Genomic DNA, 228,428 nt, shown 5'->3' with positions numbered 1-228,428 from the left:
CGTACCTCACGCTCTTCGCCCGCGCCGGCATCCGCCGGGTACAGGTGGACGCCGACGTCCTCGCCCACCGGATCCTCGAGCTCCCCGCCGCCCGCGGCTGCACCTACGTCCTGGGCCGTGACGACTTCGCCTGGGCGCTCCAGCTGGGCCGGGACGCGGCCGATTCGGCCTTCAAGGTGGTGGGCAGGCTGGGTGTGGACCGCGGCGAGATCACGTTGCTGGAAGAGCAGGTGCTGCATACTCTCGCCGAAGCGGACGGCCCCCTGGATCCGCGGCAGCTCAAGGACGAGCTCGGCGATTCCGTCCGCAACCTCGGGGAAGAAGGCAAGAAGAAGGGCGCCACCACCACGCTGCCCACCGCGCTGGGGCTCCTGCAGTCCGACGGCAGGATCCGCCGCGTTCCCGCCAACGGACGCCTGGACCAGCAGCGCTACGCCTACGAGCCCTGGGGCGTGCCGGCCAGCAACTTTGACGACGACGCCGCTCGCACCGAGCTGATCCGGCGCTACCTGGGCTGGACCGGCGGCGCCACCTTCAAACAATCGCAGTGGTTCACAGCGTTCACCGTGGCGCAGACCAAGGCGGCGCTCGCCGCCGTCGGCGCCTTGGAGGTACCCACCGCCCAGACCTCACAGGACCTCGCCGGGGGAGACGCTCTGTGGATGCTGCCCGACGACGTCGGACTCCTCGCCGCGTTCGAAGAACCGGCAGAGGAACAGATCCAGCTGCTCGCCGGAACGGACTCACTGTTCCTGCTGCGCCGCAACGCGGCGGACCTGCTCGCCGACGAAGACCAGCACAAACCGGCGCTGGAATCGCTCGCGCTGCAGGCGGACCTCCCGGACCACCCCATCCTGGACCGCGGCCGGATCATCGGGCTCTGGCAGTATGAACCGGCCAAAGAGCGGATCGTGTCCTGGCTGTTCCACGGCGCCACGCCCGCCGTGACGCAGCGGATCGCCGAGGTGGAAGCCTGGATCCGCGAGGACCTCGGTGATTTCCGGGCCTTCAGCCTCGACTCGCCGGCCACCCGGCAAAAACGCATCGATGCGCTCGCAGCATCTGCAGAAGCCCCCGGGGCCGGGTAGCCGGAACGGATCAGGCGCGGTGTCCGGCGAAGAAGTCCCGCAGCAGCGCGGCGCATTCCTGCTCCCGGACGCCGGCATAAACCTCCACCCAGTGGTTGAGCCGGCGCTCGCGGAGGATGTCGAACACGGACCCCGCGGCCCCGGCCTTCTCATCCCAGGCCCCGAACACCACCCGCGGAATCCGGGCCAGGACGATCGCCCCCGCGCACATCGCGCACGGCTCCAGCGTGACCACCAGGGTGCAGTCCTCCAGCCGCCAGCCGTCGTCGTCCTTGCCTTCCAGGGCCCGGCGCGTCCGCAACCGCGCGGCCGCCTCGCGGATGGCCACCATCTCGGCATGCGCCGTCGGGTCCCCCAGGGCCTCGCGTTCGTTCCGCCCCGCACCCAGCACGGAACCGTCCGGTCCGATCACGACGGCGCCGATCGGCACGTCCGCGGTGGCCAAGGCATTCCGGGCCTCGGCCAGGGCAAGGCCCATCCATTGGGCATGGCGCGGCTCCGGAGAAGTCATGGGTCAATGATAGTTTCGATCCTAAGTATGCTGTTCAGCCGGGCTGTGCAGCCCACGGGTTAAACTAGTCAAGTATCCGGGAGACGGCCGTGACCACCAGAACAGAGAACTGGCTGACGCAGCGCTGGGGCAAGTGGGTGGTGCCCTACGCGGCGCTGTGGATCACCATGCTGATCGGCGGCGTGGTGGTGGTGATCCTGGCACTGACCACCGCCGAGGTCTACGACAACGTGGTGGACGACGCCGGCCTCGCGAACCTGGACAAGCCGACGCTGGCGTTCATGGAGCATTTGCGCAACCCCGGCCTGGACGCCTTCATCACCGGGTTCACCAACATCGGCGGCGGCATCGGCATGCCCATCCTGGCCAGCATCCTGACGGCGATACTGATCTATACCTCCCGCAGCTGGCGGCCGCTGATTCTGATCGGCGGCGCCGCCGCCGTCTCCGTGACCGCCACGGCCCTGGGCAAGAAACTGATCGGCCGCGCCCGCCCGGACCACGCCGACGCCGTGCCGCCGTACGAAAACTCGCCATCGTTCCCGAGCGGGCACACGCTGAACACCACGGTGGTGATCGCGCTCGTGGTGTACCTGGCCTGCCTTCAGATCAAACGGACTAGCGCCCGGATCGCCCTGATCACCGCGGGGGCGATCTTCATCATCGCGATGGGCCTCAGCCGGGTCTATCTGGGCCACCACTGGATGACGGATGTGATCGTCGGGTGGGTGCTGGGACTGGCCTGGGTGGGGATTGTGATCCTGGCCCACCGGCTCTTCCATGTGCTGCGGCACCGCGAACACGCCGGCCCCGCGCCGACCTTTGAGCACCCCGCGCACCTGCACGAAGGCGCCGCCGGCGCCAGTGCCCGGGCAGGGACGGACGACGCCGATACTCCCGGCCCAGCGGGACGGTCCCCGGGATCCGGATGATAGTTTTGACCCATGCGCACTCTCGTTGTGGACCACCCGCTGGTCGCCCATAAGCTCACCGTTCTGCGGGACAAGAACACCCCGTCCCCGGTCTTCCGCCAGCTCACCGAAGAGCTTGTGACGCTCCTCGCCTACGAGGCCACGCGTGATGTCCGCACCGAACCGGTGACCATCGAGACGCCCGTCAGCACCACGATCGGCACCGCGTTCACCAAGCCCACCCCGCTGGTGGTCCCGATTCTGCGCGCCGGGCTCGGCATGCTCGAGGGCATGACCAAACTGGTCCCCACAGCGGAGGTCGGCTTCCTGGGCATGGCCCGCGACGAAGAGACCTTGGACATCATCACCTACGCCGAGCGGCTCCCGGAGGACCTCACGGACCGCCAGATCTTCGTCCTCGACCCCATGCTGGCCACCGGCGGAACCCTGCGCGAGGCCATCAAGTTCCTCTTCAAGCGCGGCGCCTCCGACGTTACCTGCATCTGCCTCCTGGCCGCCCCCGAGGGCCTGGCCAAGCTGGAAGAAGAGCTGTCCGAGGCCAACGTGACCATTGTCCTGGCCTCGATCGACGAGAAGCTCAACGAAAAGTCCTACATCGTGCCCGGCCTGGGCGACGCCGGAGACCGGCTCTACGGCATCGCCGGCTAGGGCCGGCTCCCCTCGGGGGATCCCTTCCGCAGTGCGGCGGCCCGCGTTAGCCTGTGCGCCATGGACTGGAAACTTGAACTCGTGTTTGTGCCCGTGTCCGACGTCGACCGGGCGAAGGATTTCTACGTCAACATGGTGGGCTTCAACGCCGACTACGACGAACGCCCCATGGAAGGCATCCGGTTCGTCCAGTTGACGCCGCCGGGCTCCGGCTGCTCGATCGCGATCGGGGAGGGCCTCAACGACGCCCCGCCCGGCACGGCGCCGAGCCTTCAGCTCGTGGTGAGCGACATCCAGGCCGCGCACCGGCAGCTCAAGGACAACGGCGTGGACGTCAGCGACATCGACGTCCAGGACTGGGGACACTTCATCCACTTCGCCGACCCCGACGGCAACAAATGGGCCGTGCAATACATCCCCGGCCGGCCCAACGGCTGAGCCCGCCACATTGCGCCCGGTGACGCCTGCGCCCCCCCCGACCGCAGGGCCTAAGCCCGGGGGCATGGGGCAGGATGGAACCATGAGCCTTCCCTCCCGCCGCAGTGCCACGACCCTGACCGCCCGCGCCGTTCTGTTCGATATGGACGGCACACTGGTGGATTCCACCAGCATCGTGGAACAGGTATGGACCACCTTTGCCGGGCGTTACGGCCTCGACATCGCGGAGATCCTGCGTTCCTCCCACGGAGTCCAGGCGATGGATACGGTCCGCAGGTTCGCCCCGGCCGGCGCGGATATCCACGCCCTCGCGGCGGAACTGGGCCGGATGGAGCTGGCCGAGACCCGCGGCATTGTCCCGGTGCCGGGCTCGCTGGAGCTGCTCGCGAGCCTCCCGCCGGATGCCGTGGCGCTGGTGACGTCAGCGTCACGGGATCTGGCCGAGGTCCGGATGGCCGCCGCGGGGATCGGCATCCCAGCCGCCGCGGTCACCTCTGAGGACGTGGCCCGGGGCAAACCGCACCCCGAGGGATACCTCCGGGCGGCCGCACTGCTGGGCGTGGACGCGGCCGACGCCGTGGTGTTCGAGGACGCCCCGGCGGGCATCGCTGCGGGAGTCGCCGCCGGCATCCGGACCGTGGCGGTGGGCCCGAACGCCGGCGAGCTGCCCGACGGCGTGCTCCACATCCCCGACTACTCCGAGGTTGCCGTGACCACGCACTTCACGGTCGCCGGCGTGCGCACCCTGTCCTTCGACTTCTAGGGCCCGCCCGCCGTCCGGACGCGGCAGCCTACCGCGCCAGCTGGTACACGCTGGTCCCGCCCACGGTCTGGGCGGTGAAATTGTCCTGCACCCACGCGGCAATCTGGGCGGCGTCATTGGATCCGCTTTCGCCCTGCATCATGCGTCCGGCGATGAAGTAGTGGATCTTGCCGTCGGCCACGTACTGCTGGAACTGTGCCAGCGTCGGCGCCGGGTCCGTGCCGTTGAACCCGCCGACGGCCATCACCGGGAGCTGTGTGGCCAGCTGGTAGCCAGCGGCGTTGTTGGATCCGACGACGGCGGCAGCCCAGGTGAACTTGCCGGCGTCCGTCTGCAGCGCGTTCACCAGGGCCGTCGACGGGGTGCTGGCCCCCAGCAGGCCGCCCAGGCCGCCCATGCCGCCCGCGCCACCGGCCCCCGGGCCGCGGCCGGCACCCGTGAACGTGCCGTTGCCATTCCCCGCGGCTGGACCGCCAAAGCCGGCGCCGCCGCCGAAGGCCGCCGGCATCCCCGCCCCGCCCCGGCCGGACACGGCCGGTCCGGCACTGACGATCGAGCCGCTGTGGGCGGTGGCCGCGGTGGACAGCGAGTACGCCAGCGGTCCGGCGAGGGCAGCGGCCACCGCGAGGACCGCCGTCGTCCGCGCCATGACCCTGGACGCCTTCAGGCCGGACGCTTTGACCCCAGTCCCCTGAAATCCGGTCCGCTGACAGGTCCCCTGAAATCCAAGCCGCTGAAATCCCGGGGCGGCGGCGGCCAGCACCAGGCAGGCCGCGGCGAGCGCGCCCAGGAGCGCCACCCAGCGCAGCCACGGCACGAACGTCGCCGTGCGGCCCAGCAGCTCCGAGGCCATGGCCCCGGCCGCCACGATCGCCGCGGCGAGCACCGCCGCCGCCACGGGCTGGTCCCGCCGCTGCCAGAGCAGGACGCCGCCGAGCCCGGCGAGCCCGGCGATCCCGGGGGCCAGCGCCACCATGTAATACGGGTGGATGATCCCGGCCATGAAACTGAACGTCAGGCCGGTGACCGCCACCCAGGAACCCCAGATGATCACCGAGGCCCGCACGGCGTCGGTGCGCGGCGCCCGGCGCCCCAGCCACAGCAGTCCCGCCCCGAGCAGCAGCACCGAGGGCAGCAGCCAGGCAATCTGGCCGCCAAACTCGCTGTTGAAGAGCCGGAACAGCCCGGGCGTGCCCCAGCCGTTGCTGCCGCCCACGCTCCCGGTTTCATCGCCGCTTAGCCGGCCCAGGCCGTTGTAGCCGAGGGTCAGTTCCAGGATCGAGTTGTTCTGCGACCCGCCGATGTAGGGGCGGTCCGCCGCCGGAGTGAGCTCGACGGCAGCCAGCCACCACCCGGCCGCGGCGGCCATCGCCACACCCGCACCGAGCAGGTGAACGATGCGCCTGCCCAGCCCGGCCGGCGCCGCGAGCAGGTAGGCGAGGGCGAAGCCGGAGACAACCAGCAGGACCTGCAGCTGCTTGGTGAGGAATCCGAAGCCCAGAAGGACCCCCGCAAACAGGAGCCAGCGCAGGCGCGCATCCTGGATGGAACGCAGCACGGCGTAGGCGGCCGCGGTCATCAGGAGCACCAGCAGGGCATCGGGGTTATTGAAGCGGAACATCAGCACCGCCACCGGGGTCAGCGCCATGACCGCACCGGCAAGAAGCCCTGCCCGGTGGGCCAGGCGGGGATCGGCCGTGGCAGGGGCCGCGGCCCGGCGCACGGCCAGGTACACGAGCCAGACCGTGCCCACCCCCATGAGCGCCTGCGGCACGAGGATGCTCCACGGGCTGAGCCCGAAGAGCCGCACCGAGAGCCCCATCACCCACAGCGACGCCGGCGGCTTGTCCACGGTGATGGCGTTGGCGGAGTCGGAGGAACCAAAGAACCAGGCCGTCCAGTCCTGCGACGCGGCCTGGGCCGCGGCGGAGTAAAAAGCGTTGGCCCAGCCGGAGGCGCCCAGGTTCCACAGGTTCAGTACGGCCGTGGCCACCAGCAGGGCCGCCAGTTCCAGCCGCGGCCGCCAGGGTCCGGGGCCGCGGCGTGCAGCCCCGGCCGCCCGGGGTGCCTGCGACACCGCGGACTTCGGGGACTGCTGGTGCGGCGGGACCTGCGGGAGGTTCGGGGCTTGCGGGCCCGCCTGTCCCGGCGTGCGGGCCGGCGTAGGGCCTGTCCTGGGGTTCAGGGTGTCAGTCATGGCGCCCTATGCCCCCAGCTTGTAGACGGTGGCGTTGCCCACGGTCTGGGCCTGGAAGTTGGCCTCGACCCACGCGGCGACCTCGGAGTTGCCGCCGCGGCCCCCGCCCATGCCGCCCATGCCGCCGGAAATGAAGTAGCCGATCTCGCCGCGGTCCACCATCGCCTGGAACTGCGCGAGCGTCGGGTAGGGGTCTCCGCCGTTCCAGCCGCCCAGCGCGATCACGCTGGTGCCCGTGGCGAGTTCCAGGCTTGCGGCTTGGGTGGCGCCGGAGACAATCGCGGACCACTTGGCACCGGAGGACTTCAGCAGGGTCGTCAGCTCGGCCGAGGCCGGTTCCTCGCCGGGTCCGCCGAGCGCCCCCGGCGCGCCGCTGGTGTCGGCGTTCGTGCGGTCGCCGAATGCTCTGCCTGCCGTCCCGAAGCCGCCGCCCATCGCGGACGCGGTGGGCCCGGACGTGGGGATCGAACCGGAGTGCAGCTGGGCCACCGTTGCCAGCGTCCATGCGGTGCTGCCGAGTCCGCCGGCCAGCAGGGAGAGAACCACGACGCCGGCCGTGGCGGCCTTGCGGAACCGGGCCGGAAGCCCCGCGAGGCTGTCCGCGCGCAGGAGCAGCGCCGCGGCCGCCAGGACGCCAAGGATCACGACGATCACCCGGAGCCCGGGAAGCCAGGACGGGTCGCGGCCAAGGAGCACGGCGGACCAGACCGAGGTGGCCAGTACCGTCACGGCCAGGACAATCCGTGCGGGCCAGTAGGCCCGGCCCCGCCACAGTTCCACGGAGCCGATCCCCGCCAGGGCTGCGACCGCGGGGGCCAGCGCCACGGCGTAGTACGGGTGCACGGTGCCGCTCATGAAGCTGAAGATCCCGGCCGTCACCACCAGCCAGCCGCCCCACAGCAGGAGCGCCGCACGGGTCCTTGAGGTCCGGGTCTCGCGCCGGGTGAACCACAGCCCCGCCGCCAGCAGGATCAGGGCCGCCGGCAGGAGCCAGGACACCTCGCCGCCGAAACTGGTCCCGAACATCCGGGCGATCCCGGCCGCGCCACCGAAGCCGACGTTACCGTTGCCGCCCGGGCCTCCGGCGTTGCCGCCCATGTTGCCCCCGCCGGGCATGCCTCCGCCGGATCCGGTGATCCGGCCCAAGCCGTTGTACCCGAACGTGAGTTCCAGGAAGCTGTTGGTCTCCGAACCGGCCATATACGGCCGGGCCGAGGCCGGGGTCAGCTGGAACAGGACGATGTAGCTTCCGGCCACGACGGCGATCCCCGCGGCTGCGGCCAGCAGATGCAAGAGCCGGCGGCCCAGGGTGGCGGGCGCCGCCCATAGGTATGCCAGGGCCAGTCCGGGCACAATCAGGAAGCCCTGCAGCATCTTGGACAGGAACGCCAGGCCGATCACCGCGCCGGCCGCGGCGAGCCACTTCCAGCCGGCCTTCTCGATGGCGCGGGTGGTGAGGTAGGCGGCCAGCACCAGGCACAGGGTAAGCATGGCGTCCGGGTTGTTGAACCGGAACATGAGGGCGGCCACGGGGGTCAGCGCCAGGGCGCCGCCGGCCATCAGGCCCGCGGCCGGCCCGGTCACCCGCTTGACGGTCAGATAGAGAAGCCCGACGGCGGCCACTCCCATCAGTGCCTGCGGAATGAGCATGCTCAGTGCCGAGAAGCCGAAGATCCGCCCGGCGAGGGCCGGGATCCACAGGGCGGCCGGCGGCTTGTCCACAGTGATGGCGTTCCCGGCGTCGAGGGAGCCGAAGAGCAGCGCGGTCCAGTCCTTGGTCCCGGCCTGGATCGCCGCGGCGTAGAAGGAATTGGCGAAGCCGGTGGCTTCCAGGTTCCAGAGGTACAACACGGCGGTGATGGCCAGGAGCAGAGCTGCCGAGGGCCGCACCCAGCGGGGCTGCGGTCCGAACATCAGGTGTTCCCGGCGGTTCCGGGATGCGGGCGGGCGGGATGCGGGCGGCTGTGGCGCCGTCCCGCCGGCCTCGGGTGCCGAGGCGGGGGAATCCTGGACTGCCGGCGTGCCGGCGGGGGAGCCCGCCTGGGCTCCGGCGGTGGGGCTGATGGTTGACGTCATTTACTGGGCCGTTTCTGTGCGGGGAAGGGAAGCATCGGTGGCAGCTGGCGCCGGAGCAGTGCCTGCGGTGGTGGCGGGCACGGCAGGAGTGCCGGTGCGGCCGGGAACTGCGGTGGCGGGCCGGTGACGGAACACCACCAGACGGAAGAGCAGGAATTTGACGGCCGTGGCGGCGAGGTTGGCGGCCGTGACCGTGACCAGTTCAAGCCAGCGGTCCGGTTCCCCTCCTGACGCGTTGTGAACCACGGCGAGGGCGCCCGAGGTCAGGGCCAGGCCGATCCCGAAGACCAGCAGGCCCTCGAAGTGGTGGCGTGCCGCCTGACTGCTGCCCTGGATGCCGAACGTGAAACGCCGGTTGGCCGCGGTATTGGCCACGGCGGTAGTGAGCAACGCGAGGAAATTTGCCAGTTGCGGGTCCATGATCCCGCGGCAGAGCAGGAAAATCACCAGGTATGCCAGAGTGGAGGCCACCCCGATGCTGCCGAAGCGGACGAGCTGTCCAAAGAGGCTTCCGCCGGGACTTTGTTCCTGGGCCCGCGAGGAAGCAGGAAGCGGTCCGCGGGCGAGGGCGGCGCGCAGCTCGGGAACCGGGATCCGGCCCGAGACCAGGTCCCGGCTCAACCGTGCCATGCCGCGCAGGTCCGCGATGGCGGTCTGGACGATGTCCACGCTCGAATCCGGGTCATCGGTCCAGTCCACCGGGACTTCGTGGACGCGCAGGCCGCACTTTTCGGCCAGGACCAGCAGCTCGGTGTCGAAGAACCAGGCGTTGTCCAAAGTGTGCGGGAGCAGTTGCCGGGCCACATCCGCCCGGATCGCCTTGAAGCCGCACTGGGCGTCGCTGAAATGGGCGCCCATGAAGGACTGAAGCAGGAAGTTGTAGCTGCGCGAGATGAATTCCCGCTTCGGCCCGCGGACCACCCGCGAGTTGCGGGTCAGCCGGGTCCCGATCGCGAGGTCGGAGTGCCCCGAAATGAGCGGGGCAAGGAGGGGGCCGAGCGCCGCCAGATCGGTGGAAAGGTCCACATCCATGTATGCCAGGACCGGCGACGGCGAGGCAAGCCAGACCTTGCGCAGCGCATTTCCGCGGCCTTTTTCGGCCATATGGACCACGTTCACCTCGCGGAGCTCACGGGCTACGCGTTCGGCCGTCTTGAGTGTTCCGTCGGTGCTGGCATTGTCCGCCACCGTGATCCGGAAGGAGTGCGGGAAGGAGCCCAGAAGATAGGCGTGGAGCCGGCGCAGGCACGCCTCGAGGTCCCGCTCCTCGTTGAAGACCGGGATGGTGACGTCCAGCAGCGGCTCGCTGGTGCGCGTGTCAATAGCTGAGCGCCGGCCGCCCGGGCTGGTGAGCGGCCCGCCGAACCGGGCCTGGGCGGGCGCGTCGGCCACGGCGAGCCCGGAAAGTGCGGCGGGTGCTGCCGGACCGGCCGGCGTCGCCGTGGAGTGTGACAGGGTTCCTGAGGCCTGGTCTGTGAACGTCATGGCTCAACTGTCCCGGCGGTCCATATGAGGGCTTTAGGGTCAAGCTGTGCGGGGGCTGTGGAAGTCCGCCGGCGACGCACGGAGTCGTCTGCAATGCCCGTGCTGCCGGAGCTCCGGACAGATAACCGGGGGCGGTGCCCACAACGCGGTGGTGGTGCACTGCCCCCGGTTGGTCCGTCAGGGAGCCAGCAGAGGACAAACGTTCGCTGCAGTGCCCGGTCCGCTGAACCTCCTCAGCTCCGAGTTGTCCAGGTTGAGGGCGTAGTTGACGTTGCCGGTGGTCAGGTACAGGCCGTCCGGCGAGGGGAGCAGCAGTAGATTCCTTCCCGTGGAGACTACCTCAACGCTGTCGCTGAGGAATGTGTAGCGGCTGGTACCGGTGATCACGTAGTTGAGGGTCTTGCCGTTGGCCGTCAGTGTGATTTTCAGTCCTGGCGACGTACTGATGACAGTGCCGGCAGGCGTCGCGATGTTCTTGAACTTGCCGGTGAGCTGCGCCGTGACCGGAAAGCCACAATTATCCAATGTGAACGTGGCTGGATCGGCGGGCTGCGGAGGTCCCGACGGCACCGCCCCGGCCGGTCCGGCGCCGACGAAGAGTGCGGCCGCGAGGACCGCCGGAATTGCCCATTTTTTCATGTTGTGCTCCTGGAATTTGATTCCGTGCCCTGGAGCGGGCACCCCGCGTACTTGGTGAATGGAGGCAGCGGTGCCCAAGCCTCCCGCCCCGACCTTGAGAAAACCTTGTTCTCCGAAATACGCGAAGGCCCCGGATCACGATGGATCCGGGGCCTCATGGGCGCTGCTGGCTGGTGCCGGGTTAGTACCAGTTGTGGGACAGGTGGAAGTTCAGGGCGCCGCAGGGGGAGCCGTACCGCGTTTTGACGTAGTTCAGGCCCCAGTTGATCTGGGTCCGGTAGTTGGTCATGTAGTCCGCGCCGGCGCTCGCCATCTTCGAGGCGGGCAGGGACTGGACCACGCCGTAGGCGCCGCTGCTGGCGTTCGTGGCGGTGGTCTTCCAGTCCGATTCCTTGGTCCAGAGCTTCTGCAGGCACTGCATCTGGCCGGGTGCCCAGCCATAGCTGCCCAGCTGGGCCGCGGCGTAGGCCTGTGCCCCGGCGGGGTCGTCGATGGCGACCGGCGCCGGCGCCGGCGCGGGAGCCGCTGCGGGAACGGGGGCTGCTGCGGGAGCGGGCGCCGGTGCTGCCGCCGGGGCCGGCGCGGCCGGGGCAGCAGCGGCAGCGGGGGCGGGTGCCGGTGCTTCGGCGGGCTTGACCTCCGAGATCTGAGGTACCGCGCCGCTGGGTGCTGCAGCTGCCGGCGCGGCGACCTGGACCCGTTCAAAGTTCAGCTTGGCCAGGGGATCGGCCGTGGTGGCCGTTTGGGAGCTCGCAACAGTCGCCCCGTAGCTGCCGGGCTCTGCGGCCTGGCTGGCGGCGGCGCCGCCTGCCACGAGTACTGCGCAGGCGGCGGTGACGACGGCGGCGCGGCGTCCGGTGATGCCGAGCCCGGTGGCCAGTCGCGACAGGGCGGACGCCTGCGGGGCCGGTGCGGCACGGTGGCGCGACTTGCCGGCGCGGGAATGTGAAACGCCGTCAGGGCGCGTTTGTACCTGGAATTCAGTCATGATGGCCTCTCAACGCCTGCGGAGTTAGCTGTCGGGTTCGGATGAGGTCATCCGGCCGCACGGAATATCACGTGTCGGCTTCACCCCAAGGGCGCATGTGTGCAGAATGCCCGGGAACTCTGGGTCCCCCGCCTCTGCCTGGTCCAGCGGAATCCGGGAAGCGGCAGAGTTTGGCGTCCATCCGGATATGCGGCACAAATGGAGGCCGCACTCGAAAAACGGTACAGGACTCCTGGGCTTAAGTCACATTTGGGTAACGGCGGTCACAGGGGCGGCGTGTCGCGTTGCGCGGGATTCCCCGCGCGGGTGCCGGTAGCCGACCCTGTAGCCCCGGTGCCGGTTACGCCGACGGCGGTACGGCCGGGAGCCGTGCAGCGAACTCCGTCCGGCCTGGTCGGGACGTGACCTCGACGGTCCCCCCGTGGGCCTCCACGATCGACTGGACAATGGACAAGCCCAGCCCGCTGGTGCCCTCGGACGTCGGTGCGCCCGCGGTGGCATATCCGCTGCCATTGCTGCCGGTTGCACCCCCGGACCTGCCGGAAGCAGAGCCGGAAAGAGGACCGGTAGAAGAGCCGGAAGCGCCGCGGGCAGCGGACCCGGACCGGGCCCCCGCCGTCGCTGCCGCAGGGCTGCCTGCGGAGCTGGCTGCCGGATTGGTGCGCGACGCGTCAGCCCGCGCGAAGCGGGCGAAGACTCGGCCGACGAATTCGGGGGCGATGCCGCTGCCGTTGTCCGTCACAGTGACCACGGCGCTGCCGTCCGCCGAACGCATGACGCCCGTGACCACCTTGGTCCCCGGTGCCGTGTGCTTGCGCGCATTGGACAGGAGATTGGCGAGGACCTGGTGGAGTTGGGCCGCATCGCCGCGCACCACCACCGGCTCATCCGGCAGTTCCAGCTGCCAGATCCGGTCCGGGGCCATGACCTTCTCATCGCTCACGGTCTCGACGGCCAGTTGGGTGAGGTCGACGTCGGCGACCTTGAGCGGCTGCCCCTCGTCCAGGCGCGCCAGCAGCAGCAGGTCCTCCACCAGGGTGGTCATCCGCTCGGACTGGCTTTGGACGCGGGCCAGGGATTTCTCGCCGTCGGGCGTGAAGTGCTCGGTCATCCGCATCAGCTCCGTGTAACCGCGGATGGCCGTGAGCGGAGTGCGGAGTTCGTGCGAGGCATCGGCGACGAACTGCCGCACCTTCATTTCGCTCTCCTGCCGCGCCTCAAGGGCGTTGGAGACGTTGTCCAGCATCTGGTTCAGCGCGTAGCCCACGCTGCCCACTTCGGTGCCGGGGTGGGCGGCCGACGCCGGGACACGCACCCCGAGCGCCACCTCGCCGGCGTCGAGCGGCAGGCGGGAGACCTTGGTGGCCACCTCGGAAAGCTGCTCCAGCGGCTTCATGGTCCGCCGGATGACCGCCGTGCCGGCGAGGCCGATCAGCACCAGCCCGCCTGCGGACACGACCACCATGGTCCACACCAGCGAGGCCAGGGTGTCCTGCTTTTCCGCCAGCGGGAGCCCGGTGACAATCACGTCGCCATACGGTGCACGCACGGCCATGAGCCGGTACGCGCCGGCCGAGAGCGTCCGGTCCACCGGCACACCGTTCGGGGCCAGGGTGAGGAGGACGGCGTTGTCGTCGGGGGAGAGGCTCTTGCGGGTGGCGTCCCCGGCCAGGAATCCGGCGCTGCTGACCTCGCCGTCCGCCAAGCGGGCGTTGAGCGTTCCGACGCCCTGCCCCCGGGCCTCGAGGGGGTCGGGGCGGCCGCCGGAGCTGCCGGGCACGGGCCGGCCGAACTCGCTGGAGCGGTGCGATGCTTCGCCGAGCTGGTCATCGAGCTGCCGGGTCAGGAAGAGGTCCATGGAGGCGTAGCTGAACAATCCCACAGCGCCGCAGATGGCCACGAGCAGCCCCATGGCAACGAGGACCAGCCGGGTGCGCAAATGCCACGTGGACGGGTTGCGCCAGTCACGCCCGGGGACGCGGGTGACGCCGGAAAGGGTGGGCACGTATCAGTCCGCCGGCTTCAGGACGTAGCCGGCGCCGCGCACCGTGTGGATCATGGGCGCGTGGTTGGCGTCCACCTTCTTGCGGAGGTACGAGATGTAGAGTTCCACGATGTTCGCCTGGCCGCCGAAGTCGTAGTCCCAGACCCGGTCCAGGATCTGGGCCTTGCTGATCACCCGCTTGGGGTTCTCCATGAGGTACCGCAGCAGTTCGAACTGCGTGGCGGTCAGATGCAGCTCCTCGCCGGCCCGGGTGACTTCACGGGTATCGACATTGAGCACAAGGTCACCCACCACGAGTTCGGCGGTGTCCATGGCGGCCACCCCGGAGCGCTGGACCAGCCGATGCAGGCGCAGCAGGACCTCTTCCATGCTGAACGGCTTCGTGACGTAGTCATCGCCGCCGGCCGCCAGGCCGGTGATGCGGTCCTGGACGGCGTCCTTGGCGGTGAGGAACAATGCTGGAACCTCCGGCGCGAACGCGCGGATCCGGCTGAGCAGCTCGACGCCGTCGAACCCGGGAAGCATCACATCCAGCACCAGCACGTCGGGGCGGAACTCCTTGGCAAGCCGGACCGCGCTGGGCCCGTCGGCCGCCACGGCCACGGACCAGCCGGCCATCCGCAGGCCCATGCTCATGAGCTCGGAGAGGCTGGGCTCATCGTCCACCACCAGCGCGCGGATGGGGGAGCCGTCCGGATGCGTGAGCTGGGGAAGGTTGTTGGTCATGGAGTGCGAAGTGGCCATGGGACAACTCTCCGATCTGCCGGTTAGGCGGGGCTTTGGGGACCCTGTGCGGCACCTGTGAATCCCAGCCTAGCGAGCTGAACGCCTTTCCGGGCCCCGTCCGGGCTGCTTCGGAAGAACTGTGGGTAGCAGCCCGGCCGTCTGGTCCGCCGGAGGGTCACAGGCGCGGCTGTCGGCCCGCACAGCGCAGGCACAGGATCGCTCAGCACTCTGGAGTAAATATCGATCCGCATCCTGAAGGAGAAGCACCATGAGCGGTCAGCATCCCGGAGCCGGTTCCGGCCCAGTCCCTGAACCCACGGCACCCGCGCCCGTTACGACGCCTCAGGGAGTCGGGCCTCAAGCGGCCTGGCAGCATGACGCCCCGCCGTACGACGCCTCGCAGAGCCAGGCCGGTCAGCGCGGCGACGGCGCTCCCCCCGGCCGGGGCGCGCCCTCCGCTGATTCGACAGCTCCGGCCTCGGCCCCGGTCTGGGGCATGCCCGGTCAGGAACTGCCGGCCTCTCCAGCTGCCGGGTGGGGTGCCCCCGGAACCGGATCCAAAAACGCCTCAGCGGCCAAGCCCTGGACGCTCAAGCGGGGCCTCGCCGTCGCCGGGGCGGCAGCAGTCCTGGCGGTCGGCGCCGGGGCGGGCGTCTACGCCCTTACCTCAAGTTCTGCGGCATCCGCTGGCACGGCGGGCGGGGTAGGCGGTGCCCAGGGCCCCGGCGCCCAGGGTTTCGCCCCGGGCATGCCGGGATCCGCGCAGGGCGGAACCGCGGGCGGCGGAATGTCCGGGCAGGGTGGTCCCGGCAACTTCGCGGCCGGTGGAATGGGCGGGCTGAACTCAGCCGTGCATGCCGATTACGTCGTGCTGCAGGGAAGCGACTACGTCACCATGGCCGAGCAGATGGGGACGGTGAGCGCGGTCAGTTCGTCCTCCGTCACGGTCAAGAGCAGCGACGGCTTCACCCGCAGCTATGCACTGGGCAGTGACGTGGTGGTGAGCAATCTGCAACAGCGGCGCCAGCAGGCTGGTGGCGGCTCGGGCACGCAGCTGAGCGTGACGGACATCGTCGCCGGCGGGACGGTGCGGATCGTAGCGGCCAAAGATGGCTCCGGCTACACTGCAACGTCCGTCATGGTGGTGGCGGCGACCTCCACCGGTCAGTCCAACTGACCCCGCTGGGGCGCCCAGTGTTGCCGGGTCCGGCGGGCCCGGCAGCACGCCCACTCTGTGGACTGCGACGGCGGGGACGCCGGGTTTTGCCGATTCGACCTGCTGTGAACGATTTCCGCAGTTCAGCGACTCTCATCGAACATAATTCGGAGTGAAGCGCTTGCCGACCGCCGAGTCAAAAAAACACCTGTTATTTTATTACGCCGACCAAATTGTGATTTGCACTACACTTGCGGAATTCGTCTCACTATGTGGAACCTGCGGTCCATTGTTACTTGCACGTTCGCATTGTTACGTTGCACACTTCAATTGTGAACAAGAAACTCAACAGCACCTGCAGCTGCAGCTTCCTGGGTCAGCACACCCGCTGGTACCGAGATGCGCTGTTGTCGAATGCACGCCTAACTTTTACACCCCAAGAGTTTCTAGGCATTCGCCCCCCAGCCCAGAGTCGGGCGCCCCTCCCCAGTTTTCATTGCGGGGAAAGTAGCATTCGAGCCGCGATGACGGCCATTCACATTGAGGTAAGCATTCCATGTCAGTTGCATCCGGATACGTCCACATCTCCGTCCGTAACGCCAGCAAGGCCGGCCAGACCTCCGGGATCCGCCAGGGCTTTGGTGGCCGCTCCGCATTCGCACCCGCCGGTTCGGCCGGCACCTTCCCGGCCCCCGGATATGCAGCCCAGGGCTACAACCCTGACTCCTACGGTCAGCTCCGCGCCGTTCCGCCCGCCCCGGCCACTGCGCCCACTCCCGTGATCGCTCCGGGTGCCGGCAGCGCGGTCCGTCCTGCTCCCAGTGACAACGTCGCCCGCGGCTTCGTGCTGTACATGGGGATCGACGAGGAAACTGCGGCCGCCGCCGGCACCTCGATCGCCAAGCTTGCCCAGGAGATCCGGGCCTACGCCCAGTCCCTTGTTGCCGGCGCCGAAAGCTACGCCGCCGTCGCCGTCGCGCCGGCCAGCGCCCCGGGTTCCGCCCTCGACGTCGTCCGTTCGACGTTCGGCGACCCCACCGCCGCTGCCCGCCAGCGTACCGAGACCGCCCGCCTGCAGCAGCCGCAGGATCCGCGGCCGTCCGGTGTGCTGATCGATCTGGCCCGCCGTGAGGTGCACCTCGACGGCGAATCCCTGAACCTGACGTTCAAGGAATTCGAGCTCCTGAACTACCTTGTGGAGAACGGCACCCGCACCGTAGGCCGCGACGAGCTCCTCGAAGGCCTGTGGCGGAACGCCGAAGAGGTCCCCAACGAGCGGACCATCGACGTCCACATCCGCCGCCTGCGTTCCAAGCTCGGACGCCTGGCCAACACAGTCCGCACCGTCCGCGGCCAGGGCTACCGCTTCTACGAGCACCCCGAGGTCGTCGTCTGGGCCGCTCCGGAATACTCGATCTAGCCTTGGCTTCACGCAAAGCGTCCGTTTCTCCTACTACGGGGACGGGCGCTTTCGCTTTCGCGGCACGATCCCTCGGCGCCTGCCGCATTAGGATTGGGGCATGAGCGCGCATCACATCAAACGGCTGGTGATCATGAGGCACGCCAAGTCCGACTGGCCCGGCGGGGTGGCCGATCACGAACGGCCGCTCGAAGAGCGCGGCCACAGGGATGCTCCCGTCGCCGGAAAGTGGCTGCTCAAACACGACGTGGTCCCCGACTTCATCCTCTGCTCCAGCGCGCTCCGGACCCGCCAGACCTGCACCTGGGTGTGCCACGCGCTCGGTGACAAAGCGCCGACGCCGAAGCTTGAGGACGGCCTGTACGCCGCGTCCGCCTCGCGCATGCTGGCGGTGATCAACCACGTTCCGGATACCGTGAACACGCTCATGGTGATTTCGCACATGCCCGGTGTCCAGGACCTTGCCATGCACCTGGCGTCCCGGGATTCCGATCACGATGCGTACATGGACGCGGCCACCCGATATCCGACCAGCGGGCTGACCGTGCTGGAAACGGAGAAGTCGTGGGCCGAACTGGACGGGCAGGACGCCCGGCTCACCCATTTCAAGGTTCCGCGCGCAAAATAACCGCCCGGCTGCCCGGGCGATGATTCCGGATTCCATAGCTACCGGCTGCATTCTGCGGTTTACTGTTCCTGTTTGCTGATGTGGTTTTTCCAATGGTTTTGGGGCAGGTAAGGCAACCTCAGAGAAAAGGTGGATCAACGTGGATTCAGGGCAGCTCATAGGAATTATCATCGGCATCGTTGTGGTGCTGGCGATTGTCGCGGTCGCAGTCATGGTCAGCCGCAGGCGCAAGGTCGCCGCGGACCGGAATCGCGCTGCTGAAATGCGTGAACAGGCCAAAGCCGACGAGCTCACGGCGCGGGAACGCGAGGCCAAGGCGACGCGGGCCGAGGCGGACGCGCAGCAGGCCGAGCTTGAGGCCGAACGCCTGCGGCAGGAAGCCCGCAGCCGCCAGGAAGAAGCCGAAAAAGTCCGCTCCGGCGCGCAGGAGCAACTGCGCAAGGCCGACGAACTGGACCCCGACGTCGTCACGTCCGAGCACGACGATGCGGCAGCCGAGACCCCCACCCGGCGGAGTCTGCGGTCCGAGCCGGCCACCGGTGGGCCGGTCTCCGGTGAACCAGGGGCCGGCGAGCCGGTTCCCGGCGCGCGCGTTTCCGGTGAAGAGCGCAACCCGGACGACGTGACGCAAGCCGACACGGCCCAAACCCACACCACGGATACCAACCCGCCGGACGACAGGCCGCGAAACCTCTGAGCCCGGAATCAGGAACCCAAATTCCCGCGCCCGGAATTCCAAGGCCGGAATCCTGCGCTGGCCGCGGCGGCGTGATTATCGGCGGGCGGAATTCCGGGCGGGCGCTTTCGCACTGGGTGGCTTGGCGGGTGTTTTTGCTGCGGGTGACCGGACCGGTGATTTTGCCGCCGGTGATTTGACGGAGGGGACCCTCGCGGGTGCCTTTGCCGCAGACTTGGCGGCCGGCCGCGCAGCCGCCGGACGTGCGGTGGTTCCCCGCGCCGTCGTGCGCGACGCCGCCGGCCGCGGGCTTGCGGTCCTGGCCCCCGCGCCCCGTGAAACCGGCGCCGGACGGCGCCGTGGGGCCTGGCCGGGGGCGCGCCGGCCGCGGCTCCTGCCGGGCAGCGCGGTGCCGGCGAACAACAGCAGCAAGGTGACGGCTCCGGCGGCGCCGGCCAGATAGAAATACAAATCCGGGTGCGCGGAATCGACGCGTGTGGACAGGGCATTGGGGTCCGGGTTGAAGGCGAGGCCCCACTGGCGCAGGAAAGCGATTCCGAACGCGATGAAGAGGATGCTGCCGGCCCCGCTCGCCACGAGGGTCTTGTGCCGGCGCCGGATCACGACCTCGGCCACGCAGGCCACATAGGCCGCCGCCGACGCACCGAGGAACCACACGAACACGGTCTCGTTCAGGGTGATCCCGGTCAGGACCAGGAGGGCCCCGGCGGCGAGGAACGCTCCGATGGCGATCTTCCCGCTGATACCCATGTGACGCATGTGAATAATCATGCCTGAGCGGGCGGCTGCTTCACGACGTAGCCGCGCATGGAGGCCATAATTGCGGCCACACTCTGCTCGCGGGTCCGCTCCGGGTTGTAGGCGTGGCGGTCCAGTCCCACAACGAAACAGGCGCCGAAGATGGCCGTTTCGAGGCTTCCCCGGGACACTCCGGGGTCCACGGGATAGACGGCGGCGACTCCGTCGATGGCAGAGCCGATCACCGCGAGCAGGCGTCCGCGGAGCTCGGCGAAGGTGTCCTGCCATTCGCTGGGGGTCCGCCAGTTCTCGCTGACCCAGAGCCGGGCGAAGGACGGGTACTCGGCCATGAAGTCCATGGCCTGGCCGATCATCTCCTCCATGGCGGCGAGGGGATCGGCGGAGTCGTCCCGGACGCTCAGGAGCCGCGCCATGAGGATGTCCACACCGTGGCGCAGCAGCTGGGCAATAAGGTCCGATTTGCTGCCGAAGTTGTAATACACCGTGCCCTTGGACACCCCGGCGGCCGTTGCGATCTCGTCGACGGTCACGCCCGCCGCACCCCGTTCGCCGATCAGTTCCATGGACGCTTCGAACAGCTTCTGCTTTGTGGCGTTGGTGCGGCCGGGACGGAGCTTCTTCTCCGGATCCCCGGGGCCCGCCGTGCTGCCGCCGCGTGGGCTGTTGGTCATACGGCGATCTCCGGTTTCAGCGTCTTGAGGGTCCAGTACTTGTTCTTGCGGACGGCCGCGGTTGACATGGCCAGTCCCAGCAAAGTGTAGCCAACCAGACCGAGCATGGTGGGCAGGATGATCGCGAGGTCGGCCCCGTAAATCAGGTGCCGCATGCCGCTGACCACGTAGCCCATGGGCAGGATCTGGTGCACGACGTGTAAGGGCTCCGGCGTGGTCTGCCAAGGGAACGTGCCGCCGGAGGACACCAGCTGCAGCACCAGCAGGATGAGCACCACGAGCTTGCCGGGCGAGCCCAGCAGCGCCACGACGCCCTGGATGATGGCGCTAAACGCCATCGCGGCCGCCAGCATGAGGAACCACATCAGTACCGGATGGGCGGGGTCCAGTCCGAGCCCCACGTCCACCACGAGGGTCAGCAGGCTTGCTTGGACGGCGGACACCGCCAGGAATGGAAGCCAGCCGCCCGCAGCGATTTTCCAGGCGGGCGCGTTGGAGGCCAGCGCGCGCTGGGTGACCGGGCGCATGGCCTGGACCAGCATGAAGACGCCGATCCACAGGGCCAGCGTAAGGAAGAACGGCGCCAGCCCGGCGCCGTAGGACCCGGCCTTGGCCTGAGAGACATTGCTGACCGCGACGGGGTCGGCCATGACCTTGGAGAGGCTGTCCTTCTGTGCGTCGTCCGGGTTGGGTACCTTGCCGGCGCCCTGGGCGAGTTCCCCGGCGAGGGTTCCCGCGCCGTCGGAAGCAGTGGCCGCGCCGGTCTCCAGCTGGGCGGCGCCGTCGTCGAGTTTCTGGGCTCCCTGCACGAGCTTGCCGGCGCCGTCCATGGCATTCTGCTGGCCGGCGGCGAGGGTGGCGGAACCGCTGGCGAGCTGGTCCGCCCCGGCGGAGGCCTTGGCGACGGCGTCGCTGAGGGCGGGCGCCGCACCGGCCAGCTGCGAGGCACCGGCGCTGACGGCGGCGGAACCGTCGGCGAGTTTCTGGACCTGGGTGGCGGCCGTCTGCAGTTTCGCGGCGGAAGCGGCAGCAGCCGGCGAGGGCGCGGCCGGCGCGGGGGTGGCGTCGACGTCGGCCACGACCGCATCGGCCTGCTCCTGGGTGAGGACTCCGGCGGCGACCAGGTGGCCGGTCGATGCCACCACCCGGCTCCGCTGGCCCTGCGCGGCGGCTTGTTGCGCGGCCTGGTTGGCGGCGGCGAGCTGTCCGGGGATGGACTGCATCGCGGTATTGAGTGCGGCGTTGCCGGCGGCCACCTGGGCGGCGCCGTCGGCCAGTTGCTGTGCGTTGGCGGGCAGGGCGGCCGTCTTGTCCTTGAGCTGGGTGAGGCCGCCGCTGAGCTGGCCGGCCCCGGTACTCAGGGACGTGGCGCCGTCCCGGAGTTTGACTTCGCCGTTGTAGAGCTCGGTGGCGCCGCTCTTGAGCTCGCCGGTGCCTTGGTGCAGGCTCACCGTGCCGTCATGGAGGCGGGCGACGCCGTCGGCCAGCTGGCCTGCGCCGTCGGAGGCCTTGAGCATCTGCGTGTGGATGGTGCCGAACCCGGTGAGGAGCTGGTTGGCGGTCTCCTCGCCCACCTCCTTGGCGACCGTCGTGTGCACGGCCGTGGTGAGTTTGTCCACGATGGTGCTCAGGAGGTAGTTGTTGGCGTCGTTGGTGGTGACGTTGAGCATGGCCTGGTTGGCGGCGTCGAAGCTGCCGGGCGAGGCCAGGTTCGCGGAAAAGTCCTTCGGGATCTTCAGGGCGAACCCGTAGGTGCCGTTGCTGACGCCCTGGTCGGCTTCCGCTGTGCTGGCGACCGTCTTCCAGTTGAAGACGTGGCCGTCCACAAGGCTTTCGGCCACCTTCCGGCCGGCCTCGAGCCGGGTGCCGTCGGCGGACGCGGCGCCGGAGTCCTCGACCACCAGGGCCGCATCGATCTGGTTCAGCTTGCCGTACGGATCCCAGTTCGCGTAAAGGTACACGGCGCCGTAGAGCAGCGGGACCAGGGCCAGGGCCAGGATGGTCAGCTTGGGCAGCAGACCGCCGGTCATTCGTTTGAGCTCGGAGCGGGCCAGCCGCAGCACAGTCACTTTGCGTCCTCGGTTTCGGGTAGGAAGGTTTCAGCGGGGCGGGTGTCGTCGGGCTCGGGGACTGCGTTGCCGATCACGGCGGCGGGCCCGGTCCAGCCGTCCGGAATGCGGGTGACGGTAGCGACGACGGCGAGCGGCCGCCCGGCGTCGTGCGCCAGTTCCATCAGCCGCGGCAGCCAGTCGGAGGCGTCGCCGCTGTGCCGGTCGGGGGAGTCCATCACGAGCAAGCTCGTGTCCGGATTGGCGAGGGCGAGCGCCGTGAGCAGTTCGACCCGCCGGCCGGCCGGCAGTTGCTCGGCCCAGAGCCCTGCGATGTCCTCGAAGTTGTTGAGCTTCAGCCACGGGGTGCTGCGCAGGGCGCCGCGGTGGCGGCGCGGGATCAGGGACAGATCCTCTGTGACGAGGTCGCGGACGCTCAGGTGCTGCTCGGGCTCGTTGACGCCGGGGGAGTCGACCACGTTGCTGGCCTGCCGGAGCGCCTTGATCCGGCCGCTGCCGTCCCAGCCGATGTTCCCCGAGGAGGGCCTCATGCGTCCGGTCAGGGCCAGGGCGAGGGCCGTCCTCTGGTCCTGGCGGGGGCCTTCGACGAGCAGGAGTTCACCGCGCGCGGCCTCCAGCGAGGTCGGCGGCAGCAGGTCATCCCGCCGGCCGGTCACGGAGAGTTGTTGTACGCAGAGCAAAGCTTGCCTTTCGCAGAAACGGTGTCTGCTCCAAGGCTAACTAAACTGACCGGTCAGTTCAAATAAGATGCCGGTGATGTGATGAACGAGACGCGCCGGCAGGTTCAGAGGCCGTAGGCCTCCAGCAGGCGGAGCCAGACCTCGCTGATCGTCGGATAGGAGGGCACGGCATGCCACAGCCGGTCCAGCGGCACTTCCCCCACGATCGCGATGGTGGCCGCGTGCAGGAGTTCTGCAACATCCGGGCCGGCGAACGTGGCGCCCAGCAGCACCTTGCGGTCCTCATCGATGACCAGCTGCGCCCACCCTTCGTAGTTTTCGGCGTGCAAGGAGGAACCGGAAACCTGGATGGGAAGCTCCACGGTGGAGGCCCGGAAGCCGTCCTTCTCGGCCTGCGCCTTGGTCCGGCCGACGTTCGCCAGTTCCGGGTCGGTGAACACCACGTTGGGCACCGCGTGGTCATAGGCCGTCTGGGCAAAGCCGGTCCACGGTGCCGGCTCGCCGGTGAGCTCACCCTTGGCACGGGCGGCAATGGCGTCGCCGGTGGCCCGGGCGCCGTACTTGCCCTGATGCGTCAGCATGGCCCGTCCGGCGGCGTCGCCTGCCGCGTACAGCCACGGGCTGCCGGACACCTCGTTTTCCGCGGCGCGGTGGACTAGGCCGGTGGAATCGGTGGTGAGCCGCAGCGGGCCGCCCTCCGGCGCGGAAATCCCGACGCTGTCCAGGCCGATCCCCTCGAGGGCAGGGTGCCGGCCGGTGGTGACCAGCAGTTTGTCGGCCGTGAGGCTCGCGCCCGCGGCTGCCCCTGCGCTGGCGCCGGTACCGCCCCCGGACCCGCCGTCGAGCACGAGCGTGAGGGAACCGTCGTCGTTCTCACTGACGCTGCGTGTACCCGTATGGAGGCGGAGGTCGACGCCGTCGGCGCGCAGTCCGGCAGCGACCAGTTCGGCGGCCGGCTCCGGGAAGGCGCCCAGGAGGGCGCCGCGGGCAACGAGCGTCACGGCCGCGCCAAGACGGGCGTAGGCCTGGGCCAGTTCGACGCCGGCCACCCCGCCGCCGAGCACGGCGAGCCGCTCGGGAACTTCGCGGGCGGACGTCGCCTCCCTCGTGGTCCAGTATTCGATGTCTTGGAGTCCCTCGACCGGGGGCTGGTTGGGGGTGGATCCCGTCGCAACCACCACAGCGTGCCGGGCCGTGAGCGCGTAGCTGTTGCCGTCCAGCCCGGCCACCTCCACCTGCCGCGGGGCGGTGATCCAGCCGTGGCCGCGGATCAGATCTATCCCGGTGTCTTCCACCCATTTGACCTGGCCGTCGTCCTGCCAGTTCGAGGTGAAGTAGTCCCGGCGCTTAAGGACGGCGGCCACGTCCAGGGTTCGGGTGACGGCCTCCAGGGCGCCGGGGACGGTCTGCGCGCCGTGCAGCGCGGTGCCCGGCCGCAGAAGCGCCTTCGACGGCATGCACGCCCAGTAGGAACACTCGCCGCCCACCAGTTCAGCCTCGATCAGGACCGCCGTCAGGCCGCCGCGGACCGCGCGGTCCGCGACATTTTCCCCGACCGCGCCCGCGCCGATCACAATGACATCGAATTCCCGCTCGAGCCGTAACGTCATGGCACCAGCCTACGCCGGGGCCGTGACGCGCTCGGGGCGGGTGCTGGGGCAGGCGCTTCGTGCACCGTCGAGGCCGGGGCCCGGCGTAATGTGCCGGGAAAAGCCCTTTGCAGGACCGGGGACCATCGATACTGTTGGGACCATACTTGGGGGAGGAGGCGGCCATGGCCGCAGGAAATATCACAGCAGGCAAGACCATACCGATGGCGAGGTTCAGTGCGCAGGCCCGGCTCCGGGCGCTTCAGGCGGACATCCTGGAGCTGATCCTCGAACGCGATCTTGTCGCCGGGGACCCGCTGCCCACGGAGAGCGAGCTCACCGCCGCTCTCGGCGTCGGCCGCAATACGCTGCGGGAATCGCTGAAGGCGCTCCAGGCGGTGGGAGTCATTGAGATCCGGCACGGCTTCGGCATGTTCGTGGCCCCGAGCAATTTCGAGGCACTGACCGACGGCCTCACTTTCCGTGCGCGGTTGTCGCTGCGCCACCACGGCGAAGAAGCGATGCAGCTCGTCGATGTCCGGCAGGCGCTCGAATCCGGCCTGGTCGGTGCCGCGATGGACAAGATCACGCCCGAACAGCTGGCCGCGGTGGAGGAATCGGTGGAGCGCATGGAAGCCTCGGCCGCTGCCGGGGAGCCCTTCATCGAAGCCGACGCGGAGTTCCACCGCCGGCTGTTCGAGCCGCTGAACAACGAGCTCCTGATCAGTCTCATGGATGTTTTCTGGAAGGTCTACCGCCGGATCCACCTTGAGGTCGGCAGCCTGTATGCGGTGGACCTCCACGAAACCGCCGCGCTGCACAGGGAGATCTACGAGGCTGTTGCCTCGGCGGACAAAGTCCTCGCTGCCGAGCGGCTCAACAGCCATTTCGATGGAATCCGCAGCATCATCGCCCAGACAACGGCCTGATCGCCTGACGGCCTGGCCGCCTGATTCGCCGTCAACCGGCGACGACCCGCATCGATTGCTCCGTAACTGCCCTTTTGACCCGTCAGAAGGGCAGTTACGGAGCAATCGACGGTTAGCGGACTGCGGGCCGAGGCTTAAAATAGAAGATCCGCCCCGGCGAACCGGGGCGGATCTTCTTCTTCTTCTTCTTCTGTGCGCCCAAAGGGATTCGAACCCCTGACCTTCTGTTCCGTAGACAGACGCTCTATCCAGCTGAGCTATGGGCGCATTCTCGGCTCTTGGAGAACTTCTCGCTCCCCGAACCTCGAATTACTTTACGCGAGCCCGGGCCCAGTTACAAATCGAAACGGGTGTAATTTGGGCAACTAGACCGGTCTACGTGACCTTAGTCACAAAAAGTGCTACTGTTCACCGGTAAATTCCTTGGATTTCCGCGGGTTTTGATTCGCGCAGCCCTGGTCATCCCATGTCCGAGCCCAAAATCGGCACCGTGGCGAGCCCTAGCATTTAGGACACACCACTGAACCCGAGGAAGGGAACCGTAATGGGAGATCTGGCGCGACTGCCGTTGCTTGAAAAGGCACCCACCACACATGCCGGTCTGCTGGCATGGGTTGAAGAGGTGGCTGAACTGACTCAGCCGGACCGGATCTACTGGGTTGACGGCTCGGAAGAGGAAAACACCCGGCTGACCGATGAGCTCGTTGCCGCGGGCACCCTGACCCGGCTGAACGAGAACCTGTTCCCCAAGTCCTTCGCGGCCTTCTCCGACCCGGCCGACGTGGCACGCGTCGAAGAGCAGACCTTCATCTGCTCCGAGAACAAGCGCGATGCAGGGTTCACCAACAACTGGATGGCACCGGCGGAGATGAAGGAGAAGCTGCGCGGCCTGTTCGCCGGCTCCATGCGCGGCCGCACCATGTACGTCATCCCGTTCGTGATGGGCCACCTGGACGCAGAGGACCCCAAGTTCGGCGTGGAGATCACGGACAGCGCCTACGTTGTCGCCTCCATGCGCATCATGGCGACCATCGGCGCCGAGGTCCTGGACAAGATCACCGCCACGAACGCGTTCTTCGTCCCCGCCCTGCACTCCCTGGGCGCACCGCTGGCCCCGGGGCAGGCCGACGTCGCATGGCCCTGCAACCCGGACAAGTGGATCGTGCACTTCCCGGAGGAGCGCTCCATCTGGTCCTTCGGCTCCGGCTACGGTGGCAACGCCCTGCTCGGCAAGAAGTGCTACGCCCTGCGCATCGCCTCGGTAATGGCCCGTGACGAAGGGTGGCTGGCCGAGCACATGCTCATCCTCAAGCTGACCTCGCCGGAAAAGAAGAACTACTACGTCTCCGCCGCCTTCCCCTCCGCCTGCGGCAAGACCAACCTCGCCCTGCTGGATCCGACCATCGAGGGCTGGGAAGTCGAGACCCTCGGCGACGACATCACCTGGATGCGGATCGGCAAGGAAGGCGAACTGCGCGCCACCAACCCGGAGGCGGGCCTGTTCGGCGTCGCCCCCGGCACCGGCTGGGGCACCAACCCGAACGCTATGCGTGCCATCGCCAAGGGCCACAGCATCTTTACCAACGTGGCCCTCACGGACGACGGCGGTGTGTGGTGGGAAGGCATGACCGACGAGGTCCCGGCGCACCTGACCGACTGGCAGGGCAACTCCTGGACGCCTGATTCGGACAAGCCCGCGGCCCACCCGAACTCCCGCTTCTGCACCCCGATCTCCCAGATCGACATGCTGGCCGAGGAGTACTACAGCCCCGACGGCGTGGAGCTTTCCGCCATCCTCTTCGGCGGCCGCCGCAAGACCACGGTTCCCCTGGTGACCGAGGCCCGCAGCTGGACCAACGGCATCTTCATGGGCTCCACCCTGTCCTCCGAGACCACGGCCGCGGCCGCGGGCCAGGTGGGCGTGCTCCGCCGGGATCCCATGGCCATGCTGCCGTTCATCGGCTACGACGCCGGCGACTACCTGAAGCACTGGATCAGCGTTTCGTCCAAGGCCAACCCGGCACGGCTGCCCAAGATCTTCCTGGTCAACTGGTTCCGCCGCACGGCCGACGGTGACTTCGCGTGGCCCGGGTTCGGCGACAACGCGCGTGTCCTCAAGTGGGCCATCGAGCGCATCGAGGGCAAGGCCGACGCCGTCGAGACGCCCATCGGGTTCGTGCCGGCCGGCCACGCGCTGGACCTTACCGGTCTGGACCTGACCCACGCCCACGTTGAAGACGCCGTCCGCGTCGACCCGCAGGAGTGGGCCACCGAGCTGGCCTCGATTGAAGAGTGGTACGCCAAGTTCGGCGACTCCCTGCCCGAGGCCCTGCGTACCGAGCTGGAAGGCCTGAAGGCTCGCATGGCAGCCCAGCAGTAACAAGTACCGGTCAACGAACGGCGGGCCCCGCACCTTGCGAAAGGTGCGGGGCCGCCGTCGCGCTCTCATCGATTGCTCCGCAGCGGCCCTTTTGACCCCTCAGAAGGGCAGTTACGGAGCAATCGATGAGTGTCTAGCTGGCGAGCCAGATGTCCGGGCCGAAGACCTCGTAGTGGATCTTCGTGGCCGGGATGCCGGCGTTGATAGCCTCGTTGCGGATGTTCTTCATGAACGGCAGCGGGCCGCACAGGTACAGGGACGCGTTGGCGGGCAGGTCCACTTCGCGCAGGGACATGAAGCCGGTCTTGGCGCCGGCTTCCGGCTGCTCGAGCCAGAGCTGGAGGTCGGCGCCGTCGAGGCGTTCGACGTCGTCAGTCATCTGGGAGCGCAGCGCCCAGCTGTCCAGGGTGCTTTCCGCGTGCAGGACCAGGACCTGGCGGTCCGAACCGGACTCGGCGAGGGAGCGCAGGATGGACGCCGTGGGGGTGCAGCCGATGCCGGCCGAGGCCAGGACCACGGGGCCGTCGCCCTCCTTGAGTGTGATTTCGCCGTAGGGGTTGGAGATTTCGATGACGTCGCCGACCTCCACGGTGTTGTGCAGCACGGGGGAGACCTCGCCGCCGTCGTCGAGCTTCGTGGTGAAGCTGCGGCTGGTGCCGGCGTCGCCGGAGAGGGAGTACTGGCGGACCTGACGGAGCCCGTCCGGCAGGGTGACTTTGACGCTGACGTACTGGCCGGGGAGGGCCGCGGTGATGGGGGTGTCGTCGGCCGGTTCCAGGGTGAAGGTCGTGGAGCCGGTGCCGGCGGGGGTCTTGGCGGCAACCTTCCAGGGGGTCCACATCTCGCCGTTCGCCTGGGCGGCGTAGAGGCCTTTCTCAAGCTTGATCAGCGCGTCCGCCATGAGCCAGTAGACCTCGGTCCAGGCCTCGGCGATTTCCGGGGTGATGACCTCGGCGAGGTCCTCGGCGATGGCGGCGAAGAGGTGCTCGTAGACCACCTGGTACTGCGGTTCGGTGATGCCCAGGGAGGCGTGGCGGTGCGCGATGCGGGACAGGACGGTCTCGGGCAGGGTGCCGGGGTTGTTCACCAGGTGGGTGGCGAAAGCAGCGATGCTTCCGGCCAGGGCCTGCTGCTGGTTGCCGTTGCGCTGGTTGGAGCGGCTGAAGAGCCCGTCCAGCAGTTCCGGATGCGCGGCGAAGAGCCGGGCGTAGAACTTGGGGGTGATCTCGCCGATGCGGGAACCGACCAGCGGCAGGGTGGCCTCGATGACCGGGAAGGACTTGTCCGAGAGCATGCTGACTCCTGAGTTAGTGGCCCGGGGTCTTCAACCGGACCGCGATGTGAATACTAATATTTGAAATGCGAGTATTTACACCTCAGTTCTACATGGCGTAGAAGAGTGATGCAAATCGGGTGGGCAGGGCCGTGACGAGGGGCCGTGACTAGAGTCCGGGACGCAGCCCGATCATTTGGAAGACCGGCGTCATTTGCCGGGAGGTCGGCAGCGAGGCGATGACGATCCCGTCGAGTTCGCGATAGAAGGCCTCGCGGGCCCGGGCAAGCGCGGCCCGGAGATGGCATTCGGTGATGAGCGGGCAGGTGCCGCCCGCGGCGACGCAGTCGGCCGGGTCCTGGCGGGTGTCGAGTTCCCGCAGCAGCTGGCCCACCGTCGCGGCGCGGCCGGCGCTGCTGAGCCGGGATCCGCCGTTGCGGCCGCGTTCGACGTCGATCATGCCCAGTTCGCGCAGCTTCGCCATCGCCTTGCTGACGTGGTTGTAGGGCGTGCCGACGGCGTCGGCGATGTTCTGGGTGGTCAGGAGCCCGCCGTCGGGAGCGGCCGCGAGCACCATCATGGCGCGCAGGCTCACATCAGCGAAGGCGTTGATCTTCATATCCCCAGCTTACGGCCGGTCTAGTCCACCCACACGGCGGGTTCGTTGGTATCGGCGGAGAGCTGGCCGAATTCGAGCTCGCGGGTCCCGGGGTTCGGGGCGTAGGGCAGGACCGCGGCGAACAGCGATCCGTCCTGGTGTTCGGCGGCCACGTGAATGGCGTCCGAGTCCTCCTCGATCAGCGTGATGTCACAGACCACCGCGGCGGCCCGGAACTCGTCCCGGTGCTGGCGGAGCAGCTCGTGGAGGTCCTGGATCATGGTGTCCGCGTCGAAGTCGGCGTCGGATCCGTCGCTCGCGTCCGCGGGGGTCACGGCAACCAGCCGGACTTCGCCGTCGTTCTGCACTACGAGCGCGAACGGCAGGAAGCCGCCGTTACGCTCCAGCTGCTCCTGCGCGGCCCCGACGCCGGTACCGAGCAGGTTTTCCAGGTCCGTGGCGCTGGCTTCCGGCACGGACTCGCGCCAGGAGCCGGCGTCCGGGGTTTCTTCGGGATGCGCGGCCACTGCTAGCCCCGGACCAGCGCCAGGACGCGGTCGCGGACCCGCTCCATGGTGGCGGTGTCCGTGGCTTCGACGTTGAGGCGCAGGAACGGCTCGGTGTTGGACGGGCGCAGGTTGAACCAGTAGCTGCCGTCGGTGGCAATGAAGGTGCTGCCGTCGAGGTAGTCGACCTCGACGTCTTCGTCAAGGAAGTCCTCGCGGACGCGCTCGACCGCGCCGGCCTTGTCCTCGATTTCCGAGTTGATCTCGCCGGAGGACCGGTACGGTTCGTATTCGCGGCCGAGTTCGGAGAGCGGGCCGTCCTGTTCGCCCAGGGCGGCCAGGACGTGCATGGCCGCCAGCATGCCGGTGTCCGCATTCCAGAAGTCGCGGAAGTAGAAGTGGGCCGAGTGCTCCCCGCCGAAGATGGCTCCTTCCGCGGCCATGACGGCCTTGATGAAGGAGTGCCCCACGCGGGTGCGGACGGCGCGGCCGCCGTGGCGTTCGACGAGTTCCGGAACCGCGCGGGAGGTCAGCAGGTTGTGGATGACGGTCGGCATGTCCTCGCCGAGGGCCTGGGCGCGGGCGATTTCGCGGCGGGCCACCATGCCGGTGATGGCCGACGGCGAGACGGGCTCGCCGTTTTCGTCGATCACGAAGCAGCGGTCGGCGTCGCCGTCGAACGCCAGGCCGATGTCCGCGCCGTGCTCGACGACGGCGGCCTGCAGATCGCGCAGGTTTTCCGGCTCCAACGGGTTGGCCGGGTGGTTCGGGAACGAGCCGTCGAGCTCGAAGTACAGCGGCACGATCTCCAGGGGAAGCTTGGGCAGCAGCGCATCGCCCAGCACGGCCGGCGTGGTGAGGCCGGCCATGCCGTTGCCGGCGTCGACGACGACCTTCAGCGGCCGCGAGCCGCGCAGGTCCACGAGGCTGCGCAGGTACTCGGCGTACCCCTTGAGGACATCATGCACGCCCACCAGTCCGCGGGTCCCGGCGGCCGGGATGGTGCCGGCGTTGAGGTATTCCTCGGCGCGGGCCTGGATTTCCTTGAGCCCGGTTTCGGAGGAGATCGGCACGGCGCCGGCCTTGGCCATCTTGATGCCGTTGTATTCGGCCGGGTTGTGGCTGGCGGTGAAGGTGGCGCCGGCGGCGTTGAGGGCGCCGCACGCGTAGTAGAGCTCGTCGGTGGAGATCAGGTCCAGCAACTGGACGTTGGCGCCGCGGGTGGCGGCGCCGTTGGCAAAGGCCTTGGCGAACTCGGGGGAGGAGGGGCGCATGTCCCCGCCCACGAGCACGGTCTGCCCCGTGAGCTCCAGGACGTCGACGAAGGCGGCACCGACGGCTTCGACGATTTCCGCGGTGATGGATTGGCCCACGATTCCGCGCACGTCATAAGCCTTGAACGAGGCCGAGAGGTCAAAAGTCTTTGTCTTGTCCGTAGTCACGGGTCTTATCTTACGTTGCGGCTCTGACGCTGCGGGCTGACGTGGTCGCGCCGGTGCTGTCCGCTGCTGTGCTGTCCACTGCTGTGCTCTCCACTGCGTGGGTTGTCCACTGCGTGGGTTGTCCACATAGCGGGGTGCTGGCTGCGCCGGTGTCGGAGGGGGCTGGGATACTGAATCAATGGCCAGTAACCAGAATGTCCTTTCCAGCCCGGCAGATTCCACCACCACCGCAGTTTCCGGCACCGCAGTTTCCGGTGCCGCTGTCTCCCCGACCCGGGAACAGGCCCAGGCCGTGCTGCGGGAGCTCGTGGGGCACCCGGAGGCGCAGTTCCATGACGGCCAGTTCGAGGCCATTGAGGCACTGGTCGACGGCGGCCGGCGCGCCCTGGTGGTGCAGCGCACCGGCTGGGGAAAGTCAGCCGTGTACTTTGTCGCCTCGCTGCTGCTGCGCCGCCGCGGCGCGGGACCCACCCTGATCGTGTCCCCGCTCCTGGCCCTCATGCGCGACCAGGTGGCCGCCGCGGCCCGGGCCGGGGTGCGGGCGGTCGCCATCAACTCCGCGAACCAGCTGGAGTGGGACACCGTGCGCGAGCAGCTTGCCGCCGATGAAGTGGACGTCCTGCTCGTTTCCCCCGAGCGCCTCACCAACCCGTCCTTCCGGGAAAACCAGCTTCCCGAACTCGTCCGCCGGACCGGGCTGCTGGTGATTGACGAGGCCCACTGCATCTCGGACTGGGGCCACGACTTCCGCCCCGACTACCGGCGCATCGCGGACCTCATCACGCAGCTGCCGGACACCGTCCCGGTGCTCGCCACCACCGCCACGGCCAATTCCCGGGTGGTCCACGACATCGAAGAACAGCTCGGCAAGGACGTCCTGACCATCCGCGGCGCCCTCGGCCGGGAATCGCTCCGGCTGGGCGTCCTGACCCTGCCGGATTCCCGCGAACGGCTGGGCTGGCTGCTGACCCACCTGCAGGACCTGCAGGGCAGCGGCATCATCTACACGCTCACGGTGTCCGCCGCCGAGGACACCGCCCGGCTCCTGGCCGAAGCCGGGCACGAGGTGCTTGCCTATACCGGACGCACCGACCCCGCGGACCGGGAACGCGCCGAGCAGCTCCTCAAGGACAACCAGGTCAAGGCGCTGGTGGCCACCTCCGCCCTCGGCATGGGCTTCGACAAGCCGGACCTCGGCTTCGTGGTGCACCTTGGCGCGCCGTCCTCGCCCGTGGCGTACTACCAGCAGGTGGGCCGTGCCGGGCGCGGCGCGGCGAACGCCGACGTCCTGCTCCTGCCCGGGTCCGAGGACCGCGACATCTGGCAGTACTTCGCCACCGCGTCCATGCCGTCCGAGGACAAAGCTGCAGCCGTCCTGACGGCCCTTGCCGAGGCCGGCACGGCTGTGTCCACGGTGGCGCTCGAGGCCCGGGTGGACCTGCGCCGGACCCCCCTGGAGCTGCTGCTGAAGGTGCTGGCCGTGGACGGCGCCGTCGAACGCGTCGGCGGCGGCTGGCGTTCCACCGGACAGCCCTGGAGCTACGACGCCGAACGGTACGGCCGGATCGCCGAGGCCCGGGTGGATGAGCAGGACTCGATGGTCATCTACCAGGACACCGCGGGCTGCCGGATGGAATACATCACCTCCGTGCTGGACGACGAAACAGCCCACGCCTGCGGCCGTTGCGACAACTGTGCTGGCCGCTGGTTCCCGGCCGATATCGCCGAAGCCGCCACGGAGGCCGCCGGGCAGACACTCCGCCGGGCCGGCGTCGTGCTGGAACCGCGGCTGCAGTGGCCCACCGGCATGGACCGCCTGGGGGTGCCCGTCAAGGGCAAGATCAAGCCGGACGAGGCCCTCGCGGACGGTCGGGTCCTGGCGCGCCTGACGGACCTCGGCTGGGGCGGCGCCCTGCGCGAGGCCTTCGCCGCCGGTGCGCCGGACCGGCCCGTGGACCCCGGCATGCTGCAGGCCTGCGTCCAGGTGCTCCGGGAATGGGGCGCTGGAGACCCCCGGACCCCGGGCTGGAGCGGTGCCGGCCGCCCTGTCGCGATCATCAGCCTTCCCTCCCGCGGCAAGCCCGTGCTGGTGGACTCCCTGGCCCGCGGGATCTCCGAGATCGGCCGCATCCCGTATCTCGGCCAGCTGCAGCTCCACCACGGCGGACCCACCGGCGGGCGTGGCGGCAACAGTGCCTACCGGCTCGCCGCCGTCTGGGACCGCCTGGTGGTGGGGCCCGAGCTGGAGGAAGCCTTGGCCGGAATCCGCGGCCAGAGCGTGATGCTCATCGATGACCTCGTGGACAGCCGCTGGACCCTGACAGTCTCCGGGCGCGCCCTCAGGCTTGCGGGCGCCGGCGCCGTTTTGCCGCTGGTGCTGGGCCAGGCCGGCTGACCGCGGCGCCCGCATGACGGGGGAGCGCCAGGCTGTCCAGCGTGCTCAGGAGCATCAGGACGGCGATGGCCACGAACGCCGCCCGGTACGGCGCCGCCGGGTCACCGGCTGCGGGGCTGGCGAGGGCATGGCTGCTTGACTCGAAAACCCGCAGCAGGAGCGCCCCGACGGCGATCCCTGCCGCGGTCGCGAGCTGCACGAGCGTGGCGGAGACGGCGTTCGCGGACGGCAACTGGGCCGGGACGACGTCGGCGTACTGGACGGACGCGTAGGCCGAGAAGCCGATGGAGCGGAAGGCTCCGCTGGCCACGAGGACGGCGACGATCACCGGCTCCGGCGTGCCGGCGTCGAGCAGCGCGCACAGCGCGAAGGTGACCGCCGAAGCCAAGGACGCGAACACCAGGACGGGCTTGAAGCCGAACCGGCGGATGAGCGGCGTCGTCGCCGGCTTGATCCCGATGTTGCCCACGAACACGGCGGACACCATCGCCCCGGCGTGCAGGGGGTCCCAGCCGAAGCCGGCCTGGAACATCAGCGGCAGCAGGAACGGCACGGCGCTGATGGTCAGGCGGTACACAAAGCCGCCCGTGGCCGTCGCGCGGAACGTCCGCGCGCCGAAGACGGACAGATTGAACAGCGGCGTGCTGGACCGCCGCATCCAGGCCACGGCGGCGGTCAGGAACAGCAGGCCCGTCACAATCCCCGCGGCCGCCGCCAGTCCGGTGTCCCGGCCGCCCGTCAGTTCCAGACCCACCAGCAGGGAGCCCACCCCAAGGGTGGTCAATGCCAGTCCCAGCCAGTCCAGGCGCCGCGTGCTGTCGCCGCCGACCGCCGGGACCAGGCGCAGCGCGGCCAGGAACGCCGCCAGGCCCAGGGGGAGGTTGACCAGGAAGATCCAATGCCAGGACAGGTACGTTGTCAGGGCGCCGCCCACGAGCGGGGCCAGGACCGGGGCCAGCAGCCCGGGCCATACCAGGAACGCGGTCGCCCGCAGCAGGTCCTTCTTCGGCGTCCCGCGGAGCACCACGAGGGTTCCCACGGGGACCATCATGGCGCCTCCGGCCCCCTGCAGGACCCGGCTCAGGGTCAGCATGGTGAGGTCCTGGCTCAGCGCGCAGAGCAATGACGCGGCGGTAAAGGTTGCGATGGCCAGGCAGAACACCCGGCGTGCCCCGATCCGCTCCGCGAGCCAGCTGCTGAGCGGAATGCCCATCGCGACCGTCATCAGGTAGGCCGTCATGGTGATGTTGACGTCGGCCGGGGCGACCGAGAAATCGGCGGCGATGCTGGGAATGGCCGTGGTCAGGACGGTCCCGTCGAGGAATTCCATGAAGAACGTTGCGGCCACCAGAAGGGCCAGCCGCGGGCTCCAGCTGCCCTCGGCCGGAACACTGCTGCGGGAGGAGGCTTTCATGCTCAAGGGTCCGCCGTCGGGGTCACGCATGGCGGAGCGGCTGTTCAGCTTCCAGCACGGCCATGGCGGCGTTGTGCCCGCCGATCGCGCTGACGGCACCGCCGCGGCGGGCGCCGGAGCCGCAGAGCAGGATCTGCGGATCGTCCGTGGCCACGCCCCAGCGGCGCGCCGGCGTGTCCAGCGGGTCGCCGTCTTCCACGAACGGCCAGTCGAGCCCGCCGTGGAAGATGTTGCCTCGGGGCATGCCGACGGCGCGTTCGATATCCAGGGTGGTCTTGGTTTCGATGCAGGGGCGACCGTCCGGACCCGTCAGGAGCAGATCCTCTATGGGTTCAGCCAGGACGGAGTTCAGGGAGGCCAGGACGGCGGACTGCAGTTCGGCCCGCCGGTCCTCATTGTTCTCCGCCGTGACCAGCCGGTCCGGGACGTGCAGCCCGAAGACCGTCAGCGTCTGGGCACCTGCGGCCTGCAGTTCCGGAGACAGGATGCTGGGGTCGGTCAGCGAGTGGCAGTAGATTTCACACGGCAGCGGCGAGGGCACGGATCCGCCCGCGGCGCTGAGGTAGGCGGCGTCGAGCTGGGACCACGTCTCGTTGATGTGGAACGTCCCGCCGAAGGCCGCCTCCGGGCTGACGGACCCGTCCAGCAGCCGCGGCAGCCGTTTGAGCAGGAGGTTGACCTTGACCTGTGCGCCCTCGCGGCGATGGTTCGGGTTGTCGGTACCGTTGCGGGTTCCGCTGTCCCGGAGCCGGTCCAGGACCACCGGTGCCACATTGGAGAGGATCCACCGCGCGGTTGCCCTGTGGTCCTCCCCGCCGTGGCGGTAGCCCACGACACCGCCTGGGCGGACGGCCGTGACGTCTGCCGAGGTCAAGATGGTCGCGCCGGCGTGGCGGGCGGCCCGCTCCAGCTCACCGGACACGGCGCCCATGCCGCCGACCGGCACGTCCCAATCGCCCGTCCCGCCGCCGATCAGGTGGTACAGGAAACAGATGTTCTGCTGCAGGTCCTCGTCGTCGGCCCGGGCGAAGGTGCCGATCAGCGCGTCGGTGAGGACCACGCCGCGGACCAGGTCGCTGTGCAGGTCCTGGCTGATGGCATCTCCGATGGGACGTTCGATCATGGCCTCCCAGCCCGCGGACGCCCCGGCCCGGGCGGCGAGGGACCGCGCTTCGGACCGCGGCAGCAGCGGCGCGGTCATGGTGGGCCAGAGGGCTTCCGTGAGCTTCCGGCAGGCGGCGTAGAACGCGGTGAAGGCGCCGAATTCGCCGTCGGGCGCGCCGACGGCGGCGAAGGACGCCGCGGTGGCGGCCGCGTCCTCGTTGTCCACCAGCAGGGCCCGGCTGCTGTCCCGGGGGTCCGGGCTATAGGAGGAATAGCGCCGCCGTGCCAGTTCGATGCGCAGGCCGAGGTCATCGATGACTTGCTGCGGGAGAAGGCTTACGAGGTACGAGTAGCGCGAAAGGCGGGCGTCGACGCCGTCGAACGCGTGCGCTGAGACTGCGGCGCCGCCAGCGTTCTCCAGCTTTTCCAAGACCAGGACGTCCCGCCCGGCCTTGGCCAGATACGCCGCCGCGGCAAGGCCGTTGTGGCCGCCGCCGACGATGATCGCGTCAAATTCCGTGTTGCTCGACATGGGCCTATCCTGCCATCCGGATCCGCCGTCGGGCGCGCGGCGTCCGGCCACCGGACGGGTGCCCCGGGAACGCAAAAGGCCCCGGTCAGGGACCGGGGCCAAACGCGGAGACGGGGGGATTTGAACCCCCGGTGGAGTTGTGCCCCACACTTCATTAGCAGTGAAGCCCATTCGGCCGCTCTGGCACGTCTCCAATTGCTATTAACTAGCCAACCAAGGATACGCAGAAGGTGCCACACAGTGCAAAACGGCTGGTCCGGGACAACGCGGGGTCACCTACGGCCCATGATGGGCGGGATGTGACCCCGCGTTGCTTGTCGCCAACGGGAGTGCGGGATCAGGCCTCCCGGCCGGCCAGGGCACGCCACAGGAAATGCTGACTCCGGCTTTGCAGGGCCGCGGCCTGCCGGTTGTCGGACGCGCCCGCGTGACCGCCCTCCAGGGCCTCATGGAACCAGACGTTCGGGATGCCCATGGCCTGCATGCGCGCGGCCATCTTCCGGGCCTGAACCGGCCCCACCCGGTCATCGGATGTCGCCGTCCAGATGAACGTCTCGGGGTAGTCCACCCCGTCCTTGAGCAGATGGTAGGGCGAGAACGTCTTGATGGACTCCCACTGTTCCGGGTCGTCAGGGTCGCCGTATTCGCCGATCCAGGAGTAGCCCGCGGAGAGTTTGGTGTACCGGCGCATGTCCAGGAGCGGGACCCCGCAGGACACGGCGCCGAACAGTTCCGGATACTGCGTGAGCATGTTGCCCACCAGCAGCCCGCCGTTGGAGCCTCCCACGCAGCCGAGCCGCTCGCGGGACGTGACACCGCGGGAGATCAGGTCCTTCGCCACGGCGGCGAAGTCCTCATAGGCGCGGTGGCGGTTGCCCTGCAGTGCGGCGCGGTGCCAGGACGGCCCGTATTCGCCGCCGCCGCGGATGTTCGCCACCACGTAGACGCCGCCCCGGCGGTGCGGGGCCCCGCCCTCAGCGCCGGCGGACGCCGCGGTGCGCCGTTCCAGCCAGGCCCGGCCGACTGCCCCGCTGTAGGCCGGGGTCCGCGAGATCTCGAAGCCCCCGTAACCGGACAGCTGGGTGGGGTTCTGGCCGTCCAGGACCAGGTCCTTGGAGCCTACCTGGAAGTAGGGGATCCTGGTGCCGTCCTTGGAGACGGCGAAGTGCTGCTGGACTTCGTAGTCCGCCTCGTTGAAGAACGACGGCGAGGTCCGGATCACCTCGTGCGTGCTGGTTGCGCCGGCGCCGGAGTCACCGCCGCGGGTGAGTGTTCCCCGGGTCAGGGTGGTGGGGGTCGTGAAACCGGTGGCGATGAGCCAGAAGTCATTCCCGGCGCCGGGCGACTCGCCCTCGGACACCGAGGCGGCGCCGCCGGTGCCGTCATCGCCGTCGTCGTCCGTGCCTTCGGCGTCGTCTTCGTCGTCAACTGCGAAGGCGTTGACGTCGTGCAAGGGCGGGCAGGCGTCCAGGACGGTGGCCTCCCATGCCGAGTCCGTTCCCGGGCGCCGCGGATCCAGGACGTGGATCTCCGAGGACACGTCCCGAAGCAGATTCAGCAGCAGGAAGTCCCGCGTCCAGCTCCAAGACTGCAGGGAGGTGTGCGGATCGGGCGAGAAGAGCACGGCCAGGTCCCGGCTGCCGGCGAGGAAGTCCTCGAAGCCGGCCGCGAGGAGGGAACCCGCGGGGTATGTGGTGCCGTTGACCGTCCAGTCGCGCTGCGGGCGGAACAGCAGCCATTCGCGGTGCGAGCTCAAGTTCACGTCCGCGGGCACGTCGATCTGCACCCACTGGCCGTCGCGCAGCACGGAGGTGTTCTTTTCGAAGAAACTGATCCAGTCGACGGCAAACGTGCGTTCGAAGCCCGGCGTGGAGTCGTGGGCCACGATCGCCATCATGTGGTCCTCGGGGATGTCGAAGAGCTTCTCGGCCTGTGTGAGGGATTCGCCCCGGCGCAGCTTCACCCCGGTCCGGGCGTAGGAGGAGGTGGTCCGCGGCAGGCCGTCGGCCGTGGTGGCGACAAGCAAGGTGTCCGCGTCCAGCCAGGAGGCGTTGCCCTTGCCGGTCGGGAGGTCGAAGCCGCCGTCCGCCGGATCCACGAAGCCGCGGGCCTCGACGTCGAACTCACGGTAGCGGTTCGCGTCCCCGCCGTCGGGAGAGAAGGCCAGCAGCGCCCGACGGTGCGGTTCGCCCGGGGCCGGGCGGAGGAAGTTGGCGCCGTGGAAGACCCAATCCTGGCCTTCGGCGGCGGCGAGGGCATCGACATCCAACAGGACGTCCCATGCGGGGGTCCCGGACCGGTAGCTGTCCCAGCCGGTCCGCCGCCACAGTCCCTTGGGGTTGTCCCGGTCCTTCCAGAAGTTGTAGTACCACTCGCCGTGCTTGCCCACCATGGGGATCCGGTCGGTGGAGTCGAGGACCTCCAGGATTCTGTTTTCGAGGTCGGTGTAGTCGGCATCCTCGAGGAGTTCTTCGGTGCGGGCATTTTGCTCACGGACCCACGCCAACTGCTCCTGGCCGTAGACGTCCTCGAGCCAGATGTTCTCGTCGATTGGTTCGGGTGCAGTCCCTGCATCCGGGGCGGCGCCGGCGGCTTGGCCGGACGCGGACGGGTGATCAGCTTCTGTGGCGGTCATTTTTCCATCCAAGAACATCGGTGCGGCAGTAGCAAGTCATGCGGCGGGTCCGGCCCGCGGCCGGGTTGCCGATACGCTGGATGCCGTGGGCATATCGCGAAGCATCCGGACGGCAGTGATTGGCGCCGGTCCCCGGGGCACGAGCGTGCTGGAGCGGCTCCTTGCCAACTGGGCCGCCGCCGGCCCTGCCGGAACCCTGCACATCGACGTGATTGACCCGTACCCTGCCGGGCCCGGGCATGTCTGGCAGCCCGGACAGTCGCGGCTGTACCTGATGAACACGCAATCGTTCTATCCCACGGTCATCCCGGAAGACCCGGCGCTCGCCGCGCCCGTGGCCGGGCACACCTTTGACCAGTGGCGCGACCTCCAGCAACGCCACCTTGATCCGTCGCTGACTGACGAGGAACGGGCCGAGGTCTCCGGGCTCGGCCAGGCGGACTTCCCCAGCCGGGCCCTGTACGGCCGCTACCTGCGCTCCACCCTCGAGGAGCTGCTCACCCGGCTCCCGGCCGGCGTCACCGTGGACTTCCACCCGGCGACGGCGACCTCCGTGCGCCACGCGGCCGCAGCGGGCGCTGACCCGGCGGCTGCTGACCCTGTTGCCGCACAGGATTCTGCGGTGCGGTTCGACGTCGTCCTCGACGACGGCACGGTGCTCACCGTCGACTCCGTGGTGCTGGCCCTGGGCCATCTGGACGCGCGGTTGAACGCCGAACAGCGGGAGCTGCTCACCGCGGCGGAGGAGCTCGGCCTCCTGTACCTGCCGCCGGCGGCGCCCGCCGACGTCGACTGGTCCGTGGTGCCGGCCGGTGAACCAGTCCTCGTGCGCGGTATGGGCCTGAACTTCTTTGACGTGATGGGACAGCTGACGGAAGGGCGCGGCGGGCGGTTCCTGGCCGCGGAGGACAACGCCGAACTGACATACGTGCCGTCCGGCCGCGAACCTCTCATCATCGCCGCCTCACGCCGCGGGACCCCCTACCGGGCCAAGGCGACGCTCACCGGCTACTACCCGGGCTCGGTCCAGCTGCGGTACTGCACCGAGGACGCGATCGCGAAGTTCGCCGAGTCCGGCATCCGGCCGTCCTTCGACTTTGACCTCTGGCCGCTCCTGCACCGCGACGCGATCTGGGCCTACTACTCGACGCTCGCGCGCTCGCAGCCCGGTGCGGTCCTGACCGATCCGGCCGAGTTCCTGCGCGCCCTGGACGAGTCACTGCGGCCGCACGCGCATTCGACCGGCAAGTGGGAAAACACCATGGAATCCGTGGTCGCCATCCATGTCCGGGCAGCCCACCGCCTGGACTTGCTCGGCCTCGCAGCTCCCCTGGCCGGGCGCTCGTTTGGCTCCCGGTCTGAACTGGATGCCGCCGTCGTGGACTATCTGCTCGACGACGCCCGGCGTTCGGCGCTCGGCGAGAACGACGCCGTGAAGATGGCCATCGGCGCCCTGCACCACGGCCGGGCGGTGCTCAAGACTGCTGTGGCCGACAGTGGCATCACGGACGAATCGTGGGTCGCGGGCCTGCGCGGCTGGTTCGAATCTTTCGTGGAAGGCCTGGCGAGCGGTCCGCCGGCGCTGCGTGCCGCGCAGCTCGCGGCCCTGGCCCGCGCGGGGGTTGTCCGCTTCGTGGGCCCGGACCCCAAGTTCGGCGTGGACCGCCGAGCCCGGACGTTCATCGCGGCGTCGCCCTGGGTGGGCTTCGGCACCGATGAAAGCGTCGACGGCGGGTCCGGCGGTGTTCTGGGCGGCGCGGGGGGTGCCGGCGCGAGCTCCCGGACGGGGAGCGGCGCGGGCGGTGCCGGCCTGGGGACCGCCTCGGGCGGTGCTGGCTTGGGGGCCGCCGTGGCGGGCGACTCCGCGGCGGGCTCCGTGGCGGCGTCGGCGATGATCGAGGCGCTTGCGCCGGCCAACCGGGTGGCCGCGAACGCCTCGCCCCTGCTGGAGCAATTGCTGGCCGAGGGGCTGGTGCGGCCGCGCCTCATGATGAGCGTGGAGGGGACCCCGGTCCAGACCTCGGGACTGGATGTCGTCCCGCATCCGTATCGGCCGCTCGGGGCTAACGGGTCCGTGACGGAGGGAATCTACGTGCTCGGGCTCCAGCTCTCCGCCGCGCAATGGGGCACGGCAATCGCCGCCGAGGCCCGGCCGGCGTCGGGCCCCGTCTACCGCAGCGGGCAGCGCACCCTGCGCGACGCCGACGAGATCGCCCGGGACATCCTGGGCCGCTGACACGCAGCTGCACGTCTCTGGCCCGCATCCGCCCCTGTGAAAAGTGGACATGCCCTCCCCTGGGGCCCGGCGGTGGGCTCTTGGTGCTTGTGTCCACTCCTGAGGCTTAGGGCTGAGCATGTCCCGTGTTGTGGCGGGCCGTGAAAATTGGGCATGCCCTCCCGTGGCGCCGGGCGGTGGACTCTTGGTGCTTATGTCCACTCGTGAGGCTTAGGGCTGGGCATGTCCCGTGATGTGGCGGGCCATGAAAAATGGGCATGCTCTCCCCTGGGGCCGGGCCATGGACTCTTGGTGCTTATGTCCAGCCCTGAGGCTTAGGGCTGGGCATGTCCCGTGATGTGGCCGCGGCATCCTGGCTCCTTGGGTTCCACCCCGACACCTCGACAAATGGACATACCCTCCCGTGGCGCCGGGCGGTGGACTCTTGGTGCTTATGTCCACTGCTGCGGGCTAGGGGAGGGCATGTTCACTGCTGCGGGAGCTACGAGCCCGGGGCTACGTGCCCCGGGCTACGGAAGCCCGGGACACGGATCAGCCCTTGAGGCACTTCCTGTAGGCGGCCATGGCTGTCCCGTAGTTCACCTGGCCCACGACGTCCGCGGGCCGCGTCGGCTTGACCGGCGGGACGCACTTCGGCGGGACGGGGGTGCTGGCCGCGATCAGCACCGCAGTCTTCACCACAGTGCCGGATTCGACGGCGGTGAGCACCAGGGTGCCCGTGCCGGCAGCCGCGGCTGCAGGAACCTTCACGTCCACCGTGGCGGCGCCGGCGGACACCGGAACTGAGCCCAGGGACGTCACGGCACCTGCAGCATCCGTGAATTCGGCGCGCAGCGAGGTATTCACCGGGCTGCCCAGCGAGGTGAGGTCCAGCTTCGAAACCGCCAAGGTGACGGACTCACCACTCTTGACCTCGGCCGCCGTCGTGTTCACGACCGCCACGGAGCGCCGTGCGAAATCAGGCGAAACGGGGTTGTGGGTCTGCAGGTACTTGATCCACGCGTCGCGGTCCACCAGCCCGGAGTCCTTGGTGCCGGCACCTTCCTTGAAGATGCGGAAGTTGTCGCCGCCGGTGGCCAGGAAGTTGAACGTCCCGATTCGGTAGGACTTCGCCGGGTCGACCAGCACACCGTTGACCCGGATCGAGGTGATCCGGTCACCGGCGGCGCGAGCGGCGTCGTAGGTGTAGTTCACGTTCTTGGACAGGCCCAGCTGCTGGTACGCGCGGCTGGGAACCGTGCCGTCCGGGTTGGTCTGCCACTGCTGCTCCAGCAGCGTCTTGAACTGCGCGCCCGTCAGGGACGTGGTCCACAGATTGTTCACGAACGGCAGCACCGCGTTGGCCTCGGCGTACGTGATGGTGCCGTCGGGCGCGTAGTACAGCTCGTTGCGCAGACCGCCCGGATTGACGACGCCGATTTCTGCGGCGCCGAGTTCCGGCGCCTTCAGCGCATCCACGAGGGAGTCGGCCACCAGGTTGCCGAGCGTGGACTCGCTGGCCCGGTCATCGCGCACGGCCGGGGAGCCGCCAAATGCCGTCGTGATATCCGCGGTGACCTTGCCGACAGGCTGGTTGCCCACCACGGCGGCCTCGGCCAGGGCCTTGTCCACGATGGTCTTGACGGCGGCGACCCGCGGGTACTGGGCCACGAGGTCCGCTGCAGGCTGCGCGGCACTCGTGGTGCGCTGGACGTTGCCGGCCTTGTAGCCGGTCACCGACATGGTCTTGGTGTCGACGGTGAGCTGGATCTGGCCGATGAACTCGCCGTAGTTTCCGGTCTGGACGATCGGGCGGGTCCTGCCGGTGGGCTGGCCCGCCGAATCCAGGACCGGCGCGTCCCAGGCGTACTGCTTGTGGGTGTGGCCGTTGAAGATCGCGGCAACATCCGGGGTGACCTTCTGGACCATCTTGGCGAAGGGGCCGCCGGCGGCGACTTCCTGTTCCAGGGTGGCGCCCTCGGGCGCACCGGACCCGGCGCCGTCGTGGTTCTCCACGATGATGACGTCGGCGAGCTTGTCCGCCTTGATCTTTGCCGCGACCCGGTTGATGGCGTCGACGGGATCCCCGAACTCCAGGTCCGCGATGCCCGACGGCGTGACGAGCGAGGGCACTTCCTGGGTCACGGTGCCGATCACGGCGACCTTGACGCCGTTCATGTCCAGGACCGTGTACTCCGGCAGGACCGGTGTGGTGGTGCCCTTGGCATAGACGTTGGCGCCCAGGTACGGGAATTTCGCGTTGGTTCCGCCGGCGCTGACGCGGTCGCGCAGGTCCGCCCAGCCGCCGTCGAACTCGTGGTTGCCCACCGCGGAGGTGCGCAGGTCCAGCGCGTTCAGCACGTCGATGGTCGGCTGGTCCTTGGCGGTCGCGGAGGCGAACAGCGAGGCGCCGATGTTGTCGCCAGCCGAAATGAACGCCGTCGCGCCCGGCGCGGCGGCGGCGCGAAGCTTCTCGATGGTCCCCGCGAAGAACACGGTGTTGGAATCGATGCGGCCGTGGAAATCGTTGATGCCCAGGAAGTTCAGCTCAACGCTGGCCGGGGTGACGGGCAAGTTCAGGCCCACCACCACCGGATCGTGATCGCTCGCCCGGAACTGGTCCGGCGTGTAGTAGTCGGTGACGTTGTTGTTGTAGCGGCTGTACTCCAGCGCCACGGACTCCACGGAGTTGATGTTCCAGATGTCAGCGCCCGTGACCGCGGCGTTGGCTGCGGGGGAGGCGAGGATGTGGTCCAACGAACCCACGAGGCCGCCGAAGAGGTAGGAATGCTTGGCGGAGCCGTCGGCGTTCTTTGCCTTCTCATCCTGGTTGACGTAGCCGGCGCCTGTGAGGACGTTGATCGGGTCCTCCTTGGCGTAGGAGTTGAAGTCGCCGATCAGGAAGACCTTGTCCGTGCCCTTGGACTTCTGCAGTTCATCCGAGAACGCCAGCAGGGACTTGGCCTGGGCGGTGCGGGCGAGGTTGGAGGCGCCCTGGCCCTTGTCGGTGTCCTCCGGAGTGGCGGCGGAGCCCTTGGACTTGAAGTGGTTGGCGATCGCGATGAACTTCTTGTCATCCGAGGCGCCGACGGGCTTGAAGACCTGGGCCAGCGGCTTGCGGGCGCTGGCGAATGCGACGGTGTCATTGTGGATGATGGACTCGCCCACCGGCTCGGCGGTGGCCTTTTTGAAGATGAACGCGGTGCGGATCATGTCCTCGTCGGCCAGCGGGGGTGCGTTGGCGGGCGTGCGGACGTAGTCCCAGATCCCCGGCGTGGCGATGTTCAGGGCATCCACGAGCTTGGCAAGGGCGTCGTCACGGTTCTTGCCGAACTGGGCCGAGTTCTCGACCTCCATCAGCGTGACGACGTCGGCGCCGGACTTGGCGATGGCGGCGACGATCTTGTCCTGCTGCCGCTTGAAGTTCTCCGCATTCGCGGCGCCGCGGACGTCGCAGCCGCCGCTGACGGTGATGGGGTTGCCCGCCCGGTCGTTGTAGAACTTGCAGCCGGAGATCGTGTCGCCCGTGGTGGGAAAGTAGTTCAGCACGTTGAAGGAGGCGAGCTTGAGGTTGCCGCCGACGGCCGCCGGGGAGTCCGCGCGGGTGGCGCCGAAGCTTGCCGGCTGCACGGTGTCCGCGTTGGCGGCCGTGAGCTGTGTCAGGGGCTGGAACTTCCAGGCGTTGTTCGCGTAGCTGAGCACCACATTGGTTTTGAACGTCACCGGCGCGCCGACCCGGACGTGGTCGTCCGTGGTCAGGTACGGGAGCACCTGGGCCTTCGTGGCGGCGTCCTTGAGGAAGGTCGTGGTGGCACCGTCGTCGAGCTTGATGCCGCGGGCGGCATTTGCCGCCACAGCGGCGGTGTATTCCGCGGAGCCGAACGGCGCGACGGCGGTGGGTTGCTCCAGCGCGGTGGTGCCGCCGGCCAGGCCGATCTCGCCGTACTGGTTCAGCGAGAAGTTGTCCGCCACGGTGACCGGTCCCTGCGGGGTGAGCAGCATGCCTTCGAGGGACTCACGGAACGCCTCGTCGGCCGGGAGGGCGAAGCCGGTGGCCTTGACCTCCGGGGCGGCCTCGGTGAGCTTCTTCAGATCGGCTGCCGCGGCAACGGTCAGCTGGGTCATTCCGAAGAATTCGCTGACGGCGCCGGTGAGCTCGACGTAGTCACCGATCCTGACGGAGTCCACCGTGGAGGGCGAGTAGACGAACACAGCGTCCGACGCCGTGTGGTTGGCCGGCGTGAGATCGCCGCCGGTGCCGGCGGTCTGGACGTAGTAGCCGGCGAAACCGCCGGTGGGGAACGTCGCGGTGACCCTACCGCGCGTCGTGACCGTGGACCCGGCCAGCGGGCTGGCCGCGCCGGTGCCCTGGATTTCGGCGATGGTCTTGGTGGCCGGGGGCGTGCCGGGGTCCGCGGGCGGGTCGACGGGGCCGGGATCTGCGGTGCCGTTGGCAGCCTTCGGCGTGATGGCTGCGTTGAGCGCGAGGTCGGCGGAGTTGTTGTTGGTGTCCGCGCCGTTGCTGCGGTTCAGGCTCTTGACGTCGGTGTTGCCCGACGGCGCCGCGGCCGCCTGGGTCTCGAAGGTGTTCGACGTGCCGTAGCCGAGCACGTCCGCGACGTTGGCCGGTTCAATGACCGAGCCGGTCAGCAGCGGGTTGAGTGCGGTGGACTGTTTGGCCAGCACGATCGTGCCGCCGCCCCCGGCCGGGTTGAACCCGGTGGCGGTGGCGTCCGCGGCCGGGAGGTCCGCGCCGGCGGTGCCGTTGCTGCCGCCCTTGAGGAGGTAGTACCCCTGGGCGGGGATGCTGCCGCTCAGGGCTGCAACCGAGCTCGGCGCTCCCGTGCCTGTGGCGGAGCGGTACTGGAGGGACCAGCCGTCCACCGAAACGGGCGCGTCGGAGCTGTTGTAGAGCTCGACGAATTTGTTCTTGAAGGCGGCGCCGGTGCTGCCGCCGCTGAGGTAGGCCTCGTTGATGACCACCGGTGAGGTTCCGGTTGCCGCCGGGGAAGCCTCCACGGCATGTGCCGGGGCTGCCGCCAGCGGAGCCGCTATGAGCGCCGCCGACAGGGCTGTGCCCAGCACTGATTTCCAGGGTGTTTGTTTCATCCGCTCTAACTCTCATTAGGGTGCCCCGGGTAAAGGGCAGGGTGCAGTGCGTCCGCCGGGTGCAGCGGACAGTGGCCGGCCTGAACTCCTGGTCAAGTCGTGCCGGGCCCATCCAAACAGGGGTGAATGAACAACGTATGGATTAAACGTGCATTCGGCGGGACGTCCCCCAGCGAGACGCGCCGCAGCCTTCCCGGAGCGGCTCGAAAGCCCCGGGCAGCGGTGACTGATGATGCAGGTGAGCGGTGTCCGGGTGCCTCCACCGGGCGCTCCACAGCAGAATACCGGCCAGTAGCCCTCGGGGAAGGGACTGGCCGGTATTTCTTACAACAATTTTTGTAATTAGGTGGCTGAGGCCTTTCGGCCCCGCCTGTCGGGGAGGCCGGGGTTAGCGGTCCCGGGCTCCGGGGCTACGCGTCCGCAGCGGGCTGGCCTCCCTGGCCGGTGTCAGCCACGATCTTGAACATCGCGCCGGTGGGGTCGGTCAGCGTCGCGAGCCGGCCGAAGGGGGTGTCCTCCGCCTCTTGGATCACCGTGGCGCCGAGGGAGACGGCCTGGGCAACCGTGGCGTCCGTGTCTTCCACGGCGAAGTAGACCTGCCAATTGGAGGGAACCTCCGCGGGCAGGTAGGCCGAAGCGTCCATGATGCCGGCCTTGGCCGCCGGTCCCGCGCCCAGCGTGGTGTAGCGGAATTCCGGGGTGTCGCTCATGACGTCGGTGTCCCAGCCGAACACGTCCTGATAGAACTTGACTGCAGTGACGTAGTCCTTGGTGTGGAGCTCATGCCAGGCCGGCGCGCCCGGTTCGGCCGCCAGCTCAAAGCCCTTCATCTCGGCCGGCTGCCACACGCCAATCGACGCGCCTGTGGCGTCCGCGATCATGGCCATGCTGCCCTGCTCGGGAACTTCCATGGGCTCCATATAGACCTGCCCGCCATGCTCCGTCGCAGCCTCGACCGTGGCCGCGGCGTCCTCAGACCGCAGGTACGTGGACCACATGTCGGGCCAGGCTGCCTGGTCCGGCCGCTGCTGCATCATGCCGGCCACGGACTTTCCGTTCTTCGAGGCGGTGATGTAGCCGCCGTACTTTTCCGCGTCGCCGGTCTGGAAGGTCCAGCCGAACAGTGCGCCGTAGAAGGACTTCGCCTTCTCGGCGTCCGATGTCATGAGGTCGATCCAGCATGGTGCGCCGTTGGAGTGGTCGGGTGTGGGCATGGGGACTCCTGCTCTCTGTGGCGGACTGGCATCGTCGTGCGGCCGCCGGACTAGTGTGCGTGTTGGAGGCGTTGTGGTGGAGACGAACTGGTGGAGACACAGCGAGACTATGACGGGGCCCCGACACTTTCAATGGGGAGGCTGTCCGCGGCGCAAATGGCAGCACGCGTGGCCGCACTCAACCCGTGCTCCGCTGCGGCCGCCGTCGTGCTCCCCGCGCGGTCAACAAGCGGTCAAGCACCGCCGCAAACGCGCACCACGCGCGCTTAGAGTGACGCGTAGAGCTTGCCCGTTGATGTCAACGTGCCGTCCAGTTTGAACAGCGAAGACGTGCCCATTTGGGGGTCGTTGATGGGGCGGTTCTTCCACGCGAACCGTTCGACGTACGGCAGCTTTCGCATGCCAGCGACGGTCTCGCGCATGAACTTCTCGACCATCGGGCGGGTGAACTCGTTCTTGTGGGTCTTGGAGACATTCCAGTCTGCGACGGCGTATTCGGTGACCCAGACGGGGCGCTGGTACTTGTCGTGGAGGCGGGCAACCTTCCTGAGGAAGTCTGCGGTGTCCGGCCAGGCGTAGCAGTGCATGGTCATGAAGTCGACGCGCAGGTTTTCCCGCTTGACCCGGAGCATGAACTGGTCCAGCCATTTGGCGTCCGGGCTGATCGTGGCCGGAGAACCGAGCCGCAGCCCGGTCGTCTGCAGCAGCGGCCACAGCCGGACGGCTTCATCGACGGACATGTTGGCCTGGAGCGGGTGGTCGGGTTCGTTGAAGCCGAGGAGGTTGGCGGTTTTCGTCTGGCTCAGCTCCCGGTTCACAAAGCCGAGCGCATCTTGTTGGAGCAGTCTCCTGCCGTCCTTGATCATCGGGACGAAGGGTTTGCCGGTGTAGGTCCGCGTGGCCTGCCAGGTGTAATACCAGTCGGGGTTGAGGCTCGTGATCTGCCTGAATGACAGGGCGTCACTGCCGCCGTTGGATGCGCCTTTGAGAGCCCGGACAGGAGTGGCCGCATTAGCCGAGCCGGCACCGGCTGCCATCAGTCCGGGGACCGCCAGAGCGGCCAGCGGGAGTGTGAGAAAGTGTCGGCGTTCCATGGGTTCCTTTATCAGGTCGTGGGGCGTTCTGCCTTGGCCCCGCTGTTCGATGGGCCTTTCGCTTCAGGGGTCAGCTTTTGTACGCAGGGTAGCTTGCGCGCAGACGCGCCAGCGCCGTGGTGTATTTCGTCCCTGCCGCCGCGAAGGCGGTGACGGTGGCCGCCAGCCGGGTTCCATTGCCGGCTACTGTCCGGGCGTATTTGGTGCGGAGCGCAGAGGTGCTGGCTTTGTAGTCGGCCACGGCCTTGGCGTGCGCGTCCGCCAGCTGGGCCCGTTTGAGGCTGTAGTCGGCCTGGGATTTGGTGTACCCGTCTTTGAGGGCGGCGACCCGCGCGTCCCGGGCGGGGGCTTCCTTGGCGTAGGCGTTCTTGAGCTGCGTCCGGGCCTTCTTGTAGTCGGCCTTGGACTGGGTGTAGGCGTTCTTTAGGGCTTCGATGCGGCCGGATTTGGCGCGGTATTCGCTGTCGCGTTGTGCCGCCAGCTGGGCTCGCGCGGCTGTGTAGGCTGCCTTGGATTGGGTGTACCCGTCGCGGAGCGCCTGGATGCGGGCGTCCCGGGCGGGGGCCTCTTTGGCGTACGCGGCCTTGAGTGCGGCGATTTCAGCGGTGTAGCTGGCTGTGGCTTTCGCGTACGTCGCTTTGGCCAGGTCCTTCGCTGCGGTGGTTTTCGCCGCTGCGTATTCCTTGGCGTAGGCGACTTTCTTCGCGGAGAGCGTCGTATTGGCTTTGGCTACTGCCGCGTCGTAGGCCGCTCTCGTGCTGGCGTATTTGGCGTATTCGTTGGCGATGGCTTGTTCGAGCGCTGGTTTGACCCGGTTATTCGCTTCGGTCAGGTCGGCGACGGCTTTGGCGTAGGCCTGGGTCTTCCGGTCGAAGGCAGCGTTTTCGGCCGCGATAGCGGCATCCAGGGCGGGCCGCTTTTTGTCTTGGGCGGTGGCGAGATCATCCATGGCTTTGATGTGCTCGGCGGCTTTCTGGGCGTACGCCGCCTTTTCCGCTGCCAGAGCCCTGTCGAGCGCGGGCCGTTGTGCGCTGTTCGCCTTGCTCAGCGCCGCGGTCGCTTTGTCGTAGGCCGCGTTGGTGGCGTCAATGTCGGCTTTTTTGGCCGCGAGTGCTTTGTCCAGGGTGGGCCGGAGGCTCGCCTGGTAGGCGTATTCGCTGGCCTGAGCGTCAACGAAACGCTGGGCGGCGGCCTGATAGTCCGCCGCCAGGAGGACGAAGGATGCATTGTATGCGGCCCTGGTCATGGGGGCTGCCGTGACCGAGGGGGCCGCTGCGCCTGCGGAGCGGGTTGCGGTGGTTTGGGTGGCAGCGCCGGCGGCTGGAGACACCGCCATGGCACCAAAGGTCAGCGCAAGGCTGAGGCCAAAGATGCTGGTGATGCTGGTGGTGTTCTTCTTCACGAGGCTGATCGTACCGCCCAGCTTTGCGTTTTGGGCATCAGAGTGCTAGTCACGCGGAAAGAATGCGCTGATCTTGCGGCATGCAAAGCGAAACCCTCGGCCGCAATGCCGGACGAGCGAGCCGGGGAACGAGTGAGGCCGGCTGGGACAATCTCTCGATTGCCTCAACCGGCCCCTGAACCGCGCAAACTTTGCGCTAACTGCATCGCGCAGACTCTGCGCTCTCGCGGAAGGTAAGAGATTCGAACTCTTGGTACGGGGTTACCGCACACTGGTTTTCAAGACCAGCTCCATCGGCCGCTCGGACAACCTTCCCTAACGAGTAGTCTTTCATAGGCAGTCGGCTGCCACAAAAAACGCGCTGCGCTTGCGGACGCGTATGGCTCCCCGCCATATTCTGGGGAGAGATGTTGATCGGACCTGGCGATCGCGGCGCAGGTGCGCGGGGCCAGTTAGGAATCGGGAGTGCTCCATGAAGGCTGTCTATATCTCTGAGCCCGGCGGACCCGAGGTCCTGGAAGTCCGTGAGGTCGAGGCCCCGGTGGCCGGCCCCGGCGAGGTTCTGATCGACGTCGTGGCCGCCGGCCTCAACCGTGCGGACGTCCAGCAGCGCAAGGGGTTCTACCCGCCGCCCCCGGGCGCCTCCGAGATCCCCGGGCTGGAGGTCTCCGGCAGGATTGCGGGCTTCGGCCCGGGCGTCACCAAGGCGTTCTCGGTGGGGGACAAGGTGGTGGCGCTGCTCTCCGGCGGCGGCTACGCCCAGAAGGTTGCCGTGCCCGCCGGGCAGGTTTTGCGGATTCCCGACGGCGTGGACCTGGTCACTGCGGCATCGTTGCCGGAGGTCGCGGCCACCGTCTATTCCAACCTGATCATGACGGCGCAACTGCAGCCGGGCGAAACCGTCCTCATCCACGGAGCCACCGGCGGTATCGGCACCATGGCCATTCAGCTGGCCAAAGCCATCGGCGCGCGGGTGGCCACGACGGCCGGGAACGCGGAGAAGGTCAGCACTGCCAAGGCGTTCCTCGGCGCTGACATCGCCATCAACTACGCGGAGGAAGACTTCCCCGCGAGCCTGCGCGCGCAGAACGGCGGCAAAGGGGCGGACGTGATACTCGACGTCGTCGGCGCCAAGTACCTTGGGCAGAACGTCGAGGCGCTCGCCGACTACGGACGTCTGGTGGTGATCGGGCTGCAGGGCGGAGCGAAAGCGGAACTGGACCTAGGGCAGCTGCTGCGCAAACGGGCGGCCATCATCGCCACGGCACTGCGTCCCCGACCGGTCGAGGAAAAGACCGTCATCATGAACGCCGTCCGCGACGCCGTCTGGCCGATGCTGACCGACGGCAGGATTCGGCCCCTCGTGGCCAAGACCTTCCCCTTGGACCAGGTCGCCGCCGCGCACACCTACTTTGATTCAGGCGACCACGTCGGCAAAGTCCTGTTGGTCATGTAGCGCCGGGCTCGGAGCGGACGCTGTGGACTAGACGCCACGGCCCCGCCGGGTCTTAATCCGCAGGTCAAACAGTAGGTCGGCAACGACTTATTCCATCAATGGCATGCGCTGTTTTGCTGTCGGTCCATGAATGACGATAATGTAATTCCATACGCGGTATACACGCGTCTTGGGGCGCGTGTATGCTGTGTGGTTTCCTGCCCTCCGGGAGTGCCATGTCTATCCGCCACAGTCTCCTCGCCCTCTTGCAGGACCGGCCGCGCTACGGCTACCAGCTCAGGACCGAGTTCGAGGACCGCACGGGAGCATCCTGGCCACTGAACATCGGGCAGGTATACACCACCTTAGACCGGCTGGAACGCGACGGACTCGTCCAAAAAGACGGCGGCGACGGCGACGGGCACATCATCTACAGCATCACCCCGGCCGGCCGAACCGAGGTCCGGGAGTGGTTCGCGCTCCCGGTCTCCCGCGCGAATCCGCCCCGGAATGAACTGGCCATCAAGCTCGCGCTCGGTCTGACGATTCCCGGAACCGACGTCGGCGCCATCATCCAGGCCCAGCGCGCCGTGTCCATCCGGGCCCTGCAGGAGTACACCAAGTCCCGGCGCGACACCGCCGCCCTCCAGCGCCCGGCCGATACCGCCAGAGTCCTGGTGCTGGACTCCCTCATCTTCCAGACCGAGGCCGAAGTGCGCTGGCTGGACCTCTGCGAGGCCCGCCTGATGCAGCTCAGCAACCCCCCGGCTTAGACCGCGGCCCCCGGCCTACCCCGCCGCCCCCGGCCGCGGCCTCAAGGGCCCTAGCCCAGCCGCGCCCCCGGACCGTTCACCGCGTCCGGCCGACCGCTCGTCGCGCGGACTGCACCGCCGGGCGCAGGTGCGGCGCCGGGGCGCGGCCGCGTTGGTAGGGTGCGGGGGGCAGTTCTGCACCGGTGGGCTGCCCAGCTGGGATTCTCGAGGAGGAGACATGGGCACAATGCCAGACGGCACACAAGGCGACAGCACACACAGAACCACGCAAGAAGTCAGCACGCACGGAACAGTACAGCTCGACGACGGGATCGTTCCGGACCCGTCCCTTCCGCGGACGTCGGTGGATGAGTCGGTCCGCGACGCCGCGGATCGCACATGGACCCCCGCCAAGATCGCGCTGTGGGCGGCCATCGCCCTGCTGGGCGGCGTCGCCTGGTTCATGCTCGCCATCATCCGCGGCGAGACCGTCAACGCCATCTGGTTTGTGTTCGCGTCAGTGTGCACGTACCTGATCGGCTACCGCTTCTACTCCAAGGTCATTGAGCGCTACCTGCTCAAGCCCAACGACCGCCGTGCCACCCCGGCCGAATACAAGGCCGACGGCAAGGACTACGTCCGCACAGACCGCAACGTCCTCTTCGGCCACCACTTCGCCGCCATCGCCGGCGCCGGCCCGCTGGTGGGCCCGGTCATCGCAGCCCAGATGGGCTACCTGCCAGGCACCATCTGGATCATCCTCGGCGTCGTTTTGGCCGGTGCCGTCCAGGACTACCTCGTCCTGTTCTTCTCCATGCGCCGCGGCGGCCGCTCCCTGGGCCAGATGGCCCGCGAAGAGCTTGGCGTGATCGGCGGCACCGCCGCCCTGGTCGCGACGCTGCTGATCATGGTGATCATCGTGGCCATCCTCGCCCTGGTGGTCGTCAACGCCCTGGGCGAAAGCCCGTGGGGCGTCTTCTCGGTGGGCATGACCATTCCGATCGCCCTCTTCATGGGCGTGTACCTGCGCTACATCCGGCCGGGGAAGGTCATGGAGGTCTCCATCATCGGCTTCGTGCTCCTCATGGCCGCCATCATCGGCGGCGGCGCGGTGGCAGGCACCGACTGGGGTGCCGCGTTCTTCCACCTGGACAAGGTCACCATCGCCTGGGGCCTCATCATCTACGGCTTCATCGCCGCAATTCTTCCCGTCTGGCTCCTCCTGGCCCCCCGCGACTACCTCTCCACCTTCATGAAGATCGGCGTGATCGTGATGCTGGCCCTGGCGATCATCGTGGTCCGTCCCGAGATCACCGTCCCGGCGTTCAGCGAGTTCGCCAGCCGCGACAACGGCCCGGTCTTTTCCGGTTCCCTGTTCCCGTTCCTGTTCGTCACGATCGCCTGCGGCGCCCTGTCCGGCTTCCACGCGCTGATCGCGTCCGGCACCACGCCGAAACTGATCGAAAAGGAACGCCAGACCCGCCTGATCGGCTACGGCGGCATGCTCATGGAATCCTTCGTGGCCATCATGGCCCTCGTGGCCGCCATTTCCATTGACCGCGGCATCTACTTCGCCATGAACGCACCCGTGGCGCTGACCGGCGGCACTGTCGAAACCGCAGCCGCGTGGGTCAACAGCCTGGGCCTGTCCGGGGTCAACATCACCGCCGGCGACCTTGCGCAGACGGCCAAGGACGTGGGGGAGCAGAGCATCGTGTCCCGCTCCGGCGGCGCGCCTACGCTCGCCGTCGGCCTGGCTCACATCATGCAGCAGTTCATCGGCGGCACCGCGATGATGGCGTTCTGGTACCACTTCGCCATCATGTTCGAGGCACTGTTCATCCTCACGGCCGTCGACGCCGGTACCCGGGTTGCGCGCTTCATGCTGCAGGATTCGATCGGCAACTTCGTTCCGAAGTTCAAGGAGCACTCCTGGCGTCCGGGGGCGTGGCTCTGCACCGCCATCATGGTGGTTGCCTGGGGTGCGGTGCTGCTGATGGGCGTCACCGACCCGCTCGGCGGAATCAACACCCTGTTCCCGTTGTTCGGGATCGCGAACCAGCTGCTGGCGGCCATCGCCCTCTCGGTCTGCCTGGCCATCGCCGCCAAGCGCACCGCCCTGAAGTATCTGTGGATCGTGGCGGTGCCGCTGGCGTTCGCCGCCGTCGTGACCATCACGGCGAGCTTCTACAAGATCTTCTCGCCCGTTCCGGCAGTGGGCTACTTCGCCAACAACGCAGCCTTCGCCAAGGCGCTTGCGGACGGTAAGACCTCCTTCGGCACTGCCAAGACCCAGGCGGCGATGGAGGCCGTGGTGCGCAACACCATGATCCAGGGCTGGCTGTCGATCATCTTCGTGGTGCTGAGCATCGTCGTCATCATCACGGCCGTGATTGCAACTATCAAGGCCCTGCGGAACACGGCCGCGGGGCTGCCCAACGCCGAGCACGAAGACCCCGCCCAGGCCTCCCGCGTCTTCGCCCCGGCAGGGTTCATCCCCACCCCGGCGGAGCGCGAACTCGTGGCCGAGTGGAACAGCCTTCCGGCCGGGCAGCGGCTGGAAAAGTCCGGACACCACTGATGCGGAGTCGGCCATGAACGTGGTAATCGCCGGGATTCGGGGGATTGCCGGGTATCTCAGCGGGGTGCTGGGCGCGGATGCCTACAAGAAGTACTTGGAACACCACGAGGCCTCCGGTCATGCCGGTCCGGCCCTGACGGAGCGGGAGTTCTGGCGCGACCGGACCGACCGCCAGGACGCCACCCCTCAAGGGCGGTGTTGCTGAGCCGCCGCTGCTGAACACGCAGTCGTGATGTACCCGGTGGTGGCGGGCGGCATATGCCGCTGACCGGCCGAATGCGGGACGCCGTCAAGGATCCGGGGGAAGGGCGCCGTCGGGCACAATCGTGTCCGACGGCGCCCTTCCGCTTCCGGCGGACGCCGGACCCGCGCCTCCGGACGCGTGAGAGTATGAAGCCATGAGCGATCAGCACGACACTCAGCCCGGAGATCAAACTGCCGACGACGTGCCCGTCGAAGGCACACCCGTGGACGACGTCCTGCCCCTGCCCGGAGCGCCGGTGGCATTGCCGGCTTCAGTCCCGGACGGCCACGCCGGCGCTCCAGGCCCCGTACCCAGACCGCCCCGGGGGAGCGAACTTCAGGACCTGGTAGACGAACCCGCGAAGGTCATGCGGATCGGCACCATGATCAAGCAGCTGCTGGACGAAGTGAAGTCGGCACCCCTGGATGACGCGGCCAGGGTCCGGCTGGCCGAAATTCATGAGCGCTCCATCAAGGAACTCGAGGACGGCTTGGCCCCGGAGCTCGTTGAGGAGCTCGAGCGGATCAACCTACCCTTTCCGGAGAACGCCACCCCGTCCGACGCCGAACTCAGGATTGCCCAGGCCCAGCTGGTCGGCTGGCTTGAGGGGCTCTTCCACGGCATCCAGACGGCAATCGCGGCTCAGCACGCCGCCCGAGAGCACGCCTACGCGCAGATGCAGCTGCGTCAGCTGCCGCCGGGAACGGTGATCGCACCCGGCGTCATCATCGGGGAGAACGGCGAACCGGTTCGCGCCGCCGCGCCCCGCCGAGGCGCTGACCCCTCCCAGCCTCCCGAGCCCGCCGACCCGGACCACGGTCCCGGCCAGTACCTTTAGCGCGACCTTGGGCTTCTTCAGCGCGGCGCGGCAAGGGCGCAGGGACGACGCCGAACTTGGCAAGGGTCTCTGGCGGCGCGCCCATGACCGCTTCAACCGCGGACTGGACCGCTACCACCAGGTCCTCGAAGGGGTCGAGGACGAGGCACTGTACGGCGAGCTCGTCGAGGTCGCGAACCAGCTTTCCGCGCTCGCTCCCAGGGTCCGGGAGATCTGCGTGGAGGCCCAGCGGCGATATCCCAGTAACGGACTGGACATTCCCGGGCCTCTGGCAGGTGTCCACCGCGCCCTCTCCACGGCGGGCAATTCACTGGCCATGACGGCGGAAGCGGCGGCGATGCTCCGCCTGGCCGTTGGGCCTGTCCCGGCGGGCGCTGCGTCCGTGCGGCGGCGCGCCGACGCCGTACTGGAACACGTCCACGACGCCGAACGGCGGCTTGCCGAGGCAACCGGCAGCGGCCCGACGCCGGGTATTCCCGGTTAAGCGCCTAGCTTAGCTTCGCCCTGGCGCTAGCCGGACTGCACCGATGTTGGCAGGATAGTTATATGACTTTTTCACCGGACCTGACTTTCAATGACGGCAACACCATTCCCCAGCTTGGCTACGGGGTGTGGCAGGTTGAAGATGACGTGGCCGAAAAGGTGGTTGTCCAGGCCTTCGAGGCCGGCTTCCGCCACATCGACACCGCCAAGATCTATGGCAACGAAGCAGGGGTTGGCCGCGCTATCGAGCGTTCCGGCCTCAAGCCCGAGGAAATCTTCATCACCACCAAGCTGTGGAACGCGGACCAGGGCTACGAATCCACCCTGAAGGCATTCGAGGAGTCCATGGAGCGGCTGGGCCTCGAGACCCTGGACCTGTACCTCATCCACTGGATGCAGCCCCAGCAGGACAAGTACGTTGACACCTGGAAGGCTCTCATCGAGCTCCAGAAGCAGGGCCGGGTCAAGACGATCGGCGTCTCCAACTTCACCAAGGAGGGCCTGCAGCGCCTGATCGACGAGACCGGCGTGGTGCCGGCCATCAACCAGGTCGAGCTGCACCCGTTCTTCAACCAGGCCGACCTGCGCGAATTCAACGCCTCCAAGGGCATCCTCACCCAGGCATGGTCGCCGCTGGGCCAGGGCGGCGAGCTCCTCGAAAGCCCCGTCATTGCCCAGATTGCCGCCAAGCACGGTGCCACCCCGGCCCAGGTAGTCATCGCCTGGCACCTGGCGATCGGCAACGTCGTCATCCCGAAGTCCGTGACCGAATCCCGGATCCGCGAGAACTACGCGGCCCTCGATGTCACCCTTGACGAGACGGACGTCCAGGCCATCAACGGACTGGACCGTTCCGCCGAAGGCGCTGGCCGAATCGGCCCGGACCCGGCAGTCTCAGACTTCGCTTAAGCAACAGCCCTAAGGCACCGGCCCGGCGCTTCACAGCATCGGGCCGGTTGACCCGGCCGGCGTTCGCAGAGGGCCTTCACCCCGCACGGGGTGGAGGCCCTTTCTGCTGCCCGGCCGTTCCCGCAGGACGGGACGGTGCCGACCCGGCGTGCGCTGTGCCGCACCGGACTCAGGCGGCGGCCCGGCGTACCTTTCCCGGGATAGCATCCACGACCGCCCAGCCGTCTTCGCCCGAAACGCACCGGCTGGCGAAGCGGTCCGCGGCGGCCGCGTCATCGAAGCTCTCGGTGCGGATCCGGCCGGAGTCTGTGTCCCAGTACGTGACTTCGAAGTACTGCGCGCCGTCCTGTGCGTTGTCGCAGTGCTGCTGGAAATGCTGCTGGAAATCCTGGTTGTTCTCCATGACTCCAGTGTGCAACCGACCTCCGACACTAAGAGTTCACGCCTCCGGCGTGTTGCCGAGCCGCAGCATGCGTTCCCGGGCCAGGCCTTCCTTGCGGCGTTCCCGGTCCGCGGCCCTCGCCGTCTGCTGAGCCATGGCCGCGGCCAGCTCGTGACGCTTCCGTGCCACTTTGAGCTCGGCTTCGGCCAGATCAAGGCGCCGCCGGAGCTCGTGCGCCTCATCGGCCAACCGCCTGGTATCGGCTGCAGCCTCCTCCAGTTCCGCCGCCGCGCCGCGTGCCTCGTCGTCGGCCGCTGCGGCGGACTCTTTGGCCTCCTGCAGCCGGGCCCGGGCCCGTTCCACCGCCGACGGCGCCGGGGTCACCTGCGCTTTCCCGGCAACCCGGAGACGGGGCTGCACCGCTGGCGGTTCTCCGCCGGGTAACCCGCCGTCGGCTCCTCCGTGCACGGCCCGGGTGTCGGCTTCCCGGGCCGGAAGGCTGCCGGGGACGGCCACCGCGCCGGCGAGATCGACGACGTCGACCCCGTCCGCCGAGAGTGCCCGGAGCAGGCAGCCGCTCTGAACGGCTGCTGCGGCCCCGGCGTCCGTGGTGGCGGCCCGCAGTGTCTTCTCCACTTCCGCGGCCACGGCGTCGCTGATCGGCCGGCCCTGCCGAACTGCCAGTTCGCGTGCCGCCTTCACGGCACCGGAGAGCAGCTGCCGCCGTTCCTGTGAGAGGAGGCGCAGGCCCGCAGCGTCCAGGGCGGACTGCGCGGCCTGCATCGACGTCCCCAGCTCGGCCAGCTCCCGCAGCATTTCGGGGCTGTGCGCCGCCATCATGTTCACCGCCCACGCGGCCAGGGAGGGTTTGGGCAAGGCCCGCACCTCGGCTGCCAGGGCCCTCTGCCCCGCGGCAGCGATGTTCTCGGAACTGAGGCGGCGGGCGGCAGCCGTTCTTGCCGCAACAAACTCGCCGTACGGCAACGCGTACAGCGGCCCGGCAATGCCCGCAAGTCCCGGGGTTCCCATGCAAGAATCATAGAAGTCCCGGCCCGGCCGCGAGCACCGGCTCGCGGCCTTGTCATGAGACCCGGCGGCGCCCCGATACTGAGGAGTATTCACTTGATCGAAATTGGCGGGCTACCGGCCCACGTCCTGCTCGTCCACGCCGTGGTGGTGTTCGGACCGCTTGCGGGTCTGGGCGCCATTGTCTACGCCGTGGCACCGCGCTGGCGGAGCTACCTGGCCTGGCCGCTGGGCGTGTTGTCGCTGATTCTGGTTCCCATAACGGTGGTGACGGCTCAGGCCGGCGAGCAGTTGGAGAAGGCCCGTCCGGCGTCGGCCCTGGTCCGCGAGCATGCCCAGCAGGGCGATGTGCTCAAGGTGTTTTCGGTGATTTTCTTCGTCATCGTCGCGGCCATGCTGGTGGTCACCTATGAGCCCTTCGGCCGGCGTCTGGCGTTCCTCGGCGGACTGCGGGACAACCGGATCGTCCGAGTGGTCCTCCTCATTGCCGGTGCCGTCGCGGGCGCTTTCTTCATCTACCAAAGCGTCATCACAGGGCATTCCGGCGCGGCGTCCGTCTGGAGCCGCTAAGTCAGCGCTTCGGCACGCCCGTGACCCGCTGACGGGCGCCGGCTTCTGTGCAGGGTGATAAGGAGCAGGACGAGGGCCGCCGCCTGGAGCGCCGCCACCGCAGCAATGAGCACCGGCCGCGCGCCGTAAAGCGATCCGTACAGTACCCCGCCCGCCAACGCCCCGGCCCCTTCGAATGCCGCGAACACCCCGTAGGCGGTGCCCTGCCGGGGCTGCGGCACGAGATCGGCCACCAACGCCTTGACCGTGGAGTCCTGGATGCCCGTGGCGGCGCCCCAGACCAGGACACCGGCCAGAACGACGCCGGCACTCGGTGCCAGGGCCAGCACAGGCACCCCCGCGATCAGCACGGGAAGGCCGAGCAGCACGGCCGCCCCGGCACGGTCGTAAAGGACGCCACTGGCGAGGGCCCCGACGGCGGCCGCCCCCATGGCGGCTGCGTACAGCAGTGGAACGACTGAGACGGGAACCGCGACGTCGGCCGTCAGATGGTAGGAGATGACGCCGAAAGCCACCAGGCCGGCGCTCCAGAAGAAGGCGGCGGCGGCAAACAGGACAAAGGCGCCGGAAAACACCGACGGCGGCCGGCCGCCGTTCGCAGGGAGAAGCACGGAACCCGACGACGAAGCCGGCGAAGAACCCGGTGCCGAAGCTGGGACGGACCCGGGAGCCGAGCCCGGTGCCGCGGCGTCTGCGGGGAACTCGGTGACGGCGGCAACGGGTCCTGCCGGGACGTCGCCCGGGTCCGGCACCCTGCGACGCAACCACACGAGGATCGCCAGCGCTGCCGCCGCCGGTAAGACGAGCACCGCAAACGCCGCCGACAGCGAGCCGGTGGCCACCAGCACCGCGGAGACGAGCAGCGGGCCCAGGAGAGCGCCGGCCAGATCGAGGGATTTGTGGACGGCGAAGCCACGGCCCCGCCCAACCGGCCCGGCAGCGGCAGCCAGCAGGACGGTCTTTGCCGGGCTACGGACGGCTTTGCCAACCCGGTCCCCGATCAGGAGCGCGGCCGCCAGTGCCAGTCCGGCGGATCCGGCCAAGGGCGCCAACGCCAGCAGCGGGACGCACGCCGCCGTGAGCACGTACCCGGCCATCGTGAAAGTCCAGTATTTCCCGGTGCGATCCGCCCAGGGACCGAACACCAGCCGCAGCCCCTGCGCCGCGGCTTCTGCGGCGCCCGTCACGAGACCCACAAACAGCGCTGATGCGCCGAGTTGGGCGAGCAGGGGACCTCCCAGCGGCCGGGCGCCGTCGGACACCATGTCCGTGGCGAGGCTGACTAGGCCGAACGCCACCACTGTGCCCCATTGCGGGCGCCCCCGCAGGCCTCGCCGTCCGCCGGTCCGTGCCGGCGGACTTTCCTGCTGCTGCCGGGCTGGCAGCCTGCGGCCGGGCCGTTCCATTCCCTAAGGCTCGCCGACGACCCGGAAAAAGACAATACGCAGGTCAGGGCGCTGTGCCCCTGCCGTGGCGCGGGAGGAAATATTGGGCGAAGTGGACCGTTTTCGGCATCTGCTTGGTACTTTTTGAGAGCCGATCCGCATTGTGCGGGCCGGGGGGACCCACACCGACGGATTGAAAGGCTTCACAACCATGAGCTCACCCCAATACCAGGGCTACGCGCCCGCATCCGCGAAGACCAACGGTCTGGCCATCGCGGCACTCGTTTCATCCTTCTTTATCAGCCTGCTCGGGATCATCCTGGGTCACATCGCCCTGAACCAGATTAAGACCACCGGTGAAAGCGGCCGTGGCCTGGCCATCGCCGCACTGGTCATCGGCTACGCGTCGATCGCCTTTACGGTGATCTTCCTCGTTGTAATCATGGGCACTGCGGCCGCAAACCGCTAAGACTCGGCAGACGGCCCCCTCCGGCACCGGCCGGAAGGGGCCGTTTGCGTCCCGCCTGCCGCCCCGGGTCACCAGGGCCGCACCCGCACGCCACTCTCAGGAGGAACTGTGAAGCTGCTTTCCAACCCGTCCCGCCACGCTGGCCGTCGACCTTCCGTGCCTGCCGCCCTTCTTGGAATTGCGGTGGCTGCCGGGCTGGCTTTCGCCGGCGTCGCCGTGGCCGCGCCGCCCCCGGCCATCGCCGCAACAACCCCGGCGCCGACCGGCTGGCTGCACACCTCCGGCGGCACGATCCTGGACTCGAACAACGCCCCGTATACGATCAAGGCAGCATCCTGGTTCGGCATGGAAACCCCTGACTGCATGCCGCACGGGCTGTGGACCCTGACCATCGACGACGCCCTGGCCAACATCAAGTCGATGGGCTTCAACACCGTCCGGCTGCCGTTCTCCAATGAGTGCCTGGCCGCGACGTCCATCAAGGGAAGCCTGAACTACTGGGCCAACCGCGCCTACGGGCTCGAAGGCAAGACACCCTTGTTTCTGATGGACACGGTGATCGCCCGCGCCAAGGCCAACGGCCTTCACATCATCCTGGACCGGCACCGGCCGTCCTCCGCGGACCAGTCCCCGCTGTGGTACACCTCCGCATACCCGGAGTCGAAGTGGATCGCCGACTGGAAGATGCTCGCCGCGCGCTACAAGAACGATCCCACCGTCATCGGCGCCGACCTTCACAACGAGCCCGCCGGCGCAGCGACCTGGGGCGGGGCCGCCGCCACCGACTGGCAGGCCGCAGCCACCCGTGGCGGGAACGCCGTCCTGGCCGCCAACCCCAACCTGCTGATCATCATCGAGGGGATAGAGAACCAAGGCAACGGCACGTCCACCTGGTGGGGCGGCGGCCTGGCCGACGTCAAGAACAAGCCCGTCACCCTGGCCACACCCAACCGCGTAGTGTATTCCCCGCACGACTACCCGGCGTCGTTGTTTGCGCAGAAGTGGTTCAGCGATCCCAGCTACCCAAACAACCTGCCGGCCGTCTGGGACGCCAACTGGGGCTACATCCAGAAGCAGGGCATCGCCCCGGTTCTGCTCGGCGAGTTCGGGACCGCGCTGCAGACCACGTCCGACAAACAGTGGATGGAGAAGATCGTCTCCTACCTCGGGACCAACTCCATGAGCTTCGCTTATTGGGCGTTCAACCCGAACAGCGCGATCACCGGGGGCCTTGTCCAGTCGGACTGGCGCACCCCGGAGACCGCCAAACTCGCCGCCCTCGCACCGATCCTGAAGAGCACCCCGTCCCCGACAGTATCCCCGACGGCGTCCCCGTCGCCGACTGTCACGGCGTCCCCGTCGCCGACGGTCACCGCAACACCGACGCCCACAACCACCGCGACGCCAACCGCCACTGCGTCGCCGTCGCCGACGGCGTCAGCGTCTCCCGTGCCGACGTCGGGCGGGTCCATCAGCGCGGTCTGGAAACTGACCAGTTCGTGGACCGGTGGTTACGTGGCCAACATCGAGGTCACCGGGCTCCGGGCCGCCGCCGGCTGGAGCGTGAGCTGGCCCGATGCCAATGTCACCCGGGTGGCCAACTCCTGGGGCATCACCTGCACGGTCATTCCCAGGGTGTCGGTGACCTGCAGCGGATCGGACTGGGCCACCAAGATCGCCGCCGGCCAGAAACTGTCCGTGGGCCTGCAGGTGGACTCGCTGATGGCCCCCGTCAACCCGGTGCTGACCCTGAAATAGCCGGACCAGCCCGGCTCGTCGCCGTCGGCGTCATTATCTCGAATGCTTGCTCGGCCACCTACAAGGTCAGGGCGGCCGACCGGAACGCGAAGATCGCCGTCCGGGTCACCGGGTCGCTTCTTGGCTTCACGACCGCGTCCCGGGTCAGCGGCGCGTTCATCGCACGCTGAGCGCCGCCCTCCCTTGGTGGTTGGGCTGCCGGACGTGTCGACAGATGTGCCGAAAACGGCGCATGGTTAAGGCCAGCGGCGGGCCCGAGTTTTCTCTTCTGCCAGCCTCCGTTGCCGCACTTCTTTGGGGGATAACTTGAAAAAACGCACCACGCGCCTGCTGGGCACCGCGACCCTGACGGGCATACTCCTCACGACCGCGGCCTGCGCCGACCCGCAGGCGAGCACGCAACCGATCTCCACAACCCCGGCTGCACCCGCTGCAACGATTACCGCTGCCGACTCTGCCCGGGCCGCAAGCGAGACCACGTCTCCGGCCCCGCCCCGGAGACACCCCGGGCTGCAGCATTGCAGACGTTCACGTTCCCGGACGGCCACATTTCGTTTATTCACCCGGCCGGCTGGACGGTCAAGGTGAAGCCTGGTCCGGCGCTCAACGCGGAAGCCCAGAAGAACTCATTCGAAGCGATCATCTCGGATGCGTCCGGCACAGGATTGGCCCGCATGTACAGCGGCATGTACGGCGACGGCGCCGCCGGGCCGGCAAGTCGGACCATCCTGGATCACGCACCGGTGCCCGGCGTTACCAACATGGCGGGGGAAGCCACAGAGTTCGGCTTCGCCTATGACGAGTACCCGGGGGCCACCGGAGGCCCTTATTACTTCATGGACGTCCGGAACGCGAGGGAATTCCTGGCAACCACCGACTCCTCCGGTTCCAACCAGATCCGGCTGCCCAACGGCGTCCTGAGCGCCTGGGTCGTTTTGTCCGATGCGCCGTCCACACCGGCTTTTGCTTCCCCGGCCGAAGCGAAAGGCTGGATGGGCACAGAGCGCTACGCGCAACTGAAGGCGATGCTGCTGAGCCTGCACTACGCCTAGGCAGAGGGTACCGTCAGTCCATGAGAGATCATGTCCGCTGGGCCGACGGAGCATGGTCGTTGCTTGTCCTGTTCGCTGTTGCGGTGACGGCGTGCGGGCTGGCCGAGTCGTTCAGCCTCATCGTCAGGTCACCCACGGACGCGGAAGGGCACGGCCTGGTATTCCTCGGATCTACGGCGTTCGCGGCGGCTGCCGTGTGGGCGAGGCTGAGGCGAAGGCCGCTCTGGGTGTCGATTTTGACGGCGCTGCCCGCAGTGGTCGTCGGAGGGTTGTCCGCGGAAATTCCTGACGGGCTCTACGCCCATTTGGCGGGGCTCTTCCTGGTCCCCGCAGCGCTGAGCGCGATGCTGGCGGACCTGCTGTTCCCCGACCCTCAAATTTTGCCGGTCTGGGACGCCGAGGCCGATCCCGCCAACTGATTCCTGTGCCACCGCTGTCAGTGCGGCCAGCAACTCGCGTTTCGGGGACGCGTTGTGAACCTGGATGATTGGCATCCGCCGAGACTCGCACGATGCCCGGCGAGCTCAAGACTGACAGCGCCCAGGGCTCTTTCACCGCCGACGCGGACGGGATCCCCCTCACCTACACCACCGCGCCCGGGGACACCGAGCGCCAGATCGAGGCCCGGTTGCGGAGGAAGCCCGGCGCTGAGACGCTAGCCGGCTTCGCTCTGGATACGGTCCTTTACGCTTTGAGGCATGGTCGAGCACGCGTCGTCGTCGGCGCGCCGGTCAGCATGACTGTCGGCGGTGTCGGTGATACCGACCGTTGCGACGGCCGCCTGCCATCCACCCAGACCGGTGATCTGCCGTGGCACCCAGACGTTGGCCGCCCCGTTCACCAGGTTCCAGACGGCGGGGTGGACGCCATCGCCGAGGTAGATTCCACCGTTGGGGTCTCTCCTGACCAGATCCGGCAGAGGCAGGACGCCCATCAGTTGAGCAGACTGGTAATCGGACATGTTCCACGGCGGTGTTCCGAAGTAGTACCAGCTGGCGGCGCAGACACCGTACAGGTGAGGGCCGAACTGGGCATAGTTCAGGTAGAGCTCCAAAGCCCGTTGGGGGCTCAGCGTGTAACTGAACTGGGTTGCCAGGACGGCCTCGATGCCTTTGCGGGCGGCGCTTTGGTCGTCCCAGAGGAAAATGTTCTTGACCAGCTGCTGGGGGATGGTGGAGCCGCTCGGGTCGGGCTTTCCCTGGAAGTACGCCTGCGCCCTGGCCTGGAAGTCTCCTAGGTCGAAAGCGCCAGAGCGGGTGCCGAGCTGTTCGTCTTCATGGGCGATTGTCGCGGCGAGCAGGTGCCGGCTGATGTGGTTGATCGAGACAAACTGGTAGACGTTGGGCTCGCCGGCCTCCAGCATGTAAGCAGTGCGCGGCAGGGTCACGCCCATGCTGAACATAAACGCAATGATCTGGACCAGAACCAGCGGGGCGATCAGAGCCAGCAGGAGTTTGCGGCGCCACCTCCGCTTAGGACGCTTGCCGGGATGACCGACCGGAGGGCCAGGCTGCTTAGCTCGATCCGGCTCCACCGCAGGCGGGCTTACAGTCGGCGACGCAGGCTCCTGAGACGCCGGGGCCCCGGGCACCGGGTAGCTGACAACTTTCGCCGGCGCTTCCTCCGGTCCCTCAGTAGTCCACAGGCCAGGCTGACCGTCCTGCGAGGTTGGGCCCGGCACCGGGTAACTGACGACCTTCGCAGGTGCTGTGCCCGGACGGCCAGATCGCGGAGGGTGGTCCGGCGGTGGCCGCCGCGGCGGGGTAGGTGATGTCGGGTTGTCCATCAGTTTGCCTTCGCTGCTCGCTCCCGGATAAATCTCAAAGAGATGAAGGATGGGACGAAATTCTACCGGGCAGTCCTGGGAATTGTTCTCAGCCGGCTACGCGGTGGGCGCCGCTGCACACCTGGAGTTCAAAATAAGTCCGTGACCGGAGGAGCGCCGGCGGGGCTGGTGAGGGTCCGGCCGCACTCGGCGCGCTCGGTGCGGTCATAAGGGCATCCCACGGCCACCAGCAAAAAACCCCGTATCCCCGCTGAATCAGCGGAAATACGGGGTTCTTCCCGAGCTTCCTGCCAGAATCGAACTGGCGACCTTCTCATTACGAGTGAGACGCTCTACCAACTGAGCTAAGGAAGCAACCACATGAAAGCCCGGCGAACCGGGCGGATCATGCAAGAGATAACTGTAATAGAGTCCCGGCGTCCGGGTCAAAATGAGCGTCCGCGGCGCCCGCCGGCCCAGCAAACCGTACCGAGCAGACGCTACCTAGCAGACGGTGTTGTCCGCCGGAGTCTTGCCGTCCACGAGGTAGTCATCGACGGCGTTGCCGATGCAGCTGTTGGAGCGGCCATAAGCCGTGTGGCCCTCGCCCTTCCACGTCAGCAGCGAGGCATTCCCGAGCTGCTTGCGCAGGGAGCTGGCCCATTCGACGGGGGTGGCCGGATCGCCAGTCGTTCCCACAACAACAATGGGGGCCGAACCCTTGTACTCCACTGGGGCCGGGGTCCGGACGTTTTTGTACGGCCAGTCCTTGCAGTTAGTTCCGCCGTAGGCGAAGTAGTAACCCAGTGTGGGGGAGAGCTGGCGCAGCTTCTGGTCCTCGGCCCGCATGGAGGCGGTGTCGGTCACCATGGGGTAGTCCAGGCAGTTGATGGCGTTGAAGGCGAAGGAGCTGTTCGACGTGTAGGTGCCGCTGGGGTCCCGGTCGGCGCCGAAGTCGGCCAGTTGCATCATGCCCGTGCCGTCGCCGGCCAGGGCCTGGCCGAGCGCCCGGGTGAGGATCGGCCAGTTGTCATTGTTGTAGAGCGGGATGATGAGGCCGCTGACGAACGTCGACCCGGAGACCTTCCGGCCGTCCTTCGACGGCAGCGGGTTGGCCTCCGCGGCGTTGATCGCGTTGCGGATCTGCTGGACGCCGTCCTCGGCGCTTCCCGTCATCGGGCATCCGCTGGTCTGCTGGCAGTTGGCAACGTAGGTGTGCAGGGCCTTGTCGAAGGCCACGGTCTGGCCGGCAGTCAGTTCCTCGTAGCTCAGAGACGGATCCAACGCGCCGTCGAGGACCAGCCGGCCGACGTTGTCCGGGAACAGCGACGCGTAGGTGGCGCCCAGGAGCGTCCCGTAGGAGTAGCCGAGGTAGTTCAGCTTGGCGTCGTTGACCACACCGCGGAGGATGTCGAGGTCCTTGGCCGCGCTGACGGTGTCGATCTGGCCCAGGACCGGCCCGGTGTTTTCTGCGCATTTGGCTGCGATGGCCTTGTTGTCGGCCAGGGCCGCTTGCAGTCCGGCATCGGTGTCCAGGGCATAGGTCTTGGCACGGGACGCGTCGCGTTCCGCGTCCGTGAGGCACGTGACCGGGGCGGAGCGCTTCACGCCGCGGGGGTCGAAGCCCACGATGTCATAGGCGGACCGGACCTTCTCCGAAATGTTGGTGTTGGCCGCGTCCCTGACGAAGTCATAGCCCGATCCGCCCGGGCCGCCGGGGTTGACCAAGAGGGTGCCCTTCTTGTTGCCCTTCGTGGGGAGCTTGATGGCGGCGAGTTCGATGTGGTCACCGTCAGGCTTGCTGTAGTCCAGCGGGACCTTGATTTTGGCGCACTGGAAGCTGCTCTCGCACGGCTTCCAGTCGATCCGCTGGGAGTAGAAGCTGCGCAGTTCCGCGGGCGCCGCCGCAGCGATCGAGGGGTCCGCCTGTCCCGATGCGGCCCCCGACGTTGCGGCACCTGAGCCGCCGCCGCTGCCACCACCGAAAAGGCTGCACGAGGCCAGTGTCACGGCCAAGGCCGCGGCGCCGACGGCCCGCATGCCGATCGCCAGGGATCGGGATCTTGCGGACTTGGGTCGAGCAGGCTTCATGCGGATCTCCTTGGAGGATAGGAACGAAAGCGATGGTGTCGGTGGAGTGGCCGCGGCCATCAAATCAGGCTGGAGGCCATGGACTCAATCGCCAGCAGCGGAGCCACGTTGGTGGTGGTGATCCGTTTGCGGGCCTTGTTGATGGCGTCCATGCGGGCAAGGGTCACTTCGGCGGTGGAACGGGAAGCGAAGTCTTCGAGTTCGTTCCGGAGTTCAAGATTGACCAGTTCCACGGCGTTCCCCATCTGGATGATCAGGACATCCCGGTAAAAGGACAGCAGGTCCGTCAGCGTGCGGTCAAGGGAATCGGTGATCGAGCGCTTGGCGCGGCGTTTCTGGTCATCTTCGAGCTGCTTGACCTGGCCCCGCATGGCCGGCGGCAGCGTGCCGCTTTCGGGTGCCCCGAGGGTGGCCAGCAGTGCCGCTTTCTCGGCGGCGTCGCGCTCGTCATTGGAACTGGTGGCTTCCTCGGTGGCGATCTTGACCAGCTTCTCCGCCATCATGACCGCCGCCGTGACACCACGCAGGGACAGCGGAAAACGAACGGTCTCCAGGCGGCGCTCACGGGCCTCCGGGTCCCGGGCCAGGCGGCGGGCGATCCCCACGTGGCTCTGCGCCGCCCGGGCAGCGCGCTCGGCAACCGCCGGGTCCACGCCGTCGCGCTTGACCAGCAGGGCCGCGACGTCGGCGGCCGGCGGAAGCCGCAGCGCCACCGGACGGCAGCGGGAGCGGATGGTCACGAGGACATCGGCGGGGGAGGGGGCACAGAGCATCCAGACGGTGCGGGGTGTGGGTTCCTCAATGGCCTTGAGCAGGACGTTGGTGGTGCGCTCGGCCATCCGGTCCGCGTCCTCCACCACAATGATCCGCCACCGGGCCGACGACGGCCGGTTCCCTGCCGTGGACACGAGCTCGCGCGCCTCATCAATGGTGATGGTGACCTTTTCGGTGCGCACGAACGCGACGTCGGAATGGGTTTCGCCGAGAATGGTCAGGCATGCCGGGCACTCGCCGCACCCGCGCTGGCTGACGTCCTCCTGGTCGCAGTTCAGGGCCGCGGCGAAGGCCTTGGCGGCGTTGGAGCGGCCGGAACCGGGCGGACCGGTGAATAGCCACGCATGCGTGAGGCCTTCGCCCTGGGCCGCCTGGCGCAGCTGGGCCACGACGGCGTCCTGGCCCTGGAGGTCGCCCCAGACGGTCATGCCGTGCTGCTTTGGGCGACGGCCAGCAGGGATTCGACGCGCTCAAAGATTCGTGCGGCGAGTTCGGTGACGGGCAGACGGGCCGGAAGCACCAGATACGCCTCGGGCCGGGCGGCGGCCAGGTCCAGGAAAGCTGCCCGGATCTTGGCGTGGAATTCGTCGGCTTCGGACTCGAGGCGGTCTTCGGCGGCATCGCCGGCGGTGCGTCGCTGCCGGCCGACGGCGGGGTCGACATCGAGCAGTACCGTGAGGTCCGGCTGCAGGCCTGACGTCGCCCAAGCGTTGATGTCCCGCACCGCCTCCGTCCCGAGGCCGCGCCCGGCGCCCTGGTAGGCGACCGAGGAGTCAATGTACCGGTCCGTGAGGACGATCTCGCCGCGTTCCAGGGCCGGCCGGATAACCTGGCTCGCATGGGCCGCCCGTGACGCCGCGAAAATCAGGGCCTCGGTATGGGCATCGATGTGGCCGTGCCCGTGATCCAGCACAAGGGAACGCAACTTCTCGCCGATCGGCGTGCCGCCCGGCTCCCGGGTCCGCAGCACCGTGAAGCCGCTCGATTCCAGGGCTTTGGCGAGTTCAGCCGCCTGGGTGGACTTGCCGGCGCCGTCTCCGCCTTCGAAGGCAATGAACAGACCGGGCAACAGACCGGGCAACTGTTGAGGGGACGCTCCGGGGCTCTGGGTAGTCACGGTTCTAGACTACCGACAATCACCGACACCAGAGTCTGCGGCGTAACGGCTTGGGTGCCCTGAGGGGCTCACACGTACCCTGTCTCCATGAGTCTTTCTGAAGAACTGGCCGCAACGCTTTCGCCGGAATCCTTGGTCGTGGCAGCAGGGCGCCCGCCGCGCACCCGCGACGAACCGGTCAACCCGCCGCTGGTGCTGTCCTCCACGTACTTCGGCACCGGACCGCTGGGCGACGGCGACCGCGGCTACGGCCGCTATTCCAACCCCACGTGGGATCCCTTCGAAGAGGCGCTGGGCCAGTTGGAAGGCGCGGACCTGCCGGGCCTGCTCTACGCGTCGGGACTCGCCGCCGTCAGCTCGGCCCTGTCTCTGGTGCCCGCCCAAGGCGTGCTCGTGATGCCGTCGCATAGCTATGCGGGCTCGGTCACCATGGCCACCGAACTGGCGGCCAAAGGGTTCCTCGAATTGAGGACGGTGGATATCGCCGACACCGACGCCGTCCTGGCCGCGCTCGCCCCGGCCGGCGGGCGTGCCGCCAGCATGCTGTGGCTGGAGAGCCCCACCAACCCCATGCTCGGCATCGCCGACATGCGGGCCCTGACCGCCGCGGCACACGAGGCCGGCGCGATCGTCGTCACGGACAACACCTTTTCCACGCCGCTCGTGCAGCAGCCCCTCAGCCTGGGCTCCGACGTCGTGCTGCATTCGGTGACAAAGTACCTGTCCGGGCACTCCGACGTCGTGCTCGGCGCCCTCGTGACCTCCGACGCCGGTCTCCGCGCCGCGTTGCTGCACCACCGCACCATCCACGGCGGGATCGCCGGACCGTTTGAGGCATGGCTGGCCCTGCGCGGGCTCCGGACCCTGGCACTGCGGATCGAGCGATCGCAGGCCTCCGCGCAGATCCTGGCCGAGCGGCTGGCCGGTCATCCGCGGGTTGCCGGCATCCGTTTCCCCGGTCTGTCTTCGGACCCCGGCCACGAGCGTGCCAAGGCCCACATGAAGGGATTCGGTTCCATCCTGTGTATCGAGGTGGCACCGGGACGTGGTCACGGGGGCAGCCTTAGCGGCGCGGAGGCGGCGGACCGCATGATCCGCGCCCTTCACCTTTGGCTTCCGGCGACGTCCCTGGGCGGGGTGGAGTCCCTGATCGAACGCCGGCGCCGGCACACAGCCGAGCCGGAGAGCGTGCCGGACAATCTGGTCCGGATGAGCGTGGGAATTGAAAACGTGGAAGACCTTTGGGCCGATTTGGAGCAGGCGTTGGGGACGCTAGACGGCTAGGCTGGGGGAGTGGACGGACGCTTACTCATTTTCTATGTCGAATCCGGGATCTACCTGGTCCTGGCGATCGTGGCCTTTGCCTTGGAGGCATGGGCGTTTTTCGACTGCCTCCGGCACAAGGCCAACGCGTTCGAGGCCGTATCGAAACGGACCAAGACCTTCTGGCTAGCCTTGACCGGCGGCGCCTTCGCCGTGGGCCTCTTCTCCCTGCTCGCGCAGCTGGGAAGCGGCGGCGGAGCCAGCTCGCTCGGCATTTTCGGGCTTGCCGCCGTGACAGCGGCGTCCGTCTATCTCGCTGACGTTCGCCCCGCGGTCAAGGACGCCGGCCGCGGCCGCAACATGGGCCCCTACGGCCCCTGGTAGTCCCCGCCGGCCCCCTAAGCTCGCAAGCTCGCTGAGGGAACCCTGCCGCCGTGGGCCCACCCGCCGGCACCAGGCTAATTCCCCGGCGCCACAGCGTCCCAGCCCACCGTGACTTCGCCCAGCCGCCACCGCGACGGGCCGTCTTGGACGGGCCAGCCGGCGTCGAGCAGCGCGCGGCACATCGCTGACCAGCGCTGGCGGTTGCCGAAGGACGCCAAGGGTGCCGCCTCCAGCCAGGCCTTATCCATCGCCTGAAGGTAGGCGTGGATCTTTTCGCCGGGCACGTTGCGGTGGATCAGGGCCTTCGGCAGCCGTTCGGCGACGTCGGAGGGCAGCGCGAAGGCGCCAAACCGCATGGACACGCTCAGGCTCAGCGGCCGCATGGCGTCGAGCGCCACCCAGGCGGCGCGCCGCCCGATTTCATCGCACGTGCCGTCGACGAACAGCCCGCCCGGGGCGAGGTGGTCCTGCACGAGCCGCCAGATGCCCGGCACGTCGGCTTCCTCGTACTGCCGAAGCACGTTGAAGGCCCGCACCAGCACAGGAACTCCGGCCACAGGCAGCTCAAAGCCGCCTAGCTGGAAACTCAGGCCGGGTCGTTCCAGTGCCTGGGCCTGCCGGACCCTTTCCGGTTCGATTTCGATTCCCACCACCCGCACGTCCGCGCGGATCGTGGAGAGTCGGTCAAAGAGTTCGACGGCGGTTGCCGGCGAGGCGCCGTAGCCGAGGTCGATGGCGAGGGGATCGGCCGCGGCGCGCAGCCGCCAGGCCTGCGGGCCGGTCAGCCAGCGGTCCACGCGGCGCATCCGGTTGGGGTTCGTGGTTCCCCGGGTCACGTTGCCCACCGGCCTGCCGCCGCGGACACCGCTTTTCGCCCCGCCCTGGTTCCGGGGGGCCAGCACCCGTTCAGCCTTTTGCACCACAGCCCCAGCTTATCGTTCGGGCTTCCACCATCGTGGGGTCAGATACAGGCCCCGGAATGGGCCGTATCTGACCCCGCGTTGCTGTGAAACGCACGCGGTGTAACGCTCTGCGCCGCCTGCGGGGGCTCGGCTAGGATAAAAACCATGACCTACAAGCTGATTCTGCTGCGCCACGGCCACAGCGAATGGAACGCCAAGAACCTGTTCACCGGCTGGGTGGACGTTGACCTGAACGACCAGGGCCGCGCCGAGGCGGTGCGCGGCGGTGAGCTCCTCGTGGAGAACAACATCCTCCCCGACATCCTCTACACCTCAAGGCTGAAGCGGGCCATCAACACGGCGAACCTGGCCCTTGAGAAGGCCGACCGCGGCTGGATCGACGTCAAGCGCGACTGGCGCCTGAACGAGCGCCACTACGGCGCCCTGCAGGGCAAGGACAAGGCCCAGACTCTCGCCGAGTACGGCGAGGAGCAGTTCATGACCTGGCGCCGTTCCTACGACACCCCGCCGCCGCCCTTGGCTGACGACTCCGAGTTCTCCCAGGTCGGGGACCCGCGCTATAAGGACCTCGGCGACGCCGTCCCGCGCACTGAGTGCCTCAAAGACGTCCTGATCCGGCTGCTGCCGTACTGGGAATCGGACATCAAGGCCGACCTCAAGGCCGGCAAGACCGTCCTGGTCACGGCCCACGGCAACTCGCTCCGGGCCCTGGTGAAGCACCTTGACGGCATCAGCGACGAAGACATCGCCGGCCTGAACATCCCCACCGGCATCCCGCTGGTCTACGAACTGGATGAAAACTTCAAGCCGCTGAACCCGGGCGGCACCTACCTTGACCCCGAGGCCGCCGCCGAGTCCATCAAGGCCGTCGCCAACCAGGGCAAGAAGTAAGTAGTTCCCGCCCTGCGCCGAGCGCAAACCTACGCACAAAGCGCAGCACGGAGCGACGCGCAAGAGCTTAAAGAACAAACGACGGCGTCCGGTCACAAGGTGACCGGACGCCGTCGTTGTATCTGCGTGTGTCTGCGGGAAAGCCGCCGTCAGATGTGTTCGATGGTGTTCGGCTGCCACGCACCGGTGACCAGGTAGGTCACCTTCTGGGCTACGGAGACGCCGTGGTCGGCGAAGCGCTCAAAGTAGCGGCTGGCCAGGGCAACGTCCACCGTGGTGGCCGGGGACTCCTGCCAGTCGCTGCGAGCGATCGCCTTGAAAACGCTCAGGTGAAGGTCGTTGACAACACCGTTGGCCCTCATGATTTCCCGGGCAACGCCGAGGTCACGGGTTGCCAGCAGTTCGGTGAGCTTCTGGGCGATCAGCAGATCCTGTTCGGCGAAGCTCTTGAAGGTCTCCCTCAACTGCTCCGGGACTACGGTTGCGGGGTAGCGCAGTCGCGCCAGCTGGGCCAGGTGCCGGGCGAGGTCGCCCATGCGTTCCAGCGAAGCGCTCATCCGGAGCGAGCCCACGAGCATGCGCAGGTCGCTGGCCACCGGCCCCTGGAGGGCCAGGATGTCAATGGCGTGTTCGTCGAGGCTGTTTTGCAGGAAGTCGATCCGGGCATCGGCGGCAATCACGTCCTCGGCGAGGTCGATGTCGGCGCCCTGGAAAGCCGTCGTGGCCTTGTCGATGGCCTCCGTGACCAGCGTTGAGATCTCGACGAGCTGCTCCCTTACCTGGGCGAGCTCCTCCTGAAAAACCTTACGCACGTGTGCGTCCTTTCCTCGGAAATATTGCCGGCCATTGAAGTGGCGGGCCTATTTCGGTTCGCCTACCGGCGCTCCAACTGTCAACTCTTTCAGTGTCTGGTGAACTGTTACGCCCCAATAGGTGAACGTTAGCTGAACCGGCGCCGGAATCGCAGGAGATTTCGGTTTCGTCCGCTGGGCAGAGCATAAGCTGGAGCCGTGGATCCAATGCTCATCGGCGTGATCGCCGGCCTGATCGGCCTCTCGTTTGGCATGTTCGGCGTACTCGCATTCCGGGTCAGTGAGCAGCAGCGGCACATCGTCGACGTCGACGTCGAGGAACCCTCGCTGCCCGAGGGCGCCGCGGAGGTGCTCGCCGTGCTCGGCCGCGCGTTCGTGGTGGTCGATGCGATTGACGGCGTGGTCCGCGCCAGCCCTGCCGCCTACGCCTACGGACTGGTCCGCGGGCACACCGTGGTGCACCAACAGCTGCTGGAAATGACCGCCAAGGTGCGCCGTGACGGGGTCATCCTGGAAAAGCAGCTGGAGCTGCCACGCGGCCCGCTCGGCCAGGGCACGATCGTTGTGCAGGTCCGGGCAGCCGTGATCGCAGAGGAATATATCCTCCTGCTCGCCGATGACCGCACGGAATTCACCCGCACCGAGGAAGTCCGCAACGACTTTGTCGCCAACGTCTCCCACGAACTGAAAACGCCGGTCGGGGCGATCTCGCTCCTGGCGGAGGCCCTCGAATCGTCCGCTGACGACCCCGAAGCCGTCAAACGGTTTGCCAAGCGCATGCACAAGGAATCGACACGGCTCGCGGCCCTGGTCCAGGACATCATCGAGCTTTCCCGGCTGCAGGGCGCCAACGTCGCGCAGCAGGGCCGCCCCGTGGACATCAACACGGTGGTCAGCGAGGCCGTGGACCGCTCCCAGCTGCCCGCCGAGAGCAAGAACATCCAACTGGTGGTCGGCGGCCACGCCAATGCCATGGTCTACGGCGACCAGGACCTCCTCGTCACTGCGCTGCGGAACCTGATCGACAACGCCATCCGCTACTCGCCGGAGAACACCAAGGTGGGCATCGGCATCCGCTCCAAGGACGGTCTCGTGGCTGTCTCGGTGACGGACCAGGGTGAGGGGCTCAGCCCCGAGGACCAGGAGCGTGTCTTCGAACGCTTCTACCGGGTGGATGCCGCCCGCTCGCGGCAGACCGGAGGCACGGGGCTGGGCCTGAGCATCGTCAAGCACGTCATTTCCAACCACGGCGGTGAGGTCACCCTGTGGTCCCAGCTTGGCAAGGGTTCCACGTTCACCATTCGGCTTCCCGAGATGGAAGGCCAGGACGACGCCGACGGCGCCGGGGCCGGCAAAGCCGCCGCCCACCCTTCCAGCCAGGACCCCAGACCGCAACGACGTGACGCCGCCGGCGTCCATGAGCAAGGAGCTAGCGCTTGAGCAGGATTCTTATTGTTGAGGACGAGGAGTCCTTCAGCGACCCCCTGTCCTATCTGTTGGGCAAAGAAGGGTTCGAGGTGGAGGTGGTGGACAACGGACTCGACGCCATCACGGAATTCGACCGCAACGGCGCCGACCTCGTCCTCCTGGACCTGCAGCTGCCTGGCCAGTCGGGCACCGAAGTCTGCCGCCAACTCCGGCAGCGATCCAGTGTCCCGGTGATCATGCTGACGGCCAAGGACTCGGAAATCGACAAGGTGGTGGGCCTGGAGCTGGGCGCCGATGACTACGTCACCAAGCCCTACTCCTCGCGGGAGCTCGTGGCCCGCGTCCGCGCCGTCCTGCGGCGCCAGAGCGAGCCTGAGGAACTCGTCTCCAGTACGGTGCAGGCCGGTCCCGTCCGGATGGACATCGAACGGCACGTCGTGAGCGTCGGCGGCGAGCAGATCGCACTGCCCCTCAAGGAATTCGAGCTGCTGGAAATGTTGCTGCGGAACTCCGGCCGGGTCCTGACCCGCGGCCAGCTGATCGACAGGGTCTGGGGCTCCGACTATGTGGGAGACACCAAAACCCTCGACGTCCACGTCAAACGGCTGCGCAGCAAGATTGAGCCGGATGCCTCGGCGCCGCGGTACCTGATCACCGTCCGCGGGCTGGGTTACAAGTTCGAGCCGTAGGGATGGGAGACGCCGCCCTGGACTAGCTGCCGGGGCGGCCCGGAGTCCAGGGAATGTAAAAGACATGCAAAAAGGAGGGGCACCCGTGGGTGCCCCTCCTTTTTGCAATACTTTGGCAGTTCGTCCAGCCGCGAAGGCTGCCGGGCGGATCTAGTGGGCTGAGGCTAGTGGCCCGCGGTGCTGCTCGGCGTCGGCGTGGCCGTTTCGGTGGAAGTTGCCGTGCTGCTGGAAGTCGCCGTGCTGCTGGGGGTCGGCTCCGGCGTCGGCAGGTACGTCTTGTAGTCGACGATCGTGCCGTCCAGAACCGGAACCTTGAACTTGGCGTCCATGTTGGTGCCGCTCTCGGAGATCGTGACCTCGGTCATCGCGCCGGGCTTGGCGCCGGCGGGGGTCAGGAGTACCGCGGCGGTGGAGTCGTTGAGCATGGTGTGGGAGTTCTGCTTCACCGGGACCTCCGCCTGTGACCCTTCCGCGCCCTTGATGGTCAGCACCACGTCCTTGGAGGAGGTGTTGTACACGGCGCCGATCACGCGGCCCGGCTTGTCCTGGCCGTCGGCAACGATGATGAAGTTGCGCAGCTGCAGCGGGCCGAGATCAGTGCGGGTTCCGTCCGACGCCGAGTACTGCTCCGAGGTCTGCTGGGGGTTGATGTAGCTGCAGCCAGTCAGGGACAGCAGCCCGATGCCAAGTGCAGCCGTTGCCATTGCCAGCTTGCCGCGCTGGCCCCGGTTCATCGCAGTGAAACGCACGTCACGCACTCCTTGAGAGTCTTGAAACATTATTCAGCCATAGCCTAGCCGCAATCGGCCTCAAACAAGGATTCGGCGCCTACACATAAGCGCGCGGACGGGTGCGTCCGGGCAGCAGCGGCCCGTTCCACGGGAGTCCGAAACCTCTTGGCAGTTAGCGTCGAAGGCACTATTATCTGCATCCGTCAAGGGGTTTGAGGGGGTGGATTAAGGCCATTTTCCCCGGATTCATGCGGTTCCCGGCACCTTTAGATGCCAGTTGTATGCCTTAATCGTGATAAACTGGTCTGCGGGAAAGGGGAATGTCCACATGGTTTTTGAGGTCGGCGAGACAGTAGTTTACCCTCACCACGGTGCAGCCAAAATTGAAGAAATCAAGATGCGCACCGTCAAGGGCGAAGAGAAGATGTATCTCAAGCTCAAGGTGGCTCAGGGTGATCTGACCATTGAAGTTCCAGCAGAAAACGTTGACCTGGTTGGGGTTCGGGACGTAGTGGGCAAGGAAGGCTTGGAGCACGTATTTGACGTGCTGCGCGCCGAGTTCACTGAAGAGCCCACAAACTGGTCGCGTCGTTACAAGGCAAACCTGGAAAAGCTTGCTTCCGGTGACGTCATCAAGGTGGCAGAGGTCGTCCGCGACCTTTGGCGCCGCGATCACGACCGGGGACTCTCCGCGGGAGAGAAGCGCATGCTGGCCAAGGCCCGCCAGATCCTTATTTCGGAACTGGCACTGGCTGAAAAGACGGATGAAGAGAAGGCTGCAAGCGTTCTCGACGAGGTCTTGGCTTCCTAGCACAAGGCCGGCTCACCTAAGAGCCGGCGCAGATAAGAATCGAACCCCGGTGGCATCAGGCCGCCGGGGTTTCTTCTTGCCCGTTGTCGGCGGCCCCCTCGGTTGCGCTATCAGTTGTGGTCCCTCTCAGCGCTCAGAAGCGCCACAAGTGATAGGGCAACGGGGGGTGCTCGGGGGGCGCGGGGACGTAGTCTTGTGCGCATGGATACTGCACCGACGAACACGTCACCGGCCGGTCCCGTCACCGCGGTCATTGTTGTGGCTGCCGGCTCGGGCCAACGCCTGGGCTACGGCATGCCCAAAGCCAAGGTGCCGTTGGGCGGGGATAGCATCCTCACCCACGCCCTGCGGGGCGTGGCCGCCGCCGGGATCGCGCAGCAAATCTGCGTTGCCATCCCCCCGGGAGATGCCGAACTGCGTGCGTTGTGCGAGGCCTTCGCGCATGAGCTGGCGGCCGCACACCGCCGCAACGCGGCGACGGGTCACGCCCTCCAAGGTCCGGTCGTGACCGTCGTCGAGGGCGGTGCAAGCCGCGCCGAGTCAGTTCGCGCCGCGATGGCCGCGCTCCTGCCCGGTGTTGAATCAGTGCTGGTCCACGACGCCGCCCGGGCACTAACGCCCGAATCCGTCTTTCACCGGGTCGCCGCCGCGCTGGGCGCCGGCGCCGCAGCCGTTATTCCCGTGATGCCGGTGGTGGACACTGTCAAGACCGTCGAACCGACCACCGGCGCCGGCGCCGCGGTGGCCCCCGAGCTGGTCACCGGGACGGCGCCCCGGGAGTCGCTCCGGGCTGTCCAGACGCCGCAGGGATTCGCCCTCGACACCCTCAAACGAGCCCACGAGGCCGCCGCCGGGTTCGACGCCGGACAGGCCGCCCTCGTCACGGACGACGCAATGCTCGTGGAACTCCTCGGCGTGCCTGTCCACGCCGTGCGCGGTGCCAGCCAGTCCCTCAAGATCACCACGCCCCTGGACCTGGTCCTTGCCGAGGGGCTCCTCGAAGGACCCCTCGGCGCACGCTGGGTGGAGGGATGAGCATGTCCACCAACCCGCCCGTCATCCCCCGGACCGGAATCGGAATCGACGTCCACGCCTTCGCCGCCGAGGACCAGCCGCAACCGCTGTGGCTTGGCGGACTCTTCTGGGAAGGGGAACGCGGGCTGTCCGGGCATTCCGACGGCGATCCCGTGGCGCACGCTGCTGCCGACGCGCTCTTCTCCGCCTGCGGGGTGGGCGATCTCGGCACGCATTTCGGGACGGACCGGCCCGAGTATGCTGGCGCGTCCGGCGTGACCCTGCTGGCCGAGGCCGCCCGGATTGTCCGGGCCTACGGGTTCGAGATCGGCAATATCGCCGTGCAGTTTGTGGCCAACCGGCCGAAATTCGGCCCCCGGCGGGAGGAATCCCAGCGAGTCCTCAGCGACGCAGCCCGCGCGCCGGTCAGCGTCACGGCCACCACGAGCGACGGACTCGGGTTCACCGGCCGCGGGGAGGGGATCTCGGCGGTGGCCACGGCGCTCGTCTATCCGGCCGGCTGATGACCGGAGGTTGAACACTGCTGGCCTCCGTCACCTACGCTTGAGGGGGGAAGACCCCGCCGTGACATCCCGTCCCGAACTGCCAGGAGACCTGCCGTGAAGAAGCTGCTGACCGCCGTCGTACTTGTGGCCGGGACCATGCTGAGCGGCTGCGCCGTCTCGACGACGGCGCCCCAGACCCCCAGCGCCACCCCGAAGATGAGCGTCGAGGACAGCTGCAAGTTCCTCAACACCGATACCTTCGTGCCCTCCGGGACCGCCAAGGAGCAGGCCGCGCAGATCGGGCAGCACTACCAGGAGGTCGCGGACAAGGTGGCGCCGGAGGTGGGCGCACCCATCCAGCAGATGGCCGACATCATGAAACAGGTTGCCGCGAGCCCCACGGGGGCCAAGACGGACGCACAAACGGCCCAGCTCACCGAGCAGATCAACAAGATCGGGCAGTACTGCAAGTAGGGCTGCCGGACCGACGGTCCCGGACTGGCCGCAAGGCAGTAGGTGCGGCGGCACACACGCCGGTGAGCCCGCGGACCGCCATCGGCTAATCTGGAGCGGTGACCCTGCGCTTTTACGACACAGCATCCGCCGAAGTCCGCGACTTCGTCCCCCTGGTACCTGGCCAGGTGAGCCTGTACTACTGCGGAGCAACCGTGCAGGGCATGCCACATGTGGGCCACATCCGCTCCGCGATCGCATTCGACCAGCTGACCCGCTGGCTGCAGTACCGCGGTTTCCGCGTGACGGTGGTCCGCAACGTCACGGACATCGACGACAAGATCCTCGCCAAGTCCGCGGCCTCCTTCGGCCCCGACTTTGAGGACGAACCCGGAGCCGTCCGCAACGAGGAATGGTGGGCGCTGGCCTACCGCTACGAGCAGGAATTCCTCAAGGCCTACGACACCTTAGGCGTCTCCCGCCCCACCTATGAGCCCCGCGCCACCGGCCACATCCCGGAAATGCACGCCCTCATCCAGCAGCTGATCGACCGCGGCCACGCCTATCCGGCCCTGGACGGCTCCGGCGACGTCTACTTCGACGTGCGCTCCTGGTCCGCCTACGGTTCCCTGACCCGGCAGAAGATCGACGACATGCAGGGCGCCCCCGACGCCGACCCGCGCGGCAAGAAGGACCCCCGGGACTTCGCGCTCTGGAAGGGCCACAAGGACGGCGAGCCGACGACGGCGAGCTGGACCTCGCCGTGGGGCGCCGGCCGCCCGGGCTGGCACCTCGAATGCTCGGCGATGGTCACCAAGTACCTCGGCACCGAGTTCGACATCCACGGCGGCGGCCTGGACCTGCGCTTCCCGCACCACGAGAACGAGATGGCCCAGTCCCAGGCAGCCGGCCACGGCTTCGCGAACTTCTGGATGCACAACGGGATGGTCACCTACGCCGGCGAAAAAATGTCCAAGTCCATCGGCAACACCGTCAGTCCGGCGGAAATGCTCGAACTCGCCCCGGCCCGCGTCGTCCGCTACTACCTGGGGCAGGCGCAGTACCGCTCGGTCCTGGACTACCAGCCGACGTCCCTGCAGGAAGCGGCCGCCGCCGTCGAACGGATCGACGGTTTCCTCAACCGGGCCGGCCGGGTCCTGCCTGACGCCTCGGCCACGGTTTCGGCCAGGCCCGCCCCGCCCGAAGACTTGCCCGCCGCGTCCGTGCCGGAGGCGTTCGCGGCCGCCATGGACGATGACCTTAACGTCCCGCAGGCCCTGGCTGCGCTGCACGACGCCGTCCGGTCCGGGAATACGGCCCTCACCGCGGGCGACCTCGATGCGGCCGGGCAGGCACTCAGCAGCGTCACCGCCATGCTGGATGTCCTGGGCCTGAATGCCACGGCAGGGCCCGCCGCGGACGCGCACGCCACCACGGCTCTTGGCGTCCTTGTCGAGGCACAGCTGGAAGCGCGGGCCAAGGCCCGGGCCTCTAAAGACTGGGCTGCTTCCGACGCCATCCGGGACACCCTCGCCGCCGCCGGAGTAGTCGTCGAGGACGGCCCGGACGGGGCCAGCTGGAGCCTGAAGCGCGGCTGAATAACTGCTGCTGCGCCGTCTGACATCCAAGTCTGGCCTTGCCTCGGGCCATCCCTGATCGAGGATTTTACTCGGGTCAGTAGACTGGAGGTCAGACTTATCAACAAAGTACGTAACAAGCAGGGGTGGAACTCATGGCCAACAACGGTCGCCGGTCGGTCAAAATGAAGAAGGGCCCTACCGTCGGAACCGGCGGTCACGGGCGCAAGGCACTTGAGGGCAAGGGCCCCACGCCGAAGGCGGAGGACCGCCCCTACCACAAGGCGTTTAAGAACAAGCAGCTCGCGGAACGCTCCGAGGCCAAGCGTGCCAGCGGAAGCCGCACCACGAGCACCGCAGCCCGGACCGGCCGCTCAGGTCCGAAGGGCCGCGCCACTGAAGAGGTCGTCACCGGCCGCAACTCGGTGGTCGAAGCGCTGCGTGCTGGCATCCCGGCCAAGGCCCTGCACGTCGCCGTCCGCATTGAAATGGACGACCGCGTCAAGGAATCCCTGAAGCTCGCCGCCGAACGCGGCATCCCGCTGATGGAAACCGGCAAGCCCGAGCTCGACCGCATGACCGATGACGCCATCCACCAGGGCCTCGTGCTGCAGATTCCGCCGTACGAATACCAGGACGCCTACGAACTCGCGGAAGAGACCCTCGAGGCCTGGAAGAAGGGCCACGTGGCCAACGCCCCGCTCTTCGTGGCACTGGACGGCATCACCGATCCCCGCAACCTCGGTGCGATCATCCGCTCCGTCTCGGCTTTCAGCGGCCACGGCGTCATCGTCCCGGAGCGCCGCTCCGTGGGCGTTACCGCCTCGGCCTGGAAGACAAGCGCCGGCGCGGCTGTCCGTGTCCCTGTCGCACGCGCTGCCAACCTGAACAACACGCTCAAGGCGTTCAAGAACATGGGTATCTATGTGCTGGGGCTCGACGGCGACGGCGACGTCTCGCTGCCCGATCTCGCCCTGGCCACAGAGCCGGTGTGCCTCGTCGTGGGTTCCGAGGGCAAGGGCCTCAGCCGCCTGGTCCGCGAAAACTGCGACCAGATCGTCTCCATCCCGATCGACTCCGCCATGGAATCCCTGAACGCCTCCATGGCAGTCGGCATCTCCCTCTACGAGATCTCCCGCCAGCGCGCCGCTAAGTAGTCCAAGCTTCGGCGGGATTGGGTCCCGCCGGAACTGCAGTCGTGGTCGGGTTCGCCGTCACCGAAGTTTTGCCGTCGCTTAGACACCTCCCGTCGACGCTTTCGGCCGCGGGCGGCCTTCATCGTCTCTGGTCGGCGATGCGCTCCTTAGCAAAACTCCGGTTCCGTCTCTGACGCTTCCTCGCCTTTCGCGGTAAACGGCAAAACGCTCTCACCATTAGTTCATAGTGGGGGAGCGTTTCCGTTTAACGTGCCAAACGTGCGGGAGCGTCTCTTTCAAAGGCAACCCAGCGGGCGGTGCCCCGGCATACAGCGGGCGCCGGGGTCCTGCTAAGGAGCGCATCGCCGACCAGAGCTGGATGAGGCCGGCCAGCGGCCGAAGTAAGCGGCGGGAGGTGTCTAAGCGACGGCAGGGCGCCGGTGACCGCGGGACCTAACCACCGCCAACTTGGCCGATGTTGACCTAGAACTTATGGCGGTTGGCTAGGACCGGGAGGTTGGTTCGGGCTTCCTTGACTGTGGCGGTGTCGAGGTCGGCGAACAGCAGTCCGGGGGCGCCGTCGAGCTCTGCCAGGATGTCGCCCATGGGGGAAACTACCACGGAGTGCCCGACTCCGGTGGGGGCGGAGCCCTTGACCGGGTGGCCCACGCTGGCGGGGTCGCCTTGGCCGCAGGCGAGGACCAGAGTGGTGGAGTCCAGGGCGCGGGCGCGGGCCAGGAGCTTCCACTGCTCGGCCTTGCCGGGGCCCGAGCCCCAGGAGGCGCACACAATGTTCACGTCGGCGCCGCGGTCCGCGTTTTCCGTGAAAAGGTCCGGGAAGCGGATGTCGTAGCACGTGGCGAGGCCGAACGTCACGCCGTCGAGCTCAAAGGTGACGGGGTCGGCGCCGGCGTCGACCGTGTCCGACTCCGCGAAGCCGAAGGCGTCGAAGAGGTGGATTTTATCGTAGCTGGCCTCGAGGCCGCGGCCGGTGACGAGCAGGGTGTTGCGCACCTTCGCGCCGTTGCCGGCGGTGCCGGGGGTGAACATCCCCGCGACGATGACGATGTCGAGTTCCGCGGCGAGGGCGCGCACGCGTGATCCCCACGGACCGTCCAGCGGCTCGGCGATATCCAGAAGTGAATTTCCGAAAGCCCGCATGGCGGCTTCCGGGAACACCACCAGGTCCGCGCCGCCGGCTTTTGCCTGACGTGCATAGTCCTCTATGAGGGCCAGATTCGCGGCCAGATCGCGTCCGGTGATGATTTGGGCTAATGCTGCGCGCACAATTACCTCCAACTCGGCGCTTCATTCCAGTATGCAGTGCGGCGCTTCCGTACACTGCAAAACGTCATGAAAACGAAAATGAGGGCCATTTGTTCGGCCCGGCTAAGCTTTAAGCAATGGTTATGCCCTTTATAGACACAGCTTCCACCGTAGACGCTTCGCGAGCGTTTCCGCTGGGGATCAGCGTTCCGCACACCGGGTCGCCGGCAGTGGACGATCCCCGCGGCGCGTTCGCCAACGTGGCTGTCTACGCGCCCGGCGTGACCACCCTCGAGATCGCATATCAGCCGCCCGGGGGAACCTGGCAGGTCAAGACCCTGCCCAACATCACCGATGGTGTCCACCACGGCATTGTGGAGGGCATCCCCGCAGGGTCGCGCTACGGCTTCCGGGCCTCTCCGGAACACGAGGCCCTCCCGCTGTCCATGCCCGCCACGGATTTTGACGCCGCCGGCGAGCAGCCGCTGCTGATGGACCCGTACGGCCGGGCCGTCGACGAACGCGAAGAGCTGATCACCAGCGTCCGGGTCGGCAGTGACTTTGACTGGGGGCTGGACCGCAGCCCGCGCGTGCCGTGGCGCAACACGATCGTCTACGAGGCCCACGTCAGGGGCCAGACAAAGCTGCACCCGGATATTCCCGAGGAACTGCAGGGGACCTACGCCGGCATGGCCCACCCGGCCATGATCGAGCATCTGATCTCGCTGGGCGTCACGGCGATCCAGCTCCTGCCCGTCCACTTCCACGTCGACGAGCCGCACCTGCAGCAGCTCGGGCTGACGAATTACTGGGGCTACAACACGGCCGCCTTCTTCGCCCCGCACCCCGGCTACGCCACCGCGGCGGCCCAGGCTGCCGGCGCGCACGCGGTCCAGGACGAGTTCAAGGGCATGGTCAAGCTGTTGCACGCCGCCGGGCTGGAGGTCATCCTCGACGTCGTCTACAACCACACCGCCGAGGGCGGCACGGACGGCCCCACCTTAAGCTTCCGCGGCCTGGGCGAGATGCAGTATTACCGCAACGACGGCCACGGCAGGTATGTGGACACCACGGGCTGCGGCAACAGCCTGAACTTCGGCGAGCCCCGCGTGGTGCAGCTGGTACTGGATTCCCTGCGCTACTGGGTGAACGAATTCCACATCGACGGCTTCCGCTTCGACCTCGCCGTCACGCTGTGCCGCAACAGTGCCAACGAATTCGATCCCCGGCACCCCTTCCTTGTCGCGGTGGGCGCCGATCCTGTCCTGTCCGGGATCAAGTTGATTTCCGAGCCTTGGGACGTGGGCTACGGCGGCTGGCAGACGGGCCGCTTTCCGGCCGGCTGGGTGGACTGGAACGATCACTTCCGCGACGCCGTCCGCAGCTTCTGGCTCGCCGACCGCGCTGCGATCGACGCCGGCGGTAACGGCGGCCCCGTGGCCCGCCTCGCGGATGCCCTCTCCGGTTCCGCCGGGCTGTTCGAGTCTTCGGGCCGGTCCCGGCTCGCCTCGCTGAACTTCATCACCGCCCACGACGGCTTCACCCTGGCCGATCTGACCGCCTACGACCGCAAGCACAACGAGGCCAACGGGGAGCAGAACCGCGACGGCCACGGGGACAACCGCAGCTACAACCACGGCTTCGAAGGCCCCACCGAAGACCTCGACATCCTGGCCCGCCGGGCCCAAAGCAGGCGGAACCTCATGGCCTGCCTCATGATCTCCCAAGGCGTACCCATGATTGCCGCCGGCGACGAGATCTGCCGGACCCAGCAGGGCAACAACAACGCCTACTGCCAGGACAACGCGCTCACCTGGATTGACTGGACCAACACCGCGGAATCCCATGCGATGCTGCGCACCACCAAGCGCGTCATCAGGCTGCGCAAGGAGTTCCTGGCCGGCCAGCCGCATGACTACCCCACGCGCGACACCCAGTCCTACTTCCACTGGTTCGATGTGGACGGCAACCCGATGTCGGCGGACACGTGGAATGACCCGGCCCACCGCGTCATCCAGCTCCTGCTCGGTTCCGACGACGGGCACGTGGACGGCCTGGTGGTGGTCAACGGCGGTGCCGACGACGTCAAGGTCACCCTGCCGCGGCTCAGCAATGAGGACGGTACCGGGCACCGGCGCTTCGAGCTTCGCGTCACCACCTCCGAGCTCCATGACCGGCGTCAGGGCGCCCGCGTTGCCTCCGGTGAACGGGATGTCGTCCAGGCCAACACGATCAATATTTACCGCACCTGATCAGCTGCAATCTAAGGACCCCATGAAGATTTACTCGGCAGACACCTGGACCATTGAAGAACTCACAGAGCAAATCGACGACGCCGGCCGCCGCACCCTAGTGATCCCCGCCGCCGACACCAAGCAGGCGGTCCTGGAGACCTTCAGTAAAGTCCTGGCCTTCCCCGAGGACGACGGCGTGGACCTGGACGCCCTGCATGACTCGCTGCACGACGTCGCCGATGCCGTGACGGACGACGGCGAGGCCCCTGTCACCTTCATCTGGCAGGTCCCGGCCGCGCTCCGCGCGGACCGCTCCTTCGGCGTCATCTGCGAAACCCTGCAGGACGCCGAGAGCTACGCCGGTACGAGCCTGGCCGTCATCGCCGTCTGCCTCTAGGCCCGGGTTCCGGGCCGCCAGCCCCCGGCGGGCCGGCGTTGAGAACGACGGCCCGCCAAGGCACGCTGGGCACGCTACGCGTTGACGATCAGGCCGAGCTCGGCCTTGGACGCCAGTGCCTCATGCTTGGGCAGCACGCGCACGGTGTAACCGAAGGACCCGGAACGGTCGATCACCAGCGTGCCGCTGAAGAGGTGCCGGCCCCGGCCGAGGTCTTCGGCGGCCTTGAGCTCCGCGACCGTGATGTCCGCCAGTTCGTCGGATTCTTCGGCCCGGCCGTAGGCCACCTCAACGTAGACATCGTCCGGTGAGAGCTCGCTGAGGGAGACATAGGCGTTGACCTGGAGGAGATCGCCGATCTGCGGGTCCTCGGAGACCCCCACGGAGTCGACGTGTTCCACCTGTATGTGGGGCCACGCCGCCCGGATCCGTGAGGTCCACCCCGCCAGGGCCTTGGCCTGGGCGTAGTTCTCCGCCACGGCGTGGCGTCCCGCGATCGCGGCCGGGCGGTACAGCACGTTGACGTAGTCCTTGAGCATCCGCTCCGCGGAGACCTCGGGGCCAAGGTGGGACATCGTGTGCTTGATCATGGACACCCAATGGGTGGGCACCTTTTGCGGGCCGGACTCCGAAGGCCCGGCAGCGCCGGCCCCGTCGGAGACGGTCAGCCCGTAGAACCGCGGCGCCACCTGGGTTTCAAGCAGTTCGTAGAGTGCCGCTGCCTCGATGTCGTCACGTTCTTCCGGCGACGCGTCATTGTTGGCGGTCGGGATCGCCCAGCCGTTCTCGCCGTCGTACATCTCGTCCCACCAGCCGTCCATGACCGAGAGGTTCAGCGAACCGTTCAGGGCCGCCTTCATGCCGGAGGTTCCGCAGGCCTCCAGCGGGCGCAGCGGGTTGTTCAGCCACACGTCGCAGCCCGGGAACAGGGTCCGCGCCATGGCGATGTCGTAGTTGGGCAGGAACGCGATCCGGTGCCGCACGGCGGGGTCATCGGTGAACCGGACCAGGTCCTGGATCATCTTCTTGCCCGCGTCATCGGCCGGGTGCGACTTCCCGGCGATCACCAGCTGGATGGGATGAGTCTTGTGCAGCAGGAGAGCCTTGAGTCGTTCGGGATCCCGCAGCATGAGGGTCAGCCGCTTGTATGTGGGCACACGGCGGGCAAAGCCAATGGTCAGGATGTCCGGATCCAGGACGGAGTCCGTCCATGCCAGCTCGGCGTCGGCCGCGCCGCGCTTCTTCCAGGCGGCCCGGAGCCGGCGCCGGACGTCCTCGACCAGGGACACCCTCATTTCGCGCCGCAACGCCCACAGGTCCTCGTCGGTGACGTTGTAGGCCAGGTCCCAGGGGCCCTGCGCCTCAGCATCGGCGCCGAACTTTTCCCGCGCCAGCGCCGAGATGCGGGAGTCCACCCAGGTGGGGACGTGCACGCCGTTGGTGACGGAGGTGATGGGGACTTCGGAGTGGTCAAAGCCCGGCCAGAGGGCGGAGAACATTCCGCGGGAGACCACGCCGTGCAGTTTGGCCACGCCGTTGGCCCGCTGGGCAAGCCGCAGGCCCATGACCGCCATGTTGAACACGAACGGGTTGCCGTCAGTGAAGTCCTCGCGGCCCAGATCCAGGATCTTTGCCACCGGGACGTCTGGTGCGAGACCGGCTTCGAAGAAGTGTTGGATCTGGGAGATTTCGAAGCGGTCGATCCCGGCCGGGACTGGCGTGTGGGTGGTGAACACGGTGGACGCCCGACCGGCGGCCAGGGCCTCGTCCCAGCTCAGCGGGGCCGGGCCGGACATCAACTCCTGGATCCGCTCGACGCCCAGGAACCCGGCGTGCCCTTCGTTGGTGTGGAAGACCTCCGGGGCCGGGACCCCGGTGAGGCGCTGGAACTCGCGCAGTGCCTTAACCCCGCCCATGCCCAGCAGGAGCTCCTGCTGCAGCCGGTGGTCACCGCCGCCGCCGTACAGGCGGTCGGTGATGCCGCGGGCGGCTTCGTCATTGCCCGGAACGTTGGAGTCCAGAAGCAGCAGCGGAACACGCCCGACGTCGGCCCGCCACACGTGCGCCAGCAGGCGCCGGTCGTTGGGGAGGGGAAGGGAAATCTGCACGGGTTTGCCGTTGCCGTCCGGCGATGCCTCGCGCAGGAGCGTCAGGGGCAGCCCGTCCGGGTCCAGGACCGGGTACGTTTCCTGCTGCCACGCGTCGCGGGACAGGGACTGCTTGAAGTATCCGGCCTGATACAGGAGGCCGACGCCGATCAGCGGCACGCCGAGGTCCGACGCCGCCTTCAGGTGGTCTCCGGCCAGGATGCCCAGACCGCCCGAGTACTGGGGCAGGACCTCGGTGATGCCGAACTCGGGCGAGAAATAGGCGATGCAGGACGGGGCGCCGTCGCCAAGGCTCTGGTACCAGCGCGGCTGCTCCAGGTAGCGGTCGAGGTCGTCGGCGGCGGCATGGACACGCCGCACCACGTCCTGGTCCGCCGCGAGGCGCTGCAGCTCTTCCCGGCTGACCAAGCCCAGGAACGTCACGGGGTCATGGGCGCTCTCCGCCCAGATCCCGGGGTTGAGCCCCTCAAAAAGCTCCCGGGTGGGCCGATGCCAGGACCACCGAAGATTGGTGGCGAGACGGGCCAACGGCCGGATGGACTCCGGAAGAACGGTTCGGACAGTAAATCTGCGGATTGCCTTCACCAGCGAAACACTAACGGACAACTCGGTGCCCCGGAACCGCTTTAAGATTCTTTCCGGTAAATGACGGATATCGGTCCGACTCGAACCGGAAACCTCTCACAAAACGTTCGAGGCCTTAGCATTCTGGCCGTTTTGTAGATAACGTCGAGCCTGTGACGAATAACTCGCGAACCAGTGCCCTGTCCAAGCAAAAGCCCAAGGCCCTGATCACGGATGGCCTTCGATTTGGCCGATTTCCGATCACCGCCGTGCAGCCGTCGGTAGAAGACGGAAAGTTCCCGGCCAAAGCCGTTGCGGGCGAATCCATTGTGGTGGGTGCCACCGCGTTCCGGGAGGGACACGACCAGCTCGGCGTCAGCGCCGTCCTGCTCGACCCCCGCGGCAAAGAGCGCCAGCGGGTCCGCCTCGCACCGCCGCGCGGACCGCGCGGCATGGGCACCGACCGCTGGGAAGGCCTCCTGACCCCGCCCGCCACCGGCAAGTGGTCCTTCGTCATCGAGGCATGGCATGACCGCTACGGCACCTGGCACCACAACGCCGAGGTCAAGGTGGAGGCCGGCATCGACGTCGAGCTCATGCTGGCCGAAGGCGCGGCCCTGCTGGCGGAAGCCTCCGAGGACGCCACGCGGCCCTCTGCCGACCGCCGGACGCTGCGGATGGCCGTCGTCGTGCTCTCAGACACCGCCCGGACACCGGAGGAGCGCCTCGCCGCCGGCTTCAGCGACGAGATCGCCGCCATCGTCGAACGCCAGCCCATCCGCGAACTCGTGACGGTCTCCGAACCGTACCCGCTGCTGGTGGAGCGTGCGCTCGCCGGCAGCGGCTCCTGGTACGAATTCTTTCCGCGCTCCGAAGGTGCCGTGCGCAACCACGACACCGGAGAGTGGACCTCCGGCACCTTCCGCACCGCCGCGAAACGCCTGGACGCCGTCGCCGCCATGGGCTTCGACATCATCTACATGCCGCCGATCCACCCGATCGGTGTCCAGCACCGCAAGGGGCCGAACAACACCCTGATTGCCGGACCGCACGATCCCGGCTCCCCGTGGGCCATTGGGTCCAAAGACGGCGGCCACGACGCGATCCACCCGGACCTGGGCACCTTCGAAGACTTCGACGCCTTCGTGGCCCGGGCCGAGGAACTGGGGCTCGAAGTCGCCCTGGACCTGGCCCTGCAGGCCGCGCCGGACCACCCGTGGGTGCAAAGCCACCCGGAATGGTTCACCACCCGGGTGGACGGCAGCATCGCCTACGCGGAAAACCCGCCCAAGAAATACCAGGACATCTTCCCGCTGAATTTCGACAACGACCCCGCGGGGCTGTCCAACGAAATTCTGCGGATCGTGCTGCTGTGGGTCAGCCACGGCGTCAAGGTCTTCCGGGTGGACAATCCGCACACCAAACCCGTGTGGTTCTGGGAATGGCTGATTGGCAAGGTCAATAAGAAGCATCCCGACGTCGTTTTCCTGGCCGAGGCGTTCACCCGCCCGGCCATGATGCACGCCCTCGGCCGGGCCGGCTTCCAGCAGTCCTACACCTACTTCACCTGGCGGAACACCAAGGAAGAACTGGAGGAGTACTTTCAGGAGGTCAGCCACGAGTCACCGGCCTACTTCCGGCCGAATTTCTTCGTCAACACCCCGGACATCCTCACCGAGTACCTGCAGTTCGGCGGACCGTCGGCGTTCAAGATCCGCGCCGCGCTGGCCGCAACGGCCAGCCCGATCTGGGGCGTGTACGCCGGCTTTGAGCTCTACGAACACGTGGCGCGTCCCGGAGCCGAGGAATACATCGACAACGAGAAATTCGAGTACAAGTCACGCGACTGGGATGCGGCGGCCGAAACCGGGCGCAGCCTGGCGCCGTACCTGACCCGGCTCAACGAGATCCGCCGCGCGCACCCGGCCCTCGGGGACCTGCAGAACCTGACGCTGCACCAGAGCACGGACACGTCCACCGTGGTGTACTCCAAGCACAAGACCCTCCCCGACGGGACCAAGGACACCTTGATCATCGTCGTCAACGTGGACCCGCACGGCACCCGGGAGAGCACCGTGTCCCTGGATCTGCCGGCGCTGGAACTGGACCCGGAGAACTTCACGCACAACGGCCGTTTCATGGTCGATGACTTGCTGACCGGCGAGAGCTGGGAATGGGGGGAGTACAACTACGTCCGTCTGGACCCGCACGTCGAGCCCGCCCACATTCTTAGCATCCGGAGGTAGTGCCAGTGAGTTTTAGCCCGCAGAACCCCAGCCAGCACTTCAGCCCGAGGGGAAGCTTTGAACTGAACGCTCCAGGCCTCCAGCACGACCCCCTCTGGTACCGCAAAGCGGTGTTCTACGAGGTCCTGGTCCGGGGCTTCGCCGACGGAAACGGGGACGGCTCGGGCGACTTTCACGGACTGATCGAGAAACTGGACTATCTGCAGTGGCTGGGCGTGGACTGCCTATGGCTCCCGCCGTTCTTCCAGTCACCGCTGCGCGACGGCGGCTACGACATCTCGGACTACAACTCCGTCCTGGACGAGTTCGGGACCATCAGCGACTTCAAGCGGCTCGTGGCGGAGGCCCACGCCCGCGGCGTCCGGGTGATCATCGACCTTCCGCTGAACCACACATCGGACCAGCACCCGTGGTTCCAGGAGTCGCGCAAGGATCCGGACGGGCCCTTCGGGGACTTCTACGTCTGGAGCGACACGGACGAGAAGTATGAAGACGCCCGCATCATCTTCGTGGACACCGAGGAATCCAACTGGACCTTCGACCCCATCCGGCGGCAGTTCTTCTGGCACCGGTTCTTCAGCCACCAGCCCGACCTCAACTTCGAGAACCCCAAGGTTATTGACGCGCTCTTCGACGTCGTCCGGTTCTGGCTGGACCAGGGCATCGACGGCTTCCGCGCGGACGCCATCCCGTACCTGTTCGAGGAGGAGGGCACCAACTGCGAGAACCTGCCGCAGACCCACGAATTCCTCCGCAAGCTGCGCAAGATGGTCGATGAAAGCTACCCGGGCCGCGTGATCATTGCCGAGGCCAACCAGCCGCCCGCCGAAGTGGTGGAGTACTTCGGCACCGAAGAGGAACCGGAATGCCACATGGCGTTCCACTTCCCGATCATGCCGCGGCTGTACTATGCGCTGCGGGACCAGAAGGCGTCGCCCATCATCGAGACGATGAAGGACACCCCGGACATTCCCGAAGGCGCCCAGTGGGGCACGTTCCTGCGCAACCACGACGAACTGACACTGGAAATGGTGACGTCCGATGAACGCGCCGCGATGCTGGGCTGGTACGCGCCGGATCCGCGCATGCGCGCCAACATCGGCATCCGGCGCCGGCTGGCCCCGCTGCTGGATAACTCCCGCTCCGAAATCGAGCTCATCAACGCCCTGCTGCTGTCCCTGCCGGGCAGCCCGTTCCTGTACTACGGGGACGAGATCGGCATGGGGGACAACATCTGGCTTGAGGACCGCGACGCCGTCCGCACCCCGATGCAGTGGAACCCGGACCGCAACGCCGGGTTCTCCAACGCGGACCCCGGAAAGCTCTACCTCCCCGTGATCCAGTCGCTGGTCTATAACTACAGCATGGCCAACGTGGAGGCCGAGGCCGCACATTCGGGGTCGCTGCTGCGCTGGACCCGCCAAATCCTGAGCGTCCGCAAGAACCACCCCGCCTTCGGCCTGGGCGGATTCAAGCACGTGGAAGCCGACCACGACGTCGTCCTCGCCTACCTGCGCGAGCTCCCGGAAGGCAACGCCGCCGGTGAGGACGCCGAGACCATCCTGTGCGCCTTCAACCTCTCGCAGCACCCCGTGGCAACCACCCTGCGCGTGCCGAAATTCGCCGGCCGGGGACTCCGGGACGTGTTCGGCGGCCAGGCGTTCCCGGCCATCGGCGATGACGGAACCCTGACGTTGACCCTGGGCAGCCACGATTTCTTCTGGCTGCGGATCCGCTCCGCAGCTTCCAACCCGGCATCCCCGTTCACTCAGGCGATGCCTATCCTGTCCATCGAAGGCTGAGATGACCCGACCGACCCTTGCCCCGGCCCTGAGCGCACTGCTTGGCGCCTGGCTTCCGCGCCAGCGATGGTTCCCCGTCAAAAGTGCGGAGTTCAGCTTCGAACCGGCGGGCGGTCTGCGCCTCGAGACCGGCGGCGGGGAGGGCGCTCCCGGCACGGCGGTGTGCGAGGTGTTCCTGCTGGCGGTGTCCTATCCCACCCCCGACGGCAGCCGGACCGACATCGTCCAGGTGCCGCTCAGTTTCCGCACGGAACCGCTGCCCGGTGGCGAGCGTGCGCTGATCGGCGAACTTCCCGGCACGCGCGATGACGCTGCACACCGCTGGGTTTACGACGGCGTCCACGACGCCTCCTTCGTCGCCGCGTGGCTGGAGCTCATCCGCGACGGCGGAAGCACGCCGTCGGGACACGCGACCGGCCACCTGGTGGAGTCCGGCTACCGCCTGCCGTTCGCGACGGGCAAGGTGAAGGTGCTCGCCGGGGAGCAATCGAACAGTTCGGTGATAGTGGACGACGGCGGTTCGGCTGCCATCGTGAAGTTTTTCCGGGTGCTGTCCGAGGGCCAGAACCCCGAGGTCGAAATCGGCGCGGCGCTGACGGCGGGGCGCACCGAGGAAGTCCCGGCGACCCTTGGCTGGGTTACGGGGGAATGGGAGACTCCTGCGGCTGCGCTCGGCGTGGGCCCGTCCGCTGCTGTCCGTACCGCCCGCGGCGAGCTCGCCGTCGCGCACGAATTCCTCTCCGGCGGGCTCGATGCCTGGCGGCTCGCCGTCGACGCGGCCAGCCGGGGGATCGGATTCAGCGCTGAGGCCCATGCCCTGGGCGCTGCGACGGCCACGGTGCACCGGCGGCTCGCCGAGGCGCTGGGGACCGCCACCGAATCCGCGCCGGGCGAGGACATCGCCCCCGGAGTAGCCCAGCGGGTGCGCCAGTCCTGGGCCCAGGCCGGCAACGCCGTCGGACCGTACGAGGACCGGCTGGACCGGCTCCTCGGCCGGCTTGAAGGCACCAGCGCCGGGCGGCTGCAGCGCATCCACGGCGACCTCCATCTCGGACAGATCCTGCAGGTTCCGGGCAGTAGCGTCCCGGGCGAGCCCGGGGCTGCGCCGCGCTGGGCCATCCTCGACTTCGAGGGTGAGCCGCTGCGCCCGATCTCCGAACGCAATTTTCCCGACGTCCCGCTGCGCGACGTCGTCGGCATGCTGCGGTCCTTCGACTACGCCGCCGGCGCCGCCGTCCGCGAGAACCCCGGTGCCGTGGTGCCGGGGACATGGGTGGATGACTGCGCGGAGGCCTTCCTGGCCGGCTACGCCGAAGTCATCCCCGGCAGCATCGACCGCGACTCGCCGCTCTTTGTGGCGCTGTGGCTCGACAAAGCACTCTACGAAGTCATCTACGAACTAAGGAACAGGCCGGACTGGCTCTCCATCCCGGTGAACGCATCGCGTCGTCTCCTCGGCAGTACAGGTTCCGGCGTCGCCGCCGAAGCCACAGCGGAAGGTATAAAAATGACAGGATCAGCACGTATCGATCGGCCCGGCGCACCATTGCCCGTGGACGGCGAGACTCTTGCGAGGGTCGCATCCGGCGAACACCACGCGCCCCACTCAGTCCTGGGTGCCCACCTTGATGACCACGGCCACGTCACGATACGGACCGTGAAGCACCTGGCGGAGGCAGTTTCTGTCGTGACGTCGGCAGGTGCTGTGCCCATGACGCACGAATCGGGCGGCGTGTGGGTGGCTGTGATGGAACCGCTCGAGCGTGGCCACGTGCCGGATTACCGCCTCGAAGTGACCTACAAGGACCACGAGCCGCAGCTCATGGACGACCCCTACCGCTACTTGCCGACAATCGGTGAAATCGACCTGCACCTGATTGGCGAGGGCCGGCACGAGCGCCTGTGGGAGGCCCTCGGCGCGCACGTCCAGCACTACAAGTCCTCCCTCGGCGACGTCGACGGCGTGTCCTTCGCCGTCTGGGCCCCGAACGCGCAGGCGGTGCGCGTGAAGGGCGACTTCAACGGCTGGGACGGCCGGGAACACTCGATGCGCTCGCTGGGTTCCAGCGGCGTGTGGGAGCTCTTCATCCCCGGCGTTGTAGCAGGGGCGTGCTACAAGTTTGAGATCCGGACCCGGCACGGCTACTGGGTGGAAAAAGCGGATCCGCTGGCCTTCGGAACCGAGGTCCCGCCGCTGACGGCGTCCCGCGTGATCGAGCCCTCCTATGTCTTCAAGGATGCCGAGTGGATGCAGGCCCGCGCCGGCCGCGATCCTCACAACTCAGCCATGAGCGTGTACGAGGTCCACCTCGGCTCGTGGCGTGTGGGGCTGGGCTACCGTGAACTGGCCAAGGAACTCGTGGAGTACGTCAAATGGCTCGGCTTCACCCACGTGGAGTTCATGCCCGTGGCCGAGCACCCCTTCGGCGGCTCCTGGGGCTACCAGGTCACCTCCTACTTCGCCCCGACCTCACGGTTCGGGCACCCGGACGAATTCCGGCACCTCGTCGACGAACTCCACCAGGCCGGCATCGGCGTCCTCCTGGACTGGGTCCCGGCGCACTTCCCCAAGGACGAATGGGCCCTGGCGCGGTTCGACGGCGAGGCCCTGTACGAGCACGCCGACCCGAACCTGGGCGAGCACCCGGACTGGGGAACGCTGATCTTCGACTTCGGCCGCACGGAGGTCCGCAACTTCCTGGTGGCCAATGCCCTGTACTGGCTCGACGAATTCCACATCGACGGGCTGCGCGTGGACGCCGTCGCCTCCATGCTGTACCTCGATTATTCGCGTGAGGAGGGGCAGTGGCGGCCCAACCGTTTCGGCGGCCGCGAGAACCTGGAAGCGATCTCCTTCCTGCAGGAAGTCAACGCCACGGTCTACAAGACGCACCCCGGCGCCGTCATGATTGCCGAGGAGTCCACCGCATTCCCGGGCGTCACCGCACCCACCAGCGGCGGCGGCCTGGGCTTCGGCCTCAAGTGGAACATGGGCTGGATGCATGACTCGCTCCAGTACATGGCGGAGGACCCCTACAACCGCAGATGGCACCACGGCACCATCACCTTCTCGATGGTCTATGCCTACTCGGAAAATTTCCTCCTGCCGATCAGCCACGACGAAGTTGTGCACGGCAAGGGTTCCATGCTGCGCAAGATGCCCGGCGACCGGTGGCAGCAGCTGGCCAACCTCCGCGCGTTTCTGGGGTACCAGTGGGCGCACCCGGGCAAGCAGCTGATCTTCATGGGCACGGAATTCGGCCAGGAAGCGGAGTGGTCAGAGCAGTACGGCCTGGACTGGTGGCTCGCCGACATCCCGGCACACAACGGTATGCAGCTCCTGACCAAGGACCTCAACGAGCTGTACCGTTCCACGCCGGCCCTGTACGAGCGGGACAACCAGCCGGAGGGTTTCCAGTGGATCAACGGGGGAGACTCGGACCGCAACGTGCTGACGTTCATCCGCCGCGATGCTGACGGCAACCCGCTGGTCTGCGCCGTGAACTTCTCCGGCGGCCCGCACACCGACTATGTCCTGGGCGTTCCGTCTGCCGGAGCATGGCAGGAAGTGCTCAACACCGACGCCGCCAGCTATGGAGGCTCCGGCGTGGAAAACACCGGAACTCTGACTGCCGCGGACGAGGGCATCGACGGTCAGCCGGCGTCGCTCACCGTGACCCTGCCCCCGCTCGGGGCCGCCTACTTCAAACCGCTGGCGTAGGCGCCGCCCGGCGCGAAGCCGGTGGGGGAGCGCGGTCAGCCTCGCGTGGTGAACCCGAGCGGCGTAAGCCCCGCGTGAGCATCTGGGAGAAGCCCGGAATCCCCGTGATTCCGGGCTTTTCCGCGCCCTCTTCGAGGCGGCTTTGTCAGCGGGGCCAAGTGGTGGTAGAGTTTATTTCCGCGCTGCTCCCCGGAGTTGAACGGCCACCAAGACCCAGAAGCCTATGGCAAGACTGAGTCGGGACCGCCGATTTGACAAGGGTGAAGCGGCCGGGTAAGTTTGAAAAGTTGCTCCGGAGCGATCCGCGACTGTTTGTTGGTTGTGGTGGTGCCGGGTGTGTCTGTTGTTTGAGAACTCAATAGTGTGCCAAGTTTGTTGATACCAATTTATTGTATTGAATTGGTTGAATGTGCCGGGCCCGCCACCCCGTGGTGTGGTCTGGTGTTTTTGGCTGGTTTCAAATTTTGTGCAGCGTGTGCATCCCGTTTTCCCGGGGGCGCATGTTGTGTCTGTTTTTCTTCAACGGAGAGTTTGATCCTGGCTCAGGATGAACGCTGGCGGCGTGCTTAACACATGCAAGTCGAACGATGATCCGGTGCTTGCACCGGGGATTAGTGGCGAACGGGTGAGTAACACGTGAGTAACCTGCCCTTAACTCTGGGATAAGCCTGGGAAACTGGGTCTAATACCGGATATGACTCCTCATCGCATGGTGGGGGGTGGAAAGCTTTATTGTGGTTTTGGATGGACTCGCGGCCTATCAGCTTGTTGGTGAGGTAATGGCTCACCAAGGCGACGACGGGTAGCCGGCCTGAGAGGGTGACCGGCCACACTGGGACTGAGACACGGCCCAGACTCCTACGGGAGGCAGCAGTGGGGAATATTGCACAATGGGCGCAAGCCTGATGCAGCGACGCCGCGTGAGGGATGACGGCCTTCGGGTTGTAAACCTCTTTCAGTAGGGAAGAAGCGAAAGTGACGGTACCTGCAGAAGAAGCGCCGGCTAACTACGTGCCAGCAGCCGCGGTAATACGTAGGGCGCAAGCGTTATCCGGAATTATTGGGCGTAAAGAGCTCGTAGGCGGTTTGTCGCGTCTGCCGTGAAAGTCCGGGGCTCAACTCCGGATCTGCGGTGGGTACGGGCAGACTAGAGTGATGTAGGGGAGACTGGAATTCCTGGTGTAGCGGTGAAATGCGCAGATATCAGGAGGAACACCGATGGCGAAGGCAGGTCTCTGGGCATTAACTGACGCTGAGGAGCGAAAGCATGGGGAGCGAACAGGATTAGATACCCTGGTAGTCCATGCCGTAAACGTTGGGCACTAGGTGTGGGGGACATTCCACGTTTTCCGCGCCGTAGCTAACGCATTAAGTGCCCCGCCTGGGGAGTACGGCCGCAAGGCTAAAACTCAAAGGAATTGACGGGGGCCCGCACAAGCGGCGGAGCATGCGGATTAATTCGATGCAACGCGAAGAACCTTACCAAGGCTTGACATGGGCCGGACCGGGCTGGAAACAGTCCTTCCCCTTTGGGGCCGGTTCACAGGTGGTGCATGGTTGTCGTCAGCTCGTGTCGTGAGATGTTGGGTTAAGTCCCGCAACGAGCGCAACCCTCGTTCCATGTTGCCAGCGCGTAATGGCGGGGACTCATGGGAGACTGCCGGGGTCAACTCGGAGGAAGGTGGGGACGACGTCAAATCATCATGCCCCTTATGTCTTGGGCTTCACGCATGCTACAATGGCCGGTACAAAGGGTTGCGATACTGTGAGGTGGAGCTAATCCCAAAAAGCCGGTCTCAGTTCGGATTGGGGTCTGCAACTCGACCCCATGAAGTCGGAGTCGCTAGTAATCGCAGATCAGCAACGCTGCGGTGAATACGTTCCCGGGCCTTGTACACACCGCCCGTCAAGTCACGAAAGTTGGTAACACCCGAAGCCGGTGGCCTAACCCCTTGTGGGAGGGAGCTGTCGAAGGTGGGACTGGCGATTGGGACTAAGTCGTAACAAGGTAGCCGTACCGGAAGGTGCGGCTGGATCACCTCCTTTCTAAGGAGCGCCTACAACCACCGTGCCTCATGCATTTGAGTGTGGCGGGGTTGTCAGGAGTACGCCCGTTGCGCAGACGCAAGTTCTGCGGCGGGTGCTCACGGGTGGAATATCAACAAATAGGTGCCTGGCGGCACGTGCCGGCAGCAAGTACGAACGGGGTCCCTTCGGGGGTTCCTGTTCTGGAACGCTCGCCGGTGTGGACTGCGGGGTAGTGTTTGGCACACTGTTGGGTCCTGAGACAACAGGACCGGGTGGTTGCGGCTTTGGCCGTGATTGTTCCGGGACTTGTGTTTCTGGTTTCCTGGCTGCATCGATCATGCATGTTCGGCCCGTGTGGGTTGTGTGTGTGGGGTGTGTGGTACGGGGTTGTTGTTTGAGAACTACATAGTGGACGCGAGCATCTTTTATAAGAAGCAATTTCCAAGAATATGAACCTGGATCTGTCGCTGTTGTCCTTCGGGGCGGTGGTGGTGGTTTTCATGGTTCTCTCGAAAATTTCTGATTGATCTTTTGTGGTCAAGTTTTTAAGAGCACACGGTGGATGCCTTGGCATTAGGAGCCGAAGAAGGACGTAGGAATCTGCGATAAGCCTGGGGGAGTCGATAACCGGACTGTGATCCCAGGGTGTCCGAATGGGGAAACCCCGCCAGGGGCGCGAGCTGCCTGGTGACCCGCATCTGAACACATAGGGTGCGTGGAGGGAACGCGGGGAAGTGAAACATCTCAGTACCCGCAGGAAGAGAAAACAATAGTGATTCCGTTAGTAGTGGCGAGCGAACGCGGATCAGGCTAAACCGTTCCATGTGTGATAGCCGGCGGGCGTTGCATGGTCGGGGTTGTGGGACTTTCCATACCAGTTCTGCCGGGCTGGTGAGGTGTGATGTGCAGGCATAGGTGAACGGTCTTGAAAGGCCGGCCGTAGAGGGTGTGAGCCCCGTAACCGAAATGTTGTGTACCGCCTGGTGAAGTATCCCAAGTAGCACGGGGCCCGAGAAATCCCGTGCGAATCTGTCAGGACCACCTGATAAGCCTAAATACTCCCTAATGACCGATAGCGGACCAGTACCGTGAGGGAAAGGTGAAAAGTACCCCGGGAGGGGAGTGAAACAGTACCTGAAACCGTGTGCTTACAATCCGTCGGAGCCAGTCTGATTCTGGTGACGGCGTGCCTTTTGAAGAATGAGCCTGCGAGTTAGTGTTACGTCGCGAGGTTAACCCGTGTGGGGAAGCCGTAGCGAAAGCGAGTCTGAACAGGGCGTTGCAGTGGCGTGATCTAGACCCGAAGCGAAGTGATCTACCCATGGCCAGGTTGAAGCGACGGTAAGACGTCGTGGAGGACCGAACCCACTTCAGTTGAAAATGGAGGGGATGAGCTGTGGGTAGGGGTGAAAGGCCAATCAAACTTCGTGATAGCTGGTTCTCCCCGAAATGCATTTAGGTGCAGCGTTGCGTGTTTCTTACCGGAGGTAGAGCTACTGGATGGCTAATGGGCCCTACAAGGTTACTGACGTCAGCCAAACTCCGAATGCCGGTAAGTGAGAGCGCAGCAGTGAGACTGTGGGGGATAAGCTTCATAGTCGAGAGGGAAACAGCCCAGACCACCAACTAAGGCCCCTAAGCGTGTGCTAAGTGGGAAAGGATGTGGAGTTGCGAAGACAACCAGGAGGTTGGCTTAGAAGCAGCCATCCTTAAAAGAGTGCGTAATAGCTCACTGGTCAAGTGATTCCGCGCCGACAATGTAGCGGGGCTCAAGTACACCGCCGAAGTTGTGGCATTCAGATATTAGCTAAGCCCTTGTGGTTCAGGCGTCTGGATGGGTAGGGGAGCGTCGTGTGGGCGGTGAAGTCGCGGTGTAAACCAGCGGTGGAGCCTACACGAGTGAGAATGCAGGCATGAGTAGCGAAAGACGGGTGAGAAACCCGTCCGCCGAATGATCAAGGGTTCCAGGGTCAAGCTAATCTGCCCTGGGTAAGTCGGGACCTAAGGCGAGGCCGACAGGCGTAGTCGATGGACAACGGGTTGATATTCCCGTACCGGCGAAAAACCGCCCATGTTGAACAGGGGATACTAACCGCCCGAGACCTGCCCGATCACCCTTTGGGTGTGAGGGTTTTGGTGGAGCGCGGGACCTGATCCTGGGAGGCAAGCGTATTAACAGGTGTGACGCAGGAAGGTAGCCGAGCCGGGCGATGGTTGTCCCGGTCTAAGGATGTAGGGCGAACGGTAGGCAAATCCGCCGTTCATGATGCCTGAGATCTGACGGGACCCCCGTAGGGGGGGATTCGGTGATCCTATGCTGCCGAGAAAAGCATCGACGCGAGGTTTTAGCCGCCCGTACCCCAAACCGACACAGGTGATCAGGTAGAGAATACTAAGGCGATCGAGAGAATTATGGTTAAGGAACTCGGCAAAATGCCCCCGTAACTTCGGGAGAAGGGGGGCCCCAACCTTGAACACCACACGCTGGTGGGAGGGGATCGGGGCCGCAGAGACCAGGGGGAAGCGACTGTTTACTAAAAACACAGGTCCGTGCGAAGTCGCAAGACGATGTATACGGACTGACTCCTGCCCGGTGCTGGAAGGTTAAGAGGACCGGTTAGCCGCAAGGCGAAGCTGAGAATTTAAGCCCCAGTAAACGGCGGTGGTAACTATAACCATCCTAAGGTAGCGAAATTCCTTGTCGGGTAAGTTCCGACCTGCACGAATGGAGTAACGACTTCCCCGCTGTCTCAACCATAAACTCGGCGAAATTGCAGTACGAGTAAAGATGCTCGTTACGCGCAGCAGGACGGAAAGACCCCGAGACCTTTACTATAGTTTGGTATTGGTGTTCGGAGTGGCTTGTGTAGGATAGGTGGGAGACGTTGAAGCCCGGACGCCAGTTCGGGTGGAGTCATCGTTGAAATACCACTCTGGTCACTTTGGACATCTAACTTCGGCCCGTAATCCGGGTCAGGGACAGTGCCTGATGGGTAGTTTAACTGGGGCGGTTGCCTCCTAAAAAGTAACGGAGGCGCCCAAAGGTTCCCTCAGCCTGGTTGGCAATCAGGTGTCGAGTGTAAGTGCACAAGGGAGCTTGACTGTGAGAGAGACATCTCGAGCAGGGACGAAAGTCGGGACTAGTGATCCGGCGGTACATTGTGGAATGGCCGTCGCTCAACGGATAAAAGGTACCTCGGGGATAACAGGCTGATCTTGCCCAAGAGTCCATATCGACGGCATGGTTTGGCACCTCGATGTCGGCTCGTCGCATCCTGGGGCTGGAGTAGGTCCCAAGGGTTGGGCTGTTCGCCCATTAAAGCGGTACGCGAGCTGGGTTTAGAACGTCGTGAGACAGTTCGGTCCCTATCCGCTGCGCGCGCAGGAAATTTGAGAAGGGCTGTCCTTAGTACGAGAGGACCGGGACGGACGAACCTCTGGTGTGTCAGTTGTACTGCCAAGTGCACCGCTGATTAGCTACGTTCGGATGGGATAACCGCTGAAAGCATCTAAGCGGGAAGCTCGCTTCGAGATGAGATTTCCATACACCTTGTGTGTGAGAGGCCCCCAGCCAGACCACTGGGTTGATAGGCCGGATGTGGAAGCGAGGACTAACGACTCGTGAAGCTGACCGGTACTAATAGGCCGATAACTTACACCACACACTCTTCCCGCGAACCCGTTTCAAAAGGGGTTCGCACCAGGGGAGGGTACAAAGAAACAAGACTGCTTGCGTCCACTATGTGGTTCCCAACCAACAAACCCGCACCCGCGGCACGTTGCAACAGGAACAAAACCACAACAACATACACAACACCACAACTGCACCAGCAACACCGGTGCAGCAGGTTGTAACCACACAGATTTCCCCGCCACACCCCCAGGGTGAAGGCGGCGGAGCAAGGGTTACGGCGGTCATAGCGTGGGGGAAACGCCCGGTCCCATTCCGAACCCGGAAGCTAAGACCCACAGCGCCGATGGTACTGCACCCGGGAGGGTGTGGGAGAGTAGGTCACCGCCGGAACACCATTCAGGTCGAGGACCCCCAACCACCAGGTTGGGGGTCCTCCCGCATTTAACCAACAAAACCCATCACCTGAGACATCACACACCCCGCGACCCACCCCCACCACCGGCACACCCCCGGGACGTGCGGCAGCACCGCAGCGATCCCTGTCAGACGTGCGGGAGCGTCGGACCGATCAGTGCGAAACGTGCGGGAGCGTCACGCGGGTAGAGTGGTTGCCCATGGATAACCTCTTCAGCCATGCTCCGTCGAGCGCGCCGGAACCTGAGCCGGCCGACGAACTTGATCCCGTCGTCGTCAGTGTTGTGGTCCCTGGCGCTGTCGCACGGGCGTTCATGGGCTTCACCGAACACACGCACCTCTGGTGGCCGATGGAGGACCACAGCGTCTATGGCCTCGGCTCCTACGTGGAGTTCGAGGAGAGCCTCATCCTGGAGACCTCGGATGATGGCAGGACAGCCGTCTGGGGCTCGATTGATGACTGGCAGCCTCCGCTGTCCTTCCACGCCAGCTGGCACCCCGGAACCACGGCCATGTGGTCCACTGAGCTCCGGGTGGCGTTCAAGGCGGTCGGTGACGGGACGGAGCTGCGTCTGGTGCACAGCGGCTGGGAAGGCGCCGAGGATCCCGCGGCAGCCCGGGCCGACTATGCGGCCGGCTGGCCCGGTGTCCTGGACCGATTCGTCCGGTTCATGGGCGGCGCCGGTGCCGGCAGCCCGGACGCCTGAGCGAGCCGTAGACGCACTCCTGGGCGACCGCACCCTCTGACGCGGCTGCGCAGCCCGATGCCTAGTTGCGCAAGGGCCCCTGGTCAACGGGGGGAACAGCAGTGCTGGACCGGATCACAAAGCGAGTGGGGTATTCGGTGTCTGCGGCCCCCGCGTCCTCGCCGCCGTCGAGCCCTGCCAGCAGGCGCCGCACGGCCAGCGCGCCCTGGCCCCGCGCGTCCTGATCGATCGTGGTCAGCCCGAAGACCTCGCCCAGCTCATGGCCGTCGATGCCGATGACCGAGAGGTCGTGTGGCACGCTCAGGCCGAAATCCCGGGCCGCGAGAATGGTGCCGATCGCCATCTCATCGGAGGCGGCAAAGACAGCCGTGGGACGTTCCGCCGAGCTGCCTAGCAACTGCCGGGCGCTGGCATAGGCTCCCTGGATCGTGAAATCGGCAGAGACCTGCCACTCCGGCCGGACGGCCAGTCCAGCATCCCGCATTGCTTTCTTAAACCCTGCCTGGCGGGTCCCCGGTAGGCGGAAGTCCTGCTCATAGGCCGCGTCGCCGGTCATGTGGGCGATCCTGCTGTGGCCGAGCTGGATCAGGTGCCGCGCCGCAGCCTCCGCGATGCCGGAGTCATTGATGCGGATCGTCGAGGCTCCGGGGAGGGGGCCGCCGATCCCCACGATCGGACGGTGGATGGCCAGCAGCTGGTCAATTTCCGCCTCGGAGAGCTCCAGGGATACCGCGATCACGGCGTCCACGCGTTTGCGCAGCAGGAAGTCGTTCAGTACGCTGTGCCGGCGCTCCTGCCCCTCGCTCACGTTGTACAGCGTGAGATCGTAGCCGGCGTCCAGCAGGGTCGCCGAGACGCCTTCGACCACCGAGGAAAAGAACCACCGGTGGACCGAAGGCACCACGACGCCGACATTGTGGTTACGCCCGGAGGCCAGGCTGGAAGCGTGGTAGGAGAGGACGAAGCCGAGCTCGGCGGCGGCGGCCCGGGCGCGCTCCCGGCTGCGGGCGGAGACGTTGCCCTTGCCGCTCAAGGCGCGCGAAACGGTGGCGATGGAGAGGCCGGACCGTTCTGCGACGTCCTTGATGCCGGGCATTCCTACCCCTCCGTGTCCTCGATGTAGATTTCCAGCCAAACAGTTTCACCTGAGCTTAACTGATCCCCGGCACTGGACATGTCCCCGGCTGCGTAGCCTGCGCCCGGGGGCGTTGAACTGCGTAGCAGAACCCGTCCGGCAGGCATCTCCAGCGGTTCGGAGCCGGTGTTCAGGAGCACCAACGTGGTCCCGTTGAGGAAGGCCAGGCTCGTGTTCGTGCAAAGGTCCTCGTACCAGGACAGGGAGCCGCGGCCCATGTCCAACCCGCGGCGCAAATCCAGCATGCGCTTGTACAGGTTCAAGTGCGACGACGGCGAAGCAGCCTGCACATCGCGCGCCAGGCCCGCGAAGCTCTCCGGCTGCGGCAACCAGGGATCCTGCCCGTCGCCGAATCCTGCGTGGAGTTCCCCTCCCCGCCAGGGCAGCGGGACACGGCAACCGTCGCGGCCCAGCCGCGCGCCGCCGGTGCGGGCGAAGGTGGGGTCCTGGCGCCGGGCGTCCGGGATGTCGATTCCGTCCGGGAGGCCGAGCTCCTCACCCTGGTAGAGGTAGGCCCCGCCGGGCAGCCCCAGCATGAACATGGACGCGGCGGCCGCTCGGGACCGGCCCAGCTCCTCGTCGGGCTGCGGGTCCGAGGTGCCTATTCCGTCACCGTCACGCGGCGCCTGGCCGCTGTATCCGAAGCGCGTGGCATGTCGGACGACGTCGTGGTTGGAGAGCACCCATGTGCTGGGAGCCGCGACGGCGTCCAGCGCCGTCAGGGACTCGGTGATGACGTGGCGCATGCGGTGCACGTCGAGGCCCGCGTGAAGGTACGGGAAGTTGAAGGCCTGGTGCATTTCGTCCGGACGGACCCAATCGGCCAGGCGGGGGAGCGGGTCCACATTGGCCTCGGCGCAGAGGATCCGGTCGGGGCCGTACTCTGCCAGAATCCGCCGCCACTGGCGGTAGATGTCATGCAGGGCCGGCTGGCCGAACATCGGAGCGTCGTGGCCGGGAAAGCCGTCGCAGCTGTTGCCGTCGGCGCGGCCGCCCCACTCGGGCAGGCCCGGGGCCTTGACCAGGGCGTGCGCCACGTCCACCCGGAACCCGGAAACCCCGCGGTCCAGCCAAAAGCGCAGGACTCGCTCGAATTCATCGTGGACCGCGCGGTTGTCCCAGTTGAAGTCCGGCTGGGAGGAATCGAAGAGGTGCAGGTACCACTGGCCCGGGGCGCCGTCCGGCTCCGTAATCCGGGTCCAGGCCGGTCCGCCAAAGTGGGACTGCCAGTTGTTCGGCGGCTCTTCGCCAAACGTCCCGCGGCCGTCCCGGAAGATGAACATGTCCCGCTCGGGGCTGCGGGCGGGAGCGGCCAGAGCTGCCTGGAAGGCCGGGTGCTGGTCCGAACAGTGGTTGGGCACGAGGTCCACGATCATCCGCAGCCCCAGCCGGGTGGCCTCGGCCATCATGGCGTCGAAATCATCCAGGGTGCCAAACAATGGGTCGACGTCGCAGTAGTCGCTGACGTCGTAGCCGGCGTCACGCTGCGGAGACCGGTAGAACGGCGAAAGCCAGACGGCGTCGATGTCGAGTTCGGCGAGACGGGGCAGTTCAGCGGTGATGCCGGCGAGGTCACCGATGCCGTCGCCGTCCAGGTCCCGGAACGAGCGCGGATAGACCTGGTAGATGACAGCGGACCGCCACCACCCGGGGAGCTGGTCTGCGGCGTGCACCGGGGTCAACGGACCCGTCAGGGGGCCGGCCGGGAAGCCGGCCAGCGCGGCGGGGGAGAAGAGAACTGAATCAACGGACATGGCGGTAATCGTAAGCCCCGACCACCGAAATTGAAAACGCTTCCAGTCATATTCGGCCGAGTATTTTCGGCAAGCGATTGGACTATTGCCGGCCGCAGCCCCGGCGTCCAGGCCAGGAGGGGCGGCAAACGGTACCCCCAGAGCGCTGCCGCGTCGTGAGGCGGCGGGACCCCGCGGCCCCGCTACTGCTCGGTAGGCTGACTTTTCAAAGCCGCACTTAGCGTGTACTTTGGAAGCGCTTGCAGCTGTGAGCCACATCACCGACGATGCCACGGGGCTCTGGAATGGACTTCCAGGGCCTTATGCGTGGATGCAGGATTTTATGAAAGGGACACCAATGAAGGTGCAGAACACCCTCACAAACGGGACGACCCGCCGCGTATTCACCGCGGGCGCGATCTCCGCAGTGGCCGCGCTGGCCCTCAGCGCATGCGGCGGCGCCGCAGCCACCGCACCCGCCACCGCGACGGCCAAGCCTGACCTGAAGGCCTCCGGCGCCAGCACGATCACCATGTGGGTCGACGCCGAGCGCTCACCCGCGCTGAAGGACATTACGGCCAAGTTCCAGGCCGACACCGGCATCGAGGTCAAGCTCGTCGTCAAGGACTTCGCCGCAGTCCGCGACGACTTCATCACCCAGGTTCCCACCGGCAAGGGCCCGGACCTGATCGTCGGCCCGCACGACTGGGTAGGCAAGTTCGTCCAGAACGGCGTGATCGCGCCGGTGGAACTGGGCGACAAGAAGTCCGCGTTCCAGGACTCCTCCATCAAGGCGATGACCTACAACGGCTCCGTCTACGGTGTCCCGTACGCGATCGAGAACATCGCACTGCTGCGCAACACGGACCTCGTGCCCCAGAGCGCCAAGACCCTGGATGAAGTCATCGCCAACGGCAAGAAGGCCGTGGCCGACGGCAAGGCGAAGTTCCCGTTCCTCGTCGGCATGGACCCGAAGCAGGGCGACCCGTACCACCTCTACCCGCTGCAGTCCTCCATGGGCTCTGAGGTCTTCGGCAAGTCTGCCGACGGCGGCTACGATCCCAAGCAGCTGCTGATCGGCGACGCTGCCGGCGTCGAGTTCGCCAAGAAGCTGGCCGCCTGGGGCGACGCCGGTGAGAAGATCATCAACTCCAACATCACCGGTGACATCGCCAAGGAGAAGTTCCTGGCCGGCGAGTCCCCGTACTACCTGACCGGTCCGTGGAACGTGCCGGACGTGCAGAAGAAGGGCATCAAGTTCGCCGTCGACGAGCTGCCCACCGCCGGTGACAAGCCCGCCCAGCCGTTCATCGGCGTCAACGGCTTCTTTATCAGCTCCAAGAGCGCCAACGCCCTCGCCACGAATGAGTTCGTCACCAACTACCTCACCACCGAGGCAGCGCAGGACTCGATGTACAAGGCCGGAGGCCGTCCGCCGGCCCTGAAGGCCTCCTTCGAGAAGGCCGCCAGCGACCCCGTCGTGGCAGCCTTCGGCAAGATCGGCGCCGCCGGCGTCCCGATGCCGGCCATCCCCGAAATGAGTGCCGTCTGGGCGGACTGGGGAGCCACCGAGCTCGCCCTCATCAAGGGCCAGGGCGATCCCGCCGCTGACTGGGCCAAGATGGCTGCCAGCATCAAGGCCAAGATCGCGGGCTAATACAGTCAGCCCCCGCGCGGTTCCCCGGCTCCCAAGGACCCGCGACACCGCACAGCACCGGGCCGGGCGGCACACCATGCCGCCCGGCCCGTTCCTGCACCACCCCCAGCTTTCTCCCGAGGACCGTAGACAGCCATGACAGACACCGAACTCCGCCCGGCCGACGATTCCGCCCCCGCAGCACCCGGCAGCCCCGCCGGGAAAGCCGCAGGGAAACAAGCAGTGCCCCGCCGCCGAACTTTCGTCCCCGACACCACCAAAGGAACGGTCGCCAAGATCGTGCTGCTGGGCCTCGTGGACGCCGTCGCCGTCTACGTGCTTATGATGCTGTTCCTCAGCCAGTCTTGGGGTGTGCTGGCCGTCGCCGCTGCCGTCGTGCTGGTGATCAACTGGATCTACCTGCGCAAGGGCGGACTGCCCGCGAAGTATCTTGCCCCTGGCGTGCTGTTCCTGCTCGTGTTCCAGGTCTTCGTGGTGTTTTTCAGCGGCTATATCGCCTTCACCAACTACGGCGACGGGCACAACAGCACCAAAGATGACGCGATCGCGGCCATCCAGCTCACGGCGCAAAAGCGCGTTCCCGATTCCCCGGCGTACAAGGCGGCCGTGCTGTCGAAGGACGAGTCCTTCTACCTTCTGTTCACGGACCCGGATGGCAAGATATCCCTGGGCGGCACCGGCAAACCGTTGGAAGAGGTCTCCGGCGCCGGCACGGATTCCACCGGGAAGGCCAACGCCCTGGACGGGTACAGGACCCTGAACTTCCAGGAGATCGTCGCCAACCAGCAGCGGATCCTGGCCATCACCGTTCCGGTCTCGGCCAACCCCGCCGACGGCACCCTGCGCACCGCCGACGGCAGCTCCGCCTACCAGTTCAAACCGGCTTTGAAGTATGACGCCGGTGCCGGCACCTTCACGGACACGGACACCGGCGCCGTCTACCGGGACAACGGCAAGGGAGCGTTCGCCACGGACAGCGGCGAGACCCTGAGCACCGGCTGGAAGATCGACGTCGGCATGGAGAACTTCGCGCGTGCCTTCACCGATCCGAGCCTCCGCGGTCCGCTGCTCGGCGTCATACTCTGGACCTTCACCTTCGCCGTCGCGTCCGTGGCCCTGACTTTCGCCCTGGGACTGTCCCTGGCGATCACCTTCAACCGCGAGGACCTGCGCGGCAAGAAGGTCTACCGGATCCTCATGATCCTGCCCTACGCGTTTCCGGCGTTCCTCTCCGGCCTGGTCTGGTCCGGCATCCTCAACCCGCAGTTCGGCTGGCTCAACCAGACCCTGCTGGGCGGGGCCACGATCGGCTGGCTGACGGACCCGGTCCTGGCCAAGATCAGCGTGCTGGTGGTCAATCTCTGGCTCGGTTTCCCGTACATGTTCCTCGTCTGCACCGGGGCCCTGCAGTCCCTGCCCACTGAACTGGACGAGGCGGCCCGGATGGACGGCGCCAGCCCGTGGCGGGTCTTCCGCTCCATCAAGCTGCCGCTCCTGCTGGTCTCGATCGCTCCGCTGCTGATCTCCTCCTTCGCCTTCAACTTCAACAACTTCAACGTGATCTTCATGCTCACCGGCGGCGGTCCGCGGTTCGCGGACACGGACCGGGACATCGGGGCCACGGACATCCTGATCACGCTCGTCTACAAAGTGGCCTTCGGGCAGGGCACCGGGCGCGACTACGGCCTCGCCAGCGCCCTGGCGATCATCATCTTCATCATCGTGGCCACTGTATCGGCCATCAGCTTCAGGCAGACCAAGGCACTTGAGGAAGTGAACTCATGAACGGGCCCGCACAACGCGTCGTCTCCATCACGGACCAGCCGCTGGCCGCCGCCGCAGGCGACAACACACGCGAGAAAATCGGCGCTGAACCCGCGCCCGCCGGCGAGCTCCCAGCCCTCCGGCGCCGCAAGACCTTCGGCGCCTGGTTCAAGGACAAGGGCTGGCGGCACGTTGTGGGGATCGTGGTCACCATCTTTGCGATCTTCCCACTGCTGTATGTGCTCTCCGCGGCCTTCAACTCCACCGGCACCCTGGTGGGATCCAACGCGCTTTTCAGCCGGATCGATTTCGGCAACTTCGCCGAGCTCATGAACAATCCCTCGCGGCCCTTCGCCCATTGGTTCGTCAACACCATGGTGGTGGGCGGCGTGACGTCGGCGGCCACCGTGTTCCTGGGCGCCATGGCGGCCTACGCATTCTCCCGCATGCGCTTCACAGGTCGCCGGATCGGCCTGCTGAGCCTGCTGCTGCTGCAGATGTTCCCGCAACTGCTCGCCGTCGTCGCCATTTTCCTGCTCCTGAGCGGGATCTCCGAGGTCATCCCTGCCCTCGGCCTGGGCAGCCAGCTGGGCCTGATCATGGTGTATCTCGGCGGCGCCCTGGGCGTGAACACCTACCTCATGTACGGCTTCTTCAACACCGTGCCGCAGTCCCTCGACGAGGCGGCGAAGATCGACGGCGCCAGCCACGCGCAGATCTTCTTCGGCATCATCCTGCGGCTCGTCACCCCCATCCTGGCCGTGGTGGGCCTGCTGAGCTTCATCGCCATCTCCGGCGAGTTCGTGATCGCCAGCGTGGTGCTCACGGATCCGGACAGCCAGACGCTCGCCGTCGGGCTCTACTCCTTCGTGGCCCAGCAGCGCTCCGAGAACTGGGGAGTCTTTGCCGCCGGCGCCGTACTGTCCGCCGTCCCCGTGATGGCCCTGTTCCTCTACCTGCAGCGCTACATCGTCAGCGGCCTCACCCAGGGCTCGGTGAAGGGCTAGGCATGCACGGGACGGGCATGACGCTGCCGGGCGGCACGGGCCCCCTGCCGCACCACGACGGCTCGGCTCTCCACGCGCCCGGGCGCGCGGACCTGGGGGCGGAGATCCGCCTGCGGCTCCGCGTGCCCGCCGGCTGGGGGCAGGCCTCCAAGGTGTGGCTCCGGTCAATCCACGACGGCGAGCCCCGCTACGATCCCGCCAGCTCCCTTGGCGAGGCAGACGGCTGGGTCTGGTGGGAGGCCGCCACGGCGGTGACCAACCCGGTGGCCCGCTACCGCTTCCTCTTGGAAGTCCCCGCCGGTGCCGCCGGCGACTGCGGTGCGGACGGCGCCGGAACCGGCGCAGAAGCCGGCGGCAGCCCGCGGTACTGGAGCCTGAACGCGCAGGGACTGTTCAGCCGCGACGTCTCCGACTACGCCGACTTCCGCCTCACGACGTTCCGGCCCGGGCCCGAATGGCTGCGCCGGGGCACGATGTACCAGATCTTCCCGGACCGCTTCGCCCGCTCCGCGTCCGCGCCCGGCCCGGCGCGCCAGGTCCCCGACTGGGCCGTGCCGTGCAGTTGGGACGACACCCCCGTGGAGGGCGCAGGCCAGCAGACCCCCTACCAGTACTACGGCGGCGACCTCCGGGGCATCACCGAACGGCTGGACCACATCCAGGCCCTCGGGGCCGACGTCATCTACCTGACCCCGTTCTTCCCGGCCCGCTCCAACCACCGCTACGACGCCGCAACCTTCAGCTGCGTGGATCCGCTGCTGGGAGGGGACGAGGCCCTCGTGGAACTGGTCGAGGCCGCGCATGCCCGCGGCCTGCGGGTCATCGGCGACCTCACGGCCAACCACTCCGGCGCCGCCCACGAATGGTTCCGGCGCGCCTTGGCGGACCCTGCCTCGGAGGAGGCCGGGTATTACTATTTCAACGCCGAGCACACGGAGTACGAGGCCTGGTACGGCGTCCCGTCGCTGCCCAAACTCAACTGGGCCTCCCGCGGCCTGCGCGAGAAATTCGTCCTGGACGACGATTCCCCGGTGGCGCGCTGGCTGCGGCCGCCGTTCAACCTGGACGGATGGCGGATCGACGTCGGCAACATGACCGGGAGGCTCGGCGGAACGGACCTCAACCAGGACGTCGCCCGGCTGATCGCGGACCGGGTCCGCTCGATCAACCCGGATGCCGCGCTGCTCGCCGAGGCCACCAACGACGCCGCGCCCGATTTCAGCGGCGAGCACTGGCACGGCGCCATGACCTACTCCAACTTCACCCGTCCGCTGTGGTCCTGGCTGGCCGGGGACGCCCGGCACGTGAACTTCTTCGGAACCCCGCTGCCCGGGCCCAACCGGACCGGCGCCGAGGACTTCCTGGCCACACACCTGGACCTCGCCTCCGCGTTCAGCTGGGACGTGCGGCAGCAGAACATGAACGCCCTAAACAGCCATGACACCGCACGGGCGGCCACCGCGATGATCGACGGCGGCCAACGGCTCGGCGCGCTGCTGATGTTCACCCTGCCGGGGGTTCCCGTGCTGTTCGCCGGGGATGAATTCGGGCTCACAGGCGACAACGGGGAGTTCTCCCGGACACCCATGCCGTGGAACGACCCCGGCCGCATCCCCGCCGACCTCCGGGCGGACTACGCGGCCCTCAGCGCGCTGCGCCGGGAACAGCCCGCACTCACCGGCGGCGGCGTGCGCTGGCTGTACGCCCACGGGGACGTCCTGGCGTTTGTGCGCGAAACCGCGCAGAGCGCCGTGCTGGTGGTGGTGGCCCGGGCCGGCGCCGGGGTTCGGCTGGCGCCCGGCGCGCTCTCGGACATCCAGCTCGCGGCCCTCACCCGGCCGCCTGCGTACGCGACGGCCCAGGTCAGCGTGGCGCTGAGCCCGGACACGGAGGCGGACAGGGAGACCGGCACGGGGAGTGCACCGGAACTGGACGCGTCTGCCGCGCAGAGCAGGGCGGACGGGGCTGCCGGGAGTGCCCGGATCTGCACCCTGGGCCCGGCGGCCGCGGCGTGGGTGCTGCCGGGGACCCGGGTGCCGGCCCCGCAGTCTTAGACTGGGAGCCGGATTCGACCGAACTGGAGACCCGCATGCGCAGCATCATCGACGAGCTGACCTCTGCCCTGGGCCCGGCGAAAATTGCCGTGGACCCCGCCACCCTGGCCGCCTACGCCGTGGACCAGGCACCCGTCCTGGACTACCAGCTCCCGCAGGCCGTGGTCCGCGCCGAATCGGTGGCCGACGTCCAGGCCACCGTGCGTGCCTGCGCCGCCCGCGGTGTCGCGCTCGTGGCCCGCGGGGCCGGTACCGGCGTCTCCGGCGGCGCCCACGCGAGCGAGGGCTGCGTGGTGCTCAGCCTCGAGAGGATGAACCGCATCCTTGACCTCAACCCGGATGACGAGACCGCCGTCGTCGAACCCGGCGTCATCAACGCAGACCTCAACGCCGCCGCCGCCGACCACGGACTCATGTACGCCCCGGATCCGGCGAGCTTCAAGATGTCGACCATCGGCGGCAACGTGGCCACCAACGCGGGCGGGCTGCGGTGTGCGAAGTACGGGGTGACACGGGACTCGGTCCTGGCCCTCGACGTCGTGCTCGCGGACGGCACCCTGATCCACACCGGCCACCAGACGTTCAAGGGCGTCGCCGGCTACGACCTCACGGGGCTGTTCGTCGGCTCAGAGGGGACGCTGGGGATCGTGGTCGGGGTGACCGTGCGGCTCAAGTACCTGCCGCGCGAGGTCCATACGATCGCCGCCTTCTACCCGGACTTCCGCAGCGCCGCGGCCGGCGTCCTGGCGGTCGGCAAGGCCCGCGTGCAGCCGGCCATCATGGAACTGCTCGACGGCGGCTCGCTCGCCCAGCTCGACGACATCCACGGCTCGGACCTGGCGGCGCGCGGGGCGTCCCTGCTGCTGATCCAGACCGACGGCTTCGGCGCGGCAGCCGAAGCCGCGGCCATCCGTCCGGTCCTCGCCGCCGGGGGAGCGGTGGTGACCATGGAAGCCAACGCCGAGGCAGAGCAGCTTGTCGAACTGCGCCGCAACAGCCGCGGAACCGAGGTGGATGACGAATACCGGGTGGGCGAGGACGTGGCTGTGCCGCGCTCGCGGCTGGTGGATTACGTCGCAGAGCTTGAGGCCATCGCGGCCGAGCACCGGGTCCAGCTCAAGGTCGTGGCCCACGCCGGCGACGGGAACCTCCATCCCACCTTCTGGATCGACCGCGTGGACAACGCCGTGGACGCCGATGCCATGGCCCGGCTCGGCGCCGCCCTGGACAAGTCCATTGCTGTGGCCCTGGCCATGGGGGGCACCATCACGGGCGAACACGGGATCGGGCAGTACAAGCTGCGCTGGCTTGGCCTGGAGCAGAAGGAACCGGTGCGTGAGCTGCAGCGCCGAATCAAGGAGCTGTTCGACCCGGCCGGGATCCTGAACCCCGGAAAGGCGATTTAGCCCGCCCGTGCCACAGCGCGCCCGGCGCTGGAACTAGGCGCGTTGCCTAGTCGTCGGAGTCCGGGTATTCGGCGATGGATTCGTCGGCGCCGTAGCGTGATTCCTCGGTTTCCACCTCGAGGATCTTGAGCAGCCCGGTGTCCGGGTTGAGCATGATCGCTGCCTCGTCCCGGCGGTGGCGGAGCTCGTTGTCGATGTAGGACTGGACGGCCTCGGCCAAGGGGATGTGCCGGTTCTCCGCCTCGGACATGTACCAGCGGTGCTCCAGGACCTCGTGCACGGCCTCGGCCGGCTCGAGCTTGCCGGAGAGGTCGCGGGGGATGGCCCGCACGATCGGCTCGAAGATCTGGCTGACCCACAGGTGCGCGCTGTATTCCTCGTCCATGCCTGGGTTGTTGTCGGCCCGGAACGAGTCCATGTCATTCAGGAGCCGGCGTGCCTGGTTCTCCTGGGCGTCCAGGCCGGTCAGGCGCAGCAGCCGGCGCTGGTGGTGCCCGGCGTCGACGACCTTCGGCTGGAGCTGGATGGTGGAGCCGTTCTGCGTGGTCTTGATGGCGTATTCCTCGACATCGAAGCCGAGCTCATTGAGCCGCCGGATGCGGGCGGCCACCCGCCAGCGTTCGCCGATCTCAAACGACTCCTTGGCCGTCAGTTCGGTCCACAGCCGCCGGTAGCTGTCCATGATGAGCTCGCTGGTGGCCACGGGATCGACCTTTTCCTCGATCAGGCCGCCGTCGAGGAGGTCCATGAGCTCCCCGGCGATGTTGACCCGGGCGATTTCGAGGTCGTACTCGCGCTGCCCGGTGGAGAGATCCGGGTACAGCTCGCCGGTCTCGGCATCCACAAGGTAGGCGGCGAAGGCGCCGGCGTCGCGGCGGAACAAGGTGTTGGAGAGCGAGACGTCGCCCCAGTAGAAGCCGATCAGGTGCAGCCGGACCAGCAGCAGCGCCTGGGCGTCGATGAGCCGGGTCAGGGTGTCCTTGCGCAGCATCTGGGAGAAGAGCGCGCGGTAGGGCATCGAGAACTTCAGGTGCCGGGTGACCAGCACGGGGTTCAGCGGCCGGCCCTCGGGGGTGGTGCGCCCGGTGATGACGGCCACCGGCTCCACGCAGGGCACGTCCAGCCGGGCGAGCTTGCGGAGCATGTGGTACTCGTGCCGGGCGACGTGCTCCGAGGTCTCCTTGATGGCGATGACTGACCCGCCAAGATGGGCGAAGCGCACGATGTGCCGCGAGATACCGCGGGGCAGCGCCGCCAGGTACTCTGCCGGCCAGTCCTCGAGGGCAATGTGCCAGGGCAGGTCCAGGAGCTCGGGCTCGGTGGCCGCGGCCGTGATGCTCAGCGAACTGGACGCCATGGAGGCCTTGTCATCATTGGCGCTGGCGGCCTCGAACCGGGGCAGCTTCCCGATCTGACCGTAGTCGGTGGGCTCGTCGTGCCACTGGGCACTGTTTTCCTCGGTCATGTGGGGTTTTCCTCGGTCATGGGTCAATTCTTCCGTGTTTATAGTGCCGCGCCTAACGCGGAGCAATTAAAGCCCGACGGCGGCCCTCCACTGGGGAGGACCGCCGTCGGTTGCAGCCTAGGGGGCCGGTGGGGACTAGTCGCCGAGGCGCAGACCGGTCTTGGTGTCGAACAGGTGCACGTGGCCTGACTGCGGGCGGACCCAGATGGACTCACCCTTCATCGGGGGGCGGCGACCATCGACGCGGGCCACGATGTCGTGGCTCGTGCCGTCCAGCGTGGTGTGGCCGTAGACGTAGGCGTCGGCGCCGAGTTCCTCGACGACGTCGACCTCGACCTGGAGGCCTTCGCCCTGGGCGACCGTCTCAAGGTCTTCCGGGCGGGAGCCGAGGGTCACGGTCTGGCCGTGGGCCTCTTCGAGGACGTCGCGCGGAACCGGGTAGACGGTCCCGCCGAACTGCACGCCGCCGTCGACGACCGGCAGTTCGAGGAGGTTCATGGCGGGGGAGCCGATGAAGCCGGCCACGAAGACGTTCTTCGGCTTGTCGTAGAGGTTGCGCGGGGTGTCGACCTGCATCAGCAGGCCGTCCTTCAGCACGGCGACGCGGTCGCCCATGGTCATGGCCTCGACCTGGTCGTGGGTCACATAGACCGTGGTGACGCCCAGGCGGCGGGTCAGGGATGCGATCTGGGTGCGGGTCTGCACGCGCAGCTTGGCATCAAGGTTGGACAGCGGCTCGTCCATGAGGAAGACCTGCGGGTTACGCACGATTGCGCGGCCCATGGCAACACGCTGGCGCTGGCCGCCGGAGAGTGCCTTCGGTTTGCGGTCCAGGTACGGCTCGAGGTCCAGGAGCTTGGCGGCTTCACGGACGCGCTCGGCGCGCTCTTCCTTGCTGACGCCGGCGATCTTCAGCGCGAAGCCCATGTTGTCCGCGACAGTCATGTGCGGGTACAGGGCGTAGTTCTGGAACACCATGGCGATGTCGCGGTCCTTCGGCGGAACGTCAGTGACGTCACGATCGCCAATCAGGATGCGGCCGGAGTTGACGTCCTCAAGACCTGCAAGCATGCGCAGGGAGGTCGACTTTCCGCAGCCGGAGGGTCCAACGAGGACCAGGAATTCGCCATCGGCGATGTCAATGTTGAGCTTGTCAACAGCGGGCTTATCGGTGCCCGGGTACAGACGTGTTGCGTTATCAAAAGTAACTGTAGCCACAGTTATCAATCCCTTCACCGGCAGGTACGTGCCGGACGATCCGTAGTGAATGGTCTTTTTATGCAGTTGTTAATTCAATTGTGGGTTTTCATGCGCATACTCCTCGGCCGAAGCCGAGGAGTATCCAGTGACGCCGCACGGTAGCTGTGCGCCACATCACAAACAGAGTATGTCAGATTTGTGGCAATTGGGCCAAAAAGTTACGGATGTCACATGTGATGCTGCCCACCCGGGCCCGCTTGGCGGCCGTTTTTCGTGCCCCCCCGCGGTTTTAGGTTCAGCCTCCGACGGCGCGTTTGCGCTCCCGGAGGAGGGCTTCGAGCAGTTCGCAGACGTGCACCGGCGACTCGATCCGGAACTCGGCCTGGGTGAAATCAAGCCCGACTTTCACGCCGAGATCGCCCGGGATGAGGCTGGCCAGGGCGTCCTCGTCAGTGGTGTCGTCCCCGGCGAAGGCTACCGCCGTGGCTCCGGTGGCCTGCCGCAGGAAGGCGATGCCCTCTCCCTTGGAGGCGTGCACCACAGAGGTCTCCAGAACACGGTTGCCGGTTTTGAGGAAGACGCCGCTGCGGTCCTGCAGGACTGCCCGCGCCGCGGCGACGGCGTCCTCGGCGACGTCGTCGGCGGCCAGCCGTGTGTGGAGGACGACGCCGGCCGGTTTGTCTTCCAGCAGGGTCCCGGGGGCCTGTTCGACGATTCCCTCAAGCTCCTTCCGGACTTCGGCCAGGAGTTTCCGTTGGGCGTCGTCGAGCATCAGTTCCGAAGAGCCGGGGCCCATCCAGACCTCGGCGCCGTGGCTGCCGATCAGCAGGGTGTGTTCCGGCGGGGATGCGACGGCCCGCAGGCTGTCCAGGGCGCGCCCGGAGATGAGCGCCGTCGTCGTCCGCGGAAGTCCGGTGAGCTCGGCGAAGGCCGCGGCCGAACGCGGGAGGGCGCGGGCGTCGGCCGCATGGTCCACGAGGGGGGCCATGGTGCCGTCGAAGTCCATCGCCACGAGCAGCTGCTCGGTGCCGGCGATACGGCGCACCGCCTCGAGCAGTTCGGGGGAGAGGGAGAGCGGGGCCGTGTCTGAATTACTGGTGTCTGAATTCCTGCCGGTGGCATCAGGAGTCATCGCGCACCACCTTTTCGGCCAGGGCGGCCAGGAAGTCCGAGGACCAGAGGTCGACGTCGTGATCCAGGATCTGCTTGCGCATGGCGCGCATGCGCCGGGAGGCCTCGGCCGGCTGCATGTTGACGGCCTTCATGATGGTGTCCTTGAGGCCGTCGATGTCGTGCGGGTTCATCAGCAGGGCCTGTTTGAGCTGGTCGGCAGCGCCGGCAAATTCACTGAGCACCAGCGCGCCGTCGTTGTTTGTCCGGGCGGTGACGTATTCCTTGGCCACGAGGTTCATGCCGTCGCGCAGCGCGGTGACCAGCATGACGTCCGCGGCGAGGTACAGCGCCACCATCTCCTCGATGGGGTAGCTGTGGTGGAGGTAGCGGACGGCCGTGCTCTCCATGGTGTCGTAGGTGCCGTTGATGTGGCCGACGGTGCCCTCGACCTCTTCGCGGAGCAGGCGATACTGCTCCACGCGTTCCCTGCTGGGGCTGGCCACCTGGATCAGGGTTGCGTCCTGCACCGTGACCTTGCCGTCGGCGAGCAACTCCTCGTAGGCCTTGAGCCGGTGGCGGATGCCCTTGGTGTAGTCGAGGCGGTCGACGCCGAGCAGGATGGTTTTCGGGTTCCCCAGGTCCCGGCGGATCTGGCGGGCGCGCTCAATGACTTCCGGCTTCCGCGCCAGTTCGCTGATCTGCTTGACGTCGATGGAAATCGGGAAGGCCTGGGCGCGGGCGATGTGGGTGGTGTCGCCGTCGTTCCCCTTGACGTGCACCTGCTGCTGCTTGACGCTGGCGCCCAGGAAGCGACGGGCGGAGCGCATGAAGTTCCCGGCGTCGCTGCTGCGCTGGAAGCCCACGAGGTCCGCGCCCAGCAGACCGTCGATGATTGCACGGCGCCACGGGAGCTGCGCGAAGATCTCCGGCGGCGGGAACGGGATGTGGTTGAAGAACCCGATCTTCAGGTCCGGCCGGGCCTCCCGCAGCATCTTCGGGACCAGCTGCAGCTGGTAGTCCTGCACCCACACGGTGGCGCCCTCGGCCGCGTGGTGAACGACGGCGTCGGCGAACCTCTGGTTGACCTTCCGGTAGGAGTCCCACCAGGTGCGGTGGAACTCCGGCGGGGCGATCACGTCGTGGTACAGCGGCCACAAGGTGGCGTTGGAGAAGCCCTCGTAGAAAAGTTCGATGTCGGCCGTGCTGAGATGGACCGGGACCAGGTCGATGCCGCCGTGGCTGAAGGGCTTGACCGTTTCATCGGGCGCGCCGTGCCAGCCCACCCAGGCGCCGTCCGTCTTGGTCATCATGGGAGCCAGCGCCGTCACGAGTCCGCCGGGGGAACGGCGCCAGCCGTCCTCGCAGCCCGTGTCCTCGGGGGAGCAGCGATCAACGGGCAGCCGGTTGGACACTACGATGAAGTCGAACTGGCCCCCCGTCCCGGCAGCAGTTGCTGCCCCGTCGGTGGCTGTTTTCGCCGCTTCAGTGGTGTCTCGTGCGCCGTGATCGGCGCTGTCCGTTGCTTCCATTGGTGCCCCCTGGGGTCGCTCGTGGCTGTCTATCAACCCTAGCTGTACGGAATCTTCCGGGCTATTCGTCCGTTGGGCAGGCGGAGGGAAACTTGAAAGCGCAAGTTCTCGGGTTTCTCCCCTAAAATGATGAAGTTGCCACTGAGTGGACCGCCCCTGGCCGAACGACCCGAGGAACCAATGAGCCCCGCAAACGAACCCCGACAGTCTAAGGCAGAGCGCACTGCCGCGGCGCGCGAGAAAGCCCGTGAGATCCGCGAGGCGCAGCTGAAAAAGGACAAGCGCAACAAGCTGCTGATCGGCTGGGGCATTGTTGCCGCCGTCGTCGCCATCATCGTGATTGTGGCGCTGGTTGTCACGTCCAACATCAAGAACAACGCCCCGGTCGCCGACGAGGGGCCCACCCCGGCCAACGGCAACATCCACGGCGGCGTCACCCTGCTGGCGAACAACCAGGTTGCCAAGACCGATCCGGCCACGGTGAAGCTGTCCGACCTCCCCGCCGCGCCGGCCACGCCGCCGTCGCCGGTTACGGCCCCGGGCGCCGAGGCTGAGGCCGGCAAGCCGGTCAAGGTGGTCCTCTATGTCGACTTCATCTGCCCCGTCTGCAAGAACTTCGAGACGCAGTACAACGAGACCCTCACCAAGCTGCGCAATGACGGCAAGATCACGGTGGAATACCGCCCGCTCGGCTTCCTCGACAGCCGATCCACCACCAACTACTCCTCCCGCGCGGCCGCCGCTGCAGCCTGCGTGGTGAACGAGTCCCCGGAGAAGTACTCGGACTTCTTCGACCAGCTGTACGCGAAGCAGCCGGCCGAAGGCAGCGCCGGGCTCTCCGATGCCGAGCTGAAGAAGATGGCCACCGACGTCGGAGCCAAGAGCATCGACCAGTGCGTGGATGACAAGACGTTCCGTCCGTGGATTAAGCACACCACCCAGGAGGCCGCGGTGATCGGCGTGACCGGAACCCCGACCGTCTTCGTCGAAGGCAAGCAGTGGGGCGTCGGCGACAGCGCCCAGACCCCGTTCGACCAGTACCTCCAGGCCGCGGTCGACGCCAAGAAGTAACCGGACATCACACGGCCGCAGTTGAAGCGGCTGTTGAGGACAGCTATTAAAGGCCCGCAGTCGAAGGCCCGGCCCCGGATTTTCTCGGGGGCCGGGCCTTCCTGGTGGCCGTCGCGTTGGCCGTTGCTTCGCGGCGGGGGCGTTGCGCGTTTTTCTCACCGGGCGTCGGTGGGCTACCCTTGTCTAGCGTCCTGATATCTGCCCCATTTTGCATCTGATGTGGGTAGGCCGGGCCGCAGGAATGCCTCCTTAGCTCAGTTGGCCAGAGCACCGCTCTTGTAAAGCGGGGGTCGTCGGTTCGAATCCGACAGGGGGCCCCACGAACCCCTCCTTCCGGTGATTTTGTCCGGGATGGAGGGGTTTTTGTGTGTGCCAACAGGGCACGACACGCTTCATTCATAGACCGCAAAGCGGCGACTCGGACGGCGCGGCAGTTCTGGCCGCTTCAACTCGAACTCGTCGGGCGTCAACAGGCCCTTGTCTCTAAGCCGGGCCAAGTCCTCGATCTGGGATGCGACGGTCGGCTTCGCCGTCTTGGTCCGGCTAGCCTGACTGCAGCGAATGATCGCCATGATGATGGCACTGCCAAGGAGAGGCGCGGATGCGCCTCAACTCTTACGCCACCTACCCGCCAAGGCGCGAAATGGTCATCATGGGCTGTTCCAGTGAAGCGTGCCTGAGCCAGGCCGGACGTCTGACCGTGGCCGATTGTTTGCGCATCGGGCCATTGCCCCACGGAGTCTGCCTGCCTCCGCCGTGCCGCTGCGTCTGCCAGCCAATCCCCGCCTCCCTTCTCTGGACTTTTGGCGCTTAGAGGCCGAGGCCTTTCTCGGCGGTGACCCAGTTGGCGGCGATCGCCTTCTGCGCCGCGGCGAGCGTGACTTTGTGCGCGCACACGGCCTTGTTCAGCCGGGTCTCGATCGCGTCTTTGGGGTTGGTGGTCCCCGGGGCACCGGCACGGTTCGGTTCCGGCCAGAGGTTGGAGACAGAGTTGGTGCCCCCAAGCTGGAGGGCGATCAGGTGGTCGTATTCGGTGGAGGGCGCCGTGGTCTGGCCGTACTGCTGGAGGCTGAGCTTCTTGGCCTGGGTCGTGCCCGCTCGGACCGTGGTCGTGTAGCCGGACGTGCAGATGGTGGAGGCAAGGTTGTCCTGGGTGACGGCCGGATCAATCGCACCGGGGGTGCAGGCCGGATCGGGCAGGTAGAGTCCGGCGTTGGCGTCCACGGTGCGGGCCTTGCACTGGCCGGCGGCGAGCGTCTCGTCCACGGCGACCTTGTCGGGGGAGTGCACCGACTTCACCGCAGGCGCGGGACCGGCGGACGCTGACGGGGCTGCGGAGGCTGATGCTTTCGGCGCTGCGGCGTGGGAGTTTCGTGAACTGGTGTAGAGGTAGCCGACGACCACCAGGGCGGTGACGAGGAGAGTGGCGAGCAGGGCAATGCGGCGGCGGGAGAAGGTCATGGTCCTCATGTGTTCGGCGGGTCAGAAGAGCGTGCCCGGTCGGACAGCAGAAAGGGGAGCCGAAACTCCCCCTGTTTGTTCTACCCCGCGGTTCGTGCCCGGGGCCGCTGCGCCGCGCCGGTCAGGCGGCCGGGTCCAGTTCGGCGAGCAGGGCGCTGTATGCCCGGACATGGAAGACGGTGCACCACGGTCGTTCCAGCGGGTCGTTACCGGCCGGCCGGCACGGCAGGCCAGCATCGTCGCCTAACTCGTCGAGAACGGCGTCACCGCGTCCTGCCTTGGACTGTTGCTGACGAAAGAGCTGTTCGAGGCTGACTTCACCGAGTTCGAAGAGACCTACTTCGAGTAGGCGTGAAGTTTCTGCCCGGCCGCAACGGCGTCGTCACTCATGGCAGCCTCGAAGCGGCACAGGCCGCCCTCGATGCCGTACCGGCGCTCAAGGCCTCTGGGGATTACCGGATCGTCCGGAGCCTGACCCATGAAGAAGATGGCTGGGAACTTCTTCCTGCCTGATAGCGCAGCACGCCTTCACCGTGGAGCAAGTTGCCTACCAGGTCGGCCTGTCGAACCGCTGGCCCTCCGGACTGGGGCCTTGCGCCAGGAAGACGAGGATCAGGATGGGCCCGACTAAAGGAACCAGCACCAGGAGGTACATCCAGCCGCTCATGTTCGCATCGTGGAGCCGCCGGACGGATACTGCCAGGGACGGGACGATGATGGCCAGGGAAATGATGACGGACAGGATGAGTCCGATGATGTACCCGGGGCCAGGGACGGTGGTGCCGTCGGGTCGCAGGGTCGCGCCGGCGGATCCGCCGACAAGCGTGAAGATGTTCAGGATGAGTGAGAGGACTCCGGAGACCAGTGCCACCCACCAGTATTCGCTCCGGCTGGCCCGGCCGGAGAACGTTGCGTACTTCTTGAAGAATCTCGCCACGGCCTCCGGCAGGGAAGCGCCGTACAACGGTGCCCAGGGCGGCACCGGCCCGGATACCGAGCCCGGGTAGACAGGCGCGGCGTACGGGTTGGACGCCCACCCCTGGGTATGCCGCGGCTGCTCGCTCGGCCACGACTGCTGGCCGGGGCCCTGCGGAGGTTGAAGACCTGACATCGTGCTCCTTCAATGGTGTGGATAAGGCTAGACCAGCGGACGCCGCTTTCGACCGGGCTCTGCGCTGCCATCGTATCGGCGAAACATCCTCGGGCCGCGGTATCGGGCGCAGTGTTTTCGCAGGTCAGGACACGGAAAACGAGGACCGATGGCCTGCAGGTGGACGAGGCCACTGCCGACGGCCGCCGTCCCGGTGAAGGGGGCAACAGCCCCCGCATCAGGGCTTCTGTCCGGCCAAGATTTTCCGGGCGGCGGTGCCCCGGTAGCCGCTGCAGTCCCGGGTGTAGGTGCCGCCATAGTTCTTGTCGGCGCCCATCGCGTACGCCATGCAGTCGGCGAGTTGCTCCTTGCCCGCCGGCCGGCTGCCGTAGATGGCGTTCATCCGTGCGGTTAGCTGAAAGAGGCGATGTGGGCGCATTCGTGCAGGGCCACGCACTGCAGTGACTTCCCGGTCCCGTAGGTCTGGGCCATTTCGATCCGGTAGGACGGCCACCACGCGAAGCTGGTATTGCCCCCGATGTGGGAGATGACGGTGGGAGACGTGGGGTTTGAGGAGACCGGTGCCGGCGCGTTCAAGCGCCTGCCGGGAGGCTCCTACGGGGTGGGGCGGGAGAGGCCGAGCCGGGGGTAGAGGACTTCGAATCCCTTGTTCAGGCCCCCGTTCAGCGCCCCGATGACGTGTCCCCCGTTGGGGACCTCGTAGTAGGTGACGGTCATTCCCGCGGCCGCTGCCGCTGCCGAGACGTGACGGGCCGCGTCCAGGTAGACGGGGTCGTCGGTTGAGGCCGTGAAGATGGCACGGGTATCGGGGTACTTCTGTTGTTTCATGATGTTGACCGGTTTCTGGGCGTCGTAGGCTGCCTGGTTGCCGCCGAAGACATCCTGGAGGTTGCCCTCGGGGTCCTCGGCCCCCGGGTATTCTTCCCCGGATATGTCCAAGACGTTGCCCCAGATCGAGGGGTACTTGGCGGCGAAGGAAATGGCGCACTGTCCACCGTTTGAATAGCCCGCAATGGTCCAGTATTTCGGGTTGTCAATGATGTTCAGGTGGCTTCGTGCCCAGTCGACCACGTCGCGGTTGATGAAGGTTTCCGGGCGTCCGTGAAGGGCCGAGTCGAGGCACAGGTTGTCGACCATGGGGTCGCCGAGTTGGTCGGCGACGATGACGATCGGTGCCAGTCCGTCGTGGTGTGCTGCGTAGTCGTCCAGGACTGCGGCTGCGTACTGCGGGTCCGGGTCGCCGGGTTGACCCATCATCAGGACCACCAGTGGCAGGGCCGGTGGATTGGGGACCCGTGCCGCCGGGGGTAGGTACAGGCCAGCCGGGCGTGAGGGAAACGCGGATATTTGGGGCGGGATGACCACCTGGGCGGTTGAACCCTCGGAGGGCATTCCGGCCGGCGCCTTCCACGTATCCCACAGGGGCTTCTGGGGTGCGGCGGCGTGGGGCGGGACCGGTCCCAAGTCAATCCTTGGGGCCAGGGAGACCCCCAGGAAGGAGGCCAGCGTCACGTTCAGTCCGTAGTAGGCGTTGATTCCCAGGGTCGCCGTGGCAGCAAAGCAGAGAGCCGCCACGGATGCGAGCACCTTCCGCCAGATGCCGGATCCCCGGAAGTTCGCCCCGCAGACGCCGAGGCCGGCGAAGAACACTATGACCCAGATCCGAACGGACCAGTCGAGGGGACTGCCGAATGCCTGCACGATCTTCTCCGCCACCACTAAGGTGACGGCCCCGACCACGGCGCCGGCAGCACCCCAGAGTGCCGTCATGGCGACCGGCTTGGGCCCGCGTCGCACCAGAAGGGCCGCGCACAAGGCCGCGCTGAGCACGTATGCCGCGACGATCAAGGGACCGTCAACGATGTTGAGAGCCAGAATGAATTTTTTCATGTCCCCTGTCGACCATATTCTGCGGCCAGCGTCCCGCCGGAACGGCATCGTCCGGCGTGCCGGGGCCATTTCGCCCCTGAACCCATCCCGGACTGCCCGTCCGGTCACGCCGCTGATCATAGCGGCTGAGGATTGCTGCCGGCTGGGAGGACGGATTCCCAGCGTCCATGATGACTGCCGTGCTATAACGTTCCGGGGGTCGCCGCTGCCGGGTCCCGCCGTGGATCTGTCCAGACCGGGACTGCCAGCACGGGCCATGCCAAACAGGAGGAGGCGGGGTGGAACAGCTTTTCAACCTCAATGTCATCGACACGTCACTGCTCTACACCGTCTATGCCCTTTCCGCTCTGGCAGCGCTCTACCTGCTCGTGCGCCCGGTGCTGTTGCCGCGGCAGCTGCGCCGCGGGACCACGGGGCCAGGACGCCGTTCGTGGATCATCACCGCCACCGCGGGTGTTGCCGGCGGCGCCCTGTCAGGCGCCGTTACCCTGTTCGTCTGCGAAGTCGTGCTGAACGTCTTCGGACTGCCACTGGATGCCGGCACCCGCACCTGGGTCATCGCTGCGTTCGCCGGCGTCGGTCTCGCCGTCGTGAACCTGTGGCGGTCGCGCTGGTGGCGCAAAGTGGCCGCCATCGCCGCCAGCCTGGTGTTCGTTGTGACGGCGGCGCTGGGGATCAACGCCGGCTACGGGCTGAACCCGACGTTGGGGGCCATGCTGGGCGTGGACCATACCAGCCATCTGGTCTTGCCGAAACTCAACCCTGTGCCGCAGGCACAAAGTGGGACAGCGCTGTGGCAGAGCTGGAAACCCCCGGCGGGGATCCCGTCAGCCGGAGTGAGCGGCTCGGTCACGATACCCGCGAACGCGTCCGGTTTCCACGCCCGCGACGCCTTCTTATATCTGCCGCCCGCGGCCCTGGTGGACAATCCGCCGGCCCTGCCGATCATCGTCATGATGATGGGCCAGCCGGGCGGCCCGGAACAGAGCAAAACCGCCGTGCAGCAGCTGGACGCGCTGGCGCAGCAAAACAACGGTCTGGCACCGATCGTGCTCACGATCGACCAGTTGGGCAATCCTTACCGAAATCCGGTTTGCGTTGATTCCGCCAAAGGCAACGTCTACACCTACGTCACTACCGACGTCGTCAATTACATCCACAAGAACCTCAACGTGGCCAGCGGCCGGACCCAGTGGGCTGTGGCCGGGTACTCCAACGGCGGGGAATGCGCCCTCTCATTCGCGGCCAAGCGGCCGGAGATCTTCGGCTCGCTGCTGGACATCTCGGGAGAGCTGAACCCCGTGGACCGCAACGCCGACAACACGGTGAAGACCATCTTCGGCGGCGACAAAGCCGCATTCACTGCGGAGAAACCCGCCACGATCCTCAAAGCACACAAATACAACGACGAACTCGCCATTTTCACCAACGGCGCCCTGGACTCCAGGTACGGGCCGGAGGGCGCCAAGGCCGAGGCGGACGCTAAGGCCGCCGGCATGACTACCAGCCGGTTCGTCGGCGACGGGATAGGTCACCTCGGGGACGCCGTTAACTTCGGCCTCAGATCCGGGCTCCCGCTGCTGAACCAAAGGTTCGGCCTCGTCCGGCCCTGAACTGAACAGTCGCTTCGCAGCCACCGCGCCGAAGACCTCGGCGTTCAAGACCCGGCACACACCCGACCGCACTCGCCGACGATGCCGCGCCGCGCGTCGCATCGCCCCGGCATCGTCCCGGCGGTCCGCGGGACGTCACCCGGGGGTGACGGCACCGGGCCGTTCATCCTTGGGCTCGTCGACGTGGTTGGCGGCGGGGACCGGCGCTGGATGGCGGAGCGCTGCGGACCGCTCTCGGGTGGGCCGGTGAACCATTCGCAGGGCCAGTGCAAGGCTTTCTCCGAAATTGATGGTGGGGAGATAGGCCCGGGTGACGGCGTTTCCGATGGCGGGCAGTGATGCCGCATCGGGATAGAGCATGTAAAGGGGTTCGTAACGGGGCTGGAATTTTGCCTTAAAGGCCAGCAGGGACCTGAACCCGTACACGGGTTCCAGCGTTGCGCCCAGCCGGTCCAGCAGCCGGTCCAGGCCGCCGACTGTCTGCGGATCCGACGGGGCGGCCAGGTCCGGTGACGTCACATTCGCCCGGGCCAGGGGCGCCCCGGACAGGCTCATGAAGCCACATCCTTCGTCTTTGAAGCTGAGTGCCGCGGAGGCGATGAGGAATTCGATGCCGGCACGGAACCCCGTGCTGCGTCGACGCATGTAATCCAGGGTCCAGCCCTCGATGGTCCCGTTGCGGTAGACGGGCAGCCAGGAGAGGACGGCGTGGACCCTGTGATGCCCGTCGATGGCAAGCAGCAGGCGGACATCAGGGTCGTTGAGTTCGTCCAGGCTGCCGAGGGTAAACCCCATTTCGGGCATCTTCCTGTCCGCCACCCATTCTTCGGAGAGCTCCTGGATCTGGGCAAGGACCGGGAACGGTGCGGTGGCGTATGTCATCCACTCCGTGCGAATGCCGGCCTTCGCGGCGTTGTTCATGGCCGTGCGGATGTCTTGGAATTTCTTTCCCTTGAAGGACATCGAGTCCAGCGGCAGGACCGTCTCCTGAGCCACCTGAACGGACCGCCAGCCCAGTGACGCGGCATGGTCCCGCAGGTCCTGGGGGACGGAGTAGAAACACGGAGTCCACCCTTCTCTGGTGCAGAAGCTGGTGAAGTCCGCGAAGGCGTCCTCGCGGTCCGGCCCGGGACCGACCGGCACACCCATGGTGAGGGCGATCCCGCCGATGACGCGGTAGGCGACGAAGCTCTCTCCCGTGGCGGAGAACCAGTAACTGTTGCCCTGCCAGGTCGTCATCCAGGACAACGAGCTGCCTTCCCGCGTTTTCAGTATGTCCCGGGCGCGCGCAGCGCCGGCGTTGTGCTGGATCGGGACCGGACGCAAGAAGGTGTTCAGCACCAGAACGGCGGTCGCGGCCCAGAAGATGACGCCGATGCCCTCGTACAGCAGAACCGCTGCGGTGCTTTGGGGGAAAAACGCCGGCGACACGTCCACCATGTATCCGAGCGGCAGGAATCTGTCCGGAATATCCGCCAACAGTTCGGCCGGCCCGGGAACGGGTGCGAAGCCACCGGCAAGAGCCAGTCCCGCGAGCAGGTAGAACGCACCAAGGGACACTCCCAGGGCAAGAACCCGTGACAAGAGCCGGGTGTATGTCCCAGACGGAGCCGCCACCAAGAAGAGCCTGCGCGTTATCAGCAACAGAAGGCTCAGCGCGATTGGCAACAGCAACGGAACCATCAGGCTGAACGGGTGTGCGTACCCCGATGCTGCGATGGCGCCGATCCCCTCCATGGCCGAGGTGTCCGGTGCTGCTCGCAGGAGAACCCCGGCAATAGTGATGCCGGCCAGCAGCGAGAGCGCGAGCTGGATCAGTACGGCGCCGGTCCAAGCGAAGCGGCGCCCGCGGCTGAGGCCGTCGGCAAGCAGCAACAGCAGAAACGATGGAAGGATTCCCATGAAGATGCCACCGGCCCCGGCGCGCAGCTGCAGGTGGGCGGCGGCGCAGTCCTTGGCCTGGCCGGGGTCGGAGCACAGGTTCTGGAGGTTCTGCGGATCCACCGGTTGGATGTTGGTAAACAGGAATCGCAGGACCGCCAGGGGGCCGGCGGCATGCGGGACAAGACCGGCCACGACCGGGCCGACGGCCGAAACCGCCAGCAGGAGCGCGATCAAGACCCGGCCTTCATGCCGGGAGCTCACCGGGCGCCCGAACGTGGGAAGCCTGCCCAGCAGGATCGGGCCCAGAAGAGCTCCGGTCGCTGCGGCGCCGAGCCTGACAAGGTGGGCGAACCCGCCGCTGTAGAGGGCCAGGAGTATCAGCAACGCGAAGACGACCAGGCGGACCCGGCGCCGCCACAGGGTTGGCATCATGGCGGTCCCGGCCATCAGGGCTCCCACGATCAGTGCGCTGGGCCCCAGTAACAGATGCCCGCTCATTTCCAGGGTCAAGCTCCTCAGCGTTTGCTGTGTCACGGCCAGGAAGCCCAGGGCTGCGCCGATGCCCAGAACGTGTGAAGCCAGACCTGCGGCGGCGAACTTCAGGCTTCCCATCCGAGGTTCAAGCGGGATGCCGACGGCGAGGACCAACGCCGTGCCCAGCAGGTACCCGCCGAGGCTTTGTGCCCAGAGCGCACACGTCAGCACAGCCCACCAGTTCCCCGGCAGGGAGTGCGCTGTCGCCGCCAAGTGGGTCCGCAGTGACGGGCTCGGGCCAGAGATCAGGCAGGAGGACAATGCTCCCGCAGCCCAGAACGCTAGGACAAAGCCCACCGTCACCGGAGCGGCGCGTAGCTTTTTCAAGGGCCCGGCAACGGAAAATGGCGTGCTTGCGTGATCAGGCGTCAGCACAGTCACGAGGATTCCTTTCAGGGCGGCCGGCATCAAGGGTGAGACCCCGGACCTGCCGGCCGGATGCACGTTCTACCGGCTCGCCGCTGTTCACGAGTGCCGGTGTCGAGAGCGTGCATCCTATTCAAAGTGGAGGGCTGGAACGCACGCAAGAAAGGCCGCTCCATCACCGGCGTCAAGTATGGCTGCTATTGAGGACGCGTCCGCTGACGTCGCCCAGGTAGCGCACCCCGGGTTATCAGGTTCAGCAGCGGCGCCCCTCGAAGGTCGACAACGAGCAGGAACCGGAACCAGATGCCAATGCGATGTGCGACGATGCCTGTTCGTAGGCGCCGGTTTCGACCAAATACATACCTTCATTCTCCGATGCGTGGCTGGGAAAACCATGAGCATCACTGGATAATCGACGGGCGCAGTTGACCTCCAACCGTGACACAAGAAACCTGGCCAAGACGCTCCATGTCGGTCATCGACCGACACGGCTCGTGTGTCCCTGCCGCCCACTGCGTCCCAAGGCAATCCCGATTCGGACACCGTTGTTTTCGACGCCTGATCCTAGCGACTTGGATGGCGTTCGCTTTTTGAGGGCGTGATGAATCTTGCCCGTCCCTGACCTGCAACAACATAGCGGTTCATAGAAGTCATGGCGCTACTATCATCAAGAGGCCAGGGGGACCGGCCCGAAGACCCTGGGGGGAACAATTGAAAAAGATGGCCATCCGTCTCGGCGCCGCCGGGGCCCTTACGGCGCTGCTGGCCGGCCTCACCGTTCCGGCGCAGGCAGCCTTCGTGCCGTCCTGCGGCCCGATCGTTGATTCGATCAAGCTCTGCACGGCGCCGGACGGGAGCCAGGAGCCGGTGATGGTCAACCGCCCGGTTGCCGGCCCGCGGCCGATTATCGGGGGCGCCCTGCTGGTCGGCAACACCCTCACCGTTTACGACGGCGTCTGGGATCCCTCCAACGCGACGCTCACGCACCAGTGGCTGCGCAACGACGTACCGATCCTGGGCGCCACCGGTACAACGTACCGGCTGACCAGGTCGGACCTCGGAAAGGGCATCCGGGTCAAGACCACGGGCCGTGCTCCGGAGTACAAGGCAACCACCGTCCAGTCGGCCAAGACGCCGTCGATCACGGACGCCGCCGGCGCCGTTCCGACTGTCCGGGCGGGGTCTGTAGGCTTCGAACCCCTGGGCGTAGAAGACGGCGAATACTGGCCCGTCGTCGTCGCCCAGCTGGGGGACTGGGGCCCGAATGGCGTCCAGCTCAGGTATCAGTGGCTCCGTGACGGCTCGCCCATCCCTGGCGCCACTGCCCCAAGATTTGATAGGACAACATGGGGCCCGACGGGGCTGCTCAGCCTCCGGGTCACCGGCTACGCCGCCGGCCTCGATCCGGTCTCCGTGACCTCCGCAGCTAGCCGCGGCACCTTCACCCCCGAGACGCCCGGCGCTGTGGTCACCGGGGGCACCGAGGTGGGGGACGTCCTCACCGCTGTCGACCTTCCCTGGTTTGACCACACCGGCCGGAACACCAGCGATTGGAATGAGCACCGCTTCCAGTGGATGCGCGACGGCATACGGATTCCCGACGCCAACGAACTGACCTATACGATCACCGCCGAGGACCAAGGCCACACGCTGGAGATGGTGACCACGTCTGGCGGGCCCGAGGCCAGCTCCAACGCAGTGACCGTCCCGCCGGCCGGGGGCGCGGTCATCCCGGCACCCCCGGAGCCCCCGAAGGTTGAGCTGAAGCCGCTGACGAACGTCACCAAGCCTGTCCTGACCGGTGACGCCGTGATTGGCACGGCGATGACCGCGACGGCCGGCACGTGGTCCGAACCTGCCGAAAATCTGACCGTCATCTACTACTGGCAGTCCCCGGACGGGAAGGTATCGGCCACAGGCCCGACGTTTACCCCCAACATGACCCAGCTTGGGACGACGGTCACGCTCATAGCGACCGCCACCGCTCCCGGATACACCACCGCCTGGGCAAAGGTCACCGCGCCCAAGCCCGTGACCGCGCCGGACCCGACCCAGACCAAAGCCCCGGCCATCCGGGGCAACGCGACCGTGGGGATGGAGCTCTACACCTACACCGGTGACTGGTCCTTCCGTGATTCGGAGGTGAAGGAGTCCCGCCAGTGGCTGCGTGACGGTGCCCCGATTGCCGGGGCCACCGGTCGGCGCTACACCCTCGTAGGGGCAGACTTCGGCAAGAAAATCTCTCTCCGGGTTACCTCCACGCTGGACGGCCGGACACTAAAGATCCAGACGGTCGACGCTTCGGCGAAGGTGGCTGCTGCAGCGTTGAGCTCGGCCACGCCGACGATCGCCGGCACCGTCAAGGCCGGGACAGTGGTGACCGCGAATCCCGGCACCTGGACTTGGGGCACTGCCTTCAAGTACCGCTGGCTGCGCAACGGCGTCCCGATCTACGGTGCAACGGAGTCGACCTACAAGGTCCGTTCGGCAGACAGGGATAAAAGGATCACCGTCCGTGTCACAGGCTCACGGCTCGGCTATACGACCGTCACCCAGACCAGCGGAGCGTACTTCGCCCGCTGATCGCAGTCCTCACCGGGTGCGGGGCAAGGAACCTGGCGTCGCCCCAGTCGTCTCTCCCCTCCTTGGTGACCCGGAGAGGTCACGCCGTCGTTCCTGCCCACTGACCTGCAGCGACGTAGCCGCAAACCGATACCGGGCGCTACTATCATCATGGGCCCGGGGGGACCGGCCCGAAGACTTGGGGGAACAATTGAAAACACGTGCCATCCGTCTCGGTATCGCCGGGGCACTCGCCGCGCTCTCGCTTGCGGGCCTCGCCGTTCCGGCGCAGGCCGATGAGGAAATGTGGGCCACTCCGAACGCAGACTCCTGCGGCCCGGTGGTCGACTCCGTCAGGTTCTGCACGGCGCCGGACGGGCATCCGTACCCGGTGCAGGTCAACGGCGGTGCCGTCGCCGGCCCGCGGCCCGGCATCAGCGGGGCCCTCCAGATCGGTAGCACCCTGACCGTTGTTGACGGTGACTGGGATCCCGCCGACGCCAAGCTCACGCATCAGTGGCTGCGCAACGACGTGCCGGTCCTGGGCGCCACCGGCCCCACCTACCTGCTCACCACGGCGGACCTCGGCCAGGGCATCCGGGTCAAGACCACGGCGGCAGCACCGAGCTATGCAAAGACGACCCTGCAGTCCACCAAAACCGCTCCTGTCACGAACGCCGGCGGCACCGTCCCGTCTGTCGTGTATGCGGGGTACGTTGGTATCTATTCATATAACACCCACCCGGATAGGCCCAGCCGCCTCGTGTCCGGTGGGGCGACTTTTAAGGGCGCGCCCGACATCCACTACCAGTACCAGTGGTTCTGCGACGGCAAACCCATCCCGGGTGCCACCACGGAAATGTTCGACCCGAGGGGCTGCCGTTCAACGGGGCTGTTCAGCGTCAGGATCACCGGCCACGCGCCCGGGTTCAAGCCGGCCACCGTGACCTCTAAACAGCGAAAGGTTTCTGACTTCGACCCGGCCCCCGGCGCCGTGGTCACCGGCGGCACCGGCCTGGGGGACGTCCTCACCGCCGTAGATGATGTTCCGTGGACGGCCTGGCGGGGCGAGGTCACCTACAAGTGGCTGCGCGACGGCGTCGCGATTCTCGGAGCCACCGCGCTGACCTACAAGATCACGGCCAAGGACCAGGGCCACACCCTGGTCCTCGAGTCCGGCACTTGGTACGACACCCACATCTACTCCAACCCGGTCGCCGTGCCGGCGGCCGGGGAGCTGAAGCAGCTGACGAACGTCACCAAGCCGGCCGTGACCGGGGACTCCGTGACCGGCTCTGTGATGAAGGTGTCGGCCGGCACCTGGTCCGTGCCCTCCGACAAGCTGACGTTCACCTACAACTGGCTGGACGTGACGGCGGCGAGCGGCCCGACGTTCACCCCGGACACGCCCCAAGTTGGCAAGACCCTCACCGTCGTCGTGACCGCGTCCGCCCCCGGCTACACCACCGCCTGGGTAAAAGTCGCCGCGTCCAAACCCGTGACCGTGCGTGAGTCGACGCGGGCCATTAGCGGGACCCTGACCGTCGGGTCGAAGGTGACCTTGACGCCCGACCCCTGGTATGACCGAGCGGGGATCTCCTCGGACGTACACTGGCTGCGCGACGGCGTCCAGATCGCCGGGGCCGACGGCTGGAGCTACATCCTGGCGAAGGCCGACGCCGGCACGAAGCTCTCGGTCAACGTGAACCCGACTACATCGGGCGGCAATGGCCAGACGCTCACCGCTTCGGCGAGGGTGGCGGGTCTGCCCCTGACGTCGGCCACCCCGACGATTGAAGGCACAGTCAAGGCCGGGAACGTCCTGACCGTGAACCGGGGCACCTGGTCCTGGGGAACTGCCTTCACGTACCGCTGGCTGCGCAACGGTGTCCCGATCTCGGGCGCCACGGAGTCGACTTACAAGGTCCGGACCGCCGACAAGGGCACCAAGCTCACCGTCCGCGTCACGGGCTCCCGGTTCGGTTACACGACCGTCTCCCGGACCAGCGCGGCGCGAATCGCCAGCTAACCCACGGCTCCCCGGGCACACGGCATGACGTGGCCCGGGGCTTTGGCCGGTCCGTCCCGCCTGCCGCGCAGCCAGGAAAGAACAGGGGTTGAACATCGGCGCGGCGGAATCGCCGGCATCAGCGTCGGCGGCCCGCACCACCGGCGCCGTGAGCCCAACCGCGGAGCCGGCATCCAACCCACATGAGGGTCCTTCACCCTGCCGCTCGATGGCGGTACAGCCCGTCGGTAACGTTTCAGTTCACCGAAGACAGACGGAGGGCTCATGAAAGTTTCATCCATTACGGCCCGGACCGCCTGGGCCGTCGCCGCGCTCGCGGGCCTCGTCCTGCTCTGTTTGGGTCTGGAGCAGACCTTCTACCTCGGAACAGTCACCAATGCCTTCGAAATCGACGGCACCGGGAATACGTGCATTCTGGCCGGCGCCGTGGTGGGCCTGGCCGCCGTCGGCTGGTCGCGGTACCGGGGCGAACACGGCGGGTCGGCGCACGCGGTGCAGGGCACCGCAGGCACAAAAACGTACGGCCCTGCTCCCGGAGTCCGGGGAGCAGGGCCGTACGGGTTTGGAAATCCGGAGGTTACTCCGGAACCACCAGGGCGGGGGTGTCCTTCCGGATGGTTTCGCCGCGGAAGAAGCCCGGATGCTTTTTCGAGGCGAGGAGCATGACCACGACGCCGAGGGCGAGGATGCCGATCCCCAGGATGAACACCAGGCCCACGCCGAAGACCTCCGAGCCGCTACCGAATTCCGGCGACCAGCTGTCCACAGCGGTCTGGAAGAAGACCACGGTGAGAACCAGGCCGCCCACCACCGGGAACAGGAGCCGCATGAAGAAGTTGCGGACGCTGGAGAACAGGCTGTGCCGGAAGTACCACGTGCAGGCGAATGCGGTGAGGCCGTAGTAGAAGCAGATCATCAGGCCCAGGGCCATGATGGTGTCGTTCAGCACGTTCTCGCTGACCACCTTCATGACGGCGTAGAAGCCGCCGGAGATTACGCCGGCCAGGATCGTGGCGTAGCCGGGGGATCCGAAGCGCTTGCTGACCGTCGCGAAGCGCGGCGGGAGCGCGCCGTAGTGGCCCATCGCGAGCAGGCTGCGGGCGGGGGAGGCCATGGTGGACTGCAGGGACGATGCGGTGCCGGAGAGCACGGCCAGGGACATCAGGATGGCCAGCGGGCCCATGACGGGGGAAGCCAGTGCTGCAAAGATGTTCGACTGGTTGTCCGGGTTGTTGAGGCCGATGCCGTCGGTTCCGGTGCCGGCTACCATCATGGTGGCCACGATCGCGACGAGGTAGAGGGCCAGGACGGCGACCGCCGTCGTGGTTCCTGCCCGGCCGGCGGTGCCCTTGCCGCCCTTGGTTTCCTCGTTCACGGTGAGGCAGACGTCCCAGCCCCAGTAGACGAAGACGGCCAGGGACATGCCGGCGGTGAACTGCTCGAAGCTGCCGATCTTCAGCGGGTTGAACCAGTCCCAGCTGAAGGCGATGGAGGTGCCCGCGTCACCCGAGGCGGCGTGGGTGAGTGCCATGACGACGAAGATGCCCAGGACCAGCACCTGGAATCCGACCATGGTGTACTGCACGAGCTTTGTGGCGTGCAGGCCGCGGTAGCTGACCCAGACGGCGAGTGCGACAAACACGAGGCACGTAATGATGTTCACGGCCGTGTTGGAGGTCAGGTCCGCGAGGTCGGGGTTGTTGAACATCTGGGCCAGGAAGAGATAGAAGAAGTCCACCGCGACGCCGGCGAGGTTGGACAGGACGATGATGTTGGCAGCCAGCAACCCCCAGCCTCCCATCCAGCCGACGAACGGCCCGAACGCCTTCGTGGCCCACGTGAAGGTGGTGCCGCTGTCCGGGGAATCGGCATTGAGCTCGCGGTAGGCGAACGCCACCAGGATCATGGGGATGAACGCGACGATGAAGATCGCCGGCAGCTGCAGGCCGACGGCGCCGACCGCCGGACCCAGTGAACTGGTGAGGCTGTAGGCCGGTGCCACGGAGGAAATGCCCAGGACGACGACGGCGAGCAGGCCCAGCTGGCCGCCCTTGAGTCCCTTGCCGCTGATGCCGTGCTTGGAACCGGCCGGATCGACGACGTCGTGCGCGGTGGTGATGCCGTCTTCGCGGCCGATAGTTTGACTCATTGGTGACCTGTTTTCTGGGAAACGGATGGTTGCTGTCGGGTGATGCCGTGGATGCCACCGCCGCGGGCGAAGAGATGGCACGCATCGAAGATGTCGATCATGGCTACTCCAGTGAGACGGGCATCACATAAATGAACTGTGTTCATTTAGTATTGGGGCGATCCCGGCTCGGGGCAAGACCTAATATGAATAAAGTTCATTTATTTATTCGGCGCTGGCCTTCGCCTGCGGCAGGGCAGCGCCGGGACGTGTACTTGCGGCCGGCCCTCGGGGCCGGCCCGCCACGGGCGAACCCTCCCCGCGGCGCGGGCCGTAAGGCCCTAGACCATGGAATGGACACAGCAGACTCTGGGCGTATGACTGAAATGAACCCGGGGTCGGCTCCGGACATCAAGACCGCCCAACTCAAGGAGCAGCCGACGGCGGTAGTACGCGAGACCGTTCCGATGAACGCGCTCCGTGACTTCTTTGGCCGTGCCTTCGGCGCCGTCACGGGCGCGGTCCAGGCGCAGCATGTCCAGCTGGCCGGACCCCCGTTCGCGCTCTATCGGGGGATGCCGACCGACGTCGTCGACGTCGAGGCGGGGTTCCCGCTCGCCGCGCCCTTCACGAACGCCGGCGGTGAGGCCACTACGGTCACGGCCGGGACTCTCCCCGCCGGCCAGGCATACGAGGCACTGCACATTGGTTCCTATGAATCGCTGCAGCACACCTACGGGGCGATCATGGAGCGGATGCGGGAAGACGGAGTGAGTCCGGGGGAGGCAATGTGGGAGTACTACCTGAGCGATCCGGGCGCTGAACCGGACCCGGCAAAATGGCAGACCCTCGTGGTCTGGCCGGTCGCCTGAAATGCCCGCCGGAACAACCGCCGGAAGGATGTCCGGAACGGCGTCTGGAAGCGAGCGGCCGGCGCTGTTGGCGCCGTGTCCAGGGCGCTGTTCAGGGCGCTGTTCAGGGCGCCGTTTAGGGCGCCGTTTAGGGCGCCGTTTAGGGGCTATGCCCCGTCGCTTCCGGTGCCGCCAATGACTCATAGTGTCTGATTGGCCACACTTTTCTTCAACTCCATGCATAATGTCCTAAACTGCTTCACTGAGGTGCCTGAAATGGCGCTGCGCAGCAACGAAAGTGAACCCCGATATGGCTACCGATTACGACGCCCCACGCAAGACAGAAGAAGAGTCTCCCGCTGAGTCACTGGAGGCCCTCCAGGCGTCCCGCGGTGGTGGCGCCCAGACCGCTGTGATCGACGTCGACGAGAACGACACCGCGGAAGGCATCGATCTTCCGGGGGCGGATCTGTCCGGCGAAGAGCTGACCGTCATTGTTGTTCCCGAGCAGTCCGATGAATTCACGTGCTCCTCGTGCTTCCTGGTCCGTCACCGGTCCCAGGTGGCCCGCGAAAAGAACGGCATGAAGTACTGCCGCGACTGCGAAGGCTAAGGAACCAGCTGGCAGTCTGGCTGCTCCCCGCAGCGGCTGACACAACACTGATGGCCCAACAATGATGGCCCAAGACTGATGGCACAGTGAAGCAACTTGAGGCGCCGGACCCGCAAGGGTGCCGGCGCTTCGCCGTTCCCGGCACGGACCGCCGCTCGGCCTGCGATGAGGCCATGGCCTTCGCTGGTGACATCAGTCCGTGATCAGCAACGCGTCACCTTAACAGTTGGGCGCCGAAACGGTCGAGGGCCTCGCCCGCCGGTTCGGGCCCGCCTACGCTGAGAGGGTCTGATCGTGCTGGCTGTTCAGCCAGTCTCAGGGGGTGGCGGCTTTGAAGGCTTTGAAAAAGACTCAGGTCAAGAAGACCCGGTTGAAGAAGATCCAAGCGTTGTTTGGGGCAGTGCTGATGGCTGTGGGCCTCGGGGTGCTGTCGCCATCCCCGGCCGCCGCGGACCCCTACTGCGGCCTGGTATGGGGTTCACTGCTCAAGACGGATCCGGCCATGAGCCAGGCCAAGGTGGTCAACGTCCGGACCGGACAGCATTACTGTTTTGACCGGCTGGTCATTGACCTCAACGGCCCCGTGGCTGGCTACACCGTGCGCTACGTTCCCCAGGTGGTGCAGGATGGGTCCGGGCTACCGGTTCCGCTGCGGGGTCAGGCTTTCATTCAGCTCACGGTCAACGCGCCGGCCTATGACGACGCCGGCAACCCCACCTACAACCCGGCGAACAAGAATGAACTCTCCAACGTGGCCGGGTACCAGACGTTCCGGCAGGTGGCGTGGGCGGGCAGCTTCGAGGGCTACAGCAGCCTCGGGCTGGGGGTCCGCGCGCGGCTGCCGTTCCGGGTCCTTACCCTGCCCGGCCCGGGCTCCGGCTCACGGCTCGTGGTGGACGTCGCGCATTTCTGGTAAGTCCGACGGCGGGCCGCTTTGAGTGGCAGGCTCGCCAGCGGCTGACTACAGGGAGTCGATTTCGGCCCGGAGCGGGTAGTCCCGACCGTCCAGCACGAGCTGCGTGCAGCGTCCCGTGCCGCGGTTGAGAATGATCGGAGCCATGAGGTTGACCGTCGTGGAACCGGGGGCATGGTTGACCACGATCAGCACCTGGAGTGCCTCCCGCTCGTCGAGCCCGAGAGCCTCCAGGGAGGCTGCCGGGATCGGCGGAGCGTAGCTCGGCGCGAACACGGCGGCATCGGCCAGGAACAGCCGCACCGGGGTGGAAGCGGCCTCCAGCGCGAACAGCCCTGTCGCGCCCTGGACGCTCCGAAGCGAGAAGTCGTGCAGATCCTCAAAGCCCGGCATGGGCGCGGTGAATGTGACGGGCAGGCTGGCGACGGGGGTGTCCATGACGGGGGTGCTCACCGCAGGAAGTCCATCAGGGTGGGCTGCAGGACCCGGGCCGTCGCGGCGAGAGCCACCTGATAGTTAGTCTCCTGAAGTTTCAGGTCCATGATGACACTGCCAAGATCTGCCTTCTCAATGCCCGTCTTCTGTGCATCCAAGGTGGCCTCCAAATCTGTGTTGACGCTGCTGGCGCGGTCCAGCTGGGCTTGGCGTGTTCCGACCTCCGCACGCCCGTTGACGATGTTCTGAACACCGGTCGTGAGCTGGGCCGCCAGCGCGGTCACGTCCGTGTTGTTCCGCAGCCCGTCGACGATCCCGCTGACGGTCTGGAAGATCGAGGAGGTGCCGTCGCCGAAGATGGCCGCGCCGTCGGCATCCACCCGGACGGTCTGGGTATCACTGATGCGGCGCTCCACGGAGCTGTTGGCAACGCCGTTGAACGTGGGCGGGTTGCCGGGGTTGAACGCGCTGGCGGCGTCCGAGCTTCCGGCAAAGATGTTGCGGCCCAGGTGCTTGCTGTTAGCGATCGACAGCAGGTCCTTGTTCAGGCCTTCCAGCTCGAGGGCGATCGCGTCCCTGCCCGTCTGGTTGAGCGTGCCGTTGCCGGCCTGGACGGTGAGGTCCTGCATTTTGTGGACCACGTTGGTGGCCTGCGACAGGGCTGAGTCGGCTGCCGTGAGCCAGCTGTCGCCGTCGTCGATATTCCGGCCGTACTGGGCGGCGGCGGCGATCCGGGAGCGGGTCTGGAGGGCCTGGGCCGTGGCTGCGGGATCGTCCGAGGGCCGGGAGAGCTTGTTTAGCGTGCCGGCCTTGTCCTGCAGCTCGGCGAGCTTGGACTGCTGTGCCTGGAGGTTGCGTTGGGCGGCAGAGGTCATGGTCAGGTTTGTTACCCGGTTCAGCATGGCTACCTTCCTACCAGTCCGGTGTGATTGATCAAAACATCCAGGGCTTCGTCCACGGCTGTCATGACCCGGGCGGCGGCCTGGTAGGCGTGCTGGTTGGTGAGCAGGCTGACGTTTTCCTCGTCCAGGCTGACGGACGCGGACGACGCGCGGTTGGCGAGGGCGGACGACTCCGAGGCGGTGGTCAGCGACTCATGCTGCTGGGCGCCCCGCGACTGGACGCCGATTCCCGTCACGACGCCGGCCCAGAGGCTGTCCGGTGACCCGGGCCCCGTGCCGAGCTGGGAGATCTTGTCCGCCACACTGTTGTCCAGCTTCCCTGCGCCGGCGCCAATGCCAATAGCGCTGACGTCCTGGGGCAGCACGGCGAGACTCAACGCCGCCGGCATGCCCGAGGCGGGGCTGAAGAAGTCGCCGGCCACGGCCCCGGTGGAAGTCTGGGCGCCGTTGTGAAGAGCGTTGACGGCGTCCCGCAAATTTCCGGCAAACGTGTTGTACGACGCCGCCGCCTCGGCGATCGCGCCGCCGGTGCCGTTGCTGTTTGCCGGCGCCAGGACGGACAGCGCGCCGGCGATTTCGCCGTCGGTGACCGGTACAGCCCGGCCAGGCCGGTCGGCCCATTCAAGCTGGACCGAAGACCCAAGCGAATCCCCGGACTGGGTGCCCGAGAGGGCCAGAGCCCTGACGGACGTTCCCATGACAAGGGCATTGCCGCCGACATGGATGTCCACCGTGCCGTCTGCCTGTTCGCGCACGGTCCCGCCGGTCAGCCGGGAGATCGTTTCGGTGAGCTTGGCCCGCGCGTCGATGAGTTCGTTAGCCGAACCGCCCGCTGCGGTGGTGGAACGAATGGTGGCGTTGTAAGCGGCCACTTGAGCGGCCGCCGCGTTGACGGCGTCGACGTTGTCCTGGGCCTGCCCGCGAACGCTGCTCCATTGCGCGGTGAGCGACTGGTAACCGGACGAGATCTTGGCGGTGAGCTCATTGCCGGCCTGCAGGAGCTGCCCCGCCGGAGCGGTTTCTCCGGGCTGGTTGGCCGCGCCCTGCCAGGCGGACCAGAACGTCTGCAGGGATGCGGAGATCCCGTTGTCGCCGGGTTCCTGCAGGATTCCCTCGATGCCCTGGAGCACGGAGGACCGGACGCTGGCGAAGCCGGCCTGGGCTCCCGCCGAGCGGACGCCGGCATCCAGGAAGCTGCTGCCGAGCCGGGCGATGCCGTCCACGGAAACACCGTTGCCGGACTCCGGGCGGCCTGAGCCGAAAAGACCCGGGGCCGGGGCAGCAATCGAGGACTGCTGCACGCGCTGCCGGGTGTAGCCCTCGGTGGCCGCGTTGGCGATGTTCTGGCCGGCGACGTTCAGGCCCTGCTGGGCGGCGGTCAGCCCCCGGTAGGCGGTATTCAGGGCGCCAAAGGTGCTCATGGTCGCTTCCTTAGAATTGCTTGTCGAAGAGGCGGGAGCCGGCGGTTTCCCCGGTCTTGCCATGGGAGTCGTAAGTGCCGGCGGCCGCGGCGGGCCGGAGATCGGCCAGGGACTCCTGGGTGGAGCGGACTGCGGTGCGCAGGTACTGCTCGTTGGAGTCGCGCAGTTCCTTGATGAGGGCCGTCTGGCGGGTCAGTGCGGCCAGGTGCGCGGTCAGGACTTCGGACCAGGCACCCTCCGGGGCCGCGGCAGCCAGCTCGCCGAGGGACGCGTCCGACGGCAAACCCCAGGTTTCGGCCACGACGGCGGCCTCGATGGTGCGCGCCAGGCTCGCCTTGGAGAGGTGTTCGAGGACCTGCTCGACTTCTTTGGTGCCGTGAGCCAGCCAGCGGGATTTGCCTGAGGTGAGGAGCAGTTGCTCTTCCTCCAGCTTGAAAGTGAGAACGTCCAGGAGTTCACGCTCCCGCCACAGCAGGGCTGAAAGTTCGTGGATGGCCATGTTCGGGACGGCTCCCTCATGTGTGAATGTAGCGGGCGACAGGTGCGGTGGTGCCGGGGAGGCCGATTGATCGTGCGGACGATTCAGCCACCAGCAGGGTTCGTAGAAACTATCGGCAGGGCTGCGGGATGCGTTAGCAGCAATGAGGCGGATAACAAGGGCGTTCTTGGCAATCGGGCAGGAGCGCGGACAAGAGCGCGTGAACTGGGAAAACTTTTTTCGGATTCCCCTTACCTGAGTTATCCGCCGGGCGATAACTACTCCTGAAGGCCCACGGATGGGCCGTCGCTTACAGTCCCACTCACGGAGGAAACACCATGGGCATGATGATCAACACCAACACGATGGCGAACAACGCCTACCGCAACCTCAACAACACCCAGGACGTTGTGTCCAAGTCGATGGAGAAGCTCTCCAGCGGCCTGCGCATCAACCGTGCTGCTGACGACGCTGCCGGCCTGTCCATCTCTGAAGGCCTGAAGTCCCAGGTCACCGGCTCGGCGCAGGCTTCACGCAACGCCCAGGATGGCATCAGCGTCATCCAGACCACCGAAGGCGCCCTGACCGAAGTCCACTCGATCCTGCAGCGCATGCGTGACCTCGCTGTCCAGGGCGCTAACGACACCAACAACGTGGCTGCCCGCAACGCCATCAAGGGTGAAGGCGACTCGCTGGGCAAGGAACTGGACCGCCTCACCAAGTCCACGAACTTCAACGGCATCGACCTGCTCCAGGGTGCTGCTGGCAACAGCGGCGCTACCTTGAGCATCCAGGTCGGCACCGGCGGCACCGCCAACGACAAGATCGACATCACCCTCGGTGACGTTCCCACCGCCGTTGGCACGCTGGCTGGCGCTGCCGCTTCTGCAGGCTTCCTGGTCGACACTGCGGCCAACGCCCAGACCACGATCGGCACCATCGACACCGCCATCGCTGCTGTCTCCGCTCAGCGCGCAGACCTGGGTGCAACCCAGAACCGCCTGGAACACGCCACCAAGACCCTCCAGGTCTCCGGCGAGAACCTGTCGGCTGCTGCGTCCCGCATCACCGACACCGACATGGCACAGGAAATGGTCAAGTTCACCAAGGCCAACATCATGTCCCAGGCCGGTACCGCAATGCTGGCTCAGGCCAACCAGTCCGGCCAGGGCGTTCTGTCGCTCCTGCGCTAGTCAATAGCGGAACCGTAACAACGGATTCCATGGTCGCCTGTGGCGGTTAGGTCGGGCCCATCCCGCCTGACCGCCACTGGCGTCTGACCTAAGCCGCCGGTCACGGCCCCAAACTTTTCCGGAAGGAACCCCCGTGGGAACAGCAATCGACGGACTGTCCAGCGGCCTGGACACAACGTCCATGATTAACTCCCTCATGGCCGTCGAGGCACTGCCACAGACGCAACTGAAGACGAAGCTGGCCTCCGACCAGTCGATGATCACATCGCTGCAGGGCCTCAACACCCGTCTGACGCTCCTCAACAGCACCGCCGCCGGAGATGCCACCGTCAATGCGCTGAATCTGTTCACTGCGAGCACCTCGGCGCCGTCCCTCACCGCCACCGCAAACACCTCTGCGGCGGCCGGGTCCCTCGATGTCACGGTCACCAAGCTCGCCCAGACCCAGGTCGATGTCACCGCAGCGATGGCCTCGTGGCCCGTCGATGCCGGGGGAGCACCCGCGAAACTGACAATCGTCGATGCCAAAGGCAAGCAGACCGAGATCGCCCCGGCCTCCACGTCGCTCGACGACGTCGTCACCGCCATTAACGGCGCTTCCGGAGGCGCCGCCGCGGTGAAAGTCCCGGCCGGCAATGGCACCTACCGCCTCCAGCTCACCGCGACCGCATCCGGCGCAGCTGGCGCGTTTCAGATCTACCAGGGCAGCGCCGCGGACGTCACTGCCGGCACCGCCACGGACCTGATGTCTGATCCTGCCGCCGCCGTCGTGAGGACCGCCCAGGACGCCGAAGCCGTCCTGTACGCAGGCACCGCCGCCGAGCAGAAAATCACCTCGGCAACGAACACTTTCACCAACCTGCTCCCCGGCGTCTCGGTCACTGCGACGGCTGTCAGCGCCGCACCGGTAACCGTGACCGTAGCCAGCGACACCGCGGCGATATCCCAGAAGGCATCGGATCTCGTCAAAGCTGTCAATGATGCACTCGGCTTCATCTCCGACAACAGCTCCGTCACCACCACCACAACCGCGGACGGAACCTCGGCCGCCAAAGGCGGAATCTTCACCGGCAACTCCAGCGTCCGCGCCGTCGGCGATGCCCTGCTCACCGCAATGGCGGCCCCGGTCAACGGCAAGTCCCCGTCCGAGTACGGGATCGTGATCACCCGCGATGGGAACTTCACCTTCGATAAGGACAAGCTGGCGGCGGCGATGGCGAGCGACCCGGCCGGGACCAGTGCCGCGCTCCAGACAATTGCCTCGCGCGTCGCCACCTCGACGAGCAACGCCACAGACCCGGTCCAGGGTTCCGTGACGTCCCTCATCAAGGGTCAACAATCCGAGGTCGCTGACCTGAACGACCAGATCTCCAACTGGGATACGCGACTAACAAACCGCCGGGCAACCCTTCAGGCCCAGTTCACCAATATGGAAGTTCTGCTGGGTGGGCTGAAGGCGCAGTCATCCTGGCTTACGGGCCAGCTTGCCGGACTCTCCACGTCGTCCTCGAGCGGAAACTAGCCAATGTCCAGCACCGCTGTCTATCGCCGGGGCCCGGACCGCCCGCTCGGTGACGCCCCGGGGATCGCCGATACCAACGCAGTTTGGACCGCGATCCTGGACCGGCTCGAGGCCGACATCGCGGTGGCCTTTTCAGGGGCGGAACCCGAACCGTGGGCACCTCCCGCTTTACCGGGCCCCATCCCGGCCGAGCTGGAAGACCGAGCGCGCCGGGTCCTGAATGCTCAAGAGGAAAGCATTGCTATCCTCACGAAGACCAGGCAGGTCGCCGCAGCGCACCTGGAGGCTCTCAATTTAGTCCCGGCATCGTCCGGAGCAGGCCACGCACTGCTCATTGACGTCCGGGGCTGACATGACCTCCCGTGTGGATGTGACCGCGTCTCACGGGAACCCGCCGGAGATAGCCCGGCATTTTTTGCTAACGCATGACCCCTCGCATGCCGAGAGCAGAAGGTAAGCAGGGATTACCCGAAGCACGGCCACGAAATCGGCCGTGTTGTTCCTACCCGGAAGGCAGGCCGCTATGTCCCATGTGTCCTCCTCGCAGAAGGTCTTCGTGTGGCCTTTCACCACCACCATCACCATCAAAAGCGAGGGCAACATCGTCACGGTCACGCCAGCCACCAGCTCCATTGACGATGTTGCCGCCGCGGTCAACGGCGCAAATGCCGGCGTTACGGCCAGTAAGGTGCCTGCCGGCGGCGGCCAGTACCGGCTGGAATTTGCGGCGTCCAAATCCGGTGCGGCTGCAACGATCGTCCCCGACTTGAACGGGAAGAGCGCCCACGTAAAATTCGGCGAGCAGGCCGGTGCTTCGGCGGACCTTCCTGCCGGCTGGGACAGCGGGCTCGTCGCCCGAAAGTCCGTTCTGCAGCGTTCGCAGGCCGCGCTCGAAGTGTCACTCAGTGAAATTAAGTCCCAGTCTGCCTGGCTCTCCTCGCAGATCTTCGGTCCCTCCACAGGAAGCACACCAGCATGACCACCACAAGCTTTGGAAGCGCAGCCCAACGGAACCAGTACCTGGCGGATTCTGTGCTCTCCGCTCCTCCCGCACGCCTCCTGACCATGCTCTACGACCGCCTTCTGCTGGATCTTGGACGGGCCGAGACGGCCCAGCAGGGCGCCAATTGGCCGGTCGCCGCGGAAAACCTCCTGCATGCACAGGCCATCATTGCTGAATTGACCTCGTCCTTGAAGGTCGACGCCTGGGACGGTGCCGACGGACTCCTCGGCATCTACAATTACGCCTTCACCGCGCTGGTTAACGCCAACATCCAGCGCGACCCGGCCCTCACACGGGAGGCAATTGACCTCCTGGAACCCCTGCGCCAGGCCTGGCATGAAGCCGCCGCGTCCGTTCCGGCGCCACCGGCAGTCCCCTCCGCAGCGGCTGCACCCGCCTTTGCCGGCACCGGGACCTGGAACGCCCAGCCGGGCACAGGTGGCGGGAGCCTCGGTTTTGGCTAACCAGACCGACACGGAGTCCGGCCTTGGGGAAGCCGGATCCACCAACGCCGCATCACTTCCCGCGGAGGCCATGCCCGTCGACGCCGGCTTGGCCGCTTGGATGGCTGTCTTGGACGTGCTTGAAATGGCGGTCCAGGCTGCCGAGCGCACCCTGAAGGATCCGCTGGGCCCGCTCGCCATAGCAGCAGGATCCGTGGCGGAGCCCCGGGCGGAAAAACGCTGGTCCCCGCCGTCGGTGCCCGGGCCGCTGCCGGCCGCAGCACGGCGCCGCGCCGTCGCCCTGGCCGCGGCCCAGGAACGCGTTGCCCTCAGGCTGGAGGAGGCCCGGCAGGACATGGCCCGGCAGCTCCAGGCGGTGTCCTCAGTACCGGGCGTCGGAGACCCGTCCAGTGCGATCTACCTCGACGTGAACGGCTGAAGTTTCCTCGGCCCGAATCTTTCGGATAACAGTCGCATTTTCTCCTAACGCAGCGCTGACCAGTGCCGATAACCACTGTAAGAGCACGGATCGCTCGTTTACCGGCCACGGATTGGCCACCCTCACCTTTCCCAGGCAGGACTCTGTGCTCGAATCCGTGACTTCCGCCGCCCTGGCCAGCGCCATGGACGGGTTGGCATTGCGCCAGCGCACTATCGCGAACAACATCGCGAACGTCAACACACCGAATTACCACGCGAAGCGCGTCAGCTTCGAGGACGCCCTGGCGGCGTCAGCGCAGTCCGGGGACGGCCACGTGCAGGCAACGACGGCGGAATCCCTGGAACCCACCCAGCTGAACGGCAACAACGTCAACCTGGACACCGAGACCCTGTCCAACATCGACACCGTGCTGCGCTTCCAGTTCGCCGCCCGCGCCGTCAATAACGAATTCACCGCCATACGCTCCGCCCTGAGGACCAGCTGATGACCTTCGACATGATCGGCATCGCCGGCTCCGCCCTCACCGTCCACCGCAAGTGGCTCGATGCTGTCTCGGACAACCTCGCCAACATGAACAACGCCTCCGCCACCAGCGGCCCCGCTTTTCAGGCCCGGTACGTCGAGGCCGTCGAAGGGTCGGACGGCTCCGGCGTGTACGTCAAGAGCACCCAGCTCGGCAGCGCCGCGGGCCGGATCGTTTACCAGCCGGACCACCCGCTGGCTGATGCCAACGGCAACGTGAAGTACCCGGACATCGACATGGCTGAACAAATGGGCGCGCTCATCATCGCCCAGCGTGGCTACCAGGCCAACGCGCAGGTGGTGGACCGCGCCCGCGAAACGTACACGGCCGCCCTTGAGATTGGACGCTCCTAATGACTGTTGCCCCCATCGCCCCCGTCCAGGGTGTCCTGCCGACCAATTACGTCGGCGGCGCCAGCCCTGTCGCCGGCACGGACGGCTCCGCCTTCGCCACCTCCCTCACCGGTGCGGTGGACAACCTCCAGCAGCTGCAGTCGACGTCGAACCAGCTGGCTGTCTCCGCCGTCACCGGCAACCTGGACGACATCCACAACGCCACGCTCGCCGCCACCCGCGCCCAGGTCACGCTGGAACTCATGTCCACGGTGCGCAACAAGGGCGTTGACGCGTTCAACGAGATCATGAGGATGCAGGCCTGATGCCTCCGCAGATAACCGCGTTCTTCCAGCGCGTCGGCACGGGCCTGAAGAGCTTCACCGCCGGCCAGCGCACCCTCGCCGTGATCGGTGCTGCCCTGCTGGTGGTGGGTATCGTGGCCCTGTCCGCCTGGCTCACCCGCCCGGCCCTGACCCCGCTGTTCTCTGGCCTGAAGAGCACCGATGCCAGCGGAATCGTGGATCAGCTCAAAAAGGACAACGTTCAGTACGAACTCAGCGACGGCGGCGCCACCATCCTGGTCCCGCAGGACAAGGTCTACGACGAGCGGCTCAAGGCGGCCTCCGCCGGCCTGCCGACCGCTGCAGCAACCGGGTACTCCCTCCTGGACAAGATGGGGGTGACGTCCTCGGAATTCCAGCAGTCCGTCACCTACAAGCGGGCGCTCGAAGGGGAACTCGCCAGCACGATCGAAGCCATGGACGGCGTGAAGACCGCCGCCGTCCGGCTCGCGATCCCGGAGAAGACCGTCTTTGTGTCCAAGACCCCCGACACCACGGCCTCGGTCTTTGTCGAAACCGCCGCGGGGACCACGCTCTCCAGCGACAAAGTGCAGGCCATCGTCCACCTGACCTCCGCCGCGATCGAGAACCTCAAGCCGGACAACGTGTCGGTGGTCGACTCCCAAGGCAATGTGCTCTCCACTGTCGGCGGCGGCGCCACAGGCTCGACCTCCAAGCAGGCCAGCGACTACCAGAACCGTACGTCCGACGCCGTGAAGGCAGTCCTGGACCGAGTGGTGGGTCCCGGGAATTCCACGGTAGCGGTCGCCGCCGACGTCACCGGGGAATCCGCCCAGCAGACGAGCGAAACGTTCTCCAACACCGCCGGCGCCCTGCCGCTGAGCGAATCATCCAAGACCGAGAAATACACGGGAACCGGGGGAGGGGCCGCGGGCGTCCTCGGCCCGGACAACATCGCCGTTCCCGGCGGCACCAGTGGCAACGGCAACTTCGATTCCACCACCGAGACCAAGAACAACGCCGTCAACAAGGTCACCGAGGACCGGGTCATCCCGGCGGGAGCCGTCAAACGCCAGACCATTTCCGTAGCGGTCAGCCAGGCCGCCGCCAACGGCCTGAACCTCGTGTCGCTGAAGAACCTCGTCACCTCCGCAGCCGGCGTCGATGCCACGCGCGGCGACGTCGTCACCGTTGAGGTGGTGCCGTTCAGCACCGCGGCCGCCGATGACGCCGCCAAAGCACTTGCCGAGGCCCAGGCCAACGCGGAAGCCGAGAGGCAGGCCGCGTTCTTCGGAACCCTCGTCACGGCCGGCAGCATCCTGCTCGGCCTGCTGATCCTTGCCCTGGTGGTCACGATCATCCTGCGGCGCCGCCAGAAGCGCGAGCCCGTTGACCTCGGTGAACGCCTGGATCTGGAGATCATGCCGGTGGTCGCGCCCGTCACCGCCCTTCCGCCCGCCCCGGCGACGTCGGCGATCCCGATCACCGCACTGCCTCCGCTTCCGGGACCGACCACCGAGCAGCTGGAGTCCGAGCAACGCCGGCTGGAGATCGACAACATGGTCGCCGCCAACCCGGAACGGGCGGCAGACTACCTGCGCAGCCTCATGGATGACAGGCAGCCGGCATGAAACCAGCCGATACCGTCCTGACCGGCACCCAGCGCGCCGCCGTCGTCCTGATGCAGATGAGCCCCGAGAACGCCGCCAAGGTCATGGCCCAGCTCACTGACACGGAGGCGGAGGAGATTGCCGCCGAGATCGTCAAGCTCCGCAAAGTGGACCCGGACGTCGCCGAACAGATCATGAAGGACTTCCACCAGGCCGCGCAGACCAACTCCCGCCAGGCCCGGGGCGGCCGGGAACTCGCCGAAGGCCTGCTCGAGGCGTCCTTCGGCTCGGAAAAAGCGGCCGGACTCATCAACCGCCTCACGGTCAACATGGCCGGCAAGTCCTTCGAGTTCCTCGAAGACATCGAACCCGTGCAGATCCTGGCCCTGATCGACGGCGAACTGCCGCAGACCATCGCCTTGGTCCTGGCCCACCTCAGCCCGCGCAAGGCCTCGGCCGTCATGTCCGGGCTGCCCGGCTCGCTGCGCGCCGACGTCGCCCTCAGCATCGCCACCATGGGGTCCGGCGCGCCCGAGGCGATCGGGATCGTCGCCGATACCCTCAAACTCCGCGGCGGCGCCGCCGTATCCCAGCAGGCCTCAAAGGTGGTGGGCGGGATCCAGCCGCTGCTGGAGATCATCAACCGGACCGACGCCGGTACGGAACGATCCGTGCTGGACGGCCTTGACCTGCTCGACCCCGACCTCGCGGTGGAGATCCGCGCCCAGATGGTGACGTTCGACGACATCGTGAAACTGGAACGCCGCGACGTGCAGTTGGTGCTCCGCGGCCTCGACGCGTCTGTCCTGGCGATCGCCATGAAGGGCGCCTCCGAGGCGGTCCTGGAAACCATCACCACCAACGTCTCCGGGCGCAACCTCGAAATCCTCGAATCCGAGATCGCTGCCCTTGGCCCGCTGCGTGCCTCGCAGATCGAAGAGGCCCGCGCCGCCGTCGTCCGGTCCATCCGCGAGCTCGAGGCCGACGGCCAGGTCACCATCCAGCGCGGGGACGAAGAAGACTATGTCTACTGACAGCGGCGCGGCCCCTGCCCCGGCGCGCGTCGTCTTTCCCTCGCTGCGGGCGAACGGGCCGGCCGCCGAACAGGCCGGCTACACCGAGGGCCACGCCGCAGGCTACGCCGCCGGCGTGCGGGCCGCCGCGAAGGAACAGCGCCGCTGGCGGGACCGCATGGCCGCCGAACAGGCCGCCTCCCTGGCCGCCGGGCAACAGGACCTGGACCGTGCCGTGCGCGCCCTGGCCGTCGCCCGGAACGACTTCGCCCACCGCAACGTGCAGGCCCTGCAGGACGCCGAAGAGATCCTGGCACGCACCGCGCTGGAACTGGCCGAGGCCATCCTCGGCTACGAACTCGCCGAAGGCACCAGGACCGCGCGCGCCGCCCTGGCACGTGCCCTCTCCGGGAGCGACACCGCCACCGTGCTGGCGATCCGGCTGCACCCTGCAGACATCGACGTCCTTACCCGGGAAGGGCAGGAACTGCCCGCCGGGCTGCCGCTCGTCCCGGATCCCTCCTTGGACCGGGGCGACGCGAAGGTCGAATACCAGCAGGGCTGGTTCGACGCCGGCCTGCGCAGTTCCCTGGAACGTGCCCGCACGGCCCTGCTGGGGGAGTCCGGGCAGGCCGACGCCAGTCCCGGCGCCGGCGTTATTGGCGGCGGACTGCCTGCTGGCGGCCTTCCCGGCGCCTATCGGGGCCAGGCATGATCGCCGAGTGGCGCCCGAAGGGTGCCGACTACGCCGCCGCGCTGGCCGCGGCTGCCCCGCAGAGGGTCGGCGTCGTCACCTCCGTCGTTGGGCTGGGCCTTGAAGTCTCCGGGCTCGACTGCGCGCTGGGAGACCTCATCACGGTGGGGGAGAACCCCGGCCTCGACGCCGAAGTCGTGGCCGCGCTGGAGGGCTCCGTCCGCTGCATGCCGCTGGGCCGCCTCGCCGGTGTGGCCGCCGGAGACCCCGTCCGTGCCAAGGGCGGCGCCGTGCTGGTCCCCACCGGCCGGGGCCTCTTCGGCCGGGTACTTGACGGGCTCGGACGTCCGATCGACGGCAAGGGTCCGCTGCTCAGCGGTCCGCGCGTGCCGATTGACAACGAGGCGCCGAACGCCATGAAACGTGCCCGCATCGATACGGCACTGCAGACCGGGGTGCGCGTCCTGGACACCATGACGACGCTCGGTAAGGGCCAGCGCATGGGCCTGTTTGCCGGGTCCGGCGTCGGCAAATCCTCCCTGCTCTCGATGATCGCCCGCGGCACCGACGCCGAGGTCTCGGTGATTGCCCTCGTCGGCGAACGCGGCCGCGAAGTCCGGGAGTTCCTCGAGGATGACCTCGGCGCCGCCGGTCTGGCGCGCTCCGTGGTGGTGGTCGCCACCTCCGACGAACCCGCCCTCATGCGGATGCGTGCAGCCTTCACCGCCACCAGGATCGCCGAGTCCTTCCGCGACCAGGGCCAGGACGTGGTCCTGATGATGGACTCCCTCACCCGAGTAGCCATGGCCCAGCGCGAGATCGGCCTCTCGGCCGGCGAGCCTCCGGCCACCCGGGGCTACCCGCCGTCGACCTTTTCCATCCTGGCCCGTCTCCTGGAACGCGCCGGCACTGCCGAAACCGGCTCCGTAACCGGCATCTATACCGTGCTGGTGGACGGTGATGACCACAACGAGCCCATCGCCGACGCGGCCCGGTCCATCCTGGACGGTCACGTCGTGCTGGACCGCAAACTGGCCGTCACAGGGCATTTTCCGTCCGTGGACGTGCTCGGATCGGTGTCCCGGGTGGCCAGCAAGGTCAATGCCCGGCCGAACCTCGACGCCGCCGCCACACTCCGCCGGGTCCTCGCGGCCCGCAAGGGCGCACAGGACCTGATCGACGTCGGCGCCTACCAAGCCGGGACCAACCCGCTGGTGGACGCCGCGCTGAACCACGAGCACGAGGTCAGCGCGTTCCTCCAACAGCCGATGGACGAATCCACGGCGCACTCCGAGTCCTGGCAGAGGCTCGGCCACCTTACTTCGATCCTGGGAGCAGCAGCATGAACCGCGAATTCTCTCTGGCAGGGCTCCTGCGCCTCCGCCAGCTCCAGCAGGACCAGGCAGCCACCGGACTGGCGCGGGCCCGCTCACGCTCCAGTTCCGTCCGGGTCCGCGAAGCCGCCGCCCGCCGCGAGCTGGCCGCCACGGATGACCCCATCTCCAGCTCCGCCTCCCTGCGTGCCGTGGCCGCCGCCCGGTCCTCCTCCCACAGCATGCTCGCGGACCTGCAAAACCTCACGCACCTGGCCGAAGCCGAAGAAGCCGCCGCCCGCGCCGAGTTCATCGCCGCCCGCACGCGCTCCGTGGGCCTGGAAAAACTGCAAGCCCGCCACGACGCCGAGATCAGTTCCGCCGACCTGCGCGCCGAACAGTCCGCCCTCGACGAGATCGCCTCGACGCTCTGGCACCGCGACGAACAGCAGGTGAAGCCATGAGCATGACAGAGGCAATTGGCAGGATGCAGGGCATCCAAGCGATGATCGCGGAACTGTCCCGGCCGGCGGCCACGGCGGAGACCAACGCGGCCGCGGTCAAGGCCGCCGCGGCCACCTCGCTCGCGACCGCCACGGGCACCGGCGACTCCGCTTCCTTCACGCAGGCACTCGCCGCGGCCATGGGCGGGACCGGCGCCACGGATGCATCCTCCCTCACGGACAGCTTGGGGCTCGGCAGCTCGCTGGGACTCGGCAGCACGACGGGGACCGGCATGGCCGGGTTCACCGGCGTGGCCGGGCTCACCGGCGCCCAGGCAACGGGCACGGTGCACACGGGCGCGGCGGCGACGGGTAACGACGTGGTGGCGGCGGCCAAGAAGTACATCGGTGTTCCCTACGTGTGGGGAGGCACCAATCCGGCCACCGGCATGGACTGCTCCGGCTTCACACAGCGGGTGTTCAAAGACCTCGGCGTGGAGATTCCCCGCGTGGTGAGCGACCAGATGCGCCAGGGCACCCCGGTGGCCTCCCTCGCCGAAGCGAAACCCGGCGACCTGCTGGTGAGCTTCGGCGGCAACCACGTTTCCATCTACCTGGGCAACGGCAAGGCGATCGACGCACCCGTACCCGGCAAGACCATCCAGATCCGCGACGCCTGGGAGCAGCAGTCCAACCTGACTTCCATCCGGCGCATAGTTCCTGCCGGGACGGCATCGTGAAGGCCGCGGCATCGGGGGATCTCGCGACCGCGCTGGCCGCCTCGGCACCGGCCCGGGCAGCACGTCAGGGAGCAGACCTGCGGCCCGGCAACGGCAGCCCGGACACTGCGTCCTTCGACTCGGTTCTCACCGACGTCCAGGGTTCGGCAGGGATCGGCCCAGCAGGCAACGGTAACCTCGCGGACCCCGCCACCGAGGCAGAGCCCGCCGCCAACCCCGAGCCCGCTACTGACAACGAGTCCAACGCCACGCCCGGACGGCCCGAGCTTCAGGGCGCCGGCCGTCCGGCCAATCAGGCATCCGGCCGACTCACGGAAAGTGCGTCCGACTGGGTGCCCGCCAACGCCGGCTTCCCCGAAGCCGCCTCAACGGCGGTCGGCGAGCGGACGCCAGACGTGCCCGTGCGTGACGGCGACCTGACCGGTGCTTCAGCGGCAGGCGCCGCTGCAAAACCGACGACGGCGGCCGACGACGAAGCCGATTCGGCGCCCTCTGCAGCAGGTTCCGCGCCGTCCGACGCCGCTTCTCCCGCCGTTGCCGGCTTTGCATGGCCGGCGCAGTATGCCTCCGCCCAGTGGGCCCCCGCCCAATTTGTCGCTTTCGCGCAACCCGGACAGCCAGCCCCGGTGGGACCGCCAGCGCAGCCCGGACAAGCAGCCCAGGCCGTGGCCTCGGACGGTCACGGTAGCCCCCGCGCTGCGGCACCGGCTTTCCCCGCCCCCGCGGCAGCGGGTCCCGCCGGCGTGCCGGCCGCCGCGGCAGAGGGTACAGCCGTACCCGCTGCCCCCGGAATGCCCGACGCCCGGCTCCAGATGCCCGGCGCGATCCCCGTTCGTCCCGTCGCGGGCGGTGATTCGTCTGCCGTTGCTGCCGCGCAGATCGCGGGCGCGGTACCGTCCTCGGGGCCGACTGCAGCCACTGGCGGATCAGCCGGTGCCGCGTCCGCTGCACCCGTTCCTGCCCTGGCGGCTGCACCGGAGCCCGGTGTGGCTGCGCTAGCGGCCTCGCCCGCCACCGGCGCGGCAGGTGCCGCGTCTGCAGCGGGTCCCGCCTCGGTGCTCACTGGCTCGCCCGCCGGTGCAGTTTCCGCCACGGCCGAGGCAACCACGCTGCCGCGCGAGGCCGCGGCGGCCACGGCTCAAGCGAAGGCGCCAACGAAGGCCACGGCAGGTGAATCGGCCCAGACAGGGCCGGGACGCAGTGCGGTGCTTGGCAGTTCGACACCGGTCAACCCGGCGGCCAGCCCTCCTGTTGCCATGGCGGGAGCTCCGCTTTCGGGCAGGGGAGAGGCCGCCGCCGTAGCGACCGTCAGAGCCACCGCCGTCGCTCCGTCAGCCGCCGGACAATCGGCGATAACCTCGGCCGGCAGCACCGCAGCCGGCAATGTCCTGGGCAGCAGAGTGGCCCCCGCAGCCGCCGTGGTGCCGCCTGGGTCCCTAACGGACCCTGCACAAGCAAAGGCACAGGCACCACGCACCGCGGAAGCGCTGACGGATCAGGTGAGTGGAGGTCCGGCTGGCGCAGTGGCGGTACCTGTTCAGTCGCTGACGGCCGGCACAACCATGCCCCAGCCGGCTGCGCAGGCCGCTGCCCAGCCGCCGTCGCAGCCGGCGCCCCAGCCCGCGGAACCCCTTCAGCCTCAGCTGGCCAAACCGCTCTTCACCCTGGTGGGGGCGCCCCGCGGCGAGCACATCATGACGCTCAAGGTCAGCCCGGAAGATCTGGGTCCGCTGACGGTACGGGCCCAGATCGACGCCGCGGGTGTGCGGATTGAACTCTTCGCGCCGGGCGAGGCTGGACGTGAGGCGGTCCGGGGAATCCTGCCCGAACTCCGCAAGGAGCTCGCCGACGCCGGATTCGGGGCCAGCCTTGACCTGTCCGATCACAGCGGTCCCATGGGCCTCGGCCAGAACGGGGGCCAGAACGGGGGCCAGCACGGCACGGCCCAGGACCGGGCGGGCACCCAGTACGCCGCCGGACGGGAGTCCGGCGGCGGCGGAAACGGCTCTGGTCCCAGCGGCCGCAACGACCCGGCCGAGCAGCGCCCCGGTCACCGCTGGGACGCGCTGGCTGATGGCCAAGCCGTGCGCGCCGCCAGGATTTTGAACGGCCCCCAGACCACCCTCGACATTCTTGTCTGACACGAAGGAACGCGACATATGACGATTCAGCCGATCGCATCCCAGCCAGTGACGCCGGCGGGAGCAGCCGCCCCGGCGTCTGCTGACCGGACACCCGCTCAGTCCATGGATGCCAACGTGTTCATGACCCTGCTCGTGGCCCAGCTCAAGAACCAGAATCCGAGCGCGCCCATGGACACCAACCAGATGATGAGCCAGACCCTCCAGCTCTCCACGATGGAAAAAATGACTGAACTGACCACCAACAGCAAGGAGGGTTTCTCCCTCCAGATGCGGACGGCGGCAGCCCAGCTGATCGGCCAGTCGGTGGGCTACACCCTCGCGGACGGCACCACCGGGACCGGCATCGCCAGCTCCGTCAGTTATGCGGGCTCGGTCCCGGCCGTCAAGGTCGGCGACATCACCGTTCCCCTCGACTCCATCACCGGGCTTACTGCTCCGGCCGCATCCTAACCAGTTCTTTACCCGTAGAAAGGCAGTTCCCATGCTCCGCTCGCTGTACTCCGGAATCTCCGGCCTTCGCGCCCACCAGACCATGCTCGACGTCACCGGCAACAACATTGCCAACGTCAACACCGCCGGCTTCAAGGCATCCTCCACCCAGTTCCAGGACACCCTGTCCCAGCTGCAGCAGGGCGCCTCCGGTCCGCAGGCCGGAACCGGCGGCAGCAACCCCGCCCAAATCGGTCTCGGCGTCCGCGTGGCCGGAGTCACCACCAACTTCAGCCAGGGCTCTTCGCAGAGCACCGGCCGCGCCACGGACATGATGATCTCCGGCGACGGTTTCTTCGTGACCAGCAAGGGCGGCCAGCAGCTCTTCACCCGCGCCGGCTCGTTCAGCCCCGACGCGGCCAACCAGCTGGTGAGCCCCGACGGCGGCATCCTCCAGGGCTGGACCGCCACCAACGGCGTGATCAACGCCGGTTCTCCCGTCGGCGACATCACGCTGAACCCCAACACCATGGTTGCGAAGGCCACGGACACGGTGACCATGGACGGGAACCTGCCCAGCGATGCCCTCGTTACCGACGCTCCACTGGACCGCGTCGTCAATGTCTACGACGCGGCCGGCGCCGAGCGCAGCCTGACAGTGACATTCGCCAAGAGCGCTAGCGGCTGGAACGTCACCGCAAAAGACGGGGCAACGACGTCGACCATTCAGCTCGCGCAGCAGTCGAACGGCCAGCTCACCCCCAGCGGGGCCTTGAGCGTATCCGGCATCACGGTGGACCTCTCCAAGGTCTCCGGCTACGCCTCCATGAGCTCCCTGACCGTCAGCGGCCAGAACGGCGCCGCCGTCGGCAAGCTCGAGTCCTACACGCTGGGCAACGACGGCTCCCTGGTGGGGTCCTTCAGCAACGGCATCAAGCAGGTCCTGGCCAAGATCGCCCTCGCCAAGTTCACCAACCCCGGTGGCCTGGAGAAGGCCGGTGGCTCCTCCTACGTGGCCACCGGCAACTCCGGCGGCGTGCAGCTGGGTGCTGCGGGCGACCCCGGCATGGGCACCCTGACCGCCGGATCCCTGGAAATGTCCAACGTGGACCTGTCCCAGGAATTCACCAACCTCATCGTCGCGCAGCGCGGCTTCCAGGCCAACGCCCGCATCATCACCACCTCGGATGAGGTTCTGCAGGAACTGACCCAGCTGAAGCGCTAGCCCCGGGGTTGCTCTATCACTTATGGCTGCTATTTGAGCGGCAAGGCAGCCATAAGTGATAGAGCAACGGGTGTTTAGCGGGCAGAACCGGTGCCAAGGGCGATCCGTACCTTGCGCACCGCGCCCCGAAAGTCGTTGGCCAGATCGTCGGCGTTCAACTTGAAGTACCGCCATCCAGCGGCAAGGAAGACTTCGTCGCGGCGGTAGTCCCGGGTTTGCTGTTCGCGCGTGCGGTGGTGGGCGCCGTCGTACTGGACGGCTATGCGCTGTTTGCGGTAGCCCATGTCCGCGGCGGGTGAGTACGGGTCCTCCGGGACAAGCCGCAGCTGCAACTCCGGTTCCGGGAGTCCGGCCGCGGTGAGCGCCAGCCGCAAGAACGTCTCCGGTGCGGAGTCGGCACCGGCACGGATCAGCTCGGCCGCCTGGCGGGCCTTCACGATCCCCTGGAACTTCGGATGATGCTTGAGCATCGACCGCAGTTCCTCGCGCGTCGCCCATGGATCGGTGCGGATCTCCAGACCCGGGCGCGGCTGACGCACGAGCTGATCGCCCACTGCCACGAGGGCTTCCAACGGCAGGACGCGGGCAAGGTCCAGCCAAGTGCGGGCCGGGGTCGAAATGCGGATACCGTCCAGCACCGTGACCTCGTCCGGGAAGGCGAGGACGGTGTGCCCCACGACGCCCTCCCGCCGGACCGGCGGCAGCGCTTTGGGCTTGCTGAGATGCAATTCCCGGCTTCCGCACAACCAAGCCGGAAGCCACAGCCCGTGGATCACTGCAGCGGTCAGATGCGAGATCCAGCCGCCCGGCGTCGCCGCCGAGAGTGCGCGTGCCAGGCTTCGGATCTCAAAGTCCCAGCCGGCCGGCAGATAGATCAACCGGCCGGCCGGGGCGACGTCGGATGCACGGAGCCGGGACCGACTCAGGTTTGCAGCTCTCGCCTCATGCACGGTGAACGGGGCATCCGACAAATGGGAGGGCAATGGCTCGGCAGGTCGCATGCGGACCATTGTTGCCGCAAAGGCGTGATGCTGCCGGCGTTATCCACAGCCCCCCGTTGCGCTATCACTTATGGTTGCCAAAACGTCGAAATGGCCGCCATAAGTGATAGCGCAACAAGGAGGGGAAGGGCGGCCGCGGCGCTCGCGGTCAGCCAGCCTGCCAGGACACGGGAAGATGCTTTACCCCATAGACGATCGTGCTTTCCATCCGCTCCAGCTGCGCACCGGGGTCCACTGCCAGCCCGGGCAACCGGGAGAGCACGGCCTGCAGCGCGACCTTGGCCTCGAGCCGGGCCAGGGGAGCCCCGAGGCAGAAGTGGATGCCCTGCCCGAAGGCGAGGTGACGGTTGGGTGAGCGGCCGACGTCGAACACATCGGGATCCGGGAACTGCTCCCCGTCGCGGTTCGCCGAGCCGATCCAGGCCACGAGGGGCGACCCCGCAGGAATCGACCGGTCGCGCAGCGTGGTGTCCACGGCCGAGATCCGATACATGGACTGTACGGGGGAGCGGTAGCGCAGCACCTCTTCGATCGCCTGCGGGAGCAGGTCCAGGTCGGCGACAAGGCGCTCCGCCGTGCCCGGCGATTCGGCGAAGCACAGTACGGCATTGCCGATCAGGTTGGTGGTGGTCTCGTTGCCCGCGACGAGCAGCAGGGCGCAGAATCCGAGCAGCTCGATGACGCTGAGTTTCTGCCCGTCGATCTCGGCCGCGAGGAGCGCGCTGATCAAATCACTGCCCGGCTGGCGGCGCCGCTCCTCGATCATGCCCATGAAGTACTCCGCCATTTCCCGGTGGGTATCGGGGTGGCCGGACTCGTCGGCGCCCGGAGCTTGGCTCACGATCATGTCAGACCACTGCTTAAACCGGTCCCGGTCCGCGGCCGGGATGCCCATGAGCTCCGCGATCACGATCACCGGGAGTGGATAGGCCAGCTGATCGATCAGGTCCGTGCTGCCCGTGGCAACGACCGGATCCAGTAACTCGTGCGTGAGTGCCAGGATGCGCGGTGCGAGTGCTTCCACCGACCGCGGCGTGAACGCCTGCGTCACGAGGGAACGCAGCTGGCGGTGTCTGGGCGGATCCGTATTGATCAGGCTGGCCGCGAACAGTTGCCCTGTTTCGGTTGGATTGTCCCCGCCCATTCGGGAAGAAAACGTGGCGTGCTCGGACAGAACGCGCTGCACGTCGTCATAGCCGAAGACGTGCCAGACACCGGTCTCCTCATCCTGGAAGACGGGGTCGCTGCGCCGCATGGCTTTGTACTGGGGAAACGGGTTCAACGGCTCCAGAGCCGGAAAATGCACCATGGCTGGCCTTCCTGATGAGGCGGGCGGCCGATGCGTCGTGGGGCAGATCTAAGAGCTGTGAACGCGATGGATCAACCGCATCGGACCAAGGCTCCAACGGGGCGGGCCGCATGGCCCCGTCAGGACCCACCCTAGTACCGCCCGGCATGCGGCGCACAGGAAATCACGGGCAATCACCGGCAATTACAGTAAATCCTGTCGCCTCGGCCACCCGTCAGCGCCGGCGCCTGGCCCGGCCGCCTAACGAAGGGGCAGGGGCTGCCGACAGTACGGAGGAGAACACCCTTCCCCTCACAGAGCAGAATCGGCCCATGATCGTCGTCACACGCCTCAACGGAACGCGCTTCGCGGTCAATCCGGACCTCATCGAACGCATCCACGAGAGCCCGGATACGCATTTGGTGACGCTCGACGGCGCCGCCTACGTGGTCCTGGAAAGCCTCGCGGAAGTGGTCGAGCTCATCGCCGACTACCGGGCTTACATCCTGAGTAAGGCCCGGGACTTCCCGGCCATCACCGGTTATCCGCTGAGCCTGGTCCGGACTGTTGAGCCGGACGACGACACAGACGACACCGACGGAGCCGGAACCACGGCGCCCGTGAAACCCAGAAAGTAACCATGGATCCCGCAACAGTCATCGGACTGCTCCTCGCCTTTGGCTCAGTTATCGCCATGGTGTCCCTTGAAGGCGCCAGCCTGTCGGCACTGCTTCTCCCGGCCCCCATGATCCTGGTCTTCGGTGCCACGCTCGCCGTCGGGATCGCCGGCAACACCCTCAAAGACGTCGTCCAGGCGTTCAAAGCCCTGCCCAAAATGTTCCAAGGCAAGACGGCGAAGCCGCAGGAAAGCATCGACCAGATGGTCCGCTTCGCCGAAAAGGCCCGCAGCGAGGGCCTGTTGTCCCTGGAGGAAGAAGCGGCCAGCGTCAAAGATCCCTTCCTTGCCCGTGCACTCCAGAACATCGCCGACGGCACCGACGCCGAGGACCTCCGGATGCTGATGGAGGACGAGATCGATTCGAAGTCCCGCAGCGACCACGCCAACGCCAAATTCTTCGCCAGCCTCGGTGGCTATGCCCCGACTGTGGGCATCATCGGCACCGTGGTGTCCCTGACCCACGTCCTGGAAAACCTCTCCACCCCGGACCATCTGGGCCCGATGATCGCGGCAGCCTTCGTCGCCACCCTGTGGGGCCTGCTCTCGGCCAACTTCATCTGGCTTCCCTTCAGCGCCCGGATGAGTCGGCTCTCGGAACTGGACATCGAACGGATGACGCTGCTCATGGAAGGCATGCTGTCGGTCCAGTCCGGCGCCCAGCCGCTGCTGCTCGCCGAACGGCTCCGTGCCATGGTCCCGGAGCACCAGCTCAAGAGCACGGCTCGGGGCGGCAAGAAGAGTGACAGCGACAAACCCGGCAAGATGGACCAGGCCGCGTGAGCCCCAGGCGGCGCGGACGCAAGAAGCCGGAAGAACACCACGTCGACGAACGCTGGATGGCGTCCTACATGGACATGGTCACCGTGCTGATGTGCATGTTCATCGTCCTCTTCGCGATGTCCACCGTCGATGCCAACAAGTTCGAAAAGCTCCGCAACTCCCTGGCCACGGGCTTCGGCGCGGTTGCGTCGCAGACAGTGGACACGGCGTCGGGCACCGTGGTGCCGCCGGAACTCGTGGACAAGAACCTCGAGGCGTTCGCCGCCGTGAAGGGCGCGGCAACGGCGTCGCCCGAGAACATGGCCGAGGCGATCAAGGAAGTGGACCGGCTCAAGGCGCTGCAGGCGAAAATGCAGGCCGGCCTGGCAGCGGCCGGGCTGAGCGAAAACGTCGAGTTCCAGATCGACCAACGCGGCCTGACGGTCAAGCTCGTCGGGTCACAGGCCTTCTTCGAGCCCGACCGGCCCGAACTCACGTCCCGGGCCACCCGGGTCCTGCAGATCATCTCCCCGGTCCTGAAGCCGGCCGGGATGGAAATCATGGTCGAGGGGCATGCCGCGAACGGCATTACGGCCTACCCGTCCACCTGGGAACTGTCCTCGGCACGTGCCGTCAACGTCCTGCGTTACATGGTGGACGACGGCGGCATTGCCCCCGCGACCATCGGCGCCGTCGCCTTCGGCTCGGCCCGCCAGGTCAACGACGATTCCACCCCGGAGCTCATGGAGCGGAACCGCCGGGTGGACATCGTGGTCATTTCGGACAAGCCCGACGTCGTCCGCGCCCTCATTCCGGAAGCGTTGAAGCTGAGCGAGAAATAGGCTGTCCCTTGCTTACAGCGGATTGCACCGTATTGCCTAGGGCATACTGCTTACGCCGGCGGATCCCTTGCCGATAGTGGCAACCGTGAGTGTTCTGGATGAGCGGGAAGTGGCACGGGAGCGGACCGTCAGCGTCTATGACTTCCGCCGTCCTGCGACGCTCGCGCGCGAACACAGCCGTGTGCTGGAGCTCGCCTTCGAAACCTTCGCCCGCCAGTGGGGAACCCAGTTGACCGCCAAGGTCCGGGTCAAGTCCGTGGTGCGCCTCGAAGACGTGAGCATGCTCAGCTACGACGAATACGCCGCCTCGCTGCCCGCCGTCACCGCCATGGTCCTTTGCACCGTGGAAGCCCAGGATTCCAAGCTGGTGGTGCAGTTCCCCGGCCCGGCCGCCCTCGGCTGGGTCAACCGCATGCTCGGCGCCTCGAATGATTCGCCCATGCCGGACCGGAAATTTACCCAGATCGAGCAGGCCTTGATCAAGGGCCTCATGGACGAGGCCCTCGAAGACCTCGGCTACTCGCTGGGCCCGCTGCTCAGCGAGACCGTCCGGGTGGACACCATCCAGTACAACTCCCAGTTCGCCCAGGCCGCCGCGCCGAGCGAACTGATGATCGTCGCCTCCTTCACCATGAGTGTCGGCGACGTCAACGCCCCCGCCACCCTGGCCGTGCCGGCCGCCATCCTGCTGGGACGGCTCAAGAAGGTCAACCCCACCGACAACCGCGGCGACGCCGCAGCGCGCATCAGCGCCCAGCTGGAGCAGGTGCCGGTGGAATTGTCGGTGCGGCTTTCGACGTCGTTCGTCACCCCCGGCCAGGTCCTGGGCCTCGCCGTCGGCGACGTCCTGACCCTGCCCCACCTGGAAAACCGGCCCTTTGACCTCACCCTGGACGGAACCCGGCTGGCCACCGCCGCACCGGCCCGCAACGGCTCCCGCGCGGCCGCAGTCATTGTCACAATCGAGGAGAACCAACGATGAGCATCACCCTGACCAAGCACGAATTGTCGGCGGAGCGGCTCGTCGAGGAACTGCCCAGCCCGGTGGCCCTGAAAGTCGTTGCCCTGGTGCCCGCCCGCGCCGCTGCGGCCTACGCCCGCCAGGCGGTCACGGCGACCTTCGTCGGCGCGGTCACCGCCGACCTCGCGCTCATGCTCAGCGACCGCACCTTCCTTGACGAGGCGGCCGGCGCCGGGACCCAGCTGGGACACGTCTCCGTGACCGATGTGCTGCGCCCGGCCATGGAAAGCGCCAGCTCCGTCTTCGGGGCCGGCGTCCTGTCCGACCTGCGCGAATCCGATGTCTCCGGGCTCCTCTCGGACCCCGACACGGCTGTCTTTGAACTGTCCGACGGCAGCAACGCCGCGGCCTGGTTTGCTGTCCGGCTCCGCGAACACGGCAACAGCCAGGACCGCGCCGGGGACGTCTTCGCCGGCGGGGACACGGCGGCCGGCCGGCTCGGCCGCATCAACAACATCGAGATGGCCTTGACCGTGGAGATCGGCCGCACCCGGATGTCCGTCCGCGACGTGCTCTCCCTGGAACCGGGCAAGATCATCGAACTGGACCGCTCCGCCGGAGCCCCCGCGGACATCCTGCTCAACGGCCGCCTGATCGCGCACGGCGAAGTGGTGGTCCTGGACCAGGACTACGCAGTGCGGATCACCCGCATCCTCGACGTCGCCGAGGGGCTCAGCTGAATGGACGCACTGATCCTCGGGCTACGGGTAGTCGTGGCCCTGGGCGCGGTGCTTGGCCTCATGTGGTTCCTGCAGCGCCGGTTGGGCAAGGGCACCGGGCGGCGCCGGGCTGACCGCGCCCTGACCATCGTCAGCCGGCAGAGCCTCGGACAGAAAGCCTCCGTGGTGGTGGTCGACGCCGCCGGGCAGCGCTTCCTGCTGGGCGTCACCGAACACGCCGTGAACGTCCTGCACACGGGGGATATCCCGCCCGAACCCGAAGACGTCCCGGTCCCCGGCATCAGCCGAGGCTTCGGGGATTTCGCCCGCATCCTCGCCGACGCCCGGCCGCTCGCCGGCGACCACTTCAGCAGCCAGCCGGGCCGCCCGGCCGCGGACGGCCACAACGGACTGCTCGCTGACGGCCCGGTGGTTGACGGCCCGTTCGTTGAGAACGCCGACGGCGGCCCGGACCTGCCGCCGTCGCGACGCAGTTCCCTGCACCGGAACCCGCATGCCCGCGGCCCCGCCGGCCGTGGCAGTGCTGCCGGCGCCCCGGCCCATCCGCCCCTGCACGGGTCCATCCTTGCCGGCTCCACGTGGAAGCAGGCCGCCGCCGCTCTCAGGAGCGGACGCCGCAATTGATCCGCCCCCTCACCACCGGCACGACCCGCCTGCGTCCCGCCCGCACTGGACCCTTCCGCCTCCTGGCCCTGGGGCTCGCCGCCGTGCTGTTTGCGGTCCTCCTGCTGTGGCTGAACGCCTCCACCGGCCACGCAGCACCCATCGACCCGGCCCCGCCGGTGGCGCCGACCGATCCGGCCACTCCCGGAACCGGGAACGTCAACATCCAGATCAACGGGGTGGACGGCAAACCCTCCACCGCCGTCCTGACCCTGATCGGGATCACGCTGCTGGCCGTTGCGCCCTCGCTGCTGCTAATGATGACGTCGTTCACCAAGATCTTCGTGGTCCTGGCGATGACCCGCAACGCGCTTTCCCTGCCGTCCATCCCGCCCAACCAGGTGCTGGCGGGGCTGGCACTGTTCCTGTCGATCTTCGTGATGTGGCCCGTCATCAACGAGATGAACACCGCCGGCATCCAGCCGTACCTCAACGGCACCCTGGACTTCAACGGTGCGGTCAGCGCCGCGTCGGGTCCGCTGCAGCACTTCATGCTCGCTCACACGAGGGAAGAGGACATTGCCCTGATGTCCCGCGCCGCCGGGGCCGAGAACCCGGCATCCCCTGAGGCCGTCCCGCTGCAGACCCTCATTCCGGCGTTCATGATCTCCGAGCTTCGTGCCGCATTCATCATCGGCTTCGTCATCTTCATCCCGTTCCTCGTGATCGACCTCGTGGTGTCCGCGGCCCTGATGTCCATGGGCATGATGATGCTGCCGCCGGTCATGATCTCGCTGCCCTTCAAGATCCTGCTCTTCGTCCTCGTGGACGGCTGGGGCCTGATCATCACCGCGCTCGTGCAAAGCTATGCGGGCAGCGGATGAACGCCAACGCCGTCCTGGACATCTGCCTCCAGGCCATGATCGTGGCCGCCAAGCTCGCCGCACCCGTGCTGGTCACGGCGCTGGTGGTGGGCCTGGCCATCTCGCTGCTGCAGTCCATCACACAGCTGCAGGAAGCCACCCTGTCCTTCGTGCCGAAGGCCGCCGCCGTGGCCGTGGCCCTGATCGTCTGCGGACACTGGATGATTTCGGAGATGGTTACGTTCACGAACGACCTCTTCGCGAAGATTCCGTCCCTGCTCGGAGGCCTGTGAGGTGGGCATCCCCATCGACCCGAGCTGGCTGGAAGTCCTCCTGCTGGCCACGGTCCGGATGACCGCCTTCCTGATCGTGGCACCGCCGTTCTCGCACCAGGCGTTTCCGGGGCGCGTGAAGGCCATGCTGGGACTGGGCCTGGGGCTGGCAGTGACCCAGCGCCTGGCGGGCGGTTACACGCCCCGCGATACCGCCGGGTTCCTCACCGGAGTGGTCCTGGAGCTCGTCACGGGCTTTGCCCTGGGATTCCTGGTCCTGGTGATCTTCTCCGCCATCCAGTCCGCCGGCAGCCTGATCGACCTCGCCAGCGGTTTCCAGATGGCCCAGGCCTTCGACCCCCAAATGATGGTCAACGGCGCCCAGTTCACCCGCCTCCTGCAGATGGCGGCGCTGGCCCTGCTGTTCGCCTCCGACGGCTACCAGCTGGTCATCACGGGCCTCACCGGCAGTTTCGCGGCCCTGCCCCTGGCCGGGGGAATAGACCTGACACAGCCCGTCCAAGCCATCATCGCGGCAGTATCCGGCATGTTCCTGGCCGCCGTGCAGATCGCCGGGCCCCTGCTGGTGGTCCTGTTCCTCGCCGACGTCGGACTCGGCCTCCTGACCCGCGTTGCACCGGCGCTGAACGCGTTCTCGCTGGGCTTCCCGCTCAAGATCCTCCTGACCCTCATGCTGGCCGGCTTCATGTTCCTGGCCCTGCCGCGGATCGTTTCCAGCCTCGCCGGACAGGCGGCCAAAGCTGTGCTGGGGGTGGGCTGATGGCGGATTCACAGGAGAAAACCGAGCAAGCCACCGACAAACGGATGAGGGAGGTCCGCTCCAAGGGCCAGCTCTCCCGCTCGCAGGACCTCACCGCCTGGGTAGGCGTGGGTGCGGCCGCCCTCATGCTGCCCAGCACTGTGGAGCGGGGCGCCAACGCCGCCGCGGACCAGCTCTTCAGCATCCGCGGCATCATCTCGGCACCCGACCCCGGCAAAGCCGTCCAGGCGCTGGAGGACGGTTTTGCGTCCATCGCCGGCATTGTCGGGCCCCTGCTGGTCGTCGTGTTCCTGGCCGTCCTGGCCGCCTCCGCCCTGCAGGGCGGCGTCCACCTGAAGAAATTCCGGTTCGAATTCGAGCACTTCAACCTGCTCAGCGGGGTCAAGCGGCTTTTCGGCGCCCAGGCGGTGTGGGGCGGCATCAAAGCGCTGCTGAAGGCAAGCGTGGTGGGGCTGGTGCTGTACATGGTGGTGCAGGGGCTCGTCCCGGTGCTGCTGACCGCGGGAGGACTCCCCGTGGCCGGTGTTACCGCGGCAGCGGCCGGCGGCATCGCCTCCCTGGTCCAGTTCGCTGTGGCCGCCGGCATCGTGCTGGCCGCGGCGGACTTCTTCGTCGTCATGCGGCGCAACCGCAAGAAGACCCGGATGTCCAAGAAGGAAGTTCAGGACGAGAACAAGAACAGCGAGGGCGACCCGCTGATCCGGTCCCAGCGCAGGGCCCGCCAGATGGCCATGAGCCGGAACCGCATGATCGCCGCGATCGGTGATGCCGACGTCGTCCTGGTCAACCCCACGCACGTGGCCGTGGCCCTCAAATACGAGCCCGGCAAGTCAGCCCCCCGCGTGGTGGCCAAGGGCGCCGGCCACGTGGCCGCCAGGATCAGGGCAGAAGCCGAGCAGAAGAACGTGCCCATGGTCCAGGACATCCCGCTGGCCAGGGCCCTCCACGGAGCCTGTGAGCTGGGCGATGAGATCCCGGTGGACTTCTACCGGGCGGTGGCCGGCGTCCTCGCGTTCGTCATGGCGCTCAAGGCCCGGGGCGCCGCCGCCGGGATGCACCGCATGAGCCGCCCGGCCGCCATTGTGGGAGGCGCTGCATGAGGCACCGCATGAGGCAACGGCAGATGAAGCGCCGCGGGACAACTTTGGGAATCAGCGTCTGTGAAAGGACCGCACCATGAACAACAGGCTGAACCGGCTGGCGGTGCCAATCGGCATCGTGGGGATCGTGCTGCTGCTGGTGGTTCCCGTGCCCGCGCCCCTGCTCGACTTCCTCATCGTCTGCAACATCCTGCTGGCACTGCTGGTGCTGCTGACCAGCATGTTCGTGAAGAAGCCCCTGGACTTCTCCGTGTTCCCCTCCCTGCTGCTGGTGGCCACGCTGTTCCGGCTGGGCCTGAACGTCGCCTCCACCCGCCTGGTCCTGGGCAACGGGTACGCCGGGCAGGTCATTGAGGCCTTCGGCAAGGTGACGGTCGGCGGTTCCATGATCATCGGCGCGGTGGTGTTCCTGATCCTTGTGGTGATCCAGTTCGTCGTGGTCACCAAGGGCGCCGAGCGCGTGGCCGAGGTGGGCGCGCGCTTCACCCTCGATGCCATGCCCGGCAAGCAGATGGCGATCGACGCCGACCTCAACGCCGGGCTCCTCACCGACACCCAGGCCAGGGAGCGGCGGGCCGAGGTCTCGGCCGAGGCAGACTTCTACGGCGCCATGGACGGCGCCTCGAAGTTCGTCAAGGGCGATGCCATCGCGGGCATCATCATTATCATCATCAACTTCGTCGGCGGCATCGCCATCGGCATGATCCAGCGCGGCCTGGACATCGGCGACGCCCTGAACACCTACGGCCTGCTGACCATGGGAGACGGGCTCGTCACCCAGATCCCGGCCCTGCTCATGGCCGTCTCCACCGGCATGATCGTGACCCGGTCCAACGCCGAGTCGGACATGGGCCGGACCGCGTCCACCCAGCTGCTGCAGTCACCCAACGCGCTCATGATCGCCGGTGTCGCCGCCATGGCCATGGCCCTGATCCCCGGCATGCCGCCCATCCCGTTCATCCTGGTCGGCGCCGCACTGATCCTCGCCTCCCGCCGCACCGCCGCCAGCCAGCAGCTGGCGGAGAGGGCCCGGGAGGCCGAGTCCACCGCGCTGAATTTCCCGGAGATGGACCCCAACGAGAAACTTCTGGAGGACATGCGCATCCACCCCGTGGAGATCCTGCTGGCTCCGGACCTCGTGGACATGGTCTCGGGCGCCTCTGACGACCTCCTGGCCCGGGTCCGCTCCCTCCGGCACAAGATCGCCATGGAACTGGGCCTCGTCATCCCGCCGGTGCGCACCCGGGACAGTGTGGACCTGCCGCCGGCCACCTATTCGATCCGGATCGCGGGCGTGGAAGCCGGGCGCGGCACGGCCCCCAGCGGCCAGATGCTCGCCCTGGGCGACAACCTGGACTCGCTCCCCGGTCCTGCGATGATCGAACCCGTGTTCGGGCTCGCCGGGAAGTGGATTCCGGGGGAGATGCGCCACAACGCCGAAATGACCGGTGCCACCGTGATCGACCGGGTCTCCGTCCTGGTCACCCACCTGTCCTCGATCGTCTCGGCCAACGCGGCCCGGCTGCTGTCCCGCGAGGACGTCCGCGTCCTGACCGAGGGCGTGCGCAAGCAAAGCCCCTCCGCCGTCGACGAACTGACCCCCGCTCTGCTCTCCCTCGCCGAGCTGCAACGCGTCCTCCAGGGGCTCCTGGACGAGCAGGTGCCCATCAACGACCTCGCCCGGATCTACGAGGCCCTCACGCTGCGCGCCAAGATTTCCACGGACCCGGAATCGCTCGTCGAAGCCGCCCGGCAGGCCCTCGGCCCGGCCCTCACGGCCAAGTTCATGGACGGTCCGGTACTCAACGTCATCATGATCGACCCCGTCCTGGAGCAGCACATGCTCGAGGACATGCGGCCCGCGGAAGGCGGCAGCCAGATCGTCATGGGGCAGGACAGGCTCGACGCCGTGCTGCGGTCCGTGAGCTCCGCCGTCGACGCCGCGGCCGCCGCCAACCGCCAAGCCGTGCTCGTGTGCGCCCCGGCGCTCCGGCCGGCCATCCACCGCCTCGTGGGGGCACAGCCGGGGTCGGTTCCGGTGCTGTCCTACCGCGAGGTGACCTCTGCCAATGTCCGGATCGAGACAGTAGGAGTCGTGCGCCATGCCGAACCGCTATCGGCTTAAGGGAGCCTCGCTCGATGAGATCCGCCGCAAGGCGGAACAGCAGTACGGGCCGGCCGCCAGGATCGTGTCCGCCGAACGGGTCAGTAGTCCCGGAATCGCCGGGCTCTTCGCTCAGGACCGCTACGAGGCCATGGTTGAGGTCCTGCCCAAGCATGAAGTCGTCACCGGCGAAGTGGTGCCCGACGCCGACATCCTCGCCGGGGCCGACGCAGACCCCGCCGCCAGCCCCGCCATTGGCACGGCCGCCGGCGGGACCCGCGCGACGGCCTCCGCAGGGAAGCTTCCCGATGCCGGGAAGTTCGACGCCGGCGCTGCCGCCGGCGCCAAGGCCGCGGCGGCTCCGTCCGCGTCCCCCGCCGGGGAGCCGGGCGGGCCGCCCGAGGGCCGGCCCGCCGTCGGACCGGCCCATCACCTTCACGGATCCGCCATCGCCGCACTGCTGGAAGAGGCAGACGCTGCTGAACTGAGCTTGCACCGGCCCGCAGCTGCAGGGGTTTCCACCGAGTCGCGGGACTTCGCCGAGATCCTGGAGCAGCTCGGCGCCGGACTGCGCGCCCCGGCGGAACCGGTGGCCGGTCCCGCGGGGCGTGCCGCCGGAACCCCCGCAGGTCCGCTTTCCGCCCCCGGAACTCCGGCAACCCAAGCTCCCGCCGTTCACGGTTCCATCGTTCACCCGCCTGCCGTTCCAGCGTCTGACGCCGGGATCCCTGCCGTTAAGGTGGCTGCCGCCCGCGACGCCGGGCGCCCCGAGACGCCGCTGGCGGCGGTCCCGGTCCCGGTCCCGGTCCCGCTGAGCGGCGTCGGCGACCTCGTGGCCCTGGTCGGGCTGGGGGACGACGCCATGGATGCCGCCCTGGCGATGTCGATGGCCGCCGGCGGTGCCGATGTGCGGACCGCCGGCGACCTCTCCGCCTACGGCCACCTGCACGTTGACGGCCGCCAAGGCGCCACGGCCGCCCGCGCGCACGCTGTGGTCACGGAGCGCACCGTCCTGGTGGCGTTCGGAATCGGCAGGGCCCGGAACACCCTGGCCCGGGTGCAGTCCGTGGCCGCGCTCTCGGCCGACCAGATCTGGGTGGTGGTTGACGCAGGGCGCAAGCATGAGGACACGGCGCGCTGGGTCGGCGTTCTCGCGGCCCAGCTCAACCTGACCGCCGTGGCGGTGGTCGGCGCCTCGGAGACCGGAACCCCGGAAAGCGTCAACGCCCTGGGACTGCCCGTGGGCTGGATCGACGCGCGCCCGGCCGGCCCTGATGTGACATGGCAGAACCGGCGGGAATCGTCCGGCGCTCCCCGCGGCGAAGGGTAGATTGAGAGGATGCTGGTACTTACACGCAAGCCGGGCGAACAGATCATGATCGGCGACGGCATCGTCATCACGGTTCTGGAAGGCCGCGGTGACGGTGTTCGCATAGGCATTGAGGCGCCCCGGGGCGTGCCGATCCAGCGCCGGGAAGTCATTGAGGCCATCGCGGCGGCAAACCTCGCCGCGGCGGAAGCCGGACCGGATACTGAAGACGCGCTGCGCGGTCTCATGCCGCCGCCCGCAGCCCCCGCCGCCGACTGAGCCGGCTCCGGATCAGTCCCGTTCCATGCCCAGGTATTGCGCCAGGAGGGGCTGGGACGTGCGCCGCACCACGGCCAGGGACCGCTCCAGGTTCCCCGCCGTAGTGAGCTGATCCAGAAGCCCGGCCGTGCCCGCCGGGCCGGGACGTCCCCGCAGCGGGAGCGCCCGCAGCGCCTGTTCGTTCACGCGGGCGGCCTCGCCGAGCCGGGCCAGGAGTCCACGCAGGGCGTCCAGATGCTCGCCCAGGATCTCGGGCCAGGGCCCGGCGGGTGCGGCCGAAATCAGTTCCACGAGCGTTGTCTGTGCCGGCAGGCCCCATTCGGCCGCCACGGCCGCAGATTCGACGCTCCGGGCCAGGGCTTCGAAGCGCAGGCGGTCCAGCACGGTTTCGACCTCGGACGCCATGAAGTTCAGCCACTCCAGATTCCCGGCGTCGACGTGCAGCCGCTGCGTTTCCAGCCTGAACAGGAGCAGCTCCAGCTGTCGCCGCTCCTGCCACAGTGCTGCGGAGAGATCACTTGCGCTCATGGGCCCCATTCCCTTGCCGCCGCCTGAACCAGAGCTGAAACAGGCGATCGCGCGGTTACCGCATTTTTGGCCAAGCTTTTTCCTGAGGGTACACGCAGATCGCGGATCAAGTGATAGGTTTCCACCATGGGTGCTGCACCCCACTATCGAACGCTGACTCCTATGGGGGGAGTACCGGTCCGTTCTTGGGTGCGGCTCTCGGCGTTTTAAGGGTCTACGACCCTTCGGATCCGGTCTCATGGGGGGACACAGTAGTGAATCGCGTGGAACGCAACGAGATGGTCACGCAGCACCTTCCGCTGGTGGGGTATCTCGTCTCAGATTTGTGCTCAAAGGCGTCACACCTTTCTCGCGATGACTTGGCCTCTGCCGGCGCTATTGCCCTGATCACCTCGGCCGATTCGTTCGATCCGGACCTCGGTGTGCCCTTCGGCGCGTTTGCGCGACGGCGCATCCTTGGCGCTTTCGCGGACGAGATGCGGGCCAGTGATTGGGCCACCCGCTCCGCCCGCCGGCGGATCAAAGAAACCATGTCCGTGCAGGAAACGCTGGCGTCCGCGCTGGGCCGCACTCCGACGGTGGACGAAATCGCGTCCGCACTGGGTGTCCAGCAAAGCGTGGTGGAGGCCGCGCTGGCCGATGCGTCCCGCACGCTGACGCCCCTCGATGAGGCCGTGGTGGACACCCTCGCCGCTGAAACCCTCTCACCCGAGCACTCCGTGCTTGCGGACGAACGGCTCCAGTACCTCCGGGCCGCCGTGAAGTCCCTGCCCGAACGGATGCGCTACGTTGTCGAGGAAATCTACTTCCGTGACCGGACGGTCAAAGACCTCGCCGCGGAACTCGGATCCACGCACGCCGCAGTATCCCAGCAGCGGTCCGAGGCCATCCGGCTAATGCGCGACGGACTGACGGCCCACTACGCCGACGACCCCGAACAGGCCTTCGAACCCCAGTCCAGGATTACCCCCCGACGCCGCAACGATTACCTCAGCCAGCTCTCCGAGGCCACTTCGGGAGGCATCACCCGGGCCATTTTTCCGCAAGGCCCGGTCCTCAACGAGGCTGTCTGAGCGGGCCCTTCACGGTTAGTCAGCCTACTTAGTAAGCTGACTGAGAAATTCCTCCCGGAACCATCGCGGCGCGGCGATGCCCTGCGGTAGCGTCGAAGATACCGGCCGGAGCGCCACCAGATGGCGCACGAGGCCTTCACTGCACCGGTTCTATCGAGGAGGACGCATGAAAGCATCACCCACACTGACGAACAACCTGCAGGCGGTTCTGGTGGACCTGATTGAACTGCATGTCCAGGGTAAGCAGGCGCACTGGAACATCGTGGGAACCAACTTCCGGGACCTCCACCTTCAGCTTGATGAAATCATCGACGCCGCCCGGGGATTCGCCGACGACCTCGCCGAGCGCATGCGCGCCCTCCACGCCCTGCCGGACGGCCGCAGCTCCACGGTTTCCAAATCCACCGCACTCGCGGAGTTCCCCGCGGGCCTGATCAACACCAAGGACGCCATCGAACGGATTGTCGCGGCCCTGGAAGCGGCCGTCGGCACAATGCGCAAGGTGCACGATGAAGTGGACGAGGAAGACCCCACCACCGCAGACCTCCTGCATGAGTTCATTGCGAAGTTTGAACAGTACGCCTGGATGGTCAATGCGGAAACCATGAAGGCCACCGCCAGCGTGACCACACCTGAAAGCAAGTAGGGGTCGGCTCCCACCGCCCGCCCTTCCCTAAAACACAGTGTCCGGCGCCGGGTTGTCCCGGCGCCGGCCGTTGCGTTTAAGCGCCCTCTTGACTTCCCTCCGGACCGGCGAATACTTAACGATGTGCTTAACAATTCAGCGGTCCGCGGTCTCAGTGAGCGGGAGCTCGACGGCGTCTTCCACGCGCTCGCCGACTCCACCCGCCGCGCAATCGTGGTCCGGCTCTGCGACGGGCCGGCTTCGGTCTCGCAGCTGGCCGCGCCGTTCGGGATGAGCCTGCCCGCCGTTGTGCAGCACCTGCAGGTCCTGGAAGCCAGCGGCCTGATCCGCAGCGAAAAGATCGGCAGGGTCCGCAGCTGCAGCATCGACCCTGTCACAGTCCGGCGCGCAGAGGACTGGCTGGGCCAGCGCCGGACGCCGGGGGAGCGCCGCCTCGACCGGCTGGAGCAATTCCTGGATCCCAGCCTCCACACTGAGCAATGAGGAGTCCGTCATGAGTGTCCCCGTTACGCACGCGAGTTTTTCCCTGGAGCGCCGGCTGAACGCACCGCCGTCGCGCGTCTTTGCCGCGTTTGCCGACCATGCCAGCAAGAAGAAGTGGTTTGGCGGTCCGCCGGAGTGGTACCAGGGCGAATCCAGCCTCGACTTCCGGGAGGGCGGCCGCGAGACCGACGTCGGAGGTCCGGTGGGCAGCTGGGTTTCGACCATGCATGCCATCTACCACGACATCGTCGAGAACGAGCGGATCGTTTACAGCTACGAAATGCTGCTCGATGGACGACGCATGTCCGTCTCGCTCAGTACGGTCGAACTCGAGCCCGACGGCGACGGCACCCTGCTGACCTTGACCGAGCAGGGCGCCTTCTTCACCGGGTCCCCGGAAAGTGACGGGGCTCAGGTCGCCGGGCGCAAGGAAGGCACGGGCGAGCTCCTTGACGCCCTGCAGAAGTACGTCGACGGCAACTGAGCCTGCTACTTGGCCTTCGGCACCGTACGGAGCACGATCGCGGCCAGGACGCAGGCCCCGGACATCAGGACCAGTGCGATGGCGGCCGTGATGTGGACGCCGGAGTCGAAGGCAGTACGCGCGGCCGACGTCACGGATTCCGCCAGGGGAGCGGGGAGCATCCCGGCGAGCTCCACCGCGCCGGCGAGGGTTTCGCCGGCCTGGCTCGTCGCTCCGGCCGGCGCGAGCTCGGACACACCCGCGGGGAGCCGGAGGTTGCCCTGGTACGAGGCCGTGAGGATGGAGCCGAGGATCGCGGTGCCCAGCAGGGACCCCACCTCATAGCCGGTCTCGGAGATCGCGGCGGCGGCCCCCGACTTGTCGGCCGGCGCGGCGCCCAGGATCAGGTCGTTGGAGATGGTCTCCGCGGCACCCACTCCCAGGCAGAGGACCATCAGGGCGGCCAGGAGCAGTGACGGCCCGTGGCTGTGGTCGCCGAACGCCACCATGAAATAGCCCGCCGCGCTCAGCAGCAGGCCGCCGGCCACGACGAAACCGGGCCGGACCTTCCGCACCAGCGGGACCACCAGCAGGCCGGCAACGACGGTGGCGATGAGGGCCGGGACCATGGCGACGCCCGAGGCCGAGGGGGACTGGCCCTCCAGCAGTTGCAGGTGCTGGGCCAGGAAGAGAATGAAGCCGTTGAAGGAGAACAGCGCCAGGACGTTGGCGATGATGGCCGTGCTGAAGATCCGGTTGCCAAAGAGGCTAACGTCGAGCATCGGCGCGGTACTGTGGCCCGTCGCGCGGGCTGTGCTGTGGCCTTCGGCCAGGTTGCGCTGGCGCCGGATAAAGACATAGCCCATCAACAGGCCGACGCCGATGCTCGCGAAGGCCTCCGGCGCCGGCCCGTGCGTGGCGAGCGCCTTGATCCCATAGACCACGGGCACCATGACCAGCAGGGACAAAATGATGCTGGGCGCGTCCACGCGGCCGGGCTTCGGATCTCGGGATTCCGGGATCAGCCCCGGCCCGAGCAGCAGCAGCGGCAGGATGATCGGCACCGCGACCAGCAGGACGGCGCCCCACCAGAAGTGTTCCACGAGCCAGCCGCCGGCAATCGGGCCGAGGGCGGCACCGCCGGAGAAGCCCGCGGCCCAAATGGCCACCGCCAGGCGGCGCCGGTTGGGCTGGGGAAAGATGTTGCGGATCAAGGAGAGCGTAGAGGGCATGAGCATGGCGCCGAAGAGGCCTAGCCCCGCGCGGCCGGCGATCAGCCATTCGGCGCTCGGGGCGAACGCCGTCGCGGCCGAAACCGCGGCAAAACCCGCGCTGCCCACGAACAACAGCCTGCGGCGGCCGATCCTGTCGCCCAGGCTGCCCATCGCGACGAGCAGCCCGGCCAGGACCAGGGGGTAGGCGTCGATGATCCAGAGCAGCTGGACGCCGGAGGCGGACAGGCTGCGGGCGATGGCCGGCAGGGCGAAGGTCAGAGCGGTGTTGTCCACGGCCACGAGCAGAACGGGGAACATCAGCAGGGCCAGCGCCACCCAGTCACGCCAGGGTGCCTGGGGCCGGGTGGCCGCCGGGTTGCTGGTGGCTGTGGTAGTCGATGTGGTGCTCATGAGTCATAACTATACCGTCTGGACGGTACAGTTAAGAAATGCGGGGCCGGACGGGCATGATGGGAAGCATGCCCAGAAAACCGGTGGCCCGCGAGGCCGTCCTCGACGCCTTTGAATCCCTGCTCATCGAAGTGGGCGAACGCGCCGCGACGCTGGACGCCGTCGCCCGGCGGGCCGGCGTCTCCAAGGGCGGCCTGCTCTACCACTTCCCGACCAAGGAGGCGATGATCTCGGTCCTGCTCGAACGGCTGGACCGGCATCTGGCCGCGGATGTCGCCGCCATGGCCGCGGCTCCGGAAGGCGCGGCGGCGTACTTCATCAAGTCCTCGGTATGGGCGGACACGCCCATGGACCGGGTTTTCGTGGCGGCCACCCGGCTCGCCGAGGTGGCGCACGAGGAAACCCAGCGCCGCTTCGCCGCAGGCCAGGCGAGCTGGCTGGAACTGCTGGCGGCCGACGTCGGGCCCGCCATGGCGAAGGCGGTCCTGTACATGGGGGACGGGCTGTACTTCAACGCCATGCTCGGACGGGGGCCCGCCGGTCCGCCCGCTGAAATCGAGGCAGACGTCGAGGGCCTCCTGGCCGCCGTCGAGAAGCTGCGCCGCTGAGGCCCTGAACTGCTCGCGCTGCGACCTCCGAGTCCGCCGAAGTCGCCGGAAGAGTGCGAGTTCGCTCGAACGTTACGGCGACCCGGCACGTTTCCGGCGAATTCGCGGTGCCGCCGCTCCTCGTAACGTGGGGCCGAAGGCGGGCGGGAGTTTGCGGACGCGCGCCCGGCATAGGACAATGATTGTTGTGACTGTTGTCACCCCCGATTGAACACCCAATTGAATACGCCTTTGATCTGCGGCGGGAGAGTCCTGCAAGTAGGTACAAGCAGGCGCCGTAGGAGCAAATCCTCCCCAGGAATCTCTCAGGCCCACGTACCGCCGCGGCAAGGCACCTCTGGAAAGTGGCAGGCTGTCCTCGACACGCTGTGCTCACCGACGGTGCAAGCGAAGCCCTCTTATATGCACGGCTGCGCGGAAACTCTCAGGTCCAATACAGAGCGGGGAGGAACCCGAATCAATGTGGCGTACCCAGCGCCGCCTGAGTTATGGAGTTCCTTGTGACTGTTACCCCAGCCTCCACGTCCTTCGTCGACCGGCACATCGGTGCCCGTCGCCAGTCCGACGTCGACGCCATGCTGAAGGCTGTCGGCTACGACACCGTCGACGCCCTGGTGGACACCGCCGTTCCGAAAGACATCCGCCAGGACTCCGACCTCGCTCTCGGCGCGGCCCTGAGCGAAGTGGAAGTCCTCGCCGAGCTGCGCAAGCTGGCCGGCAAGAACAAGACGGCCGTGCAGATGATCGGGCAGGGCTATTACGACACCGTGACCCCGGCCGTGATCCGCCGCAACATTCTCGAGGCCCCGGCCTGGTACACCGCGTACACGCCCTACCAGCCGGAAATTTCCCAGGGCCGGCTCGAGGCGCTGCTGAACTTCCAGACCATGGTCCAGGACCTCGTCGGCCTGCCGATCGCCAACGCCTCGTTGCTGGACGAAGCCACCGCCGTCGCCGAGGCCGTGCTGATGATGCGCCGCGCCAACAAGAACAAGGAAGCGCACGACGGAAAGACCGTCCTCGACGCCGACTGCCTCCCGCAGACCATCGCGATCGTCAAGGGCCGCGCCGAAGCCCTCGGCTTCGAGGTCGAGGTCGCCGATCTGTCCAAGGGCCTGCCGGAGGGCGTCATCAACGGCGTCGTCCTGCAGCAGCCGGGCGTCTCCGGCCGGGTGTTCGACCACAGCGCCGTGATCGCCGAGGCCAAGGAGCGCGGCGCGCTCGTCACGGTCGCCGCCGACCTCCTCTCCCTGACCCTCATCACGTCCCCGGGCGAGCAGGGCGCGGACATCGCCGTCGGCTCCGCCCAGCGCTTCGGCGTGCCGCTGTTCTTCGGCGGTCCGCACGCTGCCTACATGGCCGTCCAGAAGGGCCTCGAGCGCTCCATGCCCGGCCGCCTCGTGGGTGTCTCCAAGGACAACGCCGGCGTCCCCGCCTACCGTCTGGCCCTGCAGACCCGCGAGCAGCACATCCGCCGCGAGAAGGCCACCTCCAACATCTGCACCGCTCAGGCGCTGCTGGCGATCGTGTCCTCCTTCTACGCCGTCTACCACGGCCCCGACGGACTGAAGGCCATCGCGCAGACCGTCCACGGGCACGCCAAGACCATCGCCGCTTCCCTGAAGGCCGCGGGCCTGGACGTGCTGCACACCTCCTTCTTCGACACCATCACCGTCTCCGTGCCCGGCAAGGCCGCGGAAATCATCGCGGCCGCCGACGCCAAGGGCATTAACCTGCGCGCCATCGACGCCGACACTGTCGGCATCTCCGCCGATGAAGCCACGACGGCGGGCATCGTCGCCGACGTCGTCGCCGCCTTCGGGGCCACTGTGGTGGATTCCGTAGATGGCTTCGTCCTGGACGCCGCCGTCGAGCGGACCTCCGACTACCTCCAGCACCCGGTGTTCAACACCCACCGCTCCGAGACCCAGCTGCTGCGCTACATCCGCCGCCTCTCAGACCGCGACCTCGCGCTGGACCGCACGATGATCCCGCTGGGTTCCTGCACCATGAAGCTGAACGCCACGGCCGAGATGGAAGCGATTTCCTGGCCGGAATTCGCCTCCATTCACCCCTTCGCCCCGGAATCCCAGACCGCCGGCTGGCGCGAACTCATCGAGGACCTCGAAGCCCAGCTGACCGAGATCACCGGTTACGACCAGGTCTCCATCCAGCCCAACGCCGGATCCCAGGGCGAGCTCGCCGGCCTGCTGGCCATCCGCGGCTACCACCTCTCCCGCGGCGACGCCCAGCGCAACATCTGCCTCATCCCGGCCTCCGCGCACGGCACCAACGCCGCCTCGGCCGTGCTGGCCGGCATGAAGGTCGTTGTCGTGGCCACCGCCTCCGACGGCACGATCGACCACGCGGACCTGCAGGCCAAGATCGAGCTGCACAAGGACGCGCTCTCCGCGATCATGATCACCTACCCCTCCACCCACGGGGTGTACGACGCCGACGTCCGCGAGGTCTGCGACGCCATCCACGCCGCTGGCGGCCAGGTCTACATCGACGGCGCCAACCTCAACGCCCTCGTCGGGCTGGCCCAGCCGGGTATGTTCGGCGGCGACGTCTCGCACCTGAACCTGCACAAGACCTTCTGCATCCCGCACGGCGGCGGCGGCCCCGGCGTCGGCCCGGTCGCGGCTAAGGCACACTTGGCACCCTTCATGCCGGGCAACGCTGCGGACCCGGCCAACGGCGCCGACGGCACCCCGATCTCCGCCTCCCGCTACGGCTCGGCCGGCGTGCTGCCGATCTCCTGGGCCTATGTGAAGCTCATGGGCGGCCAGGGCCTCACCGAAGCCACCAAGTCGGCCCTCCTGGCAGCGAACTACATCGCGGCCCGCCTGAACGACTCCTTCCCGGTGCTCTACACCGGCGAAGGCGGCCTGGTTGCCCACGAGTGCATCCTGGACCTGCGCGAACTCACGGCCAAGACCGGCGTGACCGCCGAGGACGTCGCCAAGCGTCTCATTGACTACGGCTTCCACGCCCCCACCCTGGCGTTCCCGGTGGCCGGCACCCTGATGGTGGAGCCCACCGAATCCGAGGACCTCGGCGAGATCGACCGTTTCATCACGGCCATGGTCGCCATCCGCGCCGAGATCGACCAGGTGGCCCACGGTGACTTCACCGTGGAGCACAGCCCGCTGCGCAACGCGCCGCACACCGCCGCCGCCGTGATCAGCACCGACTGGACCCGCGAGTACCCGCGCGAGCAGGCCGTCTTCCCGGTCCACACGCTCAAGCAGGACAAGTACTTCCCGCCGGTCGGCCGGATCGACGGCGCCGCGGGCGACCGCCACCTGATCTGCTCGTGCCCACCCCTCGAAGCCTTCGAGGACCACTCCGACGACTCCGCCTCCGCCAACTAAGGACAGCCAACGATGACTGAGAATTACACGGCCCTGTACGAAGAGCACAAGAAGCTCGGCGCCTCCTTCACGGACTTCGGCGGCTGGCAGATGCCCCTGAAGTACAGCTCCGAACTCGCCGAGCACCACGCCGTCCGCAACTCCGCGGGCCTGTTCGACCTCTCCCACATGGGCGAAGTCTGGGTCACCGGCCCGGACGCCGCGGCCTTCCTCGACTACGCCCTGGTCGGCAAGATCTCCGCCATGGCGATCGGCAAGGCCAAGTACTCGCTGATCTGCAACGAGGACGGCGGCATCATCGACGACCTCATCACCTACCGCCGTGGCGAGCAGAAGTTCCTGGTGGTCCCCAACGCGGGCAACGCCAAAGTGGTCGCAGCTGCTATGGCTGAGCGCGCTGCAGGCTTTGAGGTCACCGTCCAGGACGCCTCCGCCGATACCTCGCTGATCGCCGTGCAGGGTCCCAAAGCGGAGGCCATCCTGCTCCGCCTTGTCCCGGCCGCGCAGCATGAGCTCGTCACCGGCCTGAAGTACTACGCCGCCGTCGAGGTGCCCTTCATGGTCGGCGGCGCCAGCCAGGACCTCCTGCTGGCCCGCACCGGCTACACCGGCGAAGACGGCTTCGAGATCTTCGTGGACAACCACGACGCCGCCGCCCTTTGGCAAGCGCTCATCGCCATCGCCGAGGACGGCGAGCTGACCCCCGCTGGCCTCGCCTCCCGCGACTCCCTGCGGCTCGAGGCCGGCATGCCGCTCTACGGCAACGAACTCTCGCTCGAAGGAGACCCCTTCGCCGCGGGACTGGGCCCCGTCGTCGCGCTGTCCAAGGAAGGCGACTTCATCGGCAAGGCGGCCCTGGCCGCCAAGAAGGAAGCCGGCGCCGGCTCCACCACGGGCCGCAAGCTCGTCGGTCTCAAGGGCCTCGGACGCCGGGCAGGCCGCGGCCACTACCCGGTCCTCAAGGACGGCAACGTGGTGGGCGAGGTCACCTCCGGCCAGCCCTCACCCACTTTGGGCTACCCGGTTGCCATGGCCTACGTCGATGTTGAGTTCACCGAACCCGGCACGGCCTTGGACATCGATCTTCGCGGCAAGACGGAGCCCTTCGAAGTTGTCGCACTGCCGTTCTACAAGCGCCAAAAGTAGCCCGGCTGGGTCGGTCCCGGAGCCGTGTGCCTCACCGGTGCCCGGCTCCGGGGCTGGCTGGCCCCAGTTTTCACGCGTGCTCGCTCGTTCCTCGCTTAGACGCACGCTTTCGAAAACCGCGGCCGGCCAACCCCTTGGGGGCACGTCACCTTTGAGACCACGCCCTGGAACCGGAGCAACGGGAACAAGCGCCTTCGAACACCAAGGGTGCTGGGGGATGAGCCGCCTACCGGGGGTCGGCTTGTTCCAACGGGTGCCCTGTCAAGCTCGAACATTGGGGGGTGAGCTTGATGACACCCTTGAAGCCAAGAAGCAGCCCGGCCCTAGAAGATTCGAACGGCCACGGTTTCTTTCCGGAGAACTGGTGGCCCGTCCGAAACTGTTGGCCCGCGGAACTGAACTAACCGAAAGCGGCAGGGGAGCGGATTCCGGAAGCGTGCGTCTAAGGGAGCGACGCGTCCGCCCAGCGGGCGCCTTCGCGACCGAGCACGCGGAGGAATTCGGTTTCCGGCCGCGTAACCCGGCCACGGTCAGTACGTAACCCAACCACAATTGAATTAGCACCAACGACCACTCCAAGACTTAGGAAAAACACATGGCAAAAGTTGCCCCTGAACTGCAGTACTCCGACGAGCACGAGTGGGTCGCGCGTGAGGCCGGGAATGTCGTGTCCATCGGCATCTCCGCCGTCGCCACCGACGCCCTCGGCGACATTGTCTACGTCGACCTGCCCGAGGTCGGCTCCGCGGTGACCGCCGGAGAGACTTGCGGCGAGGTCGAATCGACCAAGTCCGTCTCGGACCTGTACGCCCCCGTCACGGGCGAGGTGACCGAAATCAACGCCGCCGTCGTCGAGGACCCCGCGCTGATCAACAGCGATCCGTACGGTGCCGGCTGGCTCTTCAAGGTGGCCGCTGACTCGGACGGCCCGCTGCTCTCGGCCCAGGAATACGCCTCCAAGAACGGCGGCGAACTGTGAGCGCGGGAGGGGCTGTAGGAACAGAGACTCTGGCGTTTGAGCAGGTCGTCTCGCCGAGCCTGGACGCGGACCTGTCCGCCCTGGACCCGGAGATCGCCGCGAAGATCGATGACGAGCTCACCCGCCAGCGCGAGGGCCTGGAGATGATTGCCTCGGAGAACCACACCGCCAGGGCCGTCATGCAGGCGCAGGGCTCGGTGTTGACCAACAAGTACGCCGAGGGCTACCCGGGCAAGCGCTACTACGGCGGCTGCGAGCACGTTGACGTGATCGAGCAGCTCGCGATCGACCGGGTCAAGGCCCTGTTCGGCGCCGAGTACGCCAACGTCCAGCCGCACTCCGGCGCGCAGGCCAACGCCTCCGTGATGCACGCCCTGATCCGTCCGGGCGACACCATCATGGGCCTGAACCTGGCCCACGGCGGGCACCTGACCCACGGCATGAAGATCAACTTCTCCGGCCGGCTCTACAACGTCATCCCGTACCAGGTCCGCGAGGATGACCACCGGATCGACATGGCCGAGGTCGAACGCCTGGCCCAGGAGCACAAGCCGCAGCTGATCGTTGCCGGCTGGTCCGCGTACGCCCGCCAGCTCGACTTCACCGAGTTCCGCCGGATCGCCGACTCCGTGGGCGCCTACCTCATGGTGGACATGGCCCACTTTGCCGGCCTCGTGGCGGCCGGGCTGCACCCGAGCCCGGTCCCGCACGCCCACGTCACGACGTCCACCACGCACAAGACCCTCGCCGGTCCGCGCGGCGGCATCATCCTCAGCAACGACGCCGACATCGCGAAGAAGATCAACTCCGCGGTGTTCCCCGGCCAGCAGGGCGGCCCGTTGGAGCACGTGATCGCCGGCAAGGCCGTGGCCTTCAAGATCGCCGCGTCCCCGGAGTTCAAAGAACGCCAGGAACGCGTCCTTGCCGGCGCGCGGATCCTCGCCGACCGCCTGCTCCAGCCGGACGTCACCGCCAAGGGGATCAACGTGATCTCCGGCGGCACCGACGTGCACCTGGTCCTCGTGGACCTGCGCAACTGCGAGCTCAACGGGCAGGAAGCCGAGGACCGCCTGGCGGCCATCGACATCACCGTCAACCGCAACGCCGTCCCGTTCGACCCGCGCCCGCCGATGGTCACCTCGGGGCTGCGGATCGGCACCCCGGCGCTGGCCACCCGCGGCTTTGGCGAAGCGGCCTTCACCGAGGTCGCCGACATCATCGCCGAGGCCCTGACCGCCGACGCCGGCGCGGACCTGTCCGGTCTGCGCACCCGGGTGGAGGCCCTCGCCGCCGCCCACCCGCTGTACCCCTCGGTTGATAACCTCGCCTAGGCGACGTATCACTGAAGTAGACACGACGCCGGGCGGGCCGCGGCCACAAGCCGCCGCCCGGCGTCGTGCATCCGGCGGTACTGCCGCCGACCGGCGGCCGCGCCGCCTTCCGGCAAGACCCTCTGCCGGGCCACAGCAAGACCTAGTTAGGAACCGACAATGGCTGTTGGAGTCTTTGACCTCTTTTCCATCGGAATAGGGCCATCCAGCTCGCACACCGTGGGCCCCATGCGGGCCGCCGCCGTCTTCGCCGAAGAACTCAAGGCTTCCGGCGACCTGGACAAGGTGGCGTCCCTGCGCGTTGACCTCTATGGCTCGCTTGCCGCCACGGGCCACGGCCACGGCACGATGACCGCCATCCTGCTCGGGCTTGAGGGCTTCCACCCCGAACTGATCCTCCCCGAGGAAGTGGAAGGCCGGCTCGCCACGATCGCGGAGACCGGCATCCTGCAACTGGCCGGAGCTGTTTCCCTGCCGTACGGCGTGAAGGACATGGTCCTGCGGCCGCTCACCATCCTGCCCCGGCACACCAACGGGATGACGTTCACCGTCTCGGACGCCGACGGCGAGGTCCTCCACAGCGCCACGTTCTTCTCCGTGGGCGGCGGCTTCATCGTCCGCGAGGGCGAGGAAGAGGCGGCCCTGAAGGAACTCGACGAATCGAAGAAGGAACTTCCCCTGCCGTTCCGGACGGCCGCGGAACTGCTGGGCCGCTGCCAGTCCAAGGGCCTCTCGATCGGTGAGATCATGTTCGTCAACGAGCGAGCCTCGCGCACCGAGGAGGAGATCCGCGAGGGGCTCCTGCACATCTACTCGGTGATGGAGGGCTGCGTCGAGGTCAGCCTCAAGCGCGTCGGGCTGCTGCCCGGCGGCCTCAAGGTCCGGCGTCGGGCCCCCGACTGGCACGAGCGCCTCATGAAGGAGGACAAGGACCGGGACCCGAAGTACTGGCAGGAATGGGTCAACCTGATCGCGCTGGCCGTGAACGAGGAAAACGCCTCGGGCGGCCGTGTGGTCACCGCCCCCACCAACGGCGCCGCGGGCATCATCCCGGCCGTGCTTTACTACGCGCTGCACTTCGCACCCGGCATGGATAAGGCCACCCAGGCCGACCGCGACGACGTCGTGGTCAAGTTCCTGCTGACCGCGGCCGCCGTCGGCGTGCTGTACAAGGAACAGGCCTCGATCTCCGGCGCGGAGGTCGGCTGTCAGGGCGAGGTGGGCTCGGCGTCGTCGATGGCCGCCGCCGGCCTGGCCGAAGTCATGGGCGGCACGCCCCAGCAGGTGGAAAACGCCGCGGAAATCGCGATGGAGCATAACCTTGGCCTGACCTGTGATCCGATCGGCGGCCTCGTCCAGATCCCCTGCATCGAACGCAACGCGATCGCCGCGGCGAAGGCCATCAACGCCGCCAAGATGGCCCTGTGGGGCGACGGCTCGCACCGGGTCTCCCTCGACGAGGTCATCGTGACCATGCGCGAGACCGGCAAGGACATGAGCTCCAAGTACAAGGAAACCGCGATGGGCGGCCTAGCCGTGAACGTCGTGGAGTGCTAGCGGGCTAGCCGGCGCCCGCCGGGGCCACTTGCGGCGGACGCTAGTTGTGCAGGGCCGCCCACAGATTCAGCGTGGACGCGAACACGATCCAGGACAGGTAGGGCAGCATCAGCAGCCCTGCCGTCCGGCTGATGGGCCCGAAGAGCACCACGGTCACGGCCACCGCGACGGCGAGTGCCACGATGATCCCGAACGCGATCCACAGCGCCGGCGTCCCGAGGACCGGGTACAGGGCAAAGAAGGCCGGGGTCCACAGCAGGTTCAGCACCAGTTGGAGCCCGTAGGCGGTGAGCGCCGTCCTGGACCCTTCGGCGTGTTTGCGCCAGACCAGCCACGCCGCGACGGCCATGGCGGTGTACAGGAGCGTCCAGACCGGGCCGAAGACCCAGTTGGGCGGGGACCATGGCGCCTTGTCCGCCGTGGCGTACCAGCCGTTGACGTGGTTGGCCGTGGCCAGGCCGCCCAGGGCCGCAACGAGCGCCGACGCGCCGAGGAACACGAACAGTGCGATCACCTGGGAGCCGCTTCCGGCGTCTCGTGAGCGTCCGCCGGGCGCCCCGGGACGGCCTTCCAGCGGTTGTTGCTGAGCCTGCATGAGACCAGCGTAACCGTCTTGTCCGGACCGGCGGCAGGGTGCGGACCGATAGACTTGGGGCTGCATGTCCGCATGCCGCCGACGCTCGTACCGCAATGATTGGATGCCGCACCCTTGCGTGAATTCACTGCCCGCTTTGCCTCCGCCGAAGAGATTGCCAACTGGGATGCCCACGTCACCGCGAACCCCAACGGCGGCAATCTCCTGCAATCCGAAGCCTTCGCCGAGGTTAAGCAGCACTTTGGCTGGAAACCCCTGCACCTGGTCTACGAGACGGCGGACTACACGAGCTACAACCTGGTCCTGGAGAAGTCCTTCCCGCTGCTCGGAAAGCTGTGGTATCTGATCAAGGGCCCCGACGTGGCGTCTGTCGACGACATCCCCGGGATCACCGCCGCGAACGCGGACTTCGTGAAGCGGGCCAGGCTGGGCGTCTTCGCAATCAAAATCGAGCCGGACATCATCCTCTCCGACGACGCCGCCCGGGTCCTTGAAGGCGCCGGACTCGTCAAGACCCACAACCTGCAGCCGAACGACTCCACGGCGCTTCTTGACATTGCGCCGGAGGAAAACCAGCTGCTGCGCAACCTGCACTCCCGCGGCCGCAATGCCGTGCGCCGGGCCATCCGCGAGGGCGTGGAGGTCCACAACGTCGAACCCACGGATGAGAATTTCCGGGCCATGTATGCCCTGATGACCACCACGGTGGAGGCCAAATCCCAGGTCCGGGTCCGCGAGTATGAGTACTACCGCCAGTTCTGGACCAACTTCCTGAAGCGGGACCAGGGCAGGCTGCTCTTCGTGTACGAGAACGGCGTGCCTTCGGTGGGCGCGTTCGTGATCAACTACGGCCGCAAGGGCACGTACAAGGACGGCGGGTCGCTGCAGAAGCGGGGTCAGTACGGCGACTCGCACCTTGTGCAGTGGACGGCCATCAACCAGCTCAAGGACCTTGGCTGCACCGAGTACGACTTCTGCGGCACCCCGCCGAGCGACAAGCTCAAGGACACGTCGAACCCGTTCCACGGGCTGGGCCTCTTCAAGACGAGCTTCAGCAAGACCGTGACCGACTTCGTCGGCTGCTACGACCAGGTGCTGAGCCCCTTGAAGTACAAGGCCTGGATGACGGCGGGGGAGCGCGTGGCACGCCAGCTCTACACCCGGCGCACGGGCCAGCAGTTCTACTAGGCCATCGGCAAAAACCGTCAAGGACAGTGAGGAGGCCGGAATGAACAAAGAACCCGACGGCCGCCGCAGGCCGCCCACGGACGGCCTGCCCCGGACCGAACCGATGTCGCCCATGCAGGTGCGCCAGAACGTCGCCGCTAAGCGGATGCTGCGCCGGCTGGTCCAAGGTGAAAACCCGCCGACGGCGCCGCTGAGCATCGTGGACCGGCTCGCCGGCAGCCCCTATGCCAACCCCATGATCCAGGTCGGCGGGGTGGACGCCTCGGCCCGCAAGACCATCGACTTCGCCCTCAAACTGGCGGAATCCATGTTCCGGTACGGGGCCGGCGCCCTCGAGGTCGAGACCAGCATCATTGCCATCACCGCCGCGCTCGGGTTGAAGAACATCGAGGTGGACATCACCAACCAGTCGGTGGCCATCAACTATGCCCCGAAGGACCAGACCCCCATCTCCTTGCTGCGCGTCGTGCGGTCCTGGACCAACAACTACGCGGGCCTCTCGCAGGTGCACCAGCTGGTGACGGACATCGTGGCCGGCGGCGTCGGCCGCGAGGAAGCCGTGCGCCGGCTCGAGGACATCACCCGCAGCGCCAAGCCTTTCCCGCGGTGGATGGTCACGGTGGCTTTCGGCGTGTTCTCCGCCGTCTTCGTCGGCGTCCTGGGCGGAGGGCTGGGCGCGTCCATGGTCGCGTTCATCTCCAATATGTTCGTGAGCCTGCTGGCCCGCCAGCTGGGCCGCTGGCGTACTCCGGACTTCTTCATCACGGCCTCGTGTTCGTTTCTGGTGACCATCATTGCCCTGCTGTTGTGGCGTTTCGGCAGCCCGGTGGGGATACAGATTGCCCCGGCGATCGTGGTGGTCGGCGGCATCCTGCTGCTCCTGCCCACGGGACGGCTCGTATCCTCGGTGCAGGATGCGATCAACGGCTTCCCCGTCACGGCGGCGGGCCGGTTCCTGTCCACGATGCTGACCTTCGGGGCGCTGGTCGCCGGCATCGCCGTCGGCTTCGTCGTGGGCGACATGACCGGCATGGAACCGATCGACGTCACGGAAACATTCCCGCCCAGGTATGACTTGTGGGTCATCGTGGTCCTGATCGCCATTGCGGTGCTGATGATCGGCATTACGGAACAGACCAGCGTGAAGCTGCTGCTGCCGACGGCGGCCGTGGGGGTGGTGGGCTATCTGGTCCTGATCGGGGGCGACGCCGTGGGCATCGGGTCCCGGTTCGCGCCGGCCCTCGCGGCCGTGGCGATCGGCTTGCTGGCCCGGGTGTTGGCCCTCCGGATGGGTGCTCCCCAGCTGGTCGTGGCCGTCCCCGCGGCCCTGATCCTGCTTCCCGGCCTCACCATATTCCGCTCCATGTATGTATTGACCATCGAGGAATCCGAGATTCTCATAGGCGCCGGGGGGATGCTGAACGCCGGGGCGATCGTGCTCGGCGTCGCTGCGGGGATTGTGCTCGGTGACACCCTGGCACGGCCCCTGACGCGAAGCCTCGCCAGCAACGAGCGGCGCCGGGCCCGCCGCCGCTAGGCTGTCCGGCCAGCGGTGCCTTTGGATCTGGCGCCGTTAGATCCTGTGCCGTGAGATATTCGGCCTCAGATCTTGCCTATCGGCAGCTTCTTCTCCGCCTGGAAGTCGTCCTCCACGCGGCCCTTGGCCCAGTAGCCGGAGAGGGAAACCTGGGTCCGCTCCAGCCCGCGCTGCACGTAGAAAACGCTGCGCAGGCCCTTCATGTAACCCCGCTCGCCGTGGGCAAAGACCTGGACGCGGCCCTCGGGCCACTCGGCCTCGCGCACGGCCGTGACCAGCAGTTCGCTCTCGCCGGCGGGGACGCCGCTGCGCAGCAGCCAGCGCAGTTCGACGCCGGCAGGCGCCGCGATCGCCTGGATGTCGGCGTCGCTGTCCACCTCGAGGAAGGCGAGGCCGCGGGCGTCTTGGGGCAGCGACTCGATGGCGGCGCCGATGGCCGGGAGCGCCGATTCATCGCCGGCAAAGAGGTGCCAGTCCGCCGTCGGGTCCGGGTTGTAGCCGCCGCCTGGGCCCGTGAAAGTGAGGCGGTCACCGGGCTTGGCCGCTGCTGCCCAGGGGCCCGCGAGGCCCTCGTCGCCGTGGATGACAAAGTCGATGGCGAGTTCCTGGGCCGCCGCGTCCACCCAACGGACCGTGTAGGTCCGGGTGAACGGCCACTGGCTGCGCGGCATGGATTCCCGGATGGCCCACAAGTCCAGGGGGTCCGGGTAGTCGATGCCCGGCTGCGGAAACACGATCTTGACGTACCGGTCCACATAGTCGTTGTTGACATACCCGGCGAAGCCCGGGCCGCCAGCGATGATCCGGACCATGTGCGGGGAGAGCTGTTCCCGGCGCAGGACTGTCAGGTCAGTCTGGGGGCGCGAGTTCTTGTTGGCTGTGGTGGCGGCGGGGACGGAGGTCATGCAGCTAAGCCTAACCAAGAACCCCGGCCGGGAACCCCGGCGGGGAGGCCTGTTACGGCAGCGGCGGCAGTTCCCAGTCGACGGTCCCGTTGCCCTGTTCCTGCAGCAGCGTGTTGGTCCGGCTGAACGGCCTGGAACCGAAGAAGCCCCGGGATGCCGAGAGCGGGCTGGGGTGGGCGCTGGCGATCACGGCGGCGGACCCCAGCAGTGGTCTGACGGACTCGGCATCCTTTCCCCACAGGATCACGACGAGGGGAGCCGTGCCAGCGCCGTCCGCGGACACGCGATGCGCGACAGCCCGGATGGCCGCCGCCGTGACGGCTTCCCAGCCCTTGCTCCGGTGCGAACCGGCCGCGCCGGCGCGGACGCTGAGGACCCGGTTGAGGAGCAGCACGCCCTGCTCCGCCCAGCGGCTAAGGTCCCCGTGGACGCGGGGCGGGAAGCCGAGATCGGCCTCAAGTTCCTTGTAGATGTTCGCGAGGCTGCGGGGGATCGGCCGGGTGCCACCATCGACGGCGAAGGACAGCCCGACGGCGTGCCCCGGCGTCGGATACGGGTCCTGTCCCACGATCAGGACCCGCACGCCGGACAGCGGCTGCCGGAAAGCGCGCAGGAGGTTGGACGGCGACGGGAGGACCTCATGACCCGCGGCCGCGTCGCTGGCGAGGTAGTGCAGGACGTCCCGCAGCTGTGGCTCCACCGGCGCCAGCGCCTCGGCCCAGTCCTGGGCAACCAGCTCGCTCAGCGGCTGGCGTGCCAGCTCCGCGAAGCTGAGGTTGTCGGCGGCTGCGGGCTCCAGCTCGAACAGGGCATCGGAATCAAACACAGGTCCCATTCTCCCGCACGTCCGCGCGCGCCGCCCGTTCCTGGACCGCGCCCAAATGACAACCCTGTCGTTCGGCCGTAGCATGGGACTGACTTTTTACCGGATCCAGCCAAGGGAGTGTGTCGTGGCCGAAACAGCGCAAGAGCACGTGCTCGCGGGGGATTTTGACGGAATTTCCGAGTCGGGGGACAGCCTGGGGGCGGTGGCGGACGAATCGCCGCTGAGTGCCCGTGACCAGCAGATGCTTGCTTTGGAGCGGCAGTGGTGGAAGTACGCCGGGGCCAAGGAACAGGCCATCCGCGAGCTCTTCGACCTTTCCGCCACGCACTACTACCAGATCCTCAACGCCCTCATCGATACCGAGGAGGCGCTGGCCCACGATCCCATGCTGGTCAAGAGATTGCGTAGACTACGTACATCACGCCAACGTGCCCGCACTGCCCGTCGTCTGGGAACAGATTCGTAAAGTAGCGCCACGCGCAGCCGGATTCGCAGGTCCTGTTGCGCCCGCTTCCGGCCTCGGGCACCCCGTATGAAATCAGCAAGGACGTCGTTTAACCATGACCAAATACGCTCGGGATGAATTTGATCGGGTCCCCGAGACCTCTACCCGGCAGGGTGTCCACCGGACCGTCGCCGAATCGCGCCGCCGGAGCCTGGTTCCCATCCTGGCGGCGGGCTGCATAGCGCTGGCCATCGGCCTGGTGGCCTTCCTGATCCTGCCCAAGCTCGGCTTTTCTGCGGGCCAGGCATCGGCCGTCTCCGCCGGCAGCAGCGCGTCCGCCAGCAGCAGCCCGTCTGCTACGAGCCCGGCGAGCCCCAGTCCCGAGGCGACCAGCACGGCCCCGGCCAGCCCCGAAGCTGCCACGACGGCGCCGGAAGCCTCGCCCTCTGCAACACCGGGGGACACTGCCGCCGGCGTGGACAAGACGCAGCCGGTGACGATCTATAACGGGACCACCACCGCCGGCCTCGCCAGCAGGGTCGGCGGCACCGTCAGTTCCGCCGGCTGGGTCCTGGGCCAGACGGGCAACTGGCCCGGCGTTCCCCAGCAGACGTCGGTGATTTTCTACAGCAGCGTGGACCAGAAGGGCAACGCCGAGGCTCTGGGAACGCTCCTGGGCATCGACACCCTGGTGGAGTCCGCCGAGTTCAACATGCCTCTCGTCGTGGTGATCGGCCCCGGCTTCCAGTAACCCATTCCGGTTACGCCTCAATAACTATTCACCGGCGGGTCTGCCCGTCACCGGCATTACTGCGGGACGCTGTGGATACAGTGGCTGCGGATTTCTCTTCGCAGTCCGCGGCGCACATCGACGTGGGCCGCACGCAAGCTAGTTGAAAGTGTGGACACCATGGCACTGGGAACCGTCAAATGGTTCAACGCCGAAAAGGGCTACGGCTTTATCACTGTCGACGGGTCCGAGAACGACGTCTTCGTGCACTGGTCCGCGATCATCGGGGAAGGCTACCGCGCCCTGGATGAGGGCCAGCGGGTGGAGCTGGAAATCGGCGAGGGCGAAAAGGGCCCGCAGGCTGAAAGCGTTCGGCCCGCCTAGTGGCACTTCCCGCCCTCACGGACACCCCGCGGGACACCGCCCGGCGTCGCACAGGAGCTTTCCCGTTGGGCCGCGCCCTGGCAGCGGGAACGGTAACGGCCCTGGCACTGACAGGCTGCCTGGGGCCTGCGGGCAGCGCCCGCGTGGCCAGCGCCGACGCCAGTGGCGACGGTACCCTGCGCATCGGCCTAATCCTGGACAACACCGGGCGGCAGAACTTCCTCAACGCCCCCCAGCTCGCGGCCGCACAGCTTGCCGTCAAGGACATCAACGCCGCCGGCGGCCACAAAGGCAAACCCGTGGAGCTGCTGCCGGAAACCATCAGCACGGACACCGCCGCCCAGGCCAAAGCGCTCGTGGCCGCCAAGGCCGACGTCGTGATCGGTCCCACTGATTCCAGCCGTGCCCCGGCCGCCATCGACGTGCTGTCCAACGCCAAGGTAGCGCTCATTTCGCCGGCCAACTCTGCCAGCGGGCTCAGCAACTACAAGAGCGGCGGCTACTACTTCCGCACCGCGGCGGCCGACGTCGCCCAGGCCTCCGTCCTGGCCAAGCTGGCCAAAGACGGCGGCGCGAATACCCTGGCCGTCCTGCACGAGGAAGGTGACTACGGCAAGGATGTCGCCGCCGCCGTCGACAGTGCGGCCAAGCAGTCCGGCATGGACACCGTGGCGGACGCGGAGTTCAAACCGGGCCAGGCGCAACAAGCTGTTGCCGCCGCGAAAGCCGCGAATCCCGACGCCGTGGTCCTGGTCGCGCGCGATGGCGCCCAGGGCGCCATCGCCGAACTGAACAACGCCGGCCTTGCTGGGAAGAAACTCGTCCTCAGCGACGGAGCAGTCAACCAGTACGGCTCCGGGCTGGGCGCACGCGCTCTCGACGGCGCACGCGGGATCCTGCCCGGTGTGTTCCCCTCCGCCGCCTTCCAGGCGGACCTCGTGGCGGTAGATCCCGGGCTGAAGGACATGACGTTCGCCGCCGAGACGTACGACGCCGTCATCCTGGCCGCCGTCGCTGCCGCCGCGGCAGAGGACGACGCCGGAACCTCCATCGCGGCGTCCCTCGTCCCCATCTCCGGCGGCGCCGCGGCAGCAGACGGCCAGACCGCCAGCCCGGCCGCTAGCAAGGTGTGCACGAGCTACAAGGACTGTGAAGACGCGCTGCATGCAGGCCAGCGTCCGGACTACGACGGCCAGTCCGGACGGATCAGCTTCGATTCCCACGGGGACATCACTCAGGCGAACTACGTGGTCTACACCTACGGCGAGGACAACATGGCCAAGATGAGCGGCACGGAGACCGCCAGCAGCAACGGCGGCTGATCGCTCATAGCGTATTGGGCCCGCGTGGCGGGCGGTTCGGGCCGGCCACTGCTTGCACTCTCCCCGGGGGAGTGCTAATTATTGAGTTAGCACTCCAGCGCACTGACTGCTAACACGACGCCCGGTCCGCCCGGCCGCGAAGTGAGGCGGCCGGTCCAGGAGCTAAAGAAACACCTTGCTGGGGTGAGATCCCGGACCCAGCGGCATACAGAGGCCGCCGGGTTGGGATCGTCCGTCGCGGGCACCGCAGCGAAGGTTCATTCTTAACGACTGTCCCGAAAGGACTACTGCCGTTATGGCCAAGATCATTGCATTTGATGAAGAGGCACGCCGCGGTCTTGAGCGGGGCCTGAACATCCTCGCCGACGCCGTCAAGGTCACCCTCGGCCCGCGGGGACGCAACGTCGTCCTCGAAAAGAAGTGGGGCGCCCCCACGATCACCAACGATGGTGTTTCCATCGCCAAGGAGATCGAGCTGGACGATCCTTACGAGAAGATCGGCGCCGAGCTGGTCAAGGAAGTTGCCAAGAAGACGGATGACGTCGCTGGCGACGGCACCACCACGGCCACCGTGCTGGCCCAGGCCCTGGTCAAGGAAGGCCTGCGCAACGTCGCGGCCGGCGCTGACCCGCTGTCCCTCAAGCGCGGCATCGAGAAGGCCGTCGAAGCCGTCACTCGCGAGCTCCTGGCCTCCGCCAAGGAAATCGAGACCAAGGAAGAGATCGCCGCCACCGCGTCCATCTCTGCTGGCGACAACGAGATCGGCGCCCTGATCGCCGAAGCCCTCGACAAGGTCGGCAAGGAAGGCGTCATCACGGTCGAGGAGTCGAACACGTTCGGCCTCGAGCTGGAGCTCACCGAAGGCATGCGCTTCGACAAGGGCTACATCTCCGCTTACTTCGTCACAGACGCCGAGCGCCAGGAAACGGTCCTTGAGGATCCCTACATCCTGATCGTCAACTCCAAGATCTCCAACGTCAAGGAACTGGTTGCTGTCCTCGAAAAGGTCATGCAGTCCAACAAGCCGCTGCTGATCATTGCCGAAGACATCGAGGGCGAGGCCCTGGCCACCCTGATCGTCAACAAGATCCGCGGCACCTTCAAGTCCGTTGCCGTCAAGGCTCCGGGCTTCGGCGACCGCCGCAAGGCGCAGCTGGCCGACATCGCCATCCTCACCGGTGGCCAGGTCATCTCCGAGGAAGTCGGCCTCAAGCTTGAGACCGCCGGACTCGAACTCCTCGGCAAGGCCCGCAAGGTTGTTGTCACCAAGGACGAGACCACCATCGTTGAGGGTGCAGGCGACGCCGACCAGATCGCCGGCCGCGTGTCCCAGATCCGCGCCGAGATCGAGAACTCGGATTCCGACTACGACCGCGAGAAGCTGCAGGAGCGCCTGGCCAAGTTGGCCGGCGGCGTTGCAGTCATCAAGGCCGGTGCCGCAACCGAAGTCGAGCTCAAGGAACGCAAGCACCGCATTGAGGACGCTGTCCGCAACGCCAAGGCTGCTGTTGAAGAGGGCATCGTCGCCGGCGGTGGCGTTGCCCTGATCCAGGCCGGTGCCAAGGCATTCGCGAACCTGCAGCTCTCCGGTGACGAAGCAACCGGTGCGAACATCGTCCGCGTTGCCATCGACGCCCCGCTGAAGCAGATCGCCTTCAATGCCGGCCTCGAGCCCGGCGTCGTGGTGGACAAGGTCCGCGGCCTGCCCGCAGGCCACGGCCTCAACGCAGCCACCGGCGAGTACGTCGACCTGCTGGCCGCCGGCATCAACGACCCGGTCAAGGTAACCCGCTCTGCCCTGCAGAACGCGGCTTCCATCGCCGGTCTGTTCCTCACCACCGAGGCCGTTGTGGCCGACAAGCCGGAGAAGAACTCCCCGGCTATGGGCGGCGGCGACGACATGGGCGGCATGGGCGGCATGGGCGGTTTCTAACCACCCGGCTTCCAGCCACCTGAACTAATTGTTCAACGACGGCGGTCCCACCTTCGGGTGGGGCCGCCGTCGTCGGTTAAGCACATCCCCGCCCGGACACCCTCCCTCACTTAACGCACTGATCCAGCCGACGCCGCCTCAGGTATCACGGTGATCACGCGACTGCTCTGCTGAGAACGGCGGTGAGGGAGCGTTGCGTGGTGGGGGAAGGATGTGAGGGGCGCCGGGTGGTTTGTTGCCGACGTGAGGGGGCGTCGGTGGACGTCGGCGGGGTCTGGCAGGATAGATCAGTGACGATTACAGCAGCGGCCGACGGTTCGGCCTTAGGAAATCCCGGCCCGGCCGGCTGGGCCTGGTACGTGAATGACGACTGCTGGCGCGCCGGCGGATGGCCCCACGGCACCAACAACCAGGGCGAGTTGATGGCGGTGCTGGACCTGTTCCGGGCCACGGCTCACGTGCCCGGCGAAGACCTGCTCATCCTCTGCGACAGCCAGTACGTCATCAACGCCGTGACCAAGTGGATGCCCGGCTGGAAACGCAAGGGCTGGCGCAAGGCGGACGGCAAGCCGGTGCTGAACGTCGACCTCCTCAAGGACATCGACCAGGCCCTCGTCGGCCGCAAGTACACCTTCGAATGGGTGCGGGGCCACGCAGGTCACGAGCTCAACGAAGCGGCAGACGACCGCGCCCGGGCAGCTGCCACGGCGTACCAGCAAGGCGTGGCCGTCCGGCAGGGTCCCGGATTCGGGACAGCGGCAGTCGGGACGCCACCAGCAGCCCACGCGGTCTCCACGACGCCGCAGGCGGCCCCTCAGGCAGCGCAGGCAACGGCGGCCCCGTCCAGGGCGGCGGCCCCGCAGCAGGCCATGCGACCGACCCAGTCCGCGGCTCCCTCCGGCCAACAGCAACTCTTCGGCCCACCAGGCGCCTTCGACGAGCCGGACCTCTTCAGCGAACTCGAAGAAGAACCGGCCGCAGCCTTGGCGGAGACCAGCCCCGAAGCAGTGGTCGAGTCGCTCGAGCGGGAACTGCTCCAACCGGAAACCCGGGCGGACATGGGCCGCACAGCAGTCCTGCTCCACCCCGACTTCACCGAAATCGGCAGCTCCGGACGCATCTGGACCCGCGACGCCATGATGATGGCCCTGGAGGACAACCCGGGCGGACCCGCCGAACTGGAACTGCTGGGCGCGGACCGGCTGGGAGAGAAGACCGTGCTCCTGACGTACCGCAGCCACACGCGCGAGGGATCAGCCCTGCGCAGCTCCCTGTGGGTCCTTGAGGGCGCACAGTGGCGGCTGCGCTTCCACCAGGGCACGCCCGAGGCCTGACCCGCCCCGGGGCGGCCTGACCCGGACCCGGGAGGCTCAGGTGAAGCGCTGCACGTTCCCCAGCTCTGCCTGGTCATAGGTGGCGGCCGCCGAATTCAGTGCCAGGTTGATGGACGCCAGGGATGCTTCGACCCTGCCTTGGGTCAGCGCCCACTCGGCGACCAGGTTCTGGAAGTTTGTCGCCGCGGAGCCGCGCCAGCTGCCCTGAAGTTCGTCCAGCCCGTGTTTCATGGCGTGGACGTCCGCGCTGATCCGCTCCACCGTGGCCTTCACGTTGGCGGATTTCAGCTGGAGGAGTTCCGTATCGACGGAGATGATGCTCATGGCCGTGCCCTCTCAAATGTTCGAAGGAGGCAGCAGGGACCCGGCAACGTGACAGTCAGCGCTTGGAGTCAGTCGAAAAATCTACTGTGGTCTCTTCTCACAACACAGTTTTGCTGGACAAGCTTGCGGGGAGTGTCTGCCTCATCCGGATCTTCCGGACACCTCGAGCGTAGGCAGGCAGCGCACCGGGCGGACACCGCCGTCGGCTCCTATGTGGACAACTCCGGCGCGGACAATGCCGTGGCGTCTTCGTCCAGGAACGGGATGCTGACCACCAGCGTGGCGCCGCCGCCGTCGGTCTTTTCGACCCGCACGGACCCGGAATGCGCGCCGATGATGGCAGCCACGATGGCCAGGCCAAGTCCGCTGCCGCCGGTTTCCCGGGTCCGCGACGTATCGGCCCGGTAGAAGCGCTCGAAGATCCGGGCCGCCTCCTCATCCGGGACGCCCGGTCCGTGGTCTCGGACCTCGATTACGGAGTGCCGTGCGCCGTCCGGCGCGGTCCGGACCCCGACGCCAATCTCGATCGGGCTGCCCTCCGGCGTATACCGCAGGGCATTGCCCACCAGGTTGCTCACCACCTGGCGCAGCTTGGCTTCATCGCCCAGGACCGGGGCAGCAGCCGGGGCAGCTCCGTCGAGTCCGGTGAGGGTGATGGTGCGGCTGCGGTCGCTGGCCTGGGTGTCCACCACGGCATCGTTGGCCAGGAGCAGCAGATCCGCCGGTTTCTGCTGCAGCGGGCGCTGTTCGTCGATTCTCGCGAGCAGCAGAAGGTCCTCGACCATGGCCCCCATGCGCTTGGCTTCGCTCTCGATCCGTCCCATCGCGGTGGCCACGTCTTCCGGCGTGGACAGCGCGCCGTGCCGGTAGAGCTCGGAGAATCCCCGGATGGTCACCAGCGGGGTGCGCAGTTCGTGTGAGGCGTCGGCCGCGAAGCGCCGCATCTTGGCCTCGGATGCCATCCGGGCGGCGAATGCTGTTTCGATGTGCGCGAGCATGGCATTGAGCGAACTCCCGAGCCGGCCCACCTCAGTGCCCGGGTTTTCAACCTCCACGCGCCGGGACAAGTCTCCGGCGGCGATGGCGGCGGCCGTCTTCTCCACGCGAGCCAGCGGCCGGAACGACCGCGATACGGTCCACGTGGCGATGAAGAATGCCAGGACCAGCGTCAGCAGACCCACCCCCACGACCACCAAGGCGGCGTGTTCCATCACGGAATCGACGGGGTCCAGGGGCAGGCCGATCACGACGACGGCGCTGCGCTGGTTGTTGTCCACCACGTTGACCGCCACGACCCGCCAGTTGCCGCCGTCGGTGCCGCGCACCTGGAAGGGCGCCTGCTGGCGTTCCCGGGCTTCGACCGTGGAGAAAGTCTTGATGGCGGGGTGGGAGTCCTTGTCGCCGCCAAACGTGTAAGGGGGCGCGCCCGGGCTGAAGAGCATCAGCGAATAGTCGGTGGGAACGGTGGAGGTCGTTTCCTGCAACTGGCTGAAGGACTGCTGCTGACGCGCGGAATCGACGGCGGCCCGGAGCTTGTCATCCACCTGGCCCTGCAGGAAGCTGTGCAGCAGGGTCAGCGTGCCCGCACCCGTGGCCGTAAGGGCCACGAGCATGAGCGCCATCATGATGGCCACGAGCTGCGACCGCAGAGACGCCGACTTCCAGCGGTACAGCAAGGTCAGCGCTTCTCCGCTGTCCGCAGGACGTAGCCGACGCCGCGCTTGGTCTGGATCAGTGCCGGGGCATCGGGATCGATGTCCACTTTGCGGCGCAGGTAGGAGATGTAGGACTCCACGATGGAGGCATCGCCGTTGAAGTCGTACTCCCAGACGTGGTCCAGGATCTGGGCCTTGGACAGGACCCGGTTCGGGTTGAGCATGAGGTAGCGCAGGAGTTTGAATTCGGTGGGGGACAGCTCAATCACGGTCCCGCCGCGGCGGACCTCGTGGGCGTCGTCGTCGAGCTGGAGGTCATCGACCCGGATCACGGCGTCGTCGTCGACCTGGGGCTGCGTGCGCCGGAGAACGGCGCGGATGCGGGCCACCACCTCGTCGAGGCTGAACGGCTTGGTGACGTAGTCGTCCCCGCCCACGGTCAGGCCGGTGACTTTGTCTTCGGTGTCGTCCTTGGCCGTGAGGAACAGGACGGGGAAGTGCTTGCCGGCGGCACGCAGGCGCCGGGTGACGGTGAAGCCGTCCATGTCCGGCAGCATGACGTCCAGGACTGCCAGATCGGGGGCGTGCTCCTCCGCGGCGGCCAGTGCCTCGCGCCCGCTGCCGGCGGAGACAACTTCAAAACCTGCAAAACGCAGGGACGTTGACAGCAGCTCGCGGATGTTGGGTTCATCATCGACGACGAGCAGCTTGGCTTCGGGACCGTTCTTCTTCATGCTCCCATGATGCTCCCAGACTCTGGGAGTTTTCTGAATGAAAGATGGGTGTTGCATGGGCTGTTCCCGCCCTCGGGGAACTGCCGGGGCCGCACCAAGCGCGGCGCCGCCCCGGCTCAACCGGCGGTACCGACGTCGTTGGCGTCCATGATCCGGTAGGCGTAACCCTGTTCGGCCAGGAAGCGCTGACGTTTCGCGGCGAAGTCCTGATCCAGGGTGTCCCGGGCCACGAGCGAGTAGAACCGGGCGGCGCGGCCATCCTTTTTGGGCCGCAGCAGCCGGCCCAGGCGCTGGGCCTCTTCCTGGCGGGAGCCGAAGGAGCCCGAGACCTGGATCGCCACCGAGGCCTCGGGCAGGTCGATGGAAAAGTTGGCCACCTTGGACACCACCAGGGTCTGCACCTCGCCGGCACGGAACGCATCAAAGAGGCGCTGGCGTTCCTTGACCGTGGTGTCGCCCTTGATCACGGGCGCGTTGAGGCGCTCGCCGATCTCGTCGAGCTGGTCGATGTACTGCCCGATCACCAGCAGCTGTTCGCCGGCGTGTTCGGCGACGAGTTCTTCCACCACGCGGGTCTTCGTCTCCGAGGTGGCGCACAGGCGGTACTTGTCTGCGTCCTCGGCCATGGCGTAGGCCACGCGTTCGTCGCGGGGCAGGTCGATCCGGACCTCGACGCAGTCCGCGGGCGCAATGTAGCCCTGTGCCTCGATGTCCTTCCACGGCGCGTCGTAGCGTTTCGGGCCGATGAGGCTGAAGACCTCGCCCTCGCGGCCGTCCTCGCGGACCAGGGTGGCGGTGAGTCCCAGCCGGCGCCGGGCCTGCAGGTCCGCCGTCATGCGGAAGATGGGCGCGGGCAGCAGGTGGACCTCGTCGTAGATGATCAGGCCCCAGTCGTTGCCGTCCACGAGCTCCAGATGCGGGTACAGCCCGCCGCGCTTGGTGGTCAGGACCTGGTAGGTGGCGATCGTGACGGGCCGGACTTCCTTGACGGAGCCGGAGTATTCGCCGATCTCCTCCTCGGTCAGGGATGTGCGTTTGAGGAGCTCGTCCTTCCACTGCCGGGCCGAGACGGTGTTGGTCACCAGGATCAGGGTGGTGGTGGAGCTGGTGGCCATGGCGGCGGCGCCCACCAGCGTTTTGCCGGCGCCGCAGGGGAGCACGACGACGCCGCTGCCGCCGGCCCAGAAGTTCTCCGTTGCCAGCCTCTGGTAGGGGCGGAGCTTCCAGCCGGATTCGTTGAGCATGATCGGGTGCGGCGTGCCGTCGACGTAGCCGGCCAGGTCCTCGGCCGGCCAGCCGATCTTGAGCAGCAGTTGCTTGAGCTGCCCGCGCTGGGAGGAATGCACCACCACCGTCTCGCCGTCGATCCGCGGCCCGAGCAGCGGGGCGATCTTCTTGGCCCGGCTGACCTCTTCGAGCACCGGATAGTCGGACGTACGCATGACCAGGCCGTGCTGCGGGTCCTTTTCCAGCCGGAGCCGGCCGTACCGGGACATGGTCTCTTCGACGTCGATCAGCAGGGAGTGCGGCACGGGGAACCGGGAGTACTTGAGCAGGGTGTCCAGCACCTTTTCGGCGTCGAGCCCTGCAGCCCGGGCATTCCACAGCCCCAGCGGCGTCAACCGGTAGCTGTGCACGTGCTCCGGGGCCCGTTCCAGCTCGGCGAACGCCGCGATGGCGTGCCGGGCCTCTGTTGCGAGTTCGTGGTCGACCTCCAGCAGGATGGTTTTGTCACTCTGGACGATCAGGGGCCCGTCATTCACTGGAGCAATTCCTCTGTGGCTTCTACGTCGATAATCCGGTGGATGGACAGGACACGCTCGGTCTCCTTGTCAGGATCGAACACCCGGACACGCCCGCCATTCACTGCTACCGGAACAACGTTCTCGCGGCTGGCATTCCCCATACCGTCCACAACATTCATGACCACCCGCTGCTTGAGGCGGATCGCCTTCAGCAGGGTTTCCAGCCCCAGCTGGGTGGCCTCCTCGCTGCCTGGGGCAGCCGCCGGAGGATGAGCACCGGCAGCGCCGGGGGCGCGGGTCCCGTCGCTGCGCAGCACGGCCAGTTGGGCGTCGATGTCCGCCTCCGGCGGGGCCGTGCGCGGGGCCGTGTAGACCGGCCTGCCGCCGCCGGAAACCGGGGTGCTGCGGCGCAGCCGGACGACGGCGGACGAGGCGTCCTCCAGCACGGGGGCCAGGCCCAGGCCTTTGAGCACCTGGGCGGTATCCCGCGGTGCGGCGTGCGAGATGACCACGGTGGGCGCGATCCGCACGAGCCCGAGGCCGGCGGCGGCCGGGGCGTTGAGCAGATCCAGCAAGGCCGTCTCGTCCTCGCTCTGGATAAAGCTCGCCGCAGCCCCGACGCGCAGCCGGGAGTGGCGGGCGGCGGTGTCCTCGATGAGGTACTGCAGGGGCTGGGGGATGGCCGTGGCTGAATGCCGCCGCAGGAACTCCAGGATCGCCGCGGCGTCCTGGCCGGCGTCGAGGGCCCGGCGGACCGAACCAACGGAGAACCGGTAGATGGTTGCCGGTCCCTGCCCCTCGGCCGCTGCCATGGTGAGGAGCCGGTCGCTCAGTTCGGGATCGAGATAGCCGGGGGCCACCGCGGTCAGGTCCGCCTGCAGCAGTATGTGCTGCAGGGCTGCCGGCAGGTGTTCGCCTAGGATTCCGAGGGCATCATCCGGCTGCTCGGCGGCGATGGCGGCCCCAAGCTGGCTGAGCGCGCCGGAACCGATGAGGCCCAGCATCTCTGCCTCCATGAGAATGCCGCGGATCAGCGAGCTGAACCGGCGGGCCATGCGGGGCTGGGTCCACTCGGCCCGCTCCAGCACGGCACCGGCATCGAGGACGGGCGCCTGCCCGTCGGGGGCCGCGGCCTCCAGGGTGAGTTCGTTCAGGATTTCCAGGACCCGTTTGCGGACCACCGGGGCGTCGGGCCTCTGTGCCTCGGCCGAGAGCGCGTTGATAGTGGTCCCGGCCATGCCCCGGTGGCCCGCCGGCCCCGGGGCAGCAGCATTCACGGGCTGGCCCACGAGCGAGGGGGCGCGCTCGCTCGCCAGCCAGGCGTTGACCAGCCACAGCCATTGTTCCTGCCGGGGAAGCGCCAGCCACTCCAGCTGCGGCGGCTGCACCCACGCGGAGCTGTCGACATCCAGCCGGAGCAGGCCTGCCATGCCGCAGAGCTCCGCGAGCACCCCGGCCTCCTGCACGCCGATCCGCAGCGAATCCGCCAGCCGCTTCATCTCCCGTACCCCGACGCCCCCGCTGCGCAGCGTCGCCAGGGGCTGCTCACGCACGGTGTACAGCACTTCGCCCACGAGCCGCAGCGTCTCGGCGATGGCGCCCAGGGCGGCGTTGCGGCGCAGCCCGGCGCTCGTGAGGCCCAGCCGGGGTACGGGCGGCACGAGGGAGAAGTCCTCAATGACATACCCGCCACGCAGTGACACGCCGACGCTGTGCGGCAGTTCGACGTGCGCGGCGTCCAGCGGCACCAGCAGTCCCCGCGCCAGCAGCCAGTCCACCGGGCCGACGTCGGAACTTTCGTGGAGCACTGTGGCACGGCGTTGCGCCTGCGGAACGGCGCCCATGGCCCAGTTGCCGAACCGGGCCAGCAGCGCGGACGTGCGTTCCGGCGCGCTGGCCAGGATGCCCTGGACAGACTCCGGTGTTGCCGTCCAGTGCTGCAGCGCCAGGGCCGCTTCCATCGGCGTCGTGGCGGGGGAGATGGATGCCCCGCTACGGTGCAGTTCCCCCACCAGTTGCACCACGCGCTGCGCAAAAGCCGGTTGGAGCCGCACGAGCTCGGTGTAGCTGCGTCCCAGCCCGGCAGGGTAGATGCCGATCACATCCTTGAGGCTGCCGACGGGGAGGTAGTGCCGCGCCTTGGCGGCGGCGGGAGTCGCGCCGTGCGGTGGATCGGTGCGGTGGACGAGGGCCAGTTCCTGCAGGGAATGGAGCAGGCGGTCGATCGCGGCAACCGAGGAGCCATTGATCAGTTTCTTCAGCGTTGCCGCGGATGCGCTGTGTCCGGTGTCGGCGTTGGTGCACAGGTGCAAGGTTTCCAGCACCTGCATCTGCGGACGGTTGAGCCGCTCGAGTGCCCGTTGCACGCTGACTCGTCCGCTGGCGCGGGCGGCCAGGGCGGCGAAGTCCGGGACGCCGGGAGAGATCAGGTCCGGCCGCGCGGAGAACAGGGCCCGCAACGAGTCGTCGCTTCGTGCCTGAAGTTCCTTGCTGAGCGCGCGGATGAGGGACATCGATCCAACGTTACCTTTCGCCGGGCCCGCGCGGGCGGCGCCGGGCGACCGCCGCGTCGACAACAAGGGCGAGCATGAGCATAAATGCCACCGGGAGCCCGTAGAGGGCCACCGAGGTAATCCAGACGGGCGCCACGACATGGTTGAACGCCAGGGCCATGACAGCGCCGACGGCGACGAGGGACAGCACGGCAATGGCGGCCGCAAGGATCATGAAGGGCCGCCGGTAACGCGTCAGTGTCATGAGGGCAACGCTAACAGTCCGGCCTCGCCCGCGCCTCACGCCGCTAAAGTGAACAAGGCAGGATAACCTTGGAGATACAGACCAACACGGTCCGGGCAGTCATACCCTGAACCCGCGTATCCATGCGGATGCGGTGACCGCCGGCCGTGTCCCCGCAGAACGAAGAAGGTTGATTACGTGCCTACCGGCAAGGTCAAGTGGTATGACAAGGAAAAAGGCTTCGGATTCCTCGCTGGCGAGGACGGCCAGGAAGTCTTCCTGCCCAAGTCCGCGTTGCCCGAGGGCGTCACGGACCTCAAGGCCGGAACGCGCGTTGAATTTGGGGTAGCCGACGGCCGCAAGGGGGCCCAGGCCCTCGGCCTGCGGGTGCTGGACAAGACACCGTCCATCGCCAAAGCAAAGCGGCCCAGCGCCAAGGACCTTGCCCCTCTGGTCCAGGACCTCGTCAGCGTGCTGGACAACCTGTCCGGAACCCTGTCCGCGGGCAAGTACCCGGAAGGCAACAAGGGCAAGGCGATTGCAGCCGCCCTGCGTAAGGTTGCCGACGAGCTGGACGTATAAGGCTCTTGATGACTCAGGAACCTGATCAGTTGCCGGCGCCGGATGCCGGATCCAAAGTGCCGGCCGGATCCAAGGGAACCGGCCCGAAGCAGGGGCCCCGCCCTCGCGCCGGCGTGCCCGTCTGGCGCACCGGCAAGCCTGACGCCTTTCTGGCCGCCGCCGTCGACGTCGCCCGCGCCGCAGTGGAAAGCATCGCCCCCGCGGAGCAGATCGGCGAGCACCTCGGTGCCCGCAGCGAAGGCGACCGCCTGGTGACCCATCTGTTCGAATCCAGGCTGCCCGGATACCTGGGCTGGCAGTGGTACGCCGTGCTGACCCGCAACTCGCGGTCCAAAGTGGTGACGGTCGACGAGCTCGGCCTGCTGCCCTCGGAAGACTCCATCCTGGCGCCGGCCTGGGTCCCGTGGGCTGAACGGGTCCGCCCCGAAGACGCGCAGACGGACGAGACCGAGGAGGCGGCCGGCGCCCGGGCGCCGTCGCAGGCGCCCGACGCCGAGGACGACGTCCAGCACGACGGCGATGCCCAGGCCGCCAGCGAGCAGGACGACGACGAGCAGGACGCCACCGAAGACGACGCCGCCGAGTACGACGCCGAGGATGCTCGGGAACGCTCCGCCGACGAGGCCGACTAGCGGTTGGAAGCGTCCGGGAGAGTGCATAGCGAGGGCTGGGCCTGATGTCCACGTTCAAATCCCTGCACATCCTGAACTACCGGATCTGGTTCGTCGGCGCCCTCATCTCCAACATCGGTACCTGGATGCAGCGCACCGCCCAGGACTGGCTGGTGTTCGCGCACCTGACGGCGCACGACGCCGGCGCGGTGGGCATTACGATGGCCCTGCAACTGGGCCCGCAGCTTTTCCTGGCCCCTGTGGCCGGACTGGTCGCGGACCGCTTCAACCGTAAACGGCTCCTGGTCCTGACCCAGTCCGCGATGGCGCTGCTGAGCGCCGGGCTGGGCATCCTCGTGATAACGGGCGCGGCGCAGCTCTGGCAGGTCTACGCCTTCGCCCTGCTGCTCGGCGTGGTCTCCGCGCTGGATGCCCCCGTCCGCCAGACCTTCGTCTCGGAACTGGTCCAGGACGACTACCTTCCCAACGCCGTGGCCCTCAACAGCGCCTCCTTCAACGTGGCCCGGATGATCGGCCCCGCCGTGGCCGGCGTGCTCACGGCCGTCGTCGGGCCGGGCTGGGTCTTCCTCATCAACACCCTCACGTTCGCCGCCCTGCTGCTGAGCCTGGCGAAAATCCCGGCGGCGTCGCTGCGCCGGCTGCCGCGGGCAGCGGCCGGCAAGGGCAGGATCCGCGAGGGGCTGCACTATGTGAGATACCGTCCGGACCTCGTCGTGGTGCTCGTGGCCATCTTCATCGTGGGAACCCTGGGGCTGAATTTCGCCCTGTTCATCGCGGCCATGGTGGGCACCGAATTCGGCCTCGACGCGGGGGCCTTCGGCCTCATGAATTCGATCATGGCGATCGGCTCCGTCGCCGGGGCCCTTTTATCCGCCGGCCGGGGCACACCGCGCCTGCGGGTGATCTTCGCGGCGGCCGGGGCGTTTGGAGTGACCTCCGGCATCGCAGCCCTGGCTCCCAACTACTTCTGGTACGGCGTCGCGCTGGTGCCGGTGGGGCTGTTCGCGATCACCATGATGACAAGCGCCAACGGGTACGTCCAGACCACCACGGACCCTGTGATGCGAGGCCGGGTGATGGCCCTGTACATGGCGATCTTCATGGGCGGAACGCCCATCGGGGCGCCGTTCGTCGGCTGGGTGGCAAACATCGCTGGCCCCCGCTGGTCCATGGGTGTCGCGGCCGTTGCCGGCCTGCTCGCGGCCCTGATCGGGCTGCTGTGGATCATCCGGGCGAAGCAGCTGCGGCTCCACTTCAACCGCCGGGCCCGCGGGCTGCGGTACTTCCGCGTGGCAAGCCGCGCCGGCGCAATTGGAGCCGGCGGATCCGGGGCCGGTGCAGCCGGCGCGGGCCCGGCCGCCCAGCCGGAGAGCATGCCGGGATACGACGACGGCGCCGCACCGGCACGTGGCCGGGACGACGCCGTCGGACGCTGAGGCTACTTCTTGAGTTCTGCCACGACGAAGTCGATGCACTCAAGCAGCGCCGAGACGTCGTCCGGTTCGATCGCCACGAACGTGGCGATGCGCAGCTGGTTGCGGCCCAGCTTGCGGTACGGCTCGGTGTCGACGACGCCGTTGGCGCGGAGCACCTTGGCGATGGCCGCGGCGTCGATCGACTCGTCGAAGTCGATCGTGGCGATCACGTTGGAGCGGTCCTCGGCCTTGGCCACGAACGGCGTGGCGTAGCCGGACGCCTCGGCCCAGCGGTAGATCCGGCCGGCGGAATCCGCGGTCCGGGCGGAGGCGAAGTCCAGGCCACCGTTGGCGTTGAGCCACTGCACCTGCGCATCCAAGGTCACCAGGGTGGCCAGCGCGGGGGTGTTGTAGGTCTGGTTCAGCCGGGAGTTGTCGATTGCGGTCTGGAGGTCCAGGAAGTCGGGGATCCAGCGGTTGCTGGCCTTGATCCGGGCCGCCCGCTCCAGCGCCGCCGGGGAGAACAGGCCAAGCCAAAGACCGCCGTCGGACGCGAAGTTCTTCTGCGGCGCAAAGTAGTAGACGTCGGACTCCGCCACGTCCACATCCAGTCCGCCTGCGGCCGACGTCGCGTCCACCAGCACCAGCGACCCTTCGTCGGCGCCGGCCACGCGCCGGACGGGGGCGGCCACGCCGGTGGACGTCTCGTTCTGCGGCCACGCGTATACGTCCACGCCGGCCTCTGCCTGGGCGGTGGGGCGGGTGCCGGGCTCGGCCTTGATGATGGAGGATTCGGCGAGGAACGGCGCCTTGTTGGTAGCCGAAGCAAACTTCGAGCCGAATTCACCGAAGGACAGGTGCTGCGCCTTGGTCTCGACGAGTCCGAAGCTGGCAATGTCCCAGAATGCGGTGGAGCCGCCGACGCCGAGAATCACTTCGTAGCCCTCGGGGGCGCGGAAGAACTCGCTGAGGCCATTGCGGACCGAACCGACGAGGTTCTTCACGGGTGCCTGGCGGTGTGAGGTCCCCAGCAGCTTTGTCGACGCCGCGGCGAGGGCCTCCATCTGTTCCGGTCGGACCTTGGACGGGCCGGCGCCGAACCGTCCGTCCTTGGGCAGGAGGTTGGCGGGGATCGTGATGCTGGTGTCGCTCACAGTGGCTCCAATTTTCGGCTGGTTCGTAGCGTGGCTGGGAGGTGGCCTGGCCGGATGGCTACAACGGACACCCCTTGTCATTCTGCCTGTTTTATTCTGCCTGACAGCCCCCGGCGATACGGAAAAGCCTCTGTCATAGTCCGGTCATTGAGACGGCCCCGAGGGGCCGTCCGGCGGGCGCCGGGGGAGCATCCGCAGTCCGGATCAAGAATTATCCGGAGTAATTCAAAATAGGCTAGGCTGTTCTGCGAACGTACGGCGGATCTCGCCAGGGCGCATCCTTACACGCAGCCCGCACGCGGTACGGTGGGAATGACGCAAGGACTGCGCTCGAGGAGCTGAGCTGAATGACGGATCTGATCGATACCACGGAGATGTATCTCCGGACCATTCTGGAACTTGAAGAAGAAAACATCGTCGCCCTCCGCGCCCGCATCGCCGAACGACTCCGCCACTCCGGCCCCACTGTTTCCCAGACCATCGGCCGCATGGAGCGTGACGGCCTGGTGATTGTTTCCGGCGACCGGCACCTTGAACTGACCGAAACTGGACGGAAACGCGCCGTCGGCGTCATGCGCAAGCACCGCCTCGCGGAACGCCTGCTCGCCGACGTGATCGGGCTCGACTGGGCCTACGTCCACGAGGAAGCGTGCCGCTGGGAGCACGTCATGAGTGAGCGCGTCGAGCGCAGGATCTTCGAGATGCTCGACCACCCGACCGTTTCGCCCTACGGGAACCCGATTCCGGGGCTCGCGGAACTTGGCGGCGCACCCTCGGGGGCCCACGCGGACGGGGTCGTGAACCTGCTGGAGGCCATGGCCGGCTACGGTGCGGATTCGCGGATCACGGTCAACCGGCTCGCGGAGCCCATCCAGGTGGAACCGGAGCTTCTGGCCCAGCTCGATGAGGGCGGAATCCGCCCCGGTGCGCTCGTCTCGCTGGAGCGGGTGGGGGAGTACATCTCGGTCCGGGTCCCGGATATCGAGGGCGCCTTGGAGCTGCCGCCAGAGGTTGCCGCGCATGTCTTTGTAACAGTCGCCTGACCAGCCAAAACGTCACCGTCATGGGACGACCCATGAGTTCTGCACAAACGCGATCACGGATTTATCACCGAGCGGCTTAATCACCTATAGTTAGTGCCCTGTACCGATACCAAAGCGTTACCTGATCCGAAGCCGAGCCCTGCCAGCGGATCAGTCGCAGAACCACCTCCTGGCAGGGGCGGGGGAACCACTATCGGCTGCTTCTTCGGCAGCCTTGGGGTGAAGTCCGTCAGCGGCAAGCAGCTTCCATCGAACGATCCCCTAAGGACGCCTCGGTGACCGGGTGCTTGCAACGGCGGACCGGGTCTTTGATCTCTCTGACCCGAATCCGACAGCTAACTTCGCAGGCTCTCAGAGAGGAACCGTTCTTGACCACCCAGACCGCCAGGGGCCGTCGCCGCGCGACCGGTCCCGCTCCGGAGCCGCGCCCGGTCGTCGCGCATACGGCCGAACGCCCGCGTGACGCACACCGCGACGAGCGCCGCAGCCGCCGCAGCCCGTTCCGTCAGGTAACGGACTTTGCCGCCGCCAGCGGCGTGGGGCAGAAGGCCGGAATCGCGCTGGCCGCCACCGGTCTGGTCCTCACGGTGACGGTCCCCGTCACGAGTCCCGTCATGGCCTCGAACACCGACGGATCCGCAGTCTCGGCCGCAGTACAGCCGGACGTCACGGCTGCCGCCGCCGCAAAGCTTGATTTCAGCCGGACGGCCATCGCCACCAAAGGCGACCCGGACGGGAAGCTCAAGCAACTGCTGAGCGCCCAGTCCGTCGGCAGCATTACCCGCGCGGCTTCAGCCGGCACGCTGGGTCCGCCGCTGGACCAGCTGATCACGGCATCGCCCTTCGGCTACCGTGTCAGCCCCATCACGGGCGGCCCGGGGGAGTTTCACCGCGGCCAGGATTTCGCCGCCCAGTGCGGCACGCCGGTCCACGCCGCCGCCAGCGGCACCGTGACCTTCAACGGATGGCACCCCTACGGCGGCGGCAACCGTGTGGTCATTGACCACGGCAACGGTCTGGAGACCACGTACAACCACCTGTCCTCGTCCTCGGTGAAGGTCGGCCAGAAGGTCTCCCGCGGCGATATCGTCGCGCTGAGCGGGACCACCGGCGCCTCCACGGGCTGCCACCTCCACTTTGAAGTGATGGTCAACGGCGACGTTGTTGACCCCCTCGGCTGGCTCTAATAAAGACGATGGAGAGCTCTCAAATTCCCGTGACACGCCGTGATCTGAATGTGACATTGAGTCCGGAGTCCTGTAGGGTTTGAAGCACGCCAACTTTTCCGAAGTTGGCGCTCTTGAGTGGATTGCCTAGCTCTGCCACCGCTCAAGGTCCGTTCGCATTACATCGTCTGGCAGGGGCGGGGGAACCAATTTTGGCCTTCGAAAGAAGGCCTAGGGGTTAAGTCGCAACGCTTCCCAGGAAGCAGCGCGGCCGGGTGACTCCCATCCGAATCCGACAGCTCACCTCGTAGGCATTGGGAGAGGCTACTTTCGTGTCTTCACGCCACAATGCTGCGCGTATGCGCACTGGCGCGGCTCTTTTGAGCCCGCTGACTTCCACATCACGTGCCGCCCTTGCCGGCGCCCGGATGGGATCACGTTCCGCTGGCTCATTCTCTACCGAGTCCGGACAGCATGCAGTTTCCGCTTTTGGCGCGTCTTCGCAGTACACCCTTCGCTAAGTAACCCATTTCGGGGCGATCCGGCGTACCCCCAAGATGCCGGAGCGTCCTCAGTCCGCGCCCAAAAACGCGCGGTCCAAGGATCACGAAAGAGAGAACTTAATGACTACTCGTGCAACCGTTGCACGGCACCGCGCCGAGGTCACCAAGACCAACTCGCTGGCTGTTATTGCCAAGGCAGTCGGCGACAACGCCGGCGGCATGGGCCGTCAGGCCGCGGTCATCGCCGCAGCTTCCGGTCTGGTTCTGACCAGCGGAATCGCAGCCAACGCTGCTGAGACCAATGTTCAGCGCGAATCCACCTCCGCTTCCGCATTGGAAGTCCAGTCGTCGGCTCCGGCCACGATTTCGGCTGCTTCCACCATCGCGATCTCCTACGAGAAGCCCGCCGTGACCACGTCGCCGGCTCCCGTCGTCGAGGCTCCCAAGCCCGTCGTGCAGGTCCAGACCGCCGCAGCTACCCAGGCCGGCGGCGCCCAGGCCGGCGTCAACGGCGGCGCAGCTGCCCTGGCCCCCGCCGGAATCGGAAGCGGCGCCGGTGCAACCATCGCTGCCGCTGCCTACGCACAGCTCGGCGTGGCGCAGGACTGCACCGCCCTTGCCACCAACGCCCTGGCCGCGGCCGGTATCCACTACCACGGCTGGCCGGCAGGTTACCTGTCCCTCGGCCGCACCGTGAGCGCCGCCGAAGCTCGTCCGGGCGACCTCGCCTACTACCAGAACGGTGGCGTGGGCATGGCCCACATCGCTGTCTACGTCGGCAACGGCATGGCAGTCCACGGCGGCTGGAACGGCGGCACCACCGCTCTCTACAGCGTGAACGTCGGTTCCGGCCCGGTCTTCATCCGCGTCGGCGGCTAGGCACAAGCCCCCGCACTTTCAAAGACCCCCGCCTCTTGAGGCGGGGGTCTTTCGTGTTACCGGGATATGAATTTTCCGCGCAGGAGGCCGCGCCGCCGAAAAAACATTCGGTGATCTGGCAGTTGAGTGTTTACTCTTGTCTTGTCGATCCATAGCCCGACCATGCACAGGGCAGCCGGCCCTCGTGCCCCTGGCGGGTGCGGCCGTGAAGAGGTATGCGGATGCGCACTCTCGTTCTGAATGCTGGATATGAACCGCTGGCGGTCATCACCTTCCGCCGGGCGCTCGTCCTTGTCCTGACCGGAAAGGCCAGCGTGGTGGCTGAAGGGGACGACCCCGTTGTCGGCCCGCAGGACATTCTCGGCCGCCCGTCCGTGATCCTCCTGAACCGCTACATCCGGCCGCGGTACAACACGATGACGGCGGTCAGCCGCCGCGGCGTGCTCCGCCGCGATGCCCACCACTGCGCGTACTGCGGCAAGGCAGCCCACACGATCGATCACGTCCAGCCCAAGTCCCGGGGCGGTGCTGATTCTTGGGAGAACCTCGTGGCCGCCTGCCTGCGCTGCAACAATGCCAAGGGCGACCACACGCCGGCAGAGATGGGCTGGAAGCTCGGATTTGTCCCGGGTCCCCCGAAGGGCACCATCTGGCAGATCAAGGAACTCGAGAAGCCGACCCCCGCGTGGGATCCGTTCCTGCTACCGGAATCGGCCGCCTGACCCATCGCTTGAACCGCTGCCCCGGCTGCTGCATTACGGCGGCCCCGGCCAGGACCCGGCCGTGGCGCCTGAGCCTCCGGGCAGCCCGCGCCGCGCTAGGCTGATCCGGTGGAGTTCGATGCCATCATTCTCGCCGGCGGAAGGTCGGCCCGCCTGGGCGGTGTGCCCAAGTCGCGGCTGACTTACGACGGCGCCACCCTGCTTGAGCGGTCGCTGCGCGCCGCGGGCGGGGCCCGCCGCGTCGTCGTCGTCGGTCCTGACCCCGGGGACCTGCCCGCCGGGACCCTGAACTGCCGGGAAGACCCGCCGTTCGCGGGCCCGGCCGCCGCGATCGCCGCGGGACTGAACGCGCTGGCCGCCGGGCACGCCGGCCGTTCCGACGCCGGCGCTCCCGCGCCGTTCACCCTTGTCCTGGCCTGTGACATGCCGCGCTCTGCCGTGGCGGTCCGTGCCCTGGCCGGGACGCTGGCGGAGATGCTGGCGGAGGCAGTGATTGAAACGGTGACCGAGAACCTGGCAGAGGCCGGGGACGCGGCGCCAGCCGCTGACCAGCCGGGGGAGACGGGCGACGGCGTCATGGCCGTGTCGGCCGACGGCCGGAAGCAGCCGCTCGTTGGGTTTTATGGCACAGCTGCGCTACAACGAAGTGCCGCGGACGCCGCGCGTGCGGGCAGCCTGGAAAACGCGTCCGTCTTCGCCCTTCTTGCTAGGCTGGACGTGCGGGAAGTTCGCGTTCCCCCCGGTTCCACGGATGACGTTGACACCTGGGATGACGCTTCCGCACTAGGGGTATCCGGCAGGACTTCAGACCCCGGTCCGGGTTCCGGGCCGGAACTCCGCAGCTGAACTCGACCATGGAGGCAAACGGTGAAAAGCCAGGATGAAACGCTTGAAGACTGGTGCCGTGCCCTGCTCCAGGCCCTGGAGTTGGAAGGCGTTGAGATTGACGTGAACGAGGTCCTTGCCCTGGCAGGCGTAGCCGCCCACTCGGTGGTGCGACCGGCGGCGCCGCTGACCACGTTCATCGCAGGCTTTGCAGCAGGCCTGGCCTCCGGCTCCGGGAAGGCCTCGGACGCCTCATCCATGCAGGCCGCCATGGCCGTAGCCCGCCGGCTCGCCACAGACTATGCAGCCGCCGAAGCTTCCGGGGCATGACGCCTGCGGCTCCAGACGGCAGCGGACCCACCAGCGTCCCCCGCGGGAATAACGTCGACGGCGGCGCCGGGGACAGCGGCGCCGGGGACAGCTTTGAGGACGGACTGGAGGCCGTCCCCGGCGACCCCCAAGCCGGCGCCCTGGACGCTCACACACCAGACTCTGCCGGGCCGGGCATTGCCGGTCACGATGCCGCCGACCAGGACGCCGCCGGCCAGGACAGTGCCGACAAGGACGCCGCCGACCAGGACGCCGCCGGCCAGGACAGTGCCGACAAGGACGCCGCCGACCAGGACAGTGCCGACGTCCAGCACCGGCATCTAGCCCACACGTGGCAGGAGGCCCGGCAGCTCGCCTTCGACTGTGCCACTCCCATCCCCGCAGCCCCCGTCCCGCTCCGCCAGGCACTGGGCCGGACCCTGGCAGCGGACGTGGTTGCCCTGCAGGACATGCCGCACTACGCCTCCTCCGCCATGGACGGCTGGGCCGTCAACGGCAGCGGTCCGTGGATTCTGGCCGAGCCCAACCAGCGGCTGGCGCCGCACCAAGCCAGCCGGATTGCCACCGGCGGCCTCATCCCCGCCGGGGCCAAGGCCGTGCTGCGCAGTGAAAGCGGCGTCATCGGCACCGACGAGGACGGACTGCCCGTCCTGAAGCTCGGCGGCAGCGCGAAGCCGGGGGATCCGCGCAACGGTGACCACATCAGGAAAGCCGGCGAAGAGGCGGCCGCCGGAGATGTTCTGATCAAACGCGGCGCCGTCCTGAACCCGGCTCACCTGGCCCTCGCCGCGCTGGCCGGTAACGACACCCTGCCCGTGCTCGGCAAGGCCCTCGTCCGCCTCGTCCTCACCGGCTCCGAGGTGGTGACGTCCGGATTACCGGCGCCCGGGCAAGTTCGGGATACGTTCGGTCCTCAACTGGCGGCAGTAGTGGGGATGCTCGGCGGCATCTGTACCGAAGAGGTGAAAATCGGCGATACCTACGCCGAATGGCTCGCCGCGCTTGAGGACGGGGAGCCCGTCCCCGCGGGCGGCGGCCAGCCAAGCGGCCAGTCGAGCGGCCAGCCAAGCAGCCAGTCAAGCAGCGCGTCAGACATCCCGTTCCGCGACGCGTCCGGCGGCAGGTCCGCTGCTCCGGCTGCCGATCCTGCCGCCGAAAGCCTGCCCGCCGACGTCGTCATCACCACCGGCGGCACCGGCCGTTCCGCAACGGACCATCTCCGGCGCTCGGTGGACGAGCTCGGCGGCCGCCTGCTGATCGACGGGATCGCCATGCGGCCCGGCCACCCTGCCGTGCTCGCCGAGCTGCCCGACGGCAGGTACATCCTCGGCCTGCCGGGGAACCCGCTCGCGGCCATGATGGCTCTGTCCACCATCGGAGCCCCGCTCCTCGCGGCCCTGGGCCACTGCTCCATTCCGCCGCTCAGCGAGGTCCCCTGCGGTTCGACGATTGACGCCGATCCCGGCCGGACTCGGCTCATGCCCTTTCGGCTGTTGTACGGCATGGCGTCCCCGGCGCGGCACACGGGCCCGGGCATGATGCGGGGCCTCGCCGCGGCCGACGGCGTACTGGTGGTCCCGCCCCACGGCGTCCAGTTGGGGGAACTGGTGCCCGCGTTCGCGCTTCCATGGGGCACACCGCTCCCGGACGCCGCGGCGGCCTCCGGGACACCCAAGCCGGCGGTGAAGCGGACGGCCAGGAAAACCTCGGCCAGCGACGGGCCGGTGGACTGGAGCGCCCTTCTGGGCTGAATATCGACGGCCCGGCACCCTGCTCCCGCCCCCGGCCTCTGCCGCGCTGGCTTCAGGGTCGGGCGCTTGCAATGATGGAAACAACGTAACGTCCAAAAAATCACACACCATGTTGCTTAGGAGTATCGGATGGGCCGCGTGACACAGCGCCGCAAGGTGCACAAGATTGTCCTCGACGGTTCCCCGCAGGCCCTCGAATTCCCCGTCCGCCACCGGGAAGACGTCCTCGCCGTCGAGGAACCGCTGGAGATCCGGATCGGAAGCATGTCCTTCTCCGTCACCATGCGGACGCCGGGCAACGATTTCGACCTCGTCGCAGGGTTCCTGGTCTCGGAGGGGGTCATCTGGACCCCCGAGCAGCTGGTCTCGCTCAGGTTCTGCGCGGGCGAAAACGCCGACGGTGTCCAGACCTTCAACGTTGTGGAGGCCCAGCTCCGGCCCGACGTCGTCCGGCCCGAGACGGGGCGCAATGTCTTCACGTCCAGTTCCTGCGGCATCTGCGGGACCGACTCGATCGACGCCGTGCGCAAGTCCTCCCACTACAGCCCGGCCGAGGACCCGCTGACCATTCCCGTGGAGACGCTGGCGGCCCTCCCGCAGGCCCTACGGTCCGCCCAGGACGTCTTTGACGTGACCGGCGGGGTGCATGCCGCCGGACTCTTCAGGATTTCCGACGACGGCTCGGCGGACCTGCTGTGCCTCCGGGAAGATGTCGGACGGCACAACGCGGTGGACAAGGTGGTCGGCTGGGCGCTCCGAGAGGGCCTGCTGCCGCTCCGGGGGACCGTGCTGCAGGTCTCCGGCAGGGCCTCATTCGAGCTCGTCCAGAAGGCATCCCTCGCCGGAATCCCGGTCCTCGCAGCCGTCAGCGCACCCTCCAGCCTGGCCGTCGAGCTGGCCGAGGCCAGCGGGATGACGCTGGCCGGGTTTAGCCGCCAGACCAGCCTGAACATCTACGCCGGCCAGCACAGGGTGGCGGTGCCGGCACCCGCAGCCGGCTAGCGTGACCGGCTGACGGCGGCACTTGGCCAAAAGGTTCCCCGCGACGTAAGTTTTATCCATTGACTGGAGTCAAACGGGCCCGCCAGCGCTGACCCGCCCGCGCTGAAGAGGATCACATTGCACGACGACCGCCGTCTTACGGAAGTCCGGCTGGACCGCTTTCTGCGTGACCGCATCGCTCCCGCGGTCTACCCCCGCACCCTGCCCCTGAGGCTGAGCAGCTGGGACGCACCGGACGAGCCCGTGCCGGCGCTGGAGGCCCTGCGGCACGAGTTCACGCCGCAGGAACACGGCGCGGCCTGGGGCCGGCCGTGGAGCACCAAGTGGCTCCGGCTGCAGGGCGAGGTGCCGGAATCCTGGGGAACGGCGGACGGCACGTCGGTGGAAATCCTCGTGGACCTGGGGTTCGGCGGCGACCTCCCGGGCTTCCAGTGCGAAGGCATCGCCTGGCGGTCCGACGGGACCATCATCAAGGCGATTTCCCCGCGCAACCAGTACATCCCGCTCAAGCTCCTGGGCGGCGGCATGGCCGTTGACTTCTACGTCGAAGCCGCGGCCAACCCGGACCTGTCCCAGAACTGGACCTTCGCCGCCACGCCCTACGGCGACAAGGCGACGTCCGGCAGCGAGCCGAAATACCGACTCGGCAGGATCGCCATCGCCGAGCTCAACCGGACGGTCTGGGAGCTGCAACAGGACATCCTCACGCTGAGCGGACTCATGCACGAGCTCCCGACCGAGCTGCCCCGCCGCCACGAGATCCTGCGGGCACTCGAACGCATGCTGGACATCATGGACCCTGAGGACGTGGCCGGTACCGCGGAGGCCGGCCGGGCCGCGCTCGCCGGCGTCCTGTCCCGGCCGGCCTACGCCTCCGCGCACCAGCTCGTGGCCACGGGGCACGCCCATATCGACTCGGCCTGGCTGTGGCCCGTGCGGGAGACCATCCGCAAGTGCGCCCGGACGTTTTCCAACGTCGTCGCGCTGATGGACGAGGACCCAGGTTTCATCTTCTCCTGCTCCTCAGCCCAGCAGCTTGCATGGATGAAGGAGTACTATCCGGAGCTTTTCGGCCGCATCGTGGACAAAGTCCGGGCCGGCCAGTTCGTTCCCGTCGGCGGGATGTGGGTCGAGTCTGACTCCAATATGCCCGGCGGGGAGGCCATGGCACGGCAGTTCCTCGAGGGCAAGAACTTCTTCCTGGCCGAGTTCGGCGTGGACTGCCAGGAAGCGTGGCTCCCGGACACGTTCGGGTACTCCGCGGCGCTGCCGCAGATCATCAAGGCCGCAGGCAGCCGCTGGTTCCTGACCCAGAAGATCTCGTGGAACCAGGTCAACAGGATGCCGCATCACACGTTCAACTGGGAGGGCATCGACGGCACCCGGGTGTTTACGCATTTCCCGCCGGTGGACAGCTACAACTCCGATCTCAGCGCCAGGGACCTGGCACACGCGGAGCGCAACTACCGGGACCACGGACGCGGAACCACCTCACTGGTTCCGTTCGGCTACGGCGACGGCGGCGGGGGACCCACGCGCGAAATGCTGGCCGCGGCGCAGCGCACGGCGGACCTGGAAGGATCCCCCAAGGTGCGGATCGGCTCGGCAGCCAGCTTCTTCACGCATGCCCAGGCCGAGTATGAGCCCCTGCCGGTCTGGGTGGGCGAGATGTACCTGGAACTCCACCGCGGCACCTACACCAGCCAGGCCAAGACGAAACGGGGGAACAGGCGCAGCGAGCACCTGCTCCGGGAGGCCGAACTCTGGAGTGCCACCGCGGCAGTGCGTGCGGGGCACAGCTACCCGGCCGCGGAGCTCAAGCGGCTGTGGCGGCTGGTCCTGCTGCAGCAGTTTCACGACATCCTGCCCGGCAGTTCCATCGCGTGGGTCCACCAGGACGCCGAACGCAACTACGCCGCCGTCGAACGCGGTCTTGAAGCCATCATCACCGAGGCCGCGGGTGCGGCGCTTGGCACCGGCAACCGGGAATTCCTCCTCAATGCCGCCCCGCACGAGCGCCAGGGAGTGCCGGCCCTGGCCGCTGCCGAGCCGGTTCCGTCCGGGCAACCGGTGGCCGTCACGGAAACGAACGGCGGCTACATCCTGGACAACGGCCTCATCCGGGCCGTGGTGGACGCCAACGGACTGCTCGCCTCGCTGATGGACTATGCCACCGGGCGGGAGGCGATTGCTCCCGGGGAGTCCGGCAACCTCCTGGAGCTGCACCGGGATACACCGAATGAATGGGACGCGTGGGACATCGACGCCTTCTACCGCAGGAACGTCGTCCGGCTGGTGGAGGCGCGATCGGTCACGCTGGAGCGCGGCCCCGGCCCGGAAGGCCTGAACGCCGTCGTCGTGGTGGAACGGATGGCCGGCTCCTCGGCTGTGACCCAGCGGATTGCGCTCGCGGCCGGTGCCGACTCCCTCGCGATCTCCACCGTCGTGGACTGGCAGGAAAGCGAAAAGCTGCTCAAGCTCGGCTTTGCCTTGGACGTCCGGGCGGACCGCTCTGCGGCGGAGACGCAGTTCGGGCACGTGTTCCGGCCCACGCACCTCAACACGTCCTGGGAGGCGGCGAAGTTCGAGATCTGCGCCCACCGCTGGATCCACGTTGCGGAGCCCGGCTACGGGGTGGCCATTTCCAACGCGTCCAGCTACGGCCACGACGTCACCCGCAACATCCGGGAGGACGACGGCGGGACCACCACCACAGTGCGGGTCTCGCTCCTGCGGGCACCGAAGTTTCCGGATCCCGGCGCGGACCAGGGCAGGCACGAGCTCCAGGTCACGATCCGGCCGGGTGCCAGCATCGCCGACGCCGTCGAAGAGGGCTACCGCACCAACCTGGCACCGCGGCTTGCCAGGGGAGCCCACGGGGTTCAACCGCTCTTCACCGTGTCCAACGAAGCGCTCGTCATCGAGGCCGTCAAGCTCGCCGAGGACGGCTCCGGCGACGTGATCGTTCGGCTGTACGAATCGCTGGGGGAGCGGTCCACGGGCCTTTTGACGGCGAACTTCCCGGTGACAGGAGCGCGCGCCGTGGACCTGCTGGAGCGGCCCGTCGATGCGCCCGGCGTGACGGCTGCCCTTGATTCGGCCGAGCTCACGCTGCGCCCGTTCCAGCTGGTCACGCTGAGGTTTGTGCGCTGAGGTTTGTGCGCCGAAGGCGGGGCAAAGAGACGCTTTGGTGCTGCCTGCCGGGTAACGGAAACCACCGGGGTTCCGGCTAAAGCACCGTTAAACAGGCTGAGTGGGAGCGGTCCATTTGGACCGCTACCACTCATCCCCCCAATGGCGCTTGGACGACTGCCTCTGCTTCGCACGGCTAAGTTCCGTACACAAAGCGAATGTCGCTTTCACACATTCATGATTCTTTCACGGTCTAATGATTTTGTGAATGCCCTACCCTTTGTTCTTGCGGAATGTTGCACGAGCGTTACCAGGCCCCTGTGCAGCGACCCCGGAGAACCAGAACAGGCCCAGCCCCAGGACATAGCCCACAACGGCCAAATAGTTGACCGTTTGCTGCGCGAGGGTCCAGGTTTCCGGGGCGAACGAGGCAGGGACGCTGACGGCGGTGGCAAGGGCCCCGACGCAGGTCAGGAAAGCCGCGGCACGCACCAGCCGCGGCAGTTGGCTGCGGGTGGCGGCCAGCAGCGCCGGCAGGAGGGCGAGGGAGACAAAGCCCGGATAGGTGCGCCCGGCCGCGGCGTAGAACGGGGCCAGGACGGCGTTACGTCCACCGTGGTCCGTTATGTCCAGCAGGCCGGCCGAGGACCCGCGGGTATCCATGAGGAAGAAGGTAGCCGCCACGGCGACGGCGCTCGCAGCCAGTGCCCAGCGTCCGGCCGGACCGGCAATGAGGCGGTAGCCCCGTGCGTCCGCGAGCCCCCTGGCCATCCGCAAGCCCACCAGCAGCACTGCCGCGAACACGAGGAAACGCAGGATGAGGTGGGTGAGGTTCCAGCCGCCCAGAACCCCGTCGATCGCCTCGTAGGGCCCGGCAACTGAGAGCAGGCTGCAAAGCGTCGCAATCAGCAAGATTCCGAACACTGTCCTGTTCCGGCCCTGGATCGCATCCGGCACGCGGAGGAGGAGCACCACGGTGCATATGACCAGGGTGCCCCACTGGAGGGTCGCCATCATCCCGGGTTCGTCCACATCGTTCGCCTGTTCAGCCCCTGGACATTCAGGTGAAGTTAGCTTGCTTCTTCGGCGCCCGCACCGCAAGAGTCTTCGCAATCCAGACCAGGCACAGCCCCAGGACCAGGCACAGGATGGCGGTGTAGTTGAAGACAAACCGCAAGAATCCGAGGGACGGCGGAATAACCGGGGACAGCAGGCTCAGGGAAATCGCCACGGTACCGAGCGCCAGCAACGCCGCGCTGGACCGCACCAGGACGGGGAGCCTGCTGCGGAAGGTCCGCACCATGGCGGGGAACAGGGCTGCGGTGATGAACGCCGGATAGAGACGTCCGGCGGCTCCGTAGTACTCCACCAAGGCGGCGTTGCGGTGGTCCTTGGCAGCCACCCCGACCAGCCCGGCTGAGGATCCCGCTGTATCCATCATGAGGAAGACCGCAATGACGACGAGCGATGCCGCGGCGGCCACGGAGATTCCGACCGGGCCCGTGATGAGCCGCAAGGCGTCGTTGGCGCTGAACCCCCGCGCCACCCGGAGTCCAAGGAAGAAGATGGCGGCGAAGATGACAAAGCGGAGCACCAGGTTGGCGATGTTCATGCCGCCCAGGGCCCGGTCCACCGCCAGATACGGGGCATCGATGCTGAGCAGGATCGCCAGGGTCATGAGGGCAAAAATGGAGAACAGGGACCGGTTCTGGCCCCGGAGGGCGCTTGGAATGCGGGCGAGCGTGACGACGCCGCACACCGCGAGCGTGGTCCACTGCAGGATCCCGATCATCCGAGGTTCTCCCAAATCTTCTCTGTTTGTGCTTGTTCCTGTTCCTGGCGTCGCAGCGATTTTCCGAGCGCTTGAAGCCGCTCGCCGGCCAATGACGCAAGTTCTCCGTCGGAGAGGGCATCCAACGCCGACTGCTTCGCCCCGGGCGGCCAGCCGGCTTCCTCCTCGGTGATCAAGCCGGTGGCGACAAGGCCGCCTGTGAAGCCTACGCCCGCCGCGCGGGATGTCGCGACCGCCAGTTCGGGAGACAGTCTGTTGGCGGTGAGCTGGGCCGAATAGTTTTGCGGGGCGACTCCCGTGGCGGCCGAAACACGGTGACGCAACTCGCCGTCGTCGATCGCGTCCACCCAATTTCGGACGGAGGTGGCGTGCGGGGCCGGCCCCAGCCCGGGCGTCAGTGAACTGCCGCTGTCGCCGTAGCCGCCGTACGCCGGGGACGACCGGGAAATGACGGCGCGCAACAGGTCCATTGTCGCCACCTGGCTGACGAGCTCGGCGGGGGTCGGCGGTTGCGGCGAGGTGGCCAGCTCCGCATAGTGCTCAAAGGTGGCCAGCGCCGCCAGCGGGTTCAGATTCAGGGCCCGGCTGATGCTGACCAGCGTGGTTTCGGCAACTTTCCCGCGCACCAGTTGCTGGGCAAGCGTGGTGCGCTTGATCCCGGAGATCCTGCAGATATCGGCAGTGCTCGCTGACGGGGCAACCTGATGAAGCCAGAGTTGGAACGCCTTTGCGGGTAGGGGCATCTAGGGTTTCCTGCAGGGTCGGTTGTCAGTGCAGTTGGCAGTATTGCTTTCGGTCTGCGGTGGAGCTGCGGTGCCGGAGGACCGCGTAGTGGCTTCGGGGTCTGGGATTTTGAGTAAGGTCGTGATTCAACTATGCTAAATGGTCGAACCCGCTGGTCCGTACACCCCCCAAGTCCGGACCGGCGGGTTCTTCTATGCCCGGCCCGTTTTCGGTCGGCCGGGACGACCGGTTTCTGCCCGTCGGGGCAGCCCGTCCCGGGCCGGGGTGAGAGGATGAACTAATGACTGCAACCCTTGTTGCCAAGGACCTTTCCGGTGGTCACGATCACCGCACACTCTTCTCAAAGCTCTCCCTGACAGTAGCTCCCGGTGACGTCGTCGGCGTCGTCGGTGCCAACGGCGCCGGCAAGTCCACCTTGCTGCGCCTGCTGGCCGGGGTCGACGAACCGCAGGAAGGCACCGTGAGCCTGGCCCCCGCGGACGCCTTTGTGGGCTGGCTGCCGCAGGAACACGAGCGGATTGCCGGCGAAACGGTGGCCGGCTACATCGCCCGGCGCACCGGCTGCGCCGAGGCGACCTCGGCCATGGAGTCCACCGCCGAGGCCCTGGGCTCGGGCGCCCCCGGCGCCGACGACGCATACTCCCTGGCATTCGACCGCTGGATGGCCTCCGGCGCCGCCGACCTCGAGGACCGGATCCCGGCCGTGCTGGCAGACCTGGGCCTGGAAGTGGGGCCGGACGCCGGGATGACGGGGCTCTCCGGAGGCCAGGCCGCGCGCGTTGCCCTGGCAGCCCTGCTGCTCAGCCGCTTCGACATTGTGCTCCTCGACGAGCCCACCAACGACCTCGACCTCAACGGGCTGGCCAAACTGGAGTCCTTCGTGCAGGGCCTGCGCGGCGGCGTGGTCCTGGTCTCGCATGACCGCGAGTTCCTGTCCCGCTGCGTGTCCACGGTGGTGGAACTGGACCTGGCCCAGAATTCGGTCGCGGTGTACGACGGCGGGTACGAGTCGTATCTCGAGGAACGCGCCGTGGCGCGCCGCCATGCCCGCGAACGCTACGAAGAGTTCGCCAACACCAAGGCTGACCTCGTCTCCCGGGCGCGCACGCAGCGCGAATGGAGCTCCCAGGGCGTCCGGAACGCAATGAAGAAGAACCCGGACAATGACAAGATCCGCCGGGCGGCCAGCACCGAGTCCTCGGAAAAGCAGGGGCAGAAGGTCCGGCAGATGGAATCCCGCATTGCCCGTCTCGAAGAAGTCGAGGAGCCGCGCAAGGAATGGCAGCTGCAGTTCAGCATCGGCGCCGCCCCCCGGTCCAGTGCCGTGGTGGCCACCCTCCGCGACGCCGTCGTGCGGCAGGGTGATTTCACCCTGGGGCCGGTAAACCTGCAACTGAATGCGGGGGAGCGGATCGGAATCACCGGTCCCAACGGTGCAGGCAAATCCACCCTGCTCCGGCTCCTGCTGGGAATCCAGCAGCCCGACTCCGGTGACGCCTCCATGGGTGCGTCCGTGGCCGTCGGGGAGATCGACCAGGCCCGCGGCCTGCTGGCCGGCGATCTGTTGCTGGGGGACGCCGTCGAAGCCGTCCTGACCGAGCAGACCCCTGCGGAAGTACGCACCCTGCTGGCGAAGTTCGGCCTGAAGGCCGATCACACCAACCGGCCCGTCGATTCCCTCTCCCCGGGGGAACGGACCCGGGCCGCGCTGGCGCTGCTGCAGGCCCGGGGGGTAAACCTGCTGGTGCTGGACGAACCCACCAACCACCTCGATCTGCCCGCCATTGAACAGCTTGAAGAAGCACTGGACGGTTACGAGGGCGCGTTGCTGCTCGTCACCCACGACCGCCGGCTGCTGGAAAACGTCCGTCTTGACGTGCGCTGGAACGTCGAAAACGGCGTCGTCACCGAGTTACACGCCGATGCCCCGAAAGGCAACATCACATGAGCATGGACCGGGTCGCCTGGAGCTCCCTTTACAACATCACCCGCGCCTCGAGCGGGTCCAAGCCGTTCTCGAAGGAGACGCTGAAGCGTGTCTTCAGTTTTGCCCGCCCGCACCGCGGCAAACTGATCGCCTTCGTGCTGCTGTCCATCGTGATGGCCTTCCTGGCGGTCGCCACCCCGGTCCTCGCCGGGCAGGTGGTCGACGAGATCATTGCCCACGCGGATGCCGGAACGGTGATCTGGCTCGCGGTCCTCATCGCCATCGTGGCGGTAGCCGAGGCCGGAATCGGCCTCGTAACCCGCTGGATGTCCTCCACAATCGGTGAAGGCGTCATCGTGGACCTGCGCACCAAGGTCTTCGACCACGTCCAGAAGATGCCGATCGCCTTCTTCACCAGGACCCGGACCGGCGCCCTCGTGAGCCGGCTGAACAATGACGTCATCGGAGCGCAGTCGGCCTTCGCCGGTACCCTGTCCGGTGTGGTCAGCAACGTCGTGGCGCTCGCGCTGACCCTCGCGGTGATGCTCAACAAGTCGTGGCTCGTCACCGTGCTCGCCATGATCCTGCTGCCGATCTTCCTGATCCCGGCCCGCCGGATGGGGTCAAAACTTGCCGATCTGCGGCGCGAGGCCGCCGAACACAACGCCGCCATGGGTACCCAAATGACCGAGCGCTTCTCCGCGCCCGGTGCCACCTTGGTCAAGCTCTTCGGCCGCCCCGACGAGGAGTCCCGCGAGTTCGCCCTCCGGGCCGGCCGCGTCCGGGACATCGGCGTCCGCACCGCCATGCTGCAGTTCACCTTCGTCACGGCGCTGACGCTCGTCTCGGCACTGGCCCTTGCCCTGGTCTACGGCCTGGGCGGCTTCCTGGCGTTGCAGGGGCAACTGGCCGCGGGCGACGTCGTCGTGCTGGCCTTGCTGCTCACGCGCCTTTACGCGCCGCTCACCGCACTCTCCAGCGCCCGGGTCGAAATCATGAGCGCCCTGGTCAGCTTCGAGCGGGTCTTCGAGATCCTGGACCTGAAGCCGCTGATCGAGCAGAAGCCGGACGCCGTGGCGTCCCCGCCCGGTCCGCTCTCGGTGGAGTTCGACAATGTCCGCTTCGCCTACCCCTCGGCAGACAAGGTCTCGCTAGCCTCGCTGGAGGACGTGCTGACCCTGGACACCCGCGGCGGCGAGGAAGTACTGCACGGCATCAGCTTCCGGGTGGAGCCCGGCCAGACGGTCGCCCTCGTCGGCTCTTCGGGCGCCGGGAAGTCCACGATCGCGCAGCTGCTGTCGCGCCTTTACGACGTCGATTCCGGCGCCGTGCGCTTCGGCGGAACCGAGCCCGGCGCCGGGGTGGACGTCCGCGACCTCACTTTCGATTCCATGCGCGAGACCCTCGGCATGGTGACGCAGGACGGCCACTTGTTCCACGAAAGCATCGCCTCCAACCTGCGCCTGGCCCGCCCCGATGCCACTGATGAGCAAATGTGGGATGTGCTGCGGCGGGCCAGGCTCGAAGACATGATCCGGTCCCTGCCCGATGGCCTGAACACGGTGGTGGGGGAGCGCGGCTACCGGCTCTCCGGCGGCGAACGGCAACGCCTGACCATTGCCCGCCTGCTCATCGCCCAGCCGCGGGTGGTCATCCTCGACGAGGCCACCGCCGCGCTGGACTCCACCAACGAGGCCGCCGTGCAGGAGGCGTTGGGCGCCGCCCTGGAGGGCCGCACCGCCGTCGTGATCGCCCACCGGCTCTCCACGATCCGCGCAGCAGACGCGATCCTCGTGGTGGAGAACGGTTCGATCGTGGAGCGCGGTACCCACAGCGAGCTCCTCGCCGCCGAGGGCCGCTACGCCGAGCTGTACCGGACCCAGTTTGCCGAGGCCAGCGCGGTTGCCCAGGAGGCTGTGCCCGGATACTAAGCCGGGGTTAGCGGTGACGGATCCCGACACCAAGTGTCCCGGCGAGGAAGTCACCGCCGCGAAATGGTGGCGGCCGTCGCCGCCGGGCCTGTAGTCTCTGTTCACGGTGATGGATCCCGCCGGAACAGCAGGCACGTCAGGTGCGGCTGTTCGAACCGCCGCCTGGCTAATGGTTCCTACCTTTGCTGATCCGAAGGTAGGTGAGCCTTGCCCGCACCCCGCAACCTCGTCCTGCTGCGTCACGGCCAGGGCGTCCCGAACGGTCGGGCCCGGGAGGGCATCCGGACCGCGTCGGCGACCGCCGTGCTGATCAGACCGAATCGGGCGGCCACCGGGAGCGAAACCTTCGATGCCCTCGCTGCCGCCGTCGGGGGAGGCTTCGTGCAGCTGAAATCCGGGGCGCCGGCCCGCCGTGAACGTGTGGCCAAATACAATCGGCTTCTGGAAATCACCGACGAGGACCCGTCCCTGCCGTACGGTCCGACCGGGACCTACCTCAACGATCCCAACGAGCCGACCCCATGTATCAGGAGCGCCCATGAATGAGCCCGACAACGAGACCCGGGCCGCCACCGGACCCGTCGCCTACGTCCCACGGAAGATCACAGGACCGGTGCTGATGGGTGTGGTGCCGGGCCAGCCCCTCGCGGTCGCGCACCGGGCCGCGGAACTGGCCTTCAGCCTGAACGTCGAGCTGATCTGCGCCTACGTGGATGTCACCACCTACCTCGCCGAAGAACCCGACGGGCGGGTCGAAGCCCGGCCGATTGATCCGGACGGCGTCGACGACGACATCGAAGGCATCAGCGCTGGCATCGCCGAACACCTCCGGGAGGCCCTGGGCGGGACCGGGATCCGGTGGTCCTTCCTGACCCTCGCCGGGGAACCGGCACGGGCCCTGGGGCGGCTCGCCGAGGCCAGGGACGCGTCCATCATCGTCGTGGGCACCCGCGAACGCGGCTTTGGGGCCCGGTTCGAGGAGTTGCTGGTCGGTTCCGTGGCTGTCCATCTCACCCACCGTCAACACCGGCCCGTGCTGGTGGTCCCGCTTGCTCCCCAGCCCCGGCACCATCCGAAGGAAGGCCGCTGATGGAACCGCCCGCCCCCGAGGCCGCGGCAGCAGCCGGCTCTTCCGGAAGGACCGACGCCGCAGACGCGGGGACGCTGGGTGCGGCACGCGCCCACCGCCCTGTGCACCTGCACCCGGGGTTCGTGCTGGTGGTCATCGCCGGGGGTGTGTTGGGAGCCTTGGCCCGTTTCGGGCTCAGCAGCGTCCTGCCGTCCCCGTCCGGCTGGCCGCTGCCCACCCTGATCATCAACCTGACCGGCGCGTTCCTGCTCGGCGGCCTTTTGGAGGCCCTGGTCCGCCGCGGTCCGGACGCCGGGAAGCTGCGGATCATCCGGCTGCTTGCCGGTACCGGTTTCATGGGCGCGTTCACCACCTACAGCACCCTGGCCCTGGAAACGAATGCCCTGCTTGGCGCAGGACGCACCGCCGATGCTGTGCTCTACGTGACAGCGACGCTGATCGGCGGCGCCGCGGCAACAGCGGCCGGGATCCGTGCCGCCGTCGAACACCATCGCAGGAAGGCCGCCCGGCACCGGGACACGGACCTGCACACCGGCCGGCAACAGCCCAACAAGCCCGGGAGGAACCGGTGAACGCCCTGACCATTGTCTTGCTCGGACTCGCCGGCGGACTCGGCGCCGGGACCCGCTTCGTGGTGGACGGGCTGGTTAGATCCAGACTCCGGACAGCCCTGCCTGTTGGCACCATCGCCATCAACGTAACCGGCTCCTTCCTCCTGGGGCTGGTCGCCGGCGCCGTGATCGTCCACGCGGCACCGCCCGAGCTGCAGGCCATAGCCGGCACCGGATTCCTGGGCGGCTACACCACCTTCAGCACGGCCAGCTTCGAGACCGTCAGGCTCATCCAGGCCGGCCGCACCGGCCTGGCCCTTCTGAACGGCATTGGCACCGCCTCCGCCGCGGTTGGTGCCGCGGCAGCCGGTCTGGCCGTGGCCAGCCTGTTATGAGGCCGGACACCAGCCCGACCGTAGCCGGGAACCACCGCGAGGAGCACCGTTGCCGGACATGAGCCATCAGCCCCTCGAGGCAGCCCGGGCCGGGAAGACCGGGCCGAACAGGCTCGGACCCATGGGGTTCGTGCTGACGTTCGGCGTGGTGAGCATGCTCGCCGACGTCGTCTACGAAGGCGCCCGATCCATCACCGGCCCGTTCCTGGCCACCCTCGGCGCCAGTGCGGTCATGGTCGGCTTCATCACCGGATTCGGGGAAGCCGTGGCCACGGTCCTGCGGCTTGGCACCGGCCCCCTGGCCGACAAGACCCGCAAGTACTGGCCGCTGACTATCGCCGGCTACGCCCTGACCGTGATCGCCGTCCCGCTCCTTGCTCTCGCCAGCTCCCTGTGGCAGGCAGCTGCGCTGGTCATCATGGAGCGGTTCGGCAAAGCCGTCCGCACGCCCGCAAGGGACACCATGCTCTCCCACGCCGGGGCGGACATGGGCCGGGGAAAAGCCTTCGGTATCCACGAAGCCCTCGACCAGTCCGGCGCCCTGCTGGGCCCGTTGCTCGTCGGACTGATGATCGCCGTCTCCGGCTACCAGCTGGGATTCGGCGTTCTGGCCGTCCCCGGCGCGCTCGCTCTCATCGCCGTGCTGCTGCTCCGCCGGGCCGCCCCGGAGCCAGGACGATATGACACCCATGCCATCAACGAACCCGTGGCGGCCACCGGCCCGGCACCGGAACGTGTCCCGTTGCCAGCCCGCTTCTGGTGGTACAGCGCCTTCACGGCCATATCAATGTTCGGGTTCTCCACCTTCGGTGTCATTTCGTACCACCTCGAAGTCCAAAAAGTTTTGCCCTCGGCGCTGATACCGGTCACCTACGCCGTCTCCATGGGCGCAGCGGCGCTGGCCGCACTGGCCTCCGGGGCGCTCTATGACCGGATCGGGCTGCGCGGGCTGCTCATCGCCCTACCGCTTACCGCTGCCGTCCCCTTCCTGTCCTTCACGGCCACCCCGGCCCTCGTCTGGGTCGGGGCCGTGGTCTGGGGAGCGGCCTTGGGAATCCACGAATCCACCCTCCGGGCCGCGGTCGCGGATCTGGTCCCGACTGCGCGACGCGGGACCGGATACGGCATCTTCACCGCCATCTACGGCCTCGCCTGGCTCGCCGGGTCAACCATCATCGGCGCCCTCTACACGGCGTCGTACACCGGACTCATCACCTTCACCATCGGTACCCAAGTTGTCGCGCTCATCGCCTTCATCCCCCTGTTGGGCAGCAAAGCCGCCAAGGCGAGCGAACCGGCCGAACCCGGTAAGAGCTGAGCCAACCCGAACACGGCGAAGGGGGCCGTGGATCGTGACGAATCACGTGTGATGATCCCGGGCCCTCAGGCGCTGGCGGGCCTATCCCGCGGACGGTTTGGCCGACAGTGCCGGCAGCACATGGTCCGTCAGCAGCGGGGCGAGGTCGCCGGGCAGTTCGCCTGCCAGATCCAGCCAGCGGATCTCGGCAATTTCCGCCGACGGCCGGGCGCTCCACACGCCCGGAGCTGTGAAGACGGTGGCCTCGATCTGCGTGGCCGCCTCGTTGGCGGCGTCCG

195 protein-coding genes, 5 tRNA genes, 3 rRNA genes and 6 riboswitches (2 of these 209 only partly in view) are annotated in these 228,428 nt (G+C 67.3%); of the genes, 127 read left to right on the top strand and 76 right to left on the bottom strand.

What is annotated here, in order from left to right; genetic code table 11:
- A protein-coding gene (locus ACVWZ7_RS08050) for a DNA glycosylase AlkZ-like family protein (protein ID WP_456507525.1) crosses the window boundary here: on the top strand, positions 1 to 1,088 show its 3' portion. 199 nt of this gene lie to the left of the window's left edge; only the last 1,088 of its 1,287 coding nucleotides appear in the window; the start codon falls outside the window, past its left edge; it ends in the stop codon at positions 1,086 to 1,088.
- Between the two features lie 10 nt (positions 1,089 to 1,098).
- On the opposite strand, the gene ACVWZ7_RS08045 is transcribed toward ACVWZ7_RS08050, so the two are convergent.
- Positions 1,099 to 1,599, bottom strand: coding sequence for a nucleoside deaminase (locus tag ACVWZ7_RS08045; RefSeq protein ID WP_456507524.1), 501 nt, complete (start codon positions 1,597 to 1,599; stop codon positions 1,099 to 1,101).
- A gap of 89 nt (positions 1,600 to 1,688) precedes the next feature.
- On the opposite strand from ACVWZ7_RS08045, the gene ACVWZ7_RS08040 reads away from it, so the two are divergent.
- The 4 genes from ACVWZ7_RS08040 (at position 1,689) to ACVWZ7_RS08025 (ending at position 4,380) form a co-directional block, all read left to right on the top strand.
- Complete coding sequence (locus ACVWZ7_RS08040) at positions 1,689 to 2,531, top strand: phosphatase PAP2 family protein (protein WP_456507523.1); 843 nt, start codon at positions 1,689 to 1,691, stop codon at positions 2,529 to 2,531.
- 12 nt (positions 2,532 to 2,543) lie between these two features.
- Positions 2,544 to 3,179 (top strand): uracil phosphoribosyltransferase, encoded by a 636-nt coding sequence (gene upp / locus ACVWZ7_RS08035; RefSeq protein ID WP_091255877.1) that lies wholly within the window; start codon positions 2,544 to 2,546, stop codon positions 3,177 to 3,179.
- Positions 3,180 to 3,239: 60 nt separating this feature from the next.
- Complete coding sequence (locus ACVWZ7_RS08030) at positions 3,240 to 3,617, top strand: glyoxalase superfamily protein (RefSeq protein ID WP_456507522.1); 378 nt, start codon at positions 3,240 to 3,242, stop codon at positions 3,615 to 3,617.
- A gap of 82 nt (positions 3,618 to 3,699) precedes the next feature.
- Complete coding sequence (locus ACVWZ7_RS08025; protein WP_456507521.1) at positions 3,700 to 4,380, top strand: HAD-IA family hydrolase; 681 nt, start codon at positions 3,700 to 3,702, stop codon at positions 4,378 to 4,380.
- Positions 4,381 to 4,408: 28 nt separating this feature from the next.
- Here ACVWZ7_RS08025 and ACVWZ7_RS08020 read toward each other — a convergent pair whose 3' ends face one another.
- The 7 genes from ACVWZ7_RS08020 to ACVWZ7_RS07990 form a co-directional block, all read right to left on the bottom strand.
- A complete protein-coding gene (locus tag ACVWZ7_RS08020) occupies positions 4,409 to 6,577 on the bottom strand; it encodes an ArnT family glycosyltransferase (RefSeq protein ID WP_456507520.1) in 2,169 nt (722 codons plus the stop codon).
- Between the two features lie 6 nt (positions 6,578 to 6,583).
- Complete coding sequence (locus tag ACVWZ7_RS08015) at positions 6,584 to 8,653, bottom strand: glycosyltransferase family 39 protein (RefSeq protein ID WP_456507519.1); 2,070 nt, start codon at positions 8,651 to 8,653, stop codon at positions 6,584 to 6,586.
- Positions 8,654 to 10,138 carry a glycosyltransferase gene (locus ACVWZ7_RS08010; RefSeq protein ID WP_456507518.1) on the bottom strand — a complete coding sequence of 495 codons (1,485 nt, stop codon included), beginning with the start codon at positions 10,136 to 10,138 and terminating at the stop codon, positions 8,654 to 8,656.
- Between the two features lie 177 nt (positions 10,139 to 10,315).
- Positions 10,316 to 10,777, bottom strand: coding sequence for a hypothetical protein (locus ACVWZ7_RS08005; protein WP_344362967.1), 462 nt, complete (start codon positions 10,775 to 10,777; stop codon positions 10,316 to 10,318).
- Between the two features lie 181 nt (positions 10,778 to 10,958).
- Entirely contained in the window at positions 10,959 to 11,765 is an 807-nt protein-coding gene (locus ACVWZ7_RS08000; protein ID WP_456507517.1) for an aggregation-promoting factor C-terminal-like domain-containing protein, read from the bottom strand.
- Positions 11,765 to 11,924, bottom strand: a riboswitch (cyclic di-AMP (ydaO/yuaA leader). (Overlaps the previous gene by 1 nt.)
- Positions 11,925 to 12,105: 181 nt before the next feature.
- Entirely contained in the window at positions 12,106 to 13,770 is a 1,665-nt protein-coding gene (locus ACVWZ7_RS07995; RefSeq protein ID WP_456507516.1) for a HAMP domain-containing sensor histidine kinase, read from the bottom strand.
- A gap of 3 nt (positions 13,771 to 13,773) precedes the next feature.
- Positions 13,774 to 14,514 carry a response regulator transcription factor gene (locus ACVWZ7_RS07990; protein WP_116768375.1) on the bottom strand — a complete coding sequence of 247 codons (741 nt, stop codon included), beginning with the start codon at positions 14,512 to 14,514 and terminating at the stop codon, positions 13,774 to 13,776.
- A 250-nt stretch (positions 14,515 to 14,764) separates the two neighbouring features.
- On the opposite strand from ACVWZ7_RS07990, the gene ACVWZ7_RS07985 reads away from it, so the two are divergent.
- The 4 genes from ACVWZ7_RS07985 to ACVWZ7_RS07970 all read left to right on the top strand — a co-directional run bounded on the left by ACVWZ7_RS07985 (position 14,765) and on the right by ACVWZ7_RS07970 (position 18,397).
- Positions 14,765 to 15,673, top strand: a complete 909-nt coding sequence (locus ACVWZ7_RS07985) for a hypothetical protein (protein ID WP_456507515.1) — start codon at positions 14,765 to 14,767, stop codon at positions 15,671 to 15,673.
- Between the two features lie 535 nt (positions 15,674 to 16,208).
- Positions 16,209 to 17,072 carry a winged helix-turn-helix domain-containing protein gene (locus ACVWZ7_RS07980; protein WP_091255892.1) on the top strand — a complete coding sequence of 288 codons (864 nt, stop codon included), beginning with the start codon at positions 16,209 to 16,211 and terminating at the stop codon, positions 17,070 to 17,072.
- Between the two features lie 100 nt (positions 17,073 to 17,172).
- On the top strand, positions 17,173 to 17,700 hold the full coding sequence (locus ACVWZ7_RS07975) for a SixA phosphatase family protein (protein WP_091255894.1): 528 nt from the start codon (positions 17,173 to 17,175) through the stop codon (positions 17,698 to 17,700).
- A 139-nt stretch (positions 17,701 to 17,839) separates the two neighbouring features.
- The gene (locus ACVWZ7_RS07970) at positions 17,840 to 18,397 is read left to right on the top strand and encodes a hypothetical protein (RefSeq protein WP_456507514.1); all 558 of its coding nucleotides are present in this window, start codon (positions 17,840 to 17,842) and stop codon (positions 18,395 to 18,397) included.
- A gap of 75 nt (positions 18,398 to 18,472) precedes the next feature.
- Here the strand turns inward: ACVWZ7_RS07970 and ACVWZ7_RS07965 are convergent, their stop codons facing one another.
- The 5 genes from ACVWZ7_RS07965 to ACVWZ7_RS07945 all read right to left on the bottom strand — a co-directional run bounded on the left by ACVWZ7_RS07965 (position 18,473) and on the right by ACVWZ7_RS07945 (position 24,186).
- Complete coding sequence (locus tag ACVWZ7_RS07965) at positions 18,473 to 19,156, bottom strand: hypothetical protein (RefSeq protein ID WP_456507513.1); 684 nt, start codon at positions 19,154 to 19,156, stop codon at positions 18,473 to 18,475.
- 8 nt (positions 19,157 to 19,164) lie between these two features.
- Positions 19,165 to 19,827, bottom strand: coding sequence for a TetR/AcrR family transcriptional regulator (locus tag ACVWZ7_RS07960; RefSeq protein ID WP_456507512.1), 663 nt, complete (start codon positions 19,825 to 19,827; stop codon positions 19,165 to 19,167).
- A complete protein-coding gene (locus ACVWZ7_RS07955; RefSeq protein WP_456507511.1) occupies positions 19,824 to 21,896 on the bottom strand; it encodes a YhgE/Pip family protein in 2,073 nt (690 codons plus the stop codon). The genes ACVWZ7_RS07960 and ACVWZ7_RS07955 overlap by 4 nt, the downstream gene beginning before the upstream one ends.
- Positions 21,893 to 22,576: an ABC transporter ATP-binding protein gene (locus ACVWZ7_RS07950; protein ID WP_456507510.1), complete on the bottom strand. Its 684-nt coding sequence runs from the start codon at positions 22,574 to 22,576 to the stop codon at positions 21,893 to 21,895. The genes ACVWZ7_RS07955 and ACVWZ7_RS07950 overlap by 4 nt, the downstream gene beginning before the upstream one ends.
- A 104-nt stretch (positions 22,577 to 22,680) precedes the next feature.
- On the bottom strand, positions 22,681 to 24,186 hold the full coding sequence (locus tag ACVWZ7_RS07945) for a dihydrolipoyl dehydrogenase family protein (protein WP_456507509.1): 1,506 nt from the start codon (positions 24,184 to 24,186) through the stop codon (positions 22,681 to 22,683).
- A gap of 164 nt (positions 24,187 to 24,350) precedes the next feature.
- Between ACVWZ7_RS07945 and ACVWZ7_RS07940 the strand changes: the two genes are divergently transcribed.
- Positions 24,351 to 25,094 carry a FadR/GntR family transcriptional regulator gene (locus ACVWZ7_RS07940; protein WP_344362994.1) on the top strand — a complete coding sequence of 248 codons (744 nt, stop codon included), beginning with the start codon at positions 24,351 to 24,353 and terminating at the stop codon, positions 25,092 to 25,094.
- Positions 25,095 to 25,287: 193 nt separating this feature from the next.
- Here the strand turns inward: ACVWZ7_RS07940 and ACVWZ7_RS07935 are convergent.
- Positions 25,288 to 25,361, bottom strand: a tRNA-Arg gene (locus ACVWZ7_RS07935).
- A gap of 277 nt (positions 25,362 to 25,638) precedes the next feature.
- Between ACVWZ7_RS07935 and ACVWZ7_RS07930 the strand changes: the two genes are divergently transcribed.
- The gene (locus ACVWZ7_RS07930) at positions 25,639 to 27,474 is read left to right on the top strand and encodes a phosphoenolpyruvate carboxykinase (GTP) (RefSeq protein WP_456507508.1); all 1,836 of its coding nucleotides are present in this window, start codon (positions 25,639 to 25,641) and stop codon (positions 27,472 to 27,474) included.
- Between the two features lie 133 nt (positions 27,475 to 27,607).
- Here ACVWZ7_RS07930 and ACVWZ7_RS07925 read toward each other — a convergent pair whose 3' ends face one another.
- The 4 genes from ACVWZ7_RS07925 to ACVWZ7_RS07910 form a co-directional block, all read right to left on the bottom strand.
- Entirely contained in the window at positions 27,608 to 28,768 is a 1,161-nt protein-coding gene (locus ACVWZ7_RS07925) for a globin domain-containing protein (RefSeq protein ID WP_456507507.1), read from the bottom strand.
- Between the two features lie 148 nt (positions 28,769 to 28,916).
- Positions 28,917 to 29,366 carry an RrF2 family transcriptional regulator gene (locus ACVWZ7_RS07920; RefSeq protein WP_344363000.1) on the bottom strand — a complete coding sequence of 150 codons (450 nt, stop codon included), beginning with the start codon at positions 29,364 to 29,366 and terminating at the stop codon, positions 28,917 to 28,919.
- A 20-nt stretch (positions 29,367 to 29,386) separates the two neighbouring features.
- The gene (locus ACVWZ7_RS07915) at positions 29,387 to 29,872 is read right to left on the bottom strand and encodes a hypothetical protein (RefSeq protein WP_456507506.1); all 486 of its coding nucleotides are present in this window, start codon (positions 29,870 to 29,872) and stop codon (positions 29,387 to 29,389) included.
- A 2-nt stretch (positions 29,873 to 29,874) separates the two neighbouring features.
- Positions 29,875 to 31,293: a phosphomannomutase/phosphoglucomutase gene (locus ACVWZ7_RS07910; protein ID WP_344363004.1), complete on the bottom strand. Its 1,419-nt coding sequence runs from the start codon at positions 31,291 to 31,293 to the stop codon at positions 29,875 to 29,877.
- A gap of 178 nt (positions 31,294 to 31,471) precedes the next feature.
- On the opposite strand from ACVWZ7_RS07910, the gene ACVWZ7_RS07905 reads away from it, so the two are divergent.
- The gene (locus tag ACVWZ7_RS07905; protein ID WP_456507505.1) at positions 31,472 to 33,688 is read left to right on the top strand and encodes a RecQ family ATP-dependent DNA helicase; all 2,217 of its coding nucleotides are present in this window, start codon (positions 31,472 to 31,474) and stop codon (positions 33,686 to 33,688) included.
- Here the strand turns inward: ACVWZ7_RS07905 and ACVWZ7_RS07900 are convergent.
- The 4 genes from ACVWZ7_RS07900 to ACVWZ7_RS07885 form a co-directional block, all read right to left on the bottom strand.
- A complete protein-coding gene (locus tag ACVWZ7_RS07900) occupies positions 33,633 to 35,102 on the bottom strand; it encodes an MFS transporter (RefSeq protein ID WP_456507504.1) in 1,470 nt (489 codons plus the stop codon). The genes ACVWZ7_RS07905 and ACVWZ7_RS07900 overlap by 56 nt on opposite strands.
- Before the next feature lie 22 nt (positions 35,103 to 35,124).
- Positions 35,125 to 36,738 (bottom strand): phytoene desaturase family protein, encoded by a 1,614-nt coding sequence (locus ACVWZ7_RS07895; protein ID WP_456507503.1) that lies wholly within the window; start codon positions 36,736 to 36,738, stop codon positions 35,125 to 35,127.
- A 105-nt stretch (positions 36,739 to 36,843) separates the two neighbouring features.
- Positions 36,844 to 36,931: transfer RNA gene (locus tag ACVWZ7_RS07890), tRNA-Ser, on the bottom strand.
- A 144-nt stretch (positions 36,932 to 37,075) separates the two neighbouring features.
- Entirely contained in the window at positions 37,076 to 39,373 is a 2,298-nt protein-coding gene (locus ACVWZ7_RS07885; RefSeq protein ID WP_456507502.1) for a prolyl oligopeptidase family serine peptidase, read from the bottom strand.
- A gap of 85 nt (positions 39,374 to 39,458) precedes the next feature.
- Here ACVWZ7_RS07885 and ACVWZ7_RS07880 point away from each other — a divergent pair, with 85 nt between their 5' ends.
- Positions 39,459 to 41,609, top strand: coding sequence for an FAD/NAD(P)-binding protein (locus ACVWZ7_RS07880; protein WP_456507501.1), 2,151 nt, complete (start codon positions 39,459 to 39,461; stop codon positions 41,607 to 41,609).
- Positions 41,610 to 42,140: 531 nt separating this feature from the next.
- Here the strand turns inward: ACVWZ7_RS07880 and ACVWZ7_RS07875 are convergent.
- The 5 genes from ACVWZ7_RS07875 to ACVWZ7_RS07855 form a co-directional block, all read right to left on the bottom strand.
- On the bottom strand, positions 42,141 to 46,697 hold the full coding sequence (locus tag ACVWZ7_RS07875; RefSeq protein ID WP_456507500.1) for an ExeM/NucH family extracellular endonuclease: 4,557 nt from the start codon (positions 46,695 to 46,697) through the stop codon (positions 42,141 to 42,143).
- Between the two features lie 410 nt (positions 46,698 to 47,107).
- Entirely contained in the window at positions 47,108 to 47,911 is an 804-nt protein-coding gene (locus tag ACVWZ7_RS07870) for a VOC family protein (protein WP_456507499.1), read from the bottom strand.
- A gap of 266 nt (positions 47,912 to 48,177) precedes the next feature.
- Complete coding sequence (locus ACVWZ7_RS07865; RefSeq protein ID WP_344363025.1) at positions 48,178 to 49,005, bottom strand: glycosyl hydrolase; 828 nt, start codon at positions 49,003 to 49,005, stop codon at positions 48,178 to 48,180.
- Positions 49,006 to 49,075: 70 nt separating this feature from the next.
- Positions 49,076 to 50,407 carry a hypothetical protein gene (locus ACVWZ7_RS07860; protein ID WP_456507498.1) on the bottom strand — a complete coding sequence of 444 codons (1,332 nt, stop codon included), beginning with the start codon at positions 50,405 to 50,407 and terminating at the stop codon, positions 49,076 to 49,078.
- 227 nt (positions 50,408 to 50,634) lie between these two features.
- Positions 50,635 to 50,722 (bottom strand) — tRNA-Ser (locus ACVWZ7_RS07855).
- Positions 50,723 to 50,879: 157 nt separating this feature from the next.
- Here ACVWZ7_RS07855 and ACVWZ7_RS07850 point away from each other — a divergent pair.
- The 7 genes from ACVWZ7_RS07850 to ACVWZ7_RS07820 all read left to right on the top strand — a co-directional run bounded on the left by ACVWZ7_RS07850 (position 50,880) and on the right by ACVWZ7_RS07820 (position 57,649).
- Entirely contained in the window at positions 50,880 to 51,863 is a 984-nt protein-coding gene (locus ACVWZ7_RS07850; protein ID WP_456507497.1) for an NAD(P)H-quinone oxidoreductase, read from the top strand.
- A gap of 215 nt (positions 51,864 to 52,078) precedes the next feature.
- Positions 52,079 to 52,615, top strand: a complete 537-nt coding sequence (locus ACVWZ7_RS07845; RefSeq protein WP_116768353.1) for a PadR family transcriptional regulator — start codon at positions 52,079 to 52,081, stop codon at positions 52,613 to 52,615.
- Between the two features lie 217 nt (positions 52,616 to 52,832).
- Positions 52,833 to 55,175, top strand: a complete 2,343-nt coding sequence (locus ACVWZ7_RS07840; RefSeq protein ID WP_344363034.1) for a carbon starvation CstA family protein — start codon at positions 52,833 to 52,835, stop codon at positions 55,173 to 55,175.
- Between the two features lie 13 nt (positions 55,176 to 55,188).
- Complete coding sequence (locus tag ACVWZ7_RS07835; protein WP_344363036.1) at positions 55,189 to 55,380, top strand: YbdD/YjiX family protein; 192 nt, start codon at positions 55,189 to 55,191, stop codon at positions 55,378 to 55,380.
- A 193-nt stretch (positions 55,381 to 55,573) separates the two neighbouring features.
- Complete coding sequence (locus tag ACVWZ7_RS07830; RefSeq protein WP_344363039.1) at positions 55,574 to 56,257, top strand: bacterial proteasome activator family protein; 684 nt, start codon at positions 55,574 to 55,576, stop codon at positions 56,255 to 56,257.
- Between the two features lie 7 nt (positions 56,258 to 56,264).
- On the top strand, positions 56,265 to 56,741 hold the full coding sequence (locus ACVWZ7_RS07825) for a hypothetical protein (protein WP_456507496.1): 477 nt from the start codon (positions 56,265 to 56,267) through the stop codon (positions 56,739 to 56,741).
- A 62-nt stretch (positions 56,742 to 56,803) separates the two neighbouring features.
- Positions 56,804 to 57,649: an aldo/keto reductase gene (locus tag ACVWZ7_RS07820; RefSeq protein WP_456507495.1), complete on the top strand. Its 846-nt coding sequence runs from the start codon at positions 56,804 to 56,806 to the stop codon at positions 57,647 to 57,649.
- 169 nt (positions 57,650 to 57,818) lie between these two features.
- Here the strand turns inward: ACVWZ7_RS07820 and ACVWZ7_RS07815 are convergent, their stop codons facing one another.
- Positions 57,819 to 58,052 (bottom strand): hypothetical protein, encoded by a 234-nt coding sequence (locus tag ACVWZ7_RS07815; protein WP_116768600.1) that lies wholly within the window; start codon positions 58,050 to 58,052, stop codon positions 57,819 to 57,821.
- Between the two features lie 36 nt (positions 58,053 to 58,088).
- Positions 58,089 to 59,060, bottom strand: coding sequence for a hypothetical protein (locus tag ACVWZ7_RS07810; protein WP_456507494.1), 972 nt, complete (start codon positions 59,058 to 59,060; stop codon positions 58,089 to 58,091).
- A gap of 93 nt (positions 59,061 to 59,153) precedes the next feature.
- On the opposite strand from ACVWZ7_RS07810, the gene ACVWZ7_RS07805 reads away from it, so the two are divergent.
- Positions 59,154 to 59,627, top strand: a complete 474-nt coding sequence (locus tag ACVWZ7_RS07805) for a DUF2231 domain-containing protein (RefSeq protein ID WP_116768602.1) — start codon at positions 59,154 to 59,156, stop codon at positions 59,625 to 59,627.
- Here ACVWZ7_RS07805 and ACVWZ7_RS07800 read toward each other — a convergent pair.
- A complete protein-coding gene (locus ACVWZ7_RS07800) occupies positions 59,624 to 61,033 on the bottom strand; it encodes an MFS transporter (protein ID WP_456507493.1) in 1,410 nt (469 codons plus the stop codon). The two genes, ACVWZ7_RS07805 and ACVWZ7_RS07800, sit on opposite strands and share 4 nt — an antisense overlap.
- Positions 61,034 to 61,223: 190 nt before the next feature.
- Between ACVWZ7_RS07800 and ACVWZ7_RS07795 the strand changes: the two genes are divergently transcribed.
- The 4 genes from ACVWZ7_RS07795 to ACVWZ7_RS07780 all read left to right on the top strand — a co-directional run bounded on the left by ACVWZ7_RS07795 (position 61,224) and on the right by ACVWZ7_RS07780 (position 64,710).
- On the top strand, positions 61,224 to 61,481 hold the full coding sequence (locus ACVWZ7_RS07795; RefSeq protein ID WP_456507492.1) for a DUF4190 domain-containing protein: 258 nt from the start codon (positions 61,224 to 61,226) through the stop codon (positions 61,479 to 61,481).
- A gap of 108 nt (positions 61,482 to 61,589) precedes the next feature.
- A complete protein-coding gene (locus ACVWZ7_RS07790; protein ID WP_456507491.1) occupies positions 61,590 to 63,239 on the top strand; it encodes a cellulase family glycosylhydrolase in 1,650 nt (549 codons plus the stop codon).
- 518 nt (positions 63,240 to 63,757) lie between these two features.
- Positions 63,758 to 64,291 carry a hypothetical protein gene (locus ACVWZ7_RS07785; protein ID WP_456507490.1) on the top strand — a complete coding sequence of 178 codons (534 nt, stop codon included), beginning with the start codon at positions 63,758 to 63,760 and terminating at the stop codon, positions 64,289 to 64,291.
- Between the two features lie 20 nt (positions 64,292 to 64,311).
- Positions 64,312 to 64,710, top strand: coding sequence for a hypothetical protein (locus ACVWZ7_RS07780; RefSeq protein WP_456507489.1), 399 nt, complete (start codon positions 64,312 to 64,314; stop codon positions 64,708 to 64,710).
- Between the two features lie 236 nt (positions 64,711 to 64,946).
- Here ACVWZ7_RS07780 and ACVWZ7_RS07775 read toward each other — a convergent pair whose 3' ends face one another.
- The 5 genes from ACVWZ7_RS07775 to tmk form a co-directional block, all read right to left on the bottom strand.
- On the bottom strand, positions 64,947 to 65,693 hold the full coding sequence (locus ACVWZ7_RS07775; RefSeq protein ID WP_116768629.1) for a biosynthetic peptidoglycan transglycosylase: 747 nt from the start codon (positions 65,691 to 65,693) through the stop codon (positions 64,947 to 64,949).
- Between the two features lie 665 nt (positions 65,694 to 66,358).
- Positions 66,359 to 66,431, bottom strand: a tRNA-Thr gene (locus ACVWZ7_RS07770).
- Between the two features lie 129 nt (positions 66,432 to 66,560).
- Positions 66,561 to 68,147: an alpha/beta hydrolase gene (locus ACVWZ7_RS07765; protein ID WP_202615942.1), complete on the bottom strand. Its 1,587-nt coding sequence runs from the start codon at positions 68,145 to 68,147 to the stop codon at positions 66,561 to 66,563.
- 59 nt (positions 68,148 to 68,206) lie between these two features.
- Complete coding sequence (locus tag ACVWZ7_RS07760) at positions 68,207 to 69,349, bottom strand: DNA polymerase III subunit delta' (RefSeq protein WP_456507488.1); 1,143 nt, start codon at positions 69,347 to 69,349, stop codon at positions 68,207 to 68,209.
- Complete coding sequence (gene tmk / locus ACVWZ7_RS07755; protein WP_344363132.1) at positions 69,346 to 70,002, bottom strand: dTMP kinase; 657 nt, start codon at positions 70,000 to 70,002, stop codon at positions 69,346 to 69,348. Before tmk ends, ACVWZ7_RS07760 begins: the two co-directional genes overlap by 4 nt.
- Before the next feature lie 123 nt (positions 70,003 to 70,125).
- Between tmk and ACVWZ7_RS07750 the strand changes: the two genes are divergently transcribed.
- Positions 70,126 to 71,322: a trans-sulfuration enzyme family protein gene (locus tag ACVWZ7_RS07750; RefSeq protein WP_456507487.1), complete on the top strand. Its 1,197-nt coding sequence runs from the start codon at positions 70,126 to 70,128 to the stop codon at positions 71,320 to 71,322.
- Positions 71,323 to 71,331: 9 nt separating this feature from the next.
- Entirely contained in the window at positions 71,332 to 71,685 is a 354-nt protein-coding gene (locus ACVWZ7_RS07745; protein ID WP_091255337.1) for a DUF2516 family protein, read from the top strand.
- A gap of 74 nt (positions 71,686 to 71,759) precedes the next feature.
- Here ACVWZ7_RS07745 and ACVWZ7_RS07740 read toward each other — a convergent pair whose 3' ends face one another.
- Positions 71,760 to 72,608, bottom strand: a complete 849-nt coding sequence (locus tag ACVWZ7_RS07740; RefSeq protein ID WP_456507486.1) for a class I SAM-dependent methyltransferase — start codon at positions 72,606 to 72,608, stop codon at positions 71,760 to 71,762.
- Between the two features lie 144 nt (positions 72,609 to 72,752).
- Here ACVWZ7_RS07740 and ACVWZ7_RS07735 point away from each other — a divergent pair, with 144 nt between their 5' ends.
- A complete protein-coding gene (locus ACVWZ7_RS07735) occupies positions 72,753 to 73,499 on the top strand; it encodes a phosphoglyceromutase (RefSeq protein WP_344363071.1) in 747 nt (248 codons plus the stop codon).
- Between the two features lie 149 nt (positions 73,500 to 73,648).
- Here the strand turns inward: ACVWZ7_RS07735 and phoU are convergent, their stop codons facing one another.
- Positions 73,649 to 74,311, bottom strand: coding sequence for a phosphate signaling complex protein PhoU (phoU, locus tag ACVWZ7_RS07730; RefSeq protein WP_456507485.1), 663 nt, complete (start codon positions 74,309 to 74,311; stop codon positions 73,649 to 73,651).
- A 207-nt stretch (positions 74,312 to 74,518) separates the two neighbouring features.
- Between phoU and ACVWZ7_RS07725 the strand changes: the two genes are divergently transcribed.
- The gene (locus ACVWZ7_RS07725; RefSeq protein ID WP_344363135.1) at positions 74,519 to 75,751 is read left to right on the top strand and encodes a sensor histidine kinase; all 1,233 of its coding nucleotides are present in this window, start codon (positions 74,519 to 74,521) and stop codon (positions 75,749 to 75,751) included.
- Positions 75,748 to 76,428: a response regulator transcription factor gene (locus tag ACVWZ7_RS07720; protein WP_091255327.1), complete on the top strand. Its 681-nt coding sequence runs from the start codon at positions 75,748 to 75,750 to the stop codon at positions 76,426 to 76,428. Before ACVWZ7_RS07725 ends, ACVWZ7_RS07720 begins: the two co-directional genes overlap by 4 nt.
- A gap of 164 nt (positions 76,429 to 76,592) precedes the next feature.
- On the opposite strand, the gene ACVWZ7_RS07715 is transcribed toward ACVWZ7_RS07720, so the two are convergent.
- Positions 76,593 to 77,162 (bottom strand): hypothetical protein, encoded by a 570-nt coding sequence (locus tag ACVWZ7_RS07715; protein ID WP_344363138.1) that lies wholly within the window; start codon positions 77,160 to 77,162, stop codon positions 76,593 to 76,595.
- A gap of 325 nt (positions 77,163 to 77,487) precedes the next feature.
- On the opposite strand from ACVWZ7_RS07715, the gene ACVWZ7_RS07710 reads away from it, so the two are divergent.
- The 6 genes from ACVWZ7_RS07710 (at position 77,488) to rlmB (ending at position 82,677) form a co-directional block, all read left to right on the top strand.
- The gene (locus tag ACVWZ7_RS07710) at positions 77,488 to 77,970 is read left to right on the top strand and encodes a CarD family transcriptional regulator (RefSeq protein WP_026266570.1); all 483 of its coding nucleotides are present in this window, start codon (positions 77,488 to 77,490) and stop codon (positions 77,968 to 77,970) included.
- A 201-nt stretch (positions 77,971 to 78,171) separates the two neighbouring features.
- Positions 78,172 to 79,005: a 2-C-methyl-D-erythritol 4-phosphate cytidylyltransferase gene (gene ispD / locus ACVWZ7_RS07705; RefSeq protein ID WP_456507484.1), complete on the top strand. Its 834-nt coding sequence runs from the start codon at positions 78,172 to 78,174 to the stop codon at positions 79,003 to 79,005.
- Positions 79,002 to 79,508 carry a 2-C-methyl-D-erythritol 2,4-cyclodiphosphate synthase gene (ispF, locus tag ACVWZ7_RS07700; protein ID WP_456507483.1) on the top strand — a complete coding sequence of 169 codons (507 nt, stop codon included), beginning with the start codon at positions 79,002 to 79,004 and terminating at the stop codon, positions 79,506 to 79,508. Before ispD ends, ispF begins: the two co-directional genes overlap by 4 nt.
- Positions 79,509 to 79,604: 96 nt before the next feature.
- Positions 79,605 to 79,964, top strand: a complete 360-nt coding sequence (locus tag ACVWZ7_RS07695) for a hypothetical protein (RefSeq protein ID WP_344363079.1) — start codon at positions 79,605 to 79,607, stop codon at positions 79,962 to 79,964.
- A 98-nt stretch (positions 79,965 to 80,062) separates the two neighbouring features.
- Complete coding sequence (cysS, locus tag ACVWZ7_RS07690) at positions 80,063 to 81,541, top strand: cysteine--tRNA ligase (RefSeq protein WP_456507482.1); 1,479 nt, start codon at positions 80,063 to 80,065, stop codon at positions 81,539 to 81,541.
- Positions 81,542 to 81,675: 134 nt separating this feature from the next.
- Positions 81,676 to 82,677, top strand: a complete 1,002-nt coding sequence (gene rlmB / locus ACVWZ7_RS07685) for a 23S rRNA (guanosine(2251)-2'-O)-methyltransferase RlmB (protein ID WP_344363084.1) — start codon at positions 81,676 to 81,678, stop codon at positions 82,675 to 82,677.
- A 462-nt stretch (positions 82,678 to 83,139) separates the two neighbouring features.
- On the opposite strand, the gene ACVWZ7_RS07680 is transcribed toward rlmB, so the two are convergent.
- Entirely contained in the window at positions 83,140 to 83,943 is an 804-nt protein-coding gene (locus ACVWZ7_RS07680) for a carbon-nitrogen hydrolase family protein (protein WP_456507481.1), read from the bottom strand.
- Positions 83,944 to 84,059: 116 nt separating this feature from the next.
- Here ACVWZ7_RS07680 and glgX point away from each other — a divergent pair, with 116 nt between their 5' ends.
- Both glgX and ACVWZ7_RS07670 read left to right on the top strand, forming a co-directional pair.
- The gene (glgX, locus tag ACVWZ7_RS07675) at positions 84,060 to 86,174 is read left to right on the top strand and encodes a glycogen debranching protein GlgX (protein WP_116768622.1); all 2,115 of its coding nucleotides are present in this window, start codon (positions 84,060 to 84,062) and stop codon (positions 86,172 to 86,174) included.
- 22 nt (positions 86,175 to 86,196) lie between these two features.
- Positions 86,197 to 86,553, top strand: a complete 357-nt coding sequence (locus ACVWZ7_RS07670) for a barstar family protein (protein ID WP_456507480.1) — start codon at positions 86,197 to 86,199, stop codon at positions 86,551 to 86,553.
- Between the two features lie 74 nt (positions 86,554 to 86,627).
- Here ACVWZ7_RS07670 and glgP read toward each other — a convergent pair whose 3' ends face one another.
- The gene (gene glgP, locus ACVWZ7_RS07665; protein ID WP_456507479.1) at positions 86,628 to 89,246 is read right to left on the bottom strand and encodes an alpha-glucan family phosphorylase; all 2,619 of its coding nucleotides are present in this window, start codon (positions 89,244 to 89,246) and stop codon (positions 86,628 to 86,630) included.
- 152 nt (positions 89,247 to 89,398) lie between these two features.
- Between glgP and ACVWZ7_RS07660 the strand changes: the two genes are divergently transcribed.
- From ACVWZ7_RS07660 to ACVWZ7_RS07630, 7 genes are all read left to right on the top strand, one after another.
- Positions 89,399 to 91,471 carry an alpha-1,4-glucan--maltose-1-phosphate maltosyltransferase gene (locus tag ACVWZ7_RS07660; protein WP_456507478.1) on the top strand — a complete coding sequence of 691 codons (2,073 nt, stop codon included), beginning with the start codon at positions 89,399 to 89,401 and terminating at the stop codon, positions 91,469 to 91,471.
- A 5-nt stretch (positions 91,472 to 91,476) separates the two neighbouring features.
- Positions 91,477 to 93,273 carry a maltose alpha-D-glucosyltransferase gene (treS, locus tag ACVWZ7_RS07655; protein WP_116768625.1) on the top strand — a complete coding sequence of 599 codons (1,797 nt, stop codon included), beginning with the start codon at positions 91,477 to 91,479 and terminating at the stop codon, positions 93,271 to 93,273.
- Position 93,274: 1 nt separating this feature from the next.
- A complete protein-coding gene (locus ACVWZ7_RS07650) occupies positions 93,275 to 96,994 on the top strand; it encodes a 1,4-alpha-glucan branching enzyme (RefSeq protein WP_456507477.1) in 3,720 nt (1,239 codons plus the stop codon).
- A 519-nt stretch (positions 96,995 to 97,513) separates the two neighbouring features.
- A 16S ribosomal RNA gene (locus ACVWZ7_RS07645) occupies positions 97,514 to 99,040 on the top strand.
- Between the two features lie 517 nt (positions 99,041 to 99,557).
- A 23S ribosomal RNA gene (locus tag ACVWZ7_RS07640) occupies positions 99,558 to 102,684 on the top strand.
- Positions 102,685 to 102,929: 245 nt separating this feature from the next.
- Positions 102,930 to 103,046: ribosomal RNA gene (gene rrf / locus ACVWZ7_RS07635) — 5S ribosomal RNA — on the top strand.
- The 16S, 23S and 5S rRNA genes sit together here, the layout of an rRNA operon.
- A 224-nt stretch (positions 103,047 to 103,270) precedes the next feature.
- The gene (locus tag ACVWZ7_RS07630) at positions 103,271 to 103,777 is read left to right on the top strand and encodes an SRPBCC domain-containing protein (RefSeq protein ID WP_344361027.1); all 507 of its coding nucleotides are present in this window, start codon (positions 103,271 to 103,273) and stop codon (positions 103,775 to 103,777) included.
- A 61-nt stretch (positions 103,778 to 103,838) separates the two neighbouring features.
- Here ACVWZ7_RS07630 and ACVWZ7_RS07625 read toward each other — a convergent pair whose 3' ends face one another.
- On the bottom strand, positions 103,839 to 104,873 hold the full coding sequence (locus ACVWZ7_RS07625) for a LacI family DNA-binding transcriptional regulator (RefSeq protein ID WP_116767028.1): 1,035 nt from the start codon (positions 104,871 to 104,873) through the stop codon (positions 103,839 to 103,841).
- 2 nt (positions 104,874 to 104,875) lie between these two features.
- A complete protein-coding gene (locus ACVWZ7_RS07620; protein WP_456507476.1) occupies positions 104,876 to 106,666 on the bottom strand; it encodes a glycoside hydrolase family 13 protein in 1,791 nt (596 codons plus the stop codon).
- A gap of 337 nt (positions 106,667 to 107,003) precedes the next feature.
- Here ACVWZ7_RS07620 and ACVWZ7_RS07615 point away from each other — a divergent pair, with 337 nt between their 5' ends.
- The 5 genes from ACVWZ7_RS07615 (at position 107,004) to ACVWZ7_RS07595 (ending at position 114,533) form a co-directional block, all read left to right on the top strand.
- Positions 107,004 to 108,302, top strand: coding sequence for a sugar ABC transporter substrate-binding protein (locus ACVWZ7_RS07615; RefSeq protein ID WP_116767027.1), 1,299 nt, complete (start codon positions 107,004 to 107,006; stop codon positions 108,300 to 108,302).
- Positions 108,303 to 108,437: 135 nt separating this feature from the next.
- Positions 108,438 to 110,087 carry an ABC transporter permease subunit gene (locus tag ACVWZ7_RS07610; protein ID WP_456507475.1) on the top strand — a complete coding sequence of 550 codons (1,650 nt, stop codon included), beginning with the start codon at positions 108,438 to 108,440 and terminating at the stop codon, positions 110,085 to 110,087.
- The gene (locus ACVWZ7_RS07605; protein ID WP_456507474.1) at positions 110,084 to 111,073 is read left to right on the top strand and encodes a sugar ABC transporter permease; all 990 of its coding nucleotides are present in this window, start codon (positions 110,084 to 110,086) and stop codon (positions 111,071 to 111,073) included. The genes ACVWZ7_RS07610 and ACVWZ7_RS07605 overlap by 4 nt, the downstream gene beginning before the upstream one ends.
- A 2-nt stretch (positions 111,074 to 111,075) precedes the next feature.
- Entirely contained in the window at positions 111,076 to 113,127 is a 2,052-nt protein-coding gene (locus tag ACVWZ7_RS07600) for a glycoside hydrolase family 13 protein (protein WP_456507473.1), read from the top strand.
- 35 nt (positions 113,128 to 113,162) lie between these two features.
- Complete coding sequence (locus tag ACVWZ7_RS07595) at positions 113,163 to 114,533, top strand: FAD-binding oxidoreductase (RefSeq protein ID WP_456507472.1); 1,371 nt, start codon at positions 113,163 to 113,165, stop codon at positions 114,531 to 114,533.
- A 46-nt stretch (positions 114,534 to 114,579) separates the two neighbouring features.
- Here ACVWZ7_RS07595 and ACVWZ7_RS07590 read toward each other — a convergent pair whose 3' ends face one another.
- From ACVWZ7_RS07590 to ACVWZ7_RS07575, 4 genes are all read right to left on the bottom strand, one after another.
- On the bottom strand, positions 114,580 to 115,998 hold the full coding sequence (locus tag ACVWZ7_RS07590; RefSeq protein ID WP_116767023.1) for a DUF4032 domain-containing protein: 1,419 nt from the start codon (positions 115,996 to 115,998) through the stop codon (positions 114,580 to 114,582).
- Positions 115,999 to 116,133: 135 nt separating this feature from the next.
- Complete coding sequence (locus ACVWZ7_RS07585; protein WP_116767022.1) at positions 116,134 to 117,216, bottom strand: ABC transporter ATP-binding protein; 1,083 nt, start codon at positions 117,214 to 117,216, stop codon at positions 116,134 to 116,136.
- A gap of 277 nt (positions 117,217 to 117,493) precedes the next feature.
- Positions 117,494 to 118,330 carry a trehalose-phosphatase gene (gene otsB / locus ACVWZ7_RS07580; RefSeq protein WP_456507471.1) on the bottom strand — a complete coding sequence of 279 codons (837 nt, stop codon included), beginning with the start codon at positions 118,328 to 118,330 and terminating at the stop codon, positions 117,494 to 117,496.
- The gene (locus ACVWZ7_RS07575) at positions 118,320 to 119,840 is read right to left on the bottom strand and encodes an alpha,alpha-trehalose-phosphate synthase (UDP-forming) (RefSeq protein ID WP_456507470.1); all 1,521 of its coding nucleotides are present in this window, start codon (positions 119,838 to 119,840) and stop codon (positions 118,320 to 118,322) included. The genes otsB and ACVWZ7_RS07575 overlap by 11 nt, the downstream gene beginning before the upstream one ends.
- A 180-nt stretch (positions 119,841 to 120,020) precedes the next feature.
- Between ACVWZ7_RS07575 and ACVWZ7_RS07570 the strand changes: the two genes are divergently transcribed.
- Both ACVWZ7_RS07570 and ACVWZ7_RS07565 read left to right on the top strand, forming a co-directional pair.
- Positions 120,021 to 120,911, top strand: a complete 891-nt coding sequence (locus ACVWZ7_RS07570; RefSeq protein WP_456507469.1) for a DsbA family protein — start codon at positions 120,021 to 120,023, stop codon at positions 120,909 to 120,911.
- A 243-nt stretch (positions 120,912 to 121,154) separates the two neighbouring features.
- Positions 121,155 to 121,231: transfer RNA gene (locus tag ACVWZ7_RS07565), tRNA-Thr, on the top strand.
- A gap of 72 nt (positions 121,232 to 121,303) precedes the next feature.
- Here the strand turns inward: ACVWZ7_RS07565 and ACVWZ7_RS07560 are convergent.
- Together ACVWZ7_RS07560 and ACVWZ7_RS07555 are read right to left on the bottom strand one after the other, a co-directional pair.
- Entirely contained in the window at positions 121,304 to 121,483 is a 180-nt protein-coding gene (locus tag ACVWZ7_RS07560; RefSeq protein ID WP_456507468.1) for an SHOCT domain-containing protein, read from the bottom strand.
- Positions 121,484 to 121,721: 238 nt separating this feature from the next.
- The gene (locus tag ACVWZ7_RS07555) at positions 121,722 to 122,372 is read right to left on the bottom strand and encodes a hypothetical protein (protein WP_456507467.1); all 651 of its coding nucleotides are present in this window, start codon (positions 122,370 to 122,372) and stop codon (positions 121,722 to 121,724) included.
- A gap of 351 nt (positions 122,373 to 122,723) precedes the next feature.
- Here ACVWZ7_RS07555 and ACVWZ7_RS07550 point away from each other — a divergent pair, with 351 nt between their 5' ends.
- A complete protein-coding gene (locus ACVWZ7_RS07550; RefSeq protein WP_456507466.1) occupies positions 122,724 to 122,885 on the top strand; it encodes a hypothetical protein in 162 nt (53 codons plus the stop codon).
- A 34-nt stretch (positions 122,886 to 122,919) separates the two neighbouring features.
- Here the strand turns inward: ACVWZ7_RS07550 and ACVWZ7_RS07545 are convergent, their stop codons facing one another.
- The 4 genes from ACVWZ7_RS07545 to ACVWZ7_RS07530 all read right to left on the bottom strand — a co-directional run bounded on the left by ACVWZ7_RS07545 (position 122,920) and on the right by ACVWZ7_RS07530 (position 125,373).
- Positions 122,920 to 123,483 (bottom strand): DUF805 domain-containing protein, encoded by a 564-nt coding sequence (locus ACVWZ7_RS07545; RefSeq protein WP_456507465.1) that lies wholly within the window; start codon positions 123,481 to 123,483, stop codon positions 122,920 to 122,922.
- A gap of 217 nt (positions 123,484 to 123,700) precedes the next feature.
- A complete protein-coding gene (locus ACVWZ7_RS07540) occupies positions 123,701 to 123,865 on the bottom strand; it encodes a hypothetical protein (protein ID WP_344360991.1) in 165 nt (54 codons plus the stop codon).
- 8 nt (positions 123,866 to 123,873) lie between these two features.
- Positions 123,874 to 124,059, bottom strand: coding sequence for a hypothetical protein (locus tag ACVWZ7_RS07535; protein WP_456507464.1), 186 nt, complete (start codon positions 124,057 to 124,059; stop codon positions 123,874 to 123,876).
- An 18-nt stretch (positions 124,060 to 124,077) separates the two neighbouring features.
- Complete coding sequence (locus ACVWZ7_RS07530) at positions 124,078 to 125,373, bottom strand: alpha/beta hydrolase (RefSeq protein WP_456507463.1); 1,296 nt, start codon at positions 125,371 to 125,373, stop codon at positions 124,078 to 124,080.
- Positions 125,374 to 125,651: 278 nt separating this feature from the next.
- On the opposite strand from ACVWZ7_RS07530, the gene ACVWZ7_RS07525 reads away from it, so the two are divergent.
- On the top strand, positions 125,652 to 126,986 hold the full coding sequence (locus ACVWZ7_RS07525; protein WP_456507462.1) for an alpha/beta hydrolase: 1,335 nt from the start codon (positions 125,652 to 125,654) through the stop codon (positions 126,984 to 126,986).
- Between the two features lie 135 nt (positions 126,987 to 127,121).
- On the opposite strand, the gene ACVWZ7_RS07520 is transcribed toward ACVWZ7_RS07525, so the two are convergent.
- Positions 127,122 to 129,731 (bottom strand): phosphatidylglycerol lysyltransferase domain-containing protein, encoded by a 2,610-nt coding sequence (locus tag ACVWZ7_RS07520; RefSeq protein WP_456507461.1) that lies wholly within the window; start codon positions 129,729 to 129,731, stop codon positions 127,122 to 127,124.
- Positions 129,732 to 130,490: 759 nt separating this feature from the next.
- Between ACVWZ7_RS07520 and ACVWZ7_RS07515 the strand changes: the two genes are divergently transcribed.
- Positions 130,491 to 132,353 carry a hypothetical protein gene (locus ACVWZ7_RS07515; RefSeq protein WP_456507460.1) on the top strand — a complete coding sequence of 621 codons (1,863 nt, stop codon included), beginning with the start codon at positions 130,491 to 130,493 and terminating at the stop codon, positions 132,351 to 132,353.
- A gap of 190 nt (positions 132,354 to 132,543) precedes the next feature.
- Entirely contained in the window at positions 132,544 to 134,361 is a 1,818-nt protein-coding gene (locus tag ACVWZ7_RS07510; RefSeq protein WP_456507459.1) for a hypothetical protein, read from the top strand.
- A 577-nt stretch (positions 134,362 to 134,938) separates the two neighbouring features.
- Here ACVWZ7_RS07510 and ACVWZ7_RS07505 read toward each other — a convergent pair.
- A complete protein-coding gene (locus ACVWZ7_RS07505) occupies positions 134,939 to 136,510 on the bottom strand; it encodes an APC family permease (protein WP_456507458.1) in 1,572 nt (523 codons plus the stop codon).
- A gap of 356 nt (positions 136,511 to 136,866) precedes the next feature.
- Here ACVWZ7_RS07505 and ACVWZ7_RS07500 point away from each other — a divergent pair, with 356 nt between their 5' ends.
- The 3 genes from ACVWZ7_RS07500 (at position 136,867) to ACVWZ7_RS07490 (ending at position 138,869) form a co-directional block, all read left to right on the top strand.
- Positions 136,867 to 137,361, top strand: a complete 495-nt coding sequence (locus ACVWZ7_RS07500; RefSeq protein WP_456507457.1) for a GyrI-like domain-containing protein — start codon at positions 136,867 to 136,869, stop codon at positions 137,359 to 137,361.
- 289 nt (positions 137,362 to 137,650) lie between these two features.
- A complete protein-coding gene (locus ACVWZ7_RS07495) occupies positions 137,651 to 137,953 on the top strand; it encodes a DUF4193 domain-containing protein (RefSeq protein ID WP_090956868.1) in 303 nt (100 codons plus the stop codon).
- Between the two features lie 370 nt (positions 137,954 to 138,323).
- On the top strand, positions 138,324 to 138,869 hold the full coding sequence (locus tag ACVWZ7_RS07490; RefSeq protein ID WP_425547101.1) for an AMIN-like domain-containing (lipo)protein: 546 nt from the start codon (positions 138,324 to 138,326) through the stop codon (positions 138,867 to 138,869).
- A 45-nt stretch (positions 138,870 to 138,914) separates the two neighbouring features.
- Here ACVWZ7_RS07490 and fliW read toward each other — a convergent pair whose 3' ends face one another.
- Genes fliW through ACVWZ7_RS07470 form a run of 4 tightly spaced genes read right to left on the bottom strand, consistent with a single transcriptional unit; the run spans position 138,915 to position 142,123 of the window.
- Positions 138,915 to 139,319 carry a flagellar assembly protein FliW gene (fliW, locus tag ACVWZ7_RS07485; protein ID WP_116767016.1) on the bottom strand — a complete coding sequence of 135 codons (405 nt, stop codon included), beginning with the start codon at positions 139,317 to 139,319 and terminating at the stop codon, positions 138,915 to 138,917.
- Positions 139,316 to 140,203, bottom strand: coding sequence for a flagellar hook-associated protein FlgL (gene flgL, locus ACVWZ7_RS07480; RefSeq protein ID WP_456507456.1), 888 nt, complete (start codon positions 140,201 to 140,203; stop codon positions 139,316 to 139,318). The genes fliW and flgL overlap by 4 nt, the downstream gene beginning before the upstream one ends.
- 2 nt (positions 140,204 to 140,205) lie before the next feature.
- Positions 140,206 to 141,624 carry a flagellar hook-associated protein FlgK gene (gene flgK, locus ACVWZ7_RS07475; RefSeq protein WP_456507455.1) on the bottom strand — a complete coding sequence of 473 codons (1,419 nt, stop codon included), beginning with the start codon at positions 141,622 to 141,624 and terminating at the stop codon, positions 140,206 to 140,208.
- A gap of 10 nt (positions 141,625 to 141,634) precedes the next feature.
- Positions 141,635 to 142,123: a flagellar protein FlgN gene (locus ACVWZ7_RS07470; protein ID WP_344360961.1), complete on the bottom strand. Its 489-nt coding sequence runs from the start codon at positions 142,121 to 142,123 to the stop codon at positions 141,635 to 141,637.
- Between the two features lie 317 nt (positions 142,124 to 142,440).
- Between ACVWZ7_RS07470 and ACVWZ7_RS07465 the strand changes: the two genes are divergently transcribed.
- The 18 genes from ACVWZ7_RS07465 to ACVWZ7_RS07380 all read left to right on the top strand — a co-directional run bounded on the left by ACVWZ7_RS07465 (position 142,441) and on the right by ACVWZ7_RS07380 (position 157,476).
- Entirely contained in the window at positions 142,441 to 143,295 is an 855-nt protein-coding gene (locus ACVWZ7_RS07465; RefSeq protein ID WP_344360958.1) for a flagellin N-terminal helical domain-containing protein, read from the top strand.
- A gap of 133 nt (positions 143,296 to 143,428) precedes the next feature.
- Positions 143,429 to 144,817: a flagellar filament capping protein FliD gene (fliD, locus tag ACVWZ7_RS07460; protein ID WP_456507454.1), complete on the top strand. Its 1,389-nt coding sequence runs from the start codon at positions 143,429 to 143,431 to the stop codon at positions 144,815 to 144,817.
- A gap of 3 nt (positions 144,818 to 144,820) precedes the next feature.
- Positions 144,821 to 145,168: a hypothetical protein gene (locus ACVWZ7_RS07455; protein WP_456507453.1), complete on the top strand. Its 348-nt coding sequence runs from the start codon at positions 144,821 to 144,823 to the stop codon at positions 145,166 to 145,168.
- Positions 145,169 to 145,340: 172 nt separating this feature from the next.
- Entirely contained in the window at positions 145,341 to 145,796 is a 456-nt protein-coding gene (locus tag ACVWZ7_RS07450; protein WP_456507452.1) for a flagellin hook IN motif-containing protein, read from the top strand.
- Positions 145,793 to 146,284, top strand: coding sequence for a flagellar export chaperone FliS (fliS, locus tag ACVWZ7_RS07445; protein ID WP_344360952.1), 492 nt, complete (start codon positions 145,793 to 145,795; stop codon positions 146,282 to 146,284). The genes ACVWZ7_RS07450 and fliS overlap by 4 nt, the downstream gene beginning before the upstream one ends.
- Positions 146,277 to 146,702, top strand: coding sequence for a hypothetical protein (locus ACVWZ7_RS07440; protein WP_456507451.1), 426 nt, complete (start codon positions 146,277 to 146,279; stop codon positions 146,700 to 146,702). The genes fliS and ACVWZ7_RS07440 overlap by 8 nt, the downstream gene beginning before the upstream one ends.
- 145 nt (positions 146,703 to 146,847) lie before the next feature.
- Complete coding sequence (locus ACVWZ7_RS07435) at positions 146,848 to 147,189, top strand: flagellar basal body rod protein FlgB (RefSeq protein WP_456507450.1); 342 nt, start codon at positions 146,848 to 146,850, stop codon at positions 147,187 to 147,189.
- Complete coding sequence (locus tag ACVWZ7_RS07430; protein ID WP_456507449.1) at positions 147,189 to 147,581, top strand: flagellar basal body rod protein FlgC; 393 nt, start codon at positions 147,189 to 147,191, stop codon at positions 147,579 to 147,581. Before ACVWZ7_RS07435 ends, ACVWZ7_RS07430 begins: the two co-directional genes overlap by 1 nt.
- Positions 147,581 to 147,886, top strand: coding sequence for a flagellar hook-basal body complex protein FliE (gene fliE, locus ACVWZ7_RS07425; RefSeq protein ID WP_116767006.1), 306 nt, complete (start codon positions 147,581 to 147,583; stop codon positions 147,884 to 147,886). The genes ACVWZ7_RS07430 and fliE overlap by 1 nt, the downstream gene beginning before the upstream one ends.
- A complete protein-coding gene (fliF, locus tag ACVWZ7_RS07420) occupies positions 147,886 to 149,496 on the top strand; it encodes a flagellar basal-body MS-ring/collar protein FliF (RefSeq protein ID WP_456507448.1) in 1,611 nt (536 codons plus the stop codon). The genes fliE and fliF overlap by 1 nt, the downstream gene beginning before the upstream one ends.
- Entirely contained in the window at positions 149,493 to 150,509 is a 1,017-nt protein-coding gene (gene fliG, locus ACVWZ7_RS07415) for a flagellar motor switch protein FliG (protein ID WP_116767004.1), read from the top strand. Before fliF ends, fliG begins: the two co-directional genes overlap by 4 nt.
- Positions 150,499 to 151,203 (top strand): FliH/SctL family protein, encoded by a 705-nt coding sequence (locus ACVWZ7_RS07410; RefSeq protein ID WP_456507447.1) that lies wholly within the window; start codon positions 150,499 to 150,501, stop codon positions 151,201 to 151,203. The genes fliG and ACVWZ7_RS07410 overlap by 11 nt, the downstream gene beginning before the upstream one ends.
- Positions 151,200 to 152,528, top strand: a complete 1,329-nt coding sequence (locus ACVWZ7_RS07405) for a FliI/YscN family ATPase (RefSeq protein WP_456507446.1) — start codon at positions 151,200 to 151,202, stop codon at positions 152,526 to 152,528. The genes ACVWZ7_RS07410 and ACVWZ7_RS07405 overlap by 4 nt, the downstream gene beginning before the upstream one ends.
- Positions 152,525 to 152,959, top strand: a complete 435-nt coding sequence (locus ACVWZ7_RS07400) for a flagellar FliJ family protein (protein WP_456507445.1) — start codon at positions 152,525 to 152,527, stop codon at positions 152,957 to 152,959. Before ACVWZ7_RS07405 ends, ACVWZ7_RS07400 begins: the two co-directional genes overlap by 4 nt.
- Complete coding sequence (locus ACVWZ7_RS07395; protein WP_344360928.1) at positions 152,956 to 153,678, top strand: C40 family peptidase; 723 nt, start codon at positions 152,956 to 152,958, stop codon at positions 153,676 to 153,678. The genes ACVWZ7_RS07400 and ACVWZ7_RS07395 overlap by 4 nt, the downstream gene beginning before the upstream one ends.
- On the top strand, positions 153,675 to 155,819 hold the full coding sequence (locus ACVWZ7_RS07390; protein WP_456507444.1) for a flagellar hook-length control protein FliK: 2,145 nt from the start codon (positions 153,675 to 153,677) through the stop codon (positions 155,817 to 155,819). The genes ACVWZ7_RS07395 and ACVWZ7_RS07390 overlap by 4 nt, the downstream gene beginning before the upstream one ends.
- Positions 155,820 to 155,837: 18 nt before the next feature.
- Positions 155,838 to 156,272: a flagellar hook assembly protein FlgD gene (locus ACVWZ7_RS07385; RefSeq protein WP_456507443.1), complete on the top strand. Its 435-nt coding sequence runs from the start codon at positions 155,838 to 155,840 to the stop codon at positions 156,270 to 156,272.
- Between the two features lie 31 nt (positions 156,273 to 156,303).
- Positions 156,304 to 157,476: a flagellar hook protein FlgE gene (locus ACVWZ7_RS07380; RefSeq protein ID WP_344360922.1), complete on the top strand. Its 1,173-nt coding sequence runs from the start codon at positions 156,304 to 156,306 to the stop codon at positions 157,474 to 157,476.
- A 74-nt stretch (positions 157,477 to 157,550) separates the two neighbouring features.
- On the opposite strand, the gene ACVWZ7_RS07375 is transcribed toward ACVWZ7_RS07380, so the two are convergent.
- Together ACVWZ7_RS07375 and ACVWZ7_RS07370 are read right to left on the bottom strand one after the other, a co-directional pair.
- On the bottom strand, positions 157,551 to 158,477 hold the full coding sequence (locus tag ACVWZ7_RS07375) for a hypothetical protein (RefSeq protein ID WP_456507442.1): 927 nt from the start codon (positions 158,475 to 158,477) through the stop codon (positions 157,551 to 157,553).
- A 148-nt stretch (positions 158,478 to 158,625) separates the two neighbouring features.
- The gene (locus ACVWZ7_RS07370) at positions 158,626 to 159,786 is read right to left on the bottom strand and encodes a cytochrome P450 (RefSeq protein ID WP_456507441.1); all 1,161 of its coding nucleotides are present in this window, start codon (positions 159,784 to 159,786) and stop codon (positions 158,626 to 158,628) included.
- Positions 159,787 to 160,097: 311 nt separating this feature from the next.
- Between ACVWZ7_RS07370 and ACVWZ7_RS07365 the strand changes: the two genes are divergently transcribed.
- From ACVWZ7_RS07365 to ACVWZ7_RS07305, 13 genes are all read left to right on the top strand, one after another.
- Complete coding sequence (locus ACVWZ7_RS07365) at positions 160,098 to 160,403, top strand: flagellar FlbD family protein (RefSeq protein WP_344363436.1); 306 nt, start codon at positions 160,098 to 160,100, stop codon at positions 160,401 to 160,403.
- Between the two features lie 2 nt (positions 160,404 to 160,405).
- Entirely contained in the window at positions 160,406 to 161,224 is an 819-nt protein-coding gene (locus ACVWZ7_RS07360; protein ID WP_456507440.1) for a motility protein A, read from the top strand.
- Positions 161,221 to 162,045, top strand: a complete 825-nt coding sequence (locus ACVWZ7_RS07355) for an OmpA/MotB family protein (protein ID WP_116766993.1) — start codon at positions 161,221 to 161,223, stop codon at positions 162,043 to 162,045. The genes ACVWZ7_RS07360 and ACVWZ7_RS07355 overlap by 4 nt, the downstream gene beginning before the upstream one ends.
- A gap of 85 nt (positions 162,046 to 162,130) precedes the next feature.
- Positions 162,131 to 163,027 carry a flagellar motor switch protein FliM gene (locus tag ACVWZ7_RS07350; RefSeq protein WP_237563415.1) on the top strand — a complete coding sequence of 299 codons (897 nt, stop codon included), beginning with the start codon at positions 162,131 to 162,133 and terminating at the stop codon, positions 163,025 to 163,027.
- Entirely contained in the window at positions 163,024 to 163,746 is a 723-nt protein-coding gene (fliN, locus tag ACVWZ7_RS07345) for a flagellar motor switch protein FliN (RefSeq protein WP_344363443.1), read from the top strand. The genes ACVWZ7_RS07350 and fliN overlap by 4 nt, the downstream gene beginning before the upstream one ends.
- Positions 163,747 to 164,370 (top strand): flagellar biosynthetic protein FliO, encoded by a 624-nt coding sequence (gene fliO / locus ACVWZ7_RS07340; protein WP_456507439.1) that lies wholly within the window; start codon positions 163,747 to 163,749, stop codon positions 164,368 to 164,370.
- On the top strand, positions 164,367 to 165,233 hold the full coding sequence (gene fliP, locus ACVWZ7_RS07335) for a flagellar type III secretion system pore protein FliP (RefSeq protein ID WP_344363447.1): 867 nt from the start codon (positions 164,367 to 164,369) through the stop codon (positions 165,231 to 165,233). Before fliO ends, fliP begins: the two co-directional genes overlap by 4 nt.
- Positions 165,230 to 165,505: a flagellar biosynthesis protein FliQ gene (gene fliQ / locus ACVWZ7_RS07330; RefSeq protein WP_090956900.1), complete on the top strand. Its 276-nt coding sequence runs from the start codon at positions 165,230 to 165,232 to the stop codon at positions 165,503 to 165,505. Before fliP ends, fliQ begins: the two co-directional genes overlap by 4 nt.
- Before the next feature lies 1 nt (position 165,506).
- Entirely contained in the window at positions 165,507 to 166,265 is a 759-nt protein-coding gene (locus tag ACVWZ7_RS07325) for a flagellar biosynthetic protein FliR (protein WP_116766989.1), read from the top strand.
- Positions 166,265 to 167,365 carry an EscU/YscU/HrcU family type III secretion system export apparatus switch protein gene (locus tag ACVWZ7_RS07320; protein WP_116766988.1) on the top strand — a complete coding sequence of 367 codons (1,101 nt, stop codon included), beginning with the start codon at positions 166,265 to 166,267 and terminating at the stop codon, positions 167,363 to 167,365. The genes ACVWZ7_RS07325 and ACVWZ7_RS07320 overlap by 1 nt, the downstream gene beginning before the upstream one ends.
- Positions 167,366 to 167,441: 76 nt before the next feature.
- Positions 167,442 to 169,490, top strand: a complete 2,049-nt coding sequence (locus tag ACVWZ7_RS07315) for a flagellar biosynthesis protein FlhA (protein WP_116766987.1) — start codon at positions 167,442 to 167,444, stop codon at positions 169,488 to 169,490.
- A complete protein-coding gene (locus tag ACVWZ7_RS07310; protein WP_456507438.1) occupies positions 169,468 to 170,799 on the top strand; it encodes a hypothetical protein in 1,332 nt (443 codons plus the stop codon). The genes ACVWZ7_RS07315 and ACVWZ7_RS07310 overlap by 23 nt, the downstream gene beginning before the upstream one ends.
- A gap of 9 nt (positions 170,800 to 170,808) precedes the next feature.
- Positions 170,809 to 171,057 (top strand): carbon storage regulator, encoded by a 249-nt coding sequence (locus ACVWZ7_RS07305; RefSeq protein WP_456507437.1) that lies wholly within the window; start codon positions 170,809 to 170,811, stop codon positions 171,055 to 171,057.
- Positions 171,058 to 171,069: 12 nt separating this feature from the next.
- Here the strand turns inward: ACVWZ7_RS07305 and flgN are convergent, their stop codons facing one another.
- Positions 171,070 to 171,585: a flagellar export chaperone FlgN gene (gene flgN / locus ACVWZ7_RS07300; protein ID WP_344363456.1), complete on the bottom strand. Its 516-nt coding sequence runs from the start codon at positions 171,583 to 171,585 to the stop codon at positions 171,070 to 171,072.
- A gap of 254 nt (positions 171,586 to 171,839) precedes the next feature.
- On the opposite strand from flgN, the gene ACVWZ7_RS07295 reads away from it, so the two are divergent.
- The 4 genes from ACVWZ7_RS07295 (at position 171,840) to ACVWZ7_RS07280 (ending at position 174,271) form a co-directional block, all read left to right on the top strand.
- Complete coding sequence (locus ACVWZ7_RS07295; protein ID WP_456507436.1) at positions 171,840 to 172,658, top strand: sigma-70 family RNA polymerase sigma factor; 819 nt, start codon at positions 171,840 to 171,842, stop codon at positions 172,656 to 172,658.
- A gap of 166 nt (positions 172,659 to 172,824) precedes the next feature.
- On the top strand, positions 172,825 to 173,304 hold the full coding sequence (locus tag ACVWZ7_RS07290; RefSeq protein ID WP_091251364.1) for a Dps family protein: 480 nt from the start codon (positions 172,825 to 172,827) through the stop codon (positions 173,302 to 173,304).
- Between the two features lie 123 nt (positions 173,305 to 173,427).
- Positions 173,428 to 173,787 (top strand): ArsR/SmtB family transcription factor, encoded by a 360-nt coding sequence (locus ACVWZ7_RS07285; protein WP_456507435.1) that lies wholly within the window; start codon positions 173,428 to 173,430, stop codon positions 173,785 to 173,787.
- A 10-nt stretch (positions 173,788 to 173,797) separates the two neighbouring features.
- Positions 173,798 to 174,271: an SRPBCC family protein gene (locus ACVWZ7_RS07280; protein ID WP_456507434.1), complete on the top strand. Its 474-nt coding sequence runs from the start codon at positions 173,798 to 173,800 to the stop codon at positions 174,269 to 174,271.
- Between the two features lie 5 nt (positions 174,272 to 174,276).
- Here ACVWZ7_RS07280 and ACVWZ7_RS07275 read toward each other — a convergent pair whose 3' ends face one another.
- Complete coding sequence (locus ACVWZ7_RS07275) at positions 174,277 to 175,875, bottom strand: MFS transporter (RefSeq protein ID WP_456507433.1); 1,599 nt, start codon at positions 175,873 to 175,875, stop codon at positions 174,277 to 174,279.
- A gap of 68 nt (positions 175,876 to 175,943) precedes the next feature.
- Here ACVWZ7_RS07275 and ACVWZ7_RS07270 point away from each other — a divergent pair, with 68 nt between their 5' ends.
- From ACVWZ7_RS07270 to ACVWZ7_RS07245, 6 genes are all read left to right on the top strand, one after another.
- Entirely contained in the window at positions 175,944 to 176,483 is a 540-nt protein-coding gene (locus ACVWZ7_RS07270; RefSeq protein ID WP_116767039.1) for a TetR/AcrR family transcriptional regulator, read from the top strand.
- A gap of 232 nt (positions 176,484 to 176,715) precedes the next feature.
- A riboswitch (glycine riboswitch) is annotated at positions 176,716 to 176,814 on the top strand.
- Position 176,815: 1 nt separating this feature from the next.
- A riboswitch (glycine riboswitch) is annotated at positions 176,816 to 176,932 on the top strand.
- Positions 176,933 to 176,971: 39 nt separating this feature from the next.
- Positions 176,972 to 179,860, top strand: coding sequence for an aminomethyl-transferring glycine dehydrogenase (gene gcvP, locus ACVWZ7_RS07265; RefSeq protein ID WP_202615839.1), 2,889 nt, complete (start codon positions 176,972 to 176,974; stop codon positions 179,858 to 179,860).
- 12 nt (positions 179,861 to 179,872) lie between these two features.
- On the top strand, positions 179,873 to 181,006 hold the full coding sequence (gene gcvT, locus ACVWZ7_RS07260; protein ID WP_456507432.1) for a glycine cleavage system aminomethyltransferase GcvT: 1,134 nt from the start codon (positions 179,873 to 179,875) through the stop codon (positions 181,004 to 181,006).
- Between the two features lie 595 nt (positions 181,007 to 181,601).
- Complete coding sequence (gcvH, locus tag ACVWZ7_RS07255; protein WP_091251371.1) at positions 181,602 to 181,985, top strand: glycine cleavage system protein GcvH; 384 nt, start codon at positions 181,602 to 181,604, stop codon at positions 181,983 to 181,985.
- Complete coding sequence (gene glyA, locus ACVWZ7_RS07250; protein WP_456507431.1) at positions 181,982 to 183,316, top strand: serine hydroxymethyltransferase; 1,335 nt, start codon at positions 181,982 to 181,984, stop codon at positions 183,314 to 183,316. Before gcvH ends, glyA begins: the two co-directional genes overlap by 4 nt.
- Positions 183,317 to 183,475: 159 nt before the next feature.
- A complete protein-coding gene (locus ACVWZ7_RS07245; protein ID WP_116766978.1) occupies positions 183,476 to 184,873 on the top strand; it encodes an L-serine ammonia-lyase in 1,398 nt (465 codons plus the stop codon).
- A gap of 40 nt (positions 184,874 to 184,913) precedes the next feature.
- Here the strand turns inward: ACVWZ7_RS07245 and ACVWZ7_RS07240 are convergent, their stop codons facing one another.
- Positions 184,914 to 185,468 (bottom strand): TspO/MBR family protein, encoded by a 555-nt coding sequence (locus ACVWZ7_RS07240; protein WP_456507430.1) that lies wholly within the window; start codon positions 185,466 to 185,468, stop codon positions 184,914 to 184,916.
- Between the two features lie 114 nt (positions 185,469 to 185,582).
- On the opposite strand from ACVWZ7_RS07240, the gene ACVWZ7_RS07235 reads away from it, so the two are divergent.
- Together ACVWZ7_RS07235 and ACVWZ7_RS07230 are read left to right on the top strand one after the other, a co-directional pair.
- Positions 185,583 to 186,656 carry a lipid II:glycine glycyltransferase FemX gene (locus ACVWZ7_RS07235; protein WP_344363481.1) on the top strand — a complete coding sequence of 358 codons (1,074 nt, stop codon included), beginning with the start codon at positions 185,583 to 185,585 and terminating at the stop codon, positions 186,654 to 186,656.
- 40 nt (positions 186,657 to 186,696) lie between these two features.
- On the top strand, positions 186,697 to 188,193 hold the full coding sequence (locus tag ACVWZ7_RS07230; protein ID WP_456507429.1) for a threonine/serine ThrE exporter family protein: 1,497 nt from the start codon (positions 186,697 to 186,699) through the stop codon (positions 188,191 to 188,193).
- Positions 188,194 to 188,258: 65 nt separating this feature from the next.
- Here the strand turns inward: ACVWZ7_RS07230 and ACVWZ7_RS07225 are convergent, their stop codons facing one another.
- Complete coding sequence (locus ACVWZ7_RS07225; RefSeq protein WP_456507428.1) at positions 188,259 to 189,098, bottom strand: siderophore-interacting protein; 840 nt, start codon at positions 189,096 to 189,098, stop codon at positions 188,259 to 188,261.
- A gap of 52 nt (positions 189,099 to 189,150) precedes the next feature.
- Positions 189,151 to 189,933 (bottom strand): uracil-DNA glycosylase, encoded by a 783-nt coding sequence (locus tag ACVWZ7_RS07220; protein ID WP_456507427.1) that lies wholly within the window; start codon positions 189,931 to 189,933, stop codon positions 189,151 to 189,153.
- 163 nt (positions 189,934 to 190,096) lie between these two features.
- On the opposite strand from ACVWZ7_RS07220, the gene ACVWZ7_RS07215 reads away from it, so the two are divergent.
- From ACVWZ7_RS07215 to ACVWZ7_RS07190, 6 genes are all read left to right on the top strand, one after another.
- Positions 190,097 to 190,390, top strand: coding sequence for a DUF3263 domain-containing protein (locus ACVWZ7_RS07215; RefSeq protein WP_456509082.1), 294 nt, complete (start codon positions 190,097 to 190,099; stop codon positions 190,388 to 190,390).
- 94 nt (positions 190,391 to 190,484) lie between these two features.
- On the top strand, positions 190,485 to 191,120 hold the full coding sequence (locus tag ACVWZ7_RS07210; RefSeq protein WP_344363493.1) for a LytR C-terminal domain-containing protein: 636 nt from the start codon (positions 190,485 to 190,487) through the stop codon (positions 191,118 to 191,120).
- A gap of 159 nt (positions 191,121 to 191,279) precedes the next feature.
- Positions 191,280 to 191,483 carry a cold-shock protein gene (locus ACVWZ7_RS07205; RefSeq protein WP_139184482.1) on the top strand — a complete coding sequence of 68 codons (204 nt, stop codon included), beginning with the start codon at positions 191,280 to 191,282 and terminating at the stop codon, positions 191,481 to 191,483.
- Positions 191,483 to 192,805 carry an ABC transporter substrate-binding protein gene (locus ACVWZ7_RS07200; protein ID WP_456507426.1) on the top strand — a complete coding sequence of 441 codons (1,323 nt, stop codon included), beginning with the start codon at positions 191,483 to 191,485 and terminating at the stop codon, positions 192,803 to 192,805. The genes ACVWZ7_RS07205 and ACVWZ7_RS07200 overlap by 1 nt, the downstream gene beginning before the upstream one ends.
- A gap of 295 nt (positions 192,806 to 193,100) precedes the next feature.
- Positions 193,101 to 194,738 (top strand): chaperonin GroEL, encoded by a 1,638-nt coding sequence (gene groL, locus ACVWZ7_RS07195; RefSeq protein WP_091251391.1) that lies wholly within the window; start codon positions 193,101 to 193,103, stop codon positions 194,736 to 194,738.
- Positions 194,739 to 195,028: 290 nt separating this feature from the next.
- On the top strand, positions 195,029 to 196,072 hold the full coding sequence (locus ACVWZ7_RS07190; RefSeq protein WP_456507425.1) for an RNase H family protein: 1,044 nt from the start codon (positions 195,029 to 195,031) through the stop codon (positions 196,070 to 196,072).
- 36 nt (positions 196,073 to 196,108) lie between these two features.
- Here ACVWZ7_RS07190 and ACVWZ7_RS07185 read toward each other — a convergent pair whose 3' ends face one another.
- The 6 genes from ACVWZ7_RS07185 to ACVWZ7_RS07160 form a co-directional block, all read right to left on the bottom strand.
- Positions 196,109 to 196,396 carry a WXG100 family type VII secretion target gene (locus ACVWZ7_RS07185; protein ID WP_091251583.1) on the bottom strand — a complete coding sequence of 96 codons (288 nt, stop codon included), beginning with the start codon at positions 196,394 to 196,396 and terminating at the stop codon, positions 196,109 to 196,111.
- A gap of 209 nt (positions 196,397 to 196,605) precedes the next feature.
- A complete protein-coding gene (locus tag ACVWZ7_RS07180; protein ID WP_116766970.1) occupies positions 196,606 to 198,072 on the bottom strand; it encodes a sensor histidine kinase in 1,467 nt (488 codons plus the stop codon).
- 2 nt (positions 198,073 to 198,074) lie between these two features.
- A complete protein-coding gene (locus ACVWZ7_RS07175; protein WP_091251396.1) occupies positions 198,075 to 198,785 on the bottom strand; it encodes a response regulator transcription factor in 711 nt (236 codons plus the stop codon).
- 116 nt (positions 198,786 to 198,901) lie between these two features.
- Positions 198,902 to 200,548, bottom strand: coding sequence for a DNA repair helicase XPB (locus ACVWZ7_RS07170; protein WP_344363543.1), 1,647 nt, complete (start codon positions 200,546 to 200,548; stop codon positions 198,902 to 198,904).
- Entirely contained in the window at positions 200,545 to 203,043 is a 2,499-nt protein-coding gene (locus ACVWZ7_RS07165) for a helicase-associated domain-containing protein (protein WP_456507424.1), read from the bottom strand. The genes ACVWZ7_RS07170 and ACVWZ7_RS07165 overlap by 4 nt, the downstream gene beginning before the upstream one ends.
- A gap of 10 nt (positions 203,044 to 203,053) precedes the next feature.
- The gene (locus ACVWZ7_RS07160; RefSeq protein WP_116766967.1) at positions 203,054 to 203,287 is read right to left on the bottom strand and encodes a hypothetical protein; all 234 of its coding nucleotides are present in this window, start codon (positions 203,285 to 203,287) and stop codon (positions 203,054 to 203,056) included.
- A gap of 177 nt (positions 203,288 to 203,464) precedes the next feature.
- On the opposite strand from ACVWZ7_RS07160, the gene ACVWZ7_RS07155 reads away from it, so the two are divergent.
- From ACVWZ7_RS07155 to ACVWZ7_RS07145, 3 genes are read left to right on the top strand one after another with little or no spacing between them, the layout of a single operon-like run.
- Entirely contained in the window at positions 203,465 to 203,848 is a 384-nt protein-coding gene (locus ACVWZ7_RS07155; protein WP_091251405.1) for a cold-shock protein, read from the top strand.
- A gap of 8 nt (positions 203,849 to 203,856) precedes the next feature.
- Positions 203,857 to 204,480, top strand: a complete 624-nt coding sequence (locus ACVWZ7_RS07150) for a DUF3027 domain-containing protein (RefSeq protein ID WP_456507423.1) — start codon at positions 203,857 to 203,859, stop codon at positions 204,478 to 204,480.
- Positions 204,481 to 204,524: 44 nt separating this feature from the next.
- Positions 204,525 to 205,916, top strand: a complete 1,392-nt coding sequence (locus tag ACVWZ7_RS07145; protein ID WP_456507422.1) for an MFS transporter — start codon at positions 204,525 to 204,527, stop codon at positions 205,914 to 205,916.
- A 2-nt stretch (positions 205,917 to 205,918) separates the two neighbouring features.
- On the opposite strand, the gene serC is transcribed toward ACVWZ7_RS07145, so the two are convergent.
- Complete coding sequence (serC, locus tag ACVWZ7_RS07140) at positions 205,919 to 207,049, bottom strand: phosphoserine transaminase (protein ID WP_344363554.1); 1,131 nt, start codon at positions 207,047 to 207,049, stop codon at positions 205,919 to 205,921.
- A gap of 347 nt (positions 207,050 to 207,396) precedes the next feature.
- Between serC and ACVWZ7_RS07135 the strand changes: the two genes are divergently transcribed.
- The 9 genes from ACVWZ7_RS07135 (at position 207,397) to ACVWZ7_RS07095 (ending at position 218,423) form a co-directional block, all read left to right on the top strand.
- Positions 207,397 to 208,092, top strand: coding sequence for a metal-dependent transcriptional regulator (locus tag ACVWZ7_RS07135; RefSeq protein ID WP_116766963.1), 696 nt, complete (start codon positions 207,397 to 207,399; stop codon positions 208,090 to 208,092).
- 150 nt (positions 208,093 to 208,242) lie between these two features.
- A riboswitch (cyclic di-AMP (ydaO/yuaA leader) is annotated at positions 208,243 to 208,456 on the top strand.
- Between the two features lie 4 nt (positions 208,457 to 208,460).
- Positions 208,461 to 209,279, top strand: coding sequence for a M23 family metallopeptidase (locus ACVWZ7_RS07130; RefSeq protein WP_456507421.1), 819 nt, complete (start codon positions 208,461 to 208,463; stop codon positions 209,277 to 209,279).
- 137 nt (positions 209,280 to 209,416) lie between these two features.
- Positions 209,417 to 209,586: riboswitch (cyclic di-AMP (ydaO/yuaA leader) on the top strand.
- A 295-nt stretch (positions 209,587 to 209,881) separates the two neighbouring features.
- Positions 209,882 to 210,640, top strand: a complete 759-nt coding sequence (locus ACVWZ7_RS07125; protein WP_116766961.1) for an NlpC/P60 family protein — start codon at positions 209,882 to 209,884, stop codon at positions 210,638 to 210,640.
- Positions 210,641 to 210,861: 221 nt separating this feature from the next.
- Complete coding sequence (locus ACVWZ7_RS07120; RefSeq protein WP_091251585.1) at positions 210,862 to 211,362, top strand: HNH endonuclease; 501 nt, start codon at positions 210,862 to 210,864, stop codon at positions 211,360 to 211,362.
- Positions 211,363 to 211,470: 108 nt separating this feature from the next.
- Positions 211,471 to 212,208, top strand: coding sequence for a molybdenum cofactor guanylyltransferase (gene mobA, locus ACVWZ7_RS07115; RefSeq protein WP_456507420.1), 738 nt, complete (start codon positions 211,471 to 211,473; stop codon positions 212,206 to 212,208).
- Between the two features lie 21 nt (positions 212,209 to 212,229).
- Entirely contained in the window at positions 212,230 to 212,517 is a 288-nt protein-coding gene (locus ACVWZ7_RS07110) for a DUF6457 domain-containing protein (protein ID WP_175460449.1), read from the top strand.
- The gene (locus ACVWZ7_RS07105; protein WP_456507419.1) at positions 212,514 to 214,268 is read left to right on the top strand and encodes a molybdopterin molybdotransferase MoeA; all 1,755 of its coding nucleotides are present in this window, start codon (positions 212,514 to 212,516) and stop codon (positions 214,266 to 214,268) included. The genes ACVWZ7_RS07110 and ACVWZ7_RS07105 overlap by 4 nt, the downstream gene beginning before the upstream one ends.
- A gap of 129 nt (positions 214,269 to 214,397) precedes the next feature.
- The gene (fdhD, locus tag ACVWZ7_RS07100) at positions 214,398 to 215,270 is read left to right on the top strand and encodes a formate dehydrogenase accessory sulfurtransferase FdhD (protein WP_091251418.1); all 873 of its coding nucleotides are present in this window, start codon (positions 214,398 to 214,400) and stop codon (positions 215,268 to 215,270) included.
- Between the two features lie 117 nt (positions 215,271 to 215,387).
- Positions 215,388 to 218,423, top strand: coding sequence for an alpha-mannosidase (locus ACVWZ7_RS07095; protein WP_456507418.1), 3,036 nt, complete (start codon positions 215,388 to 215,390; stop codon positions 218,421 to 218,423).
- 252 nt (positions 218,424 to 218,675) lie between these two features.
- On the opposite strand, the gene ACVWZ7_RS07090 is transcribed toward ACVWZ7_RS07095, so the two are convergent.
- Genes ACVWZ7_RS07090 through ACVWZ7_RS07080 form a run of 3 tightly spaced genes read right to left on the bottom strand, consistent with a single transcriptional unit; the run spans position 218,676 to position 220,937 of the window.
- Complete coding sequence (locus ACVWZ7_RS07090) at positions 218,676 to 219,434, bottom strand: hypothetical protein (protein WP_456507417.1); 759 nt, start codon at positions 219,432 to 219,434, stop codon at positions 218,676 to 218,678.
- 28 nt (positions 219,435 to 219,462) lie between these two features.
- Positions 219,463 to 220,194 (bottom strand): hypothetical protein, encoded by a 732-nt coding sequence (locus ACVWZ7_RS07085; RefSeq protein ID WP_344363574.1) that lies wholly within the window; start codon positions 220,192 to 220,194, stop codon positions 219,463 to 219,465.
- A complete protein-coding gene (locus ACVWZ7_RS07080) occupies positions 220,191 to 220,937 on the bottom strand; it encodes a hypothetical protein (protein WP_116766957.1) in 747 nt (248 codons plus the stop codon). Before ACVWZ7_RS07080 ends, ACVWZ7_RS07085 begins: the two co-directional genes overlap by 4 nt.
- A 281-nt stretch (positions 220,938 to 221,218) precedes the next feature.
- Here ACVWZ7_RS07080 and ACVWZ7_RS07075 point away from each other — a divergent pair, with 281 nt between their 5' ends.
- The 7 genes from ACVWZ7_RS07075 (at position 221,219) to ACVWZ7_RS07045 (ending at position 228,150) form a co-directional block, all read left to right on the top strand.
- Positions 221,219 to 222,886, top strand: coding sequence for an ABC-F family ATP-binding cassette domain-containing protein (locus ACVWZ7_RS07075; protein WP_456507416.1), 1,668 nt, complete (start codon positions 221,219 to 221,221; stop codon positions 222,884 to 222,886).
- Positions 222,883 to 224,796 carry an ABC transporter ATP-binding protein gene (locus tag ACVWZ7_RS07070; RefSeq protein WP_344363580.1) on the top strand — a complete coding sequence of 638 codons (1,914 nt, stop codon included), beginning with the start codon at positions 222,883 to 222,885 and terminating at the stop codon, positions 224,794 to 224,796. Before ACVWZ7_RS07075 ends, ACVWZ7_RS07070 begins: the two co-directional genes overlap by 4 nt.
- Positions 224,797 to 224,892: 96 nt before the next feature.
- A riboswitch (Fluoride riboswitch) is annotated at positions 224,893 to 224,982 on the top strand.
- Positions 224,983 to 225,003: 21 nt separating this feature from the next.
- Positions 225,004 to 225,342 carry a hypothetical protein gene (locus tag ACVWZ7_RS07065; protein WP_456507415.1) on the top strand — a complete coding sequence of 113 codons (339 nt, stop codon included), beginning with the start codon at positions 225,004 to 225,006 and terminating at the stop codon, positions 225,340 to 225,342.
- Positions 225,335 to 225,886 (top strand): universal stress protein, encoded by a 552-nt coding sequence (locus ACVWZ7_RS07060; protein WP_116766953.1) that lies wholly within the window; start codon positions 225,335 to 225,337, stop codon positions 225,884 to 225,886. Before ACVWZ7_RS07065 ends, ACVWZ7_RS07060 begins: the two co-directional genes overlap by 8 nt.
- Positions 225,886 to 226,458, top strand: a complete 573-nt coding sequence (locus tag ACVWZ7_RS07055) for a fluoride efflux transporter FluC (RefSeq protein ID WP_456507414.1) — start codon at positions 225,886 to 225,888, stop codon at positions 226,456 to 226,458. Before ACVWZ7_RS07060 ends, ACVWZ7_RS07055 begins: the two co-directional genes overlap by 1 nt.
- A gap of 5 nt (positions 226,459 to 226,463) precedes the next feature.
- A complete protein-coding gene (gene crcB, locus ACVWZ7_RS07050) occupies positions 226,464 to 226,832 on the top strand; it encodes a fluoride efflux transporter CrcB (protein WP_456509081.1) in 369 nt (122 codons plus the stop codon).
- Between the two features lie 58 nt (positions 226,833 to 226,890).
- Positions 226,891 to 228,150: an MFS transporter gene (locus ACVWZ7_RS07045; RefSeq protein ID WP_456507413.1), complete on the top strand. Its 1,260-nt coding sequence runs from the start codon at positions 226,891 to 226,893 to the stop codon at positions 228,148 to 228,150.
- An 81-nt stretch (positions 228,151 to 228,231) separates the two neighbouring features.
- On the opposite strand, the gene ACVWZ7_RS07040 is transcribed toward ACVWZ7_RS07045, so the two are convergent.
- Positions 228,232 to 228,428, bottom strand: partial view of an NUDIX hydrolase gene (locus tag ACVWZ7_RS07040; protein ID WP_344363594.1) — the 3' portion only. It continues 214 nt past the right edge of the window; the window shows 197 of its 411 coding nt (coding positions 215-411); its start codon lies off the right edge, out of view — the gene reads right to left on this strand; it ends in the stop codon at positions 228,232 to 228,234.

This window comes from Arthrobacter sp. TE12232 (assembly GCF_054062615.1).
Note: the sequence above shows the minus strand (reverse complement) of the source record. Positions and strands in the feature narration are given on the sequence as shown.

What these genes read in the sequence shown, in the direction of transcription:
- ACVWZ7_RS07470 (WP_344360961.1), bottom strand. Translation starts at nt 142,123, where the DNA reads ATGGCCATCCACGAACTTTCAGCCCTGCTGTGGCGGGAGCGTGAACTC.
- ACVWZ7_RS07975 (WP_091255894.1), top strand. Translation starts at nt 17,173, where the DNA reads ATGAGCGCGCATCACATCAAACGGCTGGTGATCATGAGGCACGCCAAG.
- flgK (WP_456507455.1), bottom strand. Translation starts at nt 141,624, where the DNA reads ATGAGCACCTTTGGCGCCCTGAATACCGCCTACCGGGGGCTGACCGCC.
- ACVWZ7_RS07430 (WP_456507449.1), top strand. Translation starts at nt 147,189, where the DNA reads ATGACCTTCGACATGATCGGCATCGCCGGCTCCGCCCTCACCGTCCAC.
- rlmB (WP_344363084.1), top strand. Translation starts at nt 81,676, where the DNA reads ATGGCCAACAACGGTCGCCGGTCGGTCAAAATGAAGAAGGGCCCTACC.
- ACVWZ7_RS07925 (WP_456507507.1), bottom strand. Translation starts at nt 28,768, where the DNA reads ATGCTCTCGGACAAGTCCTTCCCGGTCATCGAGGCCACCCTGCCGCTG.
- ACVWZ7_RS07735 (WP_344363071.1), top strand. Translation starts at nt 72,753, where the DNA reads ATGACCTACAAGCTGATTCTGCTGCGCCACGGCCACAGCGAATGGAAC.
- fliG (WP_116767004.1), top strand. Translation starts at nt 149,493, where the DNA reads ATGAAACCAGCCGATACCGTCCTGACCGGCACCCAGCGCGCCGCCGTC.
- ACVWZ7_RS07870 (WP_456507499.1), bottom strand. Translation starts at nt 47,911, where the DNA reads ATGCCCACACCCGACCACTCCAACGGCGCACCATGCTGGATCGACCTC.
- ACVWZ7_RS07290 (WP_091251364.1), top strand. Translation starts at nt 172,825, where the DNA reads ATGAAAGCATCACCCACACTGACGAACAACCTGCAGGCGGTTCTGGTG.
- ACVWZ7_RS07620 (WP_456507476.1), bottom strand. Translation starts at nt 106,666, where the DNA reads ATGTCCGTTGATTCAGTTCTCTTCTCCCCCGCCGCGCTGGCCGGCTTC.
- ACVWZ7_RS07175 (WP_091251396.1), bottom strand. Translation starts at nt 198,785, where the DNA reads ATGAAGAAGAACGGTCCCGAAGCCAAGCTGCTCGTCGTCGATGATGAA.
- ACVWZ7_RS08010 (WP_456507518.1), bottom strand. Translation starts at nt 10,138, where the DNA reads ATGACGTTCACAGACCAGGCCTCAGGAACCCTGTCACACTCCACGGCG.
- ACVWZ7_RS07930 (WP_456507508.1), top strand. Translation starts at nt 25,639, where the DNA reads ATGGGAGATCTGGCGCGACTGCCGTTGCTTGAAAAGGCACCCACCACA.
- ACVWZ7_RS07230 (WP_456507429.1), top strand. Translation starts at nt 186,697, where the DNA reads ATGAACAAAGAACCCGACGGCCGCCGCAGGCCGCCCACGGACGGCCTG.
- ACVWZ7_RS07590 (WP_116767023.1), bottom strand. Translation starts at nt 115,998, where the DNA reads ATGACCGAGGAAAACAGTGCCCAGTGGCACGACGAGCCCACCGACTAC.
- ACVWZ7_RS07810 (WP_456507494.1), bottom strand. Translation starts at nt 59,060, where the DNA reads ATGGGAACCCCGGGACTTGCGGGCATTGCCGGGCCGCTGTACGCGTTG.
- ACVWZ7_RS07800 (WP_456507493.1), bottom strand. Translation starts at nt 61,033, where the DNA reads ATGGAACGGCCCGGCCGCAGGCTGCCAGCCCGGCAGCAGCAGGAAAGT.
- ACVWZ7_RS07820 (WP_456507495.1), top strand. Translation starts at nt 56,804, where the DNA reads ATGACTTTTTCACCGGACCTGACTTTCAATGACGGCAACACCATTCCC.
- ACVWZ7_RS07060 (WP_116766953.1), top strand. Translation starts at nt 225,335, where the DNA reads ATGAATGAGCCCGACAACGAGACCCGGGCCGCCACCGGACCCGTCGCC.
- ACVWZ7_RS07505 (WP_456507458.1), bottom strand. Translation starts at nt 136,510, where the DNA reads ATGAGTCAAACTATCGGCCGCGAAGACGGCATCACCACCGCGCACGAC.
- ACVWZ7_RS07780 (WP_456507489.1), top strand. Translation starts at nt 64,312, where the DNA reads ATGAGAGATCATGTCCGCTGGGCCGACGGAGCATGGTCGTTGCTTGTC.
- ACVWZ7_RS07500 (WP_456507457.1), top strand. Translation starts at nt 136,867, where the DNA reads ATGACTGAAATGAACCCGGGGTCGGCTCCGGACATCAAGACCGCCCAA.
- ACVWZ7_RS07375 (WP_456507442.1), bottom strand. Translation starts at nt 158,477, where the DNA reads ATGCGACCTGCCGAGCCATTGCCCTCCCATTTGTCGGATGCCCCGTTC.
- ACVWZ7_RS07160 (WP_116766967.1), bottom strand. Translation starts at nt 203,287, where the DNA reads ATGACACTGACGCGTTACCGGCGGCCCTTCATGATCCTTGCGGCCGCC.
- ACVWZ7_RS07960 (WP_456507512.1), bottom strand. Translation starts at nt 19,827, where the DNA reads ATGACCAACAGCCCACGCGGCGGCAGCACGGCGGGCCCCGGGGATCCG.
- otsB (WP_456507471.1), bottom strand. Translation starts at nt 118,330, where the DNA reads ATGACTCCTGATGCCACCGGCAGGAATTCAGACACCAGTAATTCAGAC.
- ACVWZ7_RS07045 (WP_456507413.1), top strand. Translation starts at nt 226,891, where the DNA reads ATGAGCCATCAGCCCCTCGAGGCAGCCCGGGCCGGGAAGACCGGGCCG.
- ACVWZ7_RS07465 (WP_344360958.1), top strand. Translation starts at nt 142,441, where the DNA reads ATGGGCATGATGATCAACACCAACACGATGGCGAACAACGCCTACCGC.
- ACVWZ7_RS07545 (WP_456507465.1), bottom strand. Translation starts at nt 123,483, where the DNA reads ATGTCAGGTCTTCAACCTCCGCAGGGCCCCGGCCAGCAGTCGTGGCCG.
- ACVWZ7_RS07220 (WP_456507427.1), bottom strand. Translation starts at nt 189,933, where the DNA reads ATGGGACCTGTGTTTGATTCCGATGCCCTGTTCGAGCTGGAGCCCGCA.
- ACVWZ7_RS07725 (WP_344363135.1), top strand. Translation starts at nt 74,519, where the DNA reads ATGCTCATCGGCGTGATCGCCGGCCTGATCGGCCTCTCGTTTGGCATG.
- ACVWZ7_RS08045 (WP_456507524.1), bottom strand. Translation starts at nt 1,599, where the DNA reads ATGACTTCTCCGGAGCCGCGCCATGCCCAATGGATGGGCCTTGCCCTG.
- ACVWZ7_RS07105 (WP_456507419.1), top strand. Translation starts at nt 212,514, where the DNA reads ATGACGCCTGCGGCTCCAGACGGCAGCGGACCCACCAGCGTCCCCCGC.
- ACVWZ7_RS07450 (WP_456507452.1), top strand. Translation starts at nt 145,341, where the DNA reads ATGTCCCATGTGTCCTCCTCGCAGAAGGTCTTCGTGTGGCCTTTCACC.
- ACVWZ7_RS07670 (WP_456507480.1), top strand. Translation starts at nt 86,197, where the DNA reads ATGAAGATTTACTCGGCAGACACCTGGACCATTGAAGAACTCACAGAG.
- ACVWZ7_RS07080 (WP_116766957.1), bottom strand. Translation starts at nt 220,937, where the DNA reads ATGCCCCTACCCGCAAAGGCGTTCCAACTCTGGCTTCATCAGGTTGCC.
- ACVWZ7_RS07985 (WP_456507515.1), top strand. Translation starts at nt 14,765, where the DNA reads ATGAGCGGTCAGCATCCCGGAGCCGGTTCCGGCCCAGTCCCTGAACCC.
- ACVWZ7_RS08020 (WP_456507520.1), bottom strand. Translation starts at nt 6,577, where the DNA reads ATGACTGACACCCTGAACCCCAGGACAGGCCCTACGCCGGCCCGCACG.
- ACVWZ7_RS07865 (WP_344363025.1), bottom strand. Translation starts at nt 49,005, where the DNA reads ATGGAACGCCGACACTTTCTCACACTCCCGCTGGCCGCTCTGGCGGTC.
- ACVWZ7_RS07715 (WP_344363138.1), bottom strand. Translation starts at nt 77,162, where the DNA reads ATGAACCGGGGCCAGCGCGGCAAGCTGGCAATGGCAACGGCTGCACTT.
- ACVWZ7_RS07150 (WP_456507423.1), top strand. Translation starts at nt 203,857, where the DNA reads ATGACTCAGGAACCTGATCAGTTGCCGGCGCCGGATGCCGGATCCAAA.
- ACVWZ7_RS07315 (WP_116766987.1), top strand. Translation starts at nt 167,442, where the DNA reads ATGAACAACAGGCTGAACCGGCTGGCGGTGCCAATCGGCATCGTGGGG.
- ACVWZ7_RS08030 (WP_456507522.1), top strand. Translation starts at nt 3,240, where the DNA reads ATGGACTGGAAACTTGAACTCGTGTTTGTGCCCGTGTCCGACGTCGAC.
- fliF (WP_456507448.1), top strand. Translation starts at nt 147,886, where the DNA reads ATGCCTCCGCAGATAACCGCGTTCTTCCAGCGCGTCGGCACGGGCCTG.
- flgL (WP_456507456.1), bottom strand. Translation starts at nt 140,203, where the DNA reads ATGCTGAACCGGGTAACAAACCTGACCATGACCTCTGCCGCCCAACGC.
- gcvP (WP_202615839.1), top strand. Translation starts at nt 176,972, where the DNA reads ATGGAGTTCCTTGTGACTGTTACCCCAGCCTCCACGTCCTTCGTCGAC.
- groL (WP_091251391.1), top strand. Translation starts at nt 193,101, where the DNA reads ATGGCCAAGATCATTGCATTTGATGAAGAGGCACGCCGCGGTCTTGAG.
- ACVWZ7_RS07280 (WP_456507434.1), top strand. Translation starts at nt 173,798, where the DNA reads ATGAGTGTCCCCGTTACGCACGCGAGTTTTTCCCTGGAGCGCCGGCTG.
- ACVWZ7_RS07055 (WP_456507414.1), top strand. Translation starts at nt 225,886, where the DNA reads ATGGAACCGCCCGCCCCCGAGGCCGCGGCAGCAGCCGGCTCTTCCGGA.
- upp (WP_091255877.1), top strand. Translation starts at nt 2,544, where the DNA reads ATGCGCACTCTCGTTGTGGACCACCCGCTGGTCGCCCATAAGCTCACC.
- ACVWZ7_RS07185 (WP_091251583.1), bottom strand. Translation starts at nt 196,396, where the DNA reads ATGAGCATCATCTCCGTCGATACGGAACTCCTCCAGCTGAAATCCGCC.
- ACVWZ7_RS07270 (WP_116767039.1), top strand. Translation starts at nt 175,944, where the DNA reads ATGCCCAGAAAACCGGTGGCCCGCGAGGCCGTCCTCGACGCCTTTGAA.
- fliN (WP_344363443.1), top strand. Translation starts at nt 163,024, where the DNA reads ATGAGCATCACCCTGACCAAGCACGAATTGTCGGCGGAGCGGCTCGTC.
- ACVWZ7_RS07495 (WP_090956868.1), top strand. Translation starts at nt 137,651, where the DNA reads ATGGCTACCGATTACGACGCCCCACGCAAGACAGAAGAAGAGTCTCCC.
- ACVWZ7_RS07850 (WP_456507497.1), top strand. Translation starts at nt 50,880, where the DNA reads ATGAAGGCTGTCTATATCTCTGAGCCCGGCGGACCCGAGGTCCTGGAA.
- ACVWZ7_RS07775 (WP_116768629.1), bottom strand. Translation starts at nt 65,693, where the DNA reads ATGTTCAGCATGGGCGTGACCCTGCCGCGCACTGCTTACATGCTGGAG.
- ACVWZ7_RS07515 (WP_456507460.1), top strand. Translation starts at nt 130,491, where the DNA reads ATGGCCATCCGTCTCGGCGCCGCCGGGGCCCTTACGGCGCTGCTGGCC.
- ACVWZ7_RS07900 (WP_456507504.1), bottom strand. Translation starts at nt 35,102, where the DNA reads ATGAAAGCCTCCTCCCGCAGCAGTGTTCCGGCCGAGGGCAGCTGGAGC.
- ACVWZ7_RS07275 (WP_456507433.1), bottom strand. Translation starts at nt 175,875, where the DNA reads ATGAGCACCACATCGACTACCACAGCCACCAGCAACCCGGCGGCCACC.
- ACVWZ7_RS07625 (WP_116767028.1), bottom strand. Translation starts at nt 104,873, where the DNA reads ATGCCCGGCATCAAGGACGTCGCAGAACGGTCCGGCCTCTCCATCGCC.
- ACVWZ7_RS07135 (WP_116766963.1), top strand. Translation starts at nt 207,397, where the DNA reads ATGACGGATCTGATCGATACCACGGAGATGTATCTCCGGACCATTCTG.
- ACVWZ7_RS07575 (WP_456507470.1), bottom strand. Translation starts at nt 119,840, where the DNA reads ATGGAAGCAACGGACAGCGCCGATCACGGCGCACGAGACACCACTGAA.
- ACVWZ7_RS08015 (WP_456507519.1), bottom strand. Translation starts at nt 8,653, where the DNA reads ATGACGTCAACCATCAGCCCCACCGCCGGAGCCCAGGCGGGCTCCCCC.
- ACVWZ7_RS07305 (WP_456507437.1), top strand. Translation starts at nt 170,809, where the DNA reads ATGCTGGTACTTACACGCAAGCCGGGCGAACAGATCATGATCGGCGAC.
- ACVWZ7_RS07845 (WP_116768353.1), top strand. Translation starts at nt 52,079, where the DNA reads ATGTCTATCCGCCACAGTCTCCTCGCCCTCTTGCAGGACCGGCCGCGC.
- ACVWZ7_RS07795 (WP_456507492.1), top strand. Translation starts at nt 61,224, where the DNA reads ATGAGCTCACCCCAATACCAGGGCTACGCGCCCGCATCCGCGAAGACC.
- ACVWZ7_RS07990 (WP_116768375.1), bottom strand. Translation starts at nt 14,514, where the DNA reads ATGGCCACTTCGCACTCCATGACCAACAACCTTCCCCAGCTCACGCAT.
- ACVWZ7_RS07070 (WP_344363580.1), top strand. Translation starts at nt 222,883, where the DNA reads ATGAGCATGGACCGGGTCGCCTGGAGCTCCCTTTACAACATCACCCGC.
- ACVWZ7_RS07560 (WP_456507468.1), bottom strand. Translation starts at nt 121,483, where the DNA reads ATGGCGATCATTCGCTGCAGTCAGGCTAGCCGGACCAAGACGGCGAAG.
- ACVWZ7_RS07750 (WP_456507487.1), top strand. Translation starts at nt 70,126, where the DNA reads ATGAGTCTTTCTGAAGAACTGGCCGCAACGCTTTCGCCGGAATCCTTG.
- ACVWZ7_RS07815 (WP_116768600.1), bottom strand. Translation starts at nt 58,052, where the DNA reads ATGGAGAACAACCAGGATTTCCAGCAGCATTTCCAGCAGCACTGCGAC.
- ACVWZ7_RS07980 (WP_091255892.1), top strand. Translation starts at nt 16,209, where the DNA reads ATGTCAGTTGCATCCGGATACGTCCACATCTCCGTCCGTAACGCCAGC.
- ACVWZ7_RS07165 (WP_456507424.1), bottom strand. Translation starts at nt 203,043, where the DNA reads ATGTCCCTCATCCGCGCGCTCAGCAAGGAACTTCAGGCACGAAGCGAC.
- ACVWZ7_RS07245 (WP_116766978.1), top strand. Translation starts at nt 183,476, where the DNA reads ATGGCTGTTGGAGTCTTTGACCTCTTTTCCATCGGAATAGGGCCATCC.
- ispD (WP_456507484.1), top strand. Translation starts at nt 78,172, where the DNA reads ATGGATACTGCACCGACGAACACGTCACCGGCCGGTCCCGTCACCGCG.
- ACVWZ7_RS08025 (WP_456507521.1), top strand. Translation starts at nt 3,700, where the DNA reads ATGAGCCTTCCCTCCCGCCGCAGTGCCACGACCCTGACCGCCCGCGCC.
- ACVWZ7_RS08000 (WP_456507517.1), bottom strand. Translation starts at nt 11,765, where the DNA reads ATGACTGAATTCCAGGTACAAACGCGCCCTGACGGCGTTTCACATTCC.
- fliE (WP_116767006.1), top strand. Translation starts at nt 147,581, where the DNA reads ATGACTGTTGCCCCCATCGCCCCCGTCCAGGGTGTCCTGCCGACCAAT.
- ACVWZ7_RS07240 (WP_456507430.1), bottom strand. Translation starts at nt 185,468, where the DNA reads ATGCAGGCTCAGCAACAACCGCTGGAAGGCCGTCCCGGGGCGCCCGGC.
- ACVWZ7_RS07570 (WP_456507469.1), top strand. Translation starts at nt 120,021, where the DNA reads ATGAGCCCCGCAAACGAACCCCGACAGTCTAAGGCAGAGCGCACTGCC.
- ACVWZ7_RS07410 (WP_456507447.1), top strand. Translation starts at nt 150,499, where the DNA reads ATGTCTACTGACAGCGGCGCGGCCCCTGCCCCGGCGCGCGTCGTCTTT.
- ACVWZ7_RS07595 (WP_456507472.1), top strand. Translation starts at nt 113,163, where the DNA reads ATGCGCAGCATCATCGACGAGCTGACCTCTGCCCTGGGCCCGGCGAAA.
- ACVWZ7_RS07895 (WP_456507503.1), bottom strand. Translation starts at nt 36,738, where the DNA reads ATGTCGAGCAACACGGAATTTGACGCGATCATCGTCGGCGGCGGCCAC.
- ACVWZ7_RS07840 (WP_344363034.1), top strand. Translation starts at nt 52,833, where the DNA reads ATGGGCACAATGCCAGACGGCACACAAGGCGACAGCACACACAGAACC.
- ACVWZ7_RS07600 (WP_456507473.1), top strand. Translation starts at nt 111,076, where the DNA reads ATGCACGGGACGGGCATGACGCTGCCGGGCGGCACGGGCCCCCTGCCG.
- ACVWZ7_RS07630 (WP_344361027.1), top strand. Translation starts at nt 103,271, where the DNA reads ATGGATAACCTCTTCAGCCATGCTCCGTCGAGCGCGCCGGAACCTGAG.
- ACVWZ7_RS07920 (WP_344363000.1), bottom strand. Translation starts at nt 29,366, where the DNA reads ATGAAGATCAACGCCTTCGCTGATGTGAGCCTGCGCGCCATGATGGTG.
- ACVWZ7_RS07615 (WP_116767027.1), top strand. Translation starts at nt 107,004, where the DNA reads ATGAAGGTGCAGAACACCCTCACAAACGGGACGACCCGCCGCGTATTC.
- ACVWZ7_RS07360 (WP_456507440.1), top strand. Translation starts at nt 160,406, where the DNA reads ATGGATCCCGCAACAGTCATCGGACTGCTCCTCGCCTTTGGCTCAGTT.
- ACVWZ7_RS07765 (WP_202615942.1), bottom strand. Translation starts at nt 68,147, where the DNA reads ATGAAGCCTGCTCGACCCAAGTCCGCAAGATCCCGATCCCTGGCGATC.
- ACVWZ7_RS07310 (WP_456507438.1), top strand. Translation starts at nt 169,468, where the DNA reads ATGCCGAACCGCTATCGGCTTAAGGGAGCCTCGCTCGATGAGATCCGC.
- gcvT (WP_456507432.1), top strand. Translation starts at nt 179,873, where the DNA reads ATGACTGAGAATTACACGGCCCTGTACGAAGAGCACAAGAAGCTCGGC.
- ACVWZ7_RS07610 (WP_456507475.1), top strand. Translation starts at nt 108,438, where the DNA reads ATGACAGACACCGAACTCCGCCCGGCCGACGATTCCGCCCCCGCAGCA.
- ACVWZ7_RS07540 (WP_344360991.1), bottom strand. Translation starts at nt 123,865, where the DNA reads ATGAACGCCATCTACGGCAGCCGGCCGGCGGGCAAGGAGCAACTCGCC.
- ACVWZ7_RS07555 (WP_456507467.1), bottom strand. Translation starts at nt 122,372, where the DNA reads ATGACCTTCTCCCGCCGCCGCATTGCCCTGCTCGCCACTCTCCTCGTC.
- ACVWZ7_RS07455 (WP_456507453.1), top strand. Translation starts at nt 144,821, where the DNA reads ATGTCCAGCACCGCTGTCTATCGCCGGGGCCCGGACCGCCCGCTCGGT.
- ACVWZ7_RS07905 (WP_456507505.1), top strand. Translation starts at nt 31,472, where the DNA reads ATGGCCAGTAACCAGAATGTCCTTTCCAGCCCGGCAGATTCCACCACC.
- ACVWZ7_RS07225 (WP_456507428.1), bottom strand. Translation starts at nt 189,098, where the DNA reads ATGACCTCCGTCCCCGCCGCCACCACAGCCAACAAGAACTCGCGCCCC.
- ACVWZ7_RS08005 (WP_344362967.1), bottom strand. Translation starts at nt 10,777, where the DNA reads ATGAAAAAATGGGCAATTCCGGCGGTCCTCGCGGCCGCACTCTTCGTC.
- ACVWZ7_RS07075 (WP_456507416.1), top strand. Translation starts at nt 221,219, where the DNA reads ATGACTGCAACCCTTGTTGCCAAGGACCTTTCCGGTGGTCACGATCAC.
- ACVWZ7_RS07940 (WP_344362994.1), top strand. Translation starts at nt 24,351, where the DNA reads ATGGCCGCAGGAAATATCACAGCAGGCAAGACCATACCGATGGCGAGG.
- ACVWZ7_RS07210 (WP_344363493.1), top strand. Translation starts at nt 190,485, where the DNA reads ATGACCAAATACGCTCGGGATGAATTTGATCGGGTCCCCGAGACCTCT.
- fliQ (WP_090956900.1), top strand. Translation starts at nt 165,230, where the DNA reads ATGAACGCCAACGCCGTCCTGGACATCTGCCTCCAGGCCATGATCGTG.
- ACVWZ7_RS07125 (WP_116766961.1), top strand. Translation starts at nt 209,882, where the DNA reads ATGACTACTCGTGCAACCGTTGCACGGCACCGCGCCGAGGTCACCAAG.
- ACVWZ7_RS07385 (WP_456507443.1), top strand. Translation starts at nt 155,838, where the DNA reads ATGACGATTCAGCCGATCGCATCCCAGCCAGTGACGCCGGCGGGAGCA.
- ACVWZ7_RS07400 (WP_456507445.1), top strand. Translation starts at nt 152,525, where the DNA reads ATGAACCGCGAATTCTCTCTGGCAGGGCTCCTGCGCCTCCGCCAGCTC.
- ACVWZ7_RS07405 (WP_456507446.1), top strand. Translation starts at nt 151,200, where the DNA reads ATGATCGCCGAGTGGCGCCCGAAGGGTGCCGACTACGCCGCCGCGCTG.
- fliO (WP_456507439.1), top strand. Translation starts at nt 163,747, where the DNA reads ATGGACGCACTGATCCTCGGGCTACGGGTAGTCGTGGCCCTGGGCGCG.
- ACVWZ7_RS07945 (WP_456507509.1), bottom strand. Translation starts at nt 24,186, where the DNA reads ATGACGTTACGGCTCGAGCGGGAATTCGATGTCATTGTGATCGGCGCG.
- ACVWZ7_RS07650 (WP_456507477.1), top strand. Translation starts at nt 93,275, where the DNA reads ATGACCCGACCGACCCTTGCCCCGGCCCTGAGCGCACTGCTTGGCGCC.
- ACVWZ7_RS07380 (WP_344360922.1), top strand. Translation starts at nt 156,304, where the DNA reads ATGCTCCGCTCGCTGTACTCCGGAATCTCCGGCCTTCGCGCCCACCAG.
- ispF (WP_456507483.1), top strand. Translation starts at nt 79,002, where the DNA reads ATGAGCATGTCCACCAACCCGCCCGTCATCCCCCGGACCGGAATCGGA.
- ACVWZ7_RS07395 (WP_344360928.1), top strand. Translation starts at nt 152,956, where the DNA reads ATGAGCATGACAGAGGCAATTGGCAGGATGCAGGGCATCCAAGCGATG.
- gcvH (WP_091251371.1), top strand. Translation starts at nt 181,602, where the DNA reads ATGGCAAAAGTTGCCCCTGAACTGCAGTACTCCGACGAGCACGAGTGG.
- ACVWZ7_RS07320 (WP_116766988.1), top strand. Translation starts at nt 166,265, where the DNA reads ATGGCGGATTCACAGGAGAAAACCGAGCAAGCCACCGACAAACGGATG.
- ACVWZ7_RS07965 (WP_456507513.1), bottom strand. Translation starts at nt 19,156, where the DNA reads ATGCGTCACATGGGTATCAGCGGGAAGATCGCCATCGGAGCGTTCCTC.
- fliS (WP_344360952.1), top strand. Translation starts at nt 145,793, where the DNA reads ATGACCACCACAAGCTTTGGAAGCGCAGCCCAACGGAACCAGTACCTG.
- fdhD (WP_091251418.1), top strand. Translation starts at nt 214,398, where the DNA reads ATGGGCCGCGTGACACAGCGCCGCAAGGTGCACAAGATTGTCCTCGAC.
- glgX (WP_116768622.1), top strand. Translation starts at nt 84,060, where the DNA reads ATGGTTATGCCCTTTATAGACACAGCTTCCACCGTAGACGCTTCGCGA.
- ACVWZ7_RS07710 (WP_026266570.1), top strand. Translation starts at nt 77,488, where the DNA reads ATGGTTTTTGAGGTCGGCGAGACAGTAGTTTACCCTCACCACGGTGCA.
- ACVWZ7_RS07530 (WP_456507463.1), bottom strand. Translation starts at nt 125,373, where the DNA reads ATGAAAAAATTCATTCTGGCTCTCAACATCGTTGACGGTCCCTTGATC.
- flgN (WP_344363456.1), bottom strand. Translation starts at nt 171,585, where the DNA reads ATGAGCGCAAGTGATCTCTCCGCAGCACTGTGGCAGGAGCGGCGACAG.
- ACVWZ7_RS07605 (WP_456507474.1), top strand. Translation starts at nt 110,084, where the DNA reads ATGAACGGGCCCGCACAACGCGTCGTCTCCATCACGGACCAGCCGCTG.
- ACVWZ7_RS07875 (WP_456507500.1), bottom strand. Translation starts at nt 46,697, where the DNA reads ATGAAACAAACACCCTGGAAATCAGTGCTGGGCACAGCCCTGTCGGCG.
- ACVWZ7_RS07120 (WP_091251585.1), top strand. Translation starts at nt 210,862, where the DNA reads ATGCGCACTCTCGTTCTGAATGCTGGATATGAACCGCTGGCGGTCATC.
- ACVWZ7_RS07085 (WP_344363574.1), bottom strand. Translation starts at nt 220,194, where the DNA reads ATGATCGGGATCCTGCAGTGGACCACGCTCGCGGTGTGCGGCGTCGTC.
- ACVWZ7_RS07145 (WP_456507422.1), top strand. Translation starts at nt 204,525, where the DNA reads ATGTCCACGTTCAAATCCCTGCACATCCTGAACTACCGGATCTGGTTC.
- ACVWZ7_RS07370 (WP_456507441.1), bottom strand. Translation starts at nt 159,786, where the DNA reads ATGGTGCATTTTCCGGCTCTGGAGCCGTTGAACCCGTTTCCCCAGTAC.
- ACVWZ7_RS07835 (WP_344363036.1), top strand. Translation starts at nt 55,189, where the DNA reads ATGAACGTGGTAATCGCCGGGATTCGGGGGATTGCCGGGTATCTCAGC.
- ACVWZ7_RS07205 (WP_139184482.1), top strand. Translation starts at nt 191,280, where the DNA reads ATGGCACTGGGAACCGTCAAATGGTTCAACGCCGAAAAGGGCTACGGC.
- ACVWZ7_RS07830 (WP_344363039.1), top strand. Translation starts at nt 55,574, where the DNA reads ATGAGCGATCAGCACGACACTCAGCCCGGAGATCAAACTGCCGACGAC.
- ACVWZ7_RS07885 (WP_456507502.1), bottom strand. Translation starts at nt 39,373, where the DNA reads ATGACCGCCACAGAAGCTGATCACCCGTCCGCGTCCGGCCAAGCCGCC.
- ACVWZ7_RS07760 (WP_456507488.1), bottom strand. Translation starts at nt 69,349, where the DNA reads ATGACCGTCTGGGGCGACCTCCAGGGCCAGGACGCCGTCGTGGCCCAG.
- ACVWZ7_RS07365 (WP_344363436.1), top strand. Translation starts at nt 160,098, where the DNA reads ATGATCGTCGTCACACGCCTCAACGGAACGCGCTTCGCGGTCAATCCG.